Origin of the sequence: Thalassotalea euphylliae (assembly GCF_003390375.1) — a bacterium.
In the GTDB taxonomy this organism is placed as follows: Bacteria; Pseudomonadota; Gammaproteobacteria; order Enterobacterales; family Alteromonadaceae; genus Thalassotalea_F; species Thalassotalea_F euphylliae_A.
In genome coordinates, this window is the sequence record NZ_QUOT01000001.1 from 3,633,302 (window position 1) to 3,863,987 (window position 230,686).

Genomic DNA, 230,686 nt, shown 5'->3' on the forward strand with positions numbered 1-230,686 from the left:
TGCCAGAGGCCCAAAAGCTTTACCTGAATAAGCGGTGTAATAAGCCAGAGCAACGGCAATAATGGCATAAAAGTTATAGCCTATTGTGCCAATTAGTACGCTAACTGGGTCGTCAAAACTAAAACCATCTAGCAAGCCAAGAACATAAGCGCCCCAGCCATTAATTAAGAACAAAATGCTTATCGGGGCGCAAGTTGAATCGAGTAAATAAGCCAAGCGAGCGCGGCTTAGTTTATGGCGATCGAATAACTGTTGGCTTGCCATGCCGGCAGTAAACATACTCAGATTTGTGTCGGTGAAAATGCTGGAACCGATCAGTGTTGGTAGCATGCTGGCTTGGCGTTTGGTTTTAACGAGTTTTAACTTAGCTAAGTGTTCAATAAAACCATTAACCGCGCCAGCTTCACTGAGTAGCTTTACCATAGCGCCAATTAATAAACTGAAACAAATAATATAAACATTACCTGTTGACGAAAACACGTCAGCAAAGCCGGAAATCGCACCTGACGCGCCACTCAACGGTTGCCAGTTCGCAACCATTAAATGACTAAGTAGTACACCAACGAGCAGTGCCATTAAGGCATTGCGTCGCCAAACGGCAATTAAAATAGCGACAAATGGAGGAAGTAAACTGAGAGCGGAGTCTTGCATAAAGTGTTCTTTAAATTGGGCTGTTTATACGAAATACTAATAATGGATGTTATTTTCGCACCCATTGACACTGGGCGCACCTTTTTATTTTGTAACTTTTGGTAAAGTTTACTAGCTAGCGTATTGAATTATCATCAATTACCCTTACATTGTAACCAATTCGAATTATACGCTAGGCGGCGGAGCCATTTTGATCTCATCTCTTAATCAGTATTTACAAGCCTTATCAGCCGATGAACATTTAGCTGCCGTTTCAGGAATCAAGCGTGGTGTTGAGCGAGAAGCTTTGCGGGTGGTAAGTGAGGGAAGGCTATCAACTCAGCCTCATCGCGAAAATTTAGGATCGGCACTAACACATCCATACATTACGACTGACTATTCAGAAACCTTACTTGAGTTTATTACGCCGGTAAGTGATTCAGCAGAGCAAACCATTGCTCAGCTGGAAGATATTCAAAAATATGCCTACGAAAATATTGATGGTGAGTTGTTATGGCCATTAAGTATGCCTTGCTTTGTTGAAGACGATGACCAAATTCCGCTAGCGCAATACGGCAGCTCTAACGTTGGCCGTATGAAAACCGTATATCGCCAAGGGCTGAAAAACCGCTATGGCAGCATGATGCAGGTAATCGCGGGCATTCATTTTAATTTTTCTTTTTCTGAAGACTTTTGGCGTGCTATTCAGCAAATAGATGGTGATACACGAGATTTACAAACCTTTGTTTCAGAGCGTTACTTTGCTCTTATTCGCAATTACAAACGACTGTGCTGGTTAATTCCTTACTTGTTTGGCAGTTCACCAATACTGTGTAGTTCGTTCTTGCAAGACAAGCCGCATCAATTGCCATTCAAACGCTCTAAAACGGGGTATTTGTATTTAGAGCATGCCACGTCGCTGCGCATGAGCGATTTAGGCTACACCAACAGCGCACAATCAGCGCTGAATATTTGCTACAACAATTTAACGTCATATGTTGAAGGGGTTAAAGAAGCAATTTCATTGGCTTCAGATGATTTCGATAAAATTGGCGTTAAGGTAGATGGCGAATATCGCCAACTAAACAGCAATGTGTTGCAAATTGAAAATGAACTTTATGCACCTATTCGACCTAAACGCGTGGCCGAGTCAGGTGAAAAGCCTTCAGAAGCATTGCAGCGTCGCGGTGTTGAATATATTGAAGTGCGTGCGTTAGATGTTAACCCATTCTCCGCAACGGGCATTAGCCTTGAGCAAATGCGCTTCCTCGATGTGTTTATAACCTACTGTGCACTAGCACCTAGCCCAGAGATGACTGCTGAGCTACAGAAACGCTATGAGCACAATATGGATAAAGTGGTGCTACGCGGCCGCGAACCTGAGCTAAAGCTTAACGATGACAATCAATGTAAAACCATCCCAGAGTGGGGTGGTGAGCTATTTGAAGAGTTTATGCAAGTGGCTAAGCTGTTAGATAAGGCCTACGGTACGGACGATTACCAAGTGGTGACGAGCAGCGAGTTTGCCAAAGTAAAAGATGCGAGCTTAACGCCTTCTGCGAAGCTAGTAGATATGGTGGTTAACCAAGAAGCGAAATACACAGCATTAGCATTAGGTAAAGCGAGTGAATACCGCGAACAGCAAATGGCTAATGGTTATCAAACATTTGATCAGGCGATGTTAACGCAAGCGGCAAAACAATCTCACCTTGATCAAAAAGCGATTGAAGAAAACGATACGCTAGACTTTGATAGCTTCTTAGCTGACTATTTCAAAGCATAACTCGAGCTAGTGCTCGCTCTAGCTAAATTTTCGATAATTCAAAAACACTTAGTACCATAAGTGTTGCGAATCGTTAGGTACTGATCAGAAAAATATCAGACGAAAGTATCAGACAAAAAAAAGCGCGTTAGGGCAACGCGCTACTAAAATATGAAAGCAGTCCAGGGAGGTTTTGCTCTCAAACACTTCGACCAGTACTAATCCGGTTAGTTCAAAAAATGTTCAATATATTTCTGTTATATTTTCCTAATCGCTAACTTTTTTCTGAATATACTGGCAACTTGTTGTTCTTATTTAACTTTTTTCTAACAACTCTCTAGCTTTTCAAAACTCTCAAATTTCAGACAAAAAAAATGCGTTTACTGGTAAAAATCAGTTAAACGCATCAAATCTCATGAAACACTAAGGGAAAATAAGTCTCTCAATTAATAGGACAGGGTATTTCTTTAAAAGTTCACAAAGTTTTGGCTTTTTTGTTAAACAATAAGAATTGTTGAAAACTGAGATAAAAAGAAGAGATAAATAACAGGCAAAAAAAACGCGTTTACACTGGTATCAGGTAAACGCGCTCAAAAACATAAAAACACTAAGGGAGTAATTCTCTCACTTTGTTTGAGTCATGCTTGATAGTAAAGTTCAATTAAATTGAAAAAATTTTAAGAAAAGTAAAAGTGAGATGTGTGGCTAAGTTTTGAATAGTGATTTGGGCAGCAAATTCAGGGCAAAAAAAACGCGCTATGCTTAAAAAGAATAGCGCGATGAATATCCAAAAGGGGAATATAACAAAAGTCTCTCGTTTAGTAAGAGTGATGTAAAAACAAAAAGTTCCAAGAAAGGTAAGATTTTTTTTTAATGCTCTGGCATCATAACCCTACCAAGTCGCTTACTTTTTCAATTTAGTTGTTTTATGCGTAAAACTAAGCTGTTTCTGATTAGCTTGCTCAGCACAATATTACTTGCTGGCTGTGCAACGCCTCCTCCAAAAAATCCTGAAAATATCTGCGAAATCTTTCGCGAGCACCGCGATTGGTATTTTGCTGCAAAAGATGCACGCGAGCGTTGGGGCGTTCCTATTCATGTGCCAATGGCGATGATGTATCAAGAAAGCTCGTTTAGGCATGATGCACTGCCACCGCGCGACTACTTACTTGGCTTTATCCCGTGGGGGCGAGTAAGTAGTGCCTACGGTTATTCGCAAGCCAAAACCATGACATGGGATGACTATATTCGCGAAACCGATAATACTGGCGCAGATCGCGATGATTTTGATGATGCAATTGATTTTATGGGCTGGTTTATTTTTAAAACGCAAAAAATCAATAAAGTATCAAAATGGGATGCCTACAATCAGTACTTGAACTATCACGAAGGCTGGGGCGGCTTTAAACGTAAAACATACAAGAAAAAACCTTGGTTGGTGAAGGTGTCGCGTAAAGTAGATAATCGTGCTCGCCGCTATTCCAGCCAATTAAAAAGTTGTGAAGAAGAGTTAGATCATGGCTGGTTATGGCGATTATTTTTTGGTTAAACCGACAGTAATAGCTAATTGACCTAAATACATAATAAGCATAGACAAACAATTTTTAACGTTTAATTAATAAGCGCGGCAGCTGTGAATATGATAGACTGCCGCGCTTTTTTATTATCTGCTGCCAAGAAATTATTCGGGGTGGCTTGCGTTAAGGAATTCTATGTCGTTTTCAGCATTAGGCTTATTACCTGAATTAGTTCAAGCGGTAACTGAGCAAGGCTATCAAACACCTTCTCCCATTCAAGCGAAAGCGATCCCTGCGATTCTTACTGGCCGCGATATTATGGCGGCCGCGCAAACTGGCACAGGAAAAACCGCAGGTTTTACCTTACCTATTCTGCATCAGCTAGCAAGCAACAAGTCACGCTCATCCGCAAACCAAGTAAAAGTTTTGGTATTAACACCAACTCGTGAGTTAGCAGCGCAAGTTGCAGATAATTTGTCGCGTTACAGCCAGCATTTAAATATTCGCAGCGATGTGGTTTTTGGCGGTGTCAAAATTAACCCACAAATGATGCGCTTGCGTGCTGGAGTTGAGGTGCTGACCGCAACGCCTGGCCGCTTGTTAGATTTATATCAGCAAAATGCGGTTAAATTTGATGAACTTGAAGCCGTCGTGCTTGATGAAGCTGATCGTATGCTAGACATGGGCTTTATCCGCGATATCAAAAAAATACTAGCCTTACTGCCCAAGCAGCGCCAAAGCTTGTTATTTTCAGCTACTTTCTCGCCAGAAATTCGCGACTTAGCGAAAACCTTAGTGAAGCAGCCAGTCGAAATTTCGGTTGCTCAAGAGAACACTACTGCCGCCACCATTGAACATTGGCTAGTAGCGGTTGATAAAAAGAAGAAACCTGCCTTACTAGATAAGCTGATCACTGAGCAACAGTGGTCACAAGTCTTGGTTTTTACCCGCACTAAACACGGCGCTAACCGTTTAACACGTTATCTTGACGGACAAGGACATAAAGCCTTGGCTATCCACGGCAATAAAAGCCAAGGGGCGCGCACCAAAGCGCTTGCTCAGTTTAAAGACAAAACCATTCAAGTGTTAGTGGCAACTGATATTGCCGCTCGTGGTATTGATATTAGCCAGCTGCCAGTAGTGGTTAACTTTGAGCTGCCCAATGTGCAAGAGGACTATGTTCACCGTATCGGTCGAACGGGGCGCGCGGGTGTTGACGGTGAAGCGATTTCTTTGGTTGCAGCAGATGAATATAAGCAACTAGTCGATATTGAACACGTTATTCAGCAGCACATTCCGAGAAAAGAAGTTGATGGTTTTAAGCCTGCGAATCCATTAGATGAATCACGCCCGATTCGACCGTTAAAGAAAAAGAAACCGAAAAAGCCGAAAATAGCTAAAACGCCTGAAGCTAATCACAAGTCTAATGTGAAAACGGGTAAGCAGGCACAAAGTAATACTAGCGAAGTGCGTAAAGAGCCAAAGTCGCAGAATAAAAGTGATGCTAAACCAAAGCATGCTCATAAACCGAGTAAGGGCAGAAAGCCTAATGTAAAAAGTGCTGATGACAAGCATAAAAGTGGCAGTAGCAAGAATGCAGAAACTCGCCCAAATAAGAAAGGTGGTAAGCCAAACTCTGCTTCGTCAAGCAAGCAGCCTAGTGGCTCTCGCAGTGGCACTAAAGGAAACAACCCATACGCGAATAGTCCGCAAGGGAAGAAATCTAAACCGCGCAAAGTGAACGATTCAAATAATAGTAGCAGTAACTAAAACTGTTAATACTATTTGATATCTATATTAATCCCAAAAGAGCGACTAACTGTCGCTCTTTTTGTCTGTCGTTGAATATGTTTCTTTGAGCTAAGTGTTGCTTGGCACTAATTGTTGCTTGGTACTAATTGTTGCTTGGTAAAAGGTAACCTAAATTAGCAAGTTGTGCTTGTTCAAAGGTGGTTACCACATCGCCGATAATAATCAAAGACGGTGGCTTTATATGGTGTTCAGCAACGAGGGCTTCAATATTTTCTAAGGTGCCTTTAACTAATTTCTGCGCCTGAGTGGTACCACGTTCTATTAACGCGACAGGGGTTGGTAACGGTCTTCCTGCTTTCTTTAACTGCTGCACTATCGTACCGAGTGTTTTTACGCCCATGTAAAAAACAATGGTTTGCTGCTGATCTTGCAGTGATGACCAGGGTAAATCTAAGCTACCATCATTTTGAACATGGCCAGTAATTAAGGTACATGCCCGTGACACTTGACGGTGAGTCAGCGGAATACCTGCATAAGCCGCGCAAGAAGATGCTGCTGTCATGCCGGGGACAATATGACAGGCCACGCCTTGGCTGAGTGCGTATTGCGCTTCTTCACCACCACGACCAAAGACTAGTGGGTCGCCGCCTTTTAAACGCACTACACGTTTACCCAATTTGGCTTGTTCAACAATAATTTCATTGATGCGCTCTTGCGGTACTTTATGCTCAGCTTGCTTCTTACCCACATAAATTTTTTCACAGCCTTCGGGTAACAGCGCCATTATTTCATCACTGACCAATCGATCGTAAATCGCGACTTCTGCCTGAGTAATAAAACGATAGGCTTGCAGGGTCAGCAAGTCAGGATCGCCAGGACCGGCACCGACTAGGGCAGCTTCTCCTGCGGTAAAAGCTTGTTTGTTGGGATTGAAGTTTTTTGGCATAACGACACTGACCTACTACTGACGTGCTGAATTATGTTTCATTTTAACACCTCTTATAACACTATCTATATTTAAACTTGGTTTCATATATCAATTTTAAATATAAGCCTTGGTGACTAGACGTTTATCTCAATAAACTGACGATTAAGCTGATTAAACTATTCGATATTTAGCTTAGCAGGTAACGTGGTTGCCATTACTAATAACGATTATAAAAGGTAAGGCCTTCTTATGAGTCTACAACTGAGTCCACAAGCGCACGTTAAGTTAAAGCGCCCTTCAGCAATCTATACGAAAAGCATTAGCCTAATAACAAGTGCTATTTGTGCAACATTCGTCAGTACTGCGGCTAGCGCTGTGCAGGTACCACCTAGTGAGCAGCTTGTGCTGCGTGACATTCAAAAACAGATAAGCGCTGAGCGATTAAAGCAAGATGTGACTAAGTTAGTGAGTTTTGGTACACGTCATACCTTGTCAGAAACAAAGTCAGATAGCCGTGGTATTGGCGCTGCACGACGTTGGATAAAAACGGAGTTTGAAAAAATATCAGCTGAATGTGGTGGCTGTTTGGAAGTGGTCTATCAAAAACGCACTTTTTCGGGTGAAACAAGAATTCCTAACCCAACTGAAGTGGTAAACGTGCTGGCGATACAGCGCGGTAAAACCGACCCAAATCGTTATATTGTGATGAGCGGAGATATAGATTCAAGGGTGAGTGACCCGCTCGATTTTACCAGTGATTCACCTGGTGCCAATGACAACGCTACGGGTGTTGCTGGCGCGATAGAAGCAGCTCGAGTACTTTCTCAATATAAATTCGATGGCACTATAGTTTATGCGGCACTTTCGGGTGAAGAGCAGGGCTTATTTGGTGGCAAAATCATGGCTGATATTGCCAAACAAGAAAACTGGCGAGTTGAAGCCGTTATTAATAACGACATGATAGGTAATATCGAGGGTATTAATGGCGTGATTAATAACACTACAGCACGAGTATTTTCTGAAGGAGTACGCGTTGTTGAAACACCTGAAGAAGCGAGATTACGTCGTTTTACGGGGGGCGAAGTAGATTCACCATCACGTAATGTTGCTCGCTACATTGATAAAGTCGCCGATGATTATATCCCCAATCTAGATGTGATGATGGTTTATCGATTAGACCGTTTCCGTCGTGGCGGCCATCATCGCCCATTTAATGAAGTGGGTTTTCCTGCGGTAAGAATTATGGAAACCAATGAGCATTATGATCGCCAACACCAAGATTTACGCACCGAGAATGGCCGTGAATATGGTGATGTCTTGGCGGGCGTTGATTTTGATTTTAATGCCAAGCTAACTTCGCTTAATGCGGTGACAATGGCTTCGATGGCATGGGCGCCAGCGCCGCCAGCGAATGTACAAATTAAAGGCGCTGTTCAGCCCTCAACCACACTCAGCTGGCAAAAGCCGACGGGTAAAATGGCTGAAAACCTTGCGGGCTACCGTATTCACTGGCGTTTAACCACTGAGCCAACATGGACAAAAAGCCAATATGTTGGTGATGTAAGTGAATTTACACTAGAGAATATCGTCATTGATAACTACTTCTTTGGTGTCAGCAGTGTTGCTAAAGATGGTTTTGAGTCGCCTGTAGTTTTTCCAGGGCCAGCAGGTTCGTTTGGTGGTTACAACTAGTTTCGTCCGCGCAGGTGTAAGAGAAAAAAGAATAAGAGTTAAAAAAGCCGCTTATCTTTCGATAAGCGGCTTTTAGTTATTCGATTATAAAGTCTTGCTTACTTGTTTAAGCTATCGCCTAAGAAAGGACGAATATCTTTTAAGATTTCACGCAGTACTTTGGTGCTACCAGCAACAATGTTGCCTGATTTTGCATGGTTGTTACCGCCAGCAAAGTCACTAACTAAACCACCAGCTTCAACAACTAATAGTTCACCTGCGGCAGTATCCCAAGGCTTTAAGCCGATTTCGAAAAAACCATCAACACGGCCAGCAGCAACATAAGCTAGGTCAAGCGCTGCAGAGCCAGCACGACGCATATCCGCAGTTTTAGTAAACATTGCCTTAAACATGTTTAGGTAAGCATCGGTATGTTGTTTTTTCTTGAATGGGAAACCAGTCGCTAATACGGTGCCACTTAGTTCTTTTGCGTTTGATACGCGAATACGGAAACCGTTAAGTTGCGCACCTTTACCACGGCTAGCAGTAAACAGTTCGCCACGAATCGGGTCAAAAATAACTGCTTGATCTAATTTGCCTTTTACTTTTAAAGCAATAGATACAGCAAAGTGAGGAATGCCTTTTACAAAGTTTGTTGTGCCATCGAGTGGATCGATAACCCATTGGTAGTCCGTATCTTCACCTTCTAAAATGCCGTGCTCTTCACCAACAATACTGTGGTTTGGGTAAGCTTTACGAATCGTATCGATAATCACTTGTTCAGCTTGTTTATCGATGTTGGTCACTAAGTCGTTAGTGCCTTTTGACTCAACTTCCACTTTATCTAATTGCTCGAATGCGCGAGCGATAACATTTCCAGCTGAACGTGCGGCACGTACAGCAATATTTAACATTGGATGCATAGGGCTACCTATTTAAATTTGTAAAACAGCATGTCAAAGAACAGGGTTGACGAACGCACTCGTCGTCAAAGCGGCGCGCATTCTAGCAGCTAAGTTTAGTAATTACTACTGGAATGCGCTTAATAAATGGTCAATATTTGTTAATGGCGAAATTAATGCTCGTGATAAAGTTCAGTGTAATCGTCCATTAGGTCGCGATAATCTTCTTCTGATAACCCTAAAATGGATAAGGCTTGATTGCTGATAATTTGCCAATCAGGTGAATTACCATAACGTTTCACGTTTTCTGTTAAGTTTTCTGCTGCCTTTAATACGCAAAAAACTAACTCTTCTTTGCCACAGGTCGCTGACTTGATAAAGCTGAAGTCATGGTGGCGCAAAATTAATTGGCAAATATCTTTCGGTAAGTGCCAAGAAGTCGCAACGTAATAGCCCAATACAGCGTGGTTACAGCCGTAATGCTTTTCTTCTAAGGCAATTGGGTTTTCGTGATTATTATTAGCGGCAATCAAGATGTCTTTATAGTTGTCATACTTAAGTGCTAGTAAAGGAATACCGCAATCGTGAAATAGTCCAATGGTAAATAGCATGTCTACCGGCACTTCGTTTTTAACACGGTTGCCAATAAACTGCATCGCATTGGCAGTATCGATAGCGTCATCCCAAAAACGCTCTAGTGAAATACTGGCATTGCCAGAGAATGACTTTTTCAACAATAAGGCTGTTACGAGTGCTTTGATAGTGGTTAAGCCAAGCATCATCGCCGCTTGCTTAATTTCAGAAATACGGCGATTCATACCGTAAAAAGGTGAGTTGATAACTTTTAAAATAGCGGCTGATAGACCAACATCACGGGCAATTACGTCAGAGATCTTACCCAAATCTGGGTATTCCTCGTCCATTAAGTTTTCAATTTCCGTTAGCACTTCTGGCTTCACTGGAATTTGAAAACTCGACATTACCGATTGAATTTGTTGTTGATCAAGGTTGAACATGGCCTGCTTTTGTCCTCACTTTGTTGTGGTAATTTTTAATTTCGCGTTAATTTTAAATTGATTTGGTTGCATAAGATCTGGTCATTTTCGGATCAATAACGAAGAAACTTAACGTGCTGTTTATTGCATTATTAATCAAAACATAAATGGTTTGACCACCCACCAAATTTTCGCGCGCTATTTTACTACTCACCATTGTGCGTCGCTAGTTTAAGCCTGTATCAATATGTAGCTGAACATGATTTAAATCATAGAAAAGTATAGTTGAAAGCGAAAAAGCCGACAGGATTGAGTAGTTAGTTTGAATTGTGTCCAGTTGGCTAGAGCCAACGAATAGAAGATGTTAATCCCGTATGAAAAATTCGAATATAGAACAAAACGCACTAATAGAGATCGAATCAAAATAGCGGGCTTTATTGATAAAATGCAAAATACGCTAATCACCCCTGATATTCTTGTGATAAAATGTCAGGATTTTTAGCCATCTAGATAGTTATAATGTCAAACGACTCAACAGCAAACGCATCAACCAATACGCCAAATTTAGCCAATGTAAAAATTGTGCTGGTGAATACCTCCGACTGCCGTAACATTGGCTCGGCAGCACGCGCCATGAAAACCATGGGGTTAAGCCAGTTAGTTTTAGTTGATCCTATCGAAATGCCAAATGGTCAAGCGCAAGCACTAGCGGCAGGCGCGACTGATGTACTAGCCAATGCGCAAGTCGTTAACACGCTTGAAGAAGCGATTGAAGATTGTGGCCTTGTCGTTGGTACCAGTGCTCGCTCTCGCACTCTCCCATGGCCTATGCTTGAGCCTCGCAGTTGCGGTGAAAAGCTGATTGAAGAAGTACCTAATTATCCAGTAGCGCTAGTCTTTGGGCGTGAAAGCAGTGGCTTGACCAATGATGAACTGCAACTATGTCACTTCCATGTACAAATTCCAGCTAACCCTGAGTACAGTTCATTAAATTTAGCAATGGCGGTACAAACCTTAAGCTACGAAGTGCGTATGGCATATTTAGCTGCCAATGAAGCACAGTTTGCTAAGCCGGCGAGTGCTGAAGATGAAGAAGAATACCCTGTCGTAGAAGAAACAGAGCGTATGTTCACCCACTTTGAAGAAGCACTAAAAGCCACTGGTTTTATTGTGCCGAGTCACCCAGGTTTGGTAATGACTAAGCTACGTCGCTTTATCAATCGCGCACGTCCAGACACTAAAGAAGTTAAAATGTGGCGCGGTATTTTGTCATCGGTTGAGAAAACGGCTAAGCAGCTTGCCAAGGTAAGTGGCGAAGGCTCTGCTAAAGGTGACGCCGAATCAAAAGGCCAGTAAGAAGACGATAAAAAAGGCGATAACCTAGGCGAATAGGCCAAATAATTGTTTTAAATTGTAATCAAGGTCGCGTTTGCCGCTAGATTAGCGCTTAATAAGCGTAATGCTTTTAGCCAACAATAATGAAAGTAAATCGCTTTAACTTTCGATTCGTTATTGATTCGTTATTGATTCGTTATCGATTCATTCGATTTTTAGATATTAGGAAGAAATATGTTTAGCCGAATCAAAGAAGATATTAACAGTGTCTTTGATCGCGACCCAGCAGCGCGCAACAGCTTTGAAGTATTAACCAACTACCCAGGCTTACACGCCATTTGGTTTCATCGCCTTGCACACAAGCTTTGGAAACGCGATTGGAAATGGCTAGCCCGCACGATTTCAACCTTTTCTCGCTGGTTAACGGGCATTGAAATTCACCCCGGCGCAACTATAGGTCGTCGCTTTTTTATCGATCACGGTATGGGTGTGGTCATTGGCGGTACGGCTGAAATTGGCGATGACGTGACGCTGTATCAAGGTGTTACTTTAGGTGGTACGAGCTGGAAAGAAGGCAAGCGTCACCCAACCTTGGGCAACAATGTAGTCATTGGCGCAGGCGCCAAAGTGTTAGGGCCGATTCTTATTGATGATGGCGGTAAAGTTGGCTCGAACTCTGTAGTGGTTAAAGATGTGCCTGCTAACTCAACAGCGGTTGGTATTCCAGGTAAAATTGTTAATTCAAACGGCAAGAAGAAAAGCAACGGTACTCGCGATGAAGTCGCTAAAAAGTATGGCTTTGATGCTTATGCTGTATCTGAAGATAACCCAGATCCTGTGGCTAAAGCGATAGGCCGCCTACTTGACCACATCCACTTGATGGACAATAAAGTGGGTGATTTATGTAAAGAAGTGAACAATCTAGGTGGTAATGTTTGCGACAAAGAATTACCTGAATTACGTGTTGGTGAGTTTATAGAAGATGAGCAAAAGGCCGCGGCCCGACGTTTAAAAACAGTAGAATCATTCGACCCTAAAATTTAATTGTCTAGTTTGTTCAAATTATTCGTTAATTTCCTTTAAAATATGTTTCCTGAAAAATACTTGAGTATTTCACTCAAGTATTTCTTGACTGCATTCAAGTAAAGAATCTAAAATACCTGAGTAATTTACTCAGGTATTTGTTTGACTAATTTACTAGGTTATGTAAAATTGCGCGGCAAATTAACTAGGGCACACTATGAAATTAACTTCCAAAGGGCGTTATGCCGTGACAGCGATGTTAGATGTAGCGATTCATGCTGCCTCTGGTCCTGTGCCTCTGGCTGATATTTCCGAAAGACAAGGGATCTCTCTTTCTTACCTAGAGCAATTATTTTCGCGTTTGCGCAAACACGGTTTAGTGACCAGTGTTCGTGGCCCAGGTGGTGGCTACCGCTTAGGCAAGTGCTCTGCGCAAATTGCCGTAGCTGATGTGATTAGTGCGGTGGACGAGAGCGTAGATGCCACTAAATGTATGGGGCAAGGTAACTGCCAAGGCGGGCACCAATGTTTAACTCATACGTTATGGTCAGATTTAAGTAAACGCATCGAAGAGTTTTTACAAAACATTTCTTTGGCTGAGCTCGTAGAACAAAGAGATGTGAAATCGGTTTCACAGCGACAGGACAAAGATCAGCAAAGTATCGCTGATAGTGGACTCGAAACCTTGATTGCAACACAAAAGATAGTAAACGACTGGTAAGGGCCAGTTGTTACCAATATTGGAGAATACGATTCCATGAAATTACCGATTTATTTTGACTATTCAGCTACTACCCCAGTAGACAAACGTGTCGCCGAAAAAATGATGGCGTACCTTACAACGGATGGCCATTATGGTAACCCAGCGTCACGCTCGCACAAGTTCGGTTGGCAGGCAGAAGAAGCGGTTGATATCGCTCGTAACCAAATTGCTGATCTAATCAATGCTGATTCGCGCGAGATCGTATTCACTTCTGGTGCAACCGAATCAAACAATTTGGCGATCAAAGGTGCTGCGCAGTTTTACAGCAAAAAGGGTAAGCATATTATTACCTGCAAAACTGAGCACAAGGCAGTACTAGACACGACTCGTGAACTCGAGCGCCACGGTTATGAAGTCACTTACCTTGACCCAGAGCCAAACGGTTTAATCGACCTAACTAAGTTAGAAGCGGCAATGCGCGAAGATACTGTGTTGGTTTCTATTATGCACATCAACAACGAGATTGGTGTGGTTCAAGATATCCAAGAAATTGGTGAAATGTGTCGTGCTCGCAAAATCGTATTCCACGTAGATGCAGCACAAAGTGCGGGTAAATTACCAATTGATATGCAGACTTTGAAAGTTGATTTAATGTCGTTCTCGGCACATAAAATTTACGGCCCGAAAGGCATTGGTGCCTTATACGTGCGTCGTAAGCCTCGTATCCGTTTAGAGTCGCAAATCCACGGTGGTGGTCATGAACGCGGCATGCGCAGTGGAACTTTACCTACGCACCAAATCGTTGGTATGGGTGAAGCATTCCGTATCGCCAAAGAAGAAATGGCACAAGACCTTGAGCACGTAACCAAAATGCGTGACCGCTTATGGGCCGGTATCAAGGATATGGAGCAAGTATTTGTAAATGGTGATTTTGATAAGCGTTACCCGGGTAACCTAAACGTAAGCTTCAACTTTGTTGAAGGTGAATCACTAATTATGGCGCTGAAAGACTTAGCGGTATCAAGTGGCTCGGCATGTACATCCGCTAGCCTTGAGCCTTCGTATGTATTACGTGCGTTAGGTTTAAATGACGAGTTAGCACACAGTTCAATCCGCTTTAGCTTTGGTCGCTTCACTACAGAAGCAGAAATCGACTACGCAATTGAGCTTATTCAAAACGCAATTGGTCACCTACGTGAAATGTCGCCGCTTTGGGAAATGTTCCAAGATGGTATTGACTTAGAATCAGTTGAGTGGGTAGGACACTAAGGGCACACAGGCAGGAGTAAAGAATCATGGCATACAGTGAAAAAGTAATCGATCATTACGAGAACCCGCGTAACGTAGGCTCTCTAGACAAAAACGATCCACAAGTCGCAACCGGTATGGTAGGTGCGCCCGCATGTGGAGACGTCATGAAGTTGCAATTGAAAATATCTGACGCAGGTATTATTGAAGATGCAAAATTCAAAACTTACGGTTGTGGTTCAGCAATCGCTTCAAGCTCACTGGTAACAGAGTGGGTAAAAGGCAAAAGCATTGAAGAAGCCGCTGAAATAAAAAACACAGCAATCGCTGAAGAGCTAGCATTACCGCCTGTGAAAATTCACTGCTCTATCTTAGCGGAAGATGCAATTAAAGCTGCGCTCGAAGATTACCAGACTAAACAAGCAAACTAGGCAAGATAATAGTCGGTTCAGTAAAAGAAGGCATACAGCTAAGAGGTATTTATGGCAGTAACCATGACAACAGCAGCAGCCGATCGCGTTAGATCGTTTTTAACCAACCGAGGTAAGGGCCTTGGCTTGCGTTTAGGTATTAAAACCACTGGCTGCTCAGGTCTTGCCTATGTTTTAGAGTTTGTTGATGAACTCAATGAAGATGACGAGCTTTACAATATCGATGATGTAAATATTATCATTGATGGTAAAAGCTTAGTTTATCTTGAAGGTGTTGAGTTAGACTTTGTTAAAGAAGGGCTTAACGAAGGCTTTAAATTTACCAACCCGAATGCCAAAGGCGAATGTGGTTGTGGTGAAAGCTTTAACGTTTAAGATGTTAAATTTAGTTTAACTTTTAACTTAACTTTTAACTTAACTTTTAATTAAGTCAGATTGTAATTTGTAAGACATAAGTGGAGTTGTTTTGAATTACTTTGAATTGTTTGCGCTTGACGAGAAATTCAACATTGATACCTCTCACTTAACGCAAGTTTATCAACAACTACAGCGAAGCGTTCACCCTGATCGCTTCGCGCATGCCTCAAGCCAAGAGCAAATGTTAGCGGTGCAAAAGTCATCGCTGATTAACGATGCTTACCAAACCCTGAAAAAACCACTAAAACGCGCTGAATACATGCTGACGCTACGCGGTACTGAAATGCCGAACGAGCAAGCATCATTTAAAGACAATATGTTTTTGATGCGCCAGATGGAATTGCGCGAAATGCTGGCAGAAGTAAAGTTTGCCGACGATATCGATGCCGCTATCTTTGAAGCTAATCAGGTGCTTGAAAGCGAATTTACTGAGCTGTACAAAGCGATGCAGGTAAAACTAGCAGAGCAAACGGGTGATGCTAATCAAGAAGCCAGTGAGATTTTACGCAAGCTCAAGTTTTATCATAAATTGAATGTAGAGCTTGATCGCTTAGAAGACTTATTGTTCGAAAGCTAACAACAAAGCCGAACAAAACCGAGCAAAACAAAATAAAGCACAAGTATTCGGCTAGGATTACGCCTATAACTGAACAAGTTAATAGGGCTGACAATTTTCTCAATACCTAGCTATACCACCAAACTAGTTAAGAATATCGACATTAGAGACCGCCATGGCGTTACTACAAATCGCAGAACCTGGGCAAAGTACTGTCCCTCATGAACATCGTCTTGCCGTGGGTATTGACTTAGGCACTACCAACTCCTTAGTTGCCAGTGTCCAAAGTGGCGAAAGCACCACCTTAAAAGATAAAAATGGCCAAGACATTTTGCCATCTATCGTTAGCTACCAAGCAGAACAAACGTTAGTGGGTTATGCCGCCAAAGAATTTTCAGTAGCCGACCCACATAATACAATTGTTTCTGCCAAGCGCTTAATTGGTCGCTCGCTGGCTGATATTCAAAGCAAATATCCGACCTTACCGTATGAGTTTGGTGGTGATGAAAATCATCCTGAATTAATTACCCGCCAAGGGCAAATCAACCCAGTGCAAGTTTCGGGTGAAGTGCTTGCAACGTTACGCGAACGTGCGGAATCTGCTTTAGGTGGCGAACTAGTCGGTGCGGTAATCACGGTACCTGCCTACTTTGACGACGCGCAGCGCCAAAGTACAAAAGATGCGGCGAAATTAGCGGGTTTAAATGTACTTCGTTTATTGAACGAACCAACAGCCGCAGCGGTAGCCTATGGTTTGGACTCAGGCAAAGAAGGCGTTATCGCGGTATACGACTTAGGTGGTGGTACCTTTGATATTTCAATCCTGCGCTTAAATAAAGGTGTATTTGAAGTATTAGCCACTGGCGGTGATTCAGCTTTAGGTGGTGATGATTTTGATATCGCGGTTGCTGACTACCTAGTTGAGCAAGCTGGCTTACAGCGTCCACTTTCCGCTTCAATGGAACGCCAAATCAACCAACAAGCGTGCTTAGCCAAAGAAGCCCTGTCTAACGCTGAACAACATACGGTAAGCTTAGCGTTAGAAAATGGCGAGTCGTGGCAGCATGAGTTAACTAAAGCAACTTTTGACGCTTTAATTGGCAAGTTGGTTAATCAAACCTTGCGGGCTTGTCGCCGTGCATTAAAAGATGCGAATGTTTCGACTGATGAAGTAATTGAAGTGGTCATGGTCGGTGGCTCGACACGTGTACCGCTAGTGCGCACGGAAGTTGAAAAGTTCTTTGGTAAACTGCCACTAACTTCAATCGACCCTGACAAAGTGGTCGCAATTGGCGCCGCGATTCAAGCCGATATTTTGGCTGGTAACAAACCTGACAGCGATATGTTATTGCTTGATGTTATTCCACTATCGCTTGGTTTAGAGACAATGGGCGGCTTAGTGGAAAAAGTTATTCAGCGTAACACCACAATCCCTGTCGCTAAGGCGCAAGAGTTCACCACCTTTAAAGACGGCCAAACGGCGATGTCGATTCACGTGCTACAAGGTGAACGTGAACTCGTAGATGCCTGTCGCTCATTGGCGCGCTTTGAGCTTCGCGGTATTCCACCAATGGCAGCAGGTGCGGCTCATATTCGCGTGACTTTTAAAGTGGACGCAGATGGCCTGTTAGAAGTTAGCGCCATGGAAAAATCAACGGGTGTTGAAGCCAGCATTGAAGTCAAACCATCTTTTGGCCTTGAAGAGAATCAAATCGCCAATATGATCAAAGACTCAATGACCAATGCCAAGCAAGATATGCAAGCGCGTATGCTTAAAGAGCAACAAGTAGAAGCCGCTCGTGTATTAGAGTCAGTGCGCGCCGCGCTCGATACAGATAAAGATTTATTAAATGCTGAAGAAATCGAAAAGATTGACGCAGCGTTAACGACGTTAGCAGCGGTTGCAAAAACAACAGCAACTAACGATATTGAACAACAAATTGAAGTGGTTAATCAGGTAACGGCAAGCTTTGCCGAAAAGCGTATGGACTCCTCAATACGCACTGCGCTGGCTGGCCAATCGGTAGATAAGGTGTAAAAGCATGCCACAAATTATTTTCTTACCACATGAAGAATTTTGCCCAGACGGCGCTGTTGTTGAAGCAGAGCAGGGCGAAAGCGTATTAAACGTTGCGCTTAAAAATGACATTGGCATTGAACACGCCTGTGAAAAAGTTTGTGCCTGTACTACCTGTCACGTCATCATTCGTGAAGGTTTTGACTCACTAGATGAATCAGATGAATTGGAAGACGATATGCTTGATAAAGCATGGGGCTTAGAGCCAGAATCTCGCTTAGGCTGCCAAGCGATTATTAAAGACGAAGATTTGGTAGTAGAAATTCCTAAATACACAGTGAATATGGTGTCGGAAAATCACTAGCGTTTCGCTTTAAAGTTCGAAAATTGAAAAGGGGTAATAACACCGATGTTATTACCCCTTTTTGTTTCCCAATCATGTGCTAACTAAAGAGCTACGGAATAACGTTGCTTAACGATTTACCATCTTTTTGGCAAATTACCGCATGCATTTCTGCTAAAATCGCTAGCGCAATACTCTCAGGTGTTTCTCCACCAAGGTTTAGCCCTATTGGCCCTGAAAGCGGTGCTGTCACTTTATTGATATCGATACTACTCGCTTCTATTACCTGGTCTTTACGATGTGCAGGGCCTAGTAACCCCATGTAAGCAACAGGCATTTGATGGAGTGCTGCCAGTGTTTTAGCATCTAAGCTAACGCTGTGGCACATATAAACAATACCGGCAACTTTATGTTGTTGAGTAAATTCTGCGAGCTCTTCAATACTGCCGTTAAGGATATGATCGGCATCTTGAAAGTAGGCTTTACGGGCATTTGCTGCTCTTGAATCCCATACCGAAACTTGCCAGCCCATGTTTTTTGCCATACTTGATAATGGCCGAGCGTCATAACCGCCGCCAACAATTAGCAAGTGAGGATCGGGGTAAATGTGGGTTTCTAGCCAAGTGGTATTATCTATTTCTACTAATGTCGCCTTGCGATCAGTAGACCATTTTCCTGTTTGTTCAATAGCTTCAAATTGGCCTATCGCTGCACTTGGGCTACCCGGTATTTGCTGGCGGTAAACACCACTACCTTCTTGCTCAAGTGACGCCAGCAACTTGTCTAACGCTAGGTACTCGTTCGCTTTACTAACCGGCTGCATTAAAATATGGACAATACCGCCACAACCAATCCCGAGTTGGAACGTCAGGTCGTCTTCATCTGTTGCATCATAGGTCAGTTGTTTTGTTAGCTGATTAGCAATGACTTGTTTAGCATGTTGCTGAATATCTCCCTCTAAGCAACCACCAGATAGCAAGCCCAGTTGGGCGCCATCCCCGGAAAACATCATCATAGCACCCAGCTTGCGATAGCTAGAGCCTTCGGTTTTATAGAGGGTGCAAAGTACCCATTCAGTTTGGTCTTTTCGAGAGTGCCAAGTGGTTAAAATATCTTTTAAGGAAGTTGACATAGATGACAGAGTTTAATTAAACGTATTGTAGTCTTTTGAGTTATTGGGCTTATTTATATCCTAGCAGGCCACTTCAGTCGAATTATTCTAACGTACGAAAGGTACACGAAAGGTGTATGAGGGGCGAGTACGAACCATTTACTGTTATGGTTTAGCTTAACCTTAAAGCTACTTTGGTTTGACTTACGCGATGATTTTTCAAATGGCTCCCTGTTCTTTGCCAAATTTTGTCGATTACACTGCTCAAGGCGCTATTTTTACTTGCTATCGCAGATCGCTAACTATACCATTTCATTATTCTCAAGCCTTGATACTGACCAAACTGCTAGCCGAGTTAACAGCCAGGCTAATAGTCGACTTTATTGAGGCATTCGTTTAGATCAGTTTTTGACATCTGGTTGTTAGGTTGTTGGAGTTTTCTAGTTTATGTCGCAAGCTGAGTTTGAACTCAAAGGTAGCTTATTTACATTATCTGCGCTGCAGATGACTGAATATGATTTAAATAAGTTGTCAGCTTGGCTAAATGCCAAAGTTGAACAAGCCCCAGGATTTTTCTACCGAGCTCCCTTAATCATCAATATTGCCGCACTGGCAGAAAGCGTTATTGACTTCGCCGCGGTTAAAGCAGTGGTTGAGCGTCACGATTTTATTTTCGTTGGTATTAGTGGTGGCAGCAAGGCACAGAAGGAAGCAGCGAAAGAAGCTGGATTGGCGGTAGTCGCTCATAGCCAAGATAAAGCGGGTACAGTAAAGCCAAAAGTGGCGGCTAAACCTGAGAAAATTGTGGAAAAGGTTGTCGAAAAAACGGTAGAAAAACTCATTGAGAAAGCGGTGTTTCAGCCCGCCAAAGTTATTGAGCATACCATTCGTTCCGGTCAGCAAATTTATGCAAAAGATACCGACTTGATAATTAAAGGTCAGGTTAGTGCTGGCGCAGAAGTTATTGCCGACGGCAATATTCACATCTATGGCACGCTCAGAGGGCGAGCCATTGCAGGCGCTAAAGGCGATAAGACAGCCAGAATTTACTGTAGCAATTTGCAAGCTGAGTTGGTGTCAATCAATGGTAATTACTGGTTAAGTGATTCCTTGCAAGAGAAAGTATGGGCACAAGCGGCAAGCGTTAGATTAGTTGATGATCAGTTAACCGTAGAAGATTTAAAATAAAGGAAGAGCTGTATGGCAAAAATTATTGTAGTGACATCAGGTAAAGGTGGTGTTGGTAAAACTACGTCAAGTGCGGCAATTGGCACAGGTTTGGCGTTAAAGGGTAAAAAAACCGTTATTCTAGATTTTGATATCGGCTTACGTAATCTTGATTTGATTATGGGCGTTGAGCGTCGCGTGGTTTATGATTTTGTTAACGTTATCAATGGTGAAGCCAACTTAAATCAAGCGTTAATCAAAGATAAGCGCGTGGACAACCTTTATATCTTACCTGCGTCACAAACGCGTGATAAAGATGCGTTGACTAAAGAGGGTGTCGGCAAGGTACTAGACGATTTAAGTAAAGATTTTGATTACATTCTATGTGATTCGCCAGCGGGTATTGAAGCTGGTGCGCAAATGGCGCTTTATTTTGCCGATGAGGCAATTGTGGTCACTAACCCAGAAGTATCATCAGTGCGTGACTCAGACCGTATTTTAGGTATTTTGCAAAGTAAGTCGCGCCATGCCGAGCAAGGAAGCAGTATTCCTGAACATCTACTATTAACCCGTTACAATCCAGAGCGCGTTGATATGGGAGAAATGCTAAGTGTTGAAGACGTAAAAGAAATTTTAGCGATTGAGCTCATTGGGGTTATTCCTGAGTCTAAAGCTGTGCTTAGTGCTTCAAATGCCGGACAACCAGTAATCTTGGATGAGCAAAGTGATGCTGGCCAAGCTTACATTGATGCAGTTGAAAGATTACTTGGTGAGAAAGTTGATTTTCGCTTCTTAACGGCGAAGAAAAAAGGACTATTAAACCGCTTGTTTGGGAGTTAAGTGATGGCTTTATTAGATTATTTTCGTTCGTCAAAGAAAACTTCAGCGTCGCTAGCCAAAGAGCGCTTGCAAATCATTGTTGCCCATGAGCGAAATGCGCGCTCTGGCCCTGATTATTTGCCGCAAATGAAGCGTGACATCATTGAAGTGATCAGCAAATATGTGCCAAGCATTAACTCTGATCAAGTGTCGGTCCAGCTAGAACAAAAAGACGACGATCTAGCGGTACTAGAACTAAACGTTACATTGCCTGAAAAAAACTAGCCTAGTTTTAAAGCGTTGCCTTACTTTGCCTTGCTTTGCGGTGCATGGAAGCGCTTTATCAGTGCTAGCTAATTCAGCTTGAATTGGCGTTGTTGGTAGATATTTATTTGAACCAATAACGCCAGTTCTTGATTGCTTTATTCTCTTAAATTATCGATTGCCTTAGGACTTGCTGCCGCAAATATTAATTAGTCGCGAATTTTCAAAAACTGTGTAGCAAAATCCCCTCTTTTTATTCACTCGCTTTATGACTTTCGCTAACCGATGTGCTAAAGCCAGAGAAACTGTCAATTAAAAGCGAATAAATATTGCCTCCTAAATGGCAACTGCTATCGTTCCAACCAAAGCTTTAAATTTGTCTAAGTTATAAGGGCTATTTATACACTTAAATTCATGTGAATTATTTAGAGTGGCTATTTAAAAAGCTTTTAAATTCTCTTCTGCAGGTCAAGCTAGCTCTAGCTTTGTGTTTTTAGATAAAAACAATGAATATTCATAATAAATATTGATGATATATGGCGTGCTTGAGTGTTAATGATTGCTTATTCTTTAACCAGGATTTTAATCGTGATCAGCAAGACACCCAGACTCACCTATCCTTTATTACTCAAGGGGTTGATGAATAAATAAACACTACGATGCTTGTTTTGTACAAAAAATGACACATTTGGATTTGAGAATTGGCATGGTAAAAATAGAATAAATACTTCAAAAATATTACGTATCTATCTGTTTTTTAAGAAAGTTGCAGTTTGAACAATCTAGCGCACGTGTCTATATTTTAACTAGCTGTGCGTTTTCAATTATAAATATGACAAAACAAGACGCCATGGCTAATTATAACAACAACATTCAGGTGTCTACATGGAACTAAAAACTAAAATAAGCGCTATTAGTGCAATAGTGGCTGCAACCCTGTTGCCGACCCAAATAGTTTACGCTCAACAAGAAACTAGTGCCGATGAACAAGAAGTTGAACTTATTCTTGTTACCGGTAGTTTTGTCCGTCGCAGTGAAAACTTCGAATCACCTTCTCCTTTGGCTGTTGTCGACAGTGTTGCAATTGATGCGCTAGGGGCGAAAAACATCAGTGATATCACACAAACCTTAACGATTAACACGGGGGCAGAAAACAACCCTGACGCTTTCACGCAAAACGCAACAGCCGGTACATCGAATATTAACCTTAGGGGGCTTGGTGTAGCGTCAACACTCGTATTGCTTAATAACAAACGACAAGTCGTTACAGCGCAGCCCAACAATGGTGGTGTGAATTTTGTTGATACCAGCTCACTTGTTCCTATGATTGCTATTGGTCGTATGGAGATCGTAAAAGATGGTGCTTCCGCACTTTATGGCTCTGATGCGGTTGCTGGTGTAGTGAACTTCATTACCAAAAATGACTACGAGGGCGTTAAAGTAACGGCCGAATATCAAGACGGTAAGTACGGTGACAACAAAGAATACGTAATTCAAGGCTTATGGGGAACGGTAGGTGATGACAGCAGTTTGATGGCAGCAGTAAGCTATACTAACCGCTCACCGATGTTTCTGACTGATCGCAGGCTAAGCCGGATTGAGGATGACATCAGTGCGCTAGGTAACCCTGGTTCGTTCTTCCTTGGCGCGACGCCATTTATTGATCCAACAGGCTGTTCTGAATTTGGCGGCTTCCCGCAATTATTAGCTCCTTCAGGTACTGTTCCTGGACTAGATATTGGTTTTTGTGGGTTTGACTTCGTAAGAACCTATTCATACGTAGCGGATGAATCGCGTGTATCTTCTTACTTTAAGGCCACTAAAGAGTTTTCTGATGACATCAAATGGACAACCGAGGTCAGTTATGCGCGCAACAGAGCTGAGCGTGGTGGCTCACCGTCGTTCCCTATTCTAACTTTCCCAACGGTACCAGCAGATCATCCAAGTAACGTTTTTGGGGCGCCTGTATCATTCTTTGGCCGAGCTATCGGCTTTGGTGCACCTGGCGACCCCGCTAACACTGAATCTGATACGGCACGCTTTAGCACGACATTGACGGGTGAGTTAGAAGATGGTTTTTGGGAGTTGAGTTATACGGCAGCGCGTAATGACTTTTTGTTCACGGTTAACGACACGCTAGCGCAGGAGTTTCAAAATGCGTTAAATGGTTTTGGTGGGCAAGGCTGTGACCCATTTACTGGTAGTGCAGGTGTAGGTCCTTGTGAATACTTCAACCCGTTTGCAACTTCTTATACTGTGTTGCCTAATTCGCAAAACGTTATTGATTCGTTTACTGCACAACAGCAAATTGACTCTGAATCGAACCTTGAAGTTGCTGAAGCATTAATTTCAACTGATTTATTTGAAATGGATGCCGGTGCGGCAGGTATCGCATTTGGTATTCAGTACCGCTATCAAGATTTGACGCAAGACTACGACGCTTTATCTAATCAGGATAGATTTTCGTTTGTTATTGGTAACCCTGATGTAAAAGGTGATCAAGATACTTGGGCCGCGTTTGCTGAAGTAGCACTGCCGCTTACTGAAGATTTAGACGTGCAACTTGCTGTTCGTTATGAAGACTACGGCGGAAGCACAGGTGATACGGTTGACCCGAAAGTTGCCGCTTCATGGCGAGTTAATGAAAGCTTCTCGTTGCGTGGTTCGTATTCAACGTCTTTCCGTGCGCCTTCTATTTTCCAACGTGATGGTGGTGCAACTTCATTAAACCAAATGGTTGACCCACTTACTGGTGCAACGGCTTTCGCTGCGGCTCGAGCAAGTGGTAATGAAGACTTGAAGCCGGAAGAGTCTAAAGCATATAACCTTGGCTTCTCACTAGAACCAGTTGATGATTTCTCAATAGAAATTGATTATTGGAATTTTGAGTTCGAAGACTTAATTATTCAGGAAAATTTTCAGGCAATATTAAATGCAGACCCACAAGATACAAGCCGTGTTATTAGGGCGGGTGATCCTCTTAATGGTCCTTTACTGCAAGTTAATACCACCTATGTGAATGCTACATCGTTAGAAACTGCAGGTTTAGATTTAGTGAGTAGCTATCGCATTGATACTGAGTTTGGTCAGTTTACTCCAAGTATCAATGCGACTTATATCCTTGACTATGATTTAGACGATCCGCAGGCAGGTAAGATTGATGGTGTAGGTTTTAGGAACTTCGGCAATATTGGCGTATCAACGCCTGAGCTGAGAATGAACTTTGGCTTGAACTGGGCGGTTGAGAATCACTCGGCTAACTTATTTGTCCGCTATATTGATAGTTACGATGACGATCAAAACTGTGCTGACGGCAGTGCTCTGGCTGATGGTTGTCCAGGTGGCTTTAGAGAGATTGATAGTCACGTAACTGTTGATTTTCAATATAACGTAAACCTTGGCGCCATGTTTGATACCGAAAACAGCTACGTGTTAACACTAGGCGGTACGAATATTACTGATCAAGATCCACCGCAAGTATTTACCAACTCTGGTTTTGACTCAAAAGTGCACGACCCACGAGGTCGCCAGTTGTATGCACGAGTGGCAATAGAGTTTTAGTGTAACCAATGTTAAAACAAAATCTCGGGCGATAGCTTGAAAATAAAAAATCACAAGGGAGCAATTGCTCCCTTTTATTTTTTAGACTTCTCTTGAATAAGGTTTCATAAATTTTAATAACATTTTAATACAGTTCCCAATTTAATTGCCCTGTAAGCTGGTCTGATAAGTGTTAGTGTATTCAAAACTTTAGTTAATTGATTAAATTTTAGAAGTTTTTTCTTGATTATCCGCTCATATTACATCTAAGGTTTAACTGCTAGCGACCAAATTAGCTGTTATAGTGCTGACACTAGCTCACCTTTTTCTGTTGAGCATAATCGGTAGCATTAACTATTCTCCGTAGTCGCTAATTAACATAGTGGAATTTGAATTGAATAGATTATTTATATTTTTTGCCTGCGCATTGAGTTCAGCACCTTTGTGGGCAAACAATTTCAATGTACAAGTGTTGAATAAAAGTGGTCAACCGCAACAAGATATTGTTGTTTTTGTCACGCCAACAAACGGGATTGAAGGCTTAGCAGCTAATACCGAGCAGTTGATTGTCGACCAGAAAGGAAAAAAGTTTGCACCGTATTTAAGCGTGATGCAAAAAGGGCAAACTATCCAGTTTAGTAATCGCGATGATATTACCCACCATATTTACTCTGTTTCGGGTGAAAACCGCTTTGAGTTCAAATTAAAAGCGGGCAAAAGCAAAAATACTGAAGCTATGCAGGCGACAGAAGAAATCGCTATGGGGTGTAATATCCACGATTGGATGAGTGGCTATGCTCTAGTGGTTGACACCCCTTATTTCGGAAAAACAAACGGCCAAGGAATTGTTAGCTTTGTGCTGGCTAACCTAGGTGAATACCAAGTTTCTGTTTGGCATCCTCAGCTAGACAATGACAATCGACAGCAAAGCAGTATCACCGTGATTAATGAAAGTACCTTAAGTAATACTTATCAAGTGCGATTAGCTGATAAACTTTTGCCAATCCCACTGCAAGAGAACCAAGAAGAGTTTGACTTTTTAGAAGAGTACTAAGCACGTATGTCTTTTTTTAAAATCCGTAGCATTCAGAGCAAAATTTTAAGTCTGTTTCTATTTTTGCTCTTGGTTGTTCAACTGGTATCCTTTTTATCTACCTTTCAAGCTAGTAAACAGCTTGAGGACATCCAATTAACAAATCGTCTTAGCAACGCAAAAGATGTTTTTGAAACCCAGTTTACCAATCGTAGCTATTATTTATCAGCGTTCGCTGAAACAGCCGCGAAAGACTACGGCCTTAAATCAGTCCTGCAAGAAGATAACAAAAGCTTTTTAGTTGCGCTTAACAATCATAGAAAACGCATTAATAGTGATCTTGCGATGGCGATTGATAATGATGGGTTAGTGTTTGCGCAACTTGTCACCCTTAAAACGCCTGAAGGCAAAACACGTGTTGTTGTTGGTAAAGGGCAAGGTGCGTATTTTAGCCAAGAGCGAGAATTATTTGCCGAGGCCAATACCCAGCTAATCAAGCTAAACGATAGATTATATCAGTTAAGCTTGGCACCGATAAAAAGTGGTAGCCGCGATATCGGTTGGATTGGTTTTGGTTATTTGATTGATGAAGACCTCGCCCTAGATTTAGCGAACCTTACTGATGTTAATATTGCGTTTGTGCTCAATGATGGTGAAAGCTCAGAGCTGATTGCAGCCAACCAATACAAGCGATTGAGCGATGGCATAGTTAGCATCGACAATATTCTTAAAAACGACGATGGCGCTTATGTCCACGAAGAGGTGCTAGTAGGGCAGTTGGTTGATTCCAATATTAATGCTGTGCTTTATAAGTCAAAAGCAGACTTGTTAGCAAGTATCGGTGTTGAATGGTTGCGTTTAGCACTGCTTATTGCACTGACAGTTGCTCTTTCAGTCATTGGCGCAGTAGCAATTGCACGTGGCTTAACCCAACCGATTACGCAGCTAGTAAGCCAAGTGAAATTAATATCACAAGGGAATTACGACAAAAGCGTTGCGGTTGATGGTAGTAAAGAGCTTAAAGAGCTCTCTGATGAATTTAACCATATGACTGAGGCCATTGTTTCTCGTGAGCAAACGATAAGCTTCCAAGCATTCCACGATTCACTTTCACACTTACCGAACCGCAACTCGTTACTCAAATCATTAGCTAAGCGTAAACAAGCTCAGCAAGATTTTATTGTTATCCAGCTTTGCTACTTGGGCGCAGAAGATATTACCGATACCTTGGGTTATCAGGTTGGGGACGAGGTGATTAATGAAGTTGCTGAGCGCATAGTTAAAACACAGTTAGGGCTTTCGTGCTTCCATCTTGGCGGTGAAAATTTTGTATTGTTAGCTGATATGCAAGAAGTAGAGCCGCTGATTGAACAATTGCTTGCTCAGTTAACTATTCGTTGCCAATACGAGAACATAAGCTTGCATTTACAATTTGCGGTTGGTGTCGCGATTTCTTCATTGCATAATGGCGGCGATGAAACTGAATTGCTGCAAAAGTCTAATGTCGCTTTGCAGCATGCCAAAAAGAATAAGCAAGCCTATCAAGTCTACGATCCGCAGTTCGACCAACATGCTGTTGAACGCTTATTCCTAACTAATAGTTTAAAACAAGCGATTGAGCAGGATGAACTAACGCTATTCTATCAACCAAAGCTTAGGCTTTCTGATATGACAATAAGCCATGTTGAAGCTTTAGTGCGTTGGCAGCACCCAGAGAAAGGGCTGATTCCACCGGATGCTTTTATTAGCATTGCTGAGAAAACTGGGCAAATGGATGCGTTAACACGATGGGTGACGAATGCCGCAGTAAGCCAGTATGTTAGCTGGCAAAAAATGGGTTTTGATATCAATATCGCGATCAATATTTCTGCTGCTAATATCATGGACAAGTCTTATCCTGATTATGTTATCAGCCTTAAAGAGCAACACCAGCTAAGTGACAACGCAATTACCTTGGAAGTAACTGAGGAGGCGGTGGTTGAAGACGCACAAAAAGCAACAGAGATCCTTTGTTACTTGCGTGAACACGGCTTTAAGCTATCAATAGATGATTACGGTACGGGTTACTCATCGCTGGCACAGCTAAAACATTTGCCCGTTCATGAATTAAAGATCGATCGGTCATTTGTTCAACACCTTTCAACTGATGAAAGTGATAAGATAATAGTACGGTCAACTTTAGAACTTGCACATAATATGGGGCTTTCTGTGGTGGCTGAAGGCATTGAAGACGAAACAGCCTTGCTGTGGTTAAAAGCGCAAGGGTGCCAATTAGCACAGGGATATTTCATCAGTAAACCATTACCCGCTGATGTATTTGAGCAATGGATTGAGAATACCCCATACCATATAAGCAGAACGAAAAATTAAATGCATCAATCGCTTTTTAAGGTTTTAGCATTTTCAGGACTAATGCTAAGTGGCACAGTTGTGGCAGCTGATGCCTCCATAAAAGGACTTGTAGATTTACGATTTTACAATGTTAACAGTAGCGCAGATGGAAATAGCTACTTAAAAGGCGATTATGGAAAGTTCCGTTTTGATGACGGTGCAGGTGTTGCTGTTGGTCAGCTAGGGCTTCAATACCACGTCGATTGGGAAAATAACGTTTCTTTGACCTTGGTCGGTAACGGCTTTGCTGATCGAGGAAACAACGCTATTGGCCTTACCGAAGGTTACTTATCATATAAAGGTGTACCTAGTGAAAAAGGTTGGCGCTGGCAGTCTAAATTAGGCATATTTTATCCACAGATCAGTATGGAAAACATTGCTACTGCTTGGTCTACCCCATACACCCTTACCTCTAGTACGATTAACAACTGGATTGGTGAAGAGCTCAGAAGTACTGGCGGACAACTAACCCTTGAGAAGCTAGGCAAATTTACAGATTCAGCGCATTCGTTTGGTGCAACCGTTTCGTTATTTCAAAATAACGACCCAGCAGGCGCTATGTTAGCTTGGCATGGCTGGACAATTGGTAGTCGCCAAACACTGCTACACGAAAAACTCCGCATTCCCTATTTTCCTGCATTAAGTGGCGAATTAGATGAGCAAGCGCGTGATTCAGATCCATTTCGTGAATTGGATGATCGCTGGGGAGTCCATGTCGCTGCGTCATGGCGATATGATAGAGCGTTGCGAGTTAATATTGGCTACTACGATAACCATGCGCAAGAGGGTATTGTTAAGCAAGGGCAATACACTTGGACAACCGAGTTTAGTCATATCGGGGTTAAGTACCGCTTAGCCAAGCAATGGGAAGTGATTGGGCAGTATATGCAAGGTAGCACCTATATGACATCACCAACGTTTGAAGATGTCGTTAATAATGATTACGACAGTGGCTTTATGATGCTTCGTCATTTTTGGGCAAACCATCACCTTGCACTGCGATTAGAACACTTTAACGTTGATGATCTTGATGATACTCAAGGTGACAACAACAACGAAAATGGCAATGCTATTTCTATGGCTTACCGCTACCGTTTGAACAAAAAGAGCTTTATGCTGGCAGAATATAATTGGATTGACTCTGATCGACAAGCCCGAGCTTATCTCGATCAACCAATTGAACTAATTGAGCGCCAATTCCAGATAGGTTACCGCTACTACTTCTAGTAGCGGTAAATAGAGGTCTTTTACGCTGATTTGACGTCGAGCTGATACAATATCAATTTCAATAACCACTTGAACATTCTGGCTTGTTAAAGCGCTTATAAATTGCGTTGTTATTTTTGAAATTAGAGCGACTAGTTACTAAAAATAACGCCTTATTTATAAACCTTTTTCCTACGCCATAATTGTTCAACTCGTTAATTCAATTGATATAGAAGCTCAAACTTTTTCACCAAGGTTTCCTCGGTTTCTTCATGCTCAGGGTCTGGCACGACACAGTCGATAGGGCATACTTTGACACAGGTTGGTTCATCGTAATGCCCTAAACACTCAGTACAGCGGGCAGGGTCGATTTCGTAGACTTCTTCACCTAATGCGATCGCTTGGTTTGGGCACTCAGGCTCACACATATCACAGTTAATACAACTCGCTAAAATCTTCAGTGCCACTATGAGGTGCTCCTGTCAGTAGCTATGCAGATTGATCGGCTGCTTGATTTTGCGAAAACGGGTGACGAGTTGTCTCACCATTGTCCAGGTTTCGCATTAAAATGCCGAAATCAAGTTTCATCTCGGTATCGAGCGAAATGTTAACGATATGGCCCGAACCTTTGGCATCGCGAATAACTTCACCTTTGCGTGATTCCATGTGTGTTAAAGTGAAGGTCTGACAGCCGTCAGGTGTCATTAACTCGAGTTCGTCGCCGACCAAGAATTTGTTCTTCACTTCAATTTCAATTAAGCCATTGTCTTCATTACGGCCAAGCACTTCACCAACAAACTGTTGGGTATCACTTTTCGAATAACCGTAGTCATAGTTTTGTGTTTCAGTGTGCTTATGACGCTGCAAGAAGCCTGCGGTGTAACCGCGATGTGCTAAGTGCTCAAGCTCGCCGTTAAGTTGCTGGTCAAAGGATTGGTCTGTCATAGCGTCTAATATCGCTTGATTATAAACACGTGCAGTACGCGCACAGTAATAAAAAGACTTTGTACGACCTTCAATTTTTAACGAATGCACGCCCATTTTGACCAGTCGCTCTACATGTTCGACGGCACGTAGATCTTTCGAGTTCATGATGTAAGTGCCATGCTCATCTTCAAATGCAGGCATGTATTCATCAGGTTTATGTTGCTCTTGAATTAGTACGACATCATCAAAACCTTTACCCGCTTGCGGATCAAACTCTACCGGTGCACTAGCAATTACATCACCTGTTTCAGTTTGTGTCGCCGAATGTACGTTGTAATTCCAACGACAAGCATTGGTGCAGGTACCTTGATTCGGATCGCGCTTATTCATATAGCCGGATAATAAACAGCGCCCTGAGTAAGCCATGCAAAGTGCACCGTGTACGAAAACTTCAATTTCCATTTCTGGGCAACGCATACGAATCTCTTCAATTTCATCAAGCGATAATTCTCTCGATAAAATGACGCGATCTATGCCTTGCTGCTGCCAGAACTTCACAGTTGCCCAGTTTACGGCATTCGCTTGCACCGATAAGTGCAATGGCATATCGGGGAATGCTTCTTTGGTCATCATGATAAGACCAGGATCAGACATAATCATCGCATCGGGTTGCATTTCGATGACAGGCTTAAGGTCTTTAATAAAAGTTTTCAATTTACTGTTATGAGGTGCTATGTTGTTGACCACATAAAACTTTTTACCCAGCTGATGGGCTTCTTGAATACCTTGTGCTAAGTTTTGGTGATTAAATTCGTTGTTTCTTACGCGTAAAGAATATCTAGGTTGGCCTGCATATACAGCATCCGCACCGTATGCAAAGGCATAACGCATGTTTTTAAGGCTTCCTGCCGGTGATAACAGTTCTGGCTTAAACATATAACAACTTCTATAAATTATGGGAACGTAAAAGTTCGCACATTCTAGTGTCTGAAAAACAAACGGCAATTAAATATGTCTATGGGAGTCACTTACTTGAGGAAAGTTTGATGTAAATCAAGTTTTGTGCGCTGGGTTAAGTTGTGACTATTTACAGGCTGTTTAGTGCCGAATAAATCGGTAAAAATTAACTCGTCGAAATAGTGATAATTGTGCTACTTTTTTAGGTAAGCATATCAAAACATAAGGATAATTCATGTCTACGGAAAATGCTCTGTACACCATTTTAGTGGAAAAAATTAAGCATGATGCACTCGTTTTACCTACCTTACCTGAGATTGCACTAAAAGTGCGTGAATCGGCTGATGATCCTGACATTAATTTAAATCGCATGAGCGATATCATCTCTCAAGACCCGGCATTATCAATTGGTATGCTTAAGGTCGCTAACAGCGCACTAATGGGGCGTTCAGTTAAAGTTGAAACGGTTAACCAAGCGGTTACCCGAATTGGCTTACGAGAAATTAAAAGTATTGCGACCGCCATGGCAATTGAGCAAGTTTTCGTATCTGAAAATGAAATTGTCGCTATGCATATGAAAAGCTCATGGCAAAAAACTATTGATGTCACGTCTGTGGCCATTGCCTTAATGACTTTTTATCTAAAAGACAACAAACACACGTCACTTGGGCTAGATACCATAGCGCTTGGTGCACTGGTACATAATATTGGCGTTTTACCGATATTAACCGAAGCTGAAAATCACCCTGATGTTTTTGCCAACCCAACGTTCTTGCAGCAGGCGATTGTTAAGCTGGGTAGTAAAATTGGGGCAGCTGTAACTCAAGCTTGGGGCTTTTCTGAAGAGTTTAGTGAACTTGTGGAAAGTTGGAGTGATTTAACGGTATTGCCAACAGAAGTACATTATTTAGACTTTATACGTGCTGGCGCTGTGTATCACGGAATTTTCAAAAATGAGTCTACTCAAGAAGCTTTACTGAGAAGCTATGTGGGGAAAGGCATTATGCCGGATGAAGGCTTTATGAAAACTGAAGAGTTTATCGAAATGTACGAAAGTGCCCGCTCAATGTTTATATAGCTTAGATGTTTATTCCAGTTAAAACACGATCAAAAAAGCCGCAGATGCGGCTTTTTTAATGGGATAATCCATTCAGCGCAGCCATTGGGGCTACGCTAGTTTTATTAACTTAAATTAATGATATTACTTATCTTCGTCATCAAGATAGTCAGTCGTTTTTAACGAAAACTCCGCTAACAAATCGGTGATAAAACGATTTATTTCACCAGACATTAACGCAAAATCGGCGTCAAGGCGTGCAACGATATCGTCTTTATCAATGTCGTCGTTTTGCTCATGAAGTACATCAAAAAACTTCAAGCGTTTCACCGCCAAGTCATCACAAAGAATACATGACATCGCTTCATCCCACTCTAGGGCAACTTTTACCGCGTATTTTTCCGCATCAATATGCGTTTTGATTTCATCGCTGGTCAGGTCTTGGTTTTTAACGCGAACAACGGCTCCGTCATCACCTAAGGCATTGAATTCAGCTTCCATACCAAGTTGGAAGTTTTCTCCTAAGCTGCGCTCGGTGATCCAATCTGTCATGACTTCATCTGGCGCTTGGTCAGGGCTAAAGCTAGTGACTGGCAGCGTACCTAGTACTTTTCGGAGCAAGGCAAGAAAATCTTCGGCTTTGCCGCGAGAGCTTGAGTTAACCACGATAATGTTGTGCTGTGGCGAAACATAACCGTGTGTGTCGCTGTAACGGCTAAAGGCACGAGGCAGTAACTCAAAGGTGATGTCTTCTTTAAATTGTTCTTTTTCTTTTTTCGTTGCACTTCGCCCTTGCTCTTCTTCAAGCTTAGCGCAGCGCTCTTCAAGCATTTCTTTAATGACCGGTGCAGGCAGAATCTTTTCTTCTTTACGTGCACACATTAAAAAATTGCCGTTTGCGCCATGTACTAGCGTGTTGCCATGCTTACCCAGTGCATTTACCCAACCAAAGTGAGATTGCTCTGTCGATGCACATGGTGTGTACGGGTGCTCCGCTAAATGCTGTTCTAGTTCTTGTTCGCTCCATTTAAATGGGCGCGTAAAAGCGAAGAAGTAAAGGTTTTTAAACCACATCAAAGCTATCCTTTTAGGGTAAATATGAAAACGGCCGAGATCATACCGTAATTAAATACGTGAATCACGCAGTTCGAATGGTCGTTTTAGGTGAATTATTTCATATTGTTAAATTCAATATGAAAAGCTAGCCCTTGGCTAGGCTCACTTTCGGCACGAATCACCCCATTTAATGTGTCAGTGACTAGGCTATGGACAATATGAGTGCCAAGACCTGTACCGCCTTCACTTGATTTAGTGGTGTAAAACGGTTCAAACAAATAGGGCAGGGCTTCTGGTTTTACGCCATGGCCATTGTCACGGTAATCAATATAAATGCGCTCTTGCTGGTAGCTAATATCTATTTGAATTTCGCCGCGGTTTAAGCCGTCAAAGCCGTGAATGATTGAGTTGATAATTAAATTTGTAAATATTTGCGAAATTGCACCGGCATGAACATGAACATCGATATTTCCAGGGCAGTTTACTTTCACGCGATGCGTCGTTTTCTTGAGCTTAGGGTGTAGCGATTGAATGACTTCATCAACATACTGAGCCATATTAATTGGGCGAATTTTATCGCTGGTTTGGTCAACGGCGACTTGTTTATAGCTGGCAATTAAATCAGAGGCACGGCTCAGGTTATTGAGCAATAAATTGATACTTTGCTCGGCATTTAATAAAAAGTCGTCCATGCTGCGTTTGGTGATCACTTGTTCATCGACATCACGCTTTAATTTATTGAGCAGATCTGACAAATAACTAGTCGAAGTGATACTCACCCCGATAGGCGTATTTATTTCGTGTGAAACTTCTGCCGACAAATTACCAAGTACTGCCATTTTTTCCGCGTCAAGTAATCGCGCCTGCGCTTTATTTAGTTCAATAATGGAGTCTTTTAGGTCGCGGTTGGTTTGCGTTAAGGTTAGCTCTGTTTTTTTACGGCGTTGGTTTTCTTCTGTTAGTTGCTCTTGTTGTTTTAGTAACTCTCTTTGCTGCATCTCCATGCGCAGCATACTGGTACTCAAAGATGAGGTTTTTTTCGCAACTTCTTGTTCCAACAGCAGGTTCTGTTCATCTAACTGTTGGTTGGCGTTCAGCAAGTCGGTCTGTGCTAGCGCAAGCTTTTCTTTAAACTGCACCAATTCGTCAATCAGGTTGTTGTATGCATCTTCCAGTATATTTAACTCGTTCCTTTCAAAGTTCGCGGAATGAAATTTTGATGCTTCAGGGTCGTCAAGGTCTAGCCGGTTAAGCTGCTCAGTTAAGCCGCTAAGTGGCACAGTGAGGAGCTTGTTAAAGGCAAGGCTAAATAGGATCACTAACGCTGCGGTTTTTACCATGGCGTTGCCGATTAAAAAGTAAATACCTACTTCGATGCGATTAAAAATAACCTCGTTGCTGGATAATAAGGTTACAGAACCAACCGTAGTGGTGCGGCCAGAAAACTCGAAAACTAGCGGAAACGTATGGCCGAATGAGCGACCCGCGAGCGTTCCCATATCTAGATGACGCTCAGCGTTAATATCGATCAGGGCATTGTCAAAGTCTTGCCCGTTAAGCGCTTGTGTTTCACCTAGTTCGGTGATTATTTGGTTATTTTCGTCGGTTACCTTAATCCCTTTGATCATGGGAATAGCGACTAAGCCTTCTGCAATATCAATAGCTTGCTGTGTATTTAACTCCCATACCGCACGCGTTAAACTACCGCTGAATGTTTTTTCAAGCGTTAATAATTCGCTGTTAATGTGGCTTTTGGCGTTGTAATACTCCGCCGCAATCTGAACACAAGTAACGATAAGTGTGAGAACAAAGTATAACGACAGCACACGCGCCAATAGCTTACGTGATATACTGGTAACCTTCATTGAGTGCCTTTCGGGTTCTTATTCTTAGTATTTGATTCTAGCCACTTTACGTTAAGTTAACAGCCTTTTTTCACTTGTTCGGTTTCTGAATACATGTCTTCATCAATTTCAGAGATTGCGTGCAATAAAGGTAATTGTTCATTACAATCAGCGACTTGTAACAATATTGCAACGTAAAAGACTTTAAAGAGTCATAAAAGTTTCAAAAAAAGTACACACTGTAATAAAAGTGTCACATAGGGTTGTCACAATGCGCGGCAATTGAAAACCGCCTATTGATTTAAAGGTAATGAGCATGAAATTTACAAAGCAAGCTATCGCTTTAGCGATTCTTTCTGCTTCTTCATTCGCAGCTTCTGCGGCTACTGTTGATGTATACGGTAAAGCTATTCTAACAGTCCAAAACTCTGACGAAGGCGAAGGTTCTTTCACTGAAGTTAAAAGCCATAACTCTCGCATTGGTTTAAAAGGTAGCCACGAGTTACGTCATGGTTTAGAAGTTGTTTACAAGGCTGAGTTCAAAGTTGATATGGACGGTGATAGCGATGACAACATTAGTTCTCGTAATCAATACGTTGGCCTTAAAGGTGGTTTTGGTGAAGTATTGTTAGGTAAAAACGATACAGCATTGAAAAAAGCTCAAGGTAAAGTAGATTTATTCAGCGACCTTGATGGTGATATTAAGCAAATTTGGAAAGGTGAAAACCGTCTTGCTGATACCATCACTTACAAGTCGCCAAAATTTGCCAACTTCAAATTAGCACTAACATACATTGCTGAAGACAGCCTTGATGCTGAAGACGGTATTTCTGCTTCATTAGCATACGGTGATGCTGGCCTTAAGAAGTCAAAATTCTACGCAGCAGTTGCTGTTGATTCAGAAGTTAATGGTTACGACGTAGCGCGTATTGTTGCTTCAACTAAAGTGGCTGGTGTTACTTTAGGTGCTATTGCTCAAACTCAAGAGAAAGTTGATAGCGACGTTGAAACAGATGGCTTCATGGTTTCTGCTAAATATAGCGTTATGAAGAACTTAGACCTTAAAGCACAAGTTCAAACTGCTGACACTGATGGCGGTGACGACAAGTCTGGTTTCACAGTTGGTGCTGACTACAAGTTAGCGAAAAGCACAAAAGTATTTGGTTACTTCACATCATTTGATATGGATAGCCAAGCTGACGAAGATTACTTAGCAGTTGGTGTAGAATACAAATTCTAATCCAGATTGTTAGTTTGAAATAAGAAAAGCCGCCCTGTGCGGCTTTTTTATTGCAATTTTTATTGAGTAAGTCATTTAGTAAATCATTTAATAAATTGCTTAATCAGTCATATGTATTAGCTAACGGCCTTGTGAATTTTGATACTACGCGACGAATGCAGTTATTGCTTGTAGTGTAATAAAAGTGTAATCAAAGTTTATCACAATGGACTTATTAACTAGAGCTAGTCACAGTATTTCTGTAATAATAGTGGGAATGTAGAGTCGAGTTAATTATTGCTTTAATGACTGAATCAATAATTACCATCGTTCAATTCCTATTATTGATAACCCATTCAGTGATGTGGCGAGCTAATTATTGATTAAGTTATTTCAGGTACATTTTGAATGAACAGACAAATCTTAGTGGTTGAGGATGAAGCCCCTATCAGGGAAATGATAACTTTTGTATTAGAGCAAAATGGCTTTAATGCAGTAGAAGCGCAAGATATTGATCAAGCGATGGCTAAGGTAGTTGAACCGTATCCAGATTTGATTCTACTTGACTGGATGTTACCTGGTGGCACTGGTGTAAAGTTAGCTAAAACCTTGAAGCAAAACGAGTACACACGCAACATTCCGATTATCATGCTAACGGCGCGCGCCGATGAAGAAGACAAAGTAAAAGGCTTTGACGCTGGCGTTGATGATTACGTTACCAAGCCGTTTTCACCTAAAGAGCTAATCGCTCGCATCAAAGCGGTTATTCGTCGCGTTTCACCAACGGCGTTGGAAGAGGCGATTGAATTTCATGGCATGAAGTTAGATCCGGTGGCACATCGGGTCACTATCAATAATAGTGATCTTGATCTAGGTCCAACCGAGTTTCGCTTGCTACACTTCTTTATGACTCATACAGAGCGCGTATATTCGCGTGAGCAATTGCTTGATAATGTTTGGGGAACAAATGTTTACGTGGAAGACCGAACCGTTGATGTTCATATTCGTCGCCTACGCAAAGCAATTTCTGGCCATGGTCATGAAGACTTTATTCAAACTGTGCGTGGAGCCGGCTATCGGTTTTCCGGAAAGATACTAAACTAGTTGTATGCCCTTTAGAATTTCTACACGACAAGTTGTTGTTAAACTTGTCTTTATTTTCTCTATCAGTGCTCTATTAGGTTTTCTAATAGGGCACGTTTTCTTTGTAATGCTGTTAGTCGCGTTAGCGATAATAGCGTATCAATATAAATACATTTTTACTTTGTCGACATGGCTTTGGCGCACCAAGTCAATATCACCACCTGAGGCAGATGGCCTTTGGGGGAGAATTTTTGATGGCTTAGATCGATTAGTGCGCAAGCATCGAAAGAAACAAAAGCGCTTGAATGAGCGCATTCGCCGCTTTCGAGATGGCGCTGAAGCAATTCCTGATGGTGGTGTTGTGCTGGGTAGCGACTTAACCATTCAATGGAGCAACAAGCGTGCAGCGAAGTTTTTAGGTGTTCGCTGGCCAGGCGATCAGGGCCAACGCATTGACAACTTGCTACGTGCGCCAGAGTTTGCCCACTACTTAGACAAAGGCGACTTTGAAAACCCTTGTTTGTTGGCTTCGCCAGTCAATACGGATATTCAATTAGAATTGCGCTTTATGGATTACGGCAAAGGCGATTTATTGTTGCTTGCGCGTGATGTGAGTAAAGTGCATCGCGTTGAAGAGATGCGCCGTGACTTTGTCGCTAATGTCTCGCACGAGCTAAAAACACCGCTGACGGTAATGCGTGGTTATGTTGAAATGATCCAAGCTGATGGCAGCAGCTTAGCACCGCATTGGCAGCAAGCGATTGATGTTATTGAGGGGCAAGTCTCTCGTATGGATCGCTTGGTTGAACAGCTTTTGGTGTTATCAAGAGTTGAAGTCAATACTGATGATGAAATTAAGCAGGTTTTAAACGTTCCTGAAATATTGCAACAATTGCTTAAAGACGCGCATTGGCTTAACCAAGAGAAGAAACATGCTATCAGCGCTGAAATCGCCGATGGCTTAGGCATTCTCGGTATTGATACAGAAATTAAAAGTGCCTTTGCCAACCTGTTGTCAAACGCCATTGCCTATACGCAGGAAGGTGGTGAAATCTTGGTATCGTGGCAGCGCTATGGCAGCAAAGCGAAATTTACGGTAAAAGACAATGGTCCGGGTATTCGCCCTGAAGATGTCAACCGGCTGACTGAGCGTTTTTATCGGGTTGATAAGTCACGTTCGCGTAATACTGGCGGTTCAGGTTTAGGCTTAGCAATTGTCAAACACGTGCTGCACCATCACAATGCTGAGCTAGTGATTAGCAGTCGCTGGCAGCAAGGCAGTGAGTTTTCGATTGTTTTTGAAGAAAACTCTGTGACTTCAGTGTAAAAACTTCCTTTACTGAGGTTGCATAATCACCTTTTCGCCGGTGACAACCTCATCTAAAAGGCGCGCTCAAAGCGCCTTTTTCTCCATCCTTTTGAGCAATTTATTTTAGTTTGTTGGCTGTAATATAAGTGTCACAAAGTGGAAATATAATTGTCATAATTGATTTATATAGTGTTCACAAATCTTACATATGACCAAGTTATGCATTTACGTGAAAGTGCAAATTTGGTGCTAATTATTACAAACGCTCATTGGAGAATATTATGAGTTTCAAACGTGCATTAAGCGCAATTGGTTTAGCAAGCTTAGTTAACTTTTCAGCCCTTGCTATCGACAAAGACTTACCTGAATACAACAAGGTTAGTGGTATCTCTGGTAACTTATCATCTGTTGGTTCAGATACTTTAGCTAACATGATGACGTTCTGGGCAGAAGAATTTAAGCGTACTTACCCAAATGTTAATGTACAAATTCAAGCGGCGGGTTCTTCTACTGCGCCACCTGCATTAACAGAAGCTACTTCAAACTTAGGCCCAATGAGCCGTAAGATGAAATCTCGTGAGATTGAATCGTTCGAGAAGCGTTACGGCTACAAGCCAACAGCGGTTCGCGTTGCAATTGATGCATTAGCTGTATTTGTTCACAAAGATAACCCAATCGAAGGTTTACGTATCGACCAAGTTGATGCAATTTTCTCTAGCAACCGCAAGTGCGGTGCTGCAGAAGATGCGGATCGTTGGGGTGATTTAGGCCTAAGCGGCGAGTGGACTGGTAAAGACATTCAATTATATGGCCGTAACTCTGTATCTGGTACATACGGTTACTTCAAGAAGAAAGCACTTTGTAAAGGCGACTTCAAAAATACGGTAAACGAGCAACCAGGTTCTGCATCTGTTGTACAATCAGTATCTGCATCACTTAACGGTATCGGTTACTCAGGTATTGGTTACAAAACTTCAGGTGTTCGCGCATTACCACTAGCTAAGAAAGGCGACAACTTTGTTGAAGCTTCAATGAACAACGCTGTTTCTGGTAAGTACCCACTTTCTCGTTACTTATACGTTTACGTGAACAAGCACCCGAACAAGCCATTAGACCCAATGACAACTGAGTTCTTAAAAATGGTATTGTCTAAGTCTGGTCAAAAGATTGTAGAAAAAGATGGTTACATTCCATTGCCAGCTAAAGTGGTAGCAAAAGAATTCAAAAAGTTAGGTATTACGCTTTAATCTAACTTAGCTGATTCGCTAGTTACTTAGCGGATAAGTTTCGAAAGGCCAGCATTGCTGGCCTTTTTTGTGCGTATTACTTTTGTGCCTATTACTTTTGTGCGTATTACTTTTGTGCCTATTACTTTTGTGCCTATTACTTTATACACATAGCACCTTTGCGAGTGAGTTTTTCGGCCATTAGCGCAAAGCTGGTAACATAACCGGTAACTATCAGAACTAGACTAGAGCAAGTAATGGAAAGCTTTGAAGGTGTTATTGAATTTGTTACTGTCGCTGAAAAGCAAGGCTTTACGGCGGCGGCAAAGCATTTAGCGTGCAGTACCAGCCATGTTAGCCGTCAGGTCAATCGTTTAGAAGCAAGGCTAGGCTGTGCCTTATTAGCGCGTAACACCCGCATGGTAAGTTTAACACGGGCAGGTGAGGCCTATTACCAGCAATGCAAAGACTTAGTGCTCGGCTTGCAACAAGCCAATGAAGCAGTAAGTAGCCAGCAAGTAGAACTGAGTGGCACATTACGTGTTAGTGTTGCGGGTACCTTTGCCGAAATGTATGTAGTGCCGGCATTATTAGCTTTTATCAAGAAACACCCTGCGCTTAGTTTAGAGATCGACTTTAACAGTCGTATGGTGAACTTTGTCGAAGACGGTTTTGATTTCGCGATACGTTATGGCCAGTTGAAGGATTCTGGGTTAATTGCTCGGAAGTTGGTTAATCGCTCCATGATGGCAGCAGCGAATCCAGAATATCTAGCGCAGTTTGGTGAACCGCAATCGATAGATGAGCTAAAAGCACACCAATGCATCATCAGTAACAATGACCATTGGCGGTTTATGCAAGATGGGCAAGAAGTTGTGACCAAAGTGACTGGGCGATTTGTTTGTAATAACGCCAACGCAGTGATGAGTGCTTGCCAAGCCGGGCATGGCATTGCCTATTTACCCAAAAGTAACTTTACTCAATTACTCGCTGAAAAAGCCGTTGTTCCGATACTAGAACCTTTCTGGAATACCGATATTAGTAGCTCAATTGTTTATCAAGATCGTCGCTATTTACCGAGTAGGGCACGCGCCGCTATCGACCATTTAGTTGCGTATTTTGAAAACTGGCAAGAATAGATCGGTTAGGGTTGAGGTTGGTAAAGGGAGAAATTGCTAAAGAGATAGATTAGTAAATAAGGGATCATGAGTGCTTGAGTGGTATTACAGGCGACAACTGATATGTCGCCTCTAGAAAGTCACTGAGATTGAGCCAGCTAATCGACTATCACTTTTAAGCGACTAGCTTTTTAAGTGACTAGCCTTTTAAATTATTAACTAGCGCATTACCGACTGCGTGAGCACTTGCTGGGTTTTGGCCCGTGATCACTCGCTTGTCTTCAACAATGAATTCACCCCATGGCTGAACTTTACGGTATTGTGCAGCATTGCGCGCTAACGACTCTTCTAACAAAAACGGAATATCATCAATTGTGTTGTAATCAATTTCTTCTTCGCGAGTGAAGCCAGTTACTGCTACTGTTGATAACAGCTTGTCACCTGATGAAAGTTCTATCGGCAGTAAACATGCTGGGCCATGACATACTGCAGCAATAATACCGCCTTGTTCATAATGCTTAGCTGCTAGTGCACCAAACTCATGATTTTCTGCTAGATCAGATAGTAAGCCAAAACCACCAGGGTAGAAAACAGCATCAAATTCGTCGATATTGACCTCTGAAACAGGTGTTGTATCAGCTAATTGCGCTTGAAAAGCGGGGTGTGAAAGTACTTTTGTATTAATGCTATCTTCTTCGATATCAGTACCATAAACTGGAACTGCGCCACCTTTGATAGAGGCCAGTTGATAAGCAATGCCTGCGGCGTCTAACACATCAACAACATGAGTCAATTCTGGCGCGTAGGTGCCGTTTACTTGATCGGTTTCGCCAAGTGTCGTGTGGTTTGTTAATGGAATAAGAACTTTTTTCATTTTTGCCTCAGTAATAACATCAATCTAATAATGGTAACTATCATAAAGTGTTTTTGTATGGCTGATAATGGCACTAACAGACAAATAACTATTGCTATACAGCAATAGTTATATTCCAAAGATAGGTGCTAATGAAAGTTGACGGTAATACCAACTAGGCTAAGTTGTTTGCGCTCTTGCGCTAAATCCACCTCAACAAGTGGTTTTTCGTTTAGCCAGTTTGCGGGAAAATGTAAGTTTAAGGTGTCTTTTTGGGCACTCATTTGTATGTCAGCGTGCTCTGTTAGCTGGCGCTGTTGGCTGAGTAAAATGGACAGACGCAAAATAGCGAGCAACTTGGCTAGGCGCAACTCATCAAGCAGGTACCATAACTGGTTGTCTTCGAATTGTATTTTTTTACGTTGATTTCCCACTAACCACGCAAGTGCTTGCTGTTGTTCAAGGTTGAAGCCTGGTAAGTCGGCGTTCAGCAAGATATAGCGGCTATGCTTATGGTAAGCCGATGGGTTGATGTCGTAGCCGATTTCATGCACCCAAATAGCCCAATTGAGTAGCTGCTGATAGGTTTTCTTGTCAAGTTGCCACAATCGACTGGTTGCTTGATATATACGGGTTGCTAGCTGTTGTACTTTCTCGACTTGTTGCTGATCAATATTAAAGCGAGTAGATAGGCTATTAATCGTGCGATCGCGAATATCGTCAAACTGAATGGCTTCAAGTTGTTCGGAAAGTACGCCTTCTCGCAATGAGTAATCACAATAATCAATACTGTCTATCGCCAGCAATTCGGCAATACCAATTAAAATTGCAACACCTGGGGCAATAATATGGCGACGGCTTTCTTTAAGGCTGGGCAGTTGTATGTTGTCGGCGTGACCAAAAGCGATTAACTGATCTTTAAAGCTGTGTAACTCTGCTAAATTAAAGGCTTGGTTATTGCCGCGACTAAGGTTGAGTTGCTGAAAAATAGTCTTTAGCGTGCCGGAAGTGCCAATCACTTCTTGCCAGCCAGCATTTTTAAAACGGCTGACGTGAGATTCAATTTCCTGTTTGGCGTGCAAAATTGCTCTGGCAAAGGCTTGTTCTGTAATCTCGCCATTGGCAAAGTAAAAGCGCGAAAAGCTGACACAACCAATGTTAAGGCTGGTGAGCTGTGACGTTTGTAAATCTTTGCCAATCACACATTCCGTGCTGCCCCCACCAATATCGATGATTAAACGCTGGGTTGCTGGCGGTAGGTAATGGGCAACGCCTTGATAAATTAAACGCGCCTCTTCATGACCAGAGATGACCTCAATGTCGAACGGAAACACTTGCGCAGCAGCATCTAGAAAAGCTTGCGCATTGCGGGCTTGCCGAAGGGTAAACGTGGCAACTACCCGAAAGTTTTCTGGTGACAGTTTTTCAGTTAACGGTGCCAAATCACTTAGTGCTTTAACGCCGCGCTCTATTGCTGCCTGATCAAGAATGCCATCGTGGTCAAGTCCTTGCGCCAATCGCACGCGATATTTTTCTGAGTGCAAAATTTGCAAGTTGTCATTAACGACGCGAGCAAAGACAAAATGAAAGCTATTGGAGCCAATATCTAATGCGCCGATATGATAATTATCACTGCTGGCACTGTTGGTGTTCTTGGCATTAATATCAGACGCTATTTGTTTGTCATTTGCTAAGGTCATTCAGGCTACTCCACGTTTTTCAGCGCCTTTTTATCAAGGCGTTCTTGTGCTTGCAAGTAATCATATATTGCCATTTGTGAACGCACAGCTTCACGTTTACCTTGTTTCACGTATTGATTGTCTTGTGCTTGATTAATGATGCGCGCTTTTTGGTTATCACTAAGCTGAAGTTCTAGCATATCAATAATGCGTTGCTTTAAGGTTTCATCATAGACTGGGCAGCCGACTTCCACACGCTGGTCGATATTGCGTTCCATCCAATCACCTGAGCTGATAAAGAGATTGTTCTCGCCATTGTTGTGGAACATTAGTACCCGTGGATGCTCTAAAAACTGGTCGATAATGGAAATCACTTCAATATTGTCACTCACACTCGCCATTTGCGGAATTAGCGTACACATACCGCGCACTATCATACGAACTTTTACGCCTGCGCTACTGGCGCGGTATAAGCGGTCTATCAACCCTTTATCGACAAGGTTATTAATCTTGATCGTAATTTGTGCTTTATGGCCTTGTTCGGCTTGGGCAATCTCATTGTCGATAAGCTGATAGAAGCGTCGACGTGATGTCAGTGGCGACACTATCAAGTGATTAAAGCGAAAACGCTTATAACTGTGTGCAATAAAAGAGAAAACATTGTCTACTTCTTGGGTGATCTCTTTATGTTTGGTAAACAGTGAGTAGTCGGTATAAATACGCGCGTTTTTCTCGTGAAAATTGCCTGTGCCGATATGAGCGTAACGAACAAGGAGTTCGTTTTCTACTCTGGACACTATACAAAGCTTGGCGTGTACTTTGAGTGATTCGATACCGAATTCAACGTGAATGCCAGCATCCTTCATTCGCATTGCCCACTCGATATTGGCTTCTTCATCAAAGCGGGCACGCAGCTCAACAACCACTGTCACTTGCTTGCCGTTTTTTACCGCTTCCATCAGCGAGTTTAAAATCTCAGAGTTTTTGGCGACGCGATAGATATTAATTTTAATGTGCCTGACCGACGGGTCGTACGACGCTTGGCGCACAAATTCGGTAAAGTGCCTAAATTTATAATAGGGGTAGTACACCAGTACATCTTGATGGCTGATGGCATCAAACACGTTATTGAAAGCTGAAAAACGCTCAGAGTCTAATGCCGTTATCTCTTGCTTTTCGAGTGTTTCATCACCCAAGTTAGGAAAACCAATAAAGTCTTTAAAATGGCGGTAACGCACACCGGGTACTAGGTTATTTTCATCTTTAATTTTCAGCGCCTTACGTAGAAATTTAACCATGTATTCCGGCATATGGCGGTCAAAGCCCAAACGAGCAGGCGCTGCGTTTAGCCTTTGCTTTAAACCTTTTGACATTTTGTCTAGCAGGCTTTGATCAAGCTCGTCATTTAAGTCATATTCCGCATCACGGGTTAACTTAACGGAATAAGCATCCATGTCTTCATATTCGAAAATACCGTTAAAAATATCGTCTAAAAAGTAATGCACGATATCATCAAGCATAACCACGCGTTGCATGCTTTCGTCGTCTTCTTTGGGCAAAATGATAAATCGGCTGACCTCTTCACGAGGGATCTCAATCAGCGCATATTGCAAGTTAATCCCTTGTTTCAGGGCAACCAAAAGATAAATACCATCATCATTCAAGCAGTTAACTAAATGTGTATTCGACGAAATAATGATGGGGGTGATGTGGCGAACAACTTGGTGTTCAAAGAAGGTTTTTAGCCAAGTTTTTTGGCTTTTAGACAGCTGCTTTTTGAATATTTTTGATTTTTCATCGTTAAACAACAATTCAATATTGTGGCTTTGCAATTGTTCAAATGCTTCGGCCGCAATTGGCTGGAATTTGTCCGTAAGCTGTTTTACTTTAACGATAATTTCATCAAGTAAGGCTTGGTCTTCATTGAGCTGGCTAGAACTGTCGGTCGTTGTGGCTTTGGTAACAATCAGTTTGCGTCGGATATTGGCAACTCGAACGCGAAAAAATTCATCAAGATTAGATGAGTAAATGCCAAGAAAACGGATTCGTTCAATTAAAGGGACATTGGGGTCTGCGGCTTCTTGTAACACTCGTTCGTTAAACGAAAGCCAACTGAGTTCTTTATCAAAATAGATGCGTGAGTCGTTCATTTACTACTTATACTGCTTATTTCCATTAATACCGATAAGTTATCTGAAAATTGTGACAATCAAGCGACACTTGTCATTAAATTGTCATGTATTTTCCGTTACTCGCCTGAGATGGCAGGTTAATTTTCGCATTTTAATGCAAACAAAGCTCAGTGGGAAAAGCCCTGTAGGTGTTGCTGCATATTGCCAAATATTACTGCCAGAATGCTACTGTCAAAATACTAGCGCCAGAATACTATTGGCTAATATCTACCATTAAATCATCCGCTAGGTTTTCAAGTGCACAGATAAGCTCGTCTAACTGAGTTTGATTCACTTGAATTTGCGCCTTGGCGTTAAACATAGTTTGGCCAGTATGTGGCGCCGCCCCTTGTTTACTGACTAACTTGATCAAGTTGCCACCTTGATGATGAATTACAGAAGAAATGTCTTGCACTATACCTTGGCGATCATTGGCCGTTAATTCTAACGTGATCGCGGCCTGCTCATCGCTATCTGCTGTTGAGGTGATTTGAGTTTGCACTTGCAAGTCAGGCAGCTGTTTTAATGCGCTATCGAGTGCTTGAATATCATTAGCGCTTGCTGACACTTCAATAACACCAGCAAATGTGCCGATTAGGTGGTGCAAGCTACTGTTTTGCCAATTACCTTGGTGCTGTTGAATAATGGCTGATAGCTGATCAACGATACCTGGTTGGTCTTTACCAACAAAACTTATAACTAAATGGTCCATGATTTCCTCGCTGAATGAGTTGCTTAAAGGCGCCAATTGTTGGTTGAATATGGTGTGATTTTTATCACTGCTATTGGCTTTTGGAAAGTTGGGAAAGCTCTTTTTCTAACTGAGATTGGTCACCCAAGTTAAGTTCTACCAATCGACGTAGGTGCGTCACACTATCAATATCAATGGCGTTGCATTGCAGCCCCATGGTGTCGGCCTCTTGGTGTACCACGCCAATATGCATTTCTACTAAGGCATCACTGTCGCCTAACTTAAACACTAATCGACCTAACTTACCTTGCAATCGTGAATTGCATTTCGGATTAGTGACTAACGCGCCGTTAAGGGAAATGTCGTGAATAGAAACAGGAAATGCTTGTTCTTCTAATTGCTCCTCAACATACAAGGTTGCTTTGATAGAAAACAGAATACGGGTGAATTGACGTCGATTTTCCATTACTTAAATTTTGTTACCGATTTTAGCTTTAGCATAGCCTTTGTAACTAAAAAAGGCACCCTTAGGTGCCTTAATAATTTATCAATTAACTGATTTTTTTGTATTTAATGCGATGTGGTTGATTTGCATCAGGTCCAAGCGTTTTTTTCAGCCATGCATCGTAATCGGTAAAGTTGCCCTCGAAGAAGTTAACTTGACCCTCGTCACGGTAATCAATGATATGGGTGGCAATACGATCAAGGAACCAACGGTCATGGGAAATTACCATGGCACAACCTGGGAATTCTAATAGAGCTTCCTCAAGTGCACGTAAGGTTTCAACATCAAGGTCATTGGTTGGCTCATCCAGTAGCAATAAGTTACCACCAGTTTTCACTAGCTTAGCTAAATGTACACGGTTGCGCTCACCACCTGATAAGTCACCAATGAATTTCTGTTGGTCATTACCTTTGAAATTAAAGCGTGAACAATAGGCGCGGGCGTTAATTTCGTATGTGCCAATTTCAATAATGTCGTGGCCTTCAGAAATTTCTTGATAAACGGTATTTTTGCCATCCATGTCGTCACGGAATTGGTCAACACTGGCCAGTTTTACCGTGTCCCCTAATTCGACGGTACCTGAGTCTGGTTGCTCAGTATTTGACAACATTTTGAATAGTGTAGATTTACCCGCACCGTTAGCACCAATAATGCCGACAATCGCCCCTTTAGGAATTGAGAAGCTTAAATCGTCAATCAGTACGCGATCGCCAAATGATTTGGTCAGGTTGTTAACTTCTAGTACTTTGTCACCTAAACGCGGTCCAGGTGGAATGTATAGCTCGTTGGTTTCGTTACGTTTTTGATGATCTTGACTGTTAAGCTCTTCAAAACGTGCCATACGGGCTTTGTTCTTTGATTGACGTGCTTTCGGGCTTTGACGCACCCATTCAAGTTCTTGCTTGATGGTTTTTTGGCGAGCACTTTCAGACTTCGCTTCAATTTCTAAGCGCTTTTCTTTTTGCTCTAGCCATGAAGAGTAGTTACCTTCCCATGGAATACCTTCACCACGGTCAAGCTCTAGAATCCAGCCAGCAACGTTATCTAGGAAGTAACGGTCATGGGTAATAGCCACAACAGTACCTGTGTAGTCGTGTAAGAAACGCTCTAACCAAGCAACCGATTCTGCATCCAAGTGGTTAGTCGGTTCGTCGAGTAACAACATGTCTGGTTTTTGCAGTAATAAACGACAAAGTGCAACACGACGACGCTCACCACCACTTAATACGCCAACTTTTTGATCCCAATCAGGCAGGCGAAGGGCATCAGCAGCACGTTCAAGTTGGTTATCTAAGTTGTGACCATCAGCGCTGGCTAAAATAGCCTCTAATTCACCTTGCTCTTTAGCTAATGCGTCGAAGTCTGCGTCAGGCTCAGCGTAGGCTGCGTAAACTTGATCAAGGCGTGCCATGGCATCTTTAACAATAGAAACACCTTCTTCAACCACTTCGCGAACGGTTTTGTTTTCGTCAAGTTCAGGTTCTTGCGGTAAGTAGCCAATGTTGGTGCCAGCTAATGCGTGCGCTTCACCTTCAAATTCCTTGTCAACGCCCGCCATAATGCGAAGTAATGTTGACTTACCAGCACCGTTTAAACCTAATACACCAATTTTCGCGCCAGGGAAAAACGATAATGAAATGTCTTTTAATATAGTGCGCTTAGGTGGCACCACTTTTGAGACACGGTGCATCGAGTAAATAAATTTATCTGGCAATGCCATGAAAAACCTTCTTAATAAATGAATGTTTGAATGACCAATATTTTATACCCAAGGTTAGGTAAGATGCGAGTTTCAATGACAAATAAATAATCAAATAAATAGCTAATAGAAGATTAACGCGTCGTAGCATTGTGCACCGACTTAACACGGCATAGAACAGTTTTAAGTTTGTTTACGTACTTGCCTGCGTACTATTTCAGGTACGTGTTTAAACATTCTTTTGTTGAACCATTGTCTTACATGTATTTGATGGCTCAGCTAAAACGTCTATTTAAATCATTTGTTAAAGGAATTGGCTAGTTAATGCTGGCAAGGGCTAGGTAAGGTGCTAAGTCGTGTTTTTAGTTATGTAACTGATTGTTCGCAAAAATGATTGATAAAATTACCATTGTTGACATTAGGCGAGAGGGAATGCACATTCTATTGTTGAATGTTTCAACAATGGGTTACATGTTGATCATTCTTACCAAACAGTTCACGGGGTATGATCTCAGCATCATAGAAATTGTTGCATCATTGACTGACCGATTTGATGTAAATACAGGGAATAACAAAATGACAAAAAATGAAAATAATATTGATCTTCATGGTCTTTCGTCACTGGCTGAACTTATTACAGAGAGCTGTACAAAGTTTGCCGACAAGCCCGCATTTAGTTGTTTAGGCCAAACATTTTCTTTCGCACAAACTTACGAGCAGGCATTAAATTTCAGTAAATACTTACAACAGCATACTAATATTAAGGCTGGCGACCGCATTGCCGTGCAGCTTCCTAACTTGATACAATTTCCTGTTGTTGCATACGGTGCCTTGCTTGCTGGTGTTGTGTTAGTTAACACTAACCCGCTCTACACGCCACGTGAAATGCAGCACCAGTTTAAAGATTCTAGCGCCAAAGCGATTGTTATTTTGGCGGACTTATTACCTAACCTTACCCAAATTATCGACAATACTGATATTGAGCAGGTGATCGTCACACAGGCAACCGACTTTTTAATGCCTGATAAACGCTACCAAGGTGAATATCTTTCTCTTTTAGATTGTCTTGAACAGGGCGCCAAGGTTGAAAGTTTAACACCTGTCGCTGGCGAGCTAAGCGACTTGGCGGTACTGCAATACACAGGCGGGACAACAGGATTATCGAAAGGGGCAATGCTGTCTCAAATTAACTTGCTGGCAAATGCTGAACAATCATTCCAGCGCTTTAAGCCTAAATGTGTCGATGGCGAAGATGTCTATATTTGTCCACTGCCGCTTTACCATATTTATGCTTTCTTAGTGAACTTGATCTTGGCTGCTTCTCATGGCGCCCACAATGTACTAATTCCAAACCCCCGTGATATCGATGCCTTTGTCAAAACCTTATCGGCATATCGCTTTACCCACTTTACTGGTATCAACACCTTGTTTGTTGGCTTGTGCCAGCATCCAGATTTCGTGAAGTTAGATTTCAGCTCGCTACGTATGACGATTTCTGGCGGTACGGCGCTAACTCACAGTGCTGCTGATATTTGGCTAAAAGTTACCGGCTGTACTATTTCTGAAGGCTACGGTTTATCAGAAACCTCGCCAGTGCTTTGCTTTAACCAACCGGGTAATGAGCGCTTAGGTACGATTGGCTTCCCGCTTGTCGATACAGACCTACAGATTTGGGATGAAAACAACCAAGCCGTAGCACAGGGTCAAGAGGGTGAAATTGTTGCCAAAGGCCCACAAGTGATGTCAGGGTACTGGCAACAAGAAGAAGCAACGGCTAAATCTATTATTAATGGCTATTTTAAAACCGGCGATGTTGGTGTTATTGACGAGGATGGACGCATTCGCATTGTTGATCGCCTAAAAGATATGATTATTGTCTCAGGTTTCAATGTTTACCCGAATGAAGTAGAAGACGTGCTCAGTCGTCACGATGATATTTTAGAAGCGGCGGTAATTGGCGAACCTGACGACGGTACGGGTGAAAAAGTGGCTGCCTTCGTGGTATTAAAACCTGATACAGGCTTAACTGAAGAAGATGTGCGAGGCTTTTGTAAAGAGCACTTAACGCCTTACAAGGTACCGAAGAAAGTCGCATTTATTGATGAGTTACCAAAGTCTACCGTAGGTAAAATCCTACGCCGTGAGCTGAGAAGCGCGTAAAAAATAGTAGAGCGTGTTGGCCTTTCGAGGTTGAATTTTGTTCAATCTAAACACTTTCTGATCGCGGCGCTCGATTTGCGTTAGGGGCTTCCCTATAAAAAACGAGCAACAATGAACAGAAAGTGTTTAGATAAACCCGCAGGGCAGCGCCTGTTTGGATTTTCTAGTGCGTTGTCGCAGGATTTATGGAGAATAACTACACTGCACCTGCTCCGCCTGCTGTAAAAACCAAACAGGCTGCTGCAAAAACAACCCTGAAACGTCAATACGCTCTATTAACCAAAAGGTCAAAAATCCCTATACCCCTGATTAAATAAGGGGTACCTCTATTTATGACAGTTTTGTGAATTTCTCTTTGTCACATAACTGTCATATTTCTGTCTTATACTCTCGCCAGTTTTTTAATCCCATCATTTAATGTAGGTAAATTGAGTGTCTATAGCGTCTCAATCAGCTGACATACGTCAGGTGAAAAATAAGCTAGCCAAATGGTTCATCTCCTTGGGAGGTGTCATGGTGCTATTTACTTTGATCTTAATCTTCTTGTACTTGCTTTACGTGATTAAGCCGATTTTCGAATCAGCTGACGTCGAGCCAGTAAATGAAATCAGTGTTCAAGCCAATGGGAATATTTTGGCAACGGGCCTAGATGAGCTAAAAGAAGTTGCTTATCAACTAGATTCAGAAGGTTATATGACTTTCTACCAAATGTCGGAAAGTGATTTTCGCGCACAAGGTAGCCAAATCTTATCTGAGCAATTATTTGCTGGCGGTATTACTAAGGTTATTGCAGCGGATAACGGTCGCCACTTAATTATCGATAATGAAGGTGAAGTTAGCCTAATCGCAGCAAAATTTACGGCAATTTACCCAAGAGATAGCCGTGATATTACGCCTTCAATTATCTACCCGTTAGGTGAAGAAGCCTTGCCAATTGATGAGCAAGAACAAGGTATTACTAAGCTTGGTTTTGCGATGAACGATGAAAAAGCAACGTTTGTTGCTTTTACTGATGATCAGCGTCTGATCAAAACAACCTTAGTTGCAGATGATGATTTTAACTATGACCCTGCATTTGAGCCTGTTTATCAAGAAATTGAGTTTGAAGGCACAAAGGTTGATGACATCATGGTCACACCAGATTTAATGATGGCGTTTGTTCGTTCAGGCAACCAAGTTACTGTGTACGACATGGACGATGAATTTAGCGTAGATGTTAAAGCCGAGCTAACTAACATTGTTGCTGAAAACGTTGATATTACTGCAATGGCCTTGCTTTCTGGTGGTTCATCAGTACTGTTTGGTGACAGCCAAGGCCAAGTTAGCCAGTGGTTTGAAGTCGCAGGTAAAAAAGGTCGTCAATTCCAAGAAATTCGTCGTTTTACCGCAAGCGAAACTGAAGCGGTTGCTGGCATCTACACTGAGATGTTCCGTAAGAGTTTCTACACCATGACAGCATCTGGTGAAATGGGTATTTTCTACACCACAAGTGATGCCGACTTATGGCATGGTGCCATTGCGAAAGAAATGCCAAAAGCCTTGGCGATTGCGCCACGTGCCGATGCCTTAATTGCCGCTGATGGCAGTAGCTTAGCGCTAATCGCATTGCACAATGAACACCCTGAAGTAACGTGGAAGGCGTTATGGCAAGAAGTTTGGTATGAAGGTTACCCTGAGCCAGACTACATCTGGCAATCAACCGGTGGTGCCGATGATTTCGAATCGAAATTCTCGTTAGTCCCTATTTCATTCGGTACGATGAAAGCTGCCGCTTATGCAATGTTATTTGCTGTACCGTTAGCGTTAAGCGCGGCAATCTACACCGCTTACTTTATGCCACCGGCATTGCGCAAAAAAGTAAAACCAACCATCGAGTTAATGGAAGCATTACCAACGGTAATTCTTGGTTTCTTAGCGGGTCTTTGGTTAGCACCACTAATTGAAGATTATTTACCTGCGATTGTCCTGCTGCTAATTTTCCTACCAGTAGCGACGTTTTTAACGGCTTTCACTTGGTTCAAGTTACCACGTGAATACAAGGCAAAGCTGCCTGAAGAGTGGGCTCCTATCATCTTAATTCCTATTCTGATTTTAGCGGGCTTCTTAGCATTCGCGTTATCACCATTTATGGAAAGCTTGTTCTTTGGTGGCGACATTCGCCAATACATTACTAACGATTTAGGTATTTCATTTGACCAACGTAACGCGTTAGTTGTGGGTATTGCAATGGGCTTTGCTGTAGTTCCAACCATTTTCTCAATGGCTGAAGATGCGATTTTCAGTGTACCTAAGCACTTAACCAGTGGTTCATTAGCACTAGGTGCTACGCCATGGCAAACACTGGTAAAAGTTGTTTTATTAACGGCAAGTCCAGGTATTTTCTCAGCGATTATGATGGGTCTTGGTCGTGCGGTTGGTGAAACCATGATCGTATTGATGGCAACGGGTAATACGCCAGTACTCGATTGGAGTATTTTCCAAGGTATGCGTACTTTATCAGCGAATATCGCCGTTGAAATGCCGGAATCGGAAGTAGGTAGCTCGCATTACCGCATTCTGTTCTTAGCAGCATTCGTGCTATTCGTGTTCACATTCGTATTCAATACGCTGGCGGAATTTGTACGCCAACGTCTCAGAGAAAAATACAGCTCGTTGTAAGGGAAGGATTGATTAAATGAAAGATTGGTTTAAAACAGGCTCCCCTTGGGTTTGGTTATCGGCGGGTGGGGTTAGCTTAAGTTTAATCTCAGTAGTTGGCCTATTGTGGTTAATTGCCTCAAACGGTTTATCGTACTTTTGGCCGTCGAAAATTCATCAGTTCAATATGGTGGATGAAAAAGGTCAGCCATTAGTAGTCATCGGTGAAGTTTACGACCGTGAACGTATTCCAGCGAGCCAGTTGTCGCATGTCGACTTAGGTGTTGAAATTACCGAAGACACAATTGAACGCTTATTGGTAAAAACTGGTAACCGTGAATTGGTAAGCCTAGATTTCCGTTGGATTTTAGCGCCGCAAATTACTGAGCGTAGCCTACCTGCTGACGTTGCTGTGGTTGAGCGTCGCAGCAACGGTAATTTCTATGGTTTTGTTGAAAAAGTGATTCTTGATGGTCAAGAAGCCGATGCATCAAAGCTTGATGAGTTACTAGAGCGTGTTAATGAGTTCCAAGAAGAGATCAGCGAGTTACAAAAAGTTGATATTGGTGCGATTAACTACAATCTTGAGCGTTTGCGTTTAAGAGAGCGCAAATACATTATTGATGGCGAGTTAACTGACGAAGTTAAAGCTGAATTAGATGCACAAGCGGCAGAACTGCGTAAGGAATATGAAGTACTTGAAAAAGACTTGATGGCACTGCGCAGCCAAGTATCACGCGACCAAGTGGTAATGCGCGCGATGGGCGGTGAGCTAGTGACGATTAACTTTGATCAAATCATCAAGATCTCATTCAATAACCAGTTGAGCTTTTTCGGCAAAGTAGCGACTTTCTTTGACCAAATCGCCGGTTTCATTTTCGATGAGCCTCGTGAAGCTAATACCGAGGGCGGGGTATTCCCAGCGATTTTCGGTACGGTATTAATGGTGCTGTTAATGACAGTGATTGTGGCACCATTTGGTGTGATTGCCGCGATTTATTTACATGAGTACGCAGCGAAAAATGCCTTTACTAAGCTTATCCGCATCGCGGTAATTAACTTGGCCGGTGTACCATCAATCGTTTACGGTGTATTTGGCTTAGGTTTCTTTGTTTACATGGTTGGTGGCAACTTAGACCGTTTGTTCTACCCAGAAACACTGCCTAGCCCAACATTTGGTACGCCAGGTGTACTTTGGTCAGCGCTAACACTAGCGATTCTAACGCTACCTGTTGTGATTGTTTCAACGGAAGAAGGTTTAGCGCGTATTCCGTCATCAATGCGTCACGGCAGCTTGGCACTAGGGGCAACAAAAGCGGAAACTTTATGGCGTATTATTTTGCCAATTGCGAGTCCTGCAATTATGACCGGTATTATTTTGGCAATTGCCCGTGCTGCGGGTGAAGTAGCACCACTGATGTTGGTTGGTGTGGTAAAAATGGCACCAACGTTACCGCTTGATGGCAACTTCCCGTTCTTACATTTAGAACGCAAATTTATGCACCTTGGCTTCCACATTTATGATGTTGGTTTCCAAAGCCCGAATGTTGAAGCGGCGCGCCCATTAGTTTATGCAACTGCATTACTGCTAGTGACCATTATCGTTAGCTTGAATATGACCGCGGTTAATATTCGTAACAAGCTACGTGAAAAATATCGCGCACTAGAACACTAATATTAGTAACAGCACTAGCAAAAAAAAAATTAAACCGCTAGCTAAGTATGGCTAGCGGCTGAAAATAGACAAAGAATTCATCAGCGCTGCACTGGCGGCGCCGTAAAAAAGGTTAAAAGAATTAGTTATGATTACAGTAACCCCAAAAACACTCGGTGATGTACCTGCACCATTAGATTTAGCGAACTTGTCACCAGAGCAAACAGCACTGGAAATTAAGAACCTGAACTTGTTCTACGGTGACAAACAAGCGCTTCATGGCATTGATATGAAAATACCAAAAGGCCAGGTAACAGCATTTATCGGTCCAAGTGGTTGTGGTAAATCAACACTATTGCGTTGTATCAACCGTATGAACGACTTAGTTGATACCTGTCGCATTGAAGGTGGTATTCACTTACACGGTGAAAACATTTACGACAAGCATGTCGATGTTGCAGCGCTTCGCCGTAAAGTAGGCATGGTGTTCCAACGTCCTAACCCATTCCCGAAAAGTATCTACGAAAATGTGATTTACGGCTTGCGTATTACTGGTGAGAAAAACCGTCGTGTACTTGATGAAGCAGTTGAACGCTCATTAAAAGCCGCGGCGCTTTGGGACGAAGTTAAAGACCGTTTACACGACAGTGCACTTGGCCTATCGGGTGGTCAGCAACAGCGTTTGGTAATTGCGCGTGCGATTGCGATTGAGCCAGAAGTGTTATTACTTGATGAACCAACGTCTGCACTTGACCCGATTTCAACATTAACGATTGAAGAGCTAATCAACGACCTTAAGAAACAATTCACCGTTGTTATCGTGACTCACAACATGCAACAAGCGGCACGTGTTTCTGATCAAACAGCGTTTATGTACATGGGTGATTTAATTGAATACAGCGACACTAACACGCTGTTTACAACACCTGCGAAGAAACAAACCGAAGATTACATTACCGGACGTTACGGTTAATCGTTATAATTAAGGTAAAGGGTGGATAAGAGTTTATTATGGATACTATCAATATTAGCCGTCACATTTCTGGGCAATTTAACGAAGACTTAGAAACGGTTATCAATCACGTGATGTCGATGGGGGGCTTGGTTGAAAAGCAACTACAAGACTCTATCACTGCAATGATTGAGGCAGATGAAGACCTTGCGAAAGAAGTTCTAAAAAACGACTACAAAATCAATGAATTTGAAGTTTACATTGATGAGGAATGCTCGCGTATTATTGCTAAGCGTCAACCAGCGGCGGGTGACTTGCGTTTGATTATGGCGATTATCAAAACCATCACTGATTTAGAGCGGATTGGTGATGAAGCTGAGAAAATTGCCAACGTGGCACAAGAAAGCTTCTCTAAAGAACAACGTGACTTGCTATTAAACCTAGAGAATCTAGGTAATAGTGTATTGAAAATGCTGCAAAAAACGTTAGATGCGTTTACTCGTATGGACTTTGATGCAGCAATGAAAGTGCACCAGCGTGATAGTAAAATTGACCGTGAATACGAAGCATTAATGCGCCAACTAATGACGTATATGATGGAAGACCCGCGTTCAATTCCACAAATTATGAGTGTTATTTGGTCAGCACGTGCGCTAGAGCGCATTGGTGATCGCTGTCAGAATATTTGTGAATACATTATGTATTTCGTGAAAGGTAAAGTATTCCGTCACACCAGCCCTGAAGATATGAAAAACGTCTAACTCATTGTTTTTCAATATATCTTAAAAGAACTATAGTTAAAGTAGAAAAGGTACATAGTTTATGTACCTTTTTTTGTGTTTGATTTTAATTAAATTCATGACTGATTGGTCAACTAAAATGGTGGAATTAGTTGCAAATGGTGGACATTCAGCTAGAATCCGCGTCGAAAAATAAAACAGAGATTTGTATCCGGGACATAAGACTATGCCGAACAATTCAATACTAGGTGTATTTGCTAAATCACCAATTAAACCGCTGGAGAAACACATTCGCATCGTGAATAAGTGTGCTCGCCAGTTACATCCGTTTTTTGATGCGGTAAAAGCCAAGGATTGGGACCGAGCGGCGAAGATGCGTAAAGAAATTTCGCAACTTGAAAAGGATGCCGATGCACTAAAAAGACAGTTACGTTTAGAGTTACCAGGTGGCTTATTTATGCCTGTTGACCGTGCTGACTTATTAGAGCTACTCACTCAGCAAGATCGCATTGCTAATAAAGCAAAAGATATTTCTGGCCGTGTTATCGGTCGAGAGTTGTCTATTCCTGCTGACTTAGAGAACGATTTTTTCAAATACTTAGCGCGTTGTTTAGATGCCATTGATATGGCGGCTGACGCGATTAATGAATTGGATGACTTATTAGAAACGGGCTTTAGAGGCCGTGAAGTCGATTTAGTTGAAAAAATGATCCACAAGCTTGATGAAATTGAGGACGACACAGACTCAATGCAAATTGGTTTGCGTACAGGACTGCTAGCGATCGAAAAAGACTTAAACCCAGTTGATGTGATGTTTCTTTATCAAATCATCGAATGGGTCGGCGATCTAGCCGATTTAGCTGAGCGTGTTGGTGCTCGTTTAGAAATTTTATTAGCGAAAAACTAAGGTTCGTTTTAATGGACATTTTAATTACACATGGCCCAATGCTGGTCATGATCGCCGCTATTGTCGGCTTTTTTATGGCTTGGGGTATTGGTGCGAACGACGTAGCGAATGCCATGGGTACTTCGGTTGGTTCAAAAGCACTAACCATTAAGCAAGCGATTATTATCGCGATGGTGTTTGAATTCGCTGGTGCTTACTTAGCCGGTGGTGAAGTAACATCAACTATTCGTAAAGGGATTATCGACCCGTCTTACTTTACTGATATTCCTCATTTACTTGTTTACGGTATGATTTCAGCACTATTAGCTGCGGCAACTTGGTTATTGGTTGCATCAGCACTAGGCTGGCCGGTCTCTACAACGCACTCTATTGTTGGCGCTATTATAGGCTTTGCCGCGATTGGTGTTAGCATGGATACCGTTGTTTGGGGCAAAGTAGGCGGCATTGTTGGTAGCTGGATTGTTACACCACTGCTGTCTGGTGTTATTGCTTTTATCATTTTTAACAGTGCACAAAAACTGATTTTTGATACTGAACAACCACTTCGCCAAGCTAAGCGTTGGGTACCGTTATACATGTTCTTAGCGGGCTTCGTATTATCGCTAGTAACGATTAAAAAAGGTTTGAAGCACATTGGTTTAGACGTAGGTACTGTTGAAGGTTATGTCTACGCAGTTGCCGTTGCGGCAATCGTTGCAATAGTGGGTAAATTCTTTATCGCACGTATCAAGTTTGATGAAACGGCTGACAAGCAAAGCCACTACGTTAACGTTGAAAAAGTGTTTGCGGTATTAATGGTTATTACTGCTTGTTGTATGGCATTTGCCCATGGTTCAAACGATGTTGCTAACGCTATTGGCCCATTAGCGGCTGTTGTTAGTATTGTTGGCAATGAAGGTCAAATCGTTAAGAAAGCTGCACTAGAGTGGTGGATTCTACCTTTAGGTGGCTTAGGTATTGTTGCCGGCCTTGCGATTTTCGGTCATCGCGTTATCGCAACTATCGGTAAAGGTATTACTCACTTAACACCAAGCCGTGGTTTCGCTGCTGAATTAGCGGCGGCATGTACGGTAGTTATCGCTTCAGGTACTGGCTTACCAATTTCAACAACGCAAACATTAGTTGGTGCTGTATTAGGTGTTGGTATGGCGCGTGGTATCGCAGCAATTAATTTAGGTGTGGTACGCAATATTGTTGTGTCTTGGGTTATTACCCTACCAGTAGGTGCTGGTTTATCAATTGTGTTCTTCTGGATTTTATCTAGCTCGCTAGGCTAAAACCAAACACAAACACACCCATTCAAAAACCGCTTGGTGAGTTAGCTTGCTAAGCGGTTTTTTTGTGCCTGAAATAAGGCGCTCTTACCTAATATAAGGAAAATAAGAAAAACAAGAAAACAGAAAACAATAAATTAAAAAATTTAAATTATTTTCAAACTTTTTATATGCTTGCCACTACCTTATTAAATAACAACGCCAAACTATCGCAGGAAGATAAGTGTTCGAACGAAGCGATGAGTCGCTCATCAAGCAAGCACTCAAAGGGAAAAAGTCTGCGTGGGTGAGTTTAGTAAAACGCTACGAAAGTGGCATTTATAACTACGCCTACCGCATGGTCAATCATCCAGATGATGCTATGGATTTAATGCAGGATATATTCATTGCGGTTTACCGTAATTTAAGTACGTTTCGCGGCGACAGCCCATTTAAAGGCTGGTTGTTTAAAATCGCCCACTACCGTTGCATTGAATATTATCGAAAGAAAAGGCCACTGCAGTCGATAGATGATGTGCCTGAGCAAGTAGATGAAAGCCAAGATGCTTGTTTAGATACTGGGCTTACTCAGGGACAGCAGAGCCAAGCATTGCATCAAGCGATGCAACGTTTGGCATTTAATCAAAAAATTATGGTGGAAATGAAGTTTTTTCAACAATTCACCTTTGAGGAAATTGCACAGCAACTGGGCATATCAACCAATACCGCCAAGTCTCGACTGTACAGTGCCCTTGATAAACTGAAAGATTATTTGGAGGTGGAAGATGTCGCCGCATGATAAATCTGATCAATTCGAAGATAAGCAATTTGAAAAGTGGCTCGACAAGCAACTGTCGCCCGAGCAAGCTGCCGAATTTGAGAATAATCACGCACATGAGAGCGCAATGAAACAGCATATTGCAACGGCTAAATACGTGGAATATTTAGCCAGTCAGGAAGCGCCAAAAAAGGTTCCTAACTGGGATCGCACGGCAGTGATGGACATGGATAATCAACATACTAGTCACAAATGGTGGCAGTGGAGTGGTTTACCCGCGTTATCAATGGCATTTTCTTGTTTTGCCATGGCTTTAGTATTGTTCAATGTGCAATTCACAGTCAGTGACCAAGGTATGTTATTGACCTTTGGTAAGTCGGAGGTTGACCCCGAGGTGATTGAAAGCCAAGTTACCGAGCGCGTTAATCAGCTAGTTGACGACAAGCTGAATCAATACCAGCAAAGTCAACAGCTCGCCTTAGCCAACTTCACCAATGAATTGAGCGATAAACAGCAGCAGAGTAACTTGCAACTTGCTAGCTATATTCTTGAAACCTCAAGGCAAGAGCGAAAAGAAGATATTAGCGACTTTATTCAGTTTGTTAACGCCCAGCGTAATGATGATGCGCTAGATCAGCGTATACGTTTTCAACAACTTGAAGATGCCTTGTTACAGCAAAGCACCTTTATCAATCAAACAACCACGATGCAGCCTGCTAACTGGGCTAATTAAGCGAGGAAAATTACGATGAAAAAATTAGCAATGTTAGTGTCGAGTGCCTTAACGGCAAACCTTGCCACCGCCGCAGACGTCAATTATGAGCAGCTCCACAAGCAGCTTGATATTATGAGTAATATTATTGAATCGTCGATCACTACTGGCAAAGCAAAACAATCGATTAAATTATCCGGTATTGAAAGTACCTATCTACAAAAACAAGGTGTGATGTTTACTGTTAGGTCCAAGAGCAGCAGAGGAAGTTGGGGAAGTTATAACTTCCAAGTTTCGGTACCTCCTGTGCCGCCAGCACCACCAATTACGCTTTTATCGCCAGATCAAATTGCTGATATTGAAGCCACTGTTGCCGAAGTGGCTGACGAGTACCCCAATATAGATGTTGAAAGGGAAGTGGCAAAAGCTATGGAGACTGCTTCACGTGCATATGAGCGAGTCATTGAAATTCATCGTGATGAGCGTGAGGTGTATCGCGACTTGCGTGAAGAAGAGCGCGATATAGTTTACGAGTTAAGGGATGTAGAGCGTGAAAACCGTGACGTAGAATTTCAAATTCGCCGTGCTGACAAAGAACAGAAAGCTGAGCTAAAAGAAAAGCAAAAGCAATTAGAGAAACAGAAGAAAGCTCTTCTAGAAAGTAAGCAAGCGCTCGCCAAGCGCGGTCAAGAATTTCGCGTAAAGCAAGCGGAATCTGCTAAGAAGTCTGAACAGGCACGCCAAAGCTACTTTGCCCAGCTGAGCGGTGAAATTGCCGAAGCGTTATGTCTGTATGGTAATGGCCTTAAAGCATTACCAAAAGGGGAGTATGTCACTGTGGTATTAAAGTCAGGTGGCGATAGAGTAGGCCGACACTATCAAGATAAAATTCACGTGTTCAGCAAACGAGATATTAATGGCTGTGCTACCGATAAAATTAGCACCGCACAATTACTGAAAAAAAGTAGCGCGTATCAGTTTTAAGTGAATTTAACCTTATGTAGGACGAAACATTTAGAACGGTACATATGGAACGAAACAATCGAAAGCAAAAAGGCTACGCAAATGCGTGGCCTTTTTTATGAATTTCTTTATGAGCTTTTGATAAATATATCTGCTGCGCTAGTACCGCTGGGGAAAGCAGGTTTTAAATGAATTAGTTTTAAAAACGTGCTTTTTTTACGTTACAGGTTTCATTTGATGGCTTGTTCAGCGCCATAACCCCTTCCTCGTTCACTGAATAACTAGGTGAACTCTGGGTAAATTTAGCAATAAATTGCTGTAATTTGTCATTCAACACGGTTGCTAATGCAAAAAAGTCGTTGGTTTTTTGCGGCTTTGATTTTGCCACTTGGCTATCAGCGATATATTGCTGGTCTAGCGGAATGCGAACAAGTGGTTTATCGAACATTTGAGCAAACACTTCACGTTGAAACAGCGTTGATGATTCTACACCGCGCAGCGCGTCGAAATGCTTGTTGGCAGAAATAACAGGGGCAGTAGTTATCGACACTTTTTTGATAACGAAATATTTCACTTCTTCTTTGTCACTGATGGTTGGAGCGGCATGTGAAACAGCAAAACATAAACCGACTGTACTTAACGCAATTGCGCTGGTAATTCCTTTAAGTTTGTTGTTCATCGTCTCATCCTCTAACCCAATGTTAAAAAGATTTTATTGTGTTAATAACTCTGTAACGTAATAACTTTGTCACTTAATACATTAGGCAGTAAAAAATACCCGCGTATGTAACTAAATTGCACCATTTTACTATAAATTGTTACGACTGATTGCGCGAGCCTTATGGGATGAACGGCAATGTTGTTGAGATAAGCAGCGAACTTAAATTTTATATTAACAGTCAGTTAACGTTATAGGGTTAACTGCTACTAAAAACTTACTCATTAGAGAGCCGACTAGCACGAAAAACTCTCGGGCAATGCTTTGACGTATTAACCCGTTATTAGTTCAACCCAGTTACCTACCGGCGTAAAAAACTCTAAAACAACAGACTGTTTGCCAAAAAAGTTATTTCTATGACAAATAGTTTTTCGGGGCTATTGCGATTAGCTCTATTTCTGCTTGTTGTATGGCTTTGTTGGAAGGCTTTACAAGGTGAATTTGAAAGTTGAATTTGCAAAGTGAACTTAAAAACTAGCCTGACTAAATTGTTAGTCAGCACAAAGTTGTTGCTAGCCAATATGAAAATGCCGAGCAACTGCTCGGCATTTTTTATGCGTTTAATCTCACAAGCTACTTTGTATAGCCTTGTCTAACTCACTATTTGTTTTACCTTGTAGCCTAGTGAGTCAGCGATATAACTAGGCTGACTTATGAACTTGGCGGTAGTGATGTAGCAATGGTTCAGTATATCCTGAAGGTTGTACATCACCTTTAAACACTAAATCACATGCCGCTTTAAAGGCGATGCTGTTATCAAAGTTATCCGCCATGGCAACATAAAGTGGATCTGCTTGGTTTTGCTGATCAACCACTTTCGCCATTTTCTGCATACTGGCCATGACTTGTGCTTCAGTACAGATATCGTGTTTTAACCAGTTGGCAATATGTTGGCTAGAAATACGTAGTGTTGCTCTGTCTTCCATCAGACCGACATCGTTGATATCTGGTACTTTTGAACAACCAACACCTTGATCAATCCAGCGAACTACATAACCTAAAATACCTTGCGCGTTGTTATCTAATTCTTGGGTGATCTCTGCTTCACTCCAGTCAGTTGATTCCGCTAGTGGAATTTTCAAGATATCGTCAATGCTCGCTGGTGTGCGTGATTTTAGTGTTTGCTGTAGGTCAGCAACACTAATTTCATGGTAGTGCAGCGCGTGAATGGTTGCTGCTGTTGGCGATGGTACCCAAGCGGTATTTGCGCCCGATTGCACATGGCCAATTTTAGCTTCATACATATCTTTCATGTTATCTGGTACAGGCCACATACCTTTACCAATTTGCGCTTTACCACTTAAGCCACAGCTTAAGCCAACATCTACGTTGTTTTGCTCGTAAGCGCCTATCCACTGGGTTAGCTTGATATCATTTTTACGGGTCATTGGCCCTGCCAACATCGAGGTATGAATTTCGTCACCCGTTCGGTCAAGGAAGCCGGTATTGATAAACACGACACGTGATTTCGCTTGGTAAATACAGTTTTTCAAATTCAAACTGGTGCGGCGCTCTTCATCCATAATACCCATTTTGATGGTATTGGCTGGTAATGACAGCATCGCTTCCACACGGCCAAATAGCTCATTAGCAAACGCTACTTCTTCGCTGCCATGCATTTTGGGTTTTACGATATAGATAGAGCCTTGCTGACTGTTTTGACCCGCAAATTCACCTTGAACATCTAGACTTGCAATCAAGCTGGTAACAATTGCGTCCAAAATGCCTTCTGGTACTTCTTGGCCGTCTTTATCCAAAATGGCGTTGTTCGTCATCAAGTGACCAACGTTGCGCACGAACATAACGCTGCGGGCTTTCACCGATAATGGTTCGCCGTTGGCACCAACAAATTGTTTGTCTTGGTTCATGCGGCGAGTAGTGGTTTTACCGCCTTTTGAGATTTCTTCGGTTAAATCACCTTTAATCAAGCCTAACCAGTTGCTGTAAGCCAGCACTTTATCGGCGGCATCAACGGCGGCAACCGAGTCTTCACAATCCATAATGGTGGTTAATGCTGACTCGAGCAAAATGTCTGATAGTTGTGCTTGGTCTTGCTGTGAAATTGGACTTGATTGATCAAAACAAAGCTCAATCAGAAGTTGATTGTGTTTGAATAGGTAGCTGTGGAAGCTATCAGAATGCTGTGCTTGGCCAATAAATGCGCTAGCTGTTTGCAGCTGAGTTTGACTGCCATCGGCTAACGTCACTACGACCTGCTCACCGTCAACTTGGTATTGTTTGGCATCAGCATGGCTACCTGATACTAATGGTAAGTGCTTATCTAAAAAGTCTTTAGCAAACGCGATAACTTTTGCGCCGCGTACCGGGTCGTAGCCTTTTACTTGATTCTCTTCTGCAGGAATAAGGTCGGAACCATAAAGCGCATCGTATAAGCTGCCCCAGCGTGCGTTTACTGCGTTTAGCGCAAAGCGCGCATTCATAATAGGTACAACGAGTTGTGGACCCGCCATCGTTGCGAGCTCTGCGTCAACATTTTCTGTATCGACGCTGAAGTCTTCAACAACTGGCTCGATGTAGCCAATATCCGTTAGAAACGCTTTGTAGTCAGCAAAGGTCTCAGCGCTGTAGGTATTTTCTTGATGCCACTGGTCAATTTGTGACTGCAGCGCATCACGTTTTTCTAGCAGCTGTTTATTCTTTGGTGCTAGGTCGTGGATAACGTCGGCAGCTTGTTGCCAAAATTGCTCTGCGTTGTATTCGGTTAACGGTAATACTTGTTGTTCGATGAATTGGTTAAGCTCTTTTGAAACTTGTAAACCAAATTGGGAAATTCGTTCACTCATGGCGGTAACATCACTTCTATTTATTGATGATTATAAAATCTATTCACTCAAGGTTATAATCGCAAGGGGTTAAATATAAATGTACGAAATATAATCTTGCTATTTTAACTGAGTAAATACTTAAAAGTTATTCATTACAATGACTTAAGCTTGTTGTAGTTTCTTTTATAACTTTTATTTTTGATTATTATCTTTGGTATTCTAGTTAATTATATTTAGCTTGCTAAATTTGGTGTTATTTCTGCTAGTCATACTATTTATTAGTGAAAGCGCGAGCTTACTTAATGATCTTGCTGCGCTTTCATTACTACTTAGTCAACTGCTAGCATCAGCAGTCTGCCGCTGCTTCCATGACCAGTCCACGGAACCAAATATGGCTAGCATCATGGTGCAGCAGTGGACTCCAAATCATCTTCAGCTCAATGTCTGGAATATCAAATGGTGGTTTTACGATAGTAAAGTTAGCGTCGTCTTTGTGCAGCAGTGCAGCCTTCGTTGGTAAAGTGGCAATTAAATCGTCTTCATACGCCAATTGCATCGCAACGTGATAGTTACGTGTGAATACTTTGATATCACGTTTTTTACCTAGGCGTGCTAACGCTTCATCTACCCAGCCTAGCTTTTGTACGTCTTTAGGGTCCATACCAACACCAACACCAAAGCCTGTTTTCGACACCCAAACATGCTTTGAAGCTAAGTAACTGTTAAGGTTGAATTTAGTGACCACTTCGTTGTCAGCGCTCAGTAAACAAGAGAAGCTATCACGCCACACGGTTTTTTGATGGAAGGATTGTGGCAACTCGTCAAAACGGTTGATCGCCATATCAATTTTGCCAGCTTCCACGTCGTGGAAATTAACGTCACTCGGCGTCATGATATCCATAGTGACATTTGGTGCGATTTTATTTATTTTTTTCAAAAGCTTAGGAAGTAAAGTTGAAGCGGCGTAATCGCTCGCCATGATACGAAACACACGTTGACTGTGCTCTTGATTAAAATCTTCTTCACCTTGCAGCGCTTCTTCTAATTCCAACAGAATTTTTCGGATAACTGGCGACAATGAGCGAGCGCGTTCGGTTGGCACCATACCATCAGATGTTCTCACTAAGATCGGATCGTTAAACAGGTTGCGCAAACGCTTTAAACCATTACTCATGGCAGGTTGAGTTATATTTAGCTGACTCGCTGCTCGTGTTACGTTTTTCTCGCGCAACAGAACATCTAAGTAGATAAGTAAATTTAGATCTATTTTAGAAATATTCACCAAATATATCCTTTTGGGGTTTGTTATTTCTACTGAATATATTTGTCTTGTTTTCGTTTGTAAACACCTGAATGAAATCTAGTGCTATTCTTTTATGGTATGCCTTAGATTGATCTAATCATTCTTTTAATAAATCATGTGAATGATAGTGATAAAATGTATAAATTATGATGATTGGTTGTTGGTGGCATAGGATGGTTAGCAAGCGTTAAGAACAACAATTAACGCAGTAAAGAATTTAACAGACAGAAGAGAAGGGTATACCTATGTCTAGCTACAATGAAAACATCGAGCAATTAGCAAGCTTAAAAGCAACTCAAAACCAAGGTTGGGATGCTATTAGCCCTGAGTATGCAGCGCGTATGCGTTTACAAAACCAATTCAAAACCGGTTTAGACATTGCGAAATACACTGCGTCGATCATGCGCAAAGATATGGAAGCATATGACAAAGACCCTAGCCAGTACACTCAATCATTAGGTTGTTGGCACGGTTTCATCGGTCAGCAAAAAATGATTTCGATTAAAAAGCACTTCGAAAACACTGACCGTCGCTACCTATACCTCTCTGGTTGGATGGTTGCAGCACTTCGCTCAGACTTCGGCCCATTACCTGATCAGTCAATGCATGAGAAAACTTCTGTAGCTGGTCTTATCGAAGAGCTTTACACCTTCTTACGCCAAGCAGATGCGCGTGAGTTAGGTGGTTTATTCCGCGAATTAGATGGTGCTCGTGAAGCAGGTGACAGCGCTAAAGCTGCTGAAATCCAAGACAAGATCGACAACCATGTAACCCATGTTGTGCCAATTATCGCTGATATCGATGCAGGTTTTGGTAACGCTGAAGCAACTTACTTACTTGCTAAGCGTATGATTGAAGCAGGTGCTTGTTGTATCCAAATCGAAAACCAAGTGTCTGACGAGAAGCAATGTGGTCACCAAGACGGTAAAGTTACGGTGCCACACGAAGACTTCTTAGCAAAAATCCGCGCAGTTCGTTACGCATTCTTAGAACTTGGTGTTGACGACGGTGTTATTGTTGCTCGTACTGACTCTTTAGGTGCTGGCCTAACTAAGCAAATCGCTTACACAACTGAGCCAGGCGATTTAGGTGACCAATACAATTCATTCCTTGACTGTGAAGAAGTTGATGTAGCAAACATGGCGAACGGTGATGTTGTTATCAACCGTGGCGGCAAGCTACTTCGTCCTAAGCGTTTACCAAGTAACTTATTCCAATTCCGTCAAGGTACTGGTGAAGACCGTTGTGTACTGGACTGTATTACTTCATTACAAAACGGTGCTGACTTACTTTGGATTGAAACTGAGAAGCCACACGTTGGTCAAATCGGTGGCATGGTTAACCGCATCCGTGAAGTTGTGCCTAATGCGAAACTTGTTTACAACAACTCGCCTTCATTCAACTGGACATTAAACTTCCGTCAGCAAGTATTCGATGCTTGGTCTGAAGAAGGTAAAGATGTATCAGGTTACGAGCGTGCTAACTTAATGAGCGCTGAGTATGACGATAGCGAATTATCAGCGGCAGCTGATGAGAAAATCCGTACCTTCCAAGCTGATGCAGCACGTGAAGCGGGTATTTTCCATCACCTAATCACACTTCCTACTTACCATACTGCGGCGTTATCAACTGATAACTTAGCGAAAGAGTACTTCGGTGAGCAAGGTATGCTAGGTTACGTGAAAGGTGTACAGCGTAAAGAAATCCGCCAAGGTATCGCGTGTGTTAAACACCAAAACATGGCAGGTTCTGATATCGGTGATGATCACAAAGAATACTTCGCTGGTGAAGCTGCATTAAAAGCTGGTGGTAAAGACAACACCATGAACCAGTTCTAATCTAGAACTTAGAAGAAATAAGCTCAGCATGTTCAACACGCTGAGCCTAACAATCAGTTAAGTAGTCAAAGAAGCCGCTAGCTCCCAACCGCTAAGTGGCTTCTTTTTATTTGTGTAATTAAATAAATGTATTATTTAATTACACTAAGTTTATTACTTGCTCAATGTCTATTACTTGTTTAGGTAGGCAAGCATAGTATCAACATCACTCACTTCAAATGGGTCAGTAGGGCAGTTATCCATTTTGCCTGGCTCAACAAACATTTGTTTGATTTCGCCATCAACCACATGCATTGAATAACGCCACGAGCGATCACCAAAGCCTAGGTTTTCTTTCTTCACTAACATACCCATTAAACGAGTAAAATCACCGTTACCGTCAGGTAACATTTTGACTTTATCTGCGCCTAAACGCTGTGCCCATTGGTACATGGTAAAGGCATCGTTAACGCTTAAGCAGTAAACATCATCAACGCCTAATGCTTGCAGCTTGTCAAAGTTAGCTTCGTAACCTGGTAAGTGAGTGCTCGAGCACGTTGGAGTGAATGCACCTGGCAGTGAAAAAATAACAACGTTTTTACCGGCAAAAATATCGTCAGTAGTAACATCTTGCCAGCGGAATGGGTTTTCGCCACCAACGGCCTCGTCGCGAACGCGGGTTTTAAAAGTGACCTGAGGGACTAGATTACTCATTATTTTTATCCTCTTTGAAATTAATGTATGTGTGGTGAATGAAATATACGTGGCTAAGTCTATCTTAACCATAGGAGAAAAGTCATATCTTGCAATAACCTAATGCTATATGTTTAGTTCTTTTAAGAATGTGATTAATTGACCAGTTAATCAGGAAATAGTGGTAAAGTTACTGCGATTAATTGTCATTTGATAATTGGCGAGAGCCTATCGCTAAGGACACGCTATTTGTCAACAGTTACCAACTACACTAATACACGTGGTTACTCATCCGATAGGGATTAACGATGAAGTTAAAAAACAAACTTATCATTACCTTCTTACTTATAGCAATACTACCGTCACTGATTATAGGTATTACTTCTACTTACGTCGCTAGCCAGTCAATTGAACAACAAGCGTTTGCTCAGCTAACTGCCGTTAGAGATATCAAAACCGCTCAAGTCACTAGCTATTTCAATGAACGTAAGGGGGATATTGAAGTACTGGCACGAAGTGTCAGTAAGTTATTATCGTCTTCCCAATTAACCTTGGCGGAAGCCGCGCATCAGCATCACGATTACTTTTCAGGCTTCATTCAATCTTATGGCTATTACGACTTTTTTCTTGTCGATAAAAATGGTGATGTGTTTTATAGCGTCACTAAAGAGGCTGACTATCAATCTAATTTGCTCTCTGGGCCTTATGCTAGTTCAGGTCTAGGAAAGACATTTAATAAGAGCATAAATCACCAAGCATTCGCGATGGAAGATTTTAGCCGCTATGCCCCTAGTAATAATGAACCAGCCAGCTTTATTAGCTTAGCAGTTCAAATTAACGGCGAATCGGTTGTCATTGCCTTGCAGCTGTCAATCGACAGTATTAACCAAATTATGCAACAACGCTCTGGTATGGGGGAGACTGGGGAAACTTATCTAGTGGGCAGTGATCTTCTGATGCGCTCAGACTCCTACCTAGATCCACAAGGGCATTCGGTGATAGCTTCTTTTGCTGGAAATGTCAGTAATAACGGCGTTGATACCAAAGCCGCTAAACTTGCCATTGCTGGTAATAGTGGCACACAAGAGATTATTGATTACAACGGTAATCCGGTGCTTTCTGCATATACACCACTTGATATTCACGGTATTCGTTGGGCGCTACTTTCTGAAATAGATGTGGCTGAGGCATTTGCAGCAATAGACGAGCTTTATTTTACTATCTCATTGGTGATTTTGGTCTGTGTGCTAGTGGTGATCGCTACCGCAATTTATGTGGCAAAAACGGTGACGAAACCATTAGGAGGAGAGCCAAATGATATGGTCGATATTGCCAACACCATAGCAGATGGCGATTTAACGATTGAATTTGAGCAAGGTGATTCTGCAAGCGGTGTTTATTTGGCAATGAATAAAATGTCTCTGCGTTTACAGGCTATGATCAGCGAGATCGTTGATGATAGTAATAGTTTGGCAAGCTCTTCTGAGGAGTGCAGCGTTGCCAGCTTGCAAGCATCAAATAACCTTGCTGAGCAACAAAAGAAAATTGAGCAGTTAGCAACCGCTATTCAGCAAATGTCAGCGAGTATTAGTGAAGTTGCTAACAATGCGTCACAAGTGGCGACATCGGTGCACAATGCTCAGCAGCAGTCGGGTAACTCAAATCAACAGTTACAACATACCATTACAGACATTAACCAGTTAGATCAGGAAATTGGTGAAGCTCACAATGTTATTCTTGCCTTAGAGCAGGAGTCTCATAATATCAGTGCGGTACTAGAAGTTATTCGTGGTATAGCAGAGCAAACTAACTTGTTGGCTTTGAATGCTGCGATAGAGGCTGCGCGGGCGGGAGAGCAAGGTCGTGGCTTTGCTGTTGTTGCTGATGAAGTACGTACCCTGGCCGAGAAAACGCAAGAGTCGACCAAAAGCATTGAAGAGATGATCAGTAATCTACAATCATCTTCACAGCAGGCGGTAAAAGTGATGGCGACAAGCCATACAACTGCTGACAACACGCTCAATAATGCGAACTTAACGGGCGAAGCGATTAATACTATTCATCAAGAAATTGACAATATTTTGCAGATGTCGGAACTAATCGCCAGCGCTGTTGAGCAACAGGCTGGCGTTTGTGAAGAGATTAACCAGAATATAACGGTGATTAATGACGTTGCTTATGAAAACTCGGCAAGTGCTAATCAAGTCACCGCGGCTAGCCAGAGTATTAGCGAAGTAGCAGCACAGCTAAATCAATTAAGTTTACAGTTTAAAGTTTAGCTCTTAGTTCTTAACTCTTAGCTCTTGGCTCTTAACTGCTAGCTCTTAGACAAGCGCGATTTAGTTTCTATTAAAGCTTAGATATACAAACATATATAATGAAAAAAGCCTAACTCAGAGTGAGTTAGGCTTTTTAAGGTTTGAAGAAAGCCGCTAACTTTCGCTTTCATTAGAAACTGTATACTAAGGTAATAGCGGTTTCTGTATCTGTTTTGTCTTTACCTTCGTCAACTTCAGTGTTGTGGTCGACAATAAACGAAAACTTCATGGCTAATGTTTCAATCAGTTTGGTAGTGATTGAAGTTTCAGCGCGGTAGACATTGTTTTCATCGCTGCCAAAGGCCTGTGAAGCACGTAAAATTTGCTTAAACTCTACATGTTCATTAATGCTACGTGTGTATAAGGCTTGAGCCTGTACAATAAAGGCATCTTCATTCTCAGCTGCTTGTGTGTCTGTTACTCTTAAGCGATCGCGCTTAAAACCTGGACCAATATCGGCAAACAATGAAGACTTCTCTGTTTCATACCACTTTTTACCCCAACCAGCAGAGACTGTTGCCTGGTAATCAAAGCTACTGAAGCGATCGTCAATATAACCAACACTGCCGTACATGTAGTTTTTACCGTCGGCCTCCATTGCGTAATTGGTTTGTGCGTTGATGTTCAGCTTTTGATCACTCGTTTCAAAGTCTTCATCGGGGTTGCCCTGATCATCAACTACATCAACTTCTGTCTTACGATATAAAAGATTAGCTTTTAGTAAGCTTGTCCATTTGTCGTATTTGTGCTCGAAGTCAAATGCGGTTTTAATATCGCCACTTTTACTGTTACCGGTTTTAAATAAAAAACCTAATTCAGCAGACGCTTTGTATTCATGTTCAGGGGCTTTAGGTTGCTCTTGTGCGCATGTAGCAGCGGAAAATCCAACACTGCACAATGCAATCGCAACTAAGTTATTTCTCATTTTCGTTCTCTTTGTTCATATGTAAGGATACTTGAGGGTACGGAATCTCAATCTCTGCTTTATCTAAAGCAACTTTGATATTCTCCATCAAGTCAAAATAAGTTGGCCAGTAATCGGCTGATTTTACCCAAGGGCGCACTACAATGTTCACCGCGCTATCGGCAAGCTCGGATACACCAATGGTCACAGCTGGGTCTTTAAGTACGCGTTCATCGGCAGCTACTACATCTGCCATTACTTGTCGTGCCTCAGCTAAATTTGCGTCGTAGCTTACACCAATCACTAGATCAATTCGACGTGTCGGTTTTGTTGAATAGTTAGTAATAGTACCGCTGGTAATCGCACCGTTAGGGATGATCACGGTTTTGTTGTCACCGGTTCTTAATTTGGTGGAGAAAATCAGTATTTCCTCAACAATGCCTGCAACGCCGCCCACTTCAACAAAATCACCTGCTTTAAATGGTCTAAAGCTAATCAACAATACACCTGATGCGAAATTTGATAATGAACCTTGCAACGCTAGACCCACTGCTAAACCGGCAGCACCGACAATAGCAACAAGTGATGAAGTATTAAAACCTAGGTGTGAAATGGCGATGATAAAGACAATCGCGATGCCGATGCCATAAACAAGGCTAGCAACAAACGAAATAACCGCTTGGTCAACCGATTTATGTTCAAGGATTTTACTAACCCCTTTGCTCACAAGGCGGGCAACGAGTTTACCGACGATTAGAATGATGATGGCAACAACGAGTTTAATGCCAAAACTGATCATTAGTTCTTGATTATTAGTGATCCAGTTAGTGATACTTTCCATAACTTTGCTCCATTTTTATTATTGGTGAATTATATCCAAGTATTACTGCCAAACCCATGATAATAGTCTGGTTTGTAAAAGGGTAGTATAAAAAGCGAGCTAGTAGATAGGTTGTCGATTAAAACATGCGATTTCTATTAGAAAAAGTGCCAGTTATGCGTGGTGGAGGTGTTTGAATTGATGTCGACCTTCAAATTATTCAAACAAAAATGCCACCGATATAGGTGGCATTTGCAATAAAGCTAATGAGATTAACTTTGGGTAAACGCTAGATTACGCAATTGATGCTTGATAGATACTTTCAATACCTTGATCTAATTGCTTTGTGAAATCTTCGTCTGAATGCTTGGCGCTTAAACCTTCTGTTAATGCACGAGAGAAGCTAGCGATCATGCCTGCATTTTCGCTCACTTTTTGGTTTGCTTCTTCGCGAGAGTAACCACCACTTAAGGCAACAACTTTAACAACGTTTTTGTGGGCAACACAGTCAGCGTAGAAGTTAGCCGCTGAAGGTAGGGTGAGTTTTAACATCACAAGCTCATCATCCGCTAGTGCATTTAGATGCTTGATTAGCTCATCACGCAATAGCGCTTCCGCTTCCGCTTTTTGTGGGCTGTTAATATCAACTTCTGGTTCGATAATTGGTACTAAACCTTTCGCGATAATTTGCTTAGCAACGGCAAATTGCTGTTCAACAATAGCAGCGATGCCATCAGCGTTAGCCATTTTGATCACAGAGCGCATTTTCGTACCGAAAACATTTTGTGCAACAGCTTTGTCTAATAGCGCATCAAGCTCTGGCATTGGTTTCATCACTTGCACGTCTTGTGCTTCGTCAGCCAAACCTTTATCAACTTTCAAAAATGGCACAACGTTTTTTTCTTGCCATAAATATTGAGCACTAGGCATACCTTCGATGCTACGGTCTAGGGTATTTTCAAATAAAATCGCACCTAACACACGCTCACCGGTGAATGCTGAATTAGTGATGATACGAGTGCGCATTTGGTGCACCATATCAAACATTTGCTCATCATTGCTGTACTCGTTTTCTTCAACACCATAAAGCTTCAACGCTTTTGGCGTGCTACCACCACTTTGGTCAAGTGCGGCAATAAAACCTGACTGAGAGTTTACTTTAGTTAACATAGCGTTTTGTTCGGCTGAACGCTTAATTTCAGACATGGGTTGTGCTCCGTATTAATTGTATGTCGTGTAGTGGCGGTGTTCGCTCTTATTATCTTTAAAATCTGTGTTCGTTAATTTTGATTAACTTATTGTCTACTTTAAACTGCCAGCGGCTCTGCCCTAAAGCGCATTGTTTCTATAGCGCATTTTCTCTATAGCGGCATTGCCGCTAGCATCAATAGTGTTTCGGCGAAGAAGGCTTGAGCCCAAATTAACTCTTCGCGCGCTCTTCTAATATGGCAACAGCAGGTAATTTCTTCCCTTCAAGGAATTCTAAAAATGCGCCGCCACCTGTAGAAATATAGGATACTTTGTCTGCAATATTATACTTATCAACTGCCGCTAGTGTGTCGCCACCACCAGCAATTGAGAATGCATCACTTTCTGCAATCGCATTGGCAATAGTTTTAGTGCCTTCACCGAACTGGTCAAATTCAAATACACCAACAGGGCCATTCCAGACAATCGTGCCTGCTGACTTTAATAGTTCTGCTAACGCTGTTGCTGAATCAGGGCCAATATCGAAGATCATATCAGTATCAGCGACATCCGTAACCGATTTTAATGTTGCTTTTGCAGTTTCTGAGAACTCGCTGCCAACAACCACGTCAGTTGGTACTGGAATATCACCATTATTCGCTTGAGCGTCTGCGGTTAAGCGTTTAGCTTCATCAATCAAATCATTCTCAACCAGTGATTTACCCACTTGGTGACCAGCAGCTGCAATAAAGGTATTAGCAATGCCACCGCCGACAACTAATTGGTCAACAACTTTAGAAAGTGAATCTAATACTGTTAGTTTGGTTGATACTTTTGAACCACCAACAATAGCGACTAGCGGACGGGCAGGGTTGTCTAATGCTTTACCTAGTGCCTCTAATTCACCGGCTAGTAATGGGCCAGCACAAGCAACTGGCGCAAACTTAGCGACACCATGCGTACTGGCTTGAGCGCGGTGTGCTGTGCCAAAAGCATCCATCACATAAACATCACATAATGCTGCTAATTTTTGCGCCAGTGCATCGTCGTTTTTCTTTTCGCCTACATTAAAGCGAATATTTTCAAATACGACTAGCTCACCAGCTTCTACTGCTACGCCATTTAAGTAGTCCTTCACCAGACGAACAGGGCGCTCAAGCGCTGCGGCTAGGTAATCAACAACCGGTTGTAGTGAAAAGGTTTCATCGTATTCGCCTTCAGTTGGGCGACCTAAGTGAGACATCACCATCACCTTCGCACCAGCATCTAGCGCCAGTTTTAATGTTGGCAGGGCAGCTTTAAGACGGGCATCAGAAGTAATCTTGCCGTTCTTGACTGGTACATTGAGATCTTCACGAATAAGTACGCGTTGATCTTTCAGCGATAATTCACTCATTTTGATGACTGACATAATAAGCTCCAGCTTTGTGTTTATCTTGTTGCTATATAAGTTGTTATATTTATCGGTTAATTTTATTTTATAAATTTTGCCATTTCACTGGCGGTATCGAGCATGCGGTTAGCAAAGCCCCACTCGTTGTCACACCAAACGAGCATTTTTACTAAGCGCTTATGGCTGACACGAGTTTGCGTACCATCGACAATGCACGAGTGTGGATCGTGATTAAAATCAACGGAAACGAGTGGCTCTTCGGTATAACCCAAAATGCCAGCTAAGCCATTTTGCTGCGCTGCCATAATTGCTTGGTTGATATCGTCAATACTGACGTCGCTGTTAACCGTGACGCTCAAATCCATCGCGGTAACATTGATGGTTGGTACTCGCACGGCAATCGCTTCAAAGCGACCTTTTAGCTCTGGCAGAATACGCTCAATACCTAAGGCTAACTTAGTATCCACTGGAATTATCGACTGGCTGGCGGCACGCGTTCGACGCAAGTCACTGTGATAAGCGTCAATCACCTGCTGATCATGCATTGATGAGTGGATGGTAGTAATAGCACCACTTTCAACGCCAAACTTGTCATCCAGCACTTTAATCACGGGCACAATACAATTTGTGGTGCACGAACCATTGGATACGACATTATCAGCAGCAGTTAATTGCTGATGGTTAATGCCATAGATAATGGTTTGATCGATATCGTGGCTAGCTGGGTGTGAGTAAAGTACCTTTTTGGCACCTTGCGCAATATGCTGTTGGCCATCAGCTTGGCTAGCAAATTTGCCTGTACAATCTAACACAATATCCACTTGCTCTTTTTGCCATGGCAACTTGTCTAAGTCAGCTTCATGGCTAATGGCAACTTTGCTACCTGCAACAATTAAATTGTCTTGCTCATAATTGACGGCAAACGGGAAGCGGCCATGAGTGGTGTCGTATTTAAATAGATGGGCAATGCCTTTGGCATCGGCTAGTTCATTGATGGCAACGAGATTAAGTTGTAATTGGCGGCCTGTTTCAAACAAGGCGCGTGCGACGCTTCGGCCAATGCGGCCAAAACCATTAATCGCAATATTAATTGGCATAGTTAACAGGTATACCTTAAGAGCGTAATGCTTTTTTTAAATATCGGCGCTGAACTAGCCAGCGCCTTAGCAAATAATGCCCGATTATAAGCTATTTACGGTTTTAACAACATTCTCAACCGTGAAGCCGAAGTGTTTGAATAAATCACCGCCCGGTGCAGACTCACCGAATGTTGTCATACCAACAACACCACCAGCGAAGCCTACATACTTGTACCAAAAATCTGTGTGTGCTGCTTCAATGGCAACACGTTTAGTCACGGCACTTGGCAATACGCTTTCTTTGTAATCGCTATCTTGTGCATCGAACACATTGGTAGATGGCATAGAAACAACACGAACGCTGTCACCTAACTGCTCAGCAGCAGCCATCGCTAGACCAACTTCAGAGCCAGTCGCAATTAAGATAGCTTCAGGTACGCCAACACTGTCTTTTAAGATGTAACCACCACGCTCGATATCAGCTACTTGTGACGCTGAGCGTGCTAATGCTGGTAAACCTTGGCGAGAGAATACTAATGACGTTGGGCCATCTTGACGAATGACCGCATGCTTCCAAGCAGTCGCAGCTTCGGTAGCATCAGCTGGGCGCCAGGTAACCATGTTTGGTGTCGTACGTAAGTTGGTTAACTGCTCGATAGGTTGGTGCGTTGGTCCATCTTCACCTTGGCCAATTGAGTCATGGGTGTAGACGAAAATATTTTGAATACCCATTAACGCTGACATACGTACTGCGTTACGTGCATATTCCATAAACATCATGAAGGTTGCGCCGTAGTTAATAAAACCACCGTGCAATGAAATACCATTCATAATGCCGCTCATGCCAAATTCACGTACACCGTAAAAAATGTAGTTGCCAGCAGGGTCGTCTTGAATGCCTTTTGAACCAGACCATAAGGTTAAGTTAGAGCCTGCTAAATCAGCAGAGCCACCAATTAATTCAGGTAATAAGGCACCAAAGGCTTCAATAGCATTTTGTGATGCTTTACGCGAAGCAATGTTCTCAGATTTTTCCTGACATTCTTTGATAAATGCATTGGCTTTTTCTTCAAACTCAGCAGGTAGTTCACCTTTTAACACGCGGCGTTCGTACTCCGCTGCTAACTCAGGATGAGCTGCTTGGTAAGCGGCAAATTTGTCATTCCAGCTTGCTTGTGCGCCAGTACCTTTTTCTGTTTGATTCCAAGCATCAGCAATATTTTTTGGAATTTCAAATGGCGCATGTGGCCAGTTTAAGAATTCACGTGCTGCAGCAATTTCATCATCACCTAACGGTGCACCGTGACAGTCGTGGCTACCTGATTTATTTGGTGAACCAAAACCGATAATGGTTTTACAGCAAATCATAGTTGGCTTGCCTGTTTCAGCTTGCGCCGCTTCAATAGCGTTTGCAACGGCTACAGAGTCGTGGCCATCGATATCGCGAATTACATGCCAGCCGTATGACTCGAAACGAGCAGGAATATCTTCAGTGAACCAGCCATCAACATGACCATCAATTGAAATACCGTTGTCATCCCAAAATGCGATTAGCTTGCCTAAACCTAAGGTACCAGCTAATGAACAAGCTTCATGAGAAATACCTTCCATTAAACAGCCATCACCTAAGAAACAGTAAGTGAAGTGATCAACAATGTTATGACCTTCACGGTTAAACTGTGCCGCTAAGGTTTTTTCTGCAATCGCCATACCGACGGCATTTGAGATACCTGCGCCTAATGGGCCTGTAGTTGTTTCAACGCCCGGCGTGTAACCGTATTCAGGGTGACCTGGTGTTTTTGAATGAAGCTGGCGGAAGTTTTCTAGCTCAGACATAGGTAAGTCGTAGCCAGTTAAATGTAGTAGTGAGTAGATTAGCATTGAGCCATGGCCGTTTGACAATACGAAACGGTCACGATCTGCCCAGTTTGGATCAGCTGGGTTATGCTTTAGAAAATCACGCCAGAGAACCTCTGCGATATCTGCCATGCCCATTGGGGCACCTGGATGTCCTGATTTAGCTTTTTGAACGGCATCCATACTTAACGCACGAATTGCATTGGCCAGTTGTTGACGCGATGGCATATATGCTCCTACTTATATATTGAAAATTCGAATTGCTTGAAGTGAGCAGTATTCTCGCTCAGCATCGAGGCTACTGCAAATGAATTTGCGGCAATTCTCATAATTTTTCGAGATAAAATATGATCTGAAACACTACCTCAGATTTTTGACATAAAAGGTGGTATTCATCCGTTTAATTTTTAGTGAATACTTAGCGGGGTATAATACAGCTGATTGCGGTCTAACGGCCTAAATTTGCGAGTAAATTATCGAGAGACCCGAAATGACAAGAATTGCTCAATGATAGTTATCCAGCGCTATGGATTAAGTGATATATTACTTGGCTTTAAGTGATAAGAAGTGATAAGACGCTGAACGAGGAAAGTCATGTCGATAGCAATCGCTATTTCAAATCGCAGTGCGAAAACATTGATAAACGCGCTGAAAAAACATCTACCAGGTGTAGAAGTAAAAAATTGGCATGAGTATCAAGCTCATAGTGACGTTGAGTTTGGCGTTTGCTGGCAACAACCAGCACAACTTTGGAGCCATTTACCTAAACTAAAAGTGGTATCGTCATTGGGCGCCGGTGTAGACGGACTTATTTATGATGATAAGCGGCCGCAGACCCTCAACATTAGCCGAATTGTTGACCCAAGCTTATCTGAGCAGATGGCTGACTTTGTGCTAATGAGCATTCTCAATCATCAGCGCAATATGGCAGCTTATTGGCAAGCTCAACAGGCACGAGACTGGATATTCAAGCGCCGTAAACAAGATAACAAAGTCACCATTTTAGGGGCTGGTGAAATAGGTTTAGTGGTTGCACGTAAACTCCACCTAAACGGCTACCAGGTCAGCACTTGGAGTCAGACACTCAAATCCGCTAACTATATTGCGCAAAGCTTTGTAGGGGAAAACCAGCTTGTTGACAGTGTGAAACGGGCCCACTTTGTCGTGTCTATACTACCGGCGACTAGTCAAACTAATGATCTGATTGATGAGCGCGTTTTCTGTGCAATGCCTAAAGACGGATATTTTATTAACGTTGGCAGAGGTAATGCAGTGGATGAACAAGCGCTTATTAAAGCGTTAGAAGGCAACGTGATTGCAGGTGCTGCGCTTGATGTATTTAAACAAGAACCGTTACCTAGCCATCATCCATTCTGGGACCTGCCTCAATTAACGGTAACCCCTCATGTTTCAGCTATTACGGATCAGCAACAAGTGGTTGAGCAAATAGCTGAAAATTACCAACGTTTTGTTCAAAATAAAGCGCTTATTAATCAAGTCGATGTTAATAAAGGCTATTAATTTTAGCTGCGCAAATAAATGATTGAAATGTCGATTATATTCAGATAAGTTTTTAGGGTTATTAAGTAATAACAATAATAAACAACTTAGTAAGTAGGTTTGCGTATGAATAAACCAACCTCCAAAGGATTTAAGCTTACTACTGTTATTGCTGCTGTTTTTGTCTTGGCAGTGTCGGCAGTGTTAAGTAACTCATCGGTTGCCGATGATATGGACGTCGTAATAGAACAATCAGAATGAGTGGTCGATTGTTAAATTAAAAAGCCCCATTATTTGGGGCTTTTTAATTTATCTATGTCAATAATTTGTCTAATGGAAAATGTTCAATTAGCGGCTAGGTGCTTGAACATTCAAGCGAGGCATCTACTTTTGGCTCACGCTCGCTGCGTTTTAATAAGTAAAAGGCATTAATAGCAACAATAATCACATTTGATACCATGCCTTGTGCTACATCAATATGCGTATAATAAACGCCCATCAACACACACCCAACCAAGGTTGCCAGTCTTAGCATTAATATATCTTTGATAAAAAAAGCACCGATACATAAGGCCAGCCCAATCCAGCTAAGTGCGTCAAAGAATAGTGGGTTCATTAGTGTGTGTTACTCCGTTGGTAAATGTTAATTAAAAGTAGCCACTAAAAGTTGCTCTAGTGGCTTAATTGCGACGCGCATTATCCAGATCGTTTGGTGATAAAACAAACAAATAAAATTGCCTGTGTCGGATTAGAAAAACTAATGTAATTAAGGGGTGATTCTAAATGTATTCACCTTGTAACAAAGTGAAATTAAGTTTTAACTCTATTTGTTTTTAATTACACTGTTTTAACTGGCTTTTATTGGTATTTTAAGTGCCATAGATAAGGGGGTATCAGCGAAGCGTTTACGCCTTTGATGTGCATATAATTGCGTTAATAAAACTAGGTTTACTTGGAAAACTCAATAAACAAGAGAAAAACTTGAAGTGGCGTCTCTGGCAGGAGTCGAACCTGCGACCCTTCGCTTAGGAGGCGAATGCTCTATCCAACTGAGCTACAGAGACTGCTCAGTTGAATTTAAACTGTTTATCAATAGTTTACAATGACTAAAACAGCTCAATAGGGCAGTGATGGCATTCTGTGGTTGCTTTAGGGATCTTGTTTCACGGCGAGATCATTGATTTGAATATTGCCAAGCAAGTTTTGATTAGTGGTTTTTGCGACAGCGCTATCTTGAAATACTTCGCTTACCGTCACCATGTGGTTACTTACATTATACCCTGTGTACATTTTTCCTTGATCGCTTGTGAAACTATTTAAATGTAGCAAGGAAAATTTATCGCCTAACTTAACGCCTTGGCGTTTACCCACATTAACAATAACTTCATTACCTTCAACTCTGACAATTCTTGCCCTTGTTTGCTGGCACATTAGGCTTTCATCAATATCGAGTAAGGCGTCATCAAGTGTGCGATCAAGCATACGGCCGTAGGCGCTTTGCCAAAACGATTGGCCGTTTAGGTCGATCGATTCTCGCTTACCAAAAGTCCAAGGAGCTTTATTCTGGTAATGGCTATCCCATAATAGTTCACCATTATCAGTACTATATATATAGAAGGCGGTATCAAAGTGACGATCGAAATTATCCTCCTGCCAGAACTGCCATTGGTTTAGCACTTCTCCATCAAACGATACGTCGATAACCTCAGTAAAGAGAACAAACTGTGTGTCAAAGCGTTGACCTAACTCAACTGCTAAGTATTTGATTTTTTCTTGGTCAAAGCTACGGTTATAGCGACTAAAAGGGATGCTACTTTTGTTGGCTAGTTTAATATCAATGTAGCGACTTTTCTCACCAAGCTTGTCAGCAAAGCGAGCAACTAATTTCTTGTCTAAATTATAAATTTTGCCAATATTCGCTTGTTCACGATGAAGCAGTTGAGCTTTAGTTACTAGCATCGACTTTTTGAAATCGGCGGCAAAGCATTGCTGCTCTTGTGGAAAGATATCTGCGCGAATCGTTACTTTAAGCATGTCTCCTTGGTAGCTTTCATCGATTAATTCAATTGAATTCACTGTGCCACTAGCGCGAATACTTAGTTCGTCTTGAGTAAGCAAACCGTTGATAACCCGCTGTGCGCTGCTCACTGAGGCGCCGGCAACAAGTAATGCTTTTTTTAATGCGTTTTCCATTGCTTCTGTTCGCGCAGTCTCGCGATCATTATTTAAGATGTATGCACTGCCTTGTGATTCATACCACTGAGCAGAGCTCACAAATGAAATTAATATTGATGTGAATAATGCTAAAATTCGCATAACAAGCAATCCAATTGATTGGTGTCCACAACATCTTGGCATTAAGGTTACGTTTGATCTTGTGAACACTAAATTAATAACTAGCTAACTAATTAGCAGCACCATCAGCTAAGTAAGCGTCATAAAGTAGACGGTTGTGTTAGCCAATAGCTGACAATTAACTATGAGTAAGCATGAACTATGCCTGTTCAACCTATCCTAGTAATAATTATTTATTGTTGGCGCGTTTCCTGCATTATTCAAAGCCAAGAAGTCAACGTTAAACTTGTAGTAATAATTGAGGTGTCTCAATGAAAAATTGGCTATTAGCAGCCTGTATTCCTTTACTGGCCTCGTGCTCAATGAATAGTGAGCAAGATTTTTACAGTGTCAGCCATCAGAAAATGGATGAGATAGACAGTTTTGATCTACCCAAGCATGCCATTAATGATGTGGTGAGAGGGCTGGCGTATCAAATGCTGGAGCATAGCTCCTTTGTTTCACCAAAAACTCCAATCGCAGTTACTTCATTTGTTAATTTGGAAGACTTAGAGTCGACTAACTGGCTGGGTAATCAACTATCAGAGAACTTCGTTCATGAGCTGCAACGCCATGGCATGGTAGTGATTGATTACAAAACAACAGGGCATATCCGAGTAACAAAAGATGGCGATTATGTTTTTAGTCGCGACTGGAAAGAGTTACCTGAGCGACAAATTATTGACTACGTAGTAACCGGAACCATGATGGAGCAAGAAACAGGTATATTAGTTAATGCTCGAATGATCGGTATGCAATCTCGTGTTGTTGTCGCCAGTGCTCAATCATTTATACCAAAATGGGTGATCGGTGATGAAGTTTATCGCGATGAAAATGTGCGGTTGAAAGATGGCATGATAATTCGTACCAGTGAGAACTTGGCTGAAGAGGCCCGCGCTGTTCGAATACAGCAATAGATAGTGGCAGGGTGAGATAATGAAACTTATCAATATTGCGTTGGCGCTAGTTGTAGCTGTTACCGTTTCTGCTTGTACATCCATTTATGATAAGCATGTGCAGTGGCAACCAGTGAAGCCAGAGGTCTTTCCTGTTGTCACCGCTGTTGGCTATGCGCCAATCAGTTTGCAAAAGTCAGAGCATGAAACACAACGTATGCTAATGGCAATTAAAGCATCAAAACTTGCCGCTTATGCGGAATTGGCTGAACAGGTATATGGTCAACAAGTTGCCTCTAATATGACCATGGGTGACTTACTTATCGAAAATCACCAACTTAAAGCATCAGTTCATGGTGTTATCCGGGGAGCTAAAGTTATAAAGAGTTATCCAGTGGGTGATACGTACGCAACTGAGCTAAGCATCGACTTTAAAGATGTTTATGACATATATATAGCATCTACGAGAAAACAAGAAATAAAAGACGTTACCTATTACTAGTATTGCCACTTTATTATAAAAAAGCCGTATTAACCTTTATCTGTGTTAATACGGCTTTTTAACATCAAATTTCACTGGTTTACCACAAAGCCACTCAATAATTGCGCGCTTTGTATGAAAATAATCCGAATAAACAGAAATATCAAAAAACTTTCAAAAAGGTGTTGACGCCCAGCTAAAAATCTCTAAAATGCGCATCCACTTCCACGGGGCAGCCCAACGAAGTGTTTTGATAAGTTTAGTTAGCAAGTTTGCTTAATAAACGGGTCAGATAACTTAGAAAAATGAATTAAAGATTCTTTCAAAAAGTTGTTGACATCAAAACTAGGAAGCGTAAAATGCGCATCCGCTCTCGCAGCTTAAGTCACACGGCAAAAGGCGCAGAGCAACCACAAAACACGAGTGAGATGTTTTGTTTGAATCGAAAGATTCAGTTCTTTAACAATTAGTTATCATGCAATTTGTGTGAGCATTCACATGATGTTGATTTTACAAATATAGCTAAGCTTGTCTTAGCAAAAATTAACTCAGTGAACTCATGCAAAAACTACTTAATATATAAGTTTTATTTGTACAGAATTCATTGAGCCGATGCTTAGGCATCACAAACGATTTTAATTGAAGAGTTTGATCATGGCTCAGATTGAACGCTGGCGGCAGGCTTAACACATGCAAGTCGAGCGGAAACGAAGAGGAGCTTGCTCCTTTGGCGTCGAGCGGCGGACGGGTGAGTAATGCTTGGGAATATGCCTTTTGGTGGGGGACAACAGTTGGAAACGACTGCTAATACCGCATAATGTTTACGGACCAAAGCGGGGGACCTTCGGGCCTCGTGCCAAAAGATTAGCCCAAGTGAGATTAGCTAGTTGGTGGGGTAAAGGCCTACCAAGGCGACGATCTCTAGCTGGTTTGAGAGGATGATCAGCCACACTGGGACTGAGACACGGCCCAGACTCCTACGGGAGGCAGCAGTGGGGAATATTGCACAATGGGGGAAACCCTGATGCAGCCATGCCGCGTGTGTGAAGAAGGCCTTCGGGTTGTAAAGCACTTTCAGTCGTGAGGAAAGGTTAGTAGGTAATATCTGCTAGCTGTGACGTTAGCGACAGAAGAAGCACCGGCTAACTCCGTGCCAGCAGCCGCGGTAATACGGAGGGTGCGAGCGTTAATCGGAATTACTGGGCGTAAAGCGTGCGTAGGCGGTTTGATAAGCCAGATGTGAAATCCCGGGGCTTAACCTCGGAACTGCATTTGGAACTGTTTGACTAGAGTACTGTAGAGGGTGGTGGAATTTCCAGTGTAGCGGTGAAATGCGTAGAGATTGGAAGGAACATCAGTGGCGAAGGCGGCCACCTGGACAGATACTGACGCTGAGGCACGAAAGCGTGGGGAGCGAACAGGATTAGATACCCTGGTAGTCCACGCCGTAAACGATGTCAACTAGCTGTTTGTGTTCTTGAAACGTGAGTAGCGTAGCTAACGCGCTAAGTTGACCGCCTGGGGAGTACGGCCGCAAGGTTAAAACTCAAATGAATTGACGGGGGCCCGCACAAGCGGTGGAGCATGTGGTTTAATTCGATGCAACGCGAAGAACCTTACCATCCCTTGACATCCAGAGAATTTTCTAGAGATAGATTAGTGCCTTCGGGAACTCTGAGACAGGTGCTGCATGGCTGTCGTCAGCTCGTGTTGTGAAATGTTGGGTTAAGTCCCGCAACGAGCGCAACCCCTATCCTTATTTGCCAGCGCGTAATGGCGGGAACTCTAAGGAGACTGCCGGTGATAAACCGGAGGAAGGTGGGGACGACGTCAAGTCATCATGGCCCTTACGGGATGGGCTACACACGTGCTACAATGGCGTATACAGAGGGCAGCGAGACCGCGAGGTGGAGCGAATCCCAGAAAGTACGTCGTAGTCCGGATTGGAGTCTGCAACTCGACTCCATGAAGTCGGAATCGCTAGTAATCGCGAATCAGAATGTCGCGGTGAATACGTTCCCGGGCCTTGTACACACCGCCCGTCACACCATGGGAGTGGGTTGCAAAAGAAGTGGCTAGTTTAACCTTCGGGAGGACGGTCACCACTTTGTGATTCATGACTGGGGTGAAGTCGTAACAAGGTAACCCTAGGGGAACCTGGGGTTGGATCACCTCCTTATCTTGAAGTAAAACGCACCATGTTGAGTGTTCACACACATTGCATTGATAACGAACGTATAAGAAGTAACCCTTTACTAATGCAGTAAATGAGGGGCTATAGCTCAGCTGGGAGAGCGCCTGCCTTGCACGCAGGAGGTCAGCAGTTCGATCCTGCTTAGCTCCACCACTTACCATTGGTACTGGCTCGAATAAAGAGCGCACCCCGCCACGTGTTTAAAGCGGTGAGGTCGGCCTGTTTTTTTTCAAGTCTGCCCAGACCTAGTAATAGGCAAAGGTGAACTCTTGAAATGATGATATAGGTCTGTAGCTCAGCTGGTTAGAGCGCACCCCTGATAAGGGTGAGGTCGGCAGTTCAAGTCTGCCCAGACCTACCACTACTTCTTAACAAAGAATGAGAAGCCAAATTAAAGGTATCGGAATGCTGATAAATTTAATTTGGTTTTTTAAACCACGATTTAAGCGAATGTGCCTTAAATTGAGTTCTTTAACAATTTGGAAAGCTGATATATATCCCGAATATACTTCTTGTTTTACATAAGAAAAATATTCGAATGGTGATTACAGTGTCGCGCTGTATGAACCAAACCTGAAATAAGATTTTTCCTTATCTTATTTCAATCTAATTCAAGCATACTCCATTACTGTTCTTTTTTAAGGATTGTTAATGAGTACGTGAAAATGTCAGTCATACATTAGCATGGTGATTTGTCTCATCATGACTTAAATAAGTAAAACTATTTGGGGTTGTATGGTTAAGTGACTAAGCGTATATGGTGGATGCCTTGGCAGTTAGAGGCGATGAAAGACGTGTTAATCTGCGATAAGCCTAGGTAAGGTGATAAAAACCGTTATAACCTAGGATTTCTGAATGGGGAAACCCAGTGGCATAAGCCACTATCATTAAGTGAATACATAGCTTAATGAGGCGAACCGGGAGAACTGAAACATCTAAGTACCCCGAGGAAAAGAAATCAACCGAGATTTCCTTAGTAGCGGCGAGCGAACGGGAATTAGCCCTTAAGCTTATGGGCGTTAGTGGAACAAGCTGGAAAGCTTGGCGATACAGGGTGATAGCCCCGTACACGAAGACAAACATAAGTGAAATCGAGTAGGTCGGCACACGTGAAATGTTGACTGAACATGGGGGGACCATCCTCCAAGGCTAAATACTCCTAACTGACCGATAGTGAACCAGTACCGTGAGGGAAAGGCGAAAAGAACCCCTGTGAGGGGAGTGAAATAGAACCTGAAACCGTATACGTACAAGCAGTGGAAGCCTTCGGGTGACTGCGTACCTTTTGTATAATGGGTCAGCGACTTATATTTTGTAGCAAGGTTAACCGATTAGGGGAGCCGTAGCGAAAGCGAGTGTTAACTGCGCGTTTAGTTGCAGGGTATAGACCCGAAACCCGGCGATCTACCCATGGGCAGGTTGAAGGTTGGGTAACACCAACTGGAGGACCGAACACACGTATGTTGAAAAATGCGGTGATGACCTGTGGGTCGGAGTGAAAGGCTAATCAAGCCGGGAGATAGCTGGTTCTCCCCGAAATCTATTTAGGTAGAGCCTCGGACGAATACCATTGGGGGTAGAGCACTGTTAAGGCTAGGGGGTCATCCCGACTTACCAACCCTTTGCAAACTCCGAATACCAATGAGTACTATCCGGGAGACACACTATGGGTGCTAACGTCCGTAGTGAAGAGGGAAACAACCCAGACCGCCAGCTAAGGTCCCAAAGTCATAGTTAAGTGGGAAACGATGTGGAAAGGCATAGACAGCTAGGAGGTTGGCTTAGAAGCAGCCATCCTTTAAAGAAAGCGTAATAGCTCACTAGTCGAGTCGGTCTGCGCGGAAGATGTAACGGGGCTAAACTATGCACCGAAGCTGCGGATTCAAACTTTGTTTGAGTGGTAGGGGAGCGTTCTGTAAGCCGTTGAAGGTGTGTTGAGAAGCATGCTGGAGGTATCAGAAGTGCGAATGCTGACATGAGTAACGATAAAGGGGGTGAAAAACCCCCTCGCCGAAAGACCAAGGTTTCCTGTCCCATGTTAATCAGGGCAGGGTAAGTCGGCCCCTAAGGCGAGACCGAGAGGTGTAGTCGATGGGAAACAGATTAATATTTCTGTACTTCTTTATATTGCGATGGAGGGACGGAGAAGGCTAAGCAAGCATGGCGTTGGTTGTCCATGTGAAAGTATGTAGGCTGAGAACTTAGGCAAATCCGGGTTCTTAAGGCTGAGATACGAGACGAGGCTCTACGGAGTTGAAGTTGTTGATGCCCTGCTTCCAGGAAAAGCTTCTAAGCATAGATATAAAGGAACCGTACCCCAAACCGACACAGGTGGTTAGGTAGAGAATACTAAGGCGCTTGAGAGAACTCGGGTGAAGGAACTAGGCAAAATAGTACCGTAACTTCGGGAGAAGGTACGCCGGCTCTGGTGATGGGACTTGCTCCCTAAGCTGAGGTCGGTCGAAGTAACCAGGTGGCTGGAACTGTTTATTAAAAACACAGCACTGTGCAAAATCGAAAGATGACGTATACGGTGTGACGCCTGCCCGGTGCCGGAAGGTTAATTGATTGGGTTAGCTCTGCGAAGCTCATGATCGAAGCCCCGGTAAACGGCGGCCGTAACTATAACGGTCCTAAGGTAGCGAAATTCCTTGTCGGGTAAGTTCCGACCTGCACGAATGGCGTAATCATGGCCACACTGTCTCCACCCGAGACTCAGTGAAATTGAAATTGCGGTTAAGATGCCGTATACCCGCGGCTAGACGGAAAGACCCCGTGAACCTTTACTATAGCTTGACAGTGAACATTGCTCCTACATGTGTAGGATAGGTGGGAGGCTTTGAAACTTGCACGCCAGTGTGAGTGGAGCCAACCTTGAAATACCACCCTTGTATGCGTGATGTTCTAACCTAGGCCGATTATCTCGGTTGGGGACACTGTCTGGTGGGTAGTTTGACTGGGGCGGTCTCCTCCCAAAGCGTAACGGAGGAGCACGAAGGTTGGCTAAGTACGGTCGGACATCGTACGGTTAGTGCAATGGCATAAGCCAGCTTAACTGCGAGACAGACACGTCGAGCAGGTGCGAAAGCAGGTCATAGTGATCCGGTGGTTCTGTATGGAAGGGCCATCGCTCAACGGATAAAAGGTACTCCGGGGATAACAGGCTGATACCGCCCAAGAGTTCATATCGACGGCGGTGTTTGGCACCTCGATGTCGGCTCATCACATCCTGGGGCTGAAGTCGGTCCCAAGGGTATGGCTGTTCGCCATTTAAAGTGGTACGCGAGCTGGGTTTAGAACGTCGTGAGACAGTTCGGTCCCTATCTGCCGTGGGCGTTTGAGAATTGAAGAGGGCTGCTCCTAGTACGAGAGGACCGGAGTGGACGAACCTCTGGTGTTCCGGTTGTTTCGCCAGAAGCATTGCCGGGTAGCTACGTTCGGAACTGATAACCGCTGAAAGCATCTAAGCGGGAAGCAGGCTTTGAGATGAGTTCTCACTGGGACTTTAAGTCCCCTGAAGGGTCGTTGGAGACTACGACGTTGATAGGTCAGGTGTGTAAGGGTTGTGAGGCCTTGAGCTAACTGATACTAATTGCCCGTGAGGCTTAACCATACAACACCCAAATGGTTTTTCACGTAACTGTTCCAGACAGTTACCTGATTTACTCCATCCATGGAGTTTGTAAGACTGACAGAATAAAGAAATTCACGTACTAACGTGTGCTTGAAATGATATATACAGCATTCCGAATTGAATTTACTTGCTTGTGCAGCAGGTAAATAACAGCTTCGCCTAGCGACAATAGCGTTGTAGAACCACCTGACCCCATGCCGAACTCAGAAGTGAAATGCAACTGCGCCGATGGTAGTGTGGGAGGTCCCATGTGAGAGTAGGTCATCGCTAGGCATCTAATTAAGAGAAACCCGTAGCTAACGCTGCGGGTTTTTTCGTATAGGCAAAACACTTTAGCGACAATAGCGTTGTAGTACCACCTGATCTCATGCGCTGTTACCAAAAAAGGCAGAAGTGACCGCTCTTGAGCATCCATGCTCTCGCGGCATTAGTGCTTCCTTTGTAGTGGTATAACAAATTTGGCCACCTAGTTAGAGGTGGTATCATCACCTCATAAAATTGATTAGGTGACAAAATGACAAGAACAGGCAAACGTAATTTCACACCAGAATTTCGGTTAGAAGCTGCTCAATTAGTTGTTGATCAAGGTTATTCCGTTCGAGAAGCAGCAGAAGCGATGAGCGTTGGTAAGTCGACAATGGATAAGTGGGTGCGTCAGCTTCGTAATGAACGCAAAGGCATCACCAGCAAAGCCAGCCCAATGACACCAGAGCAGTGTAAGATTAAAGAGCTTGAGAAAAAGATAAAACGCATTGAATTAGAAAAGGAAATTCTAAAAAAGGCTACCGCTCTCTTGATGTCGGACTCGATGAACAATTTAAACTAATTAAACGACTCAAAGAGAGCTATGCGGAATTCACCATTTGCCAAACATTTAATGTTCATCGCAGTAGCTTTAAGTATTGGAATAAGCGCTCTAAGAAGCCGAATAGCAAGCAATTAAAAGAAATCGCTGTCGTTAAGCAAATCCACCGTGAAAGTAATGGCGCAGCGGGTTCTCGTACAATATCCACGATAGCGATAGACCGTGGCTATGATATTTCACGTTTCAGGGCGACAGGCTATATGAAACGTTTAGGCTTGGTGAGTTGCCAGTTACCGAAGCACCGTTATAGAAAAGTAAATCAAGAGCATGTGGCGATACCTAACCATCTCAATCAGCAGTTTGATGTGGTTAAGCCGAATCAGGTTTGGTGCGGTGATGTTACGTATATCTGGGTTGGCAATCGCTGGGCTTATTTAGCAGTTGTTATTGATTTATTTGCGAGAAAACCGATTGGTTGGGCAATGTCTCTATCGCCTGATACAGCATTGACGAGCAAAGCACTGATGATGGCTTATGAGATGCGTGGTAAGCCTAAAGGTGTGATGTTCCATAGCGACCAAGGGACGCATTACACCAGCCGAAGCTACCGTCAATTGCTATGGCGTTGTCAGATAAAGCAAAGCATGAGTCGCCGTGGTAATTGTTGGGATAATAGCCCGATGGAGCGATTCTTTAGAAGTTTAAAAACAGAATGGATACCCACAACGGGTTACCGTTCCTTTACTGAAGCTAGAGCTGAAATAACACACTATATTGTTGGTTATTACAGCTCAGTTAGGCCGCATCACTACAATGCTGGTTTAACCCCAAATGAGTCAGAGAAAAGATACTGGCTTGAATACAAAACCGTGGCCAATTTAAGTTGACCACTACAGTCATAGCCACTAGGGCTTAAAACATATTTTGTCTAGCCTATTAAGCTAAAGAAGATATTCTAAATTGTGCAACAGAGGCGCCTAAAATATTGTTTGTACACTATGGTCGGTGTACAAAGATAAAGGCGACTACGCTGCACTTAATTTAAAACATACTGCTTGTTTAAAGCCGAGTCTTACCAAAAGCGATAGTAAGCTCATCAAATGTCTTAATCTGATCAATTACACTAACGACATCAGCGTGTCTTGTCTCTGCTGATGGGATGACAATGGCGGTAGTTGTTGAATTCTCTGCAAGAAAGTTCTCAATGCGGGCTGGTAGCCGCTCGATATCAACCAACTTTCCATTAAAGTTAACGACGCCAGAGTCCGAAATGCTTACAACAATTGTGGGGTTGGCGTTAGCAGGCGTTTTATTTGATTTTGGCTTAGTAACTTCTAAACCGAGTTCTTTTACAAAGGATGTCGTTACTATAAAAAAGATCAACAAGATAAACACTATGTCCAGCATCGGCGTCATATCAACATCTGCTTCGTGTTCTTGAACGTCGCGTCTTCTTTTACTCATTGATCTATTCCTTGTTTTTCTTTGTTTTTTACATTATTAGACTGTAGATGAAAAACAAAAGGGAGCTAATTAATTTTAAGTAACAAGGTATGTCAAATTAGCTAGAGCAGCAAAGCTACTGCTCTATGTGGAAGGTTATTCGCTGTGAGAGTATCGTTCACTTGAGATCAGGTTAAAGTCTTGTAGTGCCGAAATCGTGACTTGCATTTCCGTTTCAACCTTGTCTAGGTTTGATAAGGCTTGACAGAACTGTTCGGCTTTTTGCTCCAGTTGATTTGCGCGTGTGCCGATTTCTAATTTCAACTCTTCGCCCATATTCTCAAGCCTATCGTCAAAAGTGCTAACTCGCTGCTCGATAGTTTCTTCATCACGGTTTGCCATTGCTTCGCCTACGGCCATTAATATGGTACCAATCGACTCAGAAACGATTTCTTCAATTTCTTGCTCAAATTCACCAGCAAATATTTCATCAAAGTCATCGAAGTCCTGCGGGGCAATGTAATAGCTTTTATCGCTATGGTTGAACTTCTTTCTCAAACGCATTTGCATATCATCAAACTTCTCTTGAAGTTTGCGGTGTGAAGCACTGTTTTCTCCTGTTAGGCCACCAATAACTTTGTTTACCGCTTTTAAACCTACTTCAACGCCCTCTATGGCGATAAAGACAATTTCAGGTACTTGGCTGCGTATTCCCTTGCTAAAGTCACTGATTAGCGCTGTTTGCTGCGCTTCTAAAAGAATTTCCCTACCACGCACAAACAATTGGTTGTCATTATTGATTTGCACATACGTTTGGCCGTTATCAAGGATTCTTACGTGATTGGGTTCGATAATCACACCGTAATTGAAATTAACATTACAGTGCTCTGCCTGAGCTTGGTGGGCGAATAGCGTCGACATAAACAATGCTGAGGCAATAAGGGGACGTTTTACGTTCAAGTTATTCTTACTCTTTTACACGATAGGGTCGATGATAATTTTACGATCCTTGTAGCGCATTCTACTTGGCGGAAATTCTCGTTTGGTGCGCTCCATGCAGTCGCCAACGGTAAACTCTACACTTTGAAAAAGTTTTTCGTTAGCTTCTAAGTAAACAGAAGCCATAAACTCCTGTAGCTGATTTTCCATCTTTTCCTTTTCATTAAGTATGTCACCCATTCGCTTCGCATGAAACTGATAAGTCGTAACAACTTTTTGCAGCATGGCTTTGATTTTCGGCTCTTGTGGTAATTTTTTGAGCTTTTTACTGGCTGCTTGTAGCTCTGATGTTTTTTCATCTTCAACAGCTAAGTTTGCTTCGACTTTGGCAATTTTATCTGCGAAAGCCGCAAGTGGTTTGTCGAAATTGACTAACGTTTTGCTACCAGCAGTCGCGCCAACAATTCCTGCATGAATAGATGATGATGCGCTAATTAAGCCACCAATAAGTTTGCCATTTGCTTTATCTTCTTCACCTACCCATAGCACGCCACCAACATCAATCAAACTATGCATTAGCTGGTTTTCAATTCGGACATTACCTGTGCATTGTATATCTGCATACTGGCAATACTTGGCAAACAAATTCCCACCAGCGCGAATTGTTGCGCTCATTCTAAAGTCTCGAATGTCGGCATCTTGACCATCAAGATCCTGTTTTTTGCCGATGATACCGCTTGCGATAGTGATATCACCGCCTGCGGTTAATTGTGCAGATTCAACAAAGCCGCCAATGGTAATATCGCCTGTTGCAGAAACTCTCATACCTTCACAGACATCACCATCGATAATAACACTCCCTTGGAAATCAATATGACCAGTACCGACATCGACATTGTTTATTTTGTAAACTTCGTCAACTTCCATGCCGTTATCAATAATCTTGGGTAGGCCAACTTTGGTTGAAATAAGCACGTTTTCATTCTTAGGACTAACGACAGTGCCTTCGCCAGGAATTAGCGAGGTGTCTTGCCCTGGTTCAGGTAACAGAGGAGTCGCTGTGACCGTGTAACCTTTGATTCCCTCTGTGAGTGGAATCTTCTTCGCTAATGGCTCGCCAATTCTCACACAAATAATGTCACCGAGATCGCGCATGTCGACGCGGCCACCATCTTGTTCTTTCGGACGTAAAATACGATCTTGTGCGCTTTGCACTAAAGGCTTGATTCGTGCGTCTCGACCATTTACTGCCTCTCTGCCATGAGCAATAGCGTCTTTGACAATCGTTCCAGGTTCGGCTTTTGCGGCCATGTGAGCAACTTTAATTAGCTCTGCTTTACTAAAGCCTTTTTTGACGCCAGCAGCTTTTGCTGCATCCAAAATTGCTTTGGCAGTTAAGTGGGCGCCGCCCATGGCTGAGGTAATCTCTGCCTCAGCCAACATTTCCTCACTGTCGATTTGAATATTAATGGTTGCGTCTTTTCGAATCAGAATTTCATAACGGATTTCTCGACCCGTTTGGCCATCTTGCAACGGTTTTAATACTGAGTTTAGCTCGGCAATTGCATTTTTTATGTTTGCCGAGTTTACAAAAAGTGGCTTATAGTCAGAAGTGTTTATTAGCTCTTTAATGAAGGCTTCATTGATAAGTTCAGTATCTTTTACTGGAGCTAAAACCAAGTCTATATTATTTTTTTTATTAGCTACTAAACTTGCTTTAGTCATTGTTGCGCCTTTAACTACAGTCGATTAAGAAGTCGATACTAATGCTAAATGTAGTTTTCTTGGTGGATTTTAATAAAGTTTGGCGTACCTTCTTTGGTGTAATCAATCTTATACTCTTTGTTATCTAAGGCTTGAATAAACAACAGCTTTTTTTCTTCACCAAACACATCAATCGAACCGACATCAATAACTTCTTGGTAAGCTTTTTTCGCTTCAGATTTTTTGCGTGGTACAACGCCTTTATAAACACCAATGCCGCGATGGCTTACGATAACGTTGTTATGGGTACCGTTAAGAATAATTAAGTCAATTTTTCTGACTTTGTGGATGATTGTATTACGTCCACTGGTTATATAATTTTTTTCTATCAAAATGCATTCCTCAATTTTCAGACCGCCAGTTTCGTTACGTAAATTTTACTTGAAATTTAAATAAAATGTTAGCAACAAAGGAAGGCAATACAACTACTATTGAATATATTAATTTTTACTATAACACGCAAATTTTATGGCACTTATATCTTGTATTATCTAGCTTTTTTGGCGCTCAGTAATGTACCTAGGTGTTTCTTCACTTACCAACAGTAATCGACGCGCTAAATCTAACCCTATGGCAGTGACATAGTGCTGAAAGTAGTAACGATTTGCTGGTATGTGTAAACATACGGTTTGAATACTTTGCGACGTGCCCCAAGCAAGCCAAACCGTGCCGACAGGTTTGTCATCGCTGCCGCCATCTGGGCCCGCAATACCAGATACCGCTACCACGATATCTGCCCCCGTTTTAACAAGTGCACCTTGCGCCATTGCTTGAACCGTTTGCTCTGAAACTGCACCATACTGCACAAGCGTTTGCTCATTAACACCAAGCATGGCTTGCTTTTGATGATTTGCGTAACTGACAAAGCTGCCATCAAAGACAGCAGAAGAGCCAGCTACTCTAGTCATGGCACTGGCCAGCATGCCACCCGTGCATGATTCAGCAAAAGTAATTTTTTTACCTTGTTCGCGCAGTAGGGCTTGTAGGTGATCGCCAAATGTCAGGGGAACCTCGTCAATTTGCGCGACAATATGATCGCCCAGCAATGCTTTAAGCTGTTCATAACATTCTGCTTTTTCTGCTTTTGCTTGTGCGCTCTTTGAGGTCAGCTTTAATTCAAGTAGTGGCATTGAAGCGCGAAACCCTAGCTCAACACTTTCCGGCCAGTTTTCTATTTTTTCATCAACTAACTTCTGCAAACTTGACTCACCAATGCCAAAGACTTGATAGCGAGACACATGGTGATGACTTTTCTCTGGCAATAGGCTTTCAATGCTCGGGATCAGTTCTTTGTCCAGCATTAGCTGCAATTCTTTTGGCACGCCCGGTGTACAATAGATATCGCAGTTATTGAGCCTGAGATGAAAGCCAACGGCACTACCTAAGTGATTGGGCACAATATCGCAGCCATCTGGCAGCATAGTTTGCTTAAGGTTAGGTGCGTTCAGTTTAAAATTACGGCGTTCACACCACTGAGTAATATGAGTCAATGCTTCGGGATGTTGGGTAATTTGTACATCGGCAACTTGTGCTAGCGCTTCAGCGGTCAAATCATCAACGGTAGGGCCTAATCCGCCATTAACGATTAGAACATCAGCTTTGATGCTGATAGCGTTAATTTCTTCAATCAAATCATTGATATCATCGGAAACTGCAACTTTGCGTTTTACCGCTAAACCAATTTTGGTTAGTGATTGGGCGATCATTGCCGAGTTACTGTCAACAATGTCGCCTGACATTAACTCATTACCTGTTAGCAATAGTTGAATATTCAACATTTTATAATATTCCTTTAAACCTTTTTATCGGTGGCTCACGTCTAAGCTTTTAACAATAGCTCAGATAATAAATCTAAGGACATCAACATGGAAACCTTAAACCCTAAATTATTATTACTGTTAGTACTTTGCTCTGGCGTAGCAACGTCTGTGTTCGCTGAAGAAACTCGAGTGATTGAACAGTCTTTTTCCGTCGAGCAAGGAGCAGAGTTTTCGATTGAAAACATAAACGGTCGGGTTGAAGTAGGCCGGGCAAGTGGTGATCAAATTGAAGTAATAGCAACTTTGATTGCTGACTCTGAAGATGACCTTGAGCGCATTAAAGTGTTGATGGAACACCGTGACAACGAAGTGATGGTCGAAACTAAGTACTTGAAGCGTGATTGGGGTAAAGGCTATAGCTCTGGCAAAGTCAATTATGAAGTCAACCTGCCTGCAAACGTTTCTGAGACTGAGATCGACTTGGTTAACGGTTCTTTAACTGTCAGCGATATTTTAGGTCGCATAGATGCAGACTTAGTTAATGGCTCTATTGATGCCTCTGGCATTAGCGGAACAAGCAAGCTGCATTCGGTGAACGGCAGTGTTACGGCGCGTTTTGCAGATCTAGAGCAAGTGGAAAAAGTAAAAATTGATACCGTTAATGGCAGCATTAAAGTTTATTTACCGACTGACGCACAAATTAAAGTAAACGCTGAAACGATGCATGGCAGCATTAAAAGCGATTTTGGACTAAAAGTGGATAAAAATTTGTTTACCGGCAAACAAATGAAGGGGGTAGTTGGCAGCGGGTCAACGAAGTTAACCTTGGATAGTGTTAACGGCAGTATTAAGGTATTAAGTAACTAATAGACACAATCAATACGCATCACGAGTCTTTATTTAGCTGTTCACCTTTTGTGCTTTCGTCTACAATATCGACGGTAATCGGTTGAAGTTAACAAACTGTCATTATCGATTTTAAATTGATGGCGCACTTCAATTGATAAAAATTGAGAAAGGGCGCATAGATGAAAGCCGAATGGACTAAATAAGGACTCGTTTTGTTGAAACTTATTTATTTTTTGCTGTTAAGTTTTAGCTTTTTTAGTTTTAGCGCAGAAGCCTCCACTGAACCTAGCAATCCACAAAGTGTAAAAAAGCCAGTTAAAGACAAAGTCTATTTGGTCGGGGTTGAAGACGTTAGTTATTACCCGCTATTCGACTTTAATGGGAAAAATAACCACCAACCGAGTTTTGCCCGAGACTTGCTTACCACTTTCTTTGACTCTCACCATATAACGTTCAAGTTTGTGGCTCTGCCTGTTAAGCGCTTTGATAAGTGGTATCTAGAGCACAATATAGATTTTAAGTTTCCTGACAATTTTCGTTGGCGCAACGACCAATCAAATAGCTTAGGCATCACCTTTTCAGCGCCCGTCATAACCTTGTCAGCTGGTACTTATGTCAATAAACAAAGTGCTACAGCTTCACGTCGGGATATAAAGTCATTAGCAACGATTCGCGGATTTCACCCCAGCCTTTGGTTACAAGAGATCAAAAAGCAACGCCTTTCTGTGATTGAAGAGTCGACACCATTAGCGGTTGTGCGCCATGTGTTGGCAGGCAATGCGACTGCCACCAATATTGACGCGAATGTAATTAACAATGCCTTACAAAAACTAAACCGTCAGGGCGATATTGTTTTAGCTGAAGGAATTTTTCACCAGCAATATGCTTACCACTTCTCCACAATTCAACATCCTGAGATTATTCATAAATTTGATCAGTTCCTACGCGACAACACGGAACTTGTGGCAAAATTAAAAGACAAGTACAAGATTGTTGAGAATTTTTGATGAACCAATATAGCCGCGACCAGCTAGTAGGCCAGTGGGTGCGAAATTGCCAAGACGAGCAAGGCAACCCATTTGTTGAACACGCTGAGTTTTTCCCTGACGGTAGCTTTGAGTTTTGTTTTATGACGATGTCTTTAAAAGGCGATATTCTAGAGCAAACGATTGAAATGGGGGATTGGGGACTTGTTGGCGACGTTCATTTTACCATTACAAAGAACGAAGTGGTTGATGAGAACCTCTATGCGGCAGACCTAAACAACGCCGACAATTACCATGCTTATCAAGTGACACAGCTAAGCGCCGATAGCTTTTCATATCAGCACCTTATCTCAAAAGAGTCCTTTATCCTGAAACGGGTAATTGATAACATCGGCCACTGTTAACGCAACCAAAACACAATAATAGGTATAAAACGTCATGAAATTGCTAAACCAAGCCAGTTTGATCACCGCCGTTAAAACCCCTTTTGATCAGCGTGGAGATATTGATTTAGACACTTATGACAAGCTAGTTGAGCGCCAAATTAGTGCTGGTGTTGACGGTATTATTGTTGGTGGCACTACAGGTGAAGGGCATTTGCTAAGCTGGGAAGAGCACCTGATGCTGATTGCGCACAGTGCCCACAAATTTGGTGAACGTTTGCTGATCGTTGGTAATACTGGTAGCAATAATACCCGTGAAGCAATTAAAGCAACGGAAAATGGCTTTGCGACAGGTATGCACGCTGCGTTGCAAATTAACCCTTATTATGGCCGCACATCAACTGTTGGCGTTGGTGTTCATTTTGAAAAAGTACTCGATATTGGCCCTGCCTTTATTTACAACGTTCCAGGGCGAACAGGGCAAGACCTAACGCCTGAAATTATTGAACCATTGGCCCAGCATAAACACTTTATTGGTTTGAAAGAGTGCACTGGTAATGATCGCATAGCTTATTACGAGCAGCGCGGTATTGCTTGTTGGTCAGGCAATGACGATGAATGTTTCGATGGTCGCCATCAGCACAATTCACACGGGGTGATTTCGGTAACCTCAAACATAGTGCCAGAGCTAATGCGTACGCTAATGGATAAGCCAGATTCGGCGCTTAATGAGCAGTTACAGCCATTGATGAGTTGGTTATTCTGTGAACCCAACCCTATTGCCATCAATACCGCATTAATGATGACTGGTGCTGTTCAGACAAACTTCCGCTTACCTTATCAAGCACTAACCTCTGAGCAACGTGCACAAGGGCTGGCGTTACTAGAAGCGATAGATGCTGATAAGCGAGTCGGTGATGCACTAAACTTGTTAGCTGAGCAAGACTTTAACTACTGTTATTAGAGTTTAGCGCTTAAATCTAGCGTTCAGGTTTGCAGTTACCAATCTGAACGCTTACCTTGCTATTTCCCCTTTACTTGTCACTTTCGCTTTTCAATCAGCTAATTGAGGTTATTTAGGCTTAGCTGCATATCTTTTGGTAAGTGGTAATCTCTGAATTCCCCCAACAATGGGCAGTTAAACTTTAGCCTTATCGCACAAAGTTGTAGGTCAACACCGAAGCGTTCGTTTACTTCTTGATTACCGTGCAGGCGATCACCAACTATCGGACAGCCGACATAGGCGGCATGCTTGCGAATTTGGTGTTTTCTACCGGTTTCTATATCAATCAAGTAATGTCCAATTTTACGTTCTTGGTCTATTGCCAGCTGACTAAAATGACTAATGGCTCGTTTCCCATCGATAGGCTCTTCAACCGTAAATTTATCTGCATTTGTTAAGTAGGGAAGTGCGACAATCGCTTGATATTGCTTGGTTAGTTGGCGTTTCTCAAATAATTGAGTCAATGCTTGTGCAGCCTTTTTACTGTGAGCGATAACAATTAAACCACTCGTGGCTCTATCGAGTCGATGCACTAAGTAGCACTGACGATCACCCGATAAATGCAGTTGAGCCCAGCGGGTAATGGTACAATGATCACTCCACTTTGAACCCTGCGACAGCATACCACTAGGCTTGTACCATACACTGTAACTTTCTTGGTCATCTACCAATGTTGCGTTAGGTGGCTCTTGTGCAAGCACTGTGTGATTGTAGTAAAAGTGCAGTGTTTCACCATGACTTATCAGCTTTTTAACTCGTCGTAATCGCTGAACGCTTTTACCTTTTTCTAACCACAGCGCACCTTTGCTGATGGCTGATTTTAATTCTGAGCTCGAAAGCTGAGTTGCCTTGCTGAGAATAGTGAGCGCTGTGGCTGCATCGCCTTGGTGTTGCAAATGAAATTCGAGTTGAGACACAGAAAATTAATGCTCTAGCATTTAAATATAGAATTAATGCCCAATAATAACATGTAAGCCCTAGCGCATAACAGCAGCAAGCGGACGCCGCTAATGCTCGTTGTGCCTCTTGTTGTAACCCGACTCAGTATGAACACGCAGCGTTGTGTTTTTAACAGCAGTACAGGAATGAATAAATGAACAGAGATTTAACGCTTTTCCCTGAAGATGATATTGGTAATGCTCTTTGGGAGTTAAAGGCGCAAGGCACAGATTTAGCTGTTGAACATGAAGTCGAATTTTCGGTTATTTTCCCAAGCCAAGAGCAGGCGCTGAAATTTGGTCATATGCTGTTAGAAAATGGACAAAAACTATCGTTTAGCCCGTATCAAGCCAATGCAGAATTTCCATGGGAGATAACGGCTTACCCATTTATGCCATTGAGTTATGAAAATGTTGTGGCCTATCAAGCCTTATTGCAAGAGCACTGCCCTGCATTTGGGGGCCAATTCGACGGCTGGTATTGTCAGGTAGCAGAGTAAGTGGCGGGCTTTGAATTGGTAATAGCTTTTACAATGGGTTCTTGAGTAAAGTGATGTAGTTATGGATTTATCCGCGCTTGAAGCGCTGCAAAAAAATAGTAAACGATCGTATAACGATCAAAAAGCGATCATTAAAAAAGTGTTGGCGGGTCGAGCTGTGAGCTGCAAAGTTTGTCACCAGCCGATAATGTTCAATATGGCTAACCAAAATCAGCCAGCGAAAGTGTGTTGTGCCCAAGGCTGCACTGATATCGAATTAGATATAAGCTAGGAGCAACAGTGCAGTTAAATGTTACCCAGCCAATATCACCAAGTTTGAGTAGCATAACAATCAATAGTTTAACAGAGCTTATAAAGTCGAGTGTTATGTGAATTATTTAGCCCATTTATTCCTCTCGCCAGATCTACCAGCCGTACGGGTTGGCAATTTGATGGGAGACTTCGTTAAAGGTAATCATTTGGAGTATTTGCCAGGTCAAATTCGCCAAGGGGTTTATCTGCACAGGGCAATAGATAAGTTTACCGATAGCCACCCCCAAGTCGCCGCGTTAAAAACCTTGTTATCCCCTCAGCGCAAACGTTTTGCAGGCATTGTTAATGACATTGTTTTTGATCATTTGCTCGCAAAGTATTGGCATCAGTACTGTAAAGTGCCACTTAGTGAGTTTGCCGAGTTAAGGTATCAAGAGCTAAGTGCCCATAAAACCCATATGCCAGAAAAAATGGCGTCGATGGTGTCTCGTATGATTGATGGAAACTGGCTTGTAGAGTACCAATCGCCACAGTCTGTAGCAGGCGCTATCAACGGGGTAAGCCGTCGTATTCGATTTGATAATAAGCTAGCCGGAGCTGCGGAAGAGGTTATGCCCGTTTTAGGTGAATATGAGCAGGCGTTTTCTACTTTTTTTCCAGACCTACAGGTATTTGTTCAGGAGTACATTGATGATAAGCGCTTAAATTAGGCGGTAAACCAAGGGCTTTGGTTTACCGGCCTTAACTCGAGCGTTTTTAAGCTCTTTGACTTAAGCGTTTTGCCTTAAGCGATGAGAGTTTTTGCTATAAAAAGGTCGCGATGTCGTCTAACGACTTTTTCACTGTTGCATGATGTGGAATGGTTGCGTCGTCCGCTGGGTAGCCAGCAATTAACAACATGTACGCACGGTCATTATCGGTACGTTGGCAAATCTTATTCAAGAACGACATCGGCTTTGGCGTATGGGTTAACGTCGCTAAACCTGCGTTATGAAGCGCGTTGATCAAAAAACCAGTAGCAATACCAACAGACTCATGCACATAATAGTTAGTATTCTCTTCACCTTTGGTGATACCACCTTTTTTCTCACTAAAAATAGCGATTAACCAAGGAGCGATCTCTAGGTAAGGTTTTTGATCGTCGGTTCCTAATGGCTTTAATGCGTCTAACCATTCGTCACCCGCACGGCCACTGTAAAAACCGCGCTCGTGGTTTTCCGCTTGTTCACGTACTTGGCGCTTAATTTCTGGATCAGAAATTGCCACAAATTGCCAAGGTTGGTGGTTAGCACCGCTAGGTGCTGTGCCTGCGGCTTTGATACAGTTTTCAATAACTTCTCGTGCTACCGGACGGTCGCTAAATTTACGAATACTATGGCGACGCTTAATGTTGTCATAAAAGTCCGCAGAGCGGCTTAACATTTCTTTTGCAGGGTATTCGATAAAGTCGGTTAGGGGAGAGCAATCGTGTTCTTTCATGTGTATTTCAATAACTAAATTTGTAAAAAGTATTAAGCGAATAGCTTGATTTTACAAGACCTAGCATAGCTTGATTGGCTTTCAATTATGTTTTTGTTTGTTGAAAGAATGATTAAGTTGCCAGTTTATTGGCTAATTTGCGTTATTCTTGGCTAAGATACGTTTGCAAAATATTCTGATAGTCGGGCGTCGATTTTAATTTCGCCAGTGCAGAATTAAACCGTTCGACAAGCGCCGGGTAGCGGCCATTTTTAGCAAAAGCCAAATGCAGAGGAGCTTCATATAAATGGGGTTCAAGCACTTTAATGCGATGCTCACGCTCACCACCAAGTTTATTGACATAGTAAGGCAAGATGTTGGCATCCATTAGCGCCAGTGGGGCTTGTCCGGCAAGTAGCATTTCGACTTGTTGCTCCTCATTGGCAAGCGCTAATGTTTCTAAATTCGCATTGGTATAGGCTTCGCCATAATAGTAACCAACGATTCCAGCGACTTTGTAGTTGGCAAGTGCGGTTAGATCGCCACTGAAATTGATATCAAATGCGCTAGATGAAACTAAATTCATGCGCTCCATCACAATACTTTCTGGCACGAAACTTAAATACCTAGCACGCTCTTGATTAAAACTGACGGGGAAAATAGCATCGATATCGCCATTTTCTGCTAGTGAAAACATCCGCAACCAAGGTACAGGTACATAGTTTATCTCAACATCTTCACCCACCAGTTTGGCGGCGGCTTCAATAATATCTGGTACAAGCCCTTTTATTTCGCCATTTTCTAGCCAATGGTAAGGAGGGTAAGCTTGCATTGGATTAGCGATATTAATGGTCACTGGTTCTAGCTTTAATGCGTTGGCAGGCAAGGCGAGCAGAAAACTAACGCAAAGTACGCATTGTAGTAGCACAGAAAGAGAACTATTTTTTATCGCTGCCTTGATTGACACAGACTAAGGATACCCGTTATTGAGCTGGCGTTATTGATTAATCTAGCACGAAGTTTTGCGCAACTAAACCCGTTGCAAGTGATGAAAGCGGTTTCAGGAGGTCGCTGAAAAGCTATATTTGGCAATGACTTAATATATTAACTACGCGTTTAAAACAAAGACTGGTCTACTAATTTGTTAGTAATGAATGGGCTCTACACAACATAAAAGTAAACCAAGTCTAAGTGAACTATAACTTCCCTACTCACGAAACTATTCGTGATAAGAGGTAATGCTTAACGGCCAGTAAACAGCAGCTAGTCAAGTGAGCTTAGTCCAGTGAGCTTAGTCCAGTGAGCTTAGTGAATCGAGGTGAATAAGAAAAAATGGCTGACTATATTAAAACCTTGGTTTGAAAAAAGCAGTGCGCAGGAAAAGCTGAACACCGAAGTGTAAATTGTATCCGCTGACACTAGTTTCACTTCCATTTTTTTCGCAGCTTGTCAGGCTTCCTTGGTTAGTGTTTGCTTAGAATGCGGTCAAGGTGGTCGGCAAATGCTTTTTTATCTTGTTGGCTTAGCGCCGGTGGCCCACCGGTATTTACGCCACTGGCACGCATGGTGTCCATAAAGTCGCGGACATTAAGGCGAGCTTTGATATTTGCGCTGGTAAACAGCTCACCGCGCGGACTAAGAGCTTGCCCACCTTTTTCAATTACTTCGGCGGCAAGCGGAATATCGCTAGTTATCACTAAGTCGCCTTGTTGAAGTCGTTGCACGATTTCATCGTCGGCAACATCGAACCCTGATGAAACTTGAAGCATTCGTACAAACTTGGAATTAGGTGTGCGCATGCTATGGTTTGCGACTAGTGTGGTCATTAATTGTTTACGCTCTGCAGCGCGAAAAATTATTTCTTTGATGGCGACAGGGCAGGCGTCAGCATCAACCCAAATATTCATGATTTTTCCTTATTCTATTCAATTTTGGTACAACTCGTTCTAGTTGAATGTAAGTCGAACTTGAATGAGTGTAGTTGGTTATATAGGCCATCAATGCTACGCTGGTGACTTGGTTAGCGTGTATATGTAGGCCGGAACATATTCACCACTGGCAAGCCGGACTTGGGCTACAACGCGTTGATAGCCATCACCTTCAAATTCATCTAATCGTTGCCAATGAGCTGGTAGATCTTCAGAGGTAAAAAGCTGGCCTTGCACTTGTTCGGCCTGATTTACGCTGCTTAGCTGCTCTTGAGCAAGCACTATCCCTGGATAGCCCATGGCTGCGCCCCAGCCCTCGGCATAAAGAGTTCCTGTTACAGTGGCTGCTTGCCAGTCACCTTTTAGGTCTTCAAGAATATGTTCATTCGGTTTTCCAGGCGCCAATGTGCCATAAACAAATAGGCGATGTTCGCAAGCAGCAGGGCTGATGGACTCTTGATTGTTGTTCATAACGTGTGCTTGGTATTCATTTTATCGTTACTAATCGACTGAGAGTGTCTTATCTAATGCAAAGCTCTAGAATAACGCCCTAGCATAAAGCGTTAGAGTTGATAATTAAATTGATAAAAGTGTTCACCGTCTTTTTGTTCGATAATGCACTCACCAGAAATTCCAGCTAATTCACCCTCGCCAGAGCCTGGCATTACCGTGATGGAAAGTTGCTGACCTTGAGCTGACATAACACCAGAATGAAGTAAGGTGAAGCTTCCCTTTTTGCCGGCGATGGATGCATGCACTTCTTCAATCGCATAATAAACCGCATTACCGTTTTCGGTACGCTTACTGATCATTTGACCAACACCAGTACCTTGTATATCTCCACTGTAAACCTTGTTGATTAACATTCTTCCGGCTGGCGTTTTCTTATCTTGTTGAGGATCGAGTTTTACCGTAAAGCTGCCTGTTGCTGTCATTCTGTGTTCCTTTTGTATGTTATTGTTGTTATTTACATTATCAAAGCCGTTAGCATGCACTCAGCGAGTTGGCATAACACTCAGGTAGATAAAACAAACTAGCAATTTTGAATTAAATCCACGCCGTTTACGGCTTATCATGTGTAATCCAACAGACTATTCAGATAAATTGACTTTGTATTTTTTAATGTACCAATAGGCTATAGGCAACTCGACTAAAGCATAACTCACCAAGGTAAACCAAAACCAATTGACCTCCAAAAATAGTAAAGAGAATTCAAAGCTTGTGCCCCAATACTTGGTACCTACAACTAGCAAAGCAAATCCGCTAGCAAGTATGTCAAATAGTGCTATTTTATTCGCATTGTTGCCCGCAAGCTTCGGATAAATTGAACCATAAGCAACGAGTACTATGGCGAGATTTAGCAAGAGTATTAGAAATTCAGCATTCACGTTAATCGTTATTCTCTGTCAATAATCTGATTAGGATAAACTAGCTTGTTATGTGGTGTTAGCGCATACGCTGATATTTTGGGAGCTATGCTATTCAAACTACTGATTCCAGCTCGGGCTTTCCAACTCAAGCCTTATCATTAGGTTTTTGCAATATCGTCTTTTAGGGCTAATAGTGCGACATAAATAAGCCCTAGAATTGGGACAATCGATAGCAGAGCGCCGACAATCGCAGTTATTTTCGGACTAGTGGTTTTACGCCTTGCAAAATAATAGCTAAGTGCTCCGCCAATAATAATCGAACAAAGTATCACTTCACCAATAAGTGTGGTGTTGATATTCATTAATCACTCTCCATTGTTTGCAGGTTATCCATAGTTTTATCTTAATCAGGCATACCAACTTTAACCATTTAAGTGCCAACTAGTTGCTGTTCACAGTTTGAGGTTCAATATAAGCTTGTGTCCCCCATAGTGGCACTGTTGACAAGCTATGTTTAAAGCTACCTTCGGTTTCTTTGGTGGTGTAAGACAAATACAGCAAGGTTTGATTTTTCGGATCGTAGATCCTTCTGACTTTCATGCTCTTAAAAAAGATACTTTTCGATTGCCTAAATACCACTTCACCAGATGCCGATTTGTCAATTTGCGCAATCATTGCTGACGTAATATCACCCGTTTGTCGGCAAGAAATCGAGCTGTCACTGGGATCAGACAAGCTTAAGTCCGCTTCAATTGATGCAATATGACAAGTAACTCCAGTTACAACTTCATCTTGCAGCGATGAAATTTTAATATCTTTGAGTGTAAACAAACCGAGTGATACATCCCCAACCTCATTGTCTGAGCATGCCGTTAATGCTGTTACTAGTCCCAGTACACACAGTAGTTTTTTCATCACATTCTCCATGAGTATTCAATTGCTATAAGTAGGTCGTATTGATTGTGCATTTATTCTCAGCAATACGCGCTGAGTTAACCTTATAATAAATTTAAGATTAATACCGCTAGTTAATTTTGAGTAACAGCTATAGTGAAAACTTTAATCTGGGTTAAACATCAGCTTTAGCAAGCGAGGTGAAAAAGTTATTTATTTGTCTTTGGGAAGTAAATTCAATCACCTTTGTACCTGTTGACGCTTGCTGTGCTAATAAACTTCGATAGTTACGGCGCTTTGCGTGATAGGTCGTCAGTACCCACCAAATAATTGAATCTTTTGAACAAAAGCTCTGTTTAAACGTTTCAATATTACCAGCGAAAAGTACTTGTCTAGTCGCAGCACGTATAATCGAGCGGCGAATCGCGCGATAGAATACACGTGCAAAGCTATGGTTAAGCCAAATGATGGTTGTCGCTTTTGGCCATAAAAGGTCGCGAGCGACAGCATAATTGCCATCAATCACCCAGCAGTTTTTATCGACCTCTCGTTGCACTAATTGGCGAAATTCGCTGTCTGGTCGCTCTTGCCAATCGGGTAACCAATGCAGGGAATCTAGTTCAATGTAAGGCGAATTAATCAAATTGGCGAGGCTCATCGCGAATGTTGATTTACCACTGCAACTTGAGCCGATAACAACAACTCTCTGCATGTTTTTCACCATTGATATTTGCTCTTTTATTATCAACAACTAGCCATGTTTACTGGCAAGTAATTGTTGCAGAGATAGCGGCAAAATTGATTGCAGTCGTTGGCTAATTACTTGTTCGTGCCTTTGCCACAATACGCCTAAATAAATGATCAGCAGGCCAATTAATGATAATGCAATTGGGAAAAACCAGCTGTTTTCAAATACATTGTAAGCCAAATGACCTAAATAAAAGCTGCAGCCAAATGCCCCAAGCACAACAAACACCCTTCTCACCAGCAATACACCAAAGGCGATCATTGTCAGGTTAATGCTAAAGTAGCCGAGCTTGGCTAATTCACTATCAGAGTGTTGCAGTGAAAGACCACCCCAAAATGCAATGGTGCCGAATAAGTAAATCCAAAAAGCGTAGTCTTTGGGGTTGATTACACTCGCTGCTCTGGCGCGAATATCTACCCAAAACGCCAAAGCTACCATTAATAATCCGGTATACATGGAAACTAGCTTGCGCAGTTCCCAGCTGGTTTCAAAGTCAGTATTCTTAGCTAACATGACGCTTAAATCCATAGTCAAATACCAAAGTGTGACAGCAATGGGCATGACTAAAAAAGGATATTTATAACGCCACGCGATAATGGTACCTATCGCCAATGTCGCTAATTCCATATACAGCCAATGCCATGCAATATAGCGGTGATAATCTCGGTAGGCATTATCATCAGGCCACAGCCCTAGCCATTGCTGCAAACCAAATACGGCGAGTGGCGTTAAACAAGTCACAAATGTTGCGCAAATGCCCGCTGGAATCGCTAATTGTTTGTTCGCAAAGTGATGAGTTAACGACAAGCCAAGTACGGCATATACAAGAGAAATTGCTAGAATGCCTGCGCCACCAAAAGACGACCAACCTAGCGTCATAAATAGGCTCATGGCACCAATGGCGATCAACCCTCCTAGGTAGTAGAGCACATGGGTAAACGTAAATTGAGCGACGTTGGCTTGCTGCTCTTCGAAAAAGGCATACAGTTCAGTTGCTTGCTGCGGGCTAATAATTTGCTTTGCGGCGGCATCCTTAAGTTGCTGTTGGCTTATTTTTATCAAATCACTTGTCCTTGTTGTACGATATCGTTATCGCTATTCACTACTATAAAATACCTAACGTTAAGCATGAAAAGTTAAGCATGAAAATTAAAGCTTAAATAAAGCGACACATTCCCAGGCCCAAAGGTTCACCTGTACGCTTGGTATAGCCAAATTGTTGGTAAAATGCTTCTTTTCCTTGAGCACTAAATAAGCCAACTGTGGCGCCAGACTTTGCAACTTCAGAAAGGTAGCATTCCAGCTTTTCCATCAAAGCCGTACCTAGGCCATTATTTTGAAACTCAGGATCTACCACTAAATCTTGAATATAGAAAAATAGGGCGCCATCACCAACGATTCTTACCATGCCTACCAAGCGTTCCTGTTGATATGCGGTTAAGCAATATAGTGAATTGGTTAGACTAGTCTGCGCAAGTTTTGGGTCCGTGTCGCCCCAACCAGCTTTAGCGCGCAAGGCAATGAATTCACTTGGCTTGGGTGGAGATGAGCTAATCACAAATTGTTGATGCATGTTTACAGCCCTTGATTGTTAGCTAGCTTTTAGTTCGTTTATAGTTCACGTTCATAGGCATCAATCGCATATGGGCTAAGCCAGCGTTTCATCTTACTATAAAGCCGCTTTAACCCTTGCCCATGTTGTTGCCGAAATTAATCGCTAGCGATAACCAGCTCAAGCTCATTGGCAACGGTTAATTCACAAAAGTTTTCGGCTTGTTGTTGGCTTAAGTTAAAGGTATTGGCGGTGAAACGATCCTTAAATTGAATTTCATTGCTGGTGCCAAGCCGTGAGAAGGTGAAATCGCGATCACAAGAGCAATACAAGTAAACAATTGCCTCAGCTTCCTTGCCAATCAAGATTGCCACGTCGTTTCGCTGTGCAAGGGAAAGCATTTTTTCGTCAAAGCCTGCGGTGCCATAGGCCGCATGATAAAGGCCAGCATCGCATAGCACAGTGCGAGCTTGCCATTTCCTTAATAGCTGTGCTGTAGATGATAAGTGTTCGATCAATGAGCCATTAAGGTGAGCAAATTCACCTGCGCCCATCGCCTGCAATGCTTTAAATTTGTCATTTGCCTGAGAATTAGCGCTAGTGTGTGATTGTGCACTCGCTTGAGTGTCTGTTTTCGGTGCCAGTGTTGAATTAGTCATTACACGGAAAGCCATCGTGCTTTGGCGCATCAATACCTAATTGGTGCCAATCAGTTTGCTCGGCACAAAACATTTGCGCATCGGGCTGCCTTGTCGGTGGCGTATCTAAACACCCAGCCGGCACAATGAGAAACAATTTGCTTTGCGTCAAAAATGGTAAACCTGAGCCACATGCAGTGCAAAACACTTTCGTAAATGAACGCCTCGGGTGATCGTAGCGTTTAAGTAGCTCTTCTCCTTGCAGCCATTGAATATTTTCAGGTGCGGTTAATAAGTTCGCAGCATGGGCAGAGCCTGTTAGCTTTTGACATTGCTGACAGTGACAAAAATAGAATTGACTAAAATCATCTGCTAGCGAAAAGCTCACTTTACCGCAGCAACAGCTACCGGTGAGCATTGGGTGATTTGTATCAGACAATTGCACTTCCTTGTTTAAGAGTATGCTTGGCTATAAGGTGTAGCTACAAGGTTTAGGCTAAAAGGTTTAGGCTAAAAGGTTTAGGCTAAAAGGTTTAGGCTAAAAGGTATAGCTAAAACACCTATCTACAACATAAACAGGTCAATGCAACTTGGCAAGAGCTAGCGTAAATAACGCTCAATAGGCTAGGGTGAACTAGGCTTGGCTAGGAAAGGCGCGCTTAAACTTACTGCTAGCAACAGTCGATGCGACTAATCCTGTTTGCTCGGCTTGCCGATGCTCAATGCGATCAAGTGCTTTGAAGACATAACAAGTAGTATGCCACCTAGTATCGTTAACGATGCAATGATTAAACGCATCGATAAATTTTCATCAGCGAAAATAACGCCGCCAACCGCCGCTAATATCGGTACTAACAATTGTACAACTCCTGCTTGTATAGCGGATAGGCTAGGTAGGGCTTTATACCATATGGTGTAACCTAAGCCAGAGGCTACAGCACCAGACAGCACAGCATAGCCCACACCTTGCGCGCTAATGTCAGCGTGTGCAATGGTCAATGCCAGCAGCACAATGACAAATGGCAGGGTTCTTAAAAAATTAAAACTGGTATCGGCAAGTGGATTCATTGATTGCCTACCGGCCAAGGTATATAAGCCCCAGGCAACCCCTGAAATAGACATTAATATAAAGCCCATCAACGATGGCGTGCTTAGCGTTGGCAAAATCAAATAAACAAACCCTGAAAAGGCCAATAGCAAGCCCAACCATTCCAACGCATTAAGGCGATTCCCCGTAATTAAGCCAACCATGATTAGCGTGAGTTGCACGGTGGCAAATAAGATCAATGCGCCAGTACCTGTATCTAGCGTTACGTAAGCATAAGAAAAGGTTACGGCGTAGGTAAACAACATAGCGGCTGCCCACCAAGTGCCAGTCGTACTTTTTAGTGATGCTAATTTTTGCGGGTGCGTGTTCGAGTCTTGCGCAACTCTCTCGGTGACCTTGTTTGCTGACTTATTTGTTAAGTTAATAAAGGCGTAAATCATCATTAAAGTAGCAATGCCAGAGACTAAACGAATGTTGGTGAAGCTGGCGGCATCAATTGTATTTTCGCCTAATGCTAAACGACACAAAATAGAGTTGCCGGCAAAGGCACAAAGTGCAAGTAGGGTATAAAAAGCGGTTTTCATTGACTAGTTTCTAAATTTTAATATCAAGTGAGCAAAGCAGAGCGATGCGAATGGGCCATAGCTTGGTTAGAGAGCGCAAATACGCCTCGCTATTTAGCTGATGTTTCTGAGCCGCCATTAGCCGCTTTCTTGCCGCAAACAATGGTTTCTTCACCAAGGTGGTAAATATTGTTTACTGCAACGTATGCGCCAGAGACAATACCTGTAATGGGCAGCAATATTACGCCAGAAATAGAGTAATAAGTATTATTATCCTTATAACCATCTACTATCTTTAATATTTTTCTGTCCGTAGAAATTTCACACCTCGCTTGATAGCTATGATCGGTGACTGGCACAACAACACACGCTGTAAGCGATGTCGCGAGGCAAGCAGCAATACTGCGTCGTAACCAATTTGAAGCAAAACGTTTAATCATCACAAACTCAAGGTCATAAACTTGCTATTGGGATCTTCAGCATAGTCACTAAAGGGCGAACAATATTCAAAACCGTGCTTTTGGTAAAGGGCACGAGCGGGCTCAAAATATGCCATCGAGCCAGTTTCTAGGCTGATTCGCGCATAGCTATTAGCTTTAGCGTCGCTGATAATATGTGTTAATAGGCGGGTAGCGACCCCCTGATTTTTGTAGCTCGCCGAGGTTCGCATTGATTTTAATTCTGCGTGCTCGCTATCTAGTTGCTTATAGGCGGCGAAGCCTGCCAGTGTTTTGTTATCCCAAAGGCACCAAAACTTTACCGATGGATGTTTTAACCCATCCAAGTCAAGGGCGTGTTTACTCTCTGGTGGTGAGGTTGCCTGCATATCATCAAGGTGTTCTTGTAATAGCGCGATAACTTGCTCACTTGATAAATCATCCAGTTGAATATTCATGGCGCTCCTCTCTTAAAAGTTAACTCTATTGATACAGCAGTCGGCTCTTAAATTAATGCTTAGCTTTGGCTTGTAAAGTAAGCAAAATAACAACCATGGCAATCGCAAATACATCAATTAATAGTCCATTTCCTGAAGTAAAGTCACCCAACGGAAAAGACAGCGATATTGGCGCGATATGTGGTAAAAAGCTTTCAGGGCTAACGCGGCGAATGCTCTGAAACACAAAATACAAGGCCGCAGTTAGCATACCGACTCTTACTTTCTGCCAAGTCCAGTAGGCGCCCAAGGCAGGTAGTAGCGCGTAACTCAAAACAGCAACGAATAGGCTTAACCAATCTGTAAAATTATAAAAATAACAAACTGCTAAACCAATTAATGCATATAAACCAAGCACTACACTGGTAATTTTGTATGGCATAAACTGCAACCATAGTTGTCTTAATAGTGTGTTGTAATTTGTTCTATGTAATTTGTTCTATGTAATTCGCCCTAAGTGCAGAGAGCTAGGTAAATAGAACAGTTAAGTAACCTCACTGAAATTCGCAAGATTACTTAAGCACTTTTTTATCTAGGTAATGGTATTTATCTCAAGTCCAATACGAATAGCCATGGCTAAAATAATCAATAACGATACTGCGAAGGTGCGCATTCGATATGGCACATAGTTTGAACCGATATGGATGTAGGCATGAATATAGCGAAACACGACGTATGCCCAAGCTAAGCCAACAGTAATGTTATCAGCCAGTCCCAACACAAAAGCAATAACACACAAGATCAAAAATAAAATCGGGGTTTCGAATTGATTGGCAATATTGTTCGACACTTTGACAACCTCTGTTGTCCAAGCACTTGAGTTGGTGGCTGTTTTGGTTAAATCAACGCTTTTTGCTTTTACCGCCTTAGCTTTTCGCGCCGCCAGTGTAAAAAACAATAAGATCACTAATAAAATTTGTGCGAGTACGGGATAAAAAATTGCTGCGTCTGTCATCTCTTGTCCTAGTTATTTTTGCTGTTTTTGTTATGTTAAGGGATATAAATTAACCATAACACGAGTGTTTGTTTGGAGAAAGGTACTATTTATTAACTAGTTACTCGGTGTCTACACCTGAATAGTCGAGTGGCATTAGTATTCCCTGAATTGATAAGAAATATCTCAAACGCTATTCACTTAGAACTGATAACTCAGCACAACAGCGCCATCAAAGCGCTTTTCTTTACTATCAACCCCTTCACCGTAACCGGCCTCAAAGCGAATACGAAAGCCAGAGTTATTCAAACCGTGATGATTATAGCTATACGATAAGCCTATTCCGTTTGTGGTTTCATGGTCGAATATTTCAACTATACTGCACGCTATGACACTGGCTAAACCCTCAGCAATACCGTTTTCGTCATCATTATTAGGGCATGGTCGCTTGTCGTCTTGCGCGCCAATCGCTCCGACTAATAAGCCAATGGCGTGTTGATTAGCTGAATCAAGGCCATGTTCAAAGCCGATAGCAAAACCGTCATCTAAACCTAATTTGTAATTCGCATATAAACGTTGTTGACCACCACTAGCGGAATATGAAACTTCTGGAATAACAAGGTAGGGATAACCAGTACCTAATGAAAAATCTATATCTTCAGCGTGGCTAGTTACAGAGATATGTGTGGCTAACAGTGCGATAAGCCAAATGAGTCCATGTCTATTCATGCGGTAAATCCTTTTATCTATGACAAATGATGGCTAACAGCGATACATTGCTACTTAGCGTATTATATAGCTTATCGCTTGGTTATTTGTAGTTGGTTGTTAAGTGAACAATGAGTTCTATAGTCTTCGCAAAATATGATAAATACAAACGTTTAAATCGTAACGAGATGTAAGTCTTAACCCTAAACCCTAAATCCACACATCGTTTTCAGCGGTTAAGTCAGAGGTTTCCTCTCCGGTATTTAACACGCCTTTGGGCTCAACCAGCATAATTTGGCATTCACTTTGCGCTATAGGCTTATGCTCTACACCTTTGGGCACAACATACATTTCACCTGCTTGCAGTGTAACCTTACCATCTCTAAATTCGATCGTTAATGTGCCACTTATTACAATGAACACTTCATCAGTGTCGCTGTGTTGGTGCCAAACAAATTCACCTTCCACCTTTGCCAGTTTAAATTGATAATCATTCATCTCAGCTATGACACGTGGCGACCATTGTTCGGCAAACTTATCGAACTTTTCTTTGAAGTTAATGGCGGTGAAAGACATTGCTGCTCCTTGGTGTTTATTGCTCAGCTCTATATGATGTTACCTTGAGTGTCCTTATAGGAAAGGCTTTTCAGTATTTTCGTGCAAGTAACTGCCTATACTCCTGTTAAACCTCGAAAAAATAGTAGTGATTAAATACCGTAATCGCGTTCAACTTTTGTAATACGTACTTTAAAGCTTTTATACCAAAGCTCGTGACCTCTACGCTGCGCTAGTTGGTGCTCGGCATTCATCTTCCACGCTCGAATAGAGTCAAGATCTTGCCAATAAGAGACGGTGATACCAAGACCTTCACGCGCTGATTCTATGCCTAAAAAGCCAGATTGCTGGCTGGCTAAATTAACCATATGCTCGGCGGTTTTTGCATAGCCATCGTCGTTAGCGGTGTTATTAGCTGTGCCATCTACATTTATCAAGGAAGTAAATATCACGGCATAGTAGGCCGGTTTAGGGATCTTAGCAATCATAATCACGGTTTACTTTTTTAACTTTCAGAAATGACCATAGTATAGATACCGTAAAGCAAAGGGCTTGGTTAACGAAACATATGGTTTTCGGGTTTCAGTGATTAACGCCTATTATCTATTGCGGTTTATAACAACAATTATTTTGATTGGGCATCTTTATTTTGCTCTAGCATCTGATCCATCATTTGAATAAAACGTTCTCTAAGAACACCTTTTTGCTTTGATATCAGCGCTTCGTATTTGCTAGGAAACAAGAACAAATGGCTTTGATTCGCTTCATCTTTTAGCTTATTAATTAAAGGCTTTAAGCGTTTTTCATTTTGCTCAAACTGCTCAATTAACTCGTAGCAAACAATGATGCCATCAATTTTGGGATTCCACCAAGCATCTGGTCCAGAGCATTGGCTTTCAAAATAAATGGTCACTGGCTTGGGCAGCTTGATAGCTTCATTCACTCGACCAAGAATATAAGCAACCCGCTCTGATGATTGCAACCACTCTAGTATGGCCTTGTGCGCGGGACGAGAAGGCGTTATGTATTGCACATTTACTTTTGGGTGAACAGCACTAGCGTTTACTTTGGGAACAGGGTGCCAGTTTTCATCGAAGGTTACATAACTGTAGTTGTCGGCAAGCCAGCTCAATGTTTTTCGGTTTTGTTGGAACTCAAGGTCGCAATCCCAAGCGCGTTGATAAGGAAGCCACGCCTCTTTTCGAATTTGCTCTAACTTATCTACTGCCGCACCATACATCAGGCAAGTAACGTCATAAAAACGTTGAATCGACAATGGATGCACATCCCAAAAAGCAATAGATGAGTGTTCTACTTCTTGCTGCCATTCAATCATCCATTCTGCGGAGATAGAAATCATCTGATCTAATAAATCATCTTCCACATCGCGACTGTTTACCATCATAAACATAGTGGCGATTTGATCGGCCGCTTTTTCTCGGCCACCCAATACTGGAATATTGTTTAACTCAATAATCGCATGGGCTAGTTCGTGCAATAGCGCAAATTCAAGATTGCTCTCAACATAAAAGTGGGGGGTGTTAAATGCAGAATCTATTGTTAGGTTGGAAAATGCAGAGTTATCAGCACTTTCATCACTTTCAGTTATGTCAGTGGCGTGTGCTGACAACTGAAAAAAGCTGAACAAGCAGCACATGGCTAACGGCTTAATGCTCATAACTCTGCCTCCGTAGTGAGATAAAAAAGAGTGAGATAAACAATAGTGAGTTTAACAAGCTTTGCTGATCTGTGAGGTTTAGTCACCATAGAAAATAAGCGCTGACTCCTCCAATAACTGGCGATAATCTTGCTCGCTAATCTCACCTTGTTCAAGTTGCTTTTGTGCATCAACATTTCTTAAATAAAATTGGTTTTCAATATCTGCCAGAATATAGCCGTATTCCGTTTCCGTAATAATATTGGCGTGAAATGCAGCCTTCGAAGATTTTTTCGTCCAATAATCAGCAGCAGTGGGCTTAGGGTAAGAATAGTCTTTTTGCAGAATAGCTGGTTCGGAAACTCTTGCTACCTCCATACCTTGGGCGATCGCTTGTTGTGCACACCAATTAAGTAGCCAGTCGACAGAGTCTTTTACGCCGTATGGATGCCAATCATAACCTGCTGTGCACTCACCAACTTTTTTACCTTCAGCGTTATATAGATCTAATTGGCCGCTAGCACAACCAAACAACGTGACTGTTAAAACAACAATAGTTAAATGCTTCACTAATATTCCTTAGTTTTTTACAACTGCACTAGCAGGGGCTTCGACCATGAAACTGAATATACAGTTGTTTGAGAACATCAGGCATTAATGTCCAATATGGTGATGCATGCTCTGCTTTTACCCGCCAGAATAAATTCTCGATAAAGGCTACGTCTATACAGTTTTTGATATCATCACTTTCAAAAAGGTACTTTTGTCTAAAGTATTCGAAAATTGATTTGTATTGGGCTGGTTCGCTACCTTTGGACATCTCATCATTGATGGCATTCGCTAAACTTTCAAACCACGAATATGCGAAACTTGGATCAAGTTCATCCCACTGGTTTATGTGAGCGATATCAGCTTTGAGTGTAATTTCTGGAAAAGTGGCTCTAAACTCTTCGTACATTTCTTGCAATAGCATTGATAGTTCTAAGCCCCGACCAAATAATAAATGATACTTACTTAAACGAGCAAAATACTTGTGTTCAGGTGGCTACTTTTTTGACTCGGTAGGCACCGATTAACTCGGAATACAGAGCCACATAATGGCAAATGAACAGGCTATGCCGAATCCCCAGACAATTGAGCGTAAAAGGCCAATATTGAGTAGGTAAAGCAGGTGATAGGCAACTCTTAAAACAATATGAGCAATGGCAAGAGTTTGAATTGTTTCGCCTGTAGTATTTGTCGCAATAGCTAGCAAAATCGCAGCGGTAAAGACAATCAGCGATTCAAATGCGTTTTGATGGGCCGCTAGGGCACGAGCACCAAAGCCAGTTAACTTCGTTTGCTGCTCTCTCGGGTGGTTGTTGTCATAACCACCAATTTTATTCATCGCCGCGGCCAACGGCGCTTTTGCAATATAGGGCAGTAGCGCTGCTATAATTAGACACCAAATTAATGTAATCAATGTGTTGTTCCTTCTTAAGATTTAATAGGTAATTAGTTACTTTTGAGCCTTGAATTAAATACATTTTGCTTTCGGTTATAACTTTCGCGGCATACAAATGTTATTTGCTTTTCCCCACTATCAGGCAAAAGGTTGGCCGTTTTTAGTCTTATAGCTATATGTTTAATACGCTTGTCGAATTTATTTAACCATTGTTTACTTATATTAGAGGGCTCAGGGTATTTCAATCGAGCAATTATGAGTATTGCATCAGAGTATTTGAGTTTGCTAAGTGGAAGTTCTACGATATTTTTTAACCTTAAAGTACCAATGCTTGCTTGGCCGTAATAAGCTATAAAGAGATACGCAGTCCCAATTCTATCTTTCTCTGATAATGAAGCCACATGAACAGCAAGCAACTGCTCATATAGCTTTCGTTTCAATGTTCGTTGGTAATTATCGACAACTACCCGCACAAATTGTTGCTCTATTGTACTTGCTCCTTGTATGGAACCTCTGAGATTAGATATCAATGCTCTGATGTATGCTATTTGATCTACCTCAAAATGAAAGTTGTTGCGGTGATCTTCGGCTATTTTTAGTGTTAGTAATAGCTCTTTGGGGAGTTTTACATTGCCATATTTTGAAGCAATATCAAGGCACTTTTTTGTGTCATTTCTAAAGCCCCACCAGTTAAATTTATAAGCGAGTTTCGAAATAACTAAATAAGGGATTGTAACTATAAAGTAGCAAAGCTTTAAAAAGGATGTCTTTGCCATTCGGATAACCCATCTTGGTTTGCGACGAAAGAATTAAATGCCCCTTTTAACGAATCATTGTTCATTCTTATTAATTCAAAATAGTTGGTAGATTCTCTTCCACTACCTTGCTCTTTGATGTGAATATATAATTTATCTTTTGATAAGTAATTTAATTCGTAATAACCATTTAAATCGCCTCTAGATCTTTTGTCACCTACATACTCTCTCTCACCAGTTGATGAGTTTTCGTAAACTTTTTCCACGGTACCAGATAGCTTGCTACCTTCTCTCCATATCACAACGATATATCTTAGGATCATGCCTTTATATGGATTGTAGTCACTATTAACTGTAGTCATTTCGAAATGCCACTTTCCCGTAATATCAGGTATTCCAAATATCCTCTCTCTTAAAAAAAAGAAAAATAGAGCCAATATTGGCCCACTAATTAGAGTTGCGATAACTCCAGCGACAATGTTGTCAAACAATACTAAAACTCCTTGCAGGGCTAATAGATTTTATTGAGGTAAGCTGTGACACTTATCACAAATTATTTTCCTAGTTGCTAATAGAACTTTAACGTAGAGAAATTTCCTTTACTAGCCAATAGGTTAAAAACCTATTAGTAATTTGTTTGAGAGCGCCATAGCGAAAAAAATACAAATGATTAGGCATTAAAAAGCCCGCATTAAGCGGGCTTGATTAAGTTAGGTTTGCTGGCTACTTAATATTAGCCAATAAACTTACGGGCATTGCGGAACATACGTACCCAAGGTGAATCTTCACCCCATGAGTCTGGGTGCCATGAGTTGGCTACCGTGCGGAAGACGCGCTCTGGGTGTGGCATCATTATGGTCACGCGACCATCTGTGGTGGTTAACGCGGTAATACCATCAGGCGAGCCGTTCGGGTTAGCTGGGTAAGTTTCGGTAACATCGCCGTAGTTGTTTACATAACGCATTGAAACGGTACCAGAGTCGTTGGCAGCATCAATCGCTTCATCTGAAACAAATTCAGTGCGACCTTCACCATGCGAAACCGCAATTGGCATACGCGAACCAGCCATACCTTTAAAGAAGATAGATGGGCTTTCTTGCACTTCAACCAATGAGAAACGTGCTTCGAAACGCTCAGACTCGTTCTGCACAAAGCGCGGCCAGTGCTCAGAGCCCGGAATAATTTCTTTTAGGTTTGATAGCATTTGACAGCCGTTACACACACCGAGTGAGAAAGTTTCTTCGCGGTGGAAGAAGGCTTTAAACATCTCGCGAGCATTAGCGTTAAACAAAATGGATTTCGCCCAACCTTCACCAGCGCCCAATACGTCACCGTACGAGAAACCGCCGCAAGCGACTAAGCCTTGGAAGTCAGCTAAATCAACGCGACCAGCCAGTATGTCTGACATATGTACGTCAATAGCGTTAAAGCCAGCGCGAACAAAAGCGGCTGCCATTTCTACGTGCGAGTTCACCCCTTGCTCACGTAAAATCGCCACTTTCGGATTAGTGCCCGCTTGTGCATCTTTTGCAATTAAGTCGGCAACGATATCTTCGTTGATATCAAAGCTTAACTCAGCGTTTAAGCCCGGATCTTCGGTATCAAATTTAACGTCGAATTCTTCTTGTGCGCATTCTGGGTTGTCGCGCATCGCTTGCATTTTTAATGTCGTTTCTGCCCATACGGTGCGGAAGTAGGTGCGCGAATTTTCCAATACCACTTGCTCATTGCGAGTAAAGGTGATCATGTCAGTGTCGTTAATACGAGCAACGTCTGCGCAGTAATCTAAAATACCGTATTCAGAGAAAATGGTGTGAATCGCTTCGATATCGTCTTCGCGAATTTGAATCACCGCACCTAGCTCTTCGTGGAACAGGACTTCGGCATCAGTGCCTTCAAACACACTTAGGTCAACGGTGACACCTGTGTGACCAGCAAATGCCATTTCGGCGATGGTGGTAAACAAGCCGCCATCACTGCGATCGTGATACGCCAATAATTTGCCTTCGGCAACTAAGGTTTGCATCGAATTAAAGAAGCCGCGTAGCAGGTACGCTTCATCTACATCTGGTGTTTCTGTGCCTAAGTGCTGGTAAACCTGTGCTAAACATGAACCACCTAAACGGTTTTTACCGCCAGATAAGTCAATTGCAACGATGCGCGTGTCGCCCTGATCGGTGCGCAGTTGCGGCGTGACGGTTTTGCGAATATCTTCCACGCGACCAAAGGCGGTGATCACCAGCGACATAGGAGCCGTCACCGCTTTTTGCTCGCCGTCTTTTTCCCACTGGGTTTTCATACTCATTGAGTCTTTACCCACTGGAATGGTTAAGCCAAGCTCAGGACAAAGCTCTTCACCTACTGCTTTTACCGCTTCGTATAAACCAGCATCTTCGCCTGGGTGACCTGCTGGCGACATCCAGTTAGCGGAAAGTTTAATACGGTTTAAGTCGCCAATATCGGCACCCGCAATGTTTGTTAGTGATTCTGCAACTGCTAAACGTGCCGAAGCGCCATAATTTAGTAGGGCCACTGGTGTGCGTTCACCCATCGCCATGGCTTCACCGTGGTATGAATCTAACGAAGCTGCGGTTACACCGCAATCTGCGACTGGCACCTGCCATGGGCCAACCATCTGATCGCGCGCGACCATACCTGTTACCGAGCGGTCACCAATGGTGATCAGGAAAGTTTTTTCGGCAATGGTTGGTAAACGCAGCAGACGATCTGCCGCTTCAGCGACATCAATGTTCGCTAGGTTAATTTCATCACCCGCCGCTGTAGTTGTTTTAACGTCTTTGATAATTTTTGGTGTTTTACCTAATAACACGTCAAGCGGCAGGTCAATTGGCTTGTTTTTGTGCTCGTCATCGGCAAAGTGTTCGTCCGTTACTGTTAAGTGCTCTTCTTCGGTGGCTTTACCAACCACAGCAAATGGAGCACGCTCGCGCTGACAAATCGCTTCAAAAATCGGTAATTGCTCGTCAGAAACGGCTAGTACATAGCGCTCTTGTGACTCGTTACACCAGATTTCATGTGGCGCCATGCCCGGCTCATCGTTTGGTACGTTGCGCAGTTCAAAGTTACCGCCACGGCCACCGTCAGACACTAACTCAGGGAAGGCATTAGATAAACCACCAGCACCAACATCGTGAATAAATAGAATGGGGTTGTCGTCGCCTAGCTGCCAACAGCGGTCGATAACTTCCTGACAACGACGCTCCATTTCTGGGTTATCACGTTGTACCGAGGCAAAGTCTAAATCTTCACATGATTGGCCAGACGCCATTGATGATGCTGCGCCGCCGCCAAGGCCGATATTCATTGCTGGCCCACCTAATACAATGAGGTTAGCGCCAACGTTGATTTTGCCTTTTTGCACGTGTTGCTCACGAATATTACCGAAACCACCCGCAATCATAATTGGCTTGTGGTAGCCGCGAACTTCTTCGCCATTAAATGAATTTACTTGTTGCTCATAGGTACGGAAGTAACCGGTAATCGCAGGGCGACCAAATTCATTGTTAAATGCTGCGCCGCCTAATGGGCCTTCAAGCATAATATCTAGCGCAGTTACTATTCTGTCTGGTTTGCCGTAATCAATTTCCCATGGCTGTTCAAAACCTGGAATACGTAAGTTAGAAACCGAGAAGCCAACTAAACCCGCTTTTGGTTTTGAACCGACACCCGTTGCACCTTCATCGCGAATTTCACCGCCAGAGCCTGTTGCAGCACCCGGATACGGGGATATAGCAGTAGGGTGGTTATGGGTTTCCACCTTCATCAGAATATGAATGTTTTCGTGGCTGTAACCGTACTCTTTAGTTTCTGGATCTGGGTAGAAGCGACCTGCTTCAGAGCCCGCCATAACCGCAGCATTGTCTTTGTATGCCGATAACACGTAAGCAGGGTTTTCCTCGAACGTGTTTTTGATCATTTTAAATAGGGATTTTTCTTGTTTTACGCCATCAATCGTCCAGTCAGCGTTAAAAATTTTATGGCGGCAATGCTCTGAGTTTGCTTGAGCAAACATATAAAGTTCAATGTCGTGAGGGTTGCGGCCAAGTTTGGCGAAGTTATCAGCGAGGTAAGTAATTTCATCATCGGCTAGTGCTAAGCCTAAGCTGGTATTAGCTTTTACTAGTGCATCGCGACCACCGCTAAGTACGTCTACTGAACTAAATTCGCCAGGCTCTGCTTGCGCAAACAATGCTTGTGCATCATTAAACTCAGCAAAAATTGACTCCATCATGCGATCGTGTAACAAGTTGTTAAGTAGTTTTTCTTGCTCAACCGTTAGCGTTCCGCCATTAATGTAATAAGCAATACCGCGCTCTAGGCGGATAACTTTATCTAAACCACAATTGTGAGCAATGTCGGTTGCTTTTGATGACCATGGTGAAATAGTGCCAGGGCGAGGTGTGACTAATAACAAAGTGCCGTTTGGCTCGTGTTCTTCAATAGTTGGGCCGTAGGTTAACAGTTTGGCAAGTACCTCTGATTCATCAGTGTTAAGCGCTGCTGATAAATGGGCAAAGTGGCTAAACTCTGCGTATATGTCGTTAACAGGAAGGCCAGCTTCAGCACATTGCGTTAATAATTTTTGAACTCTAAAGTCAGAAAGTGCCGGAGCGCCACGAAGGGTTTGGATCAACATCGCCATTAGTTTACTCACTAGTAAATTAGTTGCTTGTCACCACGGATCTTTAACGGTAAAACACAGACCAACCATGCACCAAATTCCGTGGTGAAAACATGGGGTAAAAATCGCGCGTATTATAGGAGAAACGAGGCGTATTAAACAGCAAAATCTTTGTAAGATTTTAACGAGCAATGGCTCTAAAACCTTGGCGTAGCGGCAAAAAGTGAAAAAATGCTTTAACTGTTTTTCAATTCACGACACAATGATTGGGTATGAACATTTACTATAAAAAAACCAACCAATTGTTCAACTTTCTTAAACTGTCGCTCGCGGTAGTTGTACTGGCTATTTCTGGCTGTAAAGAAGAAGCTGACCGACCGAATATTTCTCGCATACTTGAACGCGGTTATGTCGCCGTTGGCACCCTTTATGGACCCAATTCATATTACCTCGGGCCGGAAGGGCCAGCCGGCTTTGAATACGAATTGGCAAAAAAATATGCTCAATCTTTAGGCGTAGAGTTACGTATTATGCCTAGTTATAGCCTAGATGAACTATTTCCTCGGCTTGATTCTGGCGAAGTCGACTTTCTGGCAGCCGGATTAGCGGTCACGCCAAATCGCCTAAGCCAATATGAATTTGCTCCCAGCTATGACTCTGTCAGCCAAAAGTTAGTGTTTCGTCAAGGTAACAAGCGACCACGAGCATTAAAAGATTTAACGGGCTCGTTAATTGTGACTGCCAACTCTAGTCACGCAGAAAACCTTGTTGAATTGCAGCAAACGCATGAGGCACTAACTTGGCAAGAAAGCACTGAGTTTGACAGTGAAGAGTTATTGCTCAAAGTGCTTAACGGGGAAATTGATTACACGATAGTGGATAGTCATGTTTTGGCAATTAACCGTCGTTACTACCCTGATATCAGCATTGGTTTTACCGTCAAAAAAGCAGAGCCATTGGCTTGGCTGGTCAGTAAACACAGTGATGATTCGATTATTGCTAGCCTGATAGAATTTTTTGGGCAAGTGCATCACGATGGTACTTTGCTGGCGCTTGATGATAAATATTACGGCCATATCGAACAATTTAACTATGTTGATACGCAAGCATTTTTAGCGGCGATTGAAACAACCCTGCCAACCTACCAGCCGCTATTTGAAAAATACGGGCAAGATATTGACTGGAAGTTGTTGGCGGCAATTAGCTATCAAGAATCCCACTGGAATCCAAAAGCACGCTCGCCAACTGGGGTAAGAGGCATGATGATGCTAACCCTGCCAACGGCGAAACAAATGGGCGTGACTAGTCGATTAGATCCAGAGCAAAGTATTGCGGGTGGGGCAAAGTACTTTAAGCGTTTAATTGACCGTATTCCTGATCGCATTCCATTTCCCGATCGCATGTGGTTTGCACTGGCATCTTATAATGTAGGCTTTGGTCATGTTAACGATGCGCGCATTATCACGCAGCGCCAAGGAGGCGATGCCGACCGTTGGGTGGATGTAAAACCGCGATTGCCATTGCTTAAACAAAAGAAATACTACAAAACAGTAAAGTACGGCTATGCCCGTGGTGATGAGCCTGTTAAATATGTCGAGAATATTCGTCGCTACTACCATACGCTCTCGTACTTTGATGAAAAGGTGCGTAATGGCCTTGTTAATGGATTGTCTAATGGAGCGCCTAATGGAGCTTCAGAGCGAATAGTTGATACGAGTTCAAACAAACCAGTTGATAAAAACGCTGAATAGGATTTGTTTCGATACGCCCTAGTATTTGACCTGACAGTTACTTATGGTAACAATAAAAATATGCTGGGTTGTTGACTGATCAGTCAAGATTTGTCATAAAAGAGTCATATAGGTTAGTTATTATGCCTATATGTAATCGTGATGTTGCTACAGGATGTAGTAAATTCTCGCGATTTGTTCTCAATGTTTGACAAAAAGGAGGTTGTGATGCCGTTAAATAAACGTCGAATACAACTTAGTATCCAACGCAAGCGCATGCTTCGCGATACACAACGAAAAATCAGTAGCCGCCGCAGTGCCTACTACAAACAAAGCCTGATGGAATAGCCCTCAGGCTTTTTTGTTTGCGCCGCTTTTGTTCCCTAGCACTGAAACGATCTATCTTAGAATCCCTTAGCTTTTTATTATCTTGCTATTGAAGCACTAATTCTAGTGTTCATGCTCAGCTTTAATGTTCATGCTCAGCTTTAATGTTCATGCTCAATATTGTTTTCATGCATTTCGTCGTGGCTAGCGTTGTGACTAGCACTATGGCTATGGCTGCGGCGCTCTAATTCAGTCGAGCGGCTAAATGATGAATTTACCTCACCGTTATAGCAATTGATCACCCAAGGGAAGGTGTCGGTAACAAAGTAGCCGTATTGCCCATCAACGACCATGCCATTGCATTGGTCTAAATCACCAGTGCCTTCAACATATTCCCAATCACCACGAAATTGGCCATCGTAGTTATTACTGGCAATATCGCCAACGCCGGCTTGTGGCGTTTGAAAACCATCAACGGCTTGTCTTGGACCGCCATTGTCTTTGAGCTGATAGCTTGAAAGTGCCTTGCGCGTTTCGCCAGTTGTTGAGTCAATAAAGCAGCTACCAAAAATCGGGTAGCCATCGGCGGCAAAGCCAATCACTGGCGAGGCGATATTTGCTTCGCAGCTTTGGCTAAACATAGCAACAGGATTGGCGTGATAGTGATATTTGCCGTTTGGTTGGGTGTGGGCATTGTGAATGTCGGTGCCAAAGGTATTTAGTGGCGACATCGGATCGTAGCGCCATGGGTTGTCGTTTTGGCTAGCGCCACAGCCGATTTTCTCACGACCTAGCGGCTCGTCGCCAACGCCGTAGCAGGCCGCCGCTAATATATCGAGTGTTACACCGTTAAGCATAATGGCTTCTGTTGTGCCGATGATCAAATTAGCTGGCGTAGCACTTGGCTCCGGTTTGATAGGAATGCGATAGCTCGACACCACCTCCTGTACGTCATTGGCAAAGCGGGCGCTTTGGTCGTTAAAGTCGTGGTTTGGAATTTGGTTTACTTGAATTAAACACTCGCTACTATCAGCGCTAATACTCACGCTGCCGTTAAATGCTAAGCCGCGTTTGATATCGTCAACATTTGATTGATACGTACCTAGGTATTCGGCACAGCTACCAGATTGTTCAACGAAAATTTTATCTGTGATATCAAGATTATTGCTTTGGGCGGCAATGGTGATACTAACGGGTGAGGAGGTGACTTCGCCATCATTTACCGTGAGCTGCAACTGGTAGTCACCACTGGCATCAGGGGTAAATTCAAAAGAGGATGCTAATGATTGTGCTTCGCTCAGGGCAACTTGGCTACCTTTTGGCATCGCAGTAAATGCCCACTGAAAAGTGAGGCTATCTCCATCGGGGTCGCGACTATTTTCTCCCGAAATTAACACTGCTTCACTAACATTGGCACTTTGATTGGTGCCCACGTCAGCGATAGGGGCTTGGTTTTCTTGGCTCGCTTGGGTGACAGTAATCGTGACGCTGGCTGTGTGTTCAAGCTCGCTGTCACTCACCGTAAGACTAATTACATAGTCACCGGCAATGTCTGGAGTAAAGTTGGTGTTAACATTCTCTGCATCGGTGAGTGAAACTGCACTGCCGTTTGGCGCACTGGTAATCGCCCATAAATAACTGAGGCTATCGCCATCACTATCTGCACTCTGTGCACCATTCAATGAAATGCTATCACCTAATATACTGGATTGGTTTTCGCCCGCATTTGCGACAGGGGCATTGTTTTGTGCAGGTGGAGTCGTTGTTGGTGGTGTGGTATCAGTAGACGGTGTTGCAGTATTTTGTGCGCTGTCGTCACTGCCTCCGCCTGATGAGCCACCGCAAGCGGTTAATATACACAAACTAGTCAGCGCAGGAACTAGTATCGGGTTAATGAAGGGGGATAACTTCATAGCGAGCCTCTTGCAACACAAATATCCTTGATTGGTAACAATATATAGAACGGCTAAATTTGAAACAACTTACTCTATGTAAATGTTGTGTAAAGCTGGGCTTTTGAGGTTTGAGCGTATGGAGCTAAGCGGGTGTTATAGAATTTGTTGGGAGTAAGCTGTTTATGGGGATTGTTAGTTAATCAGCTTGTTAACTGAATTGAGTGAAGTGTGTTAGTAGAAGTGTGCAGACGAAAGTGTGTTAATAGGATTGATTTACCAATACATAGTTGGTTGCTAGGCGCAAGTATTAGTCGCGCCTTGTTGGAATATCTAGCATATCGATGATAGCTTGAGAAATCGCTTCGATTTGTGAAATATCTTCAGGGATAATCAATACAGTATCATCGCCCGCAATGGTCGCTAAAATACCAATAGATTCTTCTAGTGAATCTAATACCCGCGCCATTAGCGGGGCACCGCCAGTACCTGTTTTTAACACAATTTGGTAGTTGTTGTGTTTTAAATCCAGCGCAATGGTTTCAATCGGGTGCTTGGTTTTAGGGATAATGAGCGCGTCTGGCAGGTTGTAGCAAATTTCATTTTGGCTATTACGGGTTTTAACTGCGCCGAGTTTGGCCAACATACGCGATACTTTGGATTGTGAGACATGCTCGTATCCTTGCTGGGCTAAAGCAAAAGCGAGTTCTTCTTGCGAACGATAAGTACCTTGCTTTATCAGCGACTTAAATACTTGCAGTAATTGTTGCTCTTCTTTTTGCTTGCCGTGTAGTTGTTTGGCAGTGACGGGCTTGGCGGGTGTTGATTTACTCTGGGTCATATCGCAATAACTATCTGGTGGCTTATTGATAAATTGGCTACTGTTGAGCGTTTTGCTCTGCCTGCTTTGCTATTTGTTTGCGTAGTTTTTTTGCTGCTTTAATTTCAGCGCGACGACGCTTAAAAAAGTGCGACAGCATAGCGCTACATTCGGCTTGCATCAAGCCCGAATTTACGTCAATTAAGTGATTTAATTTTGGCTCATGGGTCAAGTTAAACACTGTACCAGCTGACCCAGTTTTTTCATCGGGCGCAGCAAAAAACACGCGCTTTACTCGGCTATGCACTAACAGGCCTGCACACATGGGGCAGGGCTCTAAGGTAACATATAAAGTGCAATCGATAAGGCGGTAATTGTCTAGTTTTTTTCCCGCTTCTCGCACTGCAATCATTTCAGCGTGAGCTGACGGATCATTATCCATAATTGAGCGGTTATAACCTTCGCCAACAATTTCACCCTGATAGACAACAACAGCACCGACCGGAATTTCATTATGCTGTTCGGCAATTTGCGCAAGCTCGATAGCACGGGCCATAAATTGTTGGTCTTGCTCGGTAAATGCTGGCGTTTTTTGTTCGCTATTTTGTTCGCAAGTTAAGGCGGTTATTTCTTTCATTATAAAAACAGCTCTAGCAAGTCGTTTAAATAACGATGTCCCAGCGTTGATACTTGCCAGTTTTGCTGGTTTTTAATCAATAAACCTTTGGCTGATGCTTGTGCCAGTGGTTCTGCAATGGTTGCTAACGCTAAGCCAGTGGTTTGTGTAAATCGATTGATATCAAATGACTCTCTAAGCCTTAATTGATTCATCATAAACTCAAACGGTAATTCGTCGGTTGTTACGGTATTAAGATGATCCAACGCTGGACGGCCTTGCTCAAGGTAACCTTTTGGATGTTTTACTTTGATGGTGCGATAAATTTTGCCGCTGGCGCTATCGGTAATTTTTCCGTGCGCTCCACAGCCAATACCAAGATAGTCGCCAAAACGCCAGTAGTTCAAATTATGCTTACTTTGTTTACCTATTTGGCTGTAGGCTGAGATTTCGTATTGTTGATAGCCTGCATCGGCTAGCATACTCACGCCATGCTCTTGGATATCCCACAAAGTTTCATCTTCTGGCAGTTTCGGGGGTTTAGAGCCAAAGGCCGTGTTTGGCTCAATAGTAAGTTGATACCAAGAAAGGTGATCTGGTTTAAGTGCAATGGCTTGGGCTAAATCGTCCATCGCCGCATCGAGTGACTGCTCCGGCAAACCATGCATTAAATCTAAATTAAAGCTTTTTACACCACAGCTCTTGGCTAACTCAGCAGCGCGAATTGCTTGTTGGTTGTCGTGAATGCGACCTAATTTAATGAGCTTGTCTGATTCAAAGCTTTGCACGCCGATTGACAAGCGCGACACTCCAGCTTCAGCAAAGCCGACGAACTTATCTGCCTCAACGGTGCCAGGGTTGGCTTCAAGCGTAACTTCGATATCACTGTCGTGATCAAAGCGAGCAAAAACGCCCGCCAGAATATCGCCAATTGCTTTGGCTGAAAACAAGCTTGGTGTGCCGCCACCTATAAAGATGCTGTGCAATTTACGATCGCTTAGGTTAAAGCGGGCGATATCATCGTCTAAGTCTTTTAGCAGCGCAGCCGTGTAGGCTTGCTCTGGCAAGTCAGACTTCATACCGTGCGAATTAAAGTCACAGTAAGGACATTTTTGCACGCACCACGGAATGTGGATATATAGCGATAGCGGTTGTTGAACCAATAAACTCATGGTTTTATTTTCTTTGGGCTTTTTTGCTTAGACTTAAAAGGCAAAACATTAAAAATGTTTTACCAGCTGTGCTAACGCTTTACCGCGATGGCTAAGCTTGTTCTTATCGCTACGCGTTAATTCTGCTGAGCTACATTGATGCGCTTCCACCCAAAACAGTGGATCATAGCCAAAGCCTTGCTCACCGCGTTTTTCCGTTAAAATTGAACCTTCCCATACACCATGGCAAATCACAGGCGTTGGATCATCAGCGTGGCGCATATAAACCAATACACAGTGGAATCTAGCGGTACGCTCACTTGCTGCCACGTCAGCAAGTGCACTCAGGAGTTTGTCGTTGTTGCTGGCATCGCTCACTGAATTGGTCACATCATGAGAATAGCGAGCAGAGTAAACACCCGGCGCGCCATTTAATGCGTCTACTTCCAACCCTGAATCATCAGCAATCGCTGGTAAACCTGTAATTTTTGCCGCATGACGTGCTTTGATAATGGCGTTTTCAACAAAGGTAGTGCCAGTTTCAGCAACATCAGGCACGTCAAATTGGCTTTGTGGTAATACTTCAATCTGGTGCTCTGCAAGTAAGTTGGCAAGTTCTTTTACTTTGCCTTGGTTGCCTGTGGCTAAAACGATTTTGCTCATGTGGGCTCTGATCAGGTGTTATCGGGAATTGAATTTGCGCGCATTATACCGTTAATCACAGGTGCTGGGTAGAAGTGGCAGAGAGCAAACGATAAGTGAGTAGTCAAAAACAAGAAAACAATGAAAAGGATATACCGCCGTTATTCGTTGCTAGCTGTCAATGCTATACAAAAAACTGATTTTAAGTGAAGCAATTGTGTATGTTGCTCTTTGTGTTTACTTGCTAAGTTAGTTACTCAACTTATTTTGCTGTTGCTGATTGATTTTGCTGTTGGTGATTATTTAGCTAACGGTTTTTTCTTATAGTTTTTTCATAATAGTTTTTTCATAAATAAGCTTTCGCCGCTCAATTGGCGGTGAAGCAACTTTGCTGAGGTGTATGGATGTCACTCAAAGATAGTTTACTTGCGCTAATTATTGTCGCTATTTGGGGCTTTAATTTTATTGTGATTGCTTGGGGCGTAGAGCAGATGCCGCCGCTAATGATGGGCGCAGGCCGTTTTCTATTTGTCGGTGTGATTGGCTGTTTACTGGTAAAACGCCCAAATATTCCTTGGCGTTGGCTAGCGCTTTACGCGCTAACCTTGTGCTTTGGCCAATTTGCTTTGCTGTTTTGTGCAATTGCTTTTGGCATGCCCGCGGGTCTTGCTTCGTTAGTGCTGCAATCTCAAGCACTGTTTACCATAATTTTATCGGTGTTAATTCTGCACGAAGCGATTAAGCCGGCGCAGTTAGTGGCGATGGTAGTAGCAGGCTTTGGCTTAGTGATTATTGGCAATAGCGAGCAGGCGACAGAGATGACAGCGATTGGTTTTGCCTTAACGATTGCTTCAGCTGTACTTTGGGGCGGCGGTAATGTGATAAATCGCAAAATTAATCAAAAGGGTTATTTGGCTGGTAATAACAGTGCAGGTCTAGGCTTAGTGGTGTGGTCGTCTTGGTTCGCGTTTATTCCTTTTACGATTGCCAGTTTTGTTTTTGAAGGGCAAGACGCAATTTTAACCAGCCTGCAGTCGTTTAATTTAGTCGGCCTCGGTGTATTGCTGTATTTGTCAGTTTGCGCGTCAATGCTGGGCTACAGCTTATGGAGCTATTTGTTAGCGCATTATCCAGCAGGCCAAGTTGCACCCTTAACCTTAGCTGTGCCAGTGGTTGGTTTGCTATGTGCCATGGTGTTTTTAGATGAACAAGTCACCGGTGGCCAATGGCTTGGGATTTTTGTCGTTATGCTAGGCCTAGTCATTAATATGAAAGGCGAGTGGCTAGCGCAAACGCTTAAGCACAAATTAGGCAGCAGGGTGAAAGGTTAATTTAGGTTGGTTTACTGGCAACTTGAATTGAAAAGTCTAGCTGCCAGCTAATTAATGTTTGGCGTTAAAGCGTATGCTCAGAAATCACTTTAGAAATGGCTAAGATTGACGCTTGACCATTAAATTCAAATTTCACTTTACCAAGTGCTGAAAAGTAAATTTCCAGCTCAGAATCCAAGTCAAAAGTGCCCGAGGTTTCCACTGAATAGGCGACAATATTTTTGTAAGGCAGCGAGGTAAAGTCTTTCTTACTACCAGTAATACCTTGAACATTAACCGCAATAATACGTTTGCTGGTAAATACCACACCGTCACGCATCGACTTGTACGCATCAATGATTTCTTCGCTATCAATTAACAGCTCGGTAACCATTTCACCGTATTCTTCATTTTGTTTAAGCTTGAATACTTCTTTATTATTAAAATCAATCATTGTTATTCCTTGTGGCTTAGCGAAGCACATTTGTCAGTGACTATATTCAGTTTATAAATGTAGCAGCATAATAAAGCTGGGCTCAACAGCTTTAATTTCATAACAAAAAAGCCGCTTTCAGTTTCCTAAAAAGCGGCTAAATCATTTACTACAGCAGTGCTGGCTGCTTTGAGTTAATCAACATAAAAGGTTTGGTTAAACATTAACTCATGGGTTTCGCTGCCATCAGTAATGGTGAGCTCAAACTTAACCTTTTCTTTGTCGCGAAAGTTGAGTTGGGCGAGGTAGTAAATCGCCTGACCTTCACGCACTTCTTCAAAATCTAAGCGCTTGTATTGACCCGTTAAGTTTTGCGCTGTGCCAGAAATTGCCACCGCTTTAGCAGGCTTGTTGGCTTTGGTGTTGTCCATGACGGAAATGTTGATTAGCGCGTTATATTTACTGCGTTCGATACCGTAAGCTTTGGCAACTTGAGGCGTTAAAAAGGTCGCACCAATCGCCATATAGTGAACATCCATTGCCCCTAAGGTTTTCATGTTCTCTGCGCTAACGATTGTGCTGGTCAACGTTAAGGCGATAAGTGCAAACGCACTTGTCAGCCAGGTTCGAATTGATTTCATGATAATCTCCATTCGAAATTAATTATTATCAATTATAGCTAATATTACTGAAGTGGGATTAAACCCCACCCCAGTATGGCACTGCGCCAGTTAGCAAAATATTAACGACGTTTAACGCTAAAAAGGCAACTAGAATCGACAAATCTAACCCACCAATAACAGGCACTACACGGCGAATAGGGCGCAAGAATGGTTCGGTGAGTTGTTGGAAAATCACCATGGTTGGATTGTAGCCTTGTACCACCCAGCTCATGATTGCCATCACCAGCATAATAATAAACAGCAGGAAGCCAACTTGTTTAATTAGCGCTAATGTTCCTAAATACATGGCAAACAAGAAATCAATTTGACCTGTGCTAAGTCCTTGGAAAACTACCCATTCTAAAATGGCGAAAAATAACGCTACAACGATGGTGGCAATGTCTAGCCCGCCTATGCCGGGGATAATTCGGCGAAATGGTATCACCAATGGATTGGTGACTTTAACAACGAACTGGCTAAGCGGGTTGTAAAAGTCGGCTTGTACCATCTGTAGCCATACGCGAAGAATAAGCAAGGTAACGACGGCGTCGAAGAAAAATCGTAACAAGTAAACGACTGCTTCCATTAAAAACTCCTAGTTAAGAAAACAGCTCAATCATAGGTGACAGTGCCTTGATGATCGAGCTTAAACCAATAAAAAACTGTTAAATTATTTTGCTGCCATTTCTTTAGCTCTAGCTATTGCAGCTTGCATTGCACCGCTCACTAGCTCTGGCAGGCCGCCTTCGGTAAAGGCATTTAACGCCGCTTGCGTAGTGCCGCCTTTTGAGGTGACATTTTCACGTAGTTGGCCGATAGCAATATCATTTTCTACCACCATTTGTGCCGCGCCTAGTGCGGTTTGTTGCACTAAGGTTCGCGCTTCAGCACTGGTAAAACCTAAGCGTTCAGCTTCACTTGCCATTGCTTCCATAAATAAGAAGAAGTAAGCAGGGCCTGAGCCCGAAACCGCAATAATGTGGTCGATGTCTGACTCTTGCGCTAACCATTTAACAATACCTGTTGCTTTCATCAAACGATCGGCGGCTACGCGTTGTTCGTCGGTGACTTGTTCCGATGCAAATGCACCAGTAACACCCAAGCCCAGTTGTGATGGTGTATTAGGCATGGCGCGAATCACGGACTTATTTTCACCCAGAGCCGCTTGAATTTGTGTCATAGTGGTACCAGCAGCCACTGAAATAAAACACTTGTGCTCAATCTCGATAACTTCGGCAATCTCTTGGCAAACGGTGGTAATTAAATGTGGCTTAACACCCAGTACGACGATATCGGCATGCTCAGCGGCTTGGCTATTGCTTGAAGTTTGGTTGATGCCATATTCATTGGCAAGTGCTTCGCGCTTTGGCGCAGAAGGGTTCGATACGGTGATATTGCTTGGTTCAACATCATTATTTACTAGGCCTGCGATAATCGCGCGGTTCATATTGCCTGCGCCGATAAATGCAATTTTATTCATAAAGTTCTCTGTGCTTTGTCGTTTTTGTTCTATTTAATTTTATTTGCTCATTTTTTGATTATGCCGAGCTAATCTCTGTGACCAAAAATGGCCGTACCAATGCGCACCATGGTTGAGCCAGCAGCTACTGCCGAGTCCATATCATTAGTCATCCCCATTGATAATGTATCTAAGGTTTGATATTGACTTTTCAAGTCAGTAAACAATTGGTGCATATCGTTAAAAATAGACATTGGCGCTTGTTTTTGTGGAATGGCCATTAAACCTCGTAGGGTTAAGTGCTCGCAGTTATTCACATAGGCTGCAAGTTCATTTAGCTCGTTAATTGTCGTGCCAGATTTTGCCTGCTCACCACTAATATTCACTTGTAAACAGATGTTCAGGGGAGTATCTTGACCAGACCTTTGATCATTAAGGCGCGTGGCAATTTTAATTCGGTCGACACTGTGTACCCAAGCAAAATTTTCGGCAATAAGTCGAGTTTTGTTGGACTGAATAGGCCCAATAAAATGCCAGCATATATCTGACAGATGCGACAATTGAGACACTTTATCAACGGCTTCTTGAACGTAGTTTTCACCGAAGTGGCGCTGACCCGCTTGATAGGCTTGCATCACCATCTCTGCCGACTTTGTTTTACTAACCGCTAATAATTGCACCTCATCAGGGGCGCGATTAGCAAGTTGGCAGGCGTTGGTTATTTGTTGTTGGATTTGCGTTAAATTGTCTTTAATGTTCATAGTGATTAATGAAAATTTACCCGATATAAGAGGTTCTTATGGATATTACCGAATTATTAGCCTTTAGTGTTGAGCATAATGCATCTGACTTGCATTTATCGACAGGTACGCCACCTTCTATTCGCGTTGATGGCGATGTTCGTAAGCTAAATATTCCTGCCTTTGATGCCAAAGATGTAAACGCCTTAGTTTACGACATTATGAGCGACCGACAGCGTAAAGAATATGAAGAGCATTTGGAAGTGGATTTTTCCTTTGAGGTGCCAAATTTAGCGCGTTTCAGGGTAAATGCTTTTAATCAGGCTCGTGGGCCAGCAGCGGTATTTCGTACCATCCCAAGTAAAGTACTGACCTTAGAAGACTTAGGTTGTCCTGATATTTTCCGTGACATTGCCGACAACCCTCGTGGTTTAGTGTTAGTGACTGGCCCAACCGGTTCGGGTAAATCAACCACGCTCGCAGCCATGATTGATTACATCAATGCCAGTAAATTCCACCATATTTTAACCATTGAAGACCCAATTGAATTTGTCCACGACAACAAAATGTGTCTGATTAACCAACGTGAAGTGCATCGTGATACCTTGAGTTTTGACAACGCGCTGCGCTCAGCGCTGCGTGAAGATCCCGATGTGATTCTAGTGGGTGAGATGCGTGACTTGGAAACCATTCGCCTTGCCATGACCGCAGCAGAAACTGGTCACCTTGTCTTCGGTACACTGCATACCACCTCAGCCCCTAAAACCATTGACCGTATTATTGATGTTTTCCCCGCCGAAGAAAAATCTATGGTGCGTTCAATGTTATCTGAATCACTGCGCGCGGTTATCTCACAAACACTGGTTAAGAAAGTCGGCGGTGGCCGTATTGCTGCCCATGAGATTATGATCGGCGTGCCTGCTATTCGTAACCTGATTCGTGAAGATAAAGTGGCGCAGATGTACTCCGCTATTCAAACGGGTATGTCACATGGTATGCAAACCATGGATCAGTGTTTGTTGAATTTGGTTAACCGTGGCTTGATTACTCGCCAAGATGCGGCATCAAAAGCGGCAGACAAAAACCAGTTCCAAGGTTTTTAGGTAGACAGGCAAGCGTCTAGCGAAAAGCTTGTAGTAAAAGATTAAGGAGTAAATGATGGACTTTCATCAACTACTAAGAACCATGGTGGAAAACGAAGCCTCAGATATGTTCGTCACCGCCAAGCTGCCAGTGAGTGCGAAAATTAATGGTGAGTTACAGCCTATCGACCAAGAAGTGCTATCACCTGATCAGGCTCTAGGGCTAGTGCACGATGCAATGAATGACAAGCAGAAAGGGCAGTTTGGCGAAGAGAAAGAGTGCAATTTCGCTATTTCTATTGACGACATCGGCCGCTTCCGTGTTTCAGCGTTTTGGCAGCGAGATATGGCTGGCATGGTGATTCGTCGTATCGTTACTGATATTCCTGATGCTGACGATTTAGGCTTACCACCTATCTTAAAAGATGTGGTGATGTCTAAGCGCGGTTTAGTGTTATTTGTGGGGGGGACTGGTACTGGTAAATCGACCTCGATGGCAGCGCTGATTGGTTACCGCAACAAGAATGCGCGCGGACATATTTTGACCATTGAAGACCCGGTGGAATTTGTTCACGAGCATGGTAAAAGCATGATCACTCAGCGTGAAGTGGGGCTAGATACTGAAAGTTTTGATGCGGCGCTAAAAAGCTCATTACGCCAGGCACCAGATGTTATCTTGATTGGTGAGATCCGCTCGCAAGAAATCATGGAGCATGCGCTAGCGTTTGCTGAAACAGGTCACTTATGTATCGCTACACTGCATGCTAACAATGCCAACCAAGCGATAGACCGTATTATGCACTTGGTACCCGCAGAACAGCATAAAAAGCTTCAGTTTGACCTAGCGTTAAACTTGCGCGGTATTGTGGCGCAGCAGTTGATCCCAACGAAAGACGGCCATGGCCGTGTGGCGGCGATTGAGATTCTGCTTAACTCTCCGTTTATTTCTGAACTGATCAAAAAAGGCGAGGTGGGCAGCATCAAAGAAGTGATGGAAAAATCGAACGAGCTAGGTATGCAAACCTTCGACCAAGCCCTGTTTGAACTCTATCAGCAAGGCTTAATCAACTATGCCGATGCACTGCACCATGCCGATTCTCCAAATGATCTGCGCTTAATGATTAAACTGCGCTCGAACGATCAAAGTGGTACCGGTGGCCTGCAAGGGGTGACGCTCGCTGGTATGGAAGAAGATAAAGATAAAAATGAATTAGGGTTTTAGCGCTAGCTTATATAAAAACAAAATGGCGAATTAGCATCTGCTAACTCGCCATTTTTTTATTAAGGTCTCAAAGTTGAGATATTAGCTTTTTGCCCGCCAAGGCATTAACTTACTGCTAGCTTACCGTTAGATAGCCCAAATGGTTATCAAACTTAATACCATCAACAAATACGCTAGCTTGGCTGCTAGCTTTGTTGTTAGCTTGGCCGATTGGCAAGATTTGTCCTTTACCGCTGGTGGCGATAATGCCTTTACCATCAGTGCTCATAGCAAGCCCAGCGCCATCAGAAAAACGCTCTTTGGCGATAAAGCTATTATCATTAAGCGACCAGTAAGTCAGCATATCAGCGCGTGGGCAGCTAATGGCGACAAGGTTAGCAGCATTATCAATACATACGCTGGCGGTATAATGATTCATCCGTCGCCAAATAGCTTCGCTAGCGCTGAGATACTGTAAACTTGCTTCACCTTGGTGAGCAATGGCCAACGGAACAAGGTCTGATTTCGCCCCTTGATACTGCAAACCAGCAACCACTTTACCTTTCTCACTGACATCAAGATGACGAATGCTGAGTTGATGATTATCCAGCTCAAAGCTATCCACGATCTTGCCTGAAGTCAGCTCCATGTAAGCCAAATTTGGCTTCATGGTATCCAAATTCAGCTTTTTTCGTGGTAGATCTGGGTGCGTGAGTATGCCGCCATTGGCAATAACAATATGCTTGTTACCAGGCATATAAGCTAATTGATGCGGGCCGATTCCACCGGAGTCAAATTGCTCAAGCACTTGATAGGTATTGATATCACGCACCACAATTGCGCCGCGACCTTGCTGGTAATTGTTTTCCGTGGTGATCAGCACCTGCTGATTGCCAATACCATGACCATAAAAGTGAGAGCCAGCCTGAGGTGATACTTGTTTGACTATTTCGCCGTGGTTAAAGTCCACTTCAATAAAGTACTGGCCGGGACGACGGGCAAAAACAATCGCATGACCCGATTTAAATGGGTGCTCGATAATATCGTGGCCGCGTGCCGGCAGCTTAACGCGGCTGACTAACTCGCCATTTAAGCGATAAGCGGCGGCGTAGTGATTCCCTGATTTATCTGTGCTGGCGCTGATCAACCAATGCTGGGCTGCGCTGGTTGACTGGGAAAATATCAGGCCACCACCAACTGCCGCAGCGCATGTACCGATGGCAGCTGTGCCTTTTGCAGTAAAAGATAAAAAACGTCGTCTAGAAATACTCATACTGGTACCGAACTCTTTACTAATTACTTTATGCTAGAAGGTATATTTTACGCCAACGCTGGCTTGCTGAGGCTTGCCTGGGCGCGCACCAAACGGACGGCGCGAGACAATCACTTCTTCGTCAGTCAGGTTATCGACTTTGACATAAGTGCGTAGTGCATCGGTGACTTGATACCAAGCAGAGAAATCCCACTGCTGAATCTCATCTGTCATTAAGCTTTCAAGTTCAGTGCCAGTACCTGCGGCTTCTGGGCTTTCATCTGCGTGTTTAAATAACAACGCCGCACGCCAATTTTCATGCGCAATCGCTACTTCAACGCTGATCTGATTTTCCGGTAAGTAAGGTAACTTATCGCCTTTCGAGACATTGCCCCATTGTGAGAACGTCGATTGAAAATCATTCTGGAACTCGGCATCTGTGTAGGTGTAAGCGATGTTAATTGGCATGGTTAGCGATTGGCTAATGGCAAACTCCGCTTGAATACTTGATTCAAGCCCCACAACTTCCACTTCACCGCCATTAAATTCAACGTCTAGGTCGTCACGACAGCCTGAAGAGAAGGTACAAGTGCCTTTGAGGTTGTCATAGTCGTTGTAAAAACCAATCAGCTCAGCATTGAACAGCTCGTTGCTAAAGCGCATACCAAGCTCGTAGTTCCAGCTTTCTTCGGGGTCAATATTGGTGTCTTGGCCTGGGCTATTTGGCACAAAACCTTTGTTAACGCCAAATAAGAAACCCAATTCATCATTAACTTGATAAAACGCACCTAGCCCGGGCAATACCACGGTGTCGGTATCCGACTCTGTGGTACCTGCTAAGAAATCCTTCGCTTCGCCATCAATATATTCAATGCGTACACCTGCGGTCAGGTTTAGCTGGCCAAAATCAATGTCAGCATTAACATAGCTAGCAACCGCTGTGGCGGTATCTTCATTGTCGGTAATGGTTGATTGTGCCACACCAGAATTGACCAAACGACCATCTTGCATCAACAAGTTGTTTTGTCTGTGGTTGCGCTCTACTTGGTCTTGATGAATACGTAAACCTGCGTCAATGGCAACATCAGCATCCAACCAACGGGTGTCCCAAAATAGCTTACTTTCAATACCTTGCGAGTAGAACTTGCGATCGTTTAAGGTAAATAGCAGTTGCTCTTCGGTGGTCAATGAGTCGCGCTCACCCGTCAGTACCTGCATAAACAAGGCGTTTAAGCCGGTGTCAGGCGAAGTTAAAATAGTTTGCATACTTCGATTGGTATTAAAGCTGTTAAAGCGATCCCAATCGCGGTCAAAATCACGGCGGTAAGCCTGAGTAAATACACTCAGGCTGTCGGTAATGTCAATATAGTGCGACACTTGGAATTGATAATGCTCCCAGTCCATTTTATCGTCTTGGCTGGCTATGTATCGCTGATGTGGATTAATCGCAAAGTCGGCATCGGTTAAGCCTAAATAAGTTTCATCTGACTCTTCATCGGAATAGCCCGCTTTAAATTGCCATAGTTGGTAGTACTTACTGTTCGCTGGCGAGAAGTCGGCTTTGAACATTAGCTCGCGTTTGACAAAGCCCGTGTCTTCACCGTTTGGTAGCTCTTTAAAGCCGTCGGATTCTAAATGAATACCTTCAATTAAAAAGCCATAATCGCCGTATTCACTGTTTTCAAAGCGCTGGCTATAAACGCCGTGACCTTTCAGGTAACCGTCTTGACCACCAGCAATATCAATTTCTCTTAGTGGTGTATCGGCACTATCTGTGATCTGACGCGACACCATATTGATCGCGCCACCAATAGTATTAGGGCCATATTTAATCGCCGCAGGGCCTTTAAATACTTCCACTTGCTCCATGCGAGAAACATTAGGGAAATAGTAAGCAGCTGGCGCAGCATACGGTGCAGGGGCGATCAGTACGCCATCTTCCATGATGGCAACTTTACTACTGCGCTCTGTTGTTGCGCCCCGCAGACCAATATTAGGGCGTAGGCCGTAACCGTCTTCTTCACGAATATAAACGCCAGGTACACTTTGTAGCACGCGGTGAATATCGTCAAACTCATATTGGTTTAGTGCTTCTTCGTTGAGCACAAAAGCAGAGCCAGTTGCGGTGGCCAATTGATTGCGATGACCAAAAATACTGATCACTTCAATGCTTTTTTCTGCATTACTATTGCTTGCTTGTTGGCTCGCATTAGCGTCTGCGGCACTCTCAGCGGCATAGCCAAGCTGACTTGCTGCTAAAGCCGAATATGCTACGCCCAGCGCGATAGCAAGTTTAGAAAATTTGTTATTCATTACTACTTAATCCTTACTGCATTACCTGAGCGTCTAATCGCCATCGTTCGAGTTAAAACCGATGTTGATATCTGTGGTTTGGACAAATTCTGTGGAAATTACATCGCGGATTTCCCGCACTGCTTGCACCACCTCACTAATATTGGTGCGACTTGCTTCATTGTTTAACGCGTCGGCGTAATTGCCATTTAATGTTGCAGCGCTGGTGATGGCGGCATTGAGCTTTTCAGTCATCGAATTAGCAATCGCCGATTGGTCAAAATGACCCGTCAAAATGTCATCAAAGCCATGACCATTGCCTGCTGTGTAAATGCTCAGGAAGGTATCTAAATTCACTTTAATACTTGGAATCGATTCGTCGCTTAGCGTGAATTCGGCAATGCTTGGAATACCAGGTGCGCTGATCGCTAATGGCTCTAGCATTTTCTCGTCCTTCACTCGTTCAACGTGCTCTAGCCAGTTAGTAACCAATTCTTCGACTGCATCTTTTTGACTGGTAAAATCACCTGTACCGCTCGTCACTTCGGCGACAAAATTACCGTTGTCGGCGCGCCAGCCGTCATAAATATCGCCAGAGATATTGGCGACATTCGCTGAAATTGCGACCAGTGCTTCACAGCGTTTATCTTTATCGCTGGCACTTAGCAATGAGTTATTGCTCTGGGCATACAGCAATTGCTCTAGTGCCGGAATACCCTGTGCACCAACATTTTGCGTGGCAACGATGTCTGCGGTAATGGTTTCGCTGGTTGCTAATAAATTGCTAAGACCACGGTTTACCGCATCATTGGTATCTGGCCACAATTGCATTTTAAAGTTGCGGCTTTCCTCTAGCACAGGGCCTACACGCACCCATTGTGCTGCTTGCCAGTTGGCATTCATCGCTTGCCATGCGCTGCGTACTTCGCTCAGGTCGCTATTGCTTGGTGAGCTTAGTTGACAGAAGTTTTGTGCCGACGACTCCAGCGCTATCGCGCTGGTTTCCAGTCGCTGATAGCTTGGAATAATTACGTTATTACTGACATCGGTTAACCATTTAGCAAATTCTTCATCAACATTGGTGGTTGGCGTTGACGGCGTGCTTGGTGTTGATGGAGTGCTTGGTGTAGAAGGAGTCGAAGGCTCTGAACTTGAACCTCCACCACCGCCACCACAGCCAGTTAAGGCAAAGGCGATAATCATCGAACTTAAAATTTTGTTGTAGCTAGTCATGGCAGCTCCTAAATTGAATGCAAGAAAGTGAGTAGGGCGTTTCTTTCTTGTGCGCTAAGTTGTTTAAATTTCTGCTGGGCAGGTCGTGCTTCGCCGCCATGCCAAAGCACAGCTTCTTCAATTGAGCGAGCACGACCATCGTGTAAATATCTGGCTTCGCCAAGCACGGCTTGTTGCAAGCCAATGCCCCAAAGTGGCGGTGTTCGCCATTCGCGGCCGGTTGCTTGTCCTTCCATTGCGCCATCAGCAAGACCTTCACCCATATCGTGCAAAGCGAGATTGGTGTAAGGCCAAATGGTTTGATTGGCGAGATTGTTATCTGGGTAGTTACTGGCTGTGGTGTAACTTGGGGTATGGCAGCTGGCACAGCCGAGTTGGTTAAATAGCTGACGACCTTTAAGTGCTCGCAAAGACTGCGGGTTACGCGTTGGTGGCACGCCTAAATGTTGGCTAAAGGCCATTACCAAGTTCACCAATTTATCTGGAATTTCCACGCTCGTATGACCGCCAAGCTTTGATGCGGCGAAACATTCTAGTTGTGCCGGTTCGCAAGACTCTTGTGGAAAGACATTATTGGTAATGCCGATATCATCGCGAAACGCCGCCACCACTTGTTGCTTTAGACTAGGGTGTTTTGCCTTTAGGCCAAAACGGCCGACGCCTTTACTGCCATTGACATGATCCGCGACTCGATTGTAGCGCGGGCTAATGCCATCACCATTGGTATCGTCAGCATCTTCTTGCGCGAGCAAGTCTTGTTCGCTAATGGCATCGAGCAAGCCTGCGCCAAAGACATTTGGTGAAAAACGCGGTGAAGGTGCAATACCTTCGCTAATCTCGCCATAGGCAAGTCGCGTTAATTGATAGCTAGGTTTTTGCAACTGGTATGGCGTGCCATCGGCATATTCGCCATCAATAGTTTTATAGCTTAGGTTTAACCAAGCTTCACCGACCGGGCTTTTTTCCAATCGACCATGGTTAAACTTAATAGCGCGCGGTTGGATTTGGCCACCATAGTTGTGCCCATCAGTGTACTTTTCCGTAGCATAACGATCAGCAATTGGTCCCAAGCGAATTAACAAGGAAGTGGGTAAGTGCTCACCGTGTTGGCTCATTTTACCTCGGCTGCCGCCTTGGTGGCAGGCGACACAAGAGCGCGCATTAAACAACGGGCCAAGGCCATCTCTGTCTTTGGTCGAGCTTGGCGCAATGACCCAAGGATCACGAAACAGCGAAAAACCCGTCCAAAAATCTAATTTCGCTTTACCCTTGACGCTTTCGCCGGGGAAAATATAGCTGCGGGTCGAGATGCGCTTCATCGTCATTCCACCGCCGGGCTTTGTCGGTAAGGAGGCGGGAAGGGCGGTGCTTGCATCGTCAGACTTTGCCATAGCTTGTCCAGCACTTAAGGCGGCAATAGCAGCCACGACTGCGGTTGCTATTGCGTTAGGAGAAATTTGGCTAAACTTCATCACTTATAAACTTTCCAAAAAGCTCAGCAGCTGTGCACGCTCTGCTTGGCTTAACTGCATAAAGTTGTTTTTTGCCGTTTCAGCTTCGCCGCCATGCCATAAAATTGCTTCTTCGATGGTGCGGGCGCGGCCATCGTGTAAGAAAGTAGAATCAGCATTAACGGTTTGTACTAAGCCTAAGCCCCAAAGTGCTGGTGTTTTCCATTCGCTGCCGCTGGCATCACCTTGAATTAAACCATCAGCCAAGCCTTCACAGCGCTGCACGTACAAGCATTCTTGCGCGTTTGAATTACAGCTTTGCCCGTCGATTAACTCGCGCGTGACCTGACAAGAGCCGCCCATGTCGTGTAATAGCAAATCGGTATACGGGAAAATAACTTGGTTCGATAAAATCTCAATAGGCGCTGGATTAGGCTCTAAGCTGGTTAGAGTTAGCTGACCTAAGACACTACCCGGTGCTTCTTGGGTAATGTGGCGCGGGGTGTGACACGAGGTGCAACCTGAGTCAAAAAAGTGTTTACGTCCTTGCGTAACTTCATCACTCCATGTTTCGCTGTCGCGATCAAAACCGCGACGCGCTGGCACCCCTAACACGCGGTTGTAAAACTCAACCAGCGCCAGCTCGCGATTGGAAAAATCAACGTCATCGCCAACTTTAGATTCTTGCGCTGCCACTTGCTGACATGCTATTTGCGCATCGGTACATGGCTCATTGGTGAATATAGTGGTGGTAATGCCGATATCGCCGTTATAGGCCCCTGCCACTTGTTGCAGAACCGTTGGATTTTGTGCCTTGTAAGCAAAGCGGCCAAGCTCAGTTTCACCGCTAACGGCGCTGGTGACCATAGAGGCACGGCCTGAGATACCATCGTTATCCGCGTCGTCAGGATCGGCCAATTTTAAAATATTGTCGGCTGGAATTTCCGCCAGTAAGCCAACGCCGAACGCCTGTGGCGCAACACGTGCTGAAAAGCGAATATCGTCGCTAAAGGCACCAAAGCTTAAGTCACGAACTTTTAATACGGGCTTGCGTAATTGGTAGCTAGTGCCATCAGGGTAGCTACCCTCAATCATTTCATATTCGATAAATGGGAAAGCTTCACCGTATAGTTCGGTGCCATTAACTGAGCCATTGTGCACTGGCAAGCCTGAATTGAAGTCTGAGGTAGTAAAGCTTTGCTCAGCAAACGGTTGAATTTGATCGCCGTAGATCGGGTCGGCGCTACCATCACTGCGGCCAACTTTAACCAGCATACTCAACATAGGTGCGGTTGCTGATGCTGGTACCACGCCACGACCGTCGTTTAAGTGACAACCTTGGCAGTTACTGGTATTCAGTAGTGGCCCAATATCTTCATGAGGTGTTCTAAACAAATGATCGCCTGAGGTAAAAAAACCATCTAAACGAAAGTCATCGGCGATGGCCTCAGGCCTTGTGCTAAAAGCATCTTCGTTAGTGACAAATAAGGTGGTATCGCCACCTGCTAGGTACTCGTCCTTGATCGGTGTCTCTGCGCTTAGCGGTGTGAGGCCACTGTGATCTTCTGTTGGCGCTGGCGTAGTTGGCGGCTCAGGAGTCGTCGGAGGTGCGGTTGGTGGAGTCACAGGATCTTGCTCAGATGAACCGCCACCACCACAGGCGGTTAAGCCAATAGTGGTGGTAAGTAATAATGCTAGTGTTGCTAAATGATGTGCTTTCAAAAATCTGCCCCTCTGATTTGTGAAATAATCTTGTAAAACTGTTCGAGCTTTCTACTTAAAAAATCCAAGCGCTGCATAAAACAGCTATGTGCCTTGCTGATTGGATTACTATTAATTGCTAACTTCCAAGCGTGTTAAGTGTGCTTTGTTTCCTACTTGCTCGTGCTCTGCTAGTTGTGTGAAAACAAGGATAGGCTCGGTTGAGCCTATCCAGTTTCATCCTTGAATGTGGCGACAAATATTACGCTGCCGCCTTTGGAGTATGTGCTTAGATATCTTGATCTGTGTCCTGACGTATATCGTTAGTGGTTACGTTTAACGCGTCGATTGCTTGTTCGATATCGTCAGTTTGCTCAACTAAAGCTTCAATCACGGCAATCACGTTTGGTTGCTCAATCCCTTCTTGAATTAAGGTATCGAATGGCATACCTGTTTTTGCTTTGGTATCAATTACCGTTGCTGCAGCCATGGTCGCTTCAAGTGAACCTCGTAGTTGGTTAGCTAGCTCAGGCTCACCCTCAACAACAAGTAAATCGTGGATAGAAGCACCGTCAACGACTTCACCGTTAATGCGTGTGTAAGTGGCGTTGTAGCTGTTTTGAACACCTTTTGCGTTTAAGAAAATATCACGGTGAGTGTTGTCACTAAAACAAGAGTGCTCATCTTCTTGTGAGTCAGTTACGAGTGCGATATTGATACGCTCACCCGCTAATTCACCGAAGCTTAGACGACCCATACCTTCTAAAATGCGAGCTAATGATTGATCGCCACCTGCGGTAAATACTTTGTAGTGAACACCTTCACCCGGTTCCCAAGCTTCAGTAACTGCTTGTAAATCTTCAATTAGTAGATCGGCTGCTGCAATTAGGTAGTCGCCACGACGCTCACAAATTTGCTCTGCTGCAGCGTCAGGACCTGAAGTACAAGTACCAGGCGTTGTGAAGTAGTCAGAAGCTGGGCGTTGGCCGCCTGTTGCATCACGCGGGCCTGTACCGCTTTGATCTGCATTTAAATCTTGACCCCAAAGTAAGAATTCAATGGCGTGGTAGCCTGTGGTTACGTTGCGCTCGTCTTCACCAAATTCGAAGGTAGTGCGTAATGTTGCAGCGCTGATGGTAGGGTAGTCGGCTGTGTTAGCAATGATGTTATTTGATAACGCATTCGCCGCGCTTTCTGGACCAGCATCACCGTCTACTTGTGGAGCAACATAATCGATAATCGCTTCACCTAGTGGCCAAGCATTGATTTTGCCTTCTGGGCCGTCACCTTCTTCGCCGATAGTGCCATCTGCTTTTAATGCATCAATTGGGCCTTCGCGGAAACGGTATACTTCTGTTTGGCCGTAAGGTTCACGCGCCGCTAACCATGCATTTTTTGCTGCATCTAGCGTTGCGTCAGATGGCGAAGCAACTAAATCTTCAAGCGCTGCTTTTAGCGTTTGTGCGCTGATTAGAGAGTCAGAGTAAGCTGCATAAGCGATATTTGCATTCGTTTTGATAACGTCGTCACGGGTTACCAGTGCACTAACACCGTCAGTACCGTTTTGACCAGCAGCACCCGCTGCGCCAGCAGCACCCGCTGCGCCAGCAGGGCCTTGCGCGCCGTCGTCGCCATCGTCAACACAAGCAGTTAATGTGGTTGCAACCAAGAGTGCTGCAGCAATTTTCGTCAATGAGCTAACTTTCATTCTATCCTCGTCTTTCGTGTGATAACCCAATAACTAAGTGCTTACAACATGGGTAAAGCCATGCGTTGCCTTCTGACTGGGGTTGGTGAAGTAATTATTCTAAATCGCGCAATAGGTTAAAGAATCTAATTTATAAAATCAATGCTAATGATAATAATTATCATGCGTGATCTGGATCTTATTTAGGTTTGAGTTTAGTCAAGAGAGAAAATAAATCTAGAGCTTTTTATCAGCACTTAATAATAAATTGATTTGGCACAAGTTTTCCTGGTTCGGTGACTATAAATTGCACTGCTAAGATAAGCGAGAGATCTAAGTTTTGGAAATATTTAGACTAGCTAGTAAGTCTTAGCTTTTATGTTTAGCAGTTGTAAATAAGACTTTTTTGCGTAGTGCATTCAAGGAAGACTTTATTTAAAAGGTGCTTTGTAAGCCTCTTTAATTAGCAGGGCGATTTTTTCGTGTTGCTTATTGAAGGGGGTAGGACAATACCGTCAAGCTGCTATGCTTTTGCGCGTAAGATTTCATCTTGAGATAGCGGTCGGTAGTCGCCACTAGCAAGTGATTCTGGCAGCATAATGTTCCCAACTTGTTGTCGATGTAGTGCGACAACAGGATTGCGAAATCGACCAAACATACGCTTTATTTGATGGTACTTTCCTTCGGTTAACACCACATGAGCACGGTAGTCGTCGAGAATAGTCAGTTTGGCGGGTTGGGTGGTGATGTCTTCAAAACCGAAGTACATACCATCATTAAAGGCGCCGATGTATTCAGTTGTGAGTTTATTGGCAAGTGTTACCAGATAGTGCTTTTCAACTTTGTGTTTGGGATCGGTCAGGGCTTCTGACCAGCGGCTATCATTGGTCAGCAACACCAGCCCAGAGGTATTTAAATCAAGGCGACCAACAATGTGCAGCTCGTGTTTATAAGGCTCGTTAATTAAGTCTATAATGGTGTTGTGCTGCTGATCTTTGGTTGCACATACGACCCCAACAGGCTTGTGCAGCATCAAGTAATGAGCGCTATGGTTTTGGATGATTTGGCCATCCAGTGCAATTACTGAAAACTTATTGATGAGCTGGTCAACGCGAGTGGCAATATCACCATCAATAACAACACGCTGTTGCGCGACAAGCAAACGTACCTGCTTGCGATTGATGTTCAGGTAGTTCGCGATAAATCTGTCAATACGGCTTGTGCTAAGAGTCATTTGTACTTTTGCAAACTTTCTAGCTTCAAAACTAGGCGAAAAATAATGTTACCTATTGCTTATGCAAGGCCAAGCCAAATTAGCCAAAGTGGCAGAGTGATTACTGCCGTAATTGTGCTGACTACCACGCTACTGGCAACAGCTTTACGGTGAACTTGATGTTGCTGAGCAATTAAGTAGGCATTAACGCCCGTAGGGCAAGCACTTAAAATCACTAACACTTGCACGATAAGTGTATCCAGTGCAAAAGCATATTTTGCCATTAGGTAAACTAGCAGCGGTAAGATAATCAATTTAATTGAGCTAGCAAGCGCGATAAAGCGGCGTTCACCGCGGATATCGTATTTGGCAATCGAGGCACCTAGCGCAATCAATGCTAAGGTGATGGCTGGTTGACCTAACATTTCAAGTGGTCGAGCGATTAATGCTGGAATGGTTATGCCGAGTGCATTAACCAGCAAGCCCGAAAGAATACCAAAAACGAGTGGGTTGGTGAGTGTTTGTTTGGCAAAGTTTAGCCAATTGATACCTTGCTCTGCACTGTTATTTTTAACTTCAATATGTTGGCTCGCCGCAATCGCGCTAGTCAGCGCAAATAGCATCGCGCTATGAAAGGTAACAATAAGAAATATAATGGGCAGTGCGCTATCACCGATGACCAAGAGCAAAAGTGGTAAACCGACAATTATGTTGTTGGAGTAACTGCTAGCTAGCGCAAATACCGCGGAGCCGCCGCGATGCTTTTTGTAATCAGGATGGAGCAGAAAGTTAAGCGTAAACCCCAGTGCAAAACAGAGCAGTACGGGGAAATAAAAAGCGGCTATTGGTAATGGGTTTAACACACTGGCCAAGTCGGCGGTTGCCATGCGATAAAACAAAAAGGCCGGAATAAAAATCGTAAAGGTAATTTTGCTTAACCCGCTTAGCTGGCCGTCAGTAAGCCATTGACGTTTTGCGATTAAGTAACCAAGCAATGCCAAGATGAGCAGTGGACTAATAATCGATAAGATATTAATCAAAGAAAGGATCCCTGAGTTGATAAGCCATTAATGCGCTAGTTTGAAACTTAACCGTATAGCTGCTCAAAAAAGCTTTCAACAATCAGCTTCGCCGATTCGGCGTCAATATTATCTTTGGCGAGATTACGATAACCGCCGCGGGCAAATAACGATTCTTTTGCCGCTGCTGTGGTTAAGCGTTCGTCATTAAACTCAACCGTAAGTCCGTATCGACCAAATAAGCGATTACCAAATTTTTTGGCATCTCGGGTAAGTTGTTGCTCACTGCCATCCATGTTCAGCGGTAAGCCAACAATCAGGTAATCAGGCTGCCATTGCTCGATAAATTTAGTCAGTGCATCCCATTGGGGAATACCGTCTTTCGCTTTAACTGAGCCTAGTGGCGAAGCGGTACCGGTAATTTCTTGGCCAACAGCAACGCCAATATATTTTTTACCAAAATCAAAACCTAGGGCGGTGCGCTCACCGACAGGACGCTTGGATTTCGCCATTGAATGTAACTCTCAAGATGATTGTATGTTCGCGATAAAAGCCAGAGCAGTAGAGATATACGCTACTCGCTTTTAAGGTGATGATAATAGAAGGTAAGTCTACACTTTGTTATCCCCAAAGAAAATTAACAAAGTGCAGTATTCGCAGTTATGTATAGCTCAAGCTAAGTGGATTAGCGCTTTGATATGCTAGGCATGGCCAACATCAGATGATAGATGGGCAAGGTCGATACCTAACTTTTCTGTCGCTTTTTGCCAGCGTTGCTCGATGGGTGTTTCAAACAATATTTTGTTATCAGCAGGCGTGGTTAACCACGAGTTTTCGGCAATTTCTTTTTCTAATTGGCCTGGGCCCCAGCCAGCATAGCCAAGGGTAACCATAAATTGTGGTGGTGCTTGCTCCGTACCTAATGCCATTAAAATATCTTTTGAGGTGGTGATCATCACTTCATCGCTTAATGCGAGTGAGCTTGACCAGCAATCTTGCGGGCTATGTAAAACAAAGCCGCGTTGCTGAGCAACTGGGCCACCGGTCAGTACTTGTTGCTCAAGCGAGTCAAGCTGAGGCTTGTCGGCGTCAATTTGCTCTAACAACTCGTTCAGAGTGAGCTCGACTGGCAAGTTAATGATCAGCCCCATCGCGCCATCGTCATTGTGTTCACAAATATAGGTGACGGTGCGGCTAAAAAAAGGATCACCCATGGTTGGCATAGCAATTAACAACTGATTTTCTAAACTTTCCATCGAGTGCTCCTTTTTTCTGATACAGCTTTTTTGATACGGCAACTGAGTTAGCGCTGAGCCAATTCTTGCTCAATAGCGTCCATTAACTTGCCTGATATGTTAATGGCAAACGCCGCTTCAATTTCACGAATGCAGGTTGGGCTAGTGACGTTAATTTCAGTGACCTTATCGCCGATTACATCAAGACCAACAAAGAATAAACCGCGTTTTTTCAGCTCTGGTGCAATCGTTTCTGCAATCAGCTTGTCGCTAGCAGAAAGTGGTCTTGGCTCACCGCTGCCACCTGCTGCTAAGTTGCCACGGGTTTCGCCTTGCGCCGGAATACGCGCTAAGCAGTATGGCATCACTTCGCCGTTAACAATTAGGATGCGTTTGTCGCCGTCTTTAATTGCTGGCATATACTCTTGCACCATAGCATATTGACTGCCATGCGCGGTTAAAGTTTCAATGATCACACCAACGTTGGCATCGCCTTCTTTAATGCGGAAAATCGATGAACCACCCATGCCATCAAGTGGCTTGATGATCACGTCTTTTTCTTGTTGATGGAATGCGCGAATTCGATCACTGCTGCGGGTTACGAGTGTTTTTGGCGTAAGCTCAGGGAACCAGGCGGTAAATAATTTTTCATTACAGTCACGTAAGCTTTGTGGCTTGTTAACGATTAAGGTACCCGCTTGTTCGGCGCGCTCCAGCATGTAAGTAGCGTAGATATATTCGGTATCAAACGGCGGATCTTTTCGCATTAATACCGCGTCTAGGTCAGTTAACGAAATATCTTGTGCTTCGTCTAAATCGTACCAATGCTCGGCATCATCGTAGACTTTTACTGGGCGAACGGTTGCTCGGCACTCACCTTGCTCAAGGTATAAGTCATTCATTTCGATATAAAATAATTGGTAGCCACGTTGCTGTGCTTCCAACATCATCGCCATTGACGAGTCTTTTTGTACTTTTACTTCAGAAATTGGGTCCATTACGACCCCAAGTTTAATCGTCATACTGTTTCCTATAAATCGCCAAAGCGACATTGTAATGCCGTAATCGCAGTTAGCGCGGCAGTTTCAGTTCTTAATACACGTGGCCCAAGTAATACGTCGGTAAAGCCAGCATCACGGGCGCTGTTAATCTCTTCGTCACTGAGGCCACCTTCAGGGCCAATCAGTAAGCGCACTTGATTGGTTTCCACCGGCAAACTCATAATTGAATGCTGGGCACGTGGATGTAAATTTAATTTTAATGCTTCCGTTTGCTGTGTTTGCCATTCGCTTAAGCTAACCGGCGCTTTCACTTCTGGCACTAAGCAACGGCCACTTTGCTCACAAGCGCTAATGACAATTTTTTGCCATTGCTCCTGTTTTTTCTTGAGGCGATCACCAGTTAGCTTCACGCCACAACGTTCCGTAAATAGTGGCGTTATGGTTTGCACCCCGAGCTCAACCGATTTCTGCAAGGTGAAATCCATACGATCACCGCGCGAAATACCTTGCCCTAAATGAATATTTAGCGGCGATTCGTTTTCAACAATTTGCTCGCCCTCAATTTGCGCAAATGCCTGCTTTTTCGTGACATTGACTAAGCGTGCTTGATATTGAGCATAGTAAGGAGCAGTTTCTCCCTCATTAATTTGCCCATTAAACAAAGTAATCGGGTCACCATCGCTTAATCGCAATACCCTGACCACATGACCGAAGGCATCATCAGATAATTGCACTTGAGTATTCACGGCTAATGCCTGATTAAGGTAAATTCGAGGGTTACGCATTGCGATATTGTCTAAAAATCAGCTTGTTAGAATGCTTACAAGATTGGGATTGGCAGGGCAAAAAACAAGACTGCTTACTAAAATTTTCACACTGAAAATTAGGCTTCACGTTTGAGTGACCCAAGCACATAGCCAGCAATGGAGCTAAGTAAAGCGATGGCCGCCTCCGATAGCTGCCCCGCTAAGGCTAAGTAAGCTGCGGTGACTAAAATTGCAAAAACGGTAAGAATTTTTAGCGAGTTACCACCATTAAAGAACTCTTTAAGTGAATTTGAAGCCGCCTCTGGCGCATTCTTAATGGCGACGATTGCTGCAATTGCTGAAATTAGTAGGGCGGTAATTAGCACTATAGTAAGTGCATAAATCGCAATTAAGGGCAGGTTGGGATCAGTAGGCTGCATGCTGTTTACCTTATACCTTAGTGAGCACCTTAGCGAGTAAGGTGATAGATAGAGCTTAACAGCGGTGTGTAATGTTTGCGTAGTTTTAACTACTAGATTCTATTGTCTACTAGCTTACATTGTTTAAATTAACTTTTGTGTAAATCTGTTTTAGCGCTTTTTATTGCAACAAATTTGACTGCAACTAAGCACCGCATTTCAGCTAAAAGGTTAAGTTAAAAGTGCAGCCCAAATCAGAATTATTCGCCAAACTGATAAAACCGCCATGGGCCAGCATAATTTGCCGAGTCAGTGCTAAGCCAACTCCTGAGCCCTCGCGTTTTGTAGTAAAAAATGGAACAAAGATCTTTTCTGCAACTTCTTCGTTAATGCCACACCCATTATCACTGACTTCAATCAGCACACGGCCACGGGCATTAAGGTTGGCAGTAACGGTAATTTGAGCTTGCTTGGTCTCTGCAACGGCATGTTCGGCATTTTGCAATAAGTTAATCAGTACTTGTTCTAACATATCGGCATCTGCCGTTAGCGTCAGGCTAGTAGGGATCACGCTAAACTGATATTGAATACCTTTGCTCGACCAATGTTGGCAAGCAAGGCGTTCAACATTGTCAAAAAACTCGCTCAGTTTGATGGTCTGCTTATTCGGCGGTGGTAAGCGAGTTAGGCGTCGGTAGCTGGTAACAAACTGCATTAAGCCATCACTTCGCCTGGCGACTGTATTTACCGCGTCGGTGACATCGTTGAGCTCTTCGACTAATTCTGGTTGATTCGTTACCTGCTTAGCAACATCGTCAACCAAATCAACAGCAGTTTTTGCTAGCGACGCGACAGGTGTAATGCTGTTCATAATCTCATGGGTTAGCACGCGCACTAAGTCCTGCCATGCGCTGAGCTGAGCGGCATCCAGCTCAGATTGAATATCCTGCAAACTGATCAATAATTCCTGCTGTTGACCAATCGTGATGGCGGTCGCTGAAATACTGAGTTGATGTGGGGTATCGTCAATTTTGATGGTGATCAGTGAGCGCTCACCGGGTGTCAGGCTGACAAGGCGTGAGCTAAAGTCGGGGTGAAATTTATCAAGGTCGCTAAGCTTAGTGACTGAGTGGGTGCCGAATAGGCGTCGTGCGCTATTGTTCCATAAGGTAAGCTTGTTGTGGGTGTTCTTTTCAGTCGAAACTAGGCTGATCAGTGGCACAGGCACATGTTCAACTACCGCTTTGAGATGGCGCAAGGTTTCTTCTTTTTGATTTCTCGCCTGTTGCAAACGCTCAAGAATATCACCAAAGGCTTTGCCAAGTTCATCAAAACCTGTACCTAGCTCACTTAAATCAAAACGCTGCGAATAATCCGCATGGCGCGCCGCCTCGAAAAATCGCACTAGCTCGCCATTGGTTTTGTTAACATAGCGAATTAATTCATAAAGCTGGGCGATAAGCAGCGCAGTGAGCAATATAGTGGCAGCATGATAACCGGGCTGGCTAAGCAGCAGGCTTAGCAAGAGCAATGAAACCATTGCCAATATGGTGCGGCTAATAATGCGTAGGGAAAATTGTTTAAAGCCCATGTTTTTCCATCCGGCGATAGAGCGCAGCGCGTGTTAAACCCAGCTCCTTAGCGGTGTGACTGATATTGTAAACGTGCTTTTTTAATGCTTGAGCAATCGCCATTTTTTCAATGGCATCGAGGTTTAACTCGTCTGGCAAGCTGACAGTGTTTGGTGCTTTATCGGCTTGGCTATATGAAGCGACGCTAGGTGTGTCATGTGTTAATTGGAAGTCTTGCGGGCTCAAGGTATCACCCTCGCATAAAATAATGGCACGTTCTATCGCATGGCGCAGTGCGCGAATATTACCGGGCCATTGGTAATCAAGCATGGCGGCTTTCGCTTCGTCACTAAGTTGTAATTTCGCTTTTTGGTATTTTTTACAGTACAGAGTAATAAAATGCTCGGCGATAGCAATAATATCTTTGCGACGTTCACGCAGTGGCGGTAGGGTGATTTCCACCGTATTTAAGCGAAATAGCAAATCTTGGCGAAAGTACTGCTCATCACATAACTTAGCTTTACTAACATTAGTGGCAGCGACGATACGAATATTAAACGCTTCTTCCTGGTTGCTACCTAGCGGCGTGACTTTGCGCTGCTCTAAAACGGTCAGTAACTTGGCTTGCAAGTGAAGTGGCAGATTACCTATCTCGTCGAGAAACAATGTACCACCTTCGGCGGCTTTGATTTTGCCAATTCTGTCTTGTTGAGCGCCAGTAAATGCCCCTTTTTTATGGCCAAATAGTTCACTTTCGAATAGCGATTCTGAAATCGCCCCTAAATCGACCGATAAAAATACTTGCTCTGCGCGCGCACTTTGGCGATGAATATCACGAGCGATCAGCTCTTTACCTGTACCGTTTTCTCCTAAAATCAACACATTGGCATCGGTTGGCGCAGCTCGGCTGACCAGTGAGTGCACGTTTTGCATCGCAGGGGAGTCACCAATAATGGCGTCGCTACGGGTTGTAGTTGCTTGAACCAAGGCTTGATTGGTCACTTTTAGTTGCTGTGATTCGGCGCGGGTGTGTTTAAGCTCTAACGCAGTAGTCACGGTGGCAATTACTTTTTCGTTATGCCAAGGCTTGGCTATAAAGTCGGTCGCTCCTTGTTTGATCGCCTCTACGGCAATATCAACGCCGCCGTGGGCAGTGATCATGATCACTACTACTTCAGGTGCTAGTTGCTGAATTTGGCTTAGCCAGTGAAAACCTTGCTGACCAGAGCTTTCGCCGGGACCAAAGTTCATATCCAGCAAAATCACATCAAAGCTGTTATCAGCCAGTAGGCTTGGTAATTGCTCTGGTCGGTTGCAGATATCGACTTGGCTGAATTTTCGTTTCAGTAATAGCTTGCCAGCAACCAAGATATCTTGGTCGTCATCGACAATAAGAATATGACCCTGTTGTTTCACTTAACTCTCTTAATTTATTTTTTCGTGCGCGTTTTGGTATGTGCATACAAAGTGCTTACTTTCAAAGCACTTATTTCTACAGCACTTACTTTTCAAAGCACTTATTCCTATAGCACTGCGTTGTCCAAACTGTTCATAAACGTACACCTAGTGTTCATAAACGTACAGTTTTTTCATTACTATTTCTTAGTGCTTTATAAAAAGGCTATAAAAATCAATAACTAACTTTGTTGGTGTGATTCTTGTTTCATTTGTTTTCAATCACTAAAGGTTAGCTCGCAAAGTTTGCGCCAATCACCTCAAATAGCGAATTATTTGAGTGTTGGGTGGTGATAACACAGCTAATCAATAGCCAGAAAGTAATAAGCAAACATTAAGACAACAAGTATATGAGTAATTCATTAAAAGCCGTTACGCCAAAGGCAAATCAAGAGCAGGCGCAGCCACCATATGCAGGGCAAGCAAAAGCTGGAGCCGGTATGGATCGCAAACTAGCAAAGAAAAAAAACGTTTGGCCTAAATTGGTACTCAGTGTAGCCACACTCGGCTTTGTCCTTTGGCTAGGCGTTAATATTAGCCAGCAAACCGGTGGCAAAGTGCTCGCGATTAATAGCGAGCGAGTGGTGATTTCAACCGTTACCAGTGGCACCTTCGAAGATTTTATTCCGGTTCGTGGTCGCATAGCGCCAGCTAAAACCTTGTACTTAGACGCGATTGAAGGCGGTCGGGTTGAACGAATCTTAGTGGAAGATGGTGCTGCGCTTGCCGCAGGAGATTTAATTGTTGAGCTATCCAATGCTTCCTTGCAATTAAGTGTGCTGGGTAATGAAGCGAGAGTGGCAGAGCAGCTTAATAACATGCGCTCGATTGAGCTCAATTTAGAGCAAAATCGTCTGCGCCATAAACGTAACCTGATTGATATTGAGTATCAAATTAAATTGCTAACGCGCCAAGTGGCGCGTGAACAAGAATTAGTGGCTAGTGGCGCTGTGTCAAAATCTCAGTTTGATGATACCCGCGATACCCTGCAGTGGTATATCAACCAGCGGGAAGTGACGCTGGAAAGCCAAGCGTCAGATACGCGTATGCAGGAATCGCAACTGGTCTTTTTAAAACAAACGGGTGAGCGTTTAGAAAGCAACTTGGCGATTTCCCGCGAAAATTTAGAAAACATGAATGTTCGTGCGCCCGTCGCTGGCAAGTTGTCAGGCTTTAATGTTGAAGTGGGGCAAAGTATTGGCCGCGGTGAGCGCTTAGGGCAAATCGACACGCCCAATGATTATAAAGTCACTGCCTTTATTGATGAATTCTATCTTGGCCGCGTTGATCTCGGCCAACAGGCGAGCTATGAGCAGTACCCGCTGACGATCAGCAAGATTTACCCACAAGTGCAAAACGGCCAGTTTGAAGTCGATTTTACCTTCGCTGGTGAGCAGCCAAGCGGCATTCGCCGTGGCCAAACCGTACAAACCAAATTAACACTGGGAGATGCCAGTAAAGCACTATTGCTACCTAACGGTGCTTTTTACCAAGATACCGGTGGTAACTGGGTCTTTGTGGTTGCGCCAGGTAGTAGCGAAGCAATAAAACGCACAGTTCGTTTAGGTCGCCGTAATAATCAGTTTATTGAAGTGCTTGACGGCCTTGAGCAAGGTGAGCAAGTGATCACTAGCCCCTATACCAGCTATCGAGATATTGAGCGCTTGGCGCTTTCTGATAAATAAACGAGCAATTTGCTCTTAATTAGCCAAGCAACTAATCGCAATATTTACCGAGATAATAACAGACTTAATGACAAAATTAACTACAGGAAAAACAAGATGCTAAAACTACATAACTTATCGCGGGTTTATCAAACCGATGAAGTGGAAACCTTAGCGCTCAATGGCGTCAATATTGAAATAGACCAAGGTGAGTTTGTCGCCATTATGGGGCCATCTGGCTGCGGTAAGTCGACCTTGCTCAATACCATAGGCATGTTGGATTCACCTACAGGCGGTCAATACCTATTTAATGGTGAAGATGTCTCAGGCTATGGTGAAGGGCAATTGGCATCGCTGCGTAAAAAGCATATTGGGTTTATTTTTCAAAACTTTAACTTAATTGATGAATTAACTGTGGCGGAAAATATCGAGCTTGCCTTGCTTTATCACAATATCCCCGCCGCTGAGCGTAAAGCACGAGTCACCCAAATCATGGATAAGGTCGGCATTGGTCATCGCGCGAGTCATATGCCAAGCCAACTCTCTGGCGGTCAACAACAGCGTGTCGCAGTGGCACGTGCCATTGTTGGTGATCAGCAGCTGATTCTTGCCGATGAGCCAACCGGTAACCTTGATAGCGCTCATGGCCAAGAAGTGATGGACATGCTGCGCACCCTTAACGATGGTGGCACAACGATTGTGATGGTGACCCATAGCCCAGCACACGCGGATTATGCCAAGCGCACCATTAATTTATTTGACGGCCATGTCGTGACTGAAAACGTTCGGGCGGCCTAAGCGAGGAAGTCAAAATGTTTAGAAACTATTTAGTAACCGCGTGGCGCAATATCGTTAAAAACGGTGTCTTTTCTGCCATTAATATTTTTGGTTTAGCTGTTGGGCTAATGAGCTGTATTTTGATCATGCTATTTGTCCGAGCTGAGACTGGCTATGACAAGTGGTTGCCTCAACATGAGCAAGTTGTTCGTATTCATACCGCCTATACCATGCCAGATAGACAACCATTTTTAACGGTGAGATCGCCAGGTCGAATCATGGAAGCCGTGCGAGATTACGCGCGTGCAGAAGTTGAAACAGGCGTTCGTTTGATTCAGTGGAATTTGACCATTCGCAAAGGTGAAAACATCTTCGATGAGGCCATTACGATGGCTGATGGTAGCTTTTTAGACGTTTTCCAATTGCCTTTTGTTCATGGTGATCGCCAGTCTTCGTTTAGCCAGCCGATGAACTTAGTGGTGACAGAGGCGCTAGCTCATAAATATTTTGGTCGTACCGATGTTGTTGGTGAAACGCTTTCTGTTTGTTGTGTTGGCCCGCAAGGCCCTGCTGACGTAATGATTACTGGCGTTGTCAAAGACCTGCCAAGTGAAACTCATCTTGATATTAATATGCTGTTCTACTTGCAACCGGCACTTTTTCCGCCGGGGAATAATGTGTTGGACACTTGGACTAGCGTAAATGTTTACACTTACTTCAAGTTAAAGCCGCAGGTGAGTGCAGCGCAATTGCAAGAGCGAATCAACTATTGGTTAGATAACGAAAGCCCATTTGGCGCGATGTGGCAGCAACTTGTAGGTGACAAAGCAGCCGGCAGAAAAGTCACAGACTTTTTTAATATCAAAGTCATGAAGCTCACCGATTTGCACCTCAATGCTAAACAGGATGCCGGTAATATGGGCGACTTAACACCGATGGGGGACGCCAATATGATCCGCACTTTCTCGGTGGTTGCGTTAATTGTGTTAATCATTGCTTGTATTAACTTTATGAATTTAGCGACTGCCAAGGCGAGCAAAAGGGCGAAGGAAGTTGCCATGCGCAAAGTACTTGGTGCTTCACGTAAACAGGTGGCGGTGCAGTTTCTCAGCGAAGCGATTATCTTAGTATTTGTCGCGCTATTGTTTGCGGTTGCTGCATCAGAGATAGTATTACCTTTTTACAACCAAATTCTTGGCACGAGTTTGCAACTGCAGCTTTTTGATGATCCAAGTTTGTTACTTGTCCTTATTTCAGTAGCCACTGTGGTAGGTATTCTTGCAGGCATTTATCCAGCATTGTACTTATCACGTTTTCTTCCGAGTCATATCTTAAAAGCGAGTAAGGCCAGTGAATCAGCTAATTCGACAAAGATGCGCGGTGTTCTGGTGGTTGTACAGTTTGCCGCTTCAATAACGTTAGTGGTTGCTACAGTGGTTGTGTATGGACAAACCTTGTACTCGACTATGGCTGATGTCGGCTTTAAAAGTGAAGACAAACTAATCCTTAACGTGCGCACTGCCACCGACAGGTTACAAAGCTTGCGCCAAGAGTTGCTTAGCTTACCCGAAGTAAATTCTGTGACCTTTAGCTCGGAAGCACCGACACAAGACGATGAAAACAACGATCAGTTTAGGCTGCTTGAACCAAATGATTATGGCGATATGGTTGAGCCAATGTTCTTAAACTATCACAACATGGATTTTGGTTTCTTTGAAGCCTACGAGGTTGAACCTATTGCTGGGCGACTATTTAGCGAAGATTTTGGTCGCGATCGTATTGTTCATGCAACTGAAACACAGGAGGCACAACAAGAAAAGTCACAGGCGAGTATTATTCTCAATTTAACGGCCGTGAAAAAGCTTGGTTTTATGAATCCTGAGAACATCATTGGCAAAACGTTAGTCAATCAAAATCATCAGTTCACGGTCATTGGGGTGATACCTGATATTCACTTTCGCTCAATGAAGTTTGGCATTCGCGCAACGGTGTTTACGCTCAATCCAAGCCGTTTTCGAATCGCTAATATTGCTTTTAATACGCAAAATCTACCTGCACTTGTGAATAAGGTGGAAGATATCTGGCAGCGCAATGTTCCGCAGCACCCCATTAATTTGCAATTTTTATCTGAAATGATGGCTGCTCAATATCAAGATGAACGCACTACAGCTCGATTATTTTTAGCTTTCTCTGTACTAGCGATTATTGTTGCCTGTTTGGGGCTTTACGGCTTATCTGCCTTTACCGTCGAACGTCGCACCAAAGAGATCGGCATACGTAAAGTGATGGGCGCAAGTGTAAAAGATATTGTTAAGCTGCTAATTTGGCAATTTTCTAAACCTGTGATGCTCGCCAATATTATTGCCTGGCCACTCGCAGCTTACTTTATGCTAACTTGGTTGCAGGCATTTCCATATCGCATTGATGCGTGGTGGATTGCACCGATTTGCCTAGGCGTTGGCGTTTTATCACTGTTGATTGCTTGGTTAACCGTTGGTGGCAATGCCGCTTGGGTGGCGCGTCGCAATCCCGTTCATGCGCTCAGGTATGAATAACGTCTATCCCAAGCGTTCAAAATCTGAATGTATTTTGAATTCAAGACATAAAAAAAGCGCTAACGTGATTCACGTTAGCGCTTTTTCTTAGTGATATATACTTGGCTTACAAGCCAGCAGCTGCGCGTAATGCATCAGCTTTGTCTGTTTTTTCCCAACTGAATGCGGTGAAGGTTTCACCATCAACAGTTTTTTCATAAGGTTCGCGACCGAAGTGACCGTAAGCTGCTGTTTCTTGGTACATAGGGTGTAGCAAGTCAAGCATCTTAGTAATGCCGTATGGGCGTAAGTCGAAGTGCTCACGAACCAGTTCAACTAGCTTGTCTTCTGCAACTTTACCCGTACCAAAGGTTTCAACGGTAATTGACGTTGGCTCTGCCACACCAATGGCGTATGACACTTGAATTTCACAGCGCTCAGCAAGGCCAGCGGCTACGATATTCTTCGCGACGTAACGACCTGCGTAGGCCGCACTGCGGTCAACTTTTGATGGATCTTTACCTGAGAAAGCGCCACCGCCGTGACGTGCCATACCGCCGTAGGTATCAACAATGATCTTACGCCCTGTTAAACCACAGTCACCTACTGGGCCACCGATCACAAAGCTACCCGTTGGGTTAATAAAATATTTAGTATCGGCAGTTAGCAGTTCTTCTGGTAGAACGTGCTTGATAATGTTTTCCATTACCGCATCGTGCAACATTTCTTGGCTGATGTCAGGGTTGTGTTGAGTTGAAAGTACAACCGCATCAATCGCAACAGGCTTGTTGTTTTCATAAACAAACGTTACCTGTGATTTTGCATCTGGGCGTAACCAAGGCAGTACACCAGACTTACGAACTTCTGCTTGGCGCTCTACTAATAAGTGAGAGTAGTAAAGCGGTGCAGGCATAAAGGTTGGCGTTTCGTTAGTTGCGTAACCAAACATTAAGCCTTGGTCACCAGCGCCTTGCTCTTCTGGTTTTGCACGGTCAACACCTTGTGCGATTTCAGAAGATTGCTGGCCAATCAGATTCATAATGCCACAAGTTTCACCGTCAAAGCCGACATCTGATGAAGTGTAACCAATATCACTGATTACTTTGCGCGTTAGGCTTTCTAAATCAACCCAAGCTGATGTTGAAATCTCACCTGAGATAATGGCAACGCCAGTTTTAACCATAGTTTCACAAGCAACACGAGCATGCTTGTCTTGAGCAATAATTGCGTCTAATACCGCATCAGAAATTTGATCGGCAATTTTATCCGGGTGACCTTCTGAAACAGATTCAGAGGTGAATAGGTGTCTAGACATAAAACCTCAATTATCATTGAAATAGGGTAATTGTTGTCGCTTATGCACATAGTGCAAGCTGCTTGCTACTACGCAATTTCAACCCGATAGGATTTTATTAGTTAACCTAGCTAGCCAATAAGGCTAATGAAGCTAACTAATCGCAATACTAAAAATAGGCCACGACAAATTTTTCGCCATTCTACTCGAACTGAAGATTGATGAAAAGTTTTTTACGCCTAGACGTCTAAATGGCTTTTTTATTCGATAGAGTTTCTTAGCGTGATAGTTGGTGAAAACTCAACTTGCTTGGCCAAAAGGTTTGAATAACTTGCTGTTGCGCTTGCGTTAGTGCACTGGAATAGACTTGGTAACCTTGAGCGGCTGTTAAGCCTTGAATCTCTAAATCGCTTTGCGCCAGCAGATTATTGAGTGTTAGCCGGCGAATAAGCTCATTGGTGACAGGTTGGGCGGTTTCTAGTAACTCAATACCTGCTGGTAAATGAGCTTTGATTTGTTGCTCTATCAATGGATAGTGAGTGCAGCCGAGCACTAAGGTGTCTATCTGTTTATCGACCAGTGGGGCGATAAAGCTATCGAGTAGCGCTTGGCAAGTGTCACTTTCATGGTCGCCTTGTTCAATTTGTTGCACTAGGCCGGGGCACGGTTGAATATGTACTTGTGCATCTTGCTTGTAACTTTCAACAAGCCTGAGAAAGCGATCATTCTTGGCCGTAGCTTGTGTCACCATTATCCCAACCGACTTGGCTTTAGATTGTTTCGCTGCGGGCTTTATTGCTGGCTCTACGCCAATAATCGGTAACGTATATTTTGCGCGCAGCTCTTCAATTGCGACGACAGTTGCCGTATTGCAAGCCACAACAATGGCTTTCACCCCTTGCTTTATCAGGAAGTTAGCAACAAAGTCAGCTCTGGCTATAATGTCTTTATGGCTTTTGTCGCCGTATGGTGCAAAGCCACTGTCTGCGACATAAATTAGCTGCTCATTTGGCAAGTTTTGCGCAACACAACGCGCAATGGAAAGTCCACCAATACCTGAATCGAAAATACCAATAGGAGTCTGTGTGTTGCAGCTAGCCTGAGTTGTTACCATGTCACCCATTTATGTGATCAAAAAGCAAAGTTAATAGAAAACGTTGCCGTTATAGGGAGTTTTACTGGTTTTGTAAAGTAACTTGGCGAGGTACTTGCGTGTATTGATAGGGTCCAGGTGTCGTTGGCTTCGTATAAAGCAGAGAAATTCAATGGAAAGTAAAGTGTCGTTCAACCAGCTAAAACAGTTTCCAAGGTTGATGTGGATCGTGCTCTTTGGCGATTTAATCACTCGTGGCAGCTTTTATATGGTGTGGCCGTTTTTGGCGGTGATGCTGTATAAATCGTTTGGTATTTCGGCCACGCAAGTTGGGTTAATTTTATCGGGCGCTGCGGTAATTTCTGTGTTTATTGGCTTTTTCGGCGGCGCGCTGTCAGACAAATTTGGCCGAAAGATCATCATGTTTAGCGCTGGTAGCCTGTACGTGATTTCATTCGTGTTATTAGCCAATGTGGAAACTGTTGCAGGCTATGTCATTGTTATCGCACTTTGCTCTATATCCAAGGCGATTTGGGATCCACCCACTCAAGCATTAGTGTCTGATATTCTACCCGATGTACAAGTGCGCGAATTAGGCTTGCAAGCCCGCTACTTTGTGATCAATGTTGGTTGTGCAATTGGTCCAATGGCTGGCGTATATATCGGTATTACTGGTCAGCAGTCGGGTTTTTTAGTGACAGCAGGAGCGTTTGCTTTATGGATGCTATTGCTTGCTTATGGCATGCGACACTTTGCGAGATACCAAGCAAATCGCCAAGCTAATCAACAAGCGAATCAGCAAGCTAGTCAAAGAGAGATAGAAGCGAAAAACGAAAGAGAAGTTCAGCAAGAAGCTGCTAAACAACCGCAAGATTCCGAGTCGAAAACCACTCAAAAAGCGTCATACAAGCCTAAATCCAATATGCTGGATACTCTTAAAATACTGGCCAAAGACAGGGTACTGCAATGCTTGATTGTCGCCAATATCATCTGCAAGTTTGTTTATGCTCAGATGGATTCAACACTCATTCAATACCTTACCCGAGCAGATGTACCAGAGTTGATGAAGCTTATCTCTAGTATGATTTTTGCCAATGCGGCAGTTATTGTTTGCTTGCAGTTCGTGCTGTTAAAAATAATGGCAAGGCTATCGCTAACAAGCCGAATTCAAGTGGGTTTAGTGTTGCTGGCACTTGCGCAAGTGTGGATGGCGATAAACCCGGTTACGGCTTTTTGGGGATGGATTGGCGCAGTGGTTATTCTTAGTATTGGTGAAGCCATCTTGTTCCCGACCATGAATGTCCATATTGACCGTCTAGCGCCGACTCATTTGCGCGGTGCTTATTTTGGTGCGGCATCTTTTTATTATATTGGCTTTGCCTTAGCACCGTTAGGTGGTGGTGCCATGCTCGACTTCTTGGGCGGTGCCTGGGTCTTTGTAATAGCAGCACTATTGGTGTTGCTGGTTATGTATTTATACTCAATATTGGATACGTTAACGCGACCAAATTTTGCCGAAGCCGAAAAGGCTTCAAGCCGTGCAAGGAGGTAATAAATAGCTTGTATTAGAAGTAGTTAACCAACTAGCTTAAACAACGTTTGCAGAAAAGTAGTTGGGATAAAAAGAAAAGAGCTGCTTCCAGAATGCCGTAGCCAACGTCAGCCCTTGAACACCGTGTGCTCAAGGCGGGAATCAATATACTCACCGTAGGCTTCTCGGTACAAGCCGAGCTTGCTCAATAGCCAGTAAATGAAACCCTGGGGTAAAGATTATCGGCTCAGGGACATAGTTAACTTACGCACATCCCAGAAGACAGGTGTTGAGTATAGCAAATTCTTATTACGGATTAAGTAATTTATTGGCTAAATGGATCGTTTGCCGACCTTTTGAGCTAAGTGATTAATTCTTGGTAGGAGTTTGTTTATTCGATTGTCGCTTAGCTTGTCTAACCGGCCTCTTAGTCGGCTTTTTATTGGTTAAGAGGACAGGGCAGATAATCAGGGTTGATAGATTTTAGCTTCGCTTCGCTAAGCAAAGCGCTGACTGCCGCTTGTTCGCCAAACAGTTTACCGTTTTCTAGCCAAGTGACCATCAGCTCTTGATCATATTGCATTAGCGATTGAGCATTGACCCAATCTTGGTTGTATAGCTCGCTGTAACGTTGCTGGTCAAGCGCTGTCTGCTCGGCGAGCGCTTCGTCGTCATCTAATGTTCGGTAAATTTCTTTAAGCAATCCCGAACCGAAGCTTTGCAGATCGACATTCTTGCTATTGCCATCAAGTGACTTTGCCAGCCTCAGGCAGCTATCTTGGTACTTATTGAGGTTGCCCGTGCAGAAGTCGACTAAATAGCTCAGGTTATTCAATTGCGCTGAGGCCAGTTCATCGGCAGTGTTCCTCAGCTTAGTGTAGGCAATATCGATGCGGCCGATGCTGGTACTGAGGAAAAGGTCGACATAATTAAAATAGTAATTGTCGAAACGACTTTTACTGGCTGCGATCTCAAGATAACGAATAAACTGGCTTGGCTTTCGTTGAACTAGTTTATTGGTGGCCAGTTGCAGCCACAAATAGCCATTGTCGTTGTCTGACTGCGCTACCAAGGTATCGAGTTGCTCGCCGCAGCCTTTGTCATGAGGCAATTGCAAACAGGCCTTGAGCAGTTGATGTACGGCGATACTGTCGTTTGGGTTGTCTTGCAGGTAGTCACTAAAAAACAAACGTTTATGGTGATTGCTGGCGCCGCTATCGGCCGAAAATATGTAACCTAGTTTGCGCAGCTCAATATCATCAACCGCGTAACCTTCATTAAAAAATGCCGTTAATTGGCTATCAAGTAGTTGATGCTCTTGATCGGTGAACTCAGCAAATGGACAACGCTTAATCGCTGACGCTTCTGTCGCTTCATCATCATCGAGTGAGCTTTGTGCATCATTTATGTTGTCAGTAAGGGGATTGGCTTGTGTCTGGCTATTTTGCGAGGCTTGAGCTTGCAGGCTAAAGCTGTCTGCCCAATGTGTTGACTTATTTTGGCTTTCAAGCTGGCTATTTGTTTGGTTGGTAGAATGATTAGCAGAGTGGCGATCGCCACTAGCGGTTTGAGGTGTTGCAGCTTGATACTGCCAATACAAGATAATGGCAAGGAGTAAGCTAATTGCCAGCCACACCTTGCTATTCATGATAACTTGTTCCGATTTAGACCAAGTTATGCAGACTTATCGATTTGCGAAACCAAGGCTTGTTCAATGGTTTCCTGCAATAAGTTGATTTGATTTTGGGTTTCTTGCTGTTCAACTTCTCGCTGCTTGTTTGCCGCAAGCAAATCATGAGCAAGATTAAGCGCGACCATAGTCATTGCCTGCTCTGTTGTCGCAATGGTTTCGCTGTCGCTATATGCAGCCAATCGCTTGTCTAGCTCGGCAGCGGCGGCGAACAACGCACTTTCTTGCCCACTTGGACAACCGATTTTAAGCTTTCGACCTGCGACGGATATTTCAACTTTATTGCGCATTGGCGGAGCGAATTCCTTATAAATCAATAATAACCTCGAACTATAGCCATCTGAAAAAGCAGATGCAAGTAGTTCGTTACGCAAGCTGGTGAATTTACTGAGTTTGCGGCATTTTTTGTTGATCAAACGCCAAATAAGCTGACAAAAGCCTGTGCTTAGGTGTTTTTAACTGGAGTCAAATGGCTTGGCAATGGTACGATTAGCGGTATCTAATACCATGACATTTGTGAACTTTTATGTCTGATCAATCTTTACTCGACTTTGCTGATTTGCAAGCCACATTAAGTGCAGAAAGCCTGCAAGCGCACGCTAGTGAACTTCACGGCGTATTAACTGGCTTAATTGCCTCAGGTTATGAATTTGAAAGCACTGATTACATTGCCATGCTTAACGATATGTTTAACAACGGCGAGGGCTTTCCATTGGCGGTTAAATCGGCCATCAAGCAAGTGTACAGCGAAATTTGGCAGTCATTGCTAGATGACTCGTTTGGCTTCAAATTAATGCTGCCTGATGATGACGATACCATCGCAGAGCGCGCCAATGGCTTAGGTCACTGGGTACAGGGCTTTAACCTTGGCTATGGCTTGCAGCAAAAAGACAATGCTGTGGCGTCTGAAGATGTTAAAGAAGTGCTGTCTGACTTTAGTGAAATCGCTAATTTATCTGATGAAATTGATGACGATGAAGCCACTGAGCAAGCTTATTACGAAATTGCGGAGTATGTAAAAGTCTCTGTTTTACTCTGCTTTGCTGAGCTTGCTAGCCCGCCAAGCACTGACGATAAAAAAACGATTCACTAATCATTTATTAAGCTAACTATTCACTAACCGAGAAATGTCATTAGGCGGTTCATGCTAAAACATACATTGTTACCTGTTGAAGAATTCGTTGCGCGCCGTCAAACCATGTTTGACGCGATGCCAAGCAACAGTATTGCCATCGTAAGCGCTGCGCACGAAGTAACGCGCAGCAATGATACCGAATATCCGTTTTGTCAGAATAAAAACTTTTACTACTTAACGGGTTTTAATGAGCCTGAAGCAGTGTTGATGCTGGTTAAGTCTGCCGAGCAACAAAGTGTACTGTTTTGCCGCGATAAAGATCCACAAATGGAAGTCTGGCACGGTCGCCGCGTTGGTCCTGAACTTGCCAAGCAAGAATTTGGTGTTGAGCAAGCGCTTAGCATCGATGATATCGATGAATTTGCGGTTGAGCGTTTTTCACAGGTCGACAAAGTGTTGTGCTGCTTTGATAACGGTGAAACGATGTCGCTTGCCACCGACTGGCTTTCGCAAGTTGCCGCTAAAAGTCGTATTGGCAAGCATGCGCCAGCGAGTTTAGTGAATTGCGCAGCGCTTATTCACGAACTTCGTTTGCATAAAACCGAGCGTGAAATTGCCTTAATGCGTCAGGCGAACGTGATCAGCGGTCAAGCACATCAAAGAGCGATGCAAGCCACGCAAGCGGGTAAGTTTGAATACCAAATTGAAGCAGAGCTTCTGCATGAGTTTGCCGTGAATGGCGCGCGGTATGCCGCGTACAATTCAATAGTTGCCGGTGGCGACAATGCCAATATTTTGCATTATACCGACAATAATGAGGCATTAAATGACGGCGACTTGCTATTAATTGACGCAGGCGGCGAACTCGCTGGCTATGCTGCTGATATCACGCGAACGTTTCCAGTGAGTGGCAAATTTAGCGAGCCACAAAAAGCGATTTATCAGCTAGTGCTTGATGCGCAGCAGGCGGCAATTGAGGCTATCGAACCCGGTAACACACTAGCAGCGCTTAATGATCTGGTTTGCGATATCTTAACCAAAGGCTTATACGACCTTGGTATTTTAGAGGGCGATTTAACCGAGCTAATTGCTGATAAAGCGTGTAAGCAGTACTTTATTCACGGTTTAGGCCACTGGCTAGGGTTAGATGTTCATGATGTTGGGGATTATCACGCCAATGATAAACGCCAGCAGTTGCGCCCATTTGTTGCAGGCATGGTGATGACCATAGAGCCGGGCATCTATATTCCGAAAGGGAGCGATGTTGCAGACAGGTGGCAGGGCATAGGGGTTCGTATTGAAGACAATGTGCTGGTTACAGAGCGCGGTTATGAAAACCTAACGGTTAACGCACCCAAAACGGTTGATGCGATTGAAGCATTAATGGCTGAGTCAAACTAGGTTCTAGTTAGTGAAAGCAGTGGTATAAGCGGTGAAGTTAGCAATATGAGCCAAAGCACTTCAAAACAAACGAAAGAACAAACTGAACAGCAAGTCGATGTCAGCATTGTCGGTGGTGGCTTGTCTGGTTTATTGATGGCGGTTAGCTTGTTAAGACAGCCTAACATAGCTCAGCACAGTAAACTTGCCATTATTGAAGCCGCCAATCTTGAACCAAGCCAAATGAATCCCTTTGATGATCGCGTGCTAGCGCTTTCCCATGGCAGTGTTGAGTACCTGCGTTCGCTTGGTGTATGGACGCTAATGGCAGATGATGCTAACCCGATTGAAACGATTCATATTTCAGATCGTGGCAACTATGGCAAGGCGCGCATTAACGCAACAGATCACCAAGTTGAAGCGCTTGGCTATGTTATTCCGCTAGCGAGTATCGCCAATGGCTTACTTACTGCACTCAAAACAGCCGATAAGCATAACAAGCCAATTCAATGGTACACCTATAGCCAAATTGAACAGCTAACTATCAAGGCTGAGCATACCGATATCAAGCTAGCTGCTGGCGCTCAAGCTGAGCCGATTGATATTGAGGCAAAGCTTGTAATCGCTTGTGATGGTGGCCAGTCGCTGTGCCGCAAGGTTGCGAAAATTGGCACTTCACAACAAGATTATGGGCAATGGGCGGTGATCGCCAACGTTTGTCCAGAGCTACCGCACAATAATCGCGCTTTTGAACGTTTTACTGAACATGGGCCGATTGCTATGTTGCCAATGACCAATCAGCAATGCTCATTAGTTTGGACTTTACCACCAGAGCAAGCGCAGCAGGTAAGCGAGCTTGACGACAAAGCATTTTGTTTGGCACTTGAACAGGCGTTTGGGCGCTGGCTTGGCAGTATTCAGTCAACCAGTAAACGTTCTATTTTTCCGCTCAGTTTAGTGCAAGCCGAGCAGCAAAGTTATCACCGCATGGCACTGGTTGGTAACGCGTCACACACGATTCACCCCATTGCAGGCCAAGGTTTTAATTTAGGGCTACGAGATGTCAAAGTACTGGCTGACTTAGTGCAGCAGCAAATCGCCAGCGGCGAAGCTGACCTAGGTAATGCCAAGTTACTTAATCAATATCAAGTTATGCGCGAATCCGATCAGCAAGCGATTATCAAGCTCACCGACTCCATGGTAACCTTATTCTCTAATGACTTACCGCCGCTGTTGGCGGGACGTAATATTGGCTTGAAAGTCATGAACTATCTCTCGCCTTTGCAAAAAGCATTTGTCAATAAAACGATGGGTTACTAAAGCTTGTGAGTTGCGGCGTTTGAGGGTTACTAGCGCTAAGCGCGAGATACAGGAATAAAGAATGCAGAAATACGATTTGCTGATAGTCGGCGGCGGTATGGTTGGCTTAAGTCTAGCGTTAGCGGTGCGCAAGTTAACCGATTTAACGGTTGCCATCGTTGAACCACATCAGCCAACAGAATTAAGCGATGAGGCAGAGTTGCGAGTTAGTGCGATTAACGCTGCCAGTGAGCAATTTCTTAATAATCTTGGCGTATGGTCAGCAATTAGCCAGCAGCGTCTGCAGCCCTATAGCCATATGCATGTTTGGGACAAGGCGAATATCGGCGCTTTAGATTTCGATATCAATCAATTAAGTGACGCGCGTAATCGCGAGAACTTAGGTTATATCATTGAAAATAAAGTGATCCGCAATGCGCTTTGGCAACAAGCCGAGGCCAATAACGGGATTAGTTTATTGACCAAAGAGCCACTGCAAAATATTGCCATGGGGGATCACGAAGTATTCGCCAGTTTTGCCAGCCAAATGCCAGTTATGGCCAAGTTGGTAGTGGGCGCAGATGGCGCAAACTCTTGGCTGCGTCAACAACTTGATATGGCGATGGCGTTTCGCGACTACGACAATCATGCGTTAGTGGCGACAGTGGATTGTCAGTTAGGACATCAAGACACCGCATGGCAAGTGTTTCTGCCAGAAGGGCCGCTAGCATTTTTACCGCTTTATAATACCAATCAATGCTCGATTGTGTGGTCGACTTCGCCGCAAGAAGCCGAGCGCTTGCAGCAGTTAGACGTTAGCGAAGTATCAAAAGCGCTGACTGCTGCCTCAGATGGCAAGCTAGGCCAAGTGACGTTAGCCAGTGACCTGCAAAGCTACCCACTGACCATGCGATTAGCGCATAAATTTACCAAAGGGCGCGCTGTGCTCATTGGTGATGCTGCGCATACGATTCACCCACTGGCAGGGCAGGGGGTGAACCTAGGGCTGCAAGATGCTGCCAGTCTTGCTCAGCTTATTAGCGAGCATTATCATCGTGACAATGGCTCGCAAGCAAGCGCTAATGGCCCGGATAGTGTTAACAGAGCATGGCACAGCGATAAAATGCTTAACCAATACAACCGCTGGCGACGCGCAGAAGCGCTTGAAATGGTCACGGCGATGGAAGCGATCAAACAAAGTTTTACGCCACAAATCGCACCGATTAAACTACTACGTGGCCTTGGCATGGGGTTAATCAATCATATTCCGGCGGTGAAACAGCAAATGATTAAACAAGCAATGGGACTTAGTGGCGACCTGCCAGAGATTTCTCAATAAGTTGACTCATACCCTTAATCAACCGTCTAAGCAATTCTCAAACACGCATTAAAAAGGCCAGCTTTCGAAGCTGGCCTTTTTATTTGTCTTTTTATCTATTTAGCGGGCTAGTGCCAATCTTAATTCTTGTATACATCTTCCAATGGTCGGTATTGGATACCGTGGAATAAACAGAATAGCACTGGTACAACAATTAGCGTAAGGATTGTTGCCACACCTAAACCGAACATGACCACAGCCGCCATCGATTCGAAGAAGGCGTCAACCAAGAGTGGCATCATACCTAAAATCGTCGTAATCGCTGCCATAGAAACTGGACGAACACGACTAACCGCTGAGTCAAATACTGCCAGGTAAGGCTCTTTGCCAGCGGCAAGTTCGCTGTTAATTTGATCGAGCAAGACAATACCATTTTTCAGTAGCATCCCAGATAAGCTCAACATACCCAGCAGCGCCATAAAGCCAAACGGTTTATCCAGCACTAACAGGCCAGTGACGATACCGACTAACGCAAGCGGTACACAAGCCCAAATCACCAGTGGCTTTTTAACCGCATTGAACAGGAATACAGTGATCAAGAACATTAACAAATAGCCAACAGGTAGCGAGGCAAATATCGCTTCAGAAGCGTCTTGCGAGTCTTCGTATTCGCCGCCCCAGTTAATGCTATAACCTTGCGGCAACTCAACAGCTTCCACTTGCGCTAAGATTCGATTACGCAACGAATCAGCGGTTTCATTGGTTTTAAAGTCTGGATCCATCATGACCGTGATCATACGTTTTCTGTCTTTACGCATAATGATCGGGTCTTCCCAACGAAGTTCTGTGCTAGTAATCACTTGATTAATTGGCACTAACTGGTTGTAAATTGGTGACCAAATTTGAATGGTGGATGCCGACGATGGACGTTCATCTTCCGGTGTACGTGTCACGATTGGCAATAATGAAGTACCTTCTTTATATAAGCCAACCGTTAACCCTGAAAGGTTCATTTGCAAGGTGTTATCAACGTCTTCCTTGGTGATTCCTAAGCGACGTGCTTGGGTTTCGTTGAATTGCGGCTCAAACACTTTAGTGCGCTCGCGCCAGTTATGGCGAACGTTTACCGTACCGCCGGCTTCACGGAAAATACCAATCACTTCCGTTGCTAATGTGCGTAGGGTGTCTGGATCTGGACCTGTAATTTCTACTTCAACTTTTGCCGCAGGCGATGGACCAATTTCTAAGCGCTTAAATTTATTGAGCAGCTCAGGGTAGTTTTGGTCGATATATGCTTGTGCATTTTCCATTGTCGCTAGAACGTTGTCGAATGAGTCAACACGTACCATTAGCTGAGCATAAGCCGCGTAACTGCGCTCTGTTTCGTAGGTCAACATAAAGCGCTGCGCACCTTGGCCAGTGGTTGAGGTCACGTGTTCAACCGCATCATAGCTCATGACTTGCTGTTCAATTTCTTGTGCAATCTCATAAGTATGGCGAATATCGGTGCCTTCTGGCATCCATAAATCCACCAAGAAAATAGGCGTAGTTGATGGCGGGAAGAAGGCTTGTTTAACCGAACCAAAAGCGACAATGGATAGGGCAAACAAGGCAACAACCGTAATGATGGTTAACGCTTTAAAACGCATACAAATGTTTAAAAACGCTTTGTAGAAAACAAAGATCGCGCCTTTGTAAGGGTCATCTTGCTCAGAGCCGTTGTCACCGTCTTTGTTACTACTAAGTAGCGAAGTTGGCGTTTCTTTAAATAATAAGCTGGCAAAAAATGGTGTTAAGGTCACCGCCGTTATCCAGCTAATAAAGAGCGAAATTAGTAGAACCCAGAACAAGCTACCTGCAAACTCACCAGTGGCGTCAGGGCTTAAGCCAATTGGCGCAAAGGCAGTAATGGCAATCACTGTCGCACCCAGTAGTGGCCAAATAGTCTGTTTAACAATGGCATTGGCGGCTTGCAGTTTCGTTTGCCCTCGTGCTTGGCCAATCAGTATCCCTTCGACGATAACGATGGCATTATCCACCAGCATACCCAGAGCGATAATCAATGCACCTAGCGATATACGTTGCAGGTTAATGTCGTACAGGTTCATCACCAAGAAGGTGCCTAGTACGGTAAGTAATAAGATCCAACCAATTAATAGGCCAGACTTAATGCCCATAAAGACGAGTAACACAACGACAACGATAACCACCGCTTCAATTAGGTTAAGCATAAAGGCGGCAACTGAGTTATCTACCTCTTTAGGTTGGTTGTAGATTTCACCGACCACCATACCTGCAGGGCGATACTGCTCCAGCTCTGCCATACGTTGCTCAATGCGAGTACCAACATCAACTACGTTAACACCTGTAACAAAAGAAACACCGATGTTAATGGCTTGGTTACCGTTATAGTTAATTAAGTTGCGCGGTACTTCTTGGAAGCCTTTGCTGATGGTAGCCACGTCTTTTAGGTAGATCAGGCGATCGCTGCTCGGGCTAGAGATAATTAAGTCTTCAAGTTGTTTAACTGACTTAAACTCACCTGTAGGGTGCACATAGATATAATCTGGCCCGCTGCGCATTGCACCAGCGCTTTGCACAACATTTTGTGCACGTAGCACATTGTAGATAGAACCCGGTGGTACACCTAAGTTAGCCAGTTTATTGGCAGAGAGTTCGATAAATACCGTTTCTTGTTGCTCACCAGCAACTTGTACTTTTGAAACACCATCGATAAGCTCAATATCGCGCTTGAGAAAATCTACATAGTCTTTTAAGTCTTGGTAACTAAAGCCATCACCGGTAACGGCCCACATAATACCGTAAACATCACCAAAATCGTCGATGACTTGTGGCTCATTCACACCCGGCGGTAATTGCGCTTTGATGTCGTTCACCTTGCGGCGCAGCTCATCCCAAATCTGTGGCAGCTCATCAGGTCCGTAAGTATTTTTCATACTGACGGTAATTTGTGATAAACCGCGGCTATTTATTGAGGTGATTTTGTCGATGTAAGCCAGCGTCATTAGCTGCTTTTCAATGACATACGATACTTCTTCTTCCACTTGCAGTGGTGAAGCACCCGGATAAGAGGTGTTGATCAAGGCATCTTTGATCGTAAAATCAGGGTCTTCTAATTGACCTAAGCCGAAGTAGGCATGCGTGCCGCCAACGAGCAAGATCAACGTAAACATCCAGCTGATCACTTTGTTCTTAATAAAATATTCAGCGATACTCATCGACTAAGCCTCCTTCTCGGCAACAATAACTTCAGTTCCACGGCGCAAATAATGCAGCCCTTTGGTGATCACTTTATCACCCGGCTTAATATCGCCAATGACTTCAACATGAGACTTATCAACAAGTCGACCAAGGGTAACTTCTACTGGCTCAACTTGTGTGCCGTTAAGGCGCCAAATAATTGAAGTAAAGCTTGATGATGAATAGCTATCAGGTAATACCACAGCATGCAGCGGCACCACTGAGTAATAAGCTGAATCGCGTTCAATTTGTGCTAAATCTAAAGAAATACTACCGGGCATACCTTGAATCACTGGTTTTGCCTGCGTAGATGGCATTTCCAATACTAAGGTGAAGCTGCGGTTTTCTTCATTTTGCTCTGTAGTGTGCTCTTTGTATTCCGCTTTGAATACTTGGTCAGGGTAGGCATCAAGCTTGACATCAACCGTATGTTGTTGGCCGTCGACTTTTTGCTGATCAGCGCTAGCAACTAAGATATCAGGCATATCAACACGCACTTCCACCATGTCGAGTTTGTGCATAGTAATGAGCGGGCGACCTATGGTCGTGGCTTGGAAGCGCTCAATGGCAACGTCAGAAATAATGCCATCAAACGGTGCACGTAAATACACATAATCTAATTGACTTTGTGCGTAGTTGTAGCGAGCAAGGGCAATTTCATAACGCGCTAAAAGCTCGTCATAAGTGCTTTCTGGCATATTACCGCGATCTACCATTTGTTTGGCACGTGCTGCCTGTACTTTCGAAAGTTCAACTTTTGCTTTCGCTTCACTTACCGCAAGTACTAATAAGGTGTCGTCAAGCTTGGCAAGTAATTCACCTTTTTTAACTTCCATCCCTTCGGTGGCAATCAGCTCGTTTACTTCGCCATTAAGCTGGAAGCTTAACTGGGTTAATTCACTGGCGTGAACTACGGCTGGAAAGGTTTGTAGTTTTTCATTGCTGATTTCAGGAATGGTTTCAACATTTACTCTAATCGGTTGTACTTGCGGTGTAGGTGCAGGAGTGCAGCCTGCAATCGTGACAAGGGCGAATAATACTAGTGCTATTTGATTGTAGAATTTCATATTATAACCCTCGCTCCTTAACCCACTCAGTCACTGTTTGACCAGCAGTCAGCTCGTTAATCCCAGCAGTGACAATGCGGTCACCATCAAGCAAACCACTTACTAGCTTGCCGTCTTTTGAAAGTTCAATGCTGACACGTTCCAATTGATTATCAGTGCTAACGCGCCAAACAAAATGTTGGCCGTTTTCGTTGATAACTGCACTGTTAGGAATGCGTTGTGTTAAGCTGTCTTCACTAAGCACAAGTTCGACGTTGGCTGTGGCTGCCATACTTGGGTATAGATTCAAGTCGTCAGGGCTTGGCATCGTCATGGTAACGGTGAAGGTGCCTGATTCTGGATCTGCGATCGTTTCAATCTCTTTAATAGATACTGTGTATTGCTGATCTGGTTTTACCGCAAAACTGACAGTTGGTTGGTTCACTTGCAAATGCGAGCGACGCAAAGCACCAATTAAACGTTCAGGTATTTCCATTACGACATCAACGGCATTTTCCGATTGAATTGACATCACGGGTTGCAATGCTTGCACGTATTCATGTGCTTTGAAGTAGGTGGCGGCAACACGGCCATCGTATGGAGCTGAGATATGGGTGTATGAAAGGTCAGTTTTTGCTTGCTCAAGTTCATTTTCGGCGACTTTGAGCGCAGTTTCAGTTTGGTCAAATTGATCTTGTGAAATTAACTGTTCATCAATTAATGCCTCTGAACGTTCATGTTGCACTTTGGCCAGTTGATAATCTGCTTGGTGTCCTTCTACCGCAATTCGGTAATCGGTTGGCACCAAGTCAATAAGTGGTTGTCCTTGTTTAACCAAAGTGCCGGCGCGCACATGAAATTTGGCAATTTTGCCTGGTACTCGAAACGATAAACTCGCTTGTTTACTGGCTTCAACTTTCGCGGGAAAAGCCTGTACCTTAGTGGTTACCAACTCTATGTTCATCATTTGTACCGCTCTTATGGTCGCGGAATAATCAACGCTAGGTGGCTCGGAGCAACTGGCGGCAAGCAGTGCCATCAGCATTACCCCCAGTGCATTTTTCTTGTTATTAATCATACATTCTCCAGTGATGTCATGCTGGCTAGACTTAACTATGGCACAAAATTATTAATTATCTGCCTTTCAAATATGTCAGCAGTTAAGCTAAATAAAGCAAAACTGAGCTTACTAGCGTGTTATCACAACAAGATGACAAGAGTTGTGATTTGCTAATTACTTGCTAGGTCTAACAGGTGTCCAATGTCGGTGACAATTGTCTGTTTTTTTGGCGGTTAATGCTGTTAACGATTGTTATCAAAGTGTTAGGCAATTGCTGTAGAGCGAATTGTCAATTATTCATTAAACGAATGTTGATAATGATTGATTTTAATTTCGAACAAGAAGAATTATTGAAATAAAATTTTGTTTACAGGTTTTAAGTTGATTTATGTTTCATAAACGGGCGTTGGGTTGTTGAATCAACAAGCGTGCTTGATTATACTTTTCGTTAATTTTTGTAAATCGTTAGCGACTATACAGCGACTAGTCAATGATTAGGCTTGGGCGAGCAACTAAAGCATCGCGAAATTGCCTTTGTATATTGGCTAAAGATTAATATCAACAAGCTCACCGAAACTTCTATAGTTAATGTGATGCAAACCAAGAGTGTGCACTATGACGAATAAAACCGTACTCCACGCCAAGCATATCGAAGCGGGCGCAAAAATGGTCGACTTCTACGGCTGGGACATGCCAATTAACTACGGCTCGCAAATTGAAGAGCATCACGCAGTGCGCCAAGACGCCGGTATGTTCGATGTATCACACATGACCATTGTTGATATTAAAGGTAACGATGCTCAGGCTTTTCTACGTCGTTTAGTGATTAACGATGTTGCGAAACTTGATGTGGCGGGCAAAGCGCTTTACACCGGTATGTGTAATCACGAAGGTGGCGTAATTGACGACCTGATCATTTACTACTTCTCAACTACTGATTACCGCTTAGTGGTTAATTCGGCTACGCGTGAAAAAGATTTAGCTTGGCTTGCTGAGCAAGCAAAAGACTTCAGCGTCACCATTACCGAGCGTCCAGAATTCGCCATGATTGCTGTGCAAGGCCCAACAGCGAAAGAAAAAGTAGCAACCTTACTTAATGACGAACAAAAATCTGTTGTTGAAGGCATGAAGCCATTTTTCTCAGCACAAGCTGGTGATTTATTTATCGCAACGACTGGCTACACAGGTGAAGCTGGTTATGAAATCGCGTTGCCAAACCAGCAAGCGGCAGATTTATGGCAGCAACTACTTGATGCGGGCGTAAAACCTTGTGGTTTAGGTGCGCGTGACACGCTTCGCTTAGAAGCGGGTATGAACTTATACGGTTTAGATATGGACGAGTCAATCTCACCACTAGCGGCAAACATGGCGTGGACGATTAGCTGGGACGACGAAACGCGTGACTTTATCGGTAAAGAAGTAATTGCTGCGCAGCGTGCTGCTGGCGACCAACCTAAGCTTGTGGGTTTAGTGCTAGAAGAGAAAGGCGTATTGCGCTCAGGTTTGAAAGTAATCACTGAACACGGCGAAGCTGTAATTACATCTGGTACTTTCTCGCCAACCTTAGGCCACTCAATCGCCATGGCGCGTGTACCGCGTGCCGTTAAATTAGAAGACACCGTGCAAGTTGAAATGCGCAAGAAGTTGGTGGACGTGAAAGTGATAAAGCCGTCGTTCGCCCGCAATGGCAAAAAGGCGTTCTAAGTCAAATTTGCCATTAAAAGATTAGTTGATCTGTGAACTAATTCCTCTATATTTTTAGTGGGATTATTCACTTCACAAATTACGTTAAATATTAGGAACAAGAAAAATGAGCAACATTCCTTCTGAGTTAAAGTACGCAACATCACACGAGTGGGTGCGTAACGAAGGCAACGGTATTGTGACTATCGGTATTACCGAGCACGCACAAGAATTACTGGGCGATATGGTATTCGTTGAGTTACCAGAAGTAGGCGACAGCGTGAGCACTGGTGACGATGTTGCAGTAGCTGAGTCGGTAAAAGCAGCGTCAGACATTTACGCGCCAGTAACTGGTGAAGTGGTTGAAGTTAACGAAGACCTAGAAGACTCACCTGAGCTAGTAAACTCAGACGCTTACGGTGACGGCTGGATGTTCAAAGTAAAAATTGAAGATGAAAGCGAGTTAGAAAGCCTACTAGACGCAGAAGGCTACGAAAACTCAATTGACGAAGACTAATCGTTAACACACATATACAAGCCCTGAACCCTGTTCGGGGCTTTCTTTTTTAAATACGTACGCAAATTTTAGTGAAGCTGTTTATGACTACTCAATCCCAAGCACAAGTAACGCTAAGTGATTTAGAACAAACTCAAGATTTTATTCGTCGCCACATTGGCCCAGATGAAGCGCAAACCAAGGCAATGCTTGCCGATATTGGCGCTGAGTCGATAGACGCGCTAATTGACGAAATTGTCCCCAACGATATTCGCCTAGCAGACTTGCCAGCGATTGAAGAAAGTAAAACAGAAGTAAAAGCACTAGCCGACTTAAAAGCGGTTGCGAGCAAAAACAAAGTCAATACTTCGTATATTGGCTTAGGTTATTACGGCACGTTAACACCAAACGTGATTTTGCGTAACGTATTGGAAAATCCAGGCTGGTATACCGCGTACACACCGTATCAACCAGAAATCGCGCAAGGCCGTTTAGAATCTTTACTTAACTACCAACAAATGTGTTTAGACCTAACCGGTTTAGACTTAGCGTCTGCGTCATTGCTTGACGAAGGTACAGCAGCAGCTGAAGCCATGGCATTGGCGAAGCGCGTTTCTAAAAACAAAAAATCGAACGCATTCTTTGTGGCTGAAGAAGTTTACCCACAAACGATTTCTGTTGTTAAAAACCGCGCGGAATTCTTTGGTTTTGACGTTATCGTAGCGCCTGCGGCCACCGTCGGTGAGCACGATGTCTTCGGTGCATTACTGCAATATCCGACAGCAACCGGTGAAATTGTTGATATCCGCCCATTAATTGAAGCAGTACAAGCGAAAAAAGGTATTGTTGCGGTCGCAGCTGATATCATGAGCTTGGTACTACTGAAAGCACCAGGCGAGTTAGGTGCAGACGTGGTGATTGGTTCAAGCCAACGCTTCGGTGTGCCAATGGGCTACGGTGGCCCACACGCGGCGTTCTTTACGACATCAGATAAGTACAAGCGCTCTATGCCGGGTCGTATTATTGGTGTTTCAAAAGACACCCGTGGCAACCAAGCACTGCGGATGGCGATGCAAACCCGTGAGCAGCACATTCGCCGCGAAAAAGCCAACTCAAACATTTGTACTGCACAAGTATTACTTGCCAATATGGCAGCGTTTTACGCGGTTTACCACGGCCCACAAGGCTTAAAAACCATCGCGAATCGCATTCACCGATTAACCGACATTTTATGTTTAGGTGCAGCAACTAAAGGCTTGCAAGCAATTCACGCCAACTACTTTGATACCTTAACCTTTAATACTGAAAACAAAACAGAGATTGTTGCTCGCGCACTAGCGGCAGACCTTAACTTACGCACTGACGTAGATGGTCAAATTTCAGTATCACTCGATGAAACCACGACACGTGAAGACGTTGCGGCATTATTTGATGTGTTATTAGGTGAAGGTCATGGTTTAGACGTAGCAGAGCTAGACGCGAAAATCGTCGATTGTGGTCACTCGTCAATTCCAGCGGAATTAGTCCGTGAGTCTGAAATTCTGTCGCACCCAGTATTTAACTCGTACCATAGCGAAACTGAAATGCTTCGCTATATCAAAAAACTAGAAAACAAAGACTTAGCGCTTAACCATTCAATGATTTCGTTAGGCTCTTGTACCATGAAGCTTAACGCGACAGCACAAATGATCCCTGTGTCGTGGCCAGAATTTGCCAATATGCACCCATTTGCGCCCGTTGACCAAGCACAAGGCTACGCAGAAATGATCGGCGAGCTTGATAAATGGTTAGTTGAGTTGACTGGCTACGATGCGGTTTCAATGCAGCCAAACTCAGGTGCGCAGGGTGAGTATGCTGGCTTAATTGCGATTCATAAGTATCACCAAAGTCGTGGTGAAGGCCACCGTAATATCTGTTTAATTCCATCATCAGCTCACGGCACTAACCCTGCGTCGGCGCAAATGGTCGGCATGAAAGTAGTAGTGGTTGATTGCGATAAAAACGGTAACGTTGATATGGCCGATCTGAAAGCGAAAGCGGAAGAAATGGCCGAAAACTTATCGTGTATTATGATCACTTACCCTTCAACGCATGGCGTTTACGAAGAAACCGTACGCGAAATTTGTGAAGTGGTTCATGATAACGGTGGTCAAGTATACCTTGATGGCGCCAACATGAACGCTCAAGTGGGTATTACGTCGCCGGGCTTTATCGGCGCAGATGTCTCGCACTTAAACCTACATAAAACCTTTGCTATTCCACACGGCGGCGGTGGCCCTGGTATGGGACCAATCGGGGTGAAATCTCACTTGGCACCTTTCTTACCAGATCACCCATTGATTAACGTTAAAGAAGGTACGCAAGGTAACGATGCTGTATCTGCCGCGCCATTTGGCTCTGCGGGCATTTTATGTATTTCTTACCTGTACATCGCCATGTTAGGTAAAAAAGGTGTAACCGATTCAACGAAATACGCCATCACTAACGCTAACTACTTAGCGAAAAAGCTCAGCGAGCACTTCCCAATTTTGTACACAGGTGCAAATGGCCGCGTTGCTCACGAATGTATTGTTGATATGCGCCCATTAAAAGAAGCGTCAGGCATTACTGAAATGGACGTGGCTAAGCGCTTAATGGACTACGGCTTCCACGCACCAACTATGTCGTTCCCTGTGGCGGGCACATTAATGATTGAGCCGACAGAATCAGAAAGCAAAGTCGAAATCGACCGCTTTATTGAAGCCATGGTGTGCATTCGCGATGAAATTCGCAAAGTCGAGCAGGGCGAGTGGACAGTAGAAGACAACCCACTTCACAATGCACCGCACACGCTAGCGGATATCACAGATGCTGGTTGGGATAGAGCCTACACAGTTGCAGAAGCAGTATTCCCAGTACCAGCGGCTGCCGCCAACAAATTCTGGCCAACAGTAAATCGCATAGATGATGTTTATGGCGATCGCAATTTGGTGTGTTCTTGCCCAAGTATTGATAGTTATAAAGATTAGTTAACTAATTGATCAGGACAATTGAAGTTGGAAACTAGGTAATTGTAGTTGGAAACAGCAAATCTAGTTGGAAACTATCAAAATGAAAAAGCGAGTGCTATGAAGCTCGCTTTTTTTATGCCACGCCAGTTTTAATTTACTCGACGGTTAGAACAATTCATCTATAAAATTAGGGTAATTTACCTAATTCTAATTAACGCATAATCATTTCGGTCTTGTGTGGTTAATCTCGCCGAGAATGAGAGTTTTCTCGGTATTCTCATTTAGAGCGAAATTATCATTTCCAATTGCTTGAAAAAAATGAGTTACATCCAATATATTTTTGGGCTGGGTGAGAATTATTGAATCGACCAGACTACCCTAGACGTTTTCTTGATTCATAAAATAGGTTTTATCATAGTCAGTTGGAGACTGATTATTTAGATAACCATGTTTACGTTTGCTGTTATAAAACATTTCGATGTAATCGAAAATATCTTCCTTAGCTTTTTCTCTATTTTTGTATTTTCTTCGCTTGATCCGTTCACGTTTTAGCAACTGAAAGAAGCTCTCAGCAACAGCATTATCATGGCAGTTACCTCTACGACTCATACTGAGTGATAAATTATGCTCAGCAGCAAATCGTTGCCAGTCATAACCTGTAAATTGGCTGCCTTGATCGGAATGTATAATAACCGTTTGCTTAGGTTTTCTTCGCCATACAGCAGCGAGTAATGCACTTAAGACTAAATCAGTATGCATCATCGATTGCATCGACCAGCCAACGACTTGCCGAGAAAACAAGTCGATAACTACGGCTAAATAGAGAAAGCCTTCGTGCGTATCAATATAAGTGATATCAGTTACCCAAGCTTGATTTGGCTGTACTACATCAAACTGTCGTTTTAACTGGTTATCTGCGACCACAGAAGGCTTAGTGCCATAGTTGCCTTTGCGCTTCTTATAGCCGACTTGAGCTTGAATGCCTGATAACTGCATTAATCGATGAACTCTATTCTTTGAGCAAACTTCACCTAAATCCAACATATCACTTTGAATTTTGCGATAACCGTAAACGCAGCCGCTTTCAAGCCAAGACTGTTTGATTAAACCCGTTAAGCGCTTGTCATCCTTAGCTCGCTTGGATTCTGGCTTTTGCAACCAAGCATGAAAGCCACTGCGGTGAACTTGCAACGCTTGGCACATCAGCTTTATGGGGTATTGGTTGAGCCGAGACTTTATGAACGTGTACTTTTCTTTGACTCGCCCGCAAAGTACACGGCGGCTTCCTTTAATAGATCACGTTCTTGTTGAGTACGCTTTAGTTCTTTCTCAAGCGCTTTAATACGCTTTTCTTGCTCGGATAATTCTTGGTAGTGTTCGCTGTTACTGCCATAGCGTTTTAACCAGATATAAAGACTATTTGTCGAGATATCTAACCGTTCTGCAACGCTTGCAACGGAGTGACCTTTTTCAGTCACTTGCTTAACGGCCTGAACCTTAAATTCTTCGGGAAATCTTTTAGCGCTCATTCATCCTCCTAGGACACAAAGTTTACAACTTATTTGTGTCTAGGAAAATCTGGTCGATTCATCAATTCAATAAATATATTATCTAATACAATCTAAATTTGTACGGTAGTTTCAATTTGTACAGGGAATGAAGTGTAGTGGTCAACTTAAATTGGCCACGGTTTTGTATTCAAGCCAGTATCTTTTCTCTGACTCATTTGGGGTTAAACCAGCATTGTAGTGATGCGGCCTAACTGAGCTGTAATAACCAACAATATAGTGTGTTATTTCAGCTCTAGCTTCAGTAAAGGAACGGTAACCCGTTGTGGGTATCCATTCTGTTTTTAAACTTCTAAAGAATCGCTCCATCGGGCTATTATCCCAACAATTACCACGGCGACTCATGCTTTGCTTTATCTGACAACGCCATAGCAATTGACGGTAGCTTCGGCTGGTGTAATGCGTCCCTTGGTCGCTATGGAACATCACACCTTTAGGCTTACCACGCATCTCATAAGCCATCATCAGTGCTTTGCTCGTCAATGCTGTATCAGGCGATAGAGACATTGCCCAACCAATCGGTTTTCTCGCAAATAAATCAATAACAACTGCTAAATAAGCCCAGCGATTGCCAACCCAGATATACGTAACATCACCGCACCAAACCTGATTCGGCTTAACCACATCAAACTGCTGATTGAGATGGTTAGGTATCGCCACATGCTCTTGATTTACTTTTCTATAACGGTGCTTCGGTAACTGGCAACTCACCAAGCCTAAACGTTTCATATAGCCTGTCGCCCTGAAACGTGAAATATCATAGCCACGGTCTATCGCTATCGTGGATATTGTACGAGAACCCGCTGCGCCATTACTTTCACGGTGGATTTGCTTAACGACAGCGATTTCTTTTAATTGCTTGCTATTCGGCTTCTTAGAGCGCTTATTCCAATACTTAAAGCTACTGCGATGAACATTAAATGTTTGGCAAATGGTGAATTCCGCATAGCTCTCTTTGAGTCGTTTAATTAGTTTAAATTGTTCATCGAGTCCGACATCAAGAGAGCGGTAGCCTTTTTTAGAATTTCCTTTTCTAATTCAATGCGTTTTATCTTTTTCTCAAGCTCTTTAATCTTACACTGCTCTGGTGTCATTGGGCTGGCTTTGCTGGTGATGCCTTTGCGTTCATTACGAAGCTGACGCACCCACTTATCCATTGTCGACTTACCAACGCTCATCGCTTCTGCTGCTTCTCGAACGGAATAACCTTGATCAACAACTAATTGAGCAGCTTCTAACCGAAATTCTGGTGTGAAATTACGTTTGCCTGTTCTTGTCATTTTGTCACCTAATCAATTTTATGAGGTGATGATACCACCTCTAACTAGGTGGCCAAATTTGTTATACCACTACATGATGAATCACCGAAAAGAATACGTTGAAAGAGACAGTTCTCAAATTTGATGCGCCGACTGTTGTGTTTGGGAATTTGATTGAAGCTAACAAGAAAATGAACAAAGGCTAAAGAACAATGTTAGATAAATAAAATTTCTAAGAGAGTACGTACATATGTATATCTCCCCTAGAATACGGACTGAACGAAGCACAGAATACAGCGGTAAAGTGGAGAATCATGATTACCAAATGTATCTTGTCACCAACGACATTGATTATACAAAAACCAAAGTGGAATTTGTTTGGAACCTCCTGTTTTGGCTGGTCAAGATGTAGTGGATAAACCAGCAAAAATTATCAAAGGTTGGAAATTGAATAGATGGTTAGGATTGTTTAGGCTAGCTATACAAGCTCTGTAGCCATGTTTCCAACTTGAATTGGATATGTACTTGGAGAAGCAGCAACTAAAACATTCAAAGTATCCAACTACAATGTCTCAGACCCTACTTGGGAGACCTTTGAAAATACTGGGGGTTTTTTCCAACTAGATTTGACCTGATCACTAATGTTGGTGACTAACAATAAAGTTTGTGACCGTTTTAATGAAGTTTGTGACTGTAATTAAGTGTACTAGCTTAGACTTGATCTGACAGTTACCCGTTTTTCAATCGGTGACTGTCAGTTTAGATTTGAGCTACATTCTTCTCAGCCCAAATCGATTTTCCATCAAGTAATGTTTCAAATGGCGTTTTGCCACAACACATTTTTCCCTGATGGGTTCGCTCATTATTGTAATAAGCCATCCATTCGTCCAGATCTTTTTGTAGTTCTTCAAGTGAGCTGTATAGCTTTTTACGGAGTGTAACCTGATAGAACTCATTAAGTATCGTTTTGTGGAATCTCTCGCAGATGCCACTGGTTTGAGGTGACTGCTTAATAAACAGGTGCTTAGTTGAATGATTGTCAAACGTAAAAAGACAATAAAGTCGTTGGCATGTGCTACTCCAAAACGAATATTGTGCTTATATGGTTAAATTCAGAATTAAACAGGGTCAGATCCGATTTATATCCAGCTTATCCAGCGAGCTACTTTCTAACTCATGCGCTAAAGTGGGTAAAGCGTTGGTTTTCTATGGTGCAAAGCGATCGGTCGAGGTAACTTGACTGTTGCCAACGCTTGCAGCTTCCTTATTAAATGGCATTGTAACTTTGTTTATTAGATTACAATGCCACTAAATATAACGATTAAGGTAGATAGCCTATCTAATGCTGCACTTTAAAGTGCGAAAGCTCGGTTTTTTGTGCTTCTGATAACTGCGAAAGTTCTGTTGAGGCTTGCAGGGTTTGGTTAACTGCTGAAACATTTTGCTGCACTAAATCAAACGCTTGTGTGGTTGTTCGTGAAATATCTTGGGTTACGCTTTGTTGTTCTTGTGAGGCAGTTGCTACTAAGGTGTTTACCTCTGAAATAGATTCAACTGCTGTTGAGATATCTTCAAACGCCACTTTAATTTGGTCTGCTAGTACTACCGATTTTGCGATCAGCTCAACATTTTGTTCCATATTTTGGCTAGCTTTTTGTGATTGGGATTGCAGCTTTTCAATCAGGTTTTGAATGCTCACTGTTGACTCTTGTGTTTTTGACGCTAGGTTTCGTACTTCATCGGCAACTACCGCGAAGCCTCGTCCGTGTTCGCCTGCGCGAGCAGCCTCAATAGCAGCATTAAGCGCCAGTAGGTTCGTTTGCTCTGAAATACTGTTAATAACATCGGTAACGCTGCCAATTTCTACCGCGAAGTCTTGCAGCTCTTGGGTTAATTGTGCTGATTCTGCAACCGATGCATCAATATCGCTTGATAAGATAATGTTTTCTTCCAGTGTTGCTTTACCCGTTGCAACGTTAGCTTGTGCGTCGTTTGCTCGCTCTTCGGCAATGATGGCTTTGTCACTCACTTCGTTAGAGGTACATGAAAGCTCGTGAATCGCTGTTGATATTTGTTCAACCTGTGCCATTTCTTGCTGCGCATTATTTAGGGTATGGCCCATCACAGCATTTAGCTCTTGCGAGGCTGAGGCAACATTTTCAGAAATTGCATGTGAGTTTCGAATTAGGTCAGAAAGCTGATTCGATAGATTTACAAGCGACAAGTAAATACCCGTTTCCTTGCCTGTTTGTTCTAGTGTTTGGGAAAAGTCACCTGAGGCCATTTCTGCCATTAGCGATTCAATCTCGGCGGGTGCGCCGCCCACAGGTGTAAGCACAAGCTTTTGCAGTAATACTTGTAGCACGATAACGGCAATAGCTAAGCATGCTAAGCCAATGATCAAATCAATGATAAGTTGCGAGTCTGCCTTTTCTGTAATAGCGCTGTCTTTTACGAAAGACACAAATGACCAGTTGTTAACCTCTAGTTCAGTCCAAAATGCGGTGAAATCAATATTATCGCCGGCGACATTTGCTGTGTAAGAAAGTATTGGGTTTTGTTGATTAAATTGCTGATAAAGCGGGCGCTCAGTAAAAATATTTTTGCCCAGAAATTCGGGGTAGGGAGCAACTAAAATGGTTCCTTGCTGAGTGTACATAAACATGTTTTTGGCATTGGCAAGTGAGCCCAATACCGCATCGAGCTTAATGTTAGAAAGAATCGCAAATGAGCGATTAATTCTGTGTGCCATACCAAGTACTTGCTCCCCCGATACCGCAGAGTTAAAAGGCGCAGAAATATAGAAATCTTGCCCTTGTTCAAAAATAGCGCGGTAATATTCACGGTTAAGTTGCTTTACGTTGAAGCTTTGCAATTCGCCTTTTGTGTCGTAAATATCACCATTCTCTCTAAACAGGTAAATACCATCGCTAATATCACGTTGGATATTTTCAATTGTGGCTAATTGCGAAGTAAGGTGGGCAGATAGCGTATTGGATAAAACATCACTTTCGGTTAACGTTATTGCAGAAATCGTGTCTTTGTAGGCACTAAACCTTTCAATTAATACTGATTCGGTCGTGGCATTTTGTTCTTTTAAGATTGCTCTATTAAGCGAAACACTCTCATTTTTGAACGTGTTGTAACTCAGGGTTACCAATAGCGCGATAATCGCGACGATGATGACACCTAATGAGCCAATTAAATGTAATTTAAATTTTTGCATAACTACCCCGAACTAAGGTTTTGTCTGTTGTAAATAAGCTTGTATTAAGCAGTAATGCCTCTTTCACGAGCGACATTGAATAAATTCAATTTTATCTCTTTGCCGCATCGAATATTCAAACCTATTGCGATATTAATAAGGCTAGCTATTCAAGCCAATAAGAACCGTTACCAAGTAAACTAAATATAGTATTTGAGGGGGAGTGTTCAGGTATGTGACGAGGCAACACAGATAATTGACCTAAACTGGTTTGGTTACTACCAAATAGATAGGTCGGTTAATCACCAATAAAACAGATATTCCAAACCGCTATACCTTATTCCCCAAAAAAAGCGACGCAATTATAACTAAACAAATGTAAACAGAGTGTTGGTAAAGTGTTATTTAATTGATGAAGTATGGTTGGCTTTGATTTGCTAGAGCCCTGCCTATAAATCATTTTGGCAAAAGCTAGCTAACACGGCAAGCAGAGTTTTATCGAATGTTAAAAAATTGTGGCCAATATAAATTGGCCACCGATAGGATTTAACCTTCCACAATACAATAAGCATTCAACTTATTGCCGTCTAAATCACGAAAGTAACCCGCATAAAAGCCTTGATTAGCATCTTCTGGCCTAAAGCCCGGTTTACCTTCACATGTTCCGCCTAACTCAAGTGCTTTTTGGTAGACAGCGTTAACTTCTTCTGGCGTTTTCACTTCCAGTGCAACCATAGTACCGTTGCCAACACTTGCAGGTTTTTTATCAAATGGCAGGCTTACAGCCAAACCGCTGCCATCTTGGGTTTGTGACCATGCAACAAAGTAGTTTGGCTCTTCCATAAAACGAGTTGCGCCAATGGTTGCAAGTAATTCATCGTAGTAAGCACTGGCTTTATTTAAATCTGCTGTGCCTAAGGTTACATAACCGATCATTTTTATTTCTCCTTATTTAATGACTTCGAATTGATTATAGATATTGACTACTGACATCTAGTGTCAGTAGTGTTTGATTACACTAGTTAGGTGACAGATTAGACAATGAAATAGCGATGCGAAAAGCAGAAAGGCTTAATGAAATTGTTCAATACCTCAGGCGAATGCATCATGCCGTAACGGCCGATACGCTGGCCGAGCAGTTTGAGGTAAGCGCTCGTACTCTCTATCGGGATATACAAGACTTACAAAGCGCGGGGGTTCCCATACTCGGTGAAGCAGGCGTGGGGTATGTGATTGATAAAACCTATCACCTCTCGCCAATCATGTTTGATGCGAAAGAAATCGAAGCGATAGCATTAGGAATCGGTATGGTCAGTAACTGGACTGATGAAAAATTTGCCGAAAAAGCGCAAAGTGCCTTTCAAAAAATACAAGCGACCTTATCCGCACCAATGCTTAACGAGTTAGCGCAAATAGCGACGTTTTCCGCGCCTAGTCACTATAAAATTCCATGGGAAGTCGATTTTTCTGAACTTCGAGAGTGTATTAGGCGCAAGCAACTGATTCGCTTTGATTATCTCGATCTTAATGAATCACTCACACAGCGCACAGTGCGGCCACTAGCGCTGACCTCATTTAGCCCTGTATGGTTACTAACGGCTTGGTGTGAGTTAAGAGAGGATTTTCGGAATTTTCGCATCGATCGAATTTCTGATTTTACGCCGCTTAATGAACACTTTCGGGATGAGAAAGACAAAAGTTTTCAAACGTATTTGGCGAAAGTTAAGTATTAATTAGCGCTAGAACAAGATTAGAACTTCGCAAGCAGCCGGTAACACTGAATATTAGCCAAGCCATCACAACATGGAATATCTCCTATGTTATGACAACACTAGCATTACATTTTAAAACCTTTGAGCTCTTATCGCCTAACTTCAGAACTATTCTGGGGCAATGCACTCGCTTGCACTACCCAAAAATTTAAAGAGCTAGATTATTTCCTGTTGAGCTCAGTACTCTGGTAGCAGGCTTTTAGGTTTATTTAGCATTTGATGAGCAGAGTATAAGTATTCTCGTAAGGTGCGGTTTCCTTGCTGGCTCATATCATCTAGCTCAAACGCTACCGTTCCGGGGTTGATATAGCGACTGAAGCGACCGTTGAGTGGTATTTTCGGGTGCTCAGGAATTTTAAGGTAAATATCCTCTAATTCAGTTGGTAATTCGATTTCAGTGTCCGATGCCTGCAACGATAACCCTGAAAAAGAAATATCTCGCAGCTTGTAGGGTAGTGGTTGTCCTTGACGATCAATAAGTATAAGTTCCTGTTTTGGAATTAAACGCCAAGAACGGTCGTGTGTACCTTTTTCGAATATTTGTGGCGGTGCAAACGCCATCGAGTCCAAGCCTTGCTCGTCAGTATTAAACTCGATAGGAAAAAACAAACGATGATTACCGTATTGTGCGACCACGCCAACGCTGTCAGCTTTGCTAAAGTGCTTGAAAAAGCTGAGCTCGGCATTAGTGACGAACACTTCTGAGTCGTTCAGAGGACCGTCATTTTCATTTGATTCGTGTTCTAAGCCAGCAATGAAGTCCAATTCTTGCTGATTGATCACGACATTGTGATTCGTTTTATCCATATCCTATCCCTGTTATTTGGTGCAAAACTTTTATCTGAGGCACTCAACGCATATTAGGGCACACGTAATACCTTCCTTTCGTTGCAAGTCAATAACAGTTGTTACTTGGTAACACTTATAAGTAATACTGTTATCTTGCTGCGTCGGTTCATAATCGCCATATTTACCAACTAGTGATCTTCGAACAGGTAAATATTGGCCGTCGTTGATGCCAAAATATTCCTTTATCTCGGTAGCAAACTTAGCAACCCATTTTGATTAAAAATGACTCGCCAAGGTTAAAATATATACTGCAAAATAAATATATTAAAAACAAGTGATTATGTTTTTTCTTGGCGCAAGCATAAAGTTAGCTGGCTGGTTCTACACATAGTTAGGCAAAGAGCTGGCTGCCGCGAGCCCATAGTTAAGTTAATGTCGGAGATCGGGAGTAAATACTGAGCCAATCTACTTTTCTTCATTGTGAAGGCTGAGGTGGTAGGTTTAGATCGTTGGTTTTATTGCTAGCCAATGTTGGTATAAGGCTAGTGATATGCAAAAATTGGCGATTAATTTGAGCTGGCGGCTATGCATTGATGCATATATGGGCGATTTAACAGTGAAGCTGATGTAAGCTTTCCACCTATTTTGTTCCTCATCGCTAGCCTTACGAAGGAGAAAAAGTTGTCATCAAAATTAAGGTTAATTTGGTCAGCACTTGTTGCATTTGTCTTTTATTTTGCTTGGGCGTATTGGGCTAATAACATCGAAGGGATTGATCGCGAAACTGTTCTACGTGCGGCTTTTGTGCAAGCGAGTTTTAGCGCTTCTGTTACGCTAGTTTTTACCTTTGTACTGGAAAAAGCGGTGGCTAAATTTGGCGGTAGTTGTTTCTCTTTAGTGTTTATCGTGCCCGTGCTTTGCTCGGTGCACTCGAAAACTCGCCACAACCTTGCCATTTTAAATACCTTTAATGAGGCATTAGATGCCGCCGCAACTCACTTAAAAGGCAAGTGTGTTACTGGCAGCCTGCTTGCGCCTTTGGTACCTCTTTCGGTGCAGGCGAGTTTGGTGATTATGGTGAACGTTATTAATCAAACACCTAATTTATGGCTAACGGTAGCGCCGAGTATCTTTTTTAGCGCGTTATATGGTTACAGCTACACCTTTACCTTGTTAAAGCAGCGAAATTAAAGCTGCGAAGTTAAAAAGCGGATCTGAAGGGAGTTCTAATCTGCCGTGATTTATTTCAGCCTCGCTTGGGAATTCTTAAAGCGTTAAGCTCCTTTTCCTTTACTTAACGCTTAAACGCTTAATATTTCGACATTTAAAAGCTAGCGCTAACACCTAGTGCAAAGACGTTTTGTGTTAATGACTTAATCGTTTAAATTAATAACCGAAATAGTCACTGGCATATCCGGCGTTGTATTAACCATATTCGGGGCACCAAAGGCTGCGTCAAAGTTATTCACATAAGCTTTATTACCACGCACAATCACTTCGCCGGGGGCATCTAATTCACCATTGGCACCATCGGTATTACCGTTTTTAGCCAGTAATGCTAGCGAACCGTCTAAATCTATTCGGTAAACCGCATTGTCGAACAAGTCGGTAATATAGAGCGCTTGCGTGCGGCTATCCCAGTGAATGCCATCATTTGCTACCATACCTTCTGCAAATAGTGTCGAGCTTAACTTGTTACCATTTTCATCTTGAGTAGTTTTGATTACGCTGCCATCTTCCATAATACCTGTGTACATATTGCCTTGAGTATCGAATGTTAAACCGTTGGCACCAAAACCTAAGCTACCGTTTGATGTGAAAGTGTCAAACAAGTGTTGGTCATGTGTTTGTGCATTTTTGTAGGCAGAAAATTGTAGTGGGTTTGCTGCGCTTAGTTCACTAATGTTCACTTTGTAGACGCCACTTGTAGTAGATTTGCCTTGCTCAGTGGCAAGTACAGTATCGCTAACGTAAAGGTCGCTACCATACCATGCTATCGCGTTAGGAAATGCTAAGCCTTTGGCAACTACGTCTACACCAACGGCTTTACCTTCACTAACATTAACTCGTAAAATTCGAGACTCACCACCTGCCCAGAGCTGCATATCGGCGATATAAATATTGCCGTCTGGCCCTTTCGCTAATCCCATAGGTACGACTGTTCCGCTGGTTGGCTCCATATCTTGCGGTTTAAAGGTGTACCAAGTAGTGACCTTATCATTGGCATCGATCATGCCAATTACAGGTGTTGCTGGCTTGGCGACCAGCCCTTGCTTAACGAATGCGTCGTTATGCAAGTTGGGTGACGTAAACAGCACATTATTGTAGGCATCTAAAGTAAAACTGGCTGGTGAGTTATAGTTGTCAGGCAATTTCGCCAGTAATTGCGATGGTGGCAATGGCTCACTGTTTGTTGTTGATAATTGCTCGGCTGTTACCGAACAGGCGGAAATACTCAGCAGTGTTAACGACACTGCGGTCGCTTTTAGAAATTGTTTCATCATGTCTCTCTTGAAGTTTGATAGCAGTTAGCGCTTTTCTTCATGGAAGGTAACCGCTAGCTGCGTTAATTAGGGGGGCAAGCTACTTGGCAAAACCGCCAAGTGGTTTAAGTAGCACTGGTGAGATGGCCGCGTGGCGATCTCTTACCTCTGCGGGTAGATTGCCCAAATGCACCATACGCGTTGGTGTGGCGGCTGCCATCCAACGCTCGGCGTGTGCATCCCAGTTGTCGATATGGGTGTGGCAGGCTTCAACATCTTTAAAGCGCTCATAAACTAAGATGTCACCGTCGTCAGAAAGGTAGTATTGATAATTTAGCGTACCCTCTTCGGTTTCGGCACGTGCAATTTGTGAGTTCATTACTGCTTTGAATTCTTCTAGCATACCTTCGTTGAGCTTGGCTTCGACAATCCAGCCATAGTTTTCAAAGGTGGTGTTGCCATCAACCTTGATTTCGCTACCTTCGGCATCTTCACGAGCAAAGCCAGCGAGTGGTTTTAGCCATAGTGGTGAAAGTGCAGCGTGGCGTGCACGAACATCGTCAGGCAAGTTACCAAGGTGCAACATACGGGTGGCATCGGCTGCCGCTAACCAGCGTTCGGCATGGGCGTCCCAATTTTCGATATGCTCATGAGAAGCATCAGCAAACCGTTCATACACCAAGATATCGCCAGCGTCCGACATATAGTATTGATAGTTAAAGGTGCCGTTTTCGGTAAGCGCTTGGTTTACCTGTGAGTTCATCACGGCTTTAAAATTTTCTAACTCACCTTCTTTAAGTTTTGCCTCAACAATCCAACCAAAGTTATTAAACATTTTCACTCTCCTAAAATTAAAAGGAATTAACACGCCCTCATGGGTGACTAACCGACAGCAAATGCTGATTAATCAGTGATGAAAATATTAATTATCTTTCTATGTTTTGATAATTGGCGCCAAAGAAGAATCTTTATATAGAAAAAATTGATAATAGGTGTGGTTTTATCAACTTGAGGACGAAAGCAAAGAACCGTTATTTAGAAAGAGCAGGGGAGTTAGTTGGTTTAATTAATTTGGACAAGCTAATTGAGGTAAGCCAACTCAGACTAACTAATTTAGGCTAGCTAATTTAAGCTAATAATCGAAATTAACTAACTTAGATTAAATTAGGGTTGTCTTTGAAGTAATCAATAAAGTAGTCGATAAATGCCCGCACTTTAGGCGCAACTAATCGGGTATTGGGGTATAGTGCCCAAATATCGGTTGAACTCTTGAGTGGATAGTCACTTAGAATTTCAACCAGCTCACCTGCATTAAGTTTTTCATAAGAGCACCAAGTTGAGGTGATTGCAATGCCTAAGCCTGCGGCGCAAGCATCACGTACAGCTTCGCCGTTATCAACGCGCAGTACGGTATTTGTTTTGATATTTTTGGTTCCCTGTTTTGCAGCAAATTGCCAAACTTCTAAACCAAATAAATTAACACTTTGGTGGTGGGTTAAGTCTTCGGGAGTTTGTGGTATGCCATGCTGCTCCAAGTATTTTGGCGAGGCGACAATTTTACGATTGTCTTGTGCAAGCTTCCTTGCTTTTAAACTCGAGTCGTTAAGGGCGGCGTCACGAATGGCAATGTCGAAACCGCCCTCAACTAGGTCGACAATGTTGTCACTAAGCCTTAAGTCTATTTTCAGTTTTGGGTATTGTGCCATAAAGCCCGACAAGCCCGGCATAATATGCATGCGGCCAAACGATGCTGGCGCGGTAATTCTTAATGTGCCGGAAGGAGCTAAGCTACCACTGCCTACTGACGAGCGATCCACATCAACGTTGGCAAGGATCTCTTCAGCGATTGGCAATAAGGTTTCCCCCTCGTCGGTTAAGGACACTTTGCGCGTTGTTCGGTGCATTAAGCGCACCCCTAACGATTCTTCAAGTTTGCTAATATGAGCACTTGCTACCGCAGGCGATAAGCCAAACTCACTGCCAGCCATACTGATATTGTGGGTTGCTGCAACGCGAACGAAAAGTTTTAAATGATCAATATTCATGCTGGCTACTTGTACCCGTAAATTAATTTCGATTAATCAACTAGATATTAATGAGTATAGTGTGGTGATGCTAGATTGAATTACTGTTAGCTAAATATGAAGAACAATTGTTTAGCAAGACAAGCGAGGCAAGTGAATTAAAAGCCTCGCGATTATTTTGATTTCAAACAGGTGCAGCTATTTGGCTTGGTGTTGTGTAGCTTGTCCTTAACTTTTACTTCACCAGCTAATTTAGCTTATGCGCTTGTTATAGGCCGGCTTTACTTGAAGCCCGCTTTGCTTGAAACTGGCTTTTAAGCTCTTCCCTAACAATTGCAGCGCCCGCACTTAATGCTTTTAGCTTAGCGTTAGCAACTTCGCGTGGAAGTGGTGCCATACCGCAATTAGTGCAAGGGTAGAGCTTGTCGGCATCAACGTAGTCAAGGGCGCTGCGCAGAGTTTCGGCGACTTCCTCTGGAGATTCAATGGTGTTGGTGGCAACGTCAATGGCACCAACCATCACCTTTTTACCGCGAATTAATTCCAGTACTTCGAGTGGCACACGACCGTTGTGGCATTCAAGCGAAATAATATCAATACTTGATTGTTGCAAACTCGGGAAAGTCGCTTCGTACTGGCGCCATTCATCGCCTAAGGTTTTCTTCCAGTCAGTGTTTGCTTTAATGCCATAGCCATAGCAAATATGTACCGCAGTTTCGCAATTTAAGCCTTCAATGGCGCGCTCTAAGCATTTAATACCCCATTCGTTCACTTCGTCAAAAAATACGTTAAACGCAGGTTCGTCAAATTGAATAATATCGACACCAGCTGCTTCCAGTTCTTTGGCTTCTTCGTTTAGGGCTTTGGCAAATTCCCACGCGAGTTTTTCGCGGCTTTGATAATGCGCGTCATACAGGGTGTCGACCATGGTCATTGGCCCAGGCAGTGCCCACTTGATTGGCTGGTTAGTTTGCTGGCGCAAGAATTTAGCGTCATCGACAAATACTGGTTTAGTGCGGCTTACAGGGCCTACAACCGTTGGAACGCTGGCATCGTAGCGATTGCGAATGCGCACGGTTTTACGTTTTTCAAAGTCGACACCGCTTAAATGTTCAATAAAGGTGGTGACAAAGTGCTGGCGGGTTTGTTCGCCGTCGCTAACAATATCAATACCCGTAGTTTGCTGTTCTTGCAGGGTTACGCGCAAAGCATCTTGTTTGCCGTCAGTTAATGCTGTGCCGGATAGTTTCCAAGGTGACCAAAGTTGCTCAGGCTCTGCCAGCCAAACGGGTTTCGGTAAACTGCCTGCGGTTGATGTGGGTAATAGTGTTTTCATAAAAATAATATCTACTTCTTTGTTGTTTTATTTTCGGCTTATTGCTATGCGCTTTTACTCGCTAGAAGCGCTAAGTTGCTAAACCGCAAGGTGGCTAAACCGAATAGTTGGCAGCCCAATTTTCAAGTACGCCTTGGTAGGGTTTAATAAAGTGCTGTTCGGCAAACTTTCCTTGTTCAATTGCTAGTCTGCTGCGCTCTTCACGGTCATACACTATTTGCGTTAACGAATGGTCGCGGTTTTTAAGGTTTGGCTGATAGCGTTTACCTGCTGCTGCATTGGCGTTGTAAATTTCTGGGCGATAGATTTTTTGGAAGGTTTCCATGGTGCTAATCGTGCTGATCAATTCAAGGTTGGTATAGTCATTTAGCAAATCACCAACAAAGTAAAAAGCAAACGGTGCAACGCTATTCGGCGGCATAAAATAACGTACCTGTAAGCCCATTTTTTCGAAGTACTGCTCGGTTAACGACGACTCATTCGGCTGGTATTCAACACCCAATACAGGGTGCTGATTTTCGGTGCGATGATAGGTTTTGTTGTCAGATACGCTTAAGCAGATGACTGGTGGCTTGTTAAAGTGTTGCTGATAGGCGTCTGAGCTTAAAAAGTACTGAAATAGCTTGCCGTGTAAATCACCAAAGTTATTTGGGACGCTAAATTGTGCTTGGTCTTTATTGTGGTTCAGCAGCAGTACACTGAAGTCGTAATCGCGCACATAAGAAGAAAAGTTATTGCCAACAATGCCTTCAATGCGCTCACCTGTTTGATGGTCAAGAATATTGGTTTTTAACACCTCTATCGACGGAAATATTTCATCGCTTGTGGTTACTGTCATATCCACAGAAATAATCTCAAGTTCGACACTGTAGCGATCGCCGTTTGGGTTGTCCCAGTTGGCTAGGGCATTAAAACTGTTATCAATCATCTTTAGGGCATTACGTAAGTTGGCTTGACGATGGGCTCCGCGAGCTAAATTGGCAAAGTTAGTGGTTAAACGAGTGCTGTTTGCTGGTTGGTAGTTTTCGTCAAAGCTGATGCGTTTGATGCTGTAGTTAAAATCTGTAGTCATGATGATTGATACTCGCCAGTTAAAATATTGGTTAAGGTGCACGTTACTTTTCTTGTGTCATGGCGAAACTTCACTAGGAAACATTACTAGAAAGTAAGCCTTCGCTAAGTAATCGCTGTTAGCTATTTTTATACTGGCTTAACGAGATGAATAAAAATGAAGATACTTCATGAAAAGATGAGCTGATTTCATAATGCTGATTGTTAGCGGCTTTCAGGTGAGCTTACTTCGGGCTTGTTACCGATATTTTTTGTTTGGCTTACAAGGTTTTTAAACTAAGTAGCTCAACTAATATACTTCATCTTACAAGCTACGTTTTAGCTGCTAACAGCTTGTGCTTAACATACAACAGTGTTTTTGATACATCGTACTTAAACCCAATGATTTTCAGAATATACAAACTGATTAGCAATCAACCCGAATTTGCTATCTAATTGTGCTATCATCTAAAACCTTTATATTCGAGCTTAATTCTTTCGCCGTTTTTCGTTACTTTTTAGGTTCTCTACTTTGTCTCTGCCTACTGACTAGGTGGCTAAAGTAAAGCGTATTAACCTAGCTTTGGTGTTGAGTAACGCCTAAAACTGATTATTGAAAGCGGTTAAACAATTAAGCATTGACTCTCATATACAACCTGCGCTTTGCGCTAAGGTGTCACTTAATGATGAAATTGAATTCATCGAAGCTTAATCGCGCCGTTTTTTTCCCCTCCACCCTTGCTATCATTGCCCTGCTCGCGTTTACCTTTTTATGGCCAAAAAGTGCATCGGCAACCTTTAGTGCTATGCAAGCTGCAATCACTGTTAATGGCGGCTGGTTCTATGTTTTAGCGGTGGGCATTATTTTAGGGTTTGTGCTGTACTTGGGAATTTCTCGCTTTGGTGAGATAAAGCTCGGGCCAGATCATTCCACCCCTGATTACAGCATGAGCACATGGCTATCAATGCTCTTTGCTGCTGGCATGGGCATTGGTTTAATGTTCTTTGGTGTTGCTGAGCCAGTAATGCATTATCTATCCCCTCCCACCGCAGAGCCAGGCTCAATTGATGCAATGCGCGAGGCGATGAAAATTACTTTCTTCCATTGGGGGTTTCATGCTTGGGCTATCTACGCCATTGTTGCACTAATATTGGCGTACTTTTGTTATCGCCAAGGGTTGCCGTTAACGCTGCGCTCAGCGCTTTACCCGATTATTGGTGATCGCATCTATGGTTGGCCGGGTCACTTAGTGGATATTTTTGCCGTTGTCGGTACGGTATTTGGTGTTGCTACCTCACTGGGCTTAGGCGCAAGCCAAGTCAACGCTGGCCTTAACTATTTGTTTGAGGTTGATGTTAGCCAAATTAATCAAATGCTGATTATGCTAGCGATTATCTCGTTGGCGTCGATTTCCGTGGTTACGGGTTTAGACAAAGGTATTAAAATTTTGTCTGAAGTAAACATGGGGTTAGCGATAATGCTGATGCTACTAATTTTTGTACTTGGCCCAACCGTTTACTTGTTGCAAGTATACGTGCAAAACATTGGTGGCTATTTATCTGAGATTGTTGCCAATACCTTTAATTTATTTGCCTACGAGAAGAAAGATTGGATCGGCGGCTGGACAATTTTCTATTGGGGCTGGTGGCTAGCATGGGCACCATTTGTTGGCTTGTTTATCGCACGTATTTCAAAAGGCCGCACAATTCGTGAATTCGTTTTAGGGGTACTGATGGTACCTACGGCATTTACCTTATTGTGGATGACCATTTTCGGCAATTCTGCAATTTCACTGATTGTTGATGGTGGATTTACCCGTTTGGCTGAAATGGTCAATGAAAATGCTGCGGTTAGCTTGTTTGTATTTCTGGAAGCAATTCCTTGGTCAACAGCGCTAACGGGATTATCTATTTTGATGATTGTTATCTTCTTTGTCACCTCGTGTGACTCAGGGGCTATGGTCATTGATATGCTGTGTTCAAATGGTGAGAACGATACACCAGTATGGCAGCGTTTATTCTGGGCATGCTGTGTTGGTGTTGTAGCGGCAATACTAACCTTAGCTGGCGGCTTAGAAGCGTTGCAAACCATGACCATCGCTAGTGCCTTGCCATTTTCAATAGTGCTGCTCGCCGCTTGTTTTGGTTTAGTGAAAGCGCTGCGTGTTGAAGCAGCAAAACGCGATGCAATGCAATTGAACTTGTCTACTACCAATATGTATCGCCACAAAGACGATTGGCAGGAAAAGCTGGATAATATTTTATCAACACCCACCAAGAAAAACGCTGATGTGTTTATTAAAAGTCGTGTGCGAAAAGCGTTTGAAAAAATGAAGGAGCAGTTCGAAGCCAACGACATTGATGTCGGCATCGAGTCAACGACTTCTGGCTTGCAGCTAAAAGTTTTTCATGGTGATGAGCATGACTTTATTTACGCAGTGAAAAAGAGTGAGCATTTACAGCCAGATTTCAACAGCGATACCGATAGCAATTCCGATAGCTACTATCGCGCTGAAGTACACTTAGTGGAAGGTGGTCAAGACTACGACATTATGGGCTGGTCAGAAGCTGAAGTACTCAATGATATTGTTGATCAATACCAAAAGCATATGCACTTCTTACACTTGTTGCGAGAGTAGCAGCGTCTTGAATTGCAGTGTATAGCACAACAATTATCATAGTAGTTGAGTGGACTTGTTAATAAGTCGCTGATGAATAAACAATAAAGCCACCTCAGAGCAGGTGGCTTTTTACTAGCTATTTGTATCGACTTCGCTTTCTTGCTACTTTTGTTTGCTAAGAATTAACTAAACTTAGTGCACTTACGTCTTGCCATGGGCCTTTTATCGCGAGTGTTTTGGCTGGCGAATAAAGGTTAACAAATAACGTTGAACCATCCGGTGAGAAACAGGCGCCGGCGAGTTCTGTTTGTGCATGCAGGCGGGCAAAATCATATAGTTTACCGTCGGGGGTTACACCGCGCAGGTGGTTGTTAACCACCTCGGTATATTGGTCTTCACACACCAATAAGTGGTCTTGTGGGGTAACGGTTAGGTTGTCGCCAAAATTAAACAGTGACTCATCTTCGCTTTCTAAAAACAGTTGTAAACGAGCCGGCTGTGCACGCTCATGTACTTTGCCTTCATATGCTGATGGTTGATAACGCATAATTTGACCAAGCTGTTTGTTGCCACCATTCGTGCAACAGAAGTACAGTTCGTTATCGGCCCAGTGAATGCCAGTGACGTCAACCCGAGGCAAAATTTACGTCTAATGACCATATGTTGTCCTTTAATTGATAACTTCAAGATTGTTTAATATCTGTTAGTTAATGTCATTTGATTAGCGTCATATACTAAGCGCTATAACGCTCACTGCTTTGCATTGCGAAACGCCGACAGCGCAGGCGGAATTGCTGCGATAAAAGCTAATACGGCGATAAGCAAAAGTGTGATGACATTGGCTTGCGAGAAAACGTTGGGTGTTATGGCAAGGCCGTAATGATTGAGCAGGTAATGCTGTGCAGATATTAAGCCTGTGCTTAGAAGCCCTGTCGCTAATAGCGCACTAACAATGACAATTAGCATGGCCTCAAGTTCAATAAACCAATAAATAAATAGCGGTGAAGCGCCAATCATTCTCAGTAATTTTATCTCTTGTCTGCGCTCGTTAATGGAGCTAATTAACATGGCGCTAAGCCCAAGCAGCGCTGAAATCACCACTAATGCTGATATTAATCTAAGTGCTTTTTCAACAACCGACATGGTTTGCCACAGCTCTTGTAATGCAACGCCCGGTAATATTGCCATTAGCGGCTCGTTATTGTCGGTATTAATCTGTCGCTGAAGCTGAAATACGCGCATTTTTGAAGTAAGGCCAAGCATCACAGCGGTAACTGACGTTGGTTGCAGCTCAGGAGCTGCCATCGACACTTGGCTAGCCGGCTGCTGCCCAGAGTTTAATGGCCGTGCTAAATGCACAGCGCTTAAGCCTTGCAAGCTTACGTGTAAACTTCTGTCAACGGGTGTCCCCGTAGGGGCCAATATGCCAACGACTTGAAAGGGCGATTGCTTATGCTGAGTAAAGCTAGTGCTACCAATGCCATGTGACAAAATCAGTTTATCACCAAGCTGGTAACCCAAGCGCTTCGCGACCTCACTGCCAAGTACCAGCTCAAAAACACCGTTAAATGCTCGCCCCGCCTCAAAGCTGAGCTGTTGCTGCTGACCAAAGCTAAAATAAGTAAAGTAATTTGTTGTTGTGCCCAGCACGCGATAGCCTTTATGCGAGTCGCCAAGTGAAATCGGCACGGCCCATTTTACGGCATTGTGTTGACTAACGCTTTGATATGCTTGCCAACTAATATTGTTGGTCGGTGCCCCCATACGAAATACCGAGTAGAGCAGTAAGTTCAAACTGCCTGTGCGAGTGCCAACAATAAGGTCAACACCGGAAACGCTATTAGCGAAATTAGTTTTTGCTTGTTGGCGAATATGCTCAGTGGCCAGTATCACCACAATACTGACAGTGACGGCAAATATGGTCAGCATGACCGAGCCTTTGCGGTGCCATAAACTCTTGCTGGCAATTTGCAATAACATTAGCGGTGTTCTCGCTTATGTTCATTGCCTTGGTAGTTATTATCTGTGGAGTTATCACTTTGGCAGTTATCGGCGGCAATATTGAAATCATATAACGCTTCGACATGATCAAAGTGCGGTGCCAGTTGGGTGTCATGGCTAACAAATAATAAAGTAGTTTGCTGGTCGCTATTATCATTTGCACATAGCTGCGTTAACAGATTGATAAAATTATTACGCGCGGCAGTGTCCAGTGAAGAGGTTGGCTCATCTGCAATCAGCAATTTAGGTTGATTGATAAAAGCTCGTGCAATACCTACACGTTGCTGTTGGCCAACACTTAGCTGATTAATTGGCCGATGCCAGTCTGCTGACGGAATACCAAGTCGCTCTAGTAAGGGCATAATGGTTTGCTTCTTGCTAACCTTGCGTTTAGGGCCTTGTTGGGAAGCAAAATGATTGGCTAGTTTGATGTTGTCTACGGCGGTTAAATAGCTGATTAAATTGAATTGCTGAAAAATATAGCCAGTATGCTGCGCTCGGAATTTGTCACGTTGGCGAGCGCTCATTTGGTTGATGGGCTCACCCAACACCCGGACAGTGCCTGATGCGGGTGTTAAGATGCCTGCGAGTATATTAAGTAAACTTGTTTTACCACTGCCTGATGCGCCAAAGATAAAGCATTTTTGCCCTTGGGGCACAGACCAGTGAGGGATATCGAGCACAGGCGATTCTGTACTAACTTCTGCGCTACCTTCAACGCTGCCTTCTGCGCTACCATGGCTTGTTGGAGCTGCGTTTCTTTTCCCTTGGTTGTAACTAAACGTTAGGTTTTCTATTTCGACAGCTAGACTCATATAAACGGACTATTCTTATGCAATTGGTTTTATGCAATTGGTATTAATTGTTATATTGTCACTAAAGTTGTGTTTTGTGATAGTATCACGATGTTGTTAGGAGTTAGAAGTCTGTAGGTTAAATTTGTCATGAGAAGCTCAGCGAAACTGATTCGCAATGCCCAATTCCCCCGAGCTGGTATGTTTACTATTGCTAGCAATACAAGTAGCAATACAAGTAGCAATACAAGTAGCAATACAAGTAGCAATACAAGTAGCAATACAAGTAGCAAAACAAAGTGCAAAGGAGTTAAGCCTCGCAATTGTAATACAACGAAGGAGTTAAAGGTTTTTTCTACAGTGCTCTTAATCGCAGGCGTGCTACTTAGCAGTGGCTGCAGTGAGTCACAGCAGGGCGAGGAAATTAGCACGCAGGTGCATGCGGCAGAAAACCCTAATGAGCAAGTGATTGAGCAAGTTATTGAGCAAGAGCTAATGGCCTTTAGCGATGGTTCACATCTTAAATCTGGCGTTTTCCGATCCATAGAGTGGGGCGATCTAATTCCGGAAGATGATTTACAAGCCTTGCTTAATCCACCGGATTTTCTGATACAGATTGAAGATGGCTCTGCCGAAGATCAAATCACTAGCACTATTCAAAATGCTATGGCAGCAAACAAGGCGGCAAATAATGCTGCAAATGGCGAAAAGCAGATAGAACCTTACGAGCAAGCGCTGGTATCTACCAATATTATAGAAGCCATGAATGGGCAAAAAGTTCGTATTCCTGGCTTTGTTGTGCCATTAGAATTTAACGATAACCAAGTTGTCACTAGTTTTTTCTTAGTTCCTTTTTTCGGCGCTTGTATTCATGCGCCACCACCACCGCCAAATCAAATAATCTTTGTTGAGTCTGAACGCGGTTTTGCGCTTGAGAATCTTTATGAACCTATTTGGGTGTCGGGGAAGTTGGCAACTGAGCTATTTGAAGACCAGCTAGCAACCGCAGCCTACACGATGCGACTTACGCATATTGAAAAATATGATGGTTAATTCAATGGGTATAAGTTTTATCGAGGTTGAATAAACCAGTTTTAGCCAATAACTGGGTATTGGCTACATCTTGTTAGTTTTGTAGTGTTAGCTAAGCCTTGTTAATTACACCAAGGCGATTATGAACGAGCTTCGTCAATAAGTGCCTGCTTTAATGCTTGCTCCCAAGCACTTTCTTCTACTTTATCTTCATCGCAGATGATTTCTATTCGGCTCTCAAGGCACTCATCTAGCATAGCTTCGGTAAGGCCATCTCGGGTGCTGTTATAGCCAAAAATACCATCACTTGTGATAAATACGGCTTTAATCCGCTCTGCACTAATACGGGCTAAAAGCGCTACTAGCTTTGCGCGATCAAATACCTTGTCAGGTGCAAACCGCCAACCGACACTGCTAAAGCCTTCTCCTTGATTGGCGGCTTTTAAATAACCTGATGTTGGCATGGGCTGTTCGGCTACAATTGGCGCTGCTGAGGCCTTTTCGTGGTGATGATGGCGATGAACGACAGGCACATGGTCTGTTTTACCGCTAAGCCAGCTCAGCTCTATTTTACCGTGCTCTGCAAATAGTAATTGCTGCGCAGGGCAGCCTTGAATTTGTTGGTTGCTGATATAGCTGGCTAATGCTTGTTGGTGAACATCTGAATACAAATCTACTTTGTTGCCAACCACAATATCGGCAATTGCGATTTGTTGGTTAAATGTCGCATGCTCGGTGTAGCGCCTATCGGCCAAATTACGTGCGTCAACGAGCGTGACGGTTTTTTGCAAATCTAAAATTTCGCTGTAGTAGTTATTCGACAGCAATTGCAGTACTTCAACTGGGTGACCTAAGCCCGTTGGCTCAATTAATAAGCGATCAGGCTTGGCTTCTGCGAGCAGCAAGTTAAGTGCGATTTGCATGGGCAGCCCAGACGCACAGCACATACAGCCGCCGGGCACTTCTTTGATAAATACTTGTTGGTCGGCTGCTGATGAACCTTGAAATAAACTGCCGTCAACGCCAATTTCACCAAACTCATTGACTAAGATTGCCCAACGCTCATGACTGGGTTTCTCATTGAGTAAGTGCATGATCGCAGATGTTTTTCCTACACCAAGAAACCCCGTGATGATATTGGTTGGAACAGCGAGAATTTTATCGTTTTTTTGAGTCATGAATTTGCTCTTGTACTGCAGAGTAAAAATATTGGTTTGCTATTAGCTGCGCTCAGTTTTTATGGCCAAATTAAGCTTTCTCGGCCTAATTATACTTTCGCGAACTAGTTACATTTCCATGTGGAGTAGGGGCCTGTATCAATTCAAAACTAAGTCAAAAATAAGTTAAGCACAAGCCATCACAATGCTAACAGTTTAACTCGCTTGCTCTGACGGACATGCACACTTATCGTGGCTGCGACACAGACTAAAGTTCTTCACATGAGCGACCGCGATAATGGTTGCACCTACTGTAGTTAATAATTTTTCACCAATTTCACCAAGCAAGTGCTCACCAAATAGTGCTGCCGCTAACAGCGTTGCAAGGCCCACTAGGCCATAGCTTACCACCGTATAATTACGATGCTTTTTACAGCCTAAGGTAAGTGCATAAATACTGGTAGGTAAGACTGCCATGACCATCCAAAAATGAAACGACTCTTGTGCCATAGGTAATACCGCCAAACTAGGAACGATGACCAGTAATAACGGAAGCGCTAAACAATGCAGGACACAAAGCATAGAGAGGCTGATCGCTAGTTTGTCGGCATAAAGTGATAATAATTTCATTGAGTAAACCTTATTATTTTAGTGTAGCTAGCTGTGCTTTTATTGTTGGCGCATCTAGCAAGTTTTCATAAAAATCTGTTAAGTAAGCTATTAGCTAGTTTCTGTCTGCTATCAGTTATTGGCCGCTAGATACTGGCTGCCAGTTACCGGCTATTAGCCGTTGGCGACAAATTGTCGATAAGTGGTTGGTTATAAACCACCTCTTTAACCTGCTTTTCGGCACAAGTAGCTTCTTCCTTGCATTGAGCCTTATCGGATTGTTTTTCCGATTTGATTGCACACGCTTGGCATGTGCCTGTCAGTTCAATTTGTGGCGAATTTAGTTGATAACCCGTTTGCTTAATTTCATCGATTAGCGCAGCCAAGTTAGTAGAGCAGGCGCTGAGTTCATCAACGCGCTGACATTGCTGGCAGACGATAAATTGTGGCAATTCGTGTGAATGTTCACAGCCGATGTAGGCACAGGCGACGTATTTATTGGCAATGTTTAATCGATGTGCCAAATGCACTGAGGCAAGGAAATCTAAAATACGATAAGCCGACATTGGTGCCAGTGTTTGCTGATAATGCTCGCTGTATAACTCAATCAGCTCGTAAGCGGATACCGCTTTATCTGCTTGAAGCAAAACACTTAATACTTGTTTGCGTTTTTTCGTTAAGCGTTCACCGCTCTTGCGGCAGCTTTGCTCTGCTTGCTCGATGTGAGTTTGCCAATTCTTCATTATATTACCTCAACTCAAGCACTGTGTTGGAAGGTATGAGCGTTGCGCTACCTTGCTGTGTTCTGGTTAGCCAAATTGCACGAACTTTTGTTAAGCGGCTAAAGTGTTTAAAGAGTTCGATAGTCATTGACTCTAGCGTATGAGCTTGCTGGCAATTAAACAGGTAAGTTGCTGATACTTCAGCGTGTTCGTGTTGGTGACTGTCGTCATGACTGTCAGGCTTTGGCATTAGACTCTGTAAATCGATAAATTGCTCTGTCAGTTGGCATTTTACGTTAGCAAATTTTAAAACCTGCGCTGTGTTTGTCAGCTGCTGTTTGGCATAGTTGATCTGAGCGAGTTCTTGCTCATCTTGGGCGCGGTGCTCAAAGCCAACAATACTTTCTGCAGGTGCAATAAGGTTGATTTGAACTTGCTTGCCTTCGACGACCACAGTTAATTCTGCCATACCATGGACATGTGCCTGTAGGTTTGACGAATGGACATGATGATCGTGATGAGGAGTCCCAGCCTTGTTATGGTTGTGCTCACTGGCGTGCACTGCCGCAATATAAGCGACATATAAGAAGCTAACAAAAACGAGAAAAATTGTGGGTAATAAACTGGAATTCATATCAATGGAGCTAGGCAGAAACTGAGTCAAAACCTGAGTCAAATCTTAAGCCAAACCCTGAGTTTTGTGTTGGTTGCAAGGTAGTCACTGGGTTAATCACTAACGTAGTCAATTAATCACTAAAGTCTAGGGTCAGTAATAAACGCTGTTCATTGTCACTCAGGCTAGGCGAGCGATGAACAATGCCGCCGCCTTCGTTGTTGTACCAAGACTCACCTTTTAGCAGGGCAACATCACCAGCAGCTAGCTGGTTAATATGGTTAAGGTCACGAATAACACCAGAGCTATTATCTGGTAAGCCTTTGCCACCAAAACCAAGCTTAGTGCGATCGACCACGTTATTGGGTAACCACTCTGTAGCGTTGCCTGTAAAGGTTGTTACCAACCGACAGGGCACTTTATCGACATGGAATTTAGGACACATAGCATGGGTCAAATGAGTTAACCTTAACCCCACACGCTTTAGTTCAAATAAGGTGCAAAACATATCAACAAGTAGCGCAATATGCTGACAAAGCTCTGGTGCAGCATTTAACTCAGCCGATTGTTCAAGTAAATTCTCGACGACATTATCGGCATCGGTCGTCATCACTACTTTCAAGTTTGCAGCGTTTTTCAATAGCTGCTTAGCTTCTTCACTAATGCTCGATGAAATGGCGTTTTGCCACACCGCGATATTGATATTGTCTTGGTAAATGTCCGTAAAAATTGCAGGTTGATCGCCAAAACACGCTTTGCGTACTGGATTTTCAGGCTCAGCTTTTGGTGATAGTGCCACGACCTCAGACTTTGGGGCGTGTGATGGCGTTTCTACTGACATTGATGTGGCGAGGCTGCTCATAATTACACCTGTTACTTTATCTCTTTTCACCATAAAGGTGATTCACTTTCCCTTAACGCCTCATACATGTTTTATTCGTTATTTTTACACTGTTTGAGTTTAACGCTTGCTCTTAGGGTTAACTCAAAAGAGGGGGGCGAATATCATTGGAATTATTGTAATGTTACAATGTAACAAAAGTAAAGTGAAGATTAGTTGGTCTTGGTTTTTCTTGGTTTGAATTAGTTTGAATTAGTTTGAATTAGTTTGGTGGTGGTTAATGTTGATGTTACACCGAGCTAGTTAGGGTAACCACTAGCTGAACAGAGAGCGGTAAGCCAGAAAGCGGTAAGGAAGTTTAGTTTAGCCAAGTGCCTTGGTCTTCAGGTACAAGTACATTGGTTTTCAAATAACGGGGAAGCACAGTGTTGTGTTACTTTATTTCAACATACCCGTTGCATTGTTCAGGTAGTGTGAATAGGGCGTTTCCTCGGAAGGAAACGCCCTCAACGCACTTGAAACTAAGACTTTTTAGTAAAGTGCCACAGTATGGGGTTGTGAGTGTGGCGCAGTATCATCTTGTTTTCATCGAGTGTTTCCACGCGCCATGATTGTTTAGTACCAATTTTGCCTTGTGGGTGTTTTTCAAAATCGAAAACGTACTCTAAGGTTAGTTCGCCATTGATCAGGTCCCAGTTGCCTTCAGCCAATGACTTACTGTGATTGTGCTCTGCTACTTTGAATTCACCCCAAGACAGCTCTAGTCGCTTACCTTTACTATCGTACCAATCGCCCATCATCAGTTCTTTGTGATAGCTTTTCGCAAATTTGTCGCCATTGACGCGCAGATAGTGTTGTGTGCGATTGTCTGGGTCAATCACGCTCATCCGTGTATGGTTTAATGAACTAACCGTTAGCTTTTCTGAAATGCCAACCATAGCGCTATTTTGTGGTTTTTTACTGTCGCGGGTGTAGGTTAAAATAATTTCTTTGCCTTCTTCACGCCAGCGGCCACTAAATAGGGTATCAAGTTGGCCCTGACGAGCCGACCATTGATGAATGTTGAATAAGCCATTATCACGTAAAAATAGGGTGCGAACACCTTTAGAGGTCATTGACCACCAAGCGCCATCAAGGTGAGTGTCGACGCTGCTTTGCCCTGTTTTTTTGGGTTGCACACCAATCTTAAGCTCTTCCATTTCTTCATTGAGATCTGGCGGTGGTGTTTGTGAGAAGTAAGTATTCCCGTCTTTGTCGACCCACTTATAGATTTGTGCGTTAACTTGCCATGGTGCAATGACCAATAGGCTGAGGATGATTGTTATTTTTAGCATTATTATTCCTCGGTTTTTTCTTAGTGAAAGTTCATACAACCGCACGAGTTAACCATTAACTTGTCGCGGTTTAAAAAGCTTTTTCTGCTCTTGCATCAGTGAATAGTAGTAGCTTGAATATTGGCGTTTAAGTCGATTTGCTTGATTGTGGGCTTTGCGATTTCGGTCTTTGCACTTCACCCATGCCTTAGCTCGGTCGCTATTCGTCCATCCGGTTTCATTGGGTTGTTTGCATTGCGCGTCAATTTTATTCATCGCCGAGGATGCCATTTCGTGTTCGTTGATAATGGTGTCAGCGACTTCTTGATAGTAAAGCTCAATAGTTTTTTGGTGAATCGCCACCTTACACGCGGCGTCTCCAACCGTCTTTTTTATGCTAGCGGCGTTACCGCGCTTTTGTACTTCGATATAGCGATCAAAATTTGTTTGGTAATAGCGCCAAGCGCCTTGTAGCGAAGACATTGCATTGAGCAGTCGGGAATTTAAGTTTTGTTGATACTCATAGGTGCTGCCTTTGCAAACACAGCCGGTGTCAGTGCATCGCGCTACAGCGCCGCCAATTCGCGGTGAGACAAACCATGATGGGTGAAAACCAAACTTTCCTTGTTTGGCTTTGTAAAGCTCGGTTTCTTTTGCTTCTTCAGCGCACGGCGTGCCTTGAAATACCACTGAATCGTTGGCGTCAGTGCATTGGTAAACTTTGCTGTGGGTTGATAATGAGAAGAATAAGAGTGTAAAAAAAGCGAAAAGTACGCCAAACAGCTGAGTCGGCATGGTGTCAGTCCCTTAACATGCAAAAAATAGTGCGTTGTGTTAACTTGCAATTCAGCGCTTTCTTTCTACTTAAACATTCGAAAACTGTATGCAAAAGTTACTAAAACGCACTGAATTGCCTAGAATTTCGACAAAATACTAACCTTGTTTGCGCTTAGGTTCAATGCTAATTTTAATCGCGTGTTTTGCGCATGTTCTGGGCGTGTTCTGGGCGGGTTTAATCGCCCGCTTGTTCTCGGCGCTTTTGTGCAAGTGCTTGAAGTTGTTTTGATTGTTGGTGCAGGCTATGGCGAACCAGAGTTTCTTGATCTTCTTCGCGAATATGCTCAAAAATCACTTTGTAGGCATGTTGCTTTGCTTGGTCGTTAGCTTGGTTTTCCGTTAGCTCGTCAGTCTCAGCTGGGGCTGCACTGTCGGCGGGCATCACTTCAACGAGCTCACCAATGCAGTAAATTGCGCAATTTTCCTCTAACAAGAAAATTTTCATTTCTAAGCGTTGGCCAACCGCAAACGTTTGCTCGCTGTTAAAAATCACTCCGCCACCGCCGAAGCGAATTCCTTGATAACGCATTGCGGGCTCGTCTTGTTGGCTCAGAATATAGCCGACTAATAAGTCGATCTTATGGGCTTGATGATTAAGGAAGTCGGTTAACTGGGTAGCAACACCACCTAAGCCTTGAATTGAGCGAATGGCAGCTTGATCAATAGACACCATATCGCTAGCCATTTTAAATGGCAGCGGCATACCTGCCATAAAAGCTTCAAAACTGCTGGCTTGGTATGCCGCAATCGGCTGCAAATTAATGCTGAATTGATGCTCGATAGAAAAAAATTCATCAAATTGCTGCAATTTAGTTTGTAAATCTAGCGGGGTGATTTGTGTGCTCATTTGTTTACCTTACTGCGCGAACTGGTGCTGACCTAACAACATTCAAAGCCCTGCTTTTTAGCATTGCATGGTGCTTGTGCGCGGTGTGAGTTATCGCTGATAGGGATTAGTATTCAATATTTATTGAACTTTTTCGAGTAATTTGTCACTCACGATTAGGGTTAAATGTCGCTAGGTAGGCTGCTTTGAAGCAGTATGATATGCTCTGCACCAAATAACTTATTACCAATTGGTATTGAGTTTACTCATTTTGTTACTTACCAAACGTCGACATACTAAGAAGACAAATAAAATGGACACAAAAAAATTATATGTTCCAGCCTGTTAATTGGTTTATTGGCCTAAGATACAGCCAAAGTAGAAGTCGCACAGGCTTTGTATCTTTTATTACCTTTTTCTCCATCGCGGGCATCCTTTTGGGTGTCGCTTCGTTAATCACCGTCGTTTCTGTAATGAATGGCTTTGAAAATGAGTTGAAAACCCGCGTACTTGGGCTCGTGCCACATATCACAGTTGAAACGCAGCTAAACGACGAGAGTATTCGCCAAGATTTGTTGGCATTGCCCGAGGTTGCTAGAGTAACCCCACTCGAGGAAACCGAAGCTCTTGTGCAGTCGGCAACCGGTATGTCAGGCATTTTGATTCAAGGTATCAACCCAAGTTTAGAGCAAGACTCGATTATCGCGTCACACATGATAGCGGGTAACTTGGCTGATTTAGCACCCAGTAAATACCAACTGGTGATTGGTCAAGCGTTGGCGCGCCAGCTCAATGTCACCATTGGCGATAAAATGCGTTTAATATTGCCGAGTCGTACTATGTTCACGCCGATGGGACGCGTGCCAATGCAGCGTAACTTTACCATTGCTGGTGTGTTTAACTTGGGCTCACAAGTTGATGATACTGTGGTTTATTTACACCACAGCGACGCACGAAAAATTATGCGTAAGCGAAGTGGCGACGAGCAACTGCTCAGGGTTTACTTGCATGACGCGTTTGATGTCTCGTTGGTAACGCCTAAGCTGCAAGCAAAGTGGCCTAACCTTGAATTAACCACTTGGCAGCAAAGCCAAGGCACCTTGTTTTCCGCCGTTAAGATGGAAAAAAATATGATGTGGCTAATGTTAGGACTCATTGTCGCAGTGGCCGCATTTAATATTGTTTCTGCGCTGGTTATGGTGGTTAACGACAAACAGGGTGAGATCAGTATCTTACAAACTATGGGAATGGATAAGTCGGGTATTATTCAAGTATTTATTACCCAAGGTATGGTTAATGGTGCCTGGGGGGTAGTGCTGGGTACTGCGCTAGGTTTGCTATTAACTGTGGTGTTAAATCCTATGCTGGCAGTGTTCGGCATTAATATTTTTGGCGCGGGTTATGTCAGTCAAACATTGCCTATCGTACTTGCTTGGCAAGACGTCGGTATTATTGTTATTGGCGCTTTTATCATGAGTTTTATCGCCACCCTTTATCCGGCCTATCGTGCCAGTCAAACTCTTCCAGCTGAGGTGTTACGAAATGAGTAGTGTTCTGCAATGTTTAAACCTGTCGAAGACCTATCAAGAGGGAGGCGAGAGCACTGCGGTTTTGTCTGGACTAGAGCTTGATGTAAAACGCGGCGAGCTACTGGCGATTGTCGGCAGCTCTGGTTGTGGTAAAAGCACGTTTTTGCATTTAGCTGGTGCACTGGATTCACCAAGCAGCGGGCAGGTGATGATTCAGGGCACTGATATTTTCTCATTAACCGATAAGCAAAAGGCAAAATTTCGCAATCAGCACATCGGCTTTATCTACCAGTTTCATCATTTGATGATGGAGTTTAGCGCCCTTGAAAATGTCGCGATGCCTTTGTTGATTGCTGGCGAGTCTGCCAAAACGGCGCAAGACAAAGCCAAGGCAATGCTAGTAAAAGTGGGTTTAGAACATCGTCTAAGTCATCGCCCATCGCAGCTTTCTGGTGGCGAACGTCAGCGCGTTGCAATTGCGCGAGCTTTAGTGACAGAGCCTGCCTTGGTGCTTGCTGATGAGCCAACGGGTAATCTAGATTTTGATACGGCGCAGCAAATTTTTGAGCTGATAAAATCGTTAAACGCTTCACTAGGCATTAGCTTTGTGATTGTTACTCACGATCTGTCATTGGCCGCAAAAATGGACAGGCAATTGCGCTTAGACCACGGCAAACTTGCTTCATTGGTTGCGCCAGTAGAGCAAGCAAGCCAAATAGGCTAGCAGCATTTAACATGGATTTTAGAGGATAGTTCGTTGTTTCAGCCACTGAGTTTATTTGTTGGCTTGCGTTATATTCGCAGCCGTCGTGGTAAAGGCTTTGCCAAATTTATTTCTGCCGCTTCTACCATAGGTATTGCCATTGGCGTGGCAGTATTGATCATGGTGCTTTCCGCTATGAATGGCTTTGAGAAAGTACTTGCTGAAAAGTTGTTGTCAATTGTGCCGCATGCCGAGTTAATTTCGGTTAATGAACCGATAAAACGCTGGCAGCAAGGTGCTCAGCAAATGCAAACGCATCCAGAAGTAATTGCAGTTGCGCCTGTCATTAAATTAACTGGAATGCTGCAGTATAAGGCGGCATTGAAAGCCGTGGAAGTGCGCGGAGTTGATGCGCAGCTAGAGACTTTAGTAAGCGATATAGGCGACTATATTGTTGATGGGAAGTGGTTTGCACATCAAGGAGCAGACGCGCTAGCTGGCTCAGATAGCAAACGTTCAGGCACGCCGATAGTACTAGGTGCTGGTGTTGCAAAACGTCTGGGCGTTAAAGTTGGCGACAAGCTACAGGTGTTATTACCGCAACAGGCGGGTGAGCAAAGTAATCGACAACGTTTTAGCGCACCAAAAAGACTTAACGTAGAAGTAAAAGCGATATTTCTTTTTGGCGGTACGATTGACGATACGCTAGCGTATTTGCCGCATGCAGCCGCCGCCAAAGTGCAAGGCTATGATAGCGACACAGTGCATGGTTTACGCATTAAAGTAACTGATGTGTTTGCCGCGAATAATATTGCCCGTGATCTAGCGTATCGATTCAATCACTATGTTTACATCTACGATTGGACGTACACGCAAGGACACTTGTTTAACGATATACAATTAGTGCGCACTGTGATGTTTATTGTCATGGTGTTGGTTATCGCGGTTGCCAGCTTTAACATTGTGTCGACTTTGATCATGGTCGTAAAAGAAAAGCAGGGCGATATCGCCATTTTAAAAACCATGGGTGCTAATCACCGCCAGATCATGACAGTGTTTGTCATGCAAGGCATGAGCAATGGCGTTATTGGCGCTTTGTCTGGTGCATTAATTGGTAGTTATTTAGCGCTTTATTTAACTGATATTGTTTCTGGTTTGGAGCAATTGTTTGGCACTAAATTTCTCTCAGGGGATGTTTACTTTGTAAACTACTTACCAACGGCACTTAATCTTAACGAAGTGTATTTAACTGCCGGAGTTGCAATGGTGTTAAGTGTACTGGCAACCCTTTATCCTGCGTGGCAGGCGGCAAAAATAGACCCTGCACAAGTGCTTGGGCAAGCGTAGTTTGTACCAATTACAACTTCACAAAAGAAAAAGCCGTTAATCAGTTATTTGATTAACGGCTTTTTCTTTTATGGAATTTAAATTGGTTTAGTTTGATTGCTGAGTATAGCGCGAGAGAAAGCTTTCTAACGTTGTGCCCGTTTTCTCCACTCTTTAGTCACGGAATAACGCCACAATAATTGAATACCAAAATAGCCAATAACAGCAAAGGCAACGGCTAACACACCACAGCCGACTAAAAATGCAGGCCCAATGGTTTGCAAACTATCAACAACCCATTGCCACGAGGCTTCAAAGTTAAATGCTTGCTCTTGTGCGCCGACAACCCAAGTACCAACAATATAACAGCCGTAGAATATCGCCGGCATGGTCAGTGGATTCGTGATCCACACTAAGCCAATGGATAGCGGTAAATTGGAATGTACTATAATGGCTGTACCTGCTGCCAATAGCATTTGAAAGGGCACGGGAATAAACGCAAAAAATAATCCAACAGCAAAGGCTTTTGCGACGCTACGCCTGTTTAAGTGCCACAAGTTAGCATTGTGTAAGAGGTCACCAAAAATTTTTAAGTGTTTGTTGGACTTAATCGTATGATGGTCAGGCATGATACGTTTAATGACTTTTTTGGGCATAACTTACTACAACTAAAGGATTTTTTGATTAACCACTATGGATAGGTGGCTACTCGGCTTCATCGTGGGTGCTATTTTGTCACTTTTGCCCCCAAAAGTGCCAGCGCTTTTTTATGAATGTTTGTTGATATTTGTAATCATCATCGGCGTGCTGTTTAAGCAATGGCGAGTATTTGCATGCCTGTGTTTTGGTGCCCTTTGGGTGTTAAATCATGGAGATGCTTACAATAGTATTTGGCGTGATAACGAGATAAATTCTGAGCAGTTTTTTCGGCAACAACATCAAGCATTGATTGAAATTACAGATATCCCAGTAGCAACCCAAACAGGGCTGCGCTTTACTGGCTTAATTAAAAAGCTTGAACAACAACCATTGGCTAGGCCAATAAAAGTAAGACTGTCGATAAATAATCGATACTTTCCTAAAAATTATACATTTCAAAGCCAAAGCCAAAGCCACAAAAACAGTCAAGCCCAATATCATGACGATGGAAATAAAAGCACTAAATATCGTTTCGATAATCTGCCAATTGCTTTGCATCAAGGCGATGTACTTAATACCAAAATTAAATTTAAACCCGCTCATGGCCTAGCGAACCAAGGGGGCTTTAACTACCAGCGCTGGCTAAGAGCTAATGGCATTCACGCAACAGGCTATATTGTATTAAAAAAGTTCGAAGCGACTAGAGCTTTAACTAAGCAGTCAAGTCAGTTCGCAGGTGTCGCGCATTATAGTGTTGATCATAGTATTGGTAAGTCAGTGCGAGAACAGTTATATCAGCGCGTTAAATCACTTACCCAAGGCTTAAGCCAACAGCCGTTAGTTTTAGCCTTGCTGTTTGGCGAACGATCACTGTTTGATGAGCAAACATGGCAAGTGCTGCAAGCAACAGGGACTCAGCACCTTGTTGCCATTTCAGGTCTGCACGTCGGCTTAGTTGTCGCAATTGCTTATGGTTTCGCAAAAATATTGATAAGAGTTATTCCGTTTTACTTGCTCTCAGCACGAGGTAGGCAGGTAGTGACCCAGCGTAATTCACAGTTTTTTTTACTCTCTTTTAGCACGCTTGTTACCGTATTTTACTGTTACCTTGCTGGCTTTTCACTTCCTACCGTACGCGCATTAATCTTTTTTCTGCTGTTTGTAATCAGCCCGCTGTTACCGATACGTCTTTCACCAACACGGCTTATTTTGTTAAGTGTTGTAGTGACGATTATTTTGATCCCTTCGAGTGTTTACAGCGTTAGTTTTTGGCTTTCTTATCTTGCGGTTGCGGCCATTATGTTAGTTTATTGGCGCTTTGGTTTTTGGCTTGGCAAAGTGCCGCGAAGATACCCCAAAGTCGTTAAAAACATTGCGGGTTTTATGCTCATCCAGATAGGAATTGTTATCTTGCTAATGCCAGTAACAGCACTGTTGTTTGGGCAAATATCGACAATAAGCGTGCTTGCCAATAGCGTGGCTCTCCCGATTGTTGGCCTTGTTGTTATGCCTTTATTGTTTATTGCTATGTTGCTGCTAGCGTTCGGCGAACCACTATTTAGCTTAGTAGCAAATATTGCCAACGCAGTATTGGAGTGGCTTTGGTTGTTTTTGCAATGGTTATCTCATATCCCAAGTGCTTCGCTTAGTTTATCTAGTAAGCAGACGTTAGTAATTTGTGTACTTGTTTTAATTGGAACATTGCTCGCTGTATTTAGGTTTCAACGGGCGAGCAGCGGCTATTGGCGCAATAGTGTTCAAGGGAAAAGTAGCTCGAAAAGCAGCGCTATTCTACCCACGAGTGTGGCACTGGGTGCAATTGTGCTGTTATCTGGTTATGTGCCTTCGTCAAATCGCGATTGGCAGGTGACGGTTCTAGACGTTGGGCAGGGACTGGCAATTGTTATCAGCAAAGGCGATAAGGCAATTTTATACGACACTGGCAACGCTTACCCCAGTGGCTGGAACTTGGCTGACCAAGCTGTTCTGCCTTATCTCAAATACCATGGACTCACTTTGGATTATTTCATTGTCAGCCATGACGATAGCGATCATGCTGCGGGCGCGCCACAAGTAGTAACTGCATATCCAGACGCGAAGCTTATATTTAACGGCGAGTTACCTTTTATAGTAGCAACCAAAACGCACCCTTGTCAGCAAGGCCAAACGCTTGATTGGCAAGGGCTCTCACTCACTATGTTATGGCCGGAAAAGAGAGCCGCAGAGCATAATGATGACTCTTGTGTTGTTCGCATTTCGGACGGTAAGGCCTCGGTATTACTCACAGGTGATATTACTAAGAAAGTAGAGCGCCAACTTATTCGAGACACATCCGGTTTAGGCTTGGCTTCTGATATTGTGGTAGCGCCTCATCACGGGTCTAAGTCTTCTTCGTCCAAAGACTTTATCAAGCATCTTAATGCCAAGGCAGTGGTGTTTAGCGCAGGGTATTTAAATCAATGGAAAATGCCTAGCCAACAAGTTGTTGCCCGTTATCAAGATACCAATACGCAAGTTTTTTCTACAGCGCATGATGGCATGGTTAAGTTCTCTATGTCGGCTACATCCGGCTATGAACAAAAAGGCTGGCAAGTCAGCACTTATCGAGCCGATATTTCACCCTATTGGTTTAATAATTAGGGGAGATGTTATTACTTGTAAGCGATTAAAGGTTTATCAGTTGGTTAGGCGTTTGATTGTCGTTACAATAGCGAAATTCACCCAATTGATATGTTTTTATGTCTGCCTTTTCCTTTTCCTTTTACTTGTGCTTTGCCTTGGGCTTATGCCTAAGCAAAGATAACAATGGCTAATAAGGCAGGCTAAGTTTTATGCGCTTAATTGAAAAAGTCTGGTTCTACCGTCACCCCGTTAAATGGGCTTTAGTACCGCTATTATTGCCGTTATCAGCTTTGTTCTGGTTGATAACCTCGCTTCGTCGCGTGTTTTATCGACTAGGCATTAAATCATCTACTAAGCCTGCGTTGCCGGTAATGGTGATTGGTAATATTGGTATTGGTGGCAATGGTAAAACGCCACTAACACTGTACCTTATTGAGCAATGCCAACTGCTTGGCATTAACGTGGGTATTGTCAGCAGAGGCTATGGCGGTAAAGCGCCACATTACCCTTATTTAGTTGACGAGCACAGCACGGCGGCTGAAGCAGGTGATGAGCCCCAGATGATTTTTGACCGCACTAGCGTGCCTATTGCCGTTGGCTCAGATCGCATTGCATCTATCGCGTTATTGGCAGAGCAGGGTTGTCAGTTGGTGCTTGCTGACGATGGCTTACAGCATTACAAAATGCAGCGTAACGCGGAAGTGATTGTGGTTGATGGCAAACGTCAATTTGGCAATGGCTTATTGTTACCAGCAGGACCGCTTCGTGAAGGTAAGTGGCGTTTAGACGCGGTTGATTTTATCATTGTTAATGGCAAGTCCGACGCTAACGCTAGCCAGCAACGAGCATTTGGATCTTCAAGGCCTAAAACCCCAGTATTAGAGATGGCTTTAGCACCCAGTCAGTTTATCAATTTGGCGACAGGTCAGGCCCTTGGTGTTGATGAGTTTATTCAAATACATTCGAAAGTAAATGCAATAGCGGCGATTGGCGATCCAGCTCGCTTTTTTACCACCCTTAAGCAGTGTAAACTTACGTTAAATAAAGTGCAGGGCTTTGCTGACCATCATGCATTTAGTGCTCAGGAATTAAATGCGCTATCAACTTCTTTGCCTTTGGTGATGACAGAAAAAGATGCAGTCAAATGCCAAGCCTTTGCACAAGATAATTGGTGGTATTTGGCCGTTAATGCCAGTTTTGAGCCGACGAGTGCAGAGTTTTTACAGCTGCAACTTAAGCGCTTATTAGAAAAATAACGTATTAAAATTTAAGAGAATATTATGGCTTTTGATATTAAATTAATGGAAATCCTTGCTTGCCCAATTTGCAAAGGCAAGCTGACCCTAGACAAAGAAAACAACGAGCTTATTTGTAAGTTTGACCGTGTGGCTTACCCTATAGAAAACGATATTCCGGTATTACTGGAAAATGAAGCACGCCGCCTAGAGTCAACTGATAGCTAGCGCAATACTGCTGTTAACTATCACCCTCAAGCTAATAAATTAGAGATTACATATGTCATTTGTCGTTATTATTCCTGCTCGTTACGAATCATCACGCTTACCGGGTAAAGTATTGGCTGATATCGCTGGTAAACCGATGATCCAATGGGTTGCCGAAAAGGCGCAAGCTAGTGGCGCAGACAAGGTGATTATCGCTACTGATAACGATGAAGTGGCTAAGGTAGTGGAAGGCTTTGGCGGTGAAGTTTGTCGCACGCGTGCCGACCATCAGTCAGGTACCGAGCGCCTAGCGGAAGTGGTTGAGCAATATCAATTCCCACCAGAGCAAGTGATTGTGAACGTGCAAGGGGATGAACCGTTTATTCCCGCTGAGAATATTGCACAAGTGGCTGAAAACCTTGCTTCTCAGCCTTCGGGGAAACAATTAGCCGCACGCATGGCAACTTTAGCTGTGCATATTCACGATGTTGAAGAAGCATTTAATCCAAACGCAGTTAAAGTGTTAACCGATAAAGATGGCTATGCGCTTTATTTTAGCCGCGCCACTATCCCATATGATCGTGAGCGTTTTTTGGCAACCAGTGCAGACTCAGAAGCCGCGAACGAATTGCCAGCTGAAATCGGTGATTTTTACCTGCGCCATATTGGTATTTATGCTTATCGTGCCGGCTTTATCACTGATTATGTTAGTTGGCCAGCAAGCGATTTAGAAAAAATCGAGTCATTAGAGCAGCTGCGCGTACTATGGCAAGGTGAAAAAATTCACGTGGCGGTAGCGCAAAGCCGCACCCCAGTTGAAGGTGTCGACACATCTGAAGACTTAGCGAAAGCGCAAGCATACGCGTCAACCTTATCGGACTAGAGTGTTAAGCTAGCCAAGAGCCTACCGAGTAACCGTATTGCTACCCCTTATTTATCACGATAACTATTCGTGTGATTTTCCGACCGAGCACCGCTTTGTGATGTCAAAGTTTGCTCGGTTACATCAGTACTTAGTCAAATCCGGTATCGCCAAATCTAATATTATCCGCCCCAAACAAGCGAGTGTGGATGATCTCACCATTGCCCATGCTCAGCAATATTTGCAAGGGCTTTGTGATAACGGACTAGATGAAAAGGCGTGGCGGCGCATCGGCTTACCTTGGAGCCAAGGGCTGATTACTCGTACCTTAACAGCACCTAATGGTACTTTATTGACCGCTCGAGTCGCCCTAAAAACTGGCCTAGCATGCCACCTAGCGGGCGGCACGCATCATGCCCATTACGATTTTGGTTCAGGTTTTTGCATGGTCAATGATCTTGCCTACACTGCTAAAACCTTGCTGGCAGAAAAAGCTGTCGAGCGTATTTTAATATTTGATTTAGATGTACACCAAGGAGATGGAACTGCCAGCATTCTCGCGAATGAACCCAATGCCTTTACCTGCTCGATTCATTGTGAAAAGAACTTTCCGTTTCGAAAGTCAGCCAGTGATTTAGATGTGGGTCTAGCTATCGGCCTAGATGACCAAGCTTACCTCAGCGTGGTGCGCGATACCTTTGAACAATTGATTGCAGAGCAAAAGCCAGATTTAGTGCTTTACGATGCAGGTGTTGATGTTTGGCAAAACGATGCCCTAGGTCGGCTCGATATTAGCTGGCAAGGTATTTACCAGCGTGATCATTATGTGATTGATGCTTGTTTAGCTCGCGGCATTCCCGTCGCGACGGTAATTGGTGGTGGCTATGATAAAAACCACCAGCGTTTGGCTGAGCGCCATGCTATTGTGGTTGAAGCGGCCAATGACTGTTACCGCAGTCGTTCATAACCTAGCAAAAACCTTATACTCGAAATATTCCTCTGAAAAACACACCTATTCTTAACAAAAAATAAAAACAGATTCTATTCTATTGACTGTTCTCAAGGCTTTATAAAGTAAATAAAGTATCAGCCAGTTTTATTTACCCCTCACGACACTGCCCAAAACTGACCTAAAAATAGGATAGAGATGATGAAAAAGACCATTTTTATTACTGGTGCAACTGATGGCATTGGCCAAGTAACCGCAACTATGCTGGCTGAGCAAGGCCATCACGTACTAATTCATGGTCGCAGCGCCGAGAAACTGGCAGCAATAACAGCACAGCTTGAATCACTTGCTGTTGATGGAAAAAGTGGTGGTAGTGTTAGCAGCTATCAAGCCGATTTATCAAAGTTAAGCGATGTCGCTGAGATGGCTGCAAGAATCAACGCTGAACACACCAGCATCGATGTGCTGATCAACAATGCTGGTGTTTTCCATACTCCCGAAACCATGACGGCTGACGGCTTTGATATTCGTTTTGTCGTTAACACGTTTTCACCCTACTTGTTAACTAAACTATTGTTGCCATTGATGAATGAAGATGGTCGTGTGGTGAACCTATCTTCTGCCGCGCAAGCGCCGGTTAATGTACAAGGTATGCTAAGCGGTAGCGCTTTGACCGATAATGCCGCCTACGCACAAAGTAAGTTAGCGATCACTATGTGGACCAATGCACTTGCTGCCAAGCGCACTGATAACGAGCCGCTTTATGTTTCAATCAACCCTAAGTCTTTCCTAGGCAGTAAAATGGTTAAAGAGGCTTATGGTGTTGCAGGTGGTGACTTGAGCTTAGGTGCCGATATTTTAATGCGCGCCGCACTGAGTGATGAATTTAATCAAGCTAACGGTCAGTACTTTGATAACGATAATGAACGCTTTGCCAACCCACATCCTGATGCGCTGGATGAACTTAAATGTTTATCTTTAGTTGCCGAACTGGATAAATTACTAAATTAGATAAACGGCTGGGTTCGTAAAAAAGCGAGCCTTTCGCATCGCACTTTGCAGGTCTTCTGTTAGCGTACATTAGTACTCTGTGGCCAAGCTTAATCCTGGCGTTTAAACGACAGCATAGAAAAGCTTGGCTACACTTAAAAAATGATGTGAGAGAGCTTCTACTATAACTAGAAAAATCAAAATATTATGTCTGCTAACCAAGTGCGTAAAAAAATCTTATTACTGTTTGCTCATCCTTCGCAGAAGCGCTCGGAAGTAAACTTACCTATGTTCGAATTGGCAAAATCGCTTGATTTTGTTACTTGCGTTGATCTTTACAGCGAATACCCACGCCACCATATCAATATTAATCGTGAGCAACAGCGATTAGTTGATCACGATATCGTGATTTTTCAGTTTCCATTTTATTGGTATTCCACGCCCTCATTGTTAAAAGAATGGCAAGATCTGGTGCTCGAATATAATTTTGCCTACGGTCCGGATGGTACGGCATTGCATGGTAAAACTCTTATTTGTGCATTAAGTGCGGGCGGTGCAGAACAAGCTTATCGGGCAGATGGCTATAACCACTTTACTGTCCGTGAGTTACTACAGCCATTAGAACAAACTGCTAGGTTAACCGGGATGCGTTACTTACCACCGTTTGCAATATTTTCTAGCCGTTCAACCGAATGTCAGCGCCAACAACACCTTGCTAACTGGCGCAAGTTACTTGAAGCCCTATCGTTTGAATTAATCAATGATGACAAAGTGGCCGAACTGACCACCATCAATGATGCTTTACCCGCATTGCCTAATTTGGCCAGCATGGCCGTTTAACGAGCGCTAAATTATGACCGAATATTTCTTACAGGCATTTATTTATCTAGCTGCTGCGGTGATTGCTGTACCTATTGCTAAAAAACTCGGCTTAGGCTCGGTACTGGGTTATTTAATTGCAGGGGTGATTATTGGCCCTGTAACGCATTTAGTGGGGCAAGAAACAGCAACTATTCAACACTTTGCTGAATTTGGCGTGGTGATGATGCTATTTCTTGTCGGGCTTGAACTTGCCCCTAGCATGCTGTGGCAAATGCGTAATCGTTTATTCGGGCTAGGTGGTCTGCAAGTGGTTATCTCGACAGGTTTAGTTGCTTGTATTGCCTTGTTGTTTGAGCAGCCTTGGTCTGTGGCGCTAGCTATAGGCTTAATTTTCTCACTTTCTTCAACCGCTATCGTACTGCAAACCTTTAACGAAAAAGGGTTATCGAATACAGAGGGAGGGCGCAATGCGTTTTCCGTATTATTGATGCAAGATATTGCGGTCATTCCTATGCTCGCTTTTATTCCGATGCTGGCTCTACCTGATTTAGTCGCGGCGGCAGAGGGGCTGCAAAGCAGCGCAGAGCATCATGAGCAGCTAAATTTAGTCGCGCATTTGCCAACATGGGCTTATGCCATTGCTATTCTAGCCAGTATTGGCGGGGTGATTGTACTCGGTCATTTCCTCTCTCGTCCTTTGTTTCACTATGTAGCAAGTTCAGGTTTGCGCGAGATATTTGTCGCCACGGCATTGCTGCTTGTTGTTGGTATTGCAGCATTAATGAGTTTAGTTGGCTTATCGCCAGCGCTCGGCACTTTTTTAGCTGGCGTGGTACTTGCCAACAGTGAGTTTCGCCATGAATTAGAAAGTAATATTGAGCCGTTTAAAGGTTTGTTGCTTGGCCTGTTTTTTATTACGGTTGGGGCAGGCATCAACTTCGAGATATTAGCTAATCAAGCCCTAGTTATTGGCTTGCTGACTTTAGCGGTTATTGTGGTTAAGGCGTCTGTGCTTTGGGGCTTAGCCGTGATGTTTCGCATTAAAAATAGCAATCGCTGGCTGTTTTCATTAAGCCTTGCCCAAGCAGGGGAGTTTGGCTTTGTTTTACTTAGCTTCTCGGTGCAACAGCATGTGATCCCAACCGATGTAGCGACTATTTTACAACTGGTTGTGGCCTTGTCGATGTTCCTAACGCCTGTGTTATTTATCTTGTTTGAACATGTGATTATGCCGCGCTATCAGGCGGATACCAGTAATCAGTCTTATGACGATATTGGTCACTCAGCAAGTGTGATTATTGCCGGTATTGGCCGTTTTGGACAGATTGTTAATCGTTTACTGGTCGCTAACGGCGTTAAAACTGTGGTGCTGGATCACGAAGCGTCACAAGTGGAAAACCTGAGAAAAATAGAAATTCAAAGCTACTTTGGCGATGCAACGCGACCTGATTTACTGCACACCGCAGGCATAGAAAACGCCAAATTATTAATTGTCGCGATTGATAATCGTGAACAAGCGATTGAGCTCATCAAATATGTGAAACACACTTACCCTAAGGTAAAAATTCTCGCCCGCGCTTTTGATAAAGGCCATAACTATGAGTTGTTGCAAGCTGGGGCTGACTATACGGTTAACGAAACTTATTTTTCAGCACTAGAGCTAGGCGCAGAAGCGATGACTGAGCTAGGTTTTCATCCATTTGAAACAGAGCAGAAGAAATACGCGTTTTGTCAAACTGAAGCCGCTGCTTCTAATCAGCTTTATCAGCAATGGCTAGGTGGCAGTGAAGGGCAGAAATTTGATCCTAACTACCGCAAACTGTTTATGCAAATGGAAGAAAGCATTAAACAGGCAATGCAGCGTGATCGTATGGATAAACACGATGGCGCTGAGCGTGGCTGGACACCGCCACCGAAAAATTATGAGAAAGGGTTTGATTGATGTCAGTTTAAGTCTGAGCTAATACAACTAAGATTTAGGCAGTCAGTCACAAGTACAAAACTGCCTTTTATCTTTATTCGTTTATTTGATGCCTAAAGACCTGCCGCTTGTTTTACTTGGCTAAAGTGCTCTAGTACTTCTTCAAGCTCATGCTCAATTTGTTTACGTGTGTCTGTTGAATCGTTCGAAGTTTTGGCAATCACAGCCATAGTTGCTGGGTGCACTAATAAGTCTTTAGCGTGGTAACAAGCCGCTGATTTTACCGCAGGTAATTTACCGTCAGCGTGGTAATCGCGTTCTATTTCGTCCAAAGAAAGCGTCATCATGTCGTTGGCTGCGGCCAAGGCTGCACCTAAGTAATCTTTACAAATCGGTTGTTTGGCAACGAATACAGGTAACAACTTTGTCGATAAGGTAGTTAGTTCAGCACTTTTTTTTGCTAATTCGGCGATTGGTGCGCTATCTACACTTGCAGCGATCTCTTTGGCAAGATGCTGGTAGCTATCCCAGTGATCAGTTTTATGTGCGTGCGCGTTTGCTACTGTTGAAATTAAGCTAGCGGCTAGTGATAAACCAAGGGCTAATTTTTTCATTAAAGGTCTGCTTTCGAGTAATGCTGTTAATAAAGCTAGACTATAGCGAACTTTTACATAAATGAAAATAATTGTTATTTGCGTTGTTGAGGTTTAATACCTGTTATTTGTCTAATCTCAAACTATTGCAGCTGGCTCATACTGCAGGAAAAAGCTGCTTAAAGCTAAAGGCTGCTTGAGTTTCACCGTGTACGCGAAGGTACTCTAGCTTTGCTACAGCCTCTGCAATTGTTGGCCTGTGCTCTGCCTCAACCCACCAAAGCACATAAGTGGCTTGCGATGATTTTTCAAACCACTGTGCTTTTCGTTTCATAAAGCTCAGGTGATCTGTTTTAAACATAAAGTTTTTTAAGACGTCGGCATCTTGCCACACTGACATATTGACGATGGTTTGAGGGTTGTCAAACGCTTGAATATCGGTGGCATTGCCAGTGTCGTCTTTTAATCGCCAGATAAAACCGGGCGACTGCTCGGCAACACCATTGATGCGATCGAGATTATCGACAAAATCGGCAAGTTGTGGGCTATCAAGCGGTGCGAGTGCGGTCGCAATATTGAGTTGTGCTAATACCTTGGTCATGGTTCTTCCCTGATATTTGTTTTGGATTTGTAGTTTGCTCTATGAGCTTTACTGGATTCTTACCGTTTTGTGTAAACCGCTTGTCTAGATGCTAATGTCTAAAATATAAGAGGTTTAAATATCACTGCTTGTGATCAAGCCAAACTCGGGTTGATTAAGCCGTAGTAGTAACTATCAAACCATGTGTCGCCAACACAAAAATCCGATGCTAAGCAGCCCTCACGCTTTAATGATAACCTTTCCATTACTTTCCAGCTCGGCGTGTTTTCAATGGCGCATTTGGCGAATATTTTTCTTGCCCCTAAAGATGTAAAAATAAAGTCCATCATCGGCTTCGCGGCTTCGGTAAGAATGCCTTTGCCTTGCTGTTCACTTAGCAGTAAGTAGCCAATTTCAACGCGCATCGCATCAATGTTTTCAAGTAAGAAGCCGACGCTACCGCAAAATGCGCTGCTAGCGCGATCAAATATTAACAAAGTGAACCATTGGCTATGATCGTTAAAACACGTATTTCTCGCTTGAAATTTAGTTTCAAAAGCTTCTGGTTCAAGCACATCGCCAATAAAAGTCATCAACTCAGGATCTGTTTGTATCGCACTGAAATATTGTAAATCGTGTTGATTCATAACGCGTATGGATAAACGCTCAGTGCGAAACGATAAATTGGCAGGGGTTAGGCAGGATAAGTCCATTTTATTCACTGGTGTTACACTCTATACTGTCAAAAATAATACCATTACTCCACATAATGACACTGCTATTAAGTATTGGTCAACAGATAGGCAGTACAAAATAAAGACAACGTAAAAGCACGTACAAAAGAGAGTTATTCAAATGGCAAAAACAATCGTAATTACTGGCGCTAATCGCGGCATTGGCTTGGCGATGGCATCAATTTTTAGTGAGCGTGGCGACAGCGTTTATGCCGTTTGTCGCCAAAGCTCTCCTGCACTTGATGCGTTAGGCGTAACTGTAGTAGAAGGCGTTGATGTAACCGAGGAAAGCGGCTTGGCGACAATGGCACAAGCGCTAACAGGTCAAGCAATTGATGTACTGGTGTGTAATGCCGGTATTTTACGAGACGAGAATTTAGCCAACTTTAACCTTGATACCATGCGTGAACAGTTTGAGGTTAACACCTTAGCTCCGCTTCGCGTGGTTCACGCATTGCAAGCAAACCTTGGTGCGGGCGCTAAAGTGGCAATGATCACCTCGCGCATGGGGTCAATTGCCGACAACACTTCAGGTGGTCGCTTTGGCTATCGCATGTCAAAAGCGGCCTTAAATATTGCTGCTGTGTCGCTTAGCCATGATTTAGCAGAGCAAGAAATTACTGTTGGTATTTATCACCCAGGCTATGTACAAACCGATATGGTTGGCGGCCGTGGTGATATTTCTGCAAACGAGTCGGCAAGCCGCATTATTGGATTGGTGGACGAATTAACGCTAGCGACTAGCGGCCAGTTTAGACATTCAAATGGCCAACAATTACCTTGGTAATATTAAAACGTGTCGAGTTATACCAATTGAATTAATTAGTTGATCAATTATGGCGCAGGAAAAAGGTTAATTAACAAGGCGTTATTTGTTGTTAACTAGTTGTTCTAATTTCAAAAATAACAACGCAGTTAATGAGCATTTTAACCAGCTAGAATGATCAAGTATTTATTGAAATTGGTATTTACCCCAGTTACAGCGAAATAGACCTAGTTACTTAATGAAAGAAAGCTACTTTAAAATTTGGCGCACGGTACAGATGATCCCTGCAGGTAAGGTTGCCAGTTATGGACAAATTGCTGATTTAGCAGGGTTACCGGGGCGTGCTCGACTCGTTGGAAAGTCATTGGGCTTTGTCCCAAAAGAAGGTTACCAAGGCCAGCCTGTGCCTTGGTTTCGCGTGATAAATTCAGCAGGGAAAATCTCTTTTCCTGTCGGCTCTGAGTCATTTGAGCGGCAAAAACAGCACCTACAAGATGAACAAGTGGTAGTGATCGGTTCACGCATCAAACTGAAAGAATTCCAATGGCAGCCTGACTTAGCAGAGTTATTGTTTAGACTCGAGTATTAATAGCGAAATCCAAGACTAACCACGTATCGTAATAATTATTTTTGACAATCGAGTAGAGATTCTCATAATAAGCAATCTTTTATTTGACACCCTGTTAGATTGGTGGAGTATTTATGTCAGCAAATACGTTGTCTGATTCGAAAAGTTATGTTGAACCTGATGTTAAACAAAGGGCTACAACCAAGGGAATAGCAAAAGGGATTTATGTTTCGGGCACGGGCCCTGCCATCGTATTTTTGCACAGCTCGCTGAGCTCTTCCCGTCAATGGCTACCGCTGGTCAAACAGCTGGAGAATCACTTTACTTGCATCAACGTTGATATTTTGGGCTATGGTGGTGCCGACCGTGTGAGTGACCCGGAAAACTATAGCTTCGATGTTGAAATTGCTCGCATCAAACAAGCACTGGCTGCGGTTATTGGCAATGGCAGTTATCACTTAGTTGGTCATTCTTGTGGTGGTGCGATAGCACTTAAATTGGCGGTTGAGGCACCACAGCGCGTGCTTAGCTTGTCACTTTTTGAGCCAGTAGCATTTAATTTATTACCGGCAGGTAGTGAGCTGCGTAATGTCGCTGATGAATTTGCCAATCGCGTTGATATTGAAGATAAGTTTAAAGCGGCAGAAGTATTTACTGATTTTTGGAATATGAAAGGCTTTTTTCAATCATTGCCGGATAAGATGCAAGCCCTAATGGCGAATGACATGGCTAAAGTGACGCTCGACTTTAAAGGGTTAATTTCGGCGAGCTATTCTCTTGCTAATGTTGCTGAAATTAAAGCGCCGACTTTATTTTTAACCGGTAAATACAGCCCGCAATTAAGTCATAGCTTAGCTGAAACCATTATTGGCAGCCTACCAAATGTAAAAAGTGTAGAAGTTGAAGCCGGACATATGGCGCCAGTTAGCCATGGTAAGTTAGTATTACCTATCATTGCTGACTTTATTCAACAACATGCTGAGAATCATTAGTTCACACCATTTTCGAGTGTCATGTCGCAAGCTTACTCAAGGTGCTCAATTAAGGCTAGTGAGTGGGCTTGCTAAAGCAACCAGATCAATTATCGGGTTACTCGCGACTTTATTGACCTGTGTGATCATGGCTAAGGGAGCTTCCGCTGCTCAGGCTAGCACTCTTCGTCCTGATACTGATATTCATGCGGTTTGTGCACAATCGCCGCAGCAATGTTTAATTCATATCGAACAATTGTTGAGACTAGAACCCAATGAAAGCCGTCGCTGGTTTCAATATAAGAATTATCAACTTGACGCCTTATTTGAGTTAGAGCGCTTAGAGCTATTGGTAACTGAGCTTAAACCTTGGATTGCTCGAGACGATATTCCGCTGAAGTTTAAAATCAGCGTGCTAATTTATACCGCTAAAACCTCACCAGCTAGCGATAAAGATATCGCTAATCAGTATATGCGCAACGCGATTGAGTTACTTGAACAAGTCAGTGAAGTGAATCGCAATCCGATGATCGTGGTGCAAATTGCCAATAGCTTAAATCAACAAAAGGAATATCAGCGCGGCTATGACATGTTGCTGCCGCTGGTTGCCAAATATGAAAACCGACATATGCCACGTTTTCAAAGCGAATTATTTGGAAATTTAGGGCATTTTGCATATCGGCTCAATAAACTTGATGAGCATGTAGACTATCGTCTTTCAGCGTTGAAGTGGGCAAGGTTAACAGGCAATGACAGTCAAGTAGCGATAACACTTTACAATGTTGCTCGTGCCTATCAAATGGCTGAAAACTATCCTATGGCGTTAGATTTTCTGTTACAGACCGAACAGTTAGGTAAATTTGGCGATAACGATCACACCTTAATTAATTTCCGACGAGCAGAAATTGCCTTAGCACAAGGTCAGCTTGATGAGGCCGGGCGCCATTATAGCAAGGTTGAACAAGTGAGGGGCTCGGCACATTATCAAGACTTATTTACTCAGTTTGAGTCGGCATTGACTCAAGCAAAAAGTGCGTCGCAAAGTGCTGAATAAAGCCTAGTGATACCAATTTCAATAAATAATTGATCATTCTAGCTGGTTAAAATGCTCATTAACTGCGTTGTTATTTTTGAGATTAGAACAACTAGTTACCAAAAATAACGCCTTGTTTATGAACCTTTTTCCTGCGCCATAATTAATTCAATTGGTATGAAAACGACAAAAAAAGCCCGGTAACTATACCGGGCAAAAACTAAAACAGGGAAAACATGTCGTTGAAAAGTTTATTCGGTATTACCCTCTAATAAACTTTTGCCATTAATAGCAATTTTTCTTGGCTTTAGGGCCTCTGGGATTTCTCTTTCTAAGTCAACGTGTAGTAAACCGTTTTCCATAAAGGCACCGACGACTTTCACGTGGTCACCGAGTTGGAACTTACGCTCGAAGTTACGTTCGGCAATGCCTTGATGTAAGAATTTTCGTTCAGCTTTGTCAGCTGCATTGGCTTTTGTGCCAGTAATAATTAAGTGATTTTGCTTTGATTCAATATCAAGCTCTTCTTCTGCAAACCCTGCAACGGCCATGGTAATGCGGTACTTATCTTCCGCAAGTGATTCAATGTTGTATGGCGGGTAAGAAGGCTGTTTCTCGTTGCGTGCGGCTTTATCCATTAGGCTAGCTAAGTGATCAAAACCAATGAATGAACGGTATAGTGGGCTGAAATCTGTAGATGTACGCATAATCGTCATATCCTATATTTGTTTAGCAATATGTTAATACTTAATAAAATTTGGCTGTGGCAGGCAGTCCGACTAGCTAGCATCATTGGCTAATAAAAGTTAGTTAAAGCTCACTAAAGTGACACTTAAATGCTGTGTTTGTCGCGATTGTTGCCATTTCTTGCATTGCAAGATAAAGCTAAATTCATTAAGCGTGCCCTTCATAATGAACGGGCGGTTAATGTGATGTAGTCCCTATCAGGCGACTACAATTTCTATATGTGGTTGATG

Annotated in this window: 199 protein-coding genes, 3 tRNA genes, 3 rRNA genes, 1 other RNA gene and 3 pseudogenes (1 of these 209 only partly in view); 88 read left to right on the forward strand and 121 right to left on the reverse strand. The window is 43.3% G+C overall.

From position 1 onward, the window contains the following. Positions 1-651: the beginning of a Na+/H+ antiporter NhaC family protein gene (locus tag DXX94_RS15870; protein ID WP_116017384.1), read on the reverse strand. Its footprint begins 708 nt before the window's first position; 651 of the gene's 1,359 nt are visible here — the first part of the coding sequence; it begins with the start codon at positions 649-651; its stop codon lies off the left edge, out of view. A 190-nt stretch (positions 652-841) separates the two neighbouring features. On the opposite strand from DXX94_RS15870, the gene gshA reads away from it, so the two are divergent. The 3 genes from gshA to DXX94_RS15885 all read left to right on the forward strand — a co-directional run bounded on the left by gshA (position 842) and on the right by DXX94_RS15885 (position 5,679). Continuing rightward, positions 842-2,413: a glutamate--cysteine ligase gene (gene gshA / locus DXX94_RS15875; RefSeq protein ID WP_116017386.1), complete on the forward strand. Its 1,572-nt coding sequence runs from the start codon at positions 842-844 to the stop codon at positions 2,411-2,413. A 907-nt stretch (positions 2,414-3,320) separates the two neighbouring features. Further along, positions 3,321-3,941, forward strand: a complete 621-nt coding sequence (locus tag DXX94_RS15880) for a transglycosylase SLT domain-containing protein (protein WP_116017388.1) — start codon at positions 3,321-3,323, stop codon at positions 3,939-3,941. 163 nt (positions 3,942-4,104) lie between these two features. Next, complete coding sequence (locus DXX94_RS15885) at positions 4,105-5,679, forward strand: DEAD/DEAH box helicase (protein ID WP_116017390.1); 1,575 nt, start codon at positions 4,105-4,107, stop codon at positions 5,677-5,679. 124 nt (positions 5,680-5,803) lie between these two features. Here DXX94_RS15885 and cobA read toward each other — a convergent pair whose 3' ends face one another. Further along, a complete protein-coding gene (gene cobA, locus DXX94_RS15890; RefSeq protein WP_116017392.1) occupies positions 5,804-6,607 on the reverse strand; it encodes a uroporphyrinogen-III C-methyltransferase in 804 nt (267 codons plus the stop codon). 231 nt (positions 6,608-6,838) lie between these two features. On the opposite strand from cobA, the gene DXX94_RS15895 reads away from it, so the two are divergent. Then, positions 6,839-8,281 (forward strand): M20/M25/M40 family metallo-hydrolase, encoded by a 1,443-nt coding sequence (locus DXX94_RS15895; protein WP_116017394.1) that lies wholly within the window; start codon positions 6,839-6,841, stop codon positions 8,279-8,281. Positions 8,282-8,379: 98 nt separating this feature from the next. Here the strand turns inward: DXX94_RS15895 and suhB are convergent, their stop codons facing one another. Both suhB and DXX94_RS15905 read right to left on the reverse strand, forming a co-directional pair. Next, complete coding sequence (gene suhB, locus DXX94_RS15900) at positions 8,380-9,183, reverse strand: inositol-1-monophosphatase (RefSeq protein ID WP_116017396.1); 804 nt, start codon at positions 9,181-9,183, stop codon at positions 8,380-8,382. Positions 9,184-9,335: 152 nt separating this feature from the next. Then, a complete protein-coding gene (locus tag DXX94_RS15905) occupies positions 9,336-10,178 on the reverse strand; it encodes an HDOD domain-containing protein (protein WP_116017398.1) in 843 nt (280 codons plus the stop codon). A gap of 498 nt (positions 10,179-10,676) precedes the next feature. On the opposite strand from DXX94_RS15905, the gene trmJ reads away from it, so the two are divergent. The 9 genes from trmJ (at position 10,677) to fdx (ending at position 18,251) form a co-directional block, all read left to right on the forward strand. After that, the gene (gene trmJ / locus DXX94_RS15910; protein WP_116017400.1) at positions 10,677-11,513 is read left to right on the forward strand and encodes a tRNA (cytosine(32)/uridine(32)-2'-O)-methyltransferase TrmJ; all 837 of its coding nucleotides are present in this window, start codon (positions 10,677-10,679) and stop codon (positions 11,511-11,513) included. Positions 11,514-11,726: 213 nt separating this feature from the next. Continuing rightward, complete coding sequence (cysE, locus tag DXX94_RS15915; protein ID WP_116017402.1) at positions 11,727-12,536, forward strand: serine O-acetyltransferase; 810 nt, start codon at positions 11,727-11,729, stop codon at positions 12,534-12,536. 196 nt (positions 12,537-12,732) lie between these two features. Continuing rightward, on the forward strand, positions 12,733-13,236 hold the full coding sequence (iscR, locus tag DXX94_RS15920) for a Fe-S cluster assembly transcriptional regulator IscR (RefSeq protein ID WP_116001100.1): 504 nt from the start codon (positions 12,733-12,735) through the stop codon (positions 13,234-13,236). Positions 13,237-13,272: 36 nt separating this feature from the next. Then, a complete protein-coding gene (locus DXX94_RS15925) occupies positions 13,273-14,487 on the forward strand; it encodes an IscS subfamily cysteine desulfurase (RefSeq protein WP_116017404.1) in 1,215 nt (404 codons plus the stop codon). A gap of 26 nt (positions 14,488-14,513) precedes the next feature. Further along, positions 14,514-14,897 (forward strand): Fe-S cluster assembly scaffold IscU, encoded by a 384-nt coding sequence (iscU, locus tag DXX94_RS15930; RefSeq protein ID WP_116001098.1) that lies wholly within the window; start codon positions 14,514-14,516, stop codon positions 14,895-14,897. Between the two features lie 51 nt (positions 14,898-14,948). Then, positions 14,949-15,272, forward strand: coding sequence for an iron-sulfur cluster assembly protein IscA (iscA, locus tag DXX94_RS15935; RefSeq protein ID WP_116001097.1), 324 nt, complete (start codon positions 14,949-14,951; stop codon positions 15,270-15,272). 91 nt (positions 15,273-15,363) lie between these two features. Then, positions 15,364-15,891, forward strand: coding sequence for a co-chaperone HscB (gene hscB / locus DXX94_RS15940; protein WP_116017406.1), 528 nt, complete (start codon positions 15,364-15,366; stop codon positions 15,889-15,891). 154 nt (positions 15,892-16,045) lie between these two features. Further along, entirely contained in the window at positions 16,046-17,908 is a 1,863-nt protein-coding gene (hscA, locus tag DXX94_RS15945) for a Fe-S protein assembly chaperone HscA (RefSeq protein WP_116017408.1), read from the forward strand. 4 nt (positions 17,909-17,912) lie between these two features. After that, the gene (fdx, locus tag DXX94_RS15950) at positions 17,913-18,251 is read left to right on the forward strand and encodes an ISC system 2Fe-2S type ferredoxin (RefSeq protein WP_116017410.1); all 339 of its coding nucleotides are present in this window, start codon (positions 17,913-17,915) and stop codon (positions 18,249-18,251) included. 91 nt (positions 18,252-18,342) lie between these two features. Here the strand turns inward: fdx and DXX94_RS15955 are convergent, their stop codons facing one another. After that, positions 18,343-19,362: an XdhC family protein gene (locus tag DXX94_RS15955; RefSeq protein ID WP_116017412.1), complete on the reverse strand. Its 1,020-nt coding sequence runs from the start codon at positions 19,360-19,362 to the stop codon at positions 18,343-18,345. Positions 19,363-19,788: 426 nt separating this feature from the next. Between DXX94_RS15955 and minC the strand changes: the two genes are divergently transcribed. The 7 genes from minC to DXX94_RS15990 all read left to right on the forward strand — a co-directional run bounded on the left by minC (position 19,789) and on the right by DXX94_RS15990 (position 29,782). Next, positions 19,789-20,529 carry a septum site-determining protein MinC gene (minC, locus tag DXX94_RS15960; RefSeq protein WP_116017414.1) on the forward strand — a complete coding sequence of 247 codons (741 nt, stop codon included), beginning with the start codon at positions 19,789-19,791 and terminating at the stop codon, positions 20,527-20,529. Between the two features lie 12 nt (positions 20,530-20,541). Next, entirely contained in the window at positions 20,542-21,348 is an 807-nt protein-coding gene (gene minD / locus DXX94_RS15965) for a septum site-determining protein MinD (protein WP_116017416.1), read from the forward strand. 3 nt (positions 21,349-21,351) lie between these two features. Then, positions 21,352-21,612 (forward strand): cell division topological specificity factor MinE, encoded by a 261-nt coding sequence (gene minE, locus DXX94_RS15970; RefSeq protein ID WP_116001090.1) that lies wholly within the window; start codon positions 21,352-21,354, stop codon positions 21,610-21,612. 864 nt (positions 21,613-22,476) lie between these two features. Beyond that, positions 22,477-25,152 carry a TonB-dependent receptor plug domain-containing protein gene (locus DXX94_RS15975; RefSeq protein WP_116017418.1) on the forward strand — a complete coding sequence of 892 codons (2,676 nt, stop codon included), beginning with the start codon at positions 22,477-22,479 and terminating at the stop codon, positions 25,150-25,152. 373 nt (positions 25,153-25,525) lie between these two features. Further along, positions 25,526-26,185 (forward strand): hypothetical protein, encoded by a 660-nt coding sequence (locus DXX94_RS15980; protein WP_147302303.1) that lies wholly within the window; start codon positions 25,526-25,528, stop codon positions 26,183-26,185. Positions 26,186-26,191: 6 nt separating this feature from the next. Further along, positions 26,192-28,534, forward strand: a complete 2,343-nt coding sequence (locus tag DXX94_RS15985; protein WP_116017422.1) for a bifunctional diguanylate cyclase/phosphodiesterase — start codon at positions 26,192-26,194, stop codon at positions 28,532-28,534. After that, positions 28,535-29,782: a hypothetical protein gene (locus DXX94_RS15990; RefSeq protein WP_116017424.1), complete on the forward strand. Its 1,248-nt coding sequence runs from the start codon at positions 28,535-28,537 to the stop codon at positions 29,780-29,782. Positions 29,783-29,976: 194 nt separating this feature from the next. Here the strand turns inward: DXX94_RS15990 and DXX94_RS15995 are convergent, their stop codons facing one another. Next, positions 29,977-30,228 (reverse strand): YfhL family 4Fe-4S dicluster ferredoxin, encoded by a 252-nt coding sequence (locus DXX94_RS15995; RefSeq protein WP_116017426.1) that lies wholly within the window; start codon positions 30,226-30,228, stop codon positions 29,977-29,979. Between the two features lie 22 nt (positions 30,229-30,250). Continuing rightward, positions 30,251-31,624 (reverse strand): prephenate-dependent tRNA uridine(34) hydroxylase TrhP, encoded by a 1,374-nt coding sequence (gene trhP, locus DXX94_RS16000; RefSeq protein ID WP_116017428.1) that lies wholly within the window; start codon positions 31,622-31,624, stop codon positions 30,251-30,253. A 256-nt stretch (positions 31,625-31,880) separates the two neighbouring features. Between trhP and DXX94_RS16005 the strand changes: the two genes are divergently transcribed. Then, the gene (locus DXX94_RS16005) at positions 31,881-32,723 is read left to right on the forward strand and encodes an HDOD domain-containing protein (protein ID WP_116017430.1); all 843 of its coding nucleotides are present in this window, start codon (positions 31,881-31,883) and stop codon (positions 32,721-32,723) included. Between the two features lie 123 nt (positions 32,724-32,846). On the opposite strand, the gene rdgC is transcribed toward DXX94_RS16005, so the two are convergent. Further along, entirely contained in the window at positions 32,847-33,776 is a 930-nt protein-coding gene (gene rdgC, locus DXX94_RS16010) for a recombination-associated protein RdgC (RefSeq protein WP_116017432.1), read from the reverse strand. 95 nt (positions 33,777-33,871) lie between these two features. Further along, on the reverse strand, positions 33,872-35,623 hold the full coding sequence (locus DXX94_RS16015; protein WP_116017434.1) for a sensor histidine kinase: 1,752 nt from the start codon (positions 35,621-35,623) through the stop codon (positions 33,872-33,874). Positions 35,624-35,918: 295 nt separating this feature from the next. On the opposite strand from DXX94_RS16015, the gene DXX94_RS16020 reads away from it, so the two are divergent. The 5 genes from DXX94_RS16020 to DXX94_RS16040 all read left to right on the forward strand — a co-directional run bounded on the left by DXX94_RS16020 (position 35,919) and on the right by DXX94_RS16040 (position 41,578). After that, the gene (locus DXX94_RS16020; protein ID WP_116017436.1) at positions 35,919-36,842 is read left to right on the forward strand and encodes a porin; all 924 of its coding nucleotides are present in this window, start codon (positions 35,919-35,921) and stop codon (positions 36,840-36,842) included. A gap of 387 nt (positions 36,843-37,229) precedes the next feature. After that, a complete protein-coding gene (gene phoB, locus DXX94_RS16025; RefSeq protein WP_116017438.1) occupies positions 37,230-37,925 on the forward strand; it encodes a phosphate regulon transcriptional regulator PhoB in 696 nt (231 codons plus the stop codon). A gap of 4 nt (positions 37,926-37,929) precedes the next feature. Then, the gene (gene phoR, locus DXX94_RS16030; protein WP_116001078.1) at positions 37,930-39,231 is read left to right on the forward strand and encodes a phosphate regulon sensor histidine kinase PhoR; all 1,302 of its coding nucleotides are present in this window, start codon (positions 37,930-37,932) and stop codon (positions 39,229-39,231) included. Positions 39,232-39,494: 263 nt separating this feature from the next. Next, the gene (locus DXX94_RS16035) at positions 39,495-40,460 is read left to right on the forward strand and encodes a PstS family phosphate ABC transporter substrate-binding protein (protein ID WP_116001077.1); all 966 of its coding nucleotides are present in this window, start codon (positions 39,495-39,497) and stop codon (positions 40,458-40,460) included. A 236-nt stretch (positions 40,461-40,696) separates the two neighbouring features. Next, entirely contained in the window at positions 40,697-41,578 is an 882-nt protein-coding gene (locus tag DXX94_RS16040; protein WP_116017440.1) for a LysR family transcriptional regulator, read from the forward strand. A gap of 178 nt (positions 41,579-41,756) precedes the next feature. On the opposite strand, the gene DXX94_RS16045 is transcribed toward DXX94_RS16040, so the two are convergent. The 6 genes from DXX94_RS16045 to ettA form a co-directional block, all read right to left on the reverse strand. Further along, complete coding sequence (locus tag DXX94_RS16045; RefSeq protein WP_116017442.1) at positions 41,757-42,431, reverse strand: type 1 glutamine amidotransferase domain-containing protein; 675 nt, start codon at positions 42,429-42,431, stop codon at positions 41,757-41,759. A gap of 128 nt (positions 42,432-42,559) precedes the next feature. After that, positions 42,560-44,110 (reverse strand): Ppx/GppA phosphatase family protein, encoded by a 1,551-nt coding sequence (locus tag DXX94_RS16050; protein WP_116017444.1) that lies wholly within the window; start codon positions 44,108-44,110, stop codon positions 42,560-42,562. Between the two features lie 5 nt (positions 44,111-44,115). Beyond that, positions 44,116-46,239 carry a polyphosphate kinase 1 gene (gene ppk1, locus DXX94_RS16055; protein WP_116017446.1) on the reverse strand — a complete coding sequence of 708 codons (2,124 nt, stop codon included), beginning with the start codon at positions 46,237-46,239 and terminating at the stop codon, positions 44,116-44,118. A gap of 235 nt (positions 46,240-46,474) precedes the next feature. Next, positions 46,475-46,972 (reverse strand): glycine cleavage system protein R, encoded by a 498-nt coding sequence (locus DXX94_RS16060; RefSeq protein WP_116017448.1) that lies wholly within the window; start codon positions 46,970-46,972, stop codon positions 46,475-46,477. A 70-nt stretch (positions 46,973-47,042) separates the two neighbouring features. Next, a complete protein-coding gene (locus tag DXX94_RS16065; protein WP_116017450.1) occupies positions 47,043-47,417 on the reverse strand; it encodes a PilZ domain-containing protein in 375 nt (124 codons plus the stop codon). A gap of 85 nt (positions 47,418-47,502) precedes the next feature. Further along, positions 47,503-49,176: an energy-dependent translational throttle protein EttA gene (ettA, locus tag DXX94_RS16070; RefSeq protein WP_116001070.1), complete on the reverse strand. Its 1,674-nt coding sequence runs from the start codon at positions 49,174-49,176 to the stop codon at positions 47,503-47,505. A gap of 411 nt (positions 49,177-49,587) precedes the next feature. Here ettA and DXX94_RS16075 point away from each other — a divergent pair, with 411 nt between their 5' ends. The 10 genes from DXX94_RS16075 (at position 49,588) to DXX94_RS16120 (ending at position 61,932) form a co-directional block, all read left to right on the forward strand. Further along, complete coding sequence (locus DXX94_RS16075; protein WP_309545223.1) at positions 49,588-51,315, forward strand: AMP-binding protein; 1,728 nt, start codon at positions 49,588-49,590, stop codon at positions 51,313-51,315. Between the two features lie 513 nt (positions 51,316-51,828). Continuing rightward, entirely contained in the window at positions 51,829-53,973 is a 2,145-nt protein-coding gene (locus DXX94_RS16080) for an ABC transporter permease subunit (RefSeq protein ID WP_116017452.1), read from the forward strand. Positions 53,974-53,989: 16 nt separating this feature from the next. Further along, positions 53,990-55,627, forward strand: coding sequence for a phosphate ABC transporter permease PstA (gene pstA / locus DXX94_RS16085; RefSeq protein WP_116017454.1), 1,638 nt, complete (start codon positions 53,990-53,992; stop codon positions 55,625-55,627). 127 nt (positions 55,628-55,754) lie between these two features. Continuing rightward, on the forward strand, positions 55,755-56,579 hold the full coding sequence (gene pstB, locus DXX94_RS16090) for a phosphate ABC transporter ATP-binding protein PstB (RefSeq protein WP_116017456.1): 825 nt from the start codon (positions 55,755-55,757) through the stop codon (positions 56,577-56,579). Between the two features lie 38 nt (positions 56,580-56,617). Beyond that, the gene (gene phoU / locus DXX94_RS16095; RefSeq protein ID WP_116001066.1) at positions 56,618-57,319 is read left to right on the forward strand and encodes a phosphate signaling complex protein PhoU; all 702 of its coding nucleotides are present in this window, start codon (positions 56,618-56,620) and stop codon (positions 57,317-57,319) included. A gap of 205 nt (positions 57,320-57,524) precedes the next feature. Beyond that, positions 57,525-58,205, forward strand: a complete 681-nt coding sequence (locus tag DXX94_RS16100; RefSeq protein WP_116001065.1) for a TIGR00153 family protein — start codon at positions 57,525-57,527, stop codon at positions 58,203-58,205. Between the two features lie 11 nt (positions 58,206-58,216). Further along, a complete protein-coding gene (locus DXX94_RS16105; RefSeq protein WP_116017458.1) occupies positions 58,217-59,482 on the forward strand; it encodes an inorganic phosphate transporter in 1,266 nt (421 codons plus the stop codon). A 220-nt stretch (positions 59,483-59,702) separates the two neighbouring features. After that, on the forward strand, positions 59,703-60,257 hold the full coding sequence (locus tag DXX94_RS16110) for an RNA polymerase sigma factor (protein WP_116017460.1): 555 nt from the start codon (positions 59,703-59,705) through the stop codon (positions 60,255-60,257). Then, on the forward strand, positions 60,244-60,969 hold the full coding sequence (locus DXX94_RS16115; RefSeq protein ID WP_116017462.1) for a hypothetical protein: 726 nt from the start codon (positions 60,244-60,246) through the stop codon (positions 60,967-60,969). The genes DXX94_RS16110 and DXX94_RS16115 overlap by 14 nt, the downstream gene beginning before the upstream one ends. A 15-nt stretch (positions 60,970-60,984) precedes the next feature. Beyond that, complete coding sequence (locus tag DXX94_RS16120; protein ID WP_116017464.1) at positions 60,985-61,932, forward strand: hypothetical protein; 948 nt, start codon at positions 60,985-60,987, stop codon at positions 61,930-61,932. A 178-nt stretch (positions 61,933-62,110) separates the two neighbouring features. Here the strand turns inward: DXX94_RS16120 and DXX94_RS16125 are convergent, their stop codons facing one another. The 3 genes from DXX94_RS16125 to DXX94_RS16135 all read right to left on the reverse strand — a co-directional run bounded on the left by DXX94_RS16125 (position 62,111) and on the right by DXX94_RS16135 (position 66,697). Then, on the reverse strand, positions 62,111-62,590 hold the full coding sequence (locus DXX94_RS16125; RefSeq protein ID WP_116017466.1) for a hypothetical protein: 480 nt from the start codon (positions 62,588-62,590) through the stop codon (positions 62,111-62,113). A gap of 680 nt (positions 62,591-63,270) precedes the next feature. Then, entirely contained in the window at positions 63,271-65,433 is a 2,163-nt protein-coding gene (locus tag DXX94_RS16130) for a malate synthase G (protein WP_116017468.1), read from the reverse strand. A 328-nt stretch (positions 65,434-65,761) separates the two neighbouring features. Continuing rightward, the gene (locus tag DXX94_RS16135) at positions 65,762-66,697 is read right to left on the reverse strand and encodes a LysR family transcriptional regulator (RefSeq protein ID WP_116001058.1); all 936 of its coding nucleotides are present in this window, start codon (positions 66,695-66,697) and stop codon (positions 65,762-65,764) included. Between the two features lie 266 nt (positions 66,698-66,963). Here DXX94_RS16135 and DXX94_RS16140 point away from each other — a divergent pair, with 266 nt between their 5' ends. Then, positions 66,964-68,556, forward strand: a complete 1,593-nt coding sequence (locus DXX94_RS16140) for an isocitrate lyase (protein WP_116017470.1) — start codon at positions 66,964-66,966, stop codon at positions 68,554-68,556. A 177-nt stretch (positions 68,557-68,733) separates the two neighbouring features. Here the strand turns inward: DXX94_RS16140 and DXX94_RS16145 are convergent. Next, positions 68,734-69,249 (reverse strand): annotated as a pseudogene (locus tag DXX94_RS16145) (peroxiredoxin); the annotation flags it as partial. A gap of 287 nt (positions 69,250-69,536) precedes the next feature. Here DXX94_RS16145 and DXX94_RS16150 point away from each other — a divergent pair. Then, a complete protein-coding gene (locus DXX94_RS16150; RefSeq protein ID WP_116017474.1) occupies positions 69,537-71,507 on the forward strand; it encodes a methyl-accepting chemotaxis protein in 1,971 nt (656 codons plus the stop codon). 169 nt (positions 71,508-71,676) lie between these two features. On the opposite strand, the gene DXX94_RS16155 is transcribed toward DXX94_RS16150, so the two are convergent. The 6 genes from DXX94_RS16155 to tkt form a co-directional block, all read right to left on the reverse strand. Further along, entirely contained in the window at positions 71,677-72,471 is a 795-nt protein-coding gene (locus tag DXX94_RS16155; protein WP_116017476.1) for a DUF481 domain-containing protein, read from the reverse strand. Further along, positions 72,461-73,291 carry a mechanosensitive ion channel family protein gene (locus DXX94_RS16160; RefSeq protein WP_116017478.1) on the reverse strand — a complete coding sequence of 277 codons (831 nt, stop codon included), beginning with the start codon at positions 73,289-73,291 and terminating at the stop codon, positions 72,461-72,463. The genes DXX94_RS16155 and DXX94_RS16160 overlap by 11 nt, the downstream gene beginning before the upstream one ends. A gap of 273 nt (positions 73,292-73,564) precedes the next feature. Beyond that, positions 73,565-74,476 carry a fructose bisphosphate aldolase gene (locus DXX94_RS16165; RefSeq protein ID WP_116017480.1) on the reverse strand — a complete coding sequence of 304 codons (912 nt, stop codon included), beginning with the start codon at positions 74,474-74,476 and terminating at the stop codon, positions 73,565-73,567. A gap of 214 nt (positions 74,477-74,690) precedes the next feature. Then, complete coding sequence (locus DXX94_RS16170) at positions 74,691-75,869, reverse strand: phosphoglycerate kinase (protein ID WP_116017482.1); 1,179 nt, start codon at positions 75,867-75,869, stop codon at positions 74,691-74,693. A 62-nt stretch (positions 75,870-75,931) separates the two neighbouring features. After that, positions 75,932-76,948 carry an erythrose-4-phosphate dehydrogenase gene (epd, locus tag DXX94_RS16175; protein WP_116017484.1) on the reverse strand — a complete coding sequence of 339 codons (1,017 nt, stop codon included), beginning with the start codon at positions 76,946-76,948 and terminating at the stop codon, positions 75,932-75,934. An 84-nt stretch (positions 76,949-77,032) separates the two neighbouring features. Beyond that, positions 77,033-79,015: a transketolase gene (tkt, locus tag DXX94_RS16180; protein WP_116017486.1), complete on the reverse strand. Its 1,983-nt coding sequence runs from the start codon at positions 79,013-79,015 to the stop codon at positions 77,033-77,035. A gap of 366 nt (positions 79,016-79,381) precedes the next feature. Between tkt and DXX94_RS16185 the strand changes: the two genes are divergently transcribed. Next, positions 79,382-80,308: a 2-hydroxyacid dehydrogenase gene (locus tag DXX94_RS16185; RefSeq protein WP_116017488.1), complete on the forward strand. Its 927-nt coding sequence runs from the start codon at positions 79,382-79,384 to the stop codon at positions 80,306-80,308. Positions 80,309-80,642: 334 nt separating this feature from the next. Here the strand turns inward: DXX94_RS16185 and DXX94_RS16190 are convergent, their stop codons facing one another. The 3 genes from DXX94_RS16190 to DXX94_RS16200 form a co-directional block, all read right to left on the reverse strand. Beyond that, complete coding sequence (locus DXX94_RS16190) at positions 80,643-80,903, reverse strand: hypothetical protein (protein ID WP_116017490.1); 261 nt, start codon at positions 80,901-80,903, stop codon at positions 80,643-80,645. Positions 80,904-81,274: 371 nt separating this feature from the next. Then, positions 81,275-81,351, reverse strand: a tRNA-Arg gene (locus DXX94_RS16195). An 85-nt stretch (positions 81,352-81,436) separates the two neighbouring features. Next, positions 81,437-82,603 carry a flagella assembly protein FlgT gene (locus tag DXX94_RS16200; RefSeq protein WP_116017492.1) on the reverse strand — a complete coding sequence of 389 codons (1,167 nt, stop codon included), beginning with the start codon at positions 82,601-82,603 and terminating at the stop codon, positions 81,437-81,439. A 290-nt stretch (positions 82,604-82,893) separates the two neighbouring features. Between DXX94_RS16200 and DXX94_RS16205 the strand changes: the two genes are divergently transcribed. The 8 genes from DXX94_RS16205 to DXX94_RS16240 all read left to right on the forward strand — a co-directional run bounded on the left by DXX94_RS16205 (position 82,894) and on the right by DXX94_RS16240 (position 91,518). After that, positions 82,894-83,538, forward strand: coding sequence for a FlgO family outer membrane protein (locus tag DXX94_RS16205; protein ID WP_116001046.1), 645 nt, complete (start codon positions 82,894-82,896; stop codon positions 83,536-83,538). Between the two features lie 19 nt (positions 83,539-83,557). Then, positions 83,558-84,019, forward strand: coding sequence for an LPP20 family lipoprotein (locus DXX94_RS16210; RefSeq protein WP_116017494.1), 462 nt, complete (start codon positions 83,558-83,560; stop codon positions 84,017-84,019). Positions 84,020-84,634: 615 nt separating this feature from the next. Beyond that, a 16S ribosomal RNA gene (locus DXX94_RS16215) occupies positions 84,635-86,177 on the forward strand. A gap of 92 nt (positions 86,178-86,269) precedes the next feature. Beyond that, positions 86,270-86,345 (forward strand) — tRNA-Ala (locus DXX94_RS16220). Between the two features lie 131 nt (positions 86,346-86,476). After that, positions 86,477-86,553: transfer RNA gene (locus tag DXX94_RS16225), tRNA-Ile, on the forward strand. A gap of 376 nt (positions 86,554-86,929) precedes the next feature. Next, positions 86,930-89,805 (forward strand): 23S ribosomal RNA (locus tag DXX94_RS16230). A 179-nt stretch (positions 89,806-89,984) separates the two neighbouring features. Beyond that, positions 89,985-90,099 (forward strand): 5S ribosomal RNA (rrf, locus tag DXX94_RS16235). The 16S, 23S and 5S rRNA genes sit together here with 2 tRNA genes alongside, the layout of an rRNA operon. Before the next feature lie 241 nt (positions 90,100-90,340). Beyond that, positions 90,341-91,518, forward strand: a protein-coding gene (locus tag DXX94_RS16240) for an IS3 family transposase (protein WP_116016061.1) whose coding sequence is annotated in 2 segments (ribosomal slippage) — positions 90,341-90,608 and positions 90,608-91,518 — 1,179 coding nt in all. Because the reading frame shifts where the segments join, the coding sequence is not laid out codon by codon here. Positions 91,519-91,690: 172 nt separating this feature from the next. On the opposite strand, the gene DXX94_RS16245 is transcribed toward DXX94_RS16240, so the two are convergent. The 5 genes from DXX94_RS16245 to DXX94_RS16265 form a co-directional block, all read right to left on the reverse strand. Next, complete coding sequence (locus tag DXX94_RS16245; RefSeq protein ID WP_116001043.1) at positions 91,691-92,095, reverse strand: ExbD/TolR family protein; 405 nt, start codon at positions 92,093-92,095, stop codon at positions 91,691-91,693. A 135-nt stretch (positions 92,096-92,230) separates the two neighbouring features. Further along, positions 92,231-93,034: a YggN family protein gene (locus DXX94_RS16250; RefSeq protein ID WP_258872192.1), complete on the reverse strand. Its 804-nt coding sequence runs from the start codon at positions 93,032-93,034 to the stop codon at positions 92,231-92,233. Between the two features lie 15 nt (positions 93,035-93,049). Next, a complete protein-coding gene (locus DXX94_RS16255) occupies positions 93,050-94,738 on the reverse strand; it encodes a DUF342 domain-containing protein (protein WP_116017498.1) in 1,689 nt (562 codons plus the stop codon). 44 nt (positions 94,739-94,782) lie between these two features. Next, positions 94,783-95,109 (reverse strand): hypothetical protein, encoded by a 327-nt coding sequence (locus DXX94_RS16260; RefSeq protein ID WP_116001040.1) that lies wholly within the window; start codon positions 95,107-95,109, stop codon positions 94,783-94,785. Between the two features lie 159 nt (positions 95,110-95,268). Beyond that, complete coding sequence (locus tag DXX94_RS16265; protein ID WP_116017500.1) at positions 95,269-96,555, reverse strand: CinA family nicotinamide mononucleotide deamidase-related protein; 1,287 nt, start codon at positions 96,553-96,555, stop codon at positions 95,269-95,271. 87 nt (positions 96,556-96,642) lie between these two features. Here DXX94_RS16265 and DXX94_RS16270 point away from each other — a divergent pair, with 87 nt between their 5' ends. The 4 genes from DXX94_RS16270 (at position 96,643) to dapA (ending at position 99,719) form a co-directional block, all read left to right on the forward strand. Beyond that, positions 96,643-97,404 carry a DUF4097 family beta strand repeat-containing protein gene (locus DXX94_RS16270; RefSeq protein WP_116017502.1) on the forward strand — a complete coding sequence of 254 codons (762 nt, stop codon included), beginning with the start codon at positions 96,643-96,645 and terminating at the stop codon, positions 97,402-97,404. Positions 97,405-97,598: 194 nt separating this feature from the next. Further along, positions 97,599-98,393, forward strand: a complete 795-nt coding sequence (locus DXX94_RS16275) for a hypothetical protein (RefSeq protein ID WP_147302304.1) — start codon at positions 97,599-97,601, stop codon at positions 98,391-98,393. Further along, complete coding sequence (locus tag DXX94_RS16280) at positions 98,393-98,776, forward strand: hypothetical protein (RefSeq protein WP_116001036.1); 384 nt, start codon at positions 98,393-98,395, stop codon at positions 98,774-98,776. Before DXX94_RS16275 ends, DXX94_RS16280 begins: the two co-directional genes overlap by 1 nt. Before the next feature lie 34 nt (positions 98,777-98,810). Beyond that, the gene (gene dapA / locus DXX94_RS16285; RefSeq protein ID WP_116017506.1) at positions 98,811-99,719 is read left to right on the forward strand and encodes a 4-hydroxy-tetrahydrodipicolinate synthase; all 909 of its coding nucleotides are present in this window, start codon (positions 98,811-98,813) and stop codon (positions 99,717-99,719) included. A 98-nt stretch (positions 99,720-99,817) separates the two neighbouring features. On the opposite strand, the gene DXX94_RS16290 is transcribed toward dapA, so the two are convergent. Beyond that, on the reverse strand, positions 99,818-100,675 hold the full coding sequence (locus tag DXX94_RS16290) for an RluA family pseudouridine synthase (RefSeq protein WP_116017508.1): 858 nt from the start codon (positions 100,673-100,675) through the stop codon (positions 99,818-99,820). 176 nt (positions 100,676-100,851) lie between these two features. Between DXX94_RS16290 and DXX94_RS16295 the strand changes: the two genes are divergently transcribed. The 3 genes from DXX94_RS16295 to DXX94_RS16305 all read left to right on the forward strand — a co-directional run bounded on the left by DXX94_RS16295 (position 100,852) and on the right by DXX94_RS16305 (position 102,158). Further along, positions 100,852-101,196, forward strand: coding sequence for a ribonuclease E inhibitor RraB (locus DXX94_RS16295; protein WP_116017510.1), 345 nt, complete (start codon positions 100,852-100,854; stop codon positions 101,194-101,196). 61 nt (positions 101,197-101,257) lie between these two features. After that, positions 101,258-101,467, forward strand: a complete 210-nt coding sequence (locus DXX94_RS16300; RefSeq protein ID WP_116017512.1) for a hypothetical protein — start codon at positions 101,258-101,260, stop codon at positions 101,465-101,467. 97 nt (positions 101,468-101,564) lie between these two features. Further along, a complete protein-coding gene (locus DXX94_RS16305) occupies positions 101,565-102,158 on the forward strand; it encodes an acyl carrier protein phosphodiesterase (protein ID WP_147302305.1) in 594 nt (197 codons plus the stop codon). A 94-nt stretch (positions 102,159-102,252) separates the two neighbouring features. Here DXX94_RS16305 and DXX94_RS16310 read toward each other — a convergent pair whose 3' ends face one another. From DXX94_RS16310 to purL, 27 genes are all read right to left on the reverse strand, one after another. Next, entirely contained in the window at positions 102,253-102,927 is a 675-nt protein-coding gene (locus DXX94_RS16310; RefSeq protein ID WP_116017516.1) for a nitroreductase family protein, read from the reverse strand. Between the two features lie 142 nt (positions 102,928-103,069). Further along, positions 103,070-103,762: a substrate-binding periplasmic protein gene (locus DXX94_RS16315; protein WP_116017518.1), complete on the reverse strand. Its 693-nt coding sequence runs from the start codon at positions 103,760-103,762 to the stop codon at positions 103,070-103,072. Between the two features lie 607 nt (positions 103,763-104,369). Continuing rightward, positions 104,370-104,813 (reverse strand): YaiI/YqxD family protein, encoded by a 444-nt coding sequence (locus DXX94_RS16320; RefSeq protein WP_116001028.1) that lies wholly within the window; start codon positions 104,811-104,813, stop codon positions 104,370-104,372. 96 nt (positions 104,814-104,909) lie between these two features. After that, positions 104,910-105,305, reverse strand: coding sequence for a gamma-glutamylcyclotransferase family protein (locus DXX94_RS16325; protein ID WP_116017520.1), 396 nt, complete (start codon positions 105,303-105,305; stop codon positions 104,910-104,912). A gap of 92 nt (positions 105,306-105,397) precedes the next feature. Next, complete coding sequence (locus DXX94_RS16330; RefSeq protein ID WP_116017522.1) at positions 105,398-105,769, reverse strand: DUF3224 domain-containing protein; 372 nt, start codon at positions 105,767-105,769, stop codon at positions 105,398-105,400. A gap of 593 nt (positions 105,770-106,362) precedes the next feature. Beyond that, a complete protein-coding gene (locus DXX94_RS16340) occupies positions 106,363-106,566 on the reverse strand; it encodes a hypothetical protein (protein WP_116017526.1) in 204 nt (67 codons plus the stop codon). A 79-nt stretch (positions 106,567-106,645) separates the two neighbouring features. Then, positions 106,646-107,119: a CreA family protein gene (locus DXX94_RS16345; RefSeq protein ID WP_116018589.1), complete on the reverse strand. Its 474-nt coding sequence runs from the start codon at positions 107,117-107,119 to the stop codon at positions 106,646-106,648. Positions 107,120-107,273: 154 nt separating this feature from the next. Further along, positions 107,274-107,810 (reverse strand): adenylate kinase, encoded by a 537-nt coding sequence (locus DXX94_RS16350; RefSeq protein ID WP_116018591.1) that lies wholly within the window; start codon positions 107,808-107,810, stop codon positions 107,274-107,276. Between the two features lie 39 nt (positions 107,811-107,849). Then, a complete protein-coding gene (locus DXX94_RS16355; protein ID WP_116018593.1) occupies positions 107,850-108,905 on the reverse strand; it encodes a DUF2157 domain-containing protein in 1,056 nt (351 codons plus the stop codon). Positions 108,906-109,002: 97 nt separating this feature from the next. Further along, positions 109,003-109,419 carry a GNAT family N-acetyltransferase gene (locus DXX94_RS16360; protein WP_116017528.1) on the reverse strand — a complete coding sequence of 139 codons (417 nt, stop codon included), beginning with the start codon at positions 109,417-109,419 and terminating at the stop codon, positions 109,003-109,005. Positions 109,420-109,556: 137 nt separating this feature from the next. Further along, complete coding sequence (locus DXX94_RS16365; protein WP_220348124.1) at positions 109,557-110,087, reverse strand: DUF6817 domain-containing protein; 531 nt, start codon at positions 110,085-110,087, stop codon at positions 109,557-109,559. Next, a complete protein-coding gene (locus DXX94_RS16370; RefSeq protein WP_258872193.1) occupies positions 110,050-110,475 on the reverse strand; it encodes a GFA family protein in 426 nt (141 codons plus the stop codon). Before DXX94_RS16370 ends, DXX94_RS16365 begins: the two co-directional genes overlap by 38 nt. A 251-nt stretch (positions 110,476-110,726) precedes the next feature. Then, on the reverse strand, positions 110,727-111,668 hold the full coding sequence (locus tag DXX94_RS16375; protein WP_116017532.1) for a DMT family transporter: 942 nt from the start codon (positions 111,666-111,668) through the stop codon (positions 110,727-110,729). Positions 111,669-111,757: 89 nt separating this feature from the next. Then, positions 111,758-112,087 (reverse strand): hypothetical protein, encoded by a 330-nt coding sequence (locus DXX94_RS16380; protein WP_116017534.1) that lies wholly within the window; start codon positions 112,085-112,087, stop codon positions 111,758-111,760. Beyond that, the gene (locus DXX94_RS16385) at positions 112,087-112,542 is read right to left on the reverse strand and encodes a GNAT family N-acetyltransferase (RefSeq protein WP_116017536.1); all 456 of its coding nucleotides are present in this window, start codon (positions 112,540-112,542) and stop codon (positions 112,087-112,089) included. Before DXX94_RS16385 ends, DXX94_RS16380 begins: the two co-directional genes overlap by 1 nt. 52 nt (positions 112,543-112,594) lie before the next feature. Beyond that, complete coding sequence (locus DXX94_RS16390; protein WP_116017538.1) at positions 112,595-112,963, reverse strand: hypothetical protein; 369 nt, start codon at positions 112,961-112,963, stop codon at positions 112,595-112,597. Between the two features lie 150 nt (positions 112,964-113,113). After that, complete coding sequence (locus tag DXX94_RS16395) at positions 113,114-113,536, reverse strand: MAPEG family protein (protein WP_116017539.1); 423 nt, start codon at positions 113,534-113,536, stop codon at positions 113,114-113,116. A gap of 180 nt (positions 113,537-113,716) precedes the next feature. After that, a complete protein-coding gene (locus DXX94_RS16400) occupies positions 113,717-114,244 on the reverse strand; it encodes a hypothetical protein (protein WP_116017541.1) in 528 nt (175 codons plus the stop codon). A gap of 189 nt (positions 114,245-114,433) precedes the next feature. Further along, positions 114,434-114,799 carry a cupin domain-containing protein gene (locus DXX94_RS16405; RefSeq protein ID WP_116017543.1) on the reverse strand — a complete coding sequence of 122 codons (366 nt, stop codon included), beginning with the start codon at positions 114,797-114,799 and terminating at the stop codon, positions 114,434-114,436. Between the two features lie 131 nt (positions 114,800-114,930). Further along, positions 114,931-115,266, reverse strand: coding sequence for an antibiotic biosynthesis monooxygenase family protein (locus DXX94_RS16410; RefSeq protein WP_374188840.1), 336 nt, complete (start codon positions 115,264-115,266; stop codon positions 114,931-114,933). A gap of 137 nt (positions 115,267-115,403) precedes the next feature. Then, positions 115,404-116,456 carry a DUF4344 domain-containing metallopeptidase gene (locus DXX94_RS16415; RefSeq protein WP_116017547.1) on the reverse strand — a complete coding sequence of 351 codons (1,053 nt, stop codon included), beginning with the start codon at positions 116,454-116,456 and terminating at the stop codon, positions 115,404-115,406. 78 nt (positions 116,457-116,534) lie between these two features. Beyond that, positions 116,535-117,005, reverse strand: a complete 471-nt coding sequence (locus tag DXX94_RS16420) for a hypothetical protein (RefSeq protein ID WP_116017549.1) — start codon at positions 117,003-117,005, stop codon at positions 116,535-116,537. A gap of 28 nt (positions 117,006-117,033) precedes the next feature. Next, positions 117,034-117,408, reverse strand: a complete 375-nt coding sequence (locus DXX94_RS16425; protein ID WP_116017551.1) for a DUF7674 family protein — start codon at positions 117,406-117,408, stop codon at positions 117,034-117,036. A 99-nt stretch (positions 117,409-117,507) separates the two neighbouring features. Continuing rightward, positions 117,508-117,897, reverse strand: a complete 390-nt coding sequence (locus tag DXX94_RS16430; RefSeq protein ID WP_116017553.1) for an MAPEG family protein — start codon at positions 117,895-117,897, stop codon at positions 117,508-117,510. Between the two features lie 32 nt (positions 117,898-117,929). After that, positions 117,930-118,655 carry a transglycosylase domain-containing protein gene (locus DXX94_RS16435; protein ID WP_116017555.1) on the reverse strand — a complete coding sequence of 242 codons (726 nt, stop codon included), beginning with the start codon at positions 118,653-118,655 and terminating at the stop codon, positions 117,930-117,932. Continuing rightward, a complete protein-coding gene (locus DXX94_RS16440; RefSeq protein ID WP_220348126.1) occupies positions 118,634-119,125 on the reverse strand; it encodes a hypothetical protein in 492 nt (163 codons plus the stop codon). The genes DXX94_RS16435 and DXX94_RS16440 overlap by 22 nt, the downstream gene beginning before the upstream one ends. Positions 119,126-119,367: 242 nt before the next feature. Beyond that, on the reverse strand, positions 119,368-123,297 hold the full coding sequence (gene purL, locus DXX94_RS16445) for a phosphoribosylformylglycinamidine synthase (RefSeq protein WP_374188841.1): 3,930 nt from the start codon (positions 123,295-123,297) through the stop codon (positions 119,368-119,370). Positions 123,298-123,548: 251 nt separating this feature from the next. Between purL and mltF the strand changes: the two genes are divergently transcribed. Continuing rightward, positions 123,549-125,027, forward strand: coding sequence for a membrane-bound lytic murein transglycosylase MltF (gene mltF / locus DXX94_RS16450; RefSeq protein WP_116017559.1), 1,479 nt, complete (start codon positions 123,549-123,551; stop codon positions 125,025-125,027). Between the two features lie 467 nt (positions 125,028-125,494). Here the strand turns inward: mltF and DXX94_RS16455 are convergent, their stop codons facing one another. From DXX94_RS16455 to rdgB, 5 genes are all read right to left on the reverse strand, one after another. Further along, positions 125,495-127,246 (reverse strand): YHYH protein, encoded by a 1,752-nt coding sequence (locus tag DXX94_RS16455; RefSeq protein WP_220348128.1) that lies wholly within the window; start codon positions 127,244-127,246, stop codon positions 125,495-125,497. A gap of 289 nt (positions 127,247-127,535) precedes the next feature. Further along, the gene (locus DXX94_RS16460; protein WP_116001008.1) at positions 127,536-128,066 is read right to left on the reverse strand and encodes an ArgR family transcriptional regulator; all 531 of its coding nucleotides are present in this window, start codon (positions 128,064-128,066) and stop codon (positions 127,536-127,538) included. A 37-nt stretch (positions 128,067-128,103) separates the two neighbouring features. Then, a complete protein-coding gene (tadA, locus tag DXX94_RS16465; RefSeq protein WP_116017561.1) occupies positions 128,104-128,682 on the reverse strand; it encodes a tRNA adenosine(34) deaminase TadA in 579 nt (192 codons plus the stop codon). Then, positions 128,682-129,833, reverse strand: a complete 1,152-nt coding sequence (gene hemW / locus DXX94_RS16470; protein ID WP_116017563.1) for a radical SAM family heme chaperone HemW — start codon at positions 129,831-129,833, stop codon at positions 128,682-128,684. The genes tadA and hemW overlap by 1 nt, the downstream gene beginning before the upstream one ends. Before the next feature lie 48 nt (positions 129,834-129,881). Beyond that, a complete protein-coding gene (gene rdgB / locus DXX94_RS16475; protein ID WP_116017565.1) occupies positions 129,882-130,475 on the reverse strand; it encodes an RdgB/HAM1 family non-canonical purine NTP pyrophosphatase in 594 nt (197 codons plus the stop codon). Positions 130,476-130,858: 383 nt separating this feature from the next. Between rdgB and DXX94_RS16480 the strand changes: the two genes are divergently transcribed. Continuing rightward, on the forward strand, positions 130,859-131,785 hold the full coding sequence (locus DXX94_RS16480) for an EamA family transporter (protein WP_116017567.1): 927 nt from the start codon (positions 130,859-130,861) through the stop codon (positions 131,783-131,785). 64 nt (positions 131,786-131,849) lie between these two features. Here DXX94_RS16480 and DXX94_RS16485 read toward each other — a convergent pair whose 3' ends face one another. From DXX94_RS16485 to DXX94_RS16505, 5 genes are all read right to left on the reverse strand, one after another. Continuing rightward, entirely contained in the window at positions 131,850-132,218 is a 369-nt protein-coding gene (locus DXX94_RS16485) for a PH domain-containing protein (RefSeq protein ID WP_116017569.1), read from the reverse strand. 173 nt (positions 132,219-132,391) lie between these two features. Beyond that, on the reverse strand, positions 132,392-132,838 hold the full coding sequence (locus tag DXX94_RS16490; protein ID WP_116017571.1) for a DUF4426 domain-containing protein: 447 nt from the start codon (positions 132,836-132,838) through the stop codon (positions 132,392-132,394). Between the two features lie 58 nt (positions 132,839-132,896). After that, positions 132,897-133,445: a YggT family protein gene (locus DXX94_RS16495; RefSeq protein WP_116001001.1), complete on the reverse strand. Its 549-nt coding sequence runs from the start codon at positions 133,443-133,445 to the stop codon at positions 132,897-132,899. Between the two features lie 84 nt (positions 133,446-133,529). Continuing rightward, complete coding sequence (gene proC / locus DXX94_RS16500) at positions 133,530-134,339, reverse strand: pyrroline-5-carboxylate reductase (protein ID WP_116017573.1); 810 nt, start codon at positions 134,337-134,339, stop codon at positions 133,530-133,532. A 68-nt stretch (positions 134,340-134,407) separates the two neighbouring features. Next, on the reverse strand, positions 134,408-135,079 hold the full coding sequence (locus DXX94_RS16505) for a YggS family pyridoxal phosphate-dependent enzyme (RefSeq protein ID WP_116017575.1): 672 nt from the start codon (positions 135,077-135,079) through the stop codon (positions 134,408-134,410). A 38-nt stretch (positions 135,080-135,117) separates the two neighbouring features. Between DXX94_RS16505 and DXX94_RS16510 the strand changes: the two genes are divergently transcribed. Together DXX94_RS16510 and DXX94_RS16515 are read left to right on the forward strand one after the other, a co-directional pair. Then, complete coding sequence (locus tag DXX94_RS16510) at positions 135,118-136,161, forward strand: type IV pilus twitching motility protein PilT (RefSeq protein WP_116000998.1); 1,044 nt, start codon at positions 135,118-135,120, stop codon at positions 136,159-136,161. 55 nt (positions 136,162-136,216) lie between these two features. After that, the gene (locus DXX94_RS16515) at positions 136,217-137,362 is read left to right on the forward strand and encodes a PilT/PilU family type 4a pilus ATPase (protein WP_116017577.1); all 1,146 of its coding nucleotides are present in this window, start codon (positions 136,217-136,219) and stop codon (positions 137,360-137,362) included. Between the two features lie 115 nt (positions 137,363-137,477). On the opposite strand, the gene DXX94_RS16520 is transcribed toward DXX94_RS16515, so the two are convergent. The 15 genes from DXX94_RS16520 to DXX94_RS16590 form a co-directional block, all read right to left on the reverse strand. After that, positions 137,478-138,614 carry a DUF1513 domain-containing protein gene (locus DXX94_RS16520; protein WP_116017579.1) on the reverse strand — a complete coding sequence of 379 codons (1,137 nt, stop codon included), beginning with the start codon at positions 138,612-138,614 and terminating at the stop codon, positions 137,478-137,480. Positions 138,615-138,647: 33 nt separating this feature from the next. Further along, complete coding sequence (locus DXX94_RS16525; protein WP_116017581.1) at positions 138,648-140,906, reverse strand: TonB-dependent receptor family protein; 2,259 nt, start codon at positions 140,904-140,906, stop codon at positions 138,648-138,650. Between the two features lie 33 nt (positions 140,907-140,939). Continuing rightward, positions 140,940-142,118 (reverse strand): imelysin family protein, encoded by a 1,179-nt coding sequence (locus DXX94_RS16530; protein WP_116017583.1) that lies wholly within the window; start codon positions 142,116-142,118, stop codon positions 140,940-140,942. Between the two features lie 8 nt (positions 142,119-142,126). Beyond that, positions 142,127-143,590, reverse strand: coding sequence for a di-heme oxidoreductase family protein (locus DXX94_RS16535; protein ID WP_258872242.1), 1,464 nt, complete (start codon positions 143,588-143,590; stop codon positions 142,127-142,129). Between the two features lie 3 nt (positions 143,591-143,593). Next, a complete protein-coding gene (locus DXX94_RS16540) occupies positions 143,594-145,291 on the reverse strand; it encodes a di-heme oxidoreductase family protein (protein WP_116017587.1) in 1,698 nt (565 codons plus the stop codon). Positions 145,292-145,559: 268 nt separating this feature from the next. Continuing rightward, positions 145,560-146,978 (reverse strand): imelysin family protein, encoded by a 1,419-nt coding sequence (locus tag DXX94_RS16545; RefSeq protein ID WP_116017589.1) that lies wholly within the window; start codon positions 146,976-146,978, stop codon positions 145,560-145,562. 502 nt (positions 146,979-147,480) lie between these two features. Next, positions 147,481-148,191, reverse strand: a complete 711-nt coding sequence (locus DXX94_RS16550) for a pseudouridine synthase (protein ID WP_116017591.1) — start codon at positions 148,189-148,191, stop codon at positions 147,481-147,483. Between the two features lie 59 nt (positions 148,192-148,250). Beyond that, positions 148,251-149,210 (reverse strand): AEC family transporter, encoded by a 960-nt coding sequence (locus DXX94_RS16555; protein ID WP_116017593.1) that lies wholly within the window; start codon positions 149,208-149,210, stop codon positions 148,251-148,253. A 47-nt stretch (positions 149,211-149,257) separates the two neighbouring features. After that, positions 149,258-149,701, reverse strand: coding sequence for a Holliday junction resolvase RuvX (gene ruvX / locus DXX94_RS16560; protein ID WP_116017595.1), 444 nt, complete (start codon positions 149,699-149,701; stop codon positions 149,258-149,260). 189 nt (positions 149,702-149,890) lie between these two features. Beyond that, the gene (locus tag DXX94_RS16565) at positions 149,891-150,445 is read right to left on the reverse strand and encodes a YqgE/AlgH family protein (RefSeq protein ID WP_116000986.1); all 555 of its coding nucleotides are present in this window, start codon (positions 150,443-150,445) and stop codon (positions 149,891-149,893) included. A gap of 47 nt (positions 150,446-150,492) precedes the next feature. Then, positions 150,493-151,446 (reverse strand): glutathione synthase, encoded by a 954-nt coding sequence (gene gshB / locus DXX94_RS16570; protein WP_116017597.1) that lies wholly within the window; start codon positions 151,444-151,446, stop codon positions 150,493-150,495. 8 nt (positions 151,447-151,454) lie between these two features. Then, complete coding sequence (gene rsmE, locus DXX94_RS16575; RefSeq protein WP_116017599.1) at positions 151,455-152,210, reverse strand: 16S rRNA (uracil(1498)-N(3))-methyltransferase; 756 nt, start codon at positions 152,208-152,210, stop codon at positions 151,455-151,457. A gap of 98 nt (positions 152,211-152,308) precedes the next feature. Continuing rightward, positions 152,309-152,611, reverse strand: a complete 303-nt coding sequence (locus DXX94_RS16580) for a hypothetical protein (RefSeq protein WP_116000983.1) — start codon at positions 152,609-152,611, stop codon at positions 152,309-152,311. Between the two features lie 202 nt (positions 152,612-152,813). Beyond that, positions 152,814-154,181, reverse strand: a complete 1,368-nt coding sequence (locus DXX94_RS16585) for a sensor histidine kinase (protein WP_116017601.1) — start codon at positions 154,179-154,181, stop codon at positions 152,814-152,816. Next, on the reverse strand, positions 154,171-155,577 hold the full coding sequence (locus DXX94_RS16590) for a sigma-54-dependent transcriptional regulator (RefSeq protein ID WP_116017603.1): 1,407 nt from the start codon (positions 155,575-155,577) through the stop codon (positions 154,171-154,173). Before DXX94_RS16590 ends, DXX94_RS16585 begins: the two co-directional genes overlap by 11 nt. Positions 155,578-155,966: 389 nt before the next feature. Here DXX94_RS16590 and DXX94_RS16595 point away from each other — a divergent pair, with 389 nt between their 5' ends. The 3 genes from DXX94_RS16595 (at position 155,967) to DXX94_RS16605 (ending at position 160,612) form a co-directional block, all read left to right on the forward strand. After that, positions 155,967-157,301, forward strand: a complete 1,335-nt coding sequence (locus DXX94_RS16595) for an efflux RND transporter periplasmic adaptor subunit (protein ID WP_116017605.1) — start codon at positions 155,967-155,969, stop codon at positions 157,299-157,301. 96 nt (positions 157,302-157,397) lie between these two features. Beyond that, the gene (locus DXX94_RS16600) at positions 157,398-158,078 is read left to right on the forward strand and encodes an ABC transporter ATP-binding protein (protein ID WP_116017607.1); all 681 of its coding nucleotides are present in this window, start codon (positions 157,398-157,400) and stop codon (positions 158,076-158,078) included. 14 nt (positions 158,079-158,092) lie between these two features. Beyond that, a complete protein-coding gene (locus tag DXX94_RS16605; RefSeq protein WP_116017609.1) occupies positions 158,093-160,612 on the forward strand; it encodes an ABC transporter permease in 2,520 nt (839 codons plus the stop codon). A 106-nt stretch (positions 160,613-160,718) separates the two neighbouring features. Here DXX94_RS16605 and metK read toward each other — a convergent pair whose 3' ends face one another. Beyond that, on the reverse strand, positions 160,719-161,906 hold the full coding sequence (gene metK, locus DXX94_RS16610; protein ID WP_116000977.1) for a methionine adenosyltransferase: 1,188 nt from the start codon (positions 161,904-161,906) through the stop codon (positions 160,719-160,721). A gap of 256 nt (positions 161,907-162,162) precedes the next feature. Then, on the reverse strand, positions 162,163-162,999 hold the full coding sequence (gene murI, locus DXX94_RS16615) for a glutamate racemase (protein ID WP_220348130.1): 837 nt from the start codon (positions 162,997-162,999) through the stop codon (positions 162,163-162,165). A gap of 151 nt (positions 163,000-163,150) precedes the next feature. On the opposite strand from murI, the gene DXX94_RS16620 reads away from it, so the two are divergent. Next, positions 163,151-164,530, forward strand: coding sequence for an MDR family MFS transporter (locus DXX94_RS16620; protein ID WP_116017611.1), 1,380 nt, complete (start codon positions 163,151-163,153; stop codon positions 164,528-164,530). An 80-nt stretch (positions 164,531-164,610) separates the two neighbouring features. Here DXX94_RS16620 and ssrS read toward each other — a convergent pair. From ssrS to DXX94_RS16635, 3 genes are all read right to left on the reverse strand, one after another. After that, positions 164,611-164,794: non-coding RNA, 6S RNA (gene ssrS, locus DXX94_RS16625), on the reverse strand. Between the two features lie 154 nt (positions 164,795-164,948). Further along, positions 164,949-166,157, reverse strand: a complete 1,209-nt coding sequence (locus tag DXX94_RS16630) for a hypothetical protein (RefSeq protein ID WP_116017613.1) — start codon at positions 166,155-166,157, stop codon at positions 164,949-164,951. Between the two features lie 26 nt (positions 166,158-166,183). Then, positions 166,184-166,489 (reverse strand): cell division protein ZapA, encoded by a 306-nt coding sequence (locus DXX94_RS16635; protein WP_116002442.1) that lies wholly within the window; start codon positions 166,487-166,489, stop codon positions 166,184-166,186. A gap of 236 nt (positions 166,490-166,725) precedes the next feature. On the opposite strand from DXX94_RS16635, the gene DXX94_RS16640 reads away from it, so the two are divergent. The 4 genes from DXX94_RS16640 (at position 166,726) to DXX94_RS16655 (ending at position 171,292) form a co-directional block, all read left to right on the forward strand. Then, positions 166,726-167,292, forward strand: a complete 567-nt coding sequence (locus DXX94_RS16640) for a UPF0149 family protein (protein WP_116017615.1) — start codon at positions 166,726-166,728, stop codon at positions 167,290-167,292. A gap of 51 nt (positions 167,293-167,343) precedes the next feature. Further along, positions 167,344-168,675, forward strand: coding sequence for a Xaa-Pro aminopeptidase (gene pepP / locus DXX94_RS16645; protein ID WP_258872194.1), 1,332 nt, complete (start codon positions 167,344-167,346; stop codon positions 168,673-168,675). Positions 168,676-168,720: 45 nt separating this feature from the next. Beyond that, a complete protein-coding gene (gene ubiH / locus DXX94_RS16650; RefSeq protein WP_116017617.1) occupies positions 168,721-169,974 on the forward strand; it encodes a 2-octaprenyl-6-methoxyphenyl hydroxylase in 1,254 nt (417 codons plus the stop codon). A gap of 61 nt (positions 169,975-170,035) precedes the next feature. Continuing rightward, positions 170,036-171,292: an FAD-dependent monooxygenase gene (locus DXX94_RS16655; protein ID WP_116017619.1), complete on the forward strand. Its 1,257-nt coding sequence runs from the start codon at positions 170,036-170,038 to the stop codon at positions 171,290-171,292. A 119-nt stretch (positions 171,293-171,411) separates the two neighbouring features. Here DXX94_RS16655 and DXX94_RS16660 read toward each other — a convergent pair whose 3' ends face one another. The 3 genes from DXX94_RS16660 to DXX94_RS16670 are packed head-to-tail and all read right to left on the reverse strand — an operon-like array spanning position 171,412 to position 176,656. Continuing rightward, on the reverse strand, positions 171,412-174,510 hold the full coding sequence (locus tag DXX94_RS16660) for an efflux RND transporter permease subunit (protein WP_116017621.1): 3,099 nt from the start codon (positions 174,508-174,510) through the stop codon (positions 171,412-171,414). A gap of 3 nt (positions 174,511-174,513) precedes the next feature. Further along, the gene (locus DXX94_RS16665; protein WP_116017623.1) at positions 174,514-175,599 is read right to left on the reverse strand and encodes an efflux RND transporter periplasmic adaptor subunit; all 1,086 of its coding nucleotides are present in this window, start codon (positions 175,597-175,599) and stop codon (positions 174,514-174,516) included. 1 nt (position 175,600) lies between these two features. Beyond that, positions 175,601-176,656 (reverse strand): efflux RND transporter periplasmic adaptor subunit, encoded by a 1,056-nt coding sequence (locus DXX94_RS16670; protein WP_116017625.1) that lies wholly within the window; start codon positions 176,654-176,656, stop codon positions 175,601-175,603. Between the two features lie 597 nt (positions 176,657-177,253). Between DXX94_RS16670 and gcvT the strand changes: the two genes are divergently transcribed. From gcvT to gcvP, 3 genes are all read left to right on the forward strand, one after another. Next, positions 177,254-178,342, forward strand: a complete 1,089-nt coding sequence (gene gcvT, locus DXX94_RS16675; protein ID WP_116017627.1) for a glycine cleavage system aminomethyltransferase GcvT — start codon at positions 177,254-177,256, stop codon at positions 178,340-178,342. Positions 178,343-178,448: 106 nt separating this feature from the next. Then, positions 178,449-178,838 (forward strand): glycine cleavage system protein GcvH, encoded by a 390-nt coding sequence (gcvH, locus tag DXX94_RS16680; RefSeq protein WP_116000968.1) that lies wholly within the window; start codon positions 178,449-178,451, stop codon positions 178,836-178,838. 83 nt (positions 178,839-178,921) lie between these two features. Continuing rightward, positions 178,922-181,825: an aminomethyl-transferring glycine dehydrogenase gene (gcvP, locus tag DXX94_RS16685; RefSeq protein WP_116018603.1), complete on the forward strand. Its 2,904-nt coding sequence runs from the start codon at positions 178,922-178,924 to the stop codon at positions 181,823-181,825. 360 nt (positions 181,826-182,185) lie between these two features. On the opposite strand, the gene DXX94_RS16690 is transcribed toward gcvP, so the two are convergent. The 5 genes and pseudogenes from DXX94_RS16690 to DXX94_RS16715 all read right to left on the reverse strand — a co-directional run bounded on the left by DXX94_RS16690 (position 182,186) and on the right by DXX94_RS16715 (position 188,775). Then, positions 182,186-183,336, reverse strand: a protein-coding gene (locus DXX94_RS16690; RefSeq protein ID WP_116013626.1) for an IS3 family transposase whose coding sequence is annotated in 2 segments (ribosomal slippage) — positions 182,186-183,090 and positions 183,090-183,336 — 1,152 coding nt in all. Because the reading frame shifts where the segments join, the coding sequence is not laid out codon by codon here. Positions 183,337-183,477: 141 nt separating this feature from the next. After that, positions 183,478-184,655 (reverse strand): IS3 family transposase gene (locus DXX94_RS16695; protein WP_116016061.1). Its coding sequence is split into 2 segments (ribosomal slippage): positions 183,478-184,388 and positions 184,388-184,655, totalling 1,179 coding nucleotides; the frame shifts between segments, so codons are not numbered across the junction. A 738-nt stretch (positions 184,656-185,393) separates the two neighbouring features. Further along, positions 185,394-185,639: pseudogene (locus tag DXX94_RS16705) on the reverse strand (integrase core domain-containing protein); the annotation flags it as partial. 334 nt (positions 185,640-185,973) lie between these two features. After that, positions 185,974-187,860 carry a methyl-accepting chemotaxis protein gene (locus DXX94_RS16710; RefSeq protein WP_116017629.1) on the reverse strand — a complete coding sequence of 629 codons (1,887 nt, stop codon included), beginning with the start codon at positions 187,858-187,860 and terminating at the stop codon, positions 185,974-185,976. Positions 187,861-188,385: 525 nt separating this feature from the next. After that, positions 188,386-188,775, reverse strand: coding sequence for a VOC family protein (locus tag DXX94_RS16715; protein WP_116017631.1), 390 nt, complete (start codon positions 188,773-188,775; stop codon positions 188,386-188,388). A 116-nt stretch (positions 188,776-188,891) separates the two neighbouring features. Here DXX94_RS16715 and DXX94_RS16720 point away from each other — a divergent pair, with 116 nt between their 5' ends. Then, positions 188,892-189,572: a helix-turn-helix transcriptional regulator gene (locus tag DXX94_RS16720; RefSeq protein WP_116017633.1), complete on the forward strand. Its 681-nt coding sequence runs from the start codon at positions 188,892-188,894 to the stop codon at positions 189,570-189,572. Between the two features lie 216 nt (positions 189,573-189,788). Here the strand turns inward: DXX94_RS16720 and DXX94_RS16725 are convergent, their stop codons facing one another. Beyond that, positions 189,789-190,418, reverse strand: coding sequence for a PilZ domain-containing protein (locus tag DXX94_RS16725; protein ID WP_116017635.1), 630 nt, complete (start codon positions 190,416-190,418; stop codon positions 189,789-189,791). Positions 190,419-191,081: 663 nt separating this feature from the next. On the opposite strand from DXX94_RS16725, the gene DXX94_RS16730 reads away from it, so the two are divergent. After that, positions 191,082-191,591, forward strand: coding sequence for a hypothetical protein (locus tag DXX94_RS16730; protein WP_181901576.1), 510 nt, complete (start codon positions 191,082-191,084; stop codon positions 191,589-191,591). Between the two features lie 182 nt (positions 191,592-191,773). On the opposite strand, the gene DXX94_RS16735 is transcribed toward DXX94_RS16730, so the two are convergent. From DXX94_RS16735 to DXX94_RS16755, 5 genes are all read right to left on the reverse strand, one after another. Further along, complete coding sequence (locus DXX94_RS16735; protein WP_116017637.1) at positions 191,774-192,904, reverse strand: SMP-30/gluconolactonase/LRE family protein; 1,131 nt, start codon at positions 192,902-192,904, stop codon at positions 191,774-191,776. A 79-nt stretch (positions 192,905-192,983) separates the two neighbouring features. After that, complete coding sequence (locus DXX94_RS16740) at positions 192,984-193,718, reverse strand: putative quinol monooxygenase (RefSeq protein ID WP_116017639.1); 735 nt, start codon at positions 193,716-193,718, stop codon at positions 192,984-192,986. 319 nt (positions 193,719-194,037) lie between these two features. Then, complete coding sequence (locus DXX94_RS16745; protein ID WP_116017641.1) at positions 194,038-194,928, reverse strand: LysR family transcriptional regulator; 891 nt, start codon at positions 194,926-194,928, stop codon at positions 194,038-194,040. A gap of 247 nt (positions 194,929-195,175) precedes the next feature. Continuing rightward, positions 195,176-196,243, reverse strand: a complete 1,068-nt coding sequence (locus DXX94_RS16750) for a methionine synthase (protein ID WP_116017643.1) — start codon at positions 196,241-196,243, stop codon at positions 195,176-195,178. 94 nt (positions 196,244-196,337) lie between these two features. Further along, entirely contained in the window at positions 196,338-197,315 is a 978-nt protein-coding gene (locus tag DXX94_RS16755) for a DUF1852 domain-containing protein (protein ID WP_116018607.1), read from the reverse strand. A 661-nt stretch (positions 197,316-197,976) separates the two neighbouring features. Here DXX94_RS16755 and DXX94_RS16760 point away from each other — a divergent pair. Next, complete coding sequence (locus DXX94_RS16760; protein WP_116017645.1) at positions 197,977-199,932, forward strand: BCCT family transporter; 1,956 nt, start codon at positions 197,977-197,979, stop codon at positions 199,930-199,932. A gap of 157 nt (positions 199,933-200,089) precedes the next feature. On the opposite strand, the pseudogene DXX94_RS16765 reads toward DXX94_RS16760, so the two are convergent. From DXX94_RS16765 to DXX94_RS16775, 3 genes and pseudogenes are all read right to left on the reverse strand, one after another. Next, positions 200,090-200,533, reverse strand: a pseudogene (locus DXX94_RS16765) (alkaline phosphatase PhoX); the annotation flags it as partial. 131 nt (positions 200,534-200,664) lie between these two features. Next, positions 200,665-201,894, reverse strand: coding sequence for an ABC transporter permease (locus DXX94_RS16770; RefSeq protein WP_116017647.1), 1,230 nt, complete (start codon positions 201,892-201,894; stop codon positions 200,665-200,667). Continuing rightward, positions 201,894-202,730, reverse strand: a complete 837-nt coding sequence (locus tag DXX94_RS16775; protein WP_116017649.1) for an ABC transporter ATP-binding protein — start codon at positions 202,728-202,730, stop codon at positions 201,894-201,896. Before DXX94_RS16775 ends, DXX94_RS16770 begins: the two co-directional genes overlap by 1 nt. A gap of 339 nt (positions 202,731-203,069) precedes the next feature. Between DXX94_RS16775 and DXX94_RS16785 the strand changes: the two genes are divergently transcribed. After that, positions 203,070-203,762 (forward strand): DUF3299 domain-containing protein, encoded by a 693-nt coding sequence (locus tag DXX94_RS16785; protein ID WP_258872195.1) that lies wholly within the window; start codon positions 203,070-203,072, stop codon positions 203,760-203,762. A 119-nt stretch (positions 203,763-203,881) separates the two neighbouring features. Here the strand turns inward: DXX94_RS16785 and DXX94_RS16790 are convergent, their stop codons facing one another. From DXX94_RS16790 to DXX94_RS16825, 8 genes are all read right to left on the reverse strand, one after another. Next, positions 203,882-204,919 (reverse strand): CobW family GTP-binding protein, encoded by a 1,038-nt coding sequence (locus tag DXX94_RS16790; RefSeq protein WP_116017653.1) that lies wholly within the window; start codon positions 204,917-204,919, stop codon positions 203,882-203,884. Between the two features lie 195 nt (positions 204,920-205,114). Beyond that, positions 205,115-205,528 carry a MerC domain-containing protein gene (locus DXX94_RS16795; RefSeq protein ID WP_116017655.1) on the reverse strand — a complete coding sequence of 138 codons (414 nt, stop codon included), beginning with the start codon at positions 205,526-205,528 and terminating at the stop codon, positions 205,115-205,117. A 143-nt stretch (positions 205,529-205,671) separates the two neighbouring features. Then, positions 205,672-206,250, reverse strand: a complete 579-nt coding sequence (locus tag DXX94_RS16800) for a Fur family transcriptional regulator (RefSeq protein ID WP_116017657.1) — start codon at positions 206,248-206,250, stop codon at positions 205,672-205,674. A 4-nt stretch (positions 206,251-206,254) separates the two neighbouring features. Beyond that, on the reverse strand, positions 206,255-206,863 hold the full coding sequence (locus tag DXX94_RS16805) for a ZrgA family zinc uptake protein (RefSeq protein WP_116017659.1): 609 nt from the start codon (positions 206,861-206,863) through the stop codon (positions 206,255-206,257). 112 nt (positions 206,864-206,975) lie between these two features. Then, the gene (locus DXX94_RS16810; RefSeq protein ID WP_258872196.1) at positions 206,976-207,704 is read right to left on the reverse strand and encodes a DUF1826 domain-containing protein; all 729 of its coding nucleotides are present in this window, start codon (positions 207,702-207,704) and stop codon (positions 206,976-206,978) included. Positions 207,705-208,204: 500 nt separating this feature from the next. Next, positions 208,205-209,017: a DUF4124 domain-containing protein gene (locus DXX94_RS16815; RefSeq protein WP_116017661.1), complete on the reverse strand. Its 813-nt coding sequence runs from the start codon at positions 209,015-209,017 to the stop codon at positions 208,205-208,207. Between the two features lie 48 nt (positions 209,018-209,065). Then, positions 209,066-209,791, reverse strand: coding sequence for a DUF4124 domain-containing protein (locus DXX94_RS16820; protein ID WP_116017663.1), 726 nt, complete (start codon positions 209,789-209,791; stop codon positions 209,066-209,068). A 217-nt stretch (positions 209,792-210,008) separates the two neighbouring features. Beyond that, entirely contained in the window at positions 210,009-210,680 is a 672-nt protein-coding gene (locus tag DXX94_RS16825; protein ID WP_258872197.1) for a PilZ domain-containing protein, read from the reverse strand. Between the two features lie 311 nt (positions 210,681-210,991). On the opposite strand from DXX94_RS16825, the gene DXX94_RS16830 reads away from it, so the two are divergent. From DXX94_RS16830 to lolE, 3 genes are read left to right on the forward strand one after another with little or no spacing between them, the layout of a single operon-like run. Then, positions 210,992-212,209 (forward strand): lipoprotein-releasing ABC transporter permease subunit, encoded by a 1,218-nt coding sequence (locus DXX94_RS16830; protein ID WP_116017665.1) that lies wholly within the window; start codon positions 210,992-210,994, stop codon positions 212,207-212,209. Beyond that, positions 212,202-212,912 carry a lipoprotein-releasing ABC transporter ATP-binding protein LolD gene (lolD, locus tag DXX94_RS16835; protein ID WP_116017667.1) on the forward strand — a complete coding sequence of 237 codons (711 nt, stop codon included), beginning with the start codon at positions 212,202-212,204 and terminating at the stop codon, positions 212,910-212,912. The genes DXX94_RS16830 and lolD overlap by 8 nt, the downstream gene beginning before the upstream one ends. A 33-nt stretch (positions 212,913-212,945) precedes the next feature. Next, a complete protein-coding gene (gene lolE / locus DXX94_RS16840) occupies positions 212,946-214,238 on the forward strand; it encodes a lipoprotein-releasing ABC transporter permease subunit LolE (RefSeq protein WP_116017669.1) in 1,293 nt (430 codons plus the stop codon). Between the two features lie 125 nt (positions 214,239-214,363). On the opposite strand, the gene DXX94_RS16845 is transcribed toward lolE, so the two are convergent. Further along, a complete protein-coding gene (locus DXX94_RS16845) occupies positions 214,364-214,873 on the reverse strand; it encodes a DUF2062 domain-containing protein (RefSeq protein WP_116017671.1) in 510 nt (169 codons plus the stop codon). Positions 214,874-214,949: 76 nt separating this feature from the next. On the opposite strand from DXX94_RS16845, the gene DXX94_RS16850 reads away from it, so the two are divergent. The 8 genes from DXX94_RS16850 (at position 214,950) to DXX94_RS16885 (ending at position 224,485) form a co-directional block, all read left to right on the forward strand. Further along, on the forward strand, positions 214,950-217,496 hold the full coding sequence (locus DXX94_RS16850) for a DNA internalization-related competence protein ComEC/Rec2 (protein ID WP_181901577.1): 2,547 nt from the start codon (positions 214,950-214,952) through the stop codon (positions 217,494-217,496). A 191-nt stretch (positions 217,497-217,687) separates the two neighbouring features. After that, positions 217,688-218,734 (forward strand): tetraacyldisaccharide 4'-kinase, encoded by a 1,047-nt coding sequence (gene lpxK / locus DXX94_RS16855; RefSeq protein ID WP_116017675.1) that lies wholly within the window; start codon positions 217,688-217,690, stop codon positions 218,732-218,734. Positions 218,735-218,758: 24 nt separating this feature from the next. Continuing rightward, on the forward strand, positions 218,759-218,941 hold the full coding sequence (locus DXX94_RS16860) for a Trm112 family protein (protein ID WP_116000941.1): 183 nt from the start codon (positions 218,759-218,761) through the stop codon (positions 218,939-218,941). Between the two features lie 52 nt (positions 218,942-218,993). Further along, entirely contained in the window at positions 218,994-219,803 is an 810-nt protein-coding gene (gene kdsB / locus DXX94_RS16865) for a 3-deoxy-manno-octulosonate cytidylyltransferase (protein WP_116017677.1), read from the forward strand. A gap of 100 nt (positions 219,804-219,903) precedes the next feature. Beyond that, entirely contained in the window at positions 219,904-220,749 is an 846-nt protein-coding gene (locus tag DXX94_RS16870) for a histone deacetylase family protein (protein WP_116017679.1), read from the forward strand. Between the two features lie 183 nt (positions 220,750-220,932). Further along, entirely contained in the window at positions 220,933-221,742 is an 810-nt protein-coding gene (locus DXX94_RS16875) for an SDR family NAD(P)-dependent oxidoreductase (protein ID WP_116017681.1), read from the forward strand. Between the two features lie 186 nt (positions 221,743-221,928). Continuing rightward, positions 221,929-222,561: an NAD(P)H-dependent oxidoreductase gene (locus tag DXX94_RS16880; RefSeq protein WP_116017683.1), complete on the forward strand. Its 633-nt coding sequence runs from the start codon at positions 221,929-221,931 to the stop codon at positions 222,559-222,561. Between the two features lie 13 nt (positions 222,562-222,574). Further along, a complete protein-coding gene (locus DXX94_RS16885; protein ID WP_116017685.1) occupies positions 222,575-224,485 on the forward strand; it encodes a monovalent cation:proton antiporter-2 (CPA2) family protein in 1,911 nt (636 codons plus the stop codon). Positions 224,486-224,577: 92 nt separating this feature from the next. On the opposite strand, the gene DXX94_RS16890 is transcribed toward DXX94_RS16885, so the two are convergent. The 3 genes from DXX94_RS16890 to DXX94_RS16900 all read right to left on the reverse strand — a co-directional run bounded on the left by DXX94_RS16890 (position 224,578) and on the right by DXX94_RS16900 (position 226,350). Further along, on the reverse strand, positions 224,578-225,078 hold the full coding sequence (locus tag DXX94_RS16890) for a hypothetical protein (protein WP_116017687.1): 501 nt from the start codon (positions 225,076-225,078) through the stop codon (positions 224,578-224,580). A 136-nt stretch (positions 225,079-225,214) separates the two neighbouring features. After that, positions 225,215-225,658, reverse strand: coding sequence for a DUF3291 domain-containing protein (locus DXX94_RS16895; RefSeq protein WP_116017689.1), 444 nt, complete (start codon positions 225,656-225,658; stop codon positions 225,215-225,217). 134 nt (positions 225,659-225,792) lie between these two features. Continuing rightward, positions 225,793-226,350: a GNAT family N-acetyltransferase gene (locus tag DXX94_RS16900; RefSeq protein ID WP_116017691.1), complete on the reverse strand. Its 558-nt coding sequence runs from the start codon at positions 226,348-226,350 to the stop codon at positions 225,793-225,795. 142 nt (positions 226,351-226,492) lie between these two features. Between DXX94_RS16900 and DXX94_RS16905 the strand changes: the two genes are divergently transcribed. The 4 genes from DXX94_RS16905 to DXX94_RS16920 all read left to right on the forward strand — a co-directional run bounded on the left by DXX94_RS16905 (position 226,493) and on the right by DXX94_RS16920 (position 229,730). Next, complete coding sequence (locus tag DXX94_RS16905) at positions 226,493-227,158, forward strand: SDR family oxidoreductase (RefSeq protein ID WP_116017693.1); 666 nt, start codon at positions 226,493-226,495, stop codon at positions 227,156-227,158. Between the two features lie 217 nt (positions 227,159-227,375). Then, positions 227,376-227,726 carry an MGMT family protein gene (locus DXX94_RS16910; protein WP_116017695.1) on the forward strand — a complete coding sequence of 117 codons (351 nt, stop codon included), beginning with the start codon at positions 227,376-227,378 and terminating at the stop codon, positions 227,724-227,726. Positions 227,727-227,839: 113 nt separating this feature from the next. Continuing rightward, positions 227,840-228,697 (forward strand): alpha/beta fold hydrolase, encoded by an 858-nt coding sequence (locus tag DXX94_RS16915; protein ID WP_116017697.1) that lies wholly within the window; start codon positions 227,840-227,842, stop codon positions 228,695-228,697. A gap of 16 nt (positions 228,698-228,713) precedes the next feature. Beyond that, on the forward strand, positions 228,714-229,730 hold the full coding sequence (locus DXX94_RS16920) for a tetratricopeptide repeat protein (protein ID WP_181901578.1): 1,017 nt from the start codon (positions 228,714-228,716) through the stop codon (positions 229,728-229,730). 230 nt (positions 229,731-229,960) lie between these two features. Here DXX94_RS16920 and DXX94_RS16925 read toward each other — a convergent pair whose 3' ends face one another. After that, complete coding sequence (locus DXX94_RS16925; protein WP_116002434.1) at positions 229,961-230,416, reverse strand: Hsp20 family protein; 456 nt, start codon at positions 230,414-230,416, stop codon at positions 229,961-229,963. Between the last annotated feature and the right edge of the window lie 270 nt (positions 230,417-230,686).

What these genes read in the sequence shown, in the direction of transcription:
- DXX94_RS15880 (WP_116017388.1), top strand. Translation starts at nt 3,321, where the DNA reads ATGCGTAAAACTAAGCTGTTTCTGATTAGCTTGCTCAGCACAATATTA.
- DXX94_RS15885 (WP_116017390.1), top strand. Translation starts at nt 4,105, where the DNA reads ATGTCGTTTTCAGCATTAGGCTTATTACCTGAATTAGTTCAAGCGGTA.
- cobA (WP_116017392.1), bottom strand. Translation starts at nt 6,607, where the DNA reads ATGCCAAAAAACTTCAATCCCAACAAACAAGCTTTTACCGCAGGAGAA.
- DXX94_RS15895 (WP_116017394.1), top strand. Translation starts at nt 6,839, where the DNA reads ATGAGTCTACAACTGAGTCCACAAGCGCACGTTAAGTTAAAGCGCCCT.
- suhB (WP_116017396.1), bottom strand. Translation starts at nt 9,183, where the DNA reads ATGCATCCAATGTTAAATATTGCTGTACGTGCCGCACGTTCAGCTGGA.
- DXX94_RS15905 (WP_116017398.1), bottom strand. Translation starts at nt 10,178, where the DNA reads ATGTTCAACCTTGATCAACAACAAATTCAATCGGTAATGTCGAGTTTT.
- trmJ (WP_116017400.1), top strand. Translation starts at nt 10,677, where the DNA reads ATGTCAAACGACTCAACAGCAAACGCATCAACCAATACGCCAAATTTA.
- cysE (WP_116017402.1), top strand. Translation starts at nt 11,727, where the DNA reads ATGTTTAGCCGAATCAAAGAAGATATTAACAGTGTCTTTGATCGCGAC.
- iscR (WP_116001100.1), top strand. Translation starts at nt 12,733, where the DNA reads ATGAAATTAACTTCCAAAGGGCGTTATGCCGTGACAGCGATGTTAGAT.
- DXX94_RS15925 (WP_116017404.1), top strand. Translation starts at nt 13,273, where the DNA reads ATGAAATTACCGATTTATTTTGACTATTCAGCTACTACCCCAGTAGAC.
- iscU (WP_116001098.1), top strand. Translation starts at nt 14,514, where the DNA reads ATGGCATACAGTGAAAAAGTAATCGATCATTACGAGAACCCGCGTAAC.
- iscA (WP_116001097.1), top strand. Translation starts at nt 14,949, where the DNA reads ATGGCAGTAACCATGACAACAGCAGCAGCCGATCGCGTTAGATCGTTT.
- hscA (WP_116017408.1), top strand. Translation starts at nt 16,046, where the DNA reads ATGGCGTTACTACAAATCGCAGAACCTGGGCAAAGTACTGTCCCTCAT.
- fdx (WP_116017410.1), top strand. Translation starts at nt 17,913, where the DNA reads ATGCCACAAATTATTTTCTTACCACATGAAGAATTTTGCCCAGACGGC.
- DXX94_RS15955 (WP_116017412.1), bottom strand. Translation starts at nt 19,362, where the DNA reads ATGTCAACTTCCTTAAAAGATATTTTAACCACTTGGCACTCTCGAAAA.
- minC (WP_116017414.1), top strand. Translation starts at nt 19,789, where the DNA reads ATGTCGCAAGCTGAGTTTGAACTCAAAGGTAGCTTATTTACATTATCT.
- minD (WP_116017416.1), top strand. Translation starts at nt 20,542, where the DNA reads ATGGCAAAAATTATTGTAGTGACATCAGGTAAAGGTGGTGTTGGTAAA.
- minE (WP_116001090.1), top strand. Translation starts at nt 21,352, where the DNA reads ATGGCTTTATTAGATTATTTTCGTTCGTCAAAGAAAACTTCAGCGTCG.
- DXX94_RS15975 (WP_116017418.1), top strand. Translation starts at nt 22,477, where the DNA reads ATGGAACTAAAAACTAAAATAAGCGCTATTAGTGCAATAGTGGCTGCA.
- DXX94_RS15985 (WP_116017422.1), top strand. Translation starts at nt 26,192, where the DNA reads ATGTCTTTTTTTAAAATCCGTAGCATTCAGAGCAAAATTTTAAGTCTG.
- DXX94_RS15990 (WP_116017424.1), top strand. Translation starts at nt 28,535, where the DNA reads ATGCATCAATCGCTTTTTAAGGTTTTAGCATTTTCAGGACTAATGCTA.
- trhP (WP_116017428.1), bottom strand. Translation starts at nt 31,624, where the DNA reads ATGTTTAAGCCAGAACTGTTATCACCGGCAGGAAGCCTTAAAAACATG.
- DXX94_RS16005 (WP_116017430.1), top strand. Translation starts at nt 31,881, where the DNA reads ATGTCTACGGAAAATGCTCTGTACACCATTTTAGTGGAAAAAATTAAG.
- rdgC (WP_116017432.1), bottom strand. Translation starts at nt 33,776, where the DNA reads ATGTGGTTTAAAAACCTTTACTTCTTCGCTTTTACGCGCCCATTTAAA.
- DXX94_RS16015 (WP_116017434.1), bottom strand. Translation starts at nt 35,623, where the DNA reads ATGAAGGTTACCAGTATATCACGTAAGCTATTGGCGCGTGTGCTGTCG.
- DXX94_RS16020 (WP_116017436.1), top strand. Translation starts at nt 35,919, where the DNA reads ATGAAATTTACAAAGCAAGCTATCGCTTTAGCGATTCTTTCTGCTTCT.
- phoB (WP_116017438.1), top strand. Translation starts at nt 37,230, where the DNA reads ATGAACAGACAAATCTTAGTGGTTGAGGATGAAGCCCCTATCAGGGAA.
- phoR (WP_116001078.1), top strand. Translation starts at nt 37,930, where the DNA reads ATGCCCTTTAGAATTTCTACACGACAAGTTGTTGTTAAACTTGTCTTT.
- DXX94_RS16035 (WP_116001077.1), top strand. Translation starts at nt 39,495, where the DNA reads ATGAGTTTCAAACGTGCATTAAGCGCAATTGGTTTAGCAAGCTTAGTT.
- DXX94_RS16040 (WP_116017440.1), top strand. Translation starts at nt 40,697, where the DNA reads ATGGAAAGCTTTGAAGGTGTTATTGAATTTGTTACTGTCGCTGAAAAG.
- DXX94_RS16045 (WP_116017442.1), bottom strand. Translation starts at nt 42,431, where the DNA reads ATGAAAAAAGTTCTTATTCCATTAACAAACCACACGACACTTGGCGAA.
- DXX94_RS16050 (WP_116017444.1), bottom strand. Translation starts at nt 44,110, where the DNA reads ATGACCTTAGCAAATGACAAACAAATAGCGTCTGATATTAATGCCAAG.
- ppk1 (WP_116017446.1), bottom strand. Translation starts at nt 46,239, where the DNA reads ATGAACGACTCACGCATCTATTTTGATAAAGAACTCAGTTGGCTTTCG.
- DXX94_RS16060 (WP_116017448.1), bottom strand. Translation starts at nt 46,972, where the DNA reads ATGGACCATTTAGTTATAAGTTTTGTTGGTAAAGACCAACCAGGTATC.
- DXX94_RS16065 (WP_116017450.1), bottom strand. Translation starts at nt 47,417, where the DNA reads ATGGAAAATCGACGTCAATTCACCCGTATTCTGTTTTCTATCAAAGCA.
- ettA (WP_116001070.1), bottom strand. Translation starts at nt 49,176, where the DNA reads ATGGCATTGCCAGATAAATTTATTTACTCGATGCACCGTGTCTCAAAA.
- DXX94_RS16075 (WP_309545223.1), top strand. Translation starts at nt 49,588, where the DNA reads ATGCACATTCTATTGTTGAATGTTTCAACAATGGGTTACATGTTGATC.
- DXX94_RS16080 (WP_116017452.1), top strand. Translation starts at nt 51,829, where the DNA reads ATGGTGCTATTTACTTTGATCTTAATCTTCTTGTACTTGCTTTACGTG.
- pstA (WP_116017454.1), top strand. Translation starts at nt 53,990, where the DNA reads ATGAAAGATTGGTTTAAAACAGGCTCCCCTTGGGTTTGGTTATCGGCG.
- pstB (WP_116017456.1), top strand. Translation starts at nt 55,755, where the DNA reads ATGATTACAGTAACCCCAAAAACACTCGGTGATGTACCTGCACCATTA.
- phoU (WP_116001066.1), top strand. Translation starts at nt 56,618, where the DNA reads ATGGATACTATCAATATTAGCCGTCACATTTCTGGGCAATTTAACGAA.
- DXX94_RS16100 (WP_116001065.1), top strand. Translation starts at nt 57,525, where the DNA reads ATGCCGAACAATTCAATACTAGGTGTATTTGCTAAATCACCAATTAAA.
- DXX94_RS16105 (WP_116017458.1), top strand. Translation starts at nt 58,217, where the DNA reads ATGGACATTTTAATTACACATGGCCCAATGCTGGTCATGATCGCCGCT.
- DXX94_RS16115 (WP_116017462.1), top strand. Translation starts at nt 60,244, where the DNA reads ATGTCGCCGCATGATAAATCTGATCAATTCGAAGATAAGCAATTTGAA.
- DXX94_RS16120 (WP_116017464.1), top strand. Translation starts at nt 60,985, where the DNA reads ATGAAAAAATTAGCAATGTTAGTGTCGAGTGCCTTAACGGCAAACCTT.
- DXX94_RS16125 (WP_116017466.1), bottom strand. Translation starts at nt 62,590, where the DNA reads ATGAACAACAAACTTAAAGGAATTACCAGCGCAATTGCGTTAAGTACA.
- DXX94_RS16130 (WP_116017468.1), bottom strand. Translation starts at nt 65,433, where the DNA reads ATGAGTGAACGAATTTCCCAATTTGGTTTACAAGTTTCAAAAGAGCTT.
- DXX94_RS16140 (WP_116017470.1), top strand. Translation starts at nt 66,964, where the DNA reads ATGTCTAGCTACAATGAAAACATCGAGCAATTAGCAAGCTTAAAAGCA.
- DXX94_RS16150 (WP_116017474.1), top strand. Translation starts at nt 69,537, where the DNA reads ATGAAGTTAAAAAACAAACTTATCATTACCTTCTTACTTATAGCAATA.
- DXX94_RS16155 (WP_116017476.1), bottom strand. Translation starts at nt 72,471, where the DNA reads ATGAGAAATAACTTAGTTGCGATTGCATTGTGCAGTGTTGGATTTTCC.
- DXX94_RS16160 (WP_116017478.1), bottom strand. Translation starts at nt 73,291, where the DNA reads ATGGAAAGTATCACTAACTGGATCACTAATAATCAAGAACTAATGATC.
- DXX94_RS16165 (WP_116017480.1), bottom strand. Translation starts at nt 74,476, where the DNA reads ATGTCTGAAATTAAGCGTTCAGCCGAACAAAACGCTATGTTAACTAAA.
- DXX94_RS16170 (WP_116017482.1), bottom strand. Translation starts at nt 75,869, where the DNA reads ATGTCAGTCATCAAAATGAGTGAATTATCGCTGAAAGATCAACGCGTA.
- epd (WP_116017484.1), bottom strand. Translation starts at nt 76,948, where the DNA reads ATGCCAATTAATATTGCGATTAATGGTTTTGGCCGCATTGGCCGAAGC.
- tkt (WP_116017486.1), bottom strand. Translation starts at nt 79,015, where the DNA reads ATGCCATCGCGTCAACAACTGGCCAATGCAATTCGTGCGTTAAGTATG.
- DXX94_RS16185 (WP_116017488.1), top strand. Translation starts at nt 79,382, where the DNA reads ATGTCGATAGCAATCGCTATTTCAAATCGCAGTGCGAAAACATTGATA.
- DXX94_RS16190 (WP_116017490.1), bottom strand. Translation starts at nt 80,903, where the DNA reads ATGAACCCACTATTCTTTGACGCACTTAGCTGGATTGGGCTGGCCTTA.
- DXX94_RS16200 (WP_116017492.1), bottom strand. Translation starts at nt 82,603, where the DNA reads ATGCGAATTTTAGCATTATTCACATCAATATTAATTTCATTTGTGAGC.
- DXX94_RS16205 (WP_116001046.1), top strand. Translation starts at nt 82,894, where the DNA reads ATGAAAAATTGGCTATTAGCAGCCTGTATTCCTTTACTGGCCTCGTGC.
- DXX94_RS16210 (WP_116017494.1), top strand. Translation starts at nt 83,558, where the DNA reads ATGAAACTTATCAATATTGCGTTGGCGCTAGTTGTAGCTGTTACCGTT.
- DXX94_RS16245 (WP_116001043.1), bottom strand. Translation starts at nt 92,095, where the DNA reads ATGAGTAAAAGAAGACGCGACGTTCAAGAACACGAAGCAGATGTTGAT.
- DXX94_RS16255 (WP_116017498.1), bottom strand. Translation starts at nt 94,738, where the DNA reads ATGACTAAAGCAAGTTTAGTAGCTAATAAAAAAAATAATATAGACTTG.
- DXX94_RS16265 (WP_116017500.1), bottom strand. Translation starts at nt 96,555, where the DNA reads ATGTTGAATATTCAACTATTGCTAACAGGTAATGAGTTAATGTCAGGC.
- DXX94_RS16270 (WP_116017502.1), top strand. Translation starts at nt 96,643, where the DNA reads ATGGAAACCTTAAACCCTAAATTATTATTACTGTTAGTACTTTGCTCT.
- DXX94_RS16280 (WP_116001036.1), top strand. Translation starts at nt 98,393, where the DNA reads ATGAACCAATATAGCCGCGACCAGCTAGTAGGCCAGTGGGTGCGAAAT.
- dapA (WP_116017506.1), top strand. Translation starts at nt 98,811, where the DNA reads ATGAAATTGCTAAACCAAGCCAGTTTGATCACCGCCGTTAAAACCCCT.
- DXX94_RS16295 (WP_116017510.1), top strand. Translation starts at nt 100,852, where the DNA reads ATGAACAGAGATTTAACGCTTTTCCCTGAAGATGATATTGGTAATGCT.
- DXX94_RS16300 (WP_116017512.1), top strand. Translation starts at nt 101,258, where the DNA reads ATGGATTTATCCGCGCTTGAAGCGCTGCAAAAAAATAGTAAACGATCG.
- DXX94_RS16310 (WP_116017516.1), bottom strand. Translation starts at nt 102,927, where the DNA reads ATGAAAGAACACGATTGCTCTCCCCTAACCGACTTTATCGAATACCCT.
- DXX94_RS16320 (WP_116001028.1), bottom strand. Translation starts at nt 104,813, where the DNA reads ATGAATATTTGGGTTGATGCTGACGCCTGCCCTGTCGCCATCAAAGAA.
- DXX94_RS16325 (WP_116017520.1), bottom strand. Translation starts at nt 105,305, where the DNA reads ATGAACAACAATCAAGAGTCCATCAGCCCTGCTGCTTGCGAACATCGC.
- DXX94_RS16330 (WP_116017522.1), bottom strand. Translation starts at nt 105,769, where the DNA reads ATGACAGCAACAGGCAGCTTTACGGTAAAACTCGATCCTCAACAAGAT.
- DXX94_RS16340 (WP_116017526.1), bottom strand. Translation starts at nt 106,566, where the DNA reads ATGAATATCAACACCACACTTATTGGTGAAGTGATACTTTGTTCGATT.
- DXX94_RS16345 (WP_116018589.1), bottom strand. Translation starts at nt 107,119, where the DNA reads ATGAAAAAACTACTGTGTGTACTGGGACTAGTAACAGCATTAACGGCA.
- DXX94_RS16350 (WP_116018591.1), bottom strand. Translation starts at nt 107,810, where the DNA reads ATGCAGAGAGTTGTTGTTATCGGCTCAAGTTGCAGTGGTAAATCAACA.
- DXX94_RS16360 (WP_116017528.1), bottom strand. Translation starts at nt 109,419, where the DNA reads ATGCATCAACAATTTGTGATTAGCTCATCTCCACCCAAGCCAAGTGAA.
- DXX94_RS16365 (WP_220348124.1), bottom strand. Translation starts at nt 110,087, where the DNA reads ATGCGCCAAAGCACGATGGCTTTCCGTGTAATGACTAATTCAACACTG.
- DXX94_RS16375 (WP_116017532.1), bottom strand. Translation starts at nt 111,668, where the DNA reads ATGAAAACCGCTTTTTATACCCTACTTGCACTTTGTGCCTTTGCCGGC.
- DXX94_RS16380 (WP_116017534.1), bottom strand. Translation starts at nt 112,087, where the DNA reads ATGATTAAACGTTTTGCTTCAAATTGGTTACGACGCAGTATTGCTGCT.
- DXX94_RS16385 (WP_116017536.1), bottom strand. Translation starts at nt 112,542, where the DNA reads ATGAATATTCAACTGGATGATTTATCAAGTGAGCAAGTTATCGCGCTA.
- DXX94_RS16390 (WP_116017538.1), bottom strand. Translation starts at nt 112,963, where the DNA reads ATGCCATACAAAATTACCAGTGTAGTGCTTGGTTTATATGCATTAATT.
- DXX94_RS16395 (WP_116017539.1), bottom strand. Translation starts at nt 113,536, where the DNA reads ATGACAGACGCAGCAATTTTTTATCCCGTACTCGCACAAATTTTATTA.
- DXX94_RS16400 (WP_116017541.1), bottom strand. Translation starts at nt 114,244, where the DNA reads ATGAATAGACATGGACTCATTTGGCTTATCGCACTGTTAGCCACACAT.
- DXX94_RS16405 (WP_116017543.1), bottom strand. Translation starts at nt 114,799, where the DNA reads ATGTCTTTCACCGCCATTAACTTCAAAGAAAAGTTCGATAAGTTTGCC.
- DXX94_RS16410 (WP_374188840.1), bottom strand. Translation starts at nt 115,266, where the DNA reads ATGATTGCTAAGATCCCTAAACCGGCCTACTATGCCGTGATATTTACT.
- DXX94_RS16415 (WP_116017547.1), bottom strand. Translation starts at nt 116,456, where the DNA reads ATGAGCATTAAGCCGTTAGCCATGTGCTGCTTGTTCAGCTTTTTTCAG.
- DXX94_RS16425 (WP_116017551.1), bottom strand. Translation starts at nt 117,408, where the DNA reads ATGCTATTGCAAGAAATGTACGAAGAGTTTAGAGCCACTTTTCCAGAA.
- DXX94_RS16435 (WP_116017555.1), bottom strand. Translation starts at nt 118,655, where the DNA reads ATGGCAAAGACATCCTTTTTAAAGCTTTGCTACTTTATAGTTACAATC.
- purL (WP_374188841.1), bottom strand. Translation starts at nt 123,297, where the DNA reads ATGGCGATGTTGATCCAAACCCTTCGTGGCGCTCCGGCACTTTCTGAC.
- mltF (WP_116017559.1), top strand. Translation starts at nt 123,549, where the DNA reads ATGAACATTTACTATAAAAAAACCAACCAATTGTTCAACTTTCTTAAA.
- DXX94_RS16455 (WP_220348128.1), bottom strand. Translation starts at nt 127,246, where the DNA reads ATGAAGTTATCCCCCTTCATTAACCCGATACTAGTTCCTGCGCTGACT.
- DXX94_RS16460 (WP_116001008.1), bottom strand. Translation starts at nt 128,066, where the DNA reads ATGACCCAGAGTAAATCAACACCCGCCAAGCCCGTCACTGCCAAACAA.
- tadA (WP_116017561.1), bottom strand. Translation starts at nt 128,682, where the DNA reads ATGAAAGAAATAACCGCCTTAACTTGCGAACAAAATAGCGAACAAAAA.
- hemW (WP_116017563.1), bottom strand. Translation starts at nt 129,833, where the DNA reads ATGAGTTTATTGGTTCAACAACCGCTATCGCTATATATCCACATTCCG.
- rdgB (WP_116017565.1), bottom strand. Translation starts at nt 130,475, where the DNA reads ATGAGCAAAATCGTTTTAGCCACAGGCAACCAAGGCAAAGTAAAAGAA.
- DXX94_RS16480 (WP_116017567.1), top strand. Translation starts at nt 130,859, where the DNA reads ATGTCACTCAAAGATAGTTTACTTGCGCTAATTATTGTCGCTATTTGG.
- DXX94_RS16485 (WP_116017569.1), bottom strand. Translation starts at nt 132,218, where the DNA reads ATGATTGATTTTAATAATAAAGAAGTATTCAAGCTTAAACAAAATGAA.
- DXX94_RS16490 (WP_116017571.1), bottom strand. Translation starts at nt 132,838, where the DNA reads ATGAAATCAATTCGAACCTGGCTGACAAGTGCGTTTGCACTTATCGCC.
- DXX94_RS16495 (WP_116001001.1), bottom strand. Translation starts at nt 133,445, where the DNA reads ATGGAAGCAGTCGTTTACTTGTTACGATTTTTCTTCGACGCCGTCGTT.
- proC (WP_116017573.1), bottom strand. Translation starts at nt 134,339, where the DNA reads ATGAATAAAATTGCATTTATCGGCGCAGGCAATATGAACCGCGCGATT.
- DXX94_RS16505 (WP_116017575.1), bottom strand. Translation starts at nt 135,079, where the DNA reads ATGAACATTAAAGACAATTTAACGCAAATCCAACAACAAATAACCAAC.
- DXX94_RS16510 (WP_116000998.1), top strand. Translation starts at nt 135,118, where the DNA reads ATGGATATTACCGAATTATTAGCCTTTAGTGTTGAGCATAATGCATCT.
- DXX94_RS16515 (WP_116017577.1), top strand. Translation starts at nt 136,217, where the DNA reads ATGGACTTTCATCAACTACTAAGAACCATGGTGGAAAACGAAGCCTCA.
- DXX94_RS16520 (WP_116017579.1), bottom strand. Translation starts at nt 138,614, where the DNA reads ATGAGTATTTCTAGACGACGTTTTTTATCTTTTACTGCAAAAGGCACA.
- DXX94_RS16525 (WP_116017581.1), bottom strand. Translation starts at nt 140,906, where the DNA reads ATGAATAACAAATTTTCTAAACTTGCTATCGCGCTGGGCGTAGCATAT.
- DXX94_RS16530 (WP_116017583.1), bottom strand. Translation starts at nt 142,118, where the DNA reads ATGACTAGCTACAACAAAATTTTAAGTTCGATGATTATCGCCTTTGCC.
- DXX94_RS16535 (WP_258872242.1), bottom strand. Translation starts at nt 143,590, where the DNA reads ATGAAGTTTAGCCAAATTTCTCCTAACGCAATAGCAACCGCAGTCGTG.
- DXX94_RS16545 (WP_116017589.1), bottom strand. Translation starts at nt 146,978, where the DNA reads ATGAAAGTTAGCTCATTGACGAAAATTGCTGCAGCACTCTTGGTTGCA.
- DXX94_RS16550 (WP_116017591.1), bottom strand. Translation starts at nt 148,191, where the DNA reads ATGACTCTTAGCACAAGCCGTATTGACAGATTTATCGCGAACTACCTG.
- ruvX (WP_116017595.1), bottom strand. Translation starts at nt 149,701, where the DNA reads ATGGCGAAATCCAAGCGTCCTGTCGGTGAGCGCACCGCCCTAGGTTTT.
- DXX94_RS16565 (WP_116000986.1), bottom strand. Translation starts at nt 150,445, where the DNA reads ATGGAAAGTTTAGAAAATCAGTTGTTAATTGCTATGCCAACCATGGGT.
- gshB (WP_116017597.1), bottom strand. Translation starts at nt 151,446, where the DNA reads ATGACGATTAAACTTGGGGTCGTAATGGACCCAATTTCTGAAGTAAAA.
- rsmE (WP_116017599.1), bottom strand. Translation starts at nt 152,210, where the DNA reads ATGCGTAACCCTCGAATTTACCTTAATCAGGCATTAGCCGTGAATACT.
- DXX94_RS16580 (WP_116000983.1), bottom strand. Translation starts at nt 152,611, where the DNA reads ATGCAGCCTACTGATCCCAACCTGCCCTTAATTGCGATTTATGCACTT.
- DXX94_RS16585 (WP_116017601.1), bottom strand. Translation starts at nt 154,181, where the DNA reads ATGGGCTTTAAACAATTTTCCCTACGCATTATTAGCCGCACCATATTG.
- DXX94_RS16595 (WP_116017605.1), top strand. Translation starts at nt 155,967, where the DNA reads ATGAGTAATTCATTAAAAGCCGTTACGCCAAAGGCAAATCAAGAGCAG.
- DXX94_RS16600 (WP_116017607.1), top strand. Translation starts at nt 157,398, where the DNA reads ATGCTAAAACTACATAACTTATCGCGGGTTTATCAAACCGATGAAGTG.
- DXX94_RS16605 (WP_116017609.1), top strand. Translation starts at nt 158,093, where the DNA reads ATGTTTAGAAACTATTTAGTAACCGCGTGGCGCAATATCGTTAAAAAC.
- metK (WP_116000977.1), bottom strand. Translation starts at nt 161,906, where the DNA reads ATGTCTAGACACCTATTCACCTCTGAATCTGTTTCAGAAGGTCACCCG.
- murI (WP_220348130.1), bottom strand. Translation starts at nt 162,999, where the DNA reads ATGGTAACAACTCAGGCTAGCTGCAACACACAGACTCCTATTGGTATT.
- DXX94_RS16620 (WP_116017611.1), top strand. Translation starts at nt 163,151, where the DNA reads ATGGAAAGTAAAGTGTCGTTCAACCAGCTAAAACAGTTTCCAAGGTTG.
- DXX94_RS16630 (WP_116017613.1), bottom strand. Translation starts at nt 166,157, where the DNA reads ATGAATAGCAAGGTGTGGCTGGCAATTAGCTTACTCCTTGCCATTATC.
- DXX94_RS16635 (WP_116002442.1), bottom strand. Translation starts at nt 166,489, where the DNA reads ATGCGCAATAAAGTTGAAATATCCGTCGCAGGTCGAAAGCTTAAAATC.
- DXX94_RS16640 (WP_116017615.1), top strand. Translation starts at nt 166,726, where the DNA reads ATGTCTGATCAATCTTTACTCGACTTTGCTGATTTGCAAGCCACATTA.
- pepP (WP_258872194.1), top strand. Translation starts at nt 167,344, where the DNA reads ATGCTAAAACATACATTGTTACCTGTTGAAGAATTCGTTGCGCGCCGT.
- ubiH (WP_116017617.1), top strand. Translation starts at nt 168,721, where the DNA reads ATGAGCCAAAGCACTTCAAAACAAACGAAAGAACAAACTGAACAGCAA.
- DXX94_RS16655 (WP_116017619.1), top strand. Translation starts at nt 170,036, where the DNA reads ATGCAGAAATACGATTTGCTGATAGTCGGCGGCGGTATGGTTGGCTTA.
- DXX94_RS16660 (WP_116017621.1), bottom strand. Translation starts at nt 174,510, where the DNA reads ATGAGTATCGCTGAATATTTTATTAAGAACAAAGTGATCAGCTGGATG.
- DXX94_RS16665 (WP_116017623.1), bottom strand. Translation starts at nt 175,599, where the DNA reads ATGAAATTCTACAATCAAATAGCACTAGTATTATTCGCCCTTGTCACG.
- DXX94_RS16670 (WP_116017625.1), bottom strand. Translation starts at nt 176,656, where the DNA reads ATGATTAATAACAAGAAAAATGCACTGGGGGTAATGCTGATGGCACTG.
- gcvT (WP_116017627.1), top strand. Translation starts at nt 177,254, where the DNA reads ATGACGAATAAAACCGTACTCCACGCCAAGCATATCGAAGCGGGCGCA.
- gcvH (WP_116000968.1), top strand. Translation starts at nt 178,449, where the DNA reads ATGAGCAACATTCCTTCTGAGTTAAAGTACGCAACATCACACGAGTGG.
- gcvP (WP_116018603.1), top strand. Translation starts at nt 178,922, where the DNA reads ATGACTACTCAATCCCAAGCACAAGTAACGCTAAGTGATTTAGAACAA.
- DXX94_RS16710 (WP_116017629.1), bottom strand. Translation starts at nt 187,860, where the DNA reads ATGCAAAAATTTAAATTACATTTAATTGGCTCATTAGGTGTCATCATC.
- DXX94_RS16715 (WP_116017631.1), bottom strand. Translation starts at nt 188,775, where the DNA reads ATGATCGGTTATGTAACCTTAGGCACAGCAGATTTAAATAAAGCCAGT.
- DXX94_RS16720 (WP_116017633.1), top strand. Translation starts at nt 188,892, where the DNA reads ATGCGAAAAGCAGAAAGGCTTAATGAAATTGTTCAATACCTCAGGCGA.
- DXX94_RS16725 (WP_116017635.1), bottom strand. Translation starts at nt 190,418, where the DNA reads ATGGATAAAACGAATCACAATGTCGTGATCAATCAGCAAGAATTGGAC.
- DXX94_RS16735 (WP_116017637.1), bottom strand. Translation starts at nt 192,904, where the DNA reads ATGATGAAACAATTTCTAAAAGCGACCGCAGTGTCGTTAACACTGCTG.
- DXX94_RS16740 (WP_116017639.1), bottom strand. Translation starts at nt 193,718, where the DNA reads ATGTTTAATAACTTTGGTTGGATTGTTGAGGCAAAACTTAAAGAAGGT.
- DXX94_RS16745 (WP_116017641.1), bottom strand. Translation starts at nt 194,928, where the DNA reads ATGAATATTGATCATTTAAAACTTTTCGTTCGCGTTGCAGCAACCCAC.
- DXX94_RS16750 (WP_116017643.1), bottom strand. Translation starts at nt 196,243, where the DNA reads ATGAAAACACTATTACCCACATCAACCGCAGGCAGTTTACCGAAACCC.
- DXX94_RS16755 (WP_116018607.1), bottom strand. Translation starts at nt 197,315, where the DNA reads ATGACTACAGATTTTAACTACAGCATCAAACGCATCAGCTTTGACGAA.
- DXX94_RS16760 (WP_116017645.1), top strand. Translation starts at nt 197,977, where the DNA reads ATGATGAAATTGAATTCATCGAAGCTTAATCGCGCCGTTTTTTTCCCC.
- DXX94_RS16770 (WP_116017647.1), bottom strand. Translation starts at nt 201,894, where the DNA reads ATGTTATTGCAAATTGCCAGCAAGAGTTTATGGCACCGCAAAGGCTCG.
- DXX94_RS16775 (WP_116017649.1), bottom strand. Translation starts at nt 202,730, where the DNA reads ATGAGTCTAGCTGTCGAAATAGAAAACCTAACGTTTAGTTACAACCAA.
- DXX94_RS16790 (WP_116017653.1), bottom strand. Translation starts at nt 204,919, where the DNA reads ATGACTCAAAAAAACGATAAAATTCTCGCTGTTCCAACCAATATCATC.
- DXX94_RS16795 (WP_116017655.1), bottom strand. Translation starts at nt 205,528, where the DNA reads ATGAAATTATTATCACTTTATGCCGACAAACTAGCGATCAGCCTCTCT.
- DXX94_RS16800 (WP_116017657.1), bottom strand. Translation starts at nt 206,250, where the DNA reads ATGAAGAATTGGCAAACTCACATCGAGCAAGCAGAGCAAAGCTGCCGC.
- DXX94_RS16805 (WP_116017659.1), bottom strand. Translation starts at nt 206,863, where the DNA reads ATGAATTCCAGTTTATTACCCACAATTTTTCTCGTTTTTGTTAGCTTC.
- DXX94_RS16810 (WP_258872196.1), bottom strand. Translation starts at nt 207,704, where the DNA reads ATGAGCAGCCTCGCCACATCAATGTCAGTAGAAACGCCATCACACGCC.
- DXX94_RS16815 (WP_116017661.1), bottom strand. Translation starts at nt 209,017, where the DNA reads ATGCTAAAAATAACAATCATCCTCAGCCTATTGGTCATTGCACCATGG.
- DXX94_RS16820 (WP_116017663.1), bottom strand. Translation starts at nt 209,791, where the DNA reads ATGCCGACTCAGCTGTTTGGCGTACTTTTCGCTTTTTTTACACTCTTA.
- DXX94_RS16825 (WP_258872197.1), bottom strand. Translation starts at nt 210,680, where the DNA reads ATGAGCACACAAATCACCCCGCTAGATTTACAAACTAAATTGCAGCAA.
- DXX94_RS16830 (WP_116017665.1), top strand. Translation starts at nt 210,992, where the DNA reads ATGTTCCAGCCTGTTAATTGGTTTATTGGCCTAAGATACAGCCAAAGT.
- lolD (WP_116017667.1), top strand. Translation starts at nt 212,202, where the DNA reads ATGAGTAGTGTTCTGCAATGTTTAAACCTGTCGAAGACCTATCAAGAG.
- DXX94_RS16845 (WP_116017671.1), bottom strand. Translation starts at nt 214,873, where the DNA reads ATGCCCAAAAAAGTCATTAAACGTATCATGCCTGACCATCATACGATT.
- lpxK (WP_116017675.1), top strand. Translation starts at nt 217,688, where the DNA reads ATGCGCTTAATTGAAAAAGTCTGGTTCTACCGTCACCCCGTTAAATGG.
- DXX94_RS16860 (WP_116000941.1), top strand. Translation starts at nt 218,759, where the DNA reads ATGGCTTTTGATATTAAATTAATGGAAATCCTTGCTTGCCCAATTTGC.
- kdsB (WP_116017677.1), top strand. Translation starts at nt 218,994, where the DNA reads ATGTCATTTGTCGTTATTATTCCTGCTCGTTACGAATCATCACGCTTA.
- DXX94_RS16870 (WP_116017679.1), top strand. Translation starts at nt 219,904, where the DNA reads ATGTCAAAGTTTGCTCGGTTACATCAGTACTTAGTCAAATCCGGTATC.
- DXX94_RS16875 (WP_116017681.1), top strand. Translation starts at nt 220,933, where the DNA reads ATGAAAAAGACCATTTTTATTACTGGTGCAACTGATGGCATTGGCCAA.
- DXX94_RS16880 (WP_116017683.1), top strand. Translation starts at nt 221,929, where the DNA reads ATGTCTGCTAACCAAGTGCGTAAAAAAATCTTATTACTGTTTGCTCAT.
- DXX94_RS16885 (WP_116017685.1), top strand. Translation starts at nt 222,575, where the DNA reads ATGACCGAATATTTCTTACAGGCATTTATTTATCTAGCTGCTGCGGTG.
- DXX94_RS16890 (WP_116017687.1), bottom strand. Translation starts at nt 225,078, where the DNA reads ATGAAAAAATTAGCCCTTGGTTTATCACTAGCCGCTAGCTTAATTTCA.
- DXX94_RS16895 (WP_116017689.1), bottom strand. Translation starts at nt 225,658, where the DNA reads ATGACCAAGGTATTAGCACAACTCAATATTGCGACCGCACTCGCACCG.
- DXX94_RS16900 (WP_116017691.1), bottom strand. Translation starts at nt 226,350, where the DNA reads ATGGACTTATCCTGCCTAACCCCTGCCAATTTATCGTTTCGCACTGAG.
- DXX94_RS16905 (WP_116017693.1), top strand. Translation starts at nt 226,493, where the DNA reads ATGGCAAAAACAATCGTAATTACTGGCGCTAATCGCGGCATTGGCTTG.
- DXX94_RS16910 (WP_116017695.1), top strand. Translation starts at nt 227,376, where the DNA reads ATGAAAGAAAGCTACTTTAAAATTTGGCGCACGGTACAGATGATCCCT.
- DXX94_RS16915 (WP_116017697.1), top strand. Translation starts at nt 227,840, where the DNA reads ATGTCAGCAAATACGTTGTCTGATTCGAAAAGTTATGTTGAACCTGAT.
- DXX94_RS16925 (WP_116002434.1), bottom strand. Translation starts at nt 230,416, where the DNA reads ATGCGTACATCTACAGATTTCAGCCCACTATACCGTTCATTCATTGGT.